The sequence below is a fragment of the Cupriavidus alkaliphilus genome (genome assembly GCF_014191175.1).
GTDB classification, from domain to species: domain Bacteria; phylum Pseudomonadota; class Gammaproteobacteria; order Burkholderiales; family Burkholderiaceae; genus Cupriavidus; species Cupriavidus alkaliphilus.
In genome coordinates, this window is record NZ_JACHWE010000008.1 from 1 (window position 1) to 226688 (window position 226688).

The following is a 226688-nucleotide window of genomic DNA, read 5'->3' on the forward strand; positions in this document are numbered from 1 at the left end:
TTGTCTGCAGCAGAGAAACGAGATTATGCAGAGCTTTCTTCGTTTCGTCAACCGTTTGCAGCAATCTTTTTTGCTGCCGTCAGCGCTGCAAACCTTGCTGCGCCAACCTCCCGGCCAACCCCGCAACCCTTGCTGCGCCTGCCTTGCAGGGGCCGCGTTGTGTTGCGAGGGGGCGAATAGTAAGCGAGCGCGGCGGGGTTGGCAAGGGCTTTCTCGGAAATCCCTGAAATCGGCTCGCATGAGCCTCTTTCGACACTCCCGCCCGCCGCGGCAGGTACTTATAGAATGACCGTTCCGGCCCGCGGGGCCGCTCTTTGATGAGATGGGGACGTTCGATGACTATCCAAGCGACATGGAAGCCAAGCCAGGGCAACAGCATCTGCCAGCTGACCAACGGCAGCGCCGAGTGGCAAGCCGATCTCGACGCTTCCGCCGGCGGCGACACCCGCTATCCGAACCCGCATGACTTGCTGGACTCGGCACTGGCTGCCTGCACCACCCTGACCTTGCAGCTGTATGCGAAACGCAAGGGCTACCCGGTCACTGACGTCCATGTTTCCGTCGGTCATGAAGAAGCCAACGGCACCTATACGATGCAGCGGGAGGTCAAGGTCAGCGGCGACCTGTCGCCCCAGGTCCTCGAAGACCTGCTGCGGGTGGCCAATCGTTGCCCGGTACACAAGACCTTGTCGGGACAGTTCTCGATCCAGACCTCGATGGCATGACGTTGCACACCTCGCTCCCCCGATGGGGTTGCCATGGCAAATGAGAATCGTTAGCATTTGACTTCTCGGGTTCTGACACCACCTGAGTCAGCAAATGGGTTAGCCGGGCACGTGAATCGTGCCCGGCTTTTTTCTTTTGGGGGCCATGTCACGGTCCTGACCGCCAGCCGCAATACGCTACGGTGCGATCCGCCCCGTTCGACGCAACACCACCATGTGCTGTGTTGGCTGGCCCACCAAATGGCGTCCGGGAACGGGTCAAAACGGCGGTCCCGACACACTCTGCGCCGCACCGCCGGCTTACCATGGCGAAAAGCAAAACAATAAAAGCGCTTAAATAACGAAGCGAGCGGGGGGATGCCTTGACCAACTTCATTGAAGCCTATTGCGCGCAGATACGGCTGGCGGGCGCCGGCAGCGTGATCGCGAAGCCCGTCGTGGTGGCGCGGGACAGCACCTACGCCATGCACTACGTGCCGTGCGAATACCTGAATCCGCAGGCAGCGCTGGTCCTGGTCAGCACCACGCCAGGCCATGCTCACGTGCGGCTCGCCGCCGCGGTGACCGAGGAACTGCTGCACACCCATGCGCCGGGCCGCGTAGTCCAGCGTGAGAACAAGCGGCGCGTCGAACTGGGCGGCAAGCTGGTGCGGCCCAACCTGATCCGCATGCTCGACCACTTCCGCGTGCCGGAACTGGTGGGGCTGCCACACGCCGCCGCCTTGTGGAACGATGGCTTCGAACGCCTGCAGCCGCTCGCCCTGTTGCCGCATGCCACCACGCGGCGCGGCCTGGCATTCGACGGCCCGCTGGAAGAACTGCTGGACGCACCGATGCTGCGCGAAGTGTTCGAGACGCAGTTCATGGGCGCCGTGCGGCAGATGCGAACGGACGCGCTGTACATCGCATTGGGCCGCACCGCCTGGGCCGCGCTCCAGCACGCGGTCACGCGCCGGTTGCTGGCGCGCCGCCAGCTGCTGGGAATGATGCCGGTGCCGGCGCGCGCTGGCAGCATGGTGCGTTACTTCTTGCGAGAGATCGCCGCCAGCGCCCTGTCGGCCAAGGATCCGGTTCGGCATCGCGTGGACTGGCTCGATGCGGCCCACGCCGAGCTGGAATCGAATGTCCGCAAACTGCGCGCCTCGGTCCGTCCAGAACCGCCTGCCGCCTACCTGATCGCGTAAGCGGACGCTCGCATTCGCACTTGTGATCCATAGACCCCACGGAAGTGGGGTCTTGCACCGTCATTTTGCGTCGATAACGTCTCCTGAGGAATTTGACACTCCTCGCATTCCCGATTTGCGGCCCCTCGCGGGCCGCGATTTTTTTTGTGCTGGCCAGTTTGGGCAGCGCGCCGCGCTCGGGCACACGGTTTGCATTCGGTCCCACGTCTCGTATTCCGCTGATCCGCCATGACGACCACCCATGCGTTGCGCCTTGCCTTGTGTGCCACCCTGCTGCTTGCCCCGCTTTCAGCGTCGGCGCAAGGCGGCAAGCCTGGACTTGTCGTGTCCGAACGCAAGCCGGGCGGCGCGCTGCCGGCGGACTGGAAAAATTTACCGGTCGCCGAGGGCAAGGCCAGGACCGAGTACCAGCTGGTGGCCGATGGCGGCACTACGGTGTTGCGAGCGCAAGCCAATAGCTCGGCGTCCGCGCTGATGCATGCGGGCAACGTGGACCTGTCGCGGACGCCCGTGGTGGCCTGGCGCTGGAAGGCGGACGGCGCGATACCCGGCGCCGACAACCGCGACGGCACGCGCGAGGACGCGCCGGCGCGGCTGGTGTTCTTCTTCGACGGCGACACTGGCAAGCTTTCGCTGGGCGAGCGCGCCGCGATGCAGCTGGCCAAGACCGTGGCGGGCGAGGAACTGCCCTACGCCACACTGATGTATGTATGGTCGACCAGCGCCGCGCCCGGCAGCGTCATCCCCAACCCGCATACCGGCCGCGTGCAGATGATCGTGGTATCCGGCGCCGATGATGCCGGCAAATGGCAGAACCTGCGGCGCAATCTGGCGCGGGACTATGAACGCGTCTTCCACGAGCCGCCCGGACCGCTCAAGGCCTACGGCATCATGACGGACACCGACAATACCCACGCCGCCAGCCGCGCCTGGTATGGCGATATCCGCTTCCTGCCAGCAAACGCGGCGAAGGACTAGGCTGGGGCGGGATGCTGTGCGAGGCTCCATCGCAGCGCGGCCGCGACCTCGGCCATCAGTGCGGCATCGTCCGTCACGGCGTGTCCGGCGGACAGCAACGCCTCACGCACGCTGACCACCTTGTCCGCGTCATACCGCCGTTCGCTGCCGATGGCTGCCTCGAAGGCGTTGGCGCGCGCATTGATCTGCTCCGGGTCGGCGCTGACCAGCAGCACCGCATGGGCCAGCACCAGGTGGCGCTGGCCGTCGGCCGCCTGCATCGCCGCTGGGGCACGCCGCCAGTACTGGGCCGTGCCGGCGATCTTGCGGGCGGCGTCGGGCGGGCCCCAGGCGAGGTTGTAGCGGCCGTCGCAAAAGGAGCCGGCCACCGCCTGCCAGTGGGTATCGATGCCGAGCGTCCGCAGCGCGCCGCCGATCACCGCGCACAGGTGCAGGTAGACCGCATCGCTGAGCGCGCCTGGCGGCTGCCCGACAGGGTAAGCCAGGCTCAGGTTGAGGATGCCGGGCCCCTGCGGAACCAGGCCGCCGCCGGACATGCGCAGGAACACGGGGCAGCCTTGCTGCGCGAAATCGGCGCGCGCAGTCTCCAGCGCCGCGTGGCGCAGGTAGGTGCGCGGCACCACCAGCGACTGCGGCGCCTCCCACAACCGTGCCACCTGCCGGCCCTGCGCCGCGAGTTCGAGCAGCGCCAGTTCTTCCTGCAGCGGGTCACCGCCCGCGTGGGCCGCGGCGACGGGATCGACAAGTTCAAACTCAAACGGCATCGGTCGGGGAACTGCCCGGGAATGGCAATGCGCCGAGTCTAGCAACCCTAGGCATTGAGCGCATCGAAATATGCCAGCGCCTTGGCGGCGTACATCGCGCCGGGGCCGCCTCCCATTTCGATATTGACGGCCAGCACTTCGGCCAGTTGCTCACGGCTCGCGCGATGGCGCAGTGCCTGGCTGGTGTGGAACAGCACGCAGTCGTCGCAGCCCTTTTGCACGGCGAGCGCGACCGCCACCAGTTCCTTGAGTTCGGCAGGCAGGCTGCCCTGTTGCGTGGCGGCCTTCATCACGCCGTGGAAGGCGCTCATGGTGGCGGGCTGAGCCTGGCCGAGCGCGCCGAATTGCTTGTTGATCTCGGCCAGGCGGGTCTTCAGGTCTGTGGTCATAGGGAAGTGTCCGTTAGTGGATCGCCCAAGCTGGCATCAGCCGCGCGGACGGCGCATGGTGGCGCCGTCCGCGGGCGGCATCAGCCAGCCAGGTGGGTCTTCAGCAGCGCATTGAAGTCGTTGGCTTTCTCCATCTGGCTCATGTGGCCAGCGTCGGCGAAGACCTTGACGCTGGCACCCGGCGGCGCCGCTTCGGCATGTTCGGCGGGAATGATGCGGTCCTGGCCGCCCCACACCACCAGCACGCGCTTGCCGCTGTCGGCCAGGCGCTGGCCCGGTTGCTCGCTCTGCCGACCGCCGCCGAACAGGCCCTGCCCCAGCGCGGTCAGAGCCTCGTCGACGCCATCGAGCCGCTTGTAGCGCAACAGGTCGTCCAGCATCTGCCGGCTCACCAGCCCCGGGTCGGCGAACAGCAGCTCGACCACGGGCTTGAGCTCGCGCCGCGACTGCGCCTTGACGAAGCCATCGGTATAGTCGCTGTTGACGGCCTCGCCGAAGCCCACCGGCGACACCAGCGCCACCGACAGCACCCGCTGCGGCGCATCCACCGCCAGTTGCGCAGCCACGCCGCCGCCCATCGAATGGCCGACCACATGCGCCGCATCGATCCCGGCCTCATCCATGAAGCGCGCTACAAAGCCGGCCATCTGCGCCAGCGTCGTGCCCGCGAGCCGCGGCGACGACTGTCCGTGGCCGGGCAGGTCGAGCGCCACCACGGTGTACGCGTCGGCCAGGGGATCGAGGTTGAACAGCCAGTTGTCCAGGTCACCGCCAAAGCCGTGGATGAAGAGCACGGTCTGGGCGCCATCGCCCTTGCGGGCATAGCGGACCCGGATGCCGTCGACCTCGGCGAACTGGTACGCGGCGGCGGCGTCCTCGTCGCCGCTGTCGTCCGCCGGCGTTTCATAAGCCGCCACGTATTCATCGATCTGCGCATCGCTCACCTCCGCAGGGGCCAGCACGCCGAGCAGCGCTTTGACCGGCAGCACGTCGCCGGCCTGCGCCACCTTGCGGCGCAGCGTGCCCGCGTCGGGCGCCTCCACCGCATTGGCGATCTTGTCGGTTTCCACGTCGAGAATCGGCATGCCCACGGTGATCTCGGTGCCTTCGTCGACCAGCCAGGCATTGACGGTGCCCTCCTTCATCGACAGGCCCCATTTGGGCATCACGATCGGGGTAATTGCAGGCGTAGCCATCAGTGCTTGCCTCCCTTCACAGTCTTGCGCGCGGCATTGACGATCTGCGCCGCACTGGGGATATACAGGTCTTCCAGCGTGGGCGAGAACGGCACCGGCGTATGCGGCGGGCATACCATCTCGATGCCGGCCTTGAGCGCACCGAAGGCCTGCTGCGCGACCTGCGCGGAGATATCGGTGGCGATATTGCAGCGCGGGCTGGCCTCGTCCACCACCACCAGGCGGCCGGTGTTCTCGACTGACTCCAGCACCGTGTCCATGTCCAGCGGCGAGAGCGTGCGCAGGTCGACGATCTCGGCCTCGATCCCTTCCTTGGCCAGCGTCGCCGCCGCCTCCAGCGCGCGATGCACCATCAGCCCGTAGGTGACGATCGTCACGTCCTTGCCGTCGCGCACGATATTGGCCTCGCCGAAGGGGATGGCATAGGCGCCTTCCGGGACATCGCCTTCCAGGCCATAGAGGTTCTTGTGCTCGCAGAAGATCACCGGATCGTTGTCGCGGATCGCCTGGATCAGCAGCCCCTTGGTGTCGTACGGCGTGGACGGGCACACCACCTTCAGGCCGGGGATATGCGTGAACAGCGGCGTCAGCATCTGGCTGTGCTGCGCGGCGGCGCGGAAGCCCGCGCCCACCATGGCGCGGATCACCACCGGGGTCTCGGCCTTGCCGCCGAACATGTAGCGGAACTTGGCAGCCTGGTTGAAGATCTGGTCGAAGCAAACGCCCATGAAGTCGATGAACATCAGCTCCGCGATCGGGCGCATGCCGCACGCGGCGGCGCCGATCGCGGCGCCCACGTAGGCCGATTCGGACAGCGGCGTATCCAGCAGCCGGTCGCCGTGCTTGGCATACAGGCCCTTGGTCACACCCAGCACGCCGCCCCACGCGTCCTTCTCGCCGTCCGCGCCGGCGCCACCGACGATGTCCTCGCCCAGCATGATGACGCTGGGGTCACGGGTCATTTCCTGGTCGATCGCCTCGTTGATCGCCAGCTTGATGCTCAGTTTGCGAGCCATGTCTGTCTCCTGATAATTGGTTTGCGCGTGGCGGATCAGTAGCTGACGTAGACGTCGGTCAGCAGGTCTTCGGGCCCCGGCTGCGGCGCCGCCTTGGCTTCCTGCACGGCGTGCTCGATCAGCGCCGCCACTTCGCGGTCGATCGCGTCGAGTTCTTCACGTGCAACCACGCCAGCCTGCGTCACGGTGCGCCCGAACAGCTTCAGGCAATCCTTGTTGGCGCGGATGTCGTCGAGTTCGCCGGCGGCGCGGTAGGTCTGCGCATCGCCTTCGAAGTGGCCGTAGAAGCGGACCATCTTGCATTCGAGCAGCGACGGCCCGCCGCCTTCGCGCGCGCGGCGGATGACTTCGCCGGCGGCTTCGTGGACCGCGAAGAAATCGGTGCCGTCCACGGTCACGCCCGGGATGCCGAAGCCCGCGGCGCGGTCGACGTAGCTGTCGACCGCGGTGCCGTAGTCGCGCGAGGTCGATTCGGCGTAGCCGTTGTTCTCGATCACGAAGATCACCGGCAGGTTCCACACCGCAGCCAGGTTCAGGCTTTCCAGGAAGGTGCCCTGGTTGGAGGCGCCGTCGCCGCAGAAGGTAATGCCGACCTCGCCCTTGCCGCGGAACTTCGCCGCCAGCGCGGCGCCGCAGATCAGCGGCGCGCCCGCGCCGAGGATGCCGTTGGCGCCCATCATGCCCTTGGACAGGTCGGCGATATGCATCGAGCCGCCCTTGCCGTTGCACGAGCCGCCCTTCTTGCCGTAGATCTCCTTCATCATCGCCACCGGGTCGACGCCCTTGGCAATGCAGTGGCCATGGCCGCGGTGCGTGCTGGCGATGCGGTCGCCGTCGTGCAAGTGGTGCAGGATGCCGACGCCAGCGGCTTCCTCGCCCGCGTACAGGTGGACGAAGCCCGGGATGTCGCCGCGCGCGAAATCCACGTGCAGGCGCTCCTCGAAATCGCGGATGGTGCGCATCTTGCGGTACACCGTCAGCAGCGTCTCCTTGTCGAGCGGCAGGGTGCCGCGCGGTTGCGCCGGATCTTGCGAAGCTCTGGCTGTCATGTCTGTCTCCTTCGTTTTCAGGTGTTGCACTTCAAGAAAAGCGGGGCATGCGCGGCCGGGCGTGCTCAGGCCAGGGCGTGCTGGGGCACGCTGCGCATCAGGTGGTGACGCGCCGCGTGGCGCATGCACGCGGCGACATCGATGCTGCGGAAAGCGTGGTCGTGCAGCGTGACGGTAACTTCGTCGTCCGGGCCGAAGGTCAGCTCGCGCTCGCCGTCCAGCGCGACGACGCCGCTGCGCTGGCGCACGCGATGGGGGCGGCCGTGCGCGAGCCGCTGCCAGCCGGCAATGGGCACGGTGCACATCAGGCCGGGCGCAATCGGCGCGCACAGGTTGAATTCGCCCGCGCCCGGCGCAGCCAGTTCGATTGCAAGGCCGCCGGCTTCGCGCCGACCCACCGGCTCGAGCAAGCCGGCGATGGAGGACAGCCCGATCGCCTCGGGATCGGCAAATGACACGTAGACCGCGGCCAGCGTGTCGGTCTTCCACAGCGCGCGCGCGCCGATAAAGTGTTCGTGCGAGATCACCGCATCGACCAGCGCGATGTCGCGGCGGAAGTTGCCATTGCCGTCGCGGATAACGATGTCCAGGCGCTTGTTCGACGCCAGCGCCTGGCTGGCGGGAATGCGCCCGGTGGCATAGAGGCCGGTGGCGAGCCCGGTGACGGTGGGTTCGCGCATCTCGGGATAGGCGTTGTTGGTGCCGGTCGACAGGCCCGCGATCGGCACCGCGCCGCACTCGCGCACCACGGCGCGGTGGGTGCCGTCGCCGCCCAGCACGATGATGGCGGCGACGCCGGCATCGGCCATGCAGCGCGCGGCATGCAGCGTGTCATCGACGCGCGAGGCCACCGGCATGTCGAGATACGCGACCTCGGGCAGGCTCGAGTCCGGGCCCTGGCGGTGCGCCAGGTGCCGCGCCAGCATGACGCGCAGCCCCTCGCGGTCGGGCATCATCAGCACGCGCCGCACGCCGCAGGACGACAGCGCGGCCAGCAGGCGCAGCACGATATTGACGCGGTCGGCCAGCTGCAGGCTGTTGGCGTTGGCGATCACGCGGCGGATGTCGCGCGCCGAGACCGGATTGGCGATGATGCCGACCAGCGGCGCATCGGCGAACCTTGGCTGCCCCATTGCCTGTCTCCTGTGTTGTCGTTGTGGTGACAGGCGTATTTGCAATGGCTGTGCCAGTGGCCGGAGGGCATCGCGATGGCGCAAGTCGGGCATGGCGGCGCCCCTGGCTTCAGGGATAACCCGCAAAAACCGCTACCGCTTTGCCAGAAGCGCGGCCGGAACGGCCGCCATGGCGAGACAGGTGTCACAGTACAGGTGCACGCAGTGGACACACGTAACGTCTCGTGACCGGCCTTGCCGCACGCCTGGCGAAGCCAACGGGAGAGAGAAGTCAGGAAGACGCGATGGCGCGAACGCCTTCGCAGAAACGGGTACGGTCGGCAGCCACGCTGGCTGTGCCGGCCGCCTTCAGGTGTGGTGCAGCGCTAAGACTGCGCGCCGCCGTCGCGCCGGTTAGGCGACTGGATGCCGTAGCGCTCCATGCGCCGGTACAGCGTCATGCGGCTGATGCCGATCTGGCGCGCGACCGCGCTCAGGTTCCAGCCCGATGCGCGCAGGTACTGCATCAGCAGCATGCCCTCGGGGGGCAGCTGGTGCGGGTCGAACGGTGCGGCGGCGTGGTCCGTGGCGCAATCCACCGGTGCCGGCTCGGCCGCCGCGGCAGCCGGTACGGCGGCGCCGGCCACCGCTTCGGGCAGGTCATGCACGTCGATGTAGCCGGCGCTGCAGACCGCGCGCGCGTACTCCAGCACGTTGCGCAGCTCGCGCAGGTTGCCCGGCCAGCGGTGGCGGCGCAGCCGCTCGCTCGCGGCCGGCGACAGCGTTACCGGTTCGCCCGCGCCCTCCTGCAGCAGCTTGCGCACCAGCCAGTCCAGGTCGGTGCGGGCGCGCAACGGCGGCAGTTCGAAGCGAGCGCCGTTGAGGCGGTAGTAAAGGTCCTCGCGGAAGCGGCCTTCGGCGACCAGTTGCTCCAGGCGATGGTGCGTGGCCGAAATCACGCGCAGCCGCACCGGCACCGGGCGCGCGGCGCCCACCGGCAACACCTCGCCCTCGGCCAGCACGCGCAGCAGGCGCGACTGCAGTTCGCGCGGCATGTCGCCGATCTCGTCCAGGAACAGCGTGCCGCCATCGGCCTCCTGGATCAGCCCGCGCTTGCCGCGCGAGCCGGCGCCGGAGAAGCTGTTGGGCAGGTGGCCGAACAGCTCGCTTTCGATCAGGGTCTCCGGAATCGCCGCGCAGTTCACCGCGACAAAAGGCCCGGCGCGGCGCCCGCTGGCCTGGTGCAGCGCCTTGGCGAAGAACTCCTTGCCGCTGCCGGTTTCGCCCTGGATCAGCAGGTGGATCGGTGAATCGACCAAACGCGCGGCGCGCTCCAGCTGCTGCGCCAGCGCGGCATCGCCGCCGCTGAGCGCGGCCAGCGGCGCGGGCATCGCCACCTGCGCCGGTGCCGCGGGCGCCTGCCAGCCCAGCGCGGGCGGCATCACGCTCAGGTACAGCAGGCCGCCGCTGCGGTTGAGCGCGACCAGGCGCTGCTCGCTGGGTCGCGAATAGACATAGCGGCCCAGGTCTTCCAGCCGGGCGTCGAACAAGGTTTCGAACGGCAGCCCGAGCACGGTCGCGCCCGGCATGCCGGCCAGTTCGGTTTCCAGCATCAGGCGGGCGCGATGGTTGTGGCCGACGATGCGGCCGGCATCGTCGAGCGCCAGCAGGTATTCCGGGTTGACGTCGACGAACTCGGGCGCGACGTTGAGCTTCAGGATCCAGTCGCGCCGGTGCGCGCGCAGGAAATTTGCGTTCTCGATATGCGCGGCGTAGATGCGCACCATCTGCAGCGCCAGGCCCTGGCTGTCCTTGGCCTGCGGCGAGACCAGCGCCGAGATGTCGAGGATGGCGTGCAGCTTGCCGTGCGTGTCGAACAGCGGCGCCGCGGTGCAGGTCAGCGGGATATGGGTGGCGTCGAAATGGTCGGCCTGGTGCACGGTCAGCGCCTGCCCGGTGACCAGCGCGGTGCCGACCGCGCAGGTCCCGGCGCCGCTCTCGCTCCATTCCGCGCCGAGGTAGAGGCCGGCGTGGCGCAGCGCGGCATCGGTGTGGGTATCGCCGATATAGTCGACCGTGACGCCCTGCGCATCGGTCAGCAGCACCACGTAGCCCAGCGCCGCCACCTGCGCGTGCAGGCTCTGCAAGCCGTGGCGGGCGATGCGGGCGAAGTCGTCGATGCGTTCCTGGTGTTCGCGCAGGCGCGTCTGCGGCAGGATGCGCGCCTCCTGCATGCGCGAGGGATCAAGCCCGTACTGGTGCACGCAGCGCCGCCATGAATTCTGGATGATCGCGTCATGCGCGATGCGCTCCGCGAGCGGGGCTGGCGGGGATAGGTAGGCGGTGGCCTGGACCACCGTCTCGATGTGCTCGCGTTGCCGCAGGTCCATCGCTGTCTCCTGTCGTCGCTGCCCCCGGCCGCGGGACATTGCATTGGGGGCGGCGGATCGGGCGGACTATGCGGGCGCGTGCCCGGGTGGCCACGCCTCTGTCTGGTGTCGGCCTTCTAATGTATCCGAGCGCCTCGGCGCTATGCAAACCAGAACCGGCAGGAAATGAAAGACAGCGGCCGGCGCACGCCGCAAGTGCGGCGTGCGTCATACCCGAAACAGCTCAGAGCGCGGCGTTGGCCTTGAGGCTGCGCGCTGCCGCGGCGGCGATCTCGAACGAACGCAGCCGCGCCTGGTGATCGTAGATCTGGCCGGTGATCATCAGCTCGTCCGGCTGCAGGTCATCGGCAAAGCGCTGCATGCCGGCACGCACGGCCTCCGGGTCGCCTACCACCGAGCAGGCCAGGGAGCGCCGGATATGGTCGGCCTCGCTCTCGTTCCAGAGCGCTTCGATATCGTCGACCGGCGGACGCAGCTGCCCCGGCGTGCCGCGCACCAGCGCCAGGAACTGTTGCTGCAGCGAGCTGAACAGCCGGCGCGCCTCGTCCCCGGTATCGGCCGCGAACACATTGAGGCCGAGCATCACGTAGGGCCGGTCCAGCGTTTCCGACGGGCGGAAGGTGCGCCGGTACAGGTCCAGCGCCTGGCGCATGAAGCCCGGCGCAAAGTGCGAAGCAAAGGCGAACGGCAGCCCCATTGCCGCGGCCAGCTGCGCGCTGAACAGGCTCGATCCCAGCAGCCAGATCGGCACCTTCAGTCCGGCCCCCGGCACCGCGCGCAGGCGCTGGCCGGGGCGCACCTCGTCGAAATACGCCTGCAGCTCTTCAACATCCTGCGGGAAGGTGTCGGCGCTGTCGCTGGCCAGGTGGCGGCGCAGCGCGCGCGCCGTGGCCTGGTCGGTGCCGGGCGCACGGCCCAGGCCCAGGTCGATGCGGCCCGGATAGAGCGAGGCCAGCGTGCCGAACTGCTCGGCGATCACCAGCGGCGAATGGTTGGGCAGCATCACGCCGCCCGAGCCCACGCGGATGCGCTGCGTGCCGTTGGCGACATAGCCGATCAGCACCGCGGTGGCGGCGCTGGCGATGCCGGGCATGTTGTGGTGCTCGGCCAGCCAGTAGCGGTGGTAGCCCAGCTGCTCGGCATGGCGCGCCAGGTCGAGCGAGTTGCGCATGGCCTGGCCGGCATCGCTGCCTTGCGGGATCGGAGCCAGGTCGAGCACCGAATAGGCGATGCCGTTGCCGGCGGGGAGAGAGTCGCGATTCATGTCGTGGTCTGGCGGGCGGCGTACGCCACACGTGCGCGCCCGCTGCGATGCGGATGGTTCGCTATGGTAGTGAGCCTGCGCCGATCGTGCTGGCGACCGAATCGCGGCCCTGCGCGCGGCGTGGGTATCCGCCGCGACGCCGCCGTGCCGCGGCTGCTGGAGGCGCTGGGCGACGCCAGCGGCCGGCTGGGGCCGGCTGGAAGACGTGATCGGCTCCGTGCACCGACATCCGTTCAGCGCGCGATCACGTCAGCAGCGCCTTCCCCACTTCGCCGCCCAGCACGCGCCGGCCGATCGCATGCCCGAGCGCCCGGTAGCTTTCCCATTGCGCCTCGTCGAAGAACTGGTCGCCGGTGCCTTCCTGCGGGAAGGCCGGGTGCGTGGCGCCATAGTGCCGCACGTCGGCCGGCGCCCATGACACCAGCCGCGGCTTGACCAGCACGATGCGGCAGACGCGCGCGCGCGGCGCCGCGCAGGCCGGGTCGGTGCGGTATACGTCGAGCAGCACCGCGCATTTGTCGGCGGCGCCGGCGCTGGCCGGCTGACCTGGCGCGAAATCGTCCGGCACGCCGAAGACCCGGCTCAGCACCGGATGCGTGGTGGCTGCCTCGGTATCGACGACGATCTCGAGGCCATGGTCGATGCGCGCGAGGCGGATCAGGTTGGCAAGGTCGCCGAAGCGATAGTCGGGATCGGCCCCGCAGTCGCACAGCACGATCAGCGCGACGTCCCGGCCCGGACGCAGCAGCTCGTAGACCCCGGTGTTGTCGAAATGTCCGCCGTCCGACAGGTACTGCCAGCCGCGCCGCGTGCCATGGAAGCGCGCGCTCAGCTCGCATCCGAGGTAATACTGCGTGCGGAAGATGCCGGCGGCCAGCCAGGGATGCGTGGCCCGTTCGGGATGGCGCCAGCGCTCGCCCTCGCGCCCGCCGCGGCGCGCGTAGCGGGCCGGGAACGACGGCCACCATGTACCCAGCCGCAGGTTGGCCAACCCCAGCAGCAGCGATGTGCCGAGCGTGGTGGCCCGGCCCAGCCCGGTGGACACCGCCGCGCCCGAGATCGCGATCCAGTCGCCCACCGTCAGCGCTTGCGCCAGCTTGCCCGACGACAGCCATGACACATCCGGGCAGCACTGCCAGCCATCGACGGTAAAGCGCGCATAGGCGTCCGGCGCGATCGCGCTTGCCGCGCCCGGCTGCGGCAGGCCGGCACCGGGTGCCAGGCACAGCGGCTTGCCCTTGCGGTCGCGCTGGACCAGTTGCTCGGCCGGGTCGACGGTCAGGTTCAGCGTCACGTTGATCAGGTGCAGCGGCGCCAGCACGTGCGGATCGTAGTAGGCGTTGAGGCTGAGCTGGTCGCCGGGCACGGGCTCGGCCACGCTGAAGCGCGCGCGCCGGCGCCGGTCCGCCGCCGGATCGGGATCGGGCGCGGCAAAGCGCTCGCCGTTGGAAGCGCCGAGGTAGGCGCGCGTGAGGCGCGCCGCGTAGAAGGGCTGCAGCGTGGACAGGTTCAGGAAGCCGGTAAAGCGGCCGGCGACCAGCGCCAGCACCAGCGCCACGACCGTCAGCGTGATCAGCGCCGGCCCGGTGTAGGCGGTGCCGTACACCAGCCAGTCGACCGGCTCGCGGCCATTCCAGCGTACCCACAGCACCAGCCACGACCACAGCACGTACAGCAGCAGCGCCAGCACCGCCGCGGCCGTCCCGGCCAGCAGCGAGACCGGCAGGCGTGCCCACAGTACGCGCCAGGCGGTCCCGGCGCTGCCCTTGCGGCCTTCATCGAGCCAGCGCGCGCCGTAGCGCACCAGCCAGACCAGCACGCCCAGCGCGCTCGCAGGCAGCGCCACGCCCCACGGGTGCCCGGCGGCGTGGGCATACAGGTAGGTGGTGCGCGCGACGGTATCGGCCACGCCCAATGCCGCCAGCCACAGTGTCAGCGTGACCGCGGTGCGCAGCGCACGCGTGGCGCGCACGCGATAGCCGGACACGGTGCGCGGCTCACCCTGCAGTATCACCAGGCAGGCCAGCACGCCAAGCCAGGTCAGCACGCCCAGCGCGGCAAACAACTGCGCCGGCACCGGCCGCGCACCGATCCATTCCGACCAGTACGCGGCGCCGAGCAACAGCAGTCCCAGCAGCGTGGCCACCATCGGCGCGGGGCTGAAGAAGCGGCCCGGTGCCTGGGGCTCGGTGGCGCGCGGATAGACCAGCCAGTACGCCAGGCCGGGCGGCACCGCGCCGATCACCGCCGTGGCCAGCGGCAGCCACAGCAACGGGCTCCACCAGATCGCGCATTCGCCCTGGTTGAAGGCCTGCCGCGCATCGTGGAGCAGATCCATCTCATAGCGTCCGAAGCCATACCAGGCGCCCGCCGCGCCGTGCAGCAGCAGCGCCAGCAGCGACAGCAACACCAGCAGCGCGCTGCCGATCACGTAGTGCATCGCCAGCCAGTTGCGCGCCACCAGCGCGGCGGCATAGAGGTTGTCGCCCGCACCCGTGGGCGACAGGTAGCGGCCATTCTCGCGCAGCCACGCGACCGCGCCGCGGCCCGGATCGGCGGCATAGGAGACCGAAGTGTGGATGCGGCCCGGCGGCTCGCATTGCAGCGTGTGGTAGGCGTCGGCCGCGGCCTGGACCGGGCCGGTGCCGCGGCGCAGGCGCCCGGGCACGAACAGGCTGACGAAGAAGGCGCCGAGGTAGCCGCCGCCGCTGACGGTCGACAGGTAATCGAACTGGGCCAGCAGCGAGGCCAGCCCGGGCACGGTCTGCGCCGCGGCGGCGGTGTTCGCCGCAGGCGTCTGGGGCGTGCCGCCGGGCGGGGTGGGGGCGGTCGTGTCTGCCGGCATGTCGGTGCCGGCCAGCGCCTGCATCACGCCCAGGCAGAAGGTGGCGCTGCGGATGCCGCCGCCGGACAGCGCCAGCGCCCAGTTGCGCTGGCCCTCATGCGTGCGCGGCGCGATGGCGAGCAGGCGGCGGCGGTGCGCGATGCGGGCCGCTTCGTCGCCGTAACCGTGGTCTTCCGCAGCCATGGGCACCTCCCCCGTAGCAGTCGGCCTGCGCCAAGTATAGGCAACGGCGCACGGGCAAGCGCTGAGGCTTGCGGCTCAGCCTGCCGTCGCCTGGCCCGGCCCGGGATGGGTGACGACAGGCGGCACGGCCTCGCCGTGCCGCCGCTTCCATTCGTCGAAGCCGCCGGCCAGCGCCCAGGTCCTGGGATAGCCGGCCACGCGCAGGCGTTCGGCCAGCAGCGCCGCCGACATCTCGTTCGGACAAGCGCAATACACCACGATGTCTGCCTCGGCGGGTGTCACGCCGAGCGCGTCGAGGCTGTCGAGCGCGCCCTGCATGTCGAGCACCATCGAGCCGGGAATGCGCTCCATCGGCATGTCGCCGTGGGCGCGCACATCGATCACGACCGGCAGCGCGCCGGCCAGCCGGCGCAATTCGAGCTCATCCACGCTCATGCGCGGCACGCGTTTCGTAATACGCAGCAGCCGCAGGCGGCGCCACGAGCGCCATGCCAGGAACACCAGGAAGGCCCCCACCACCGCCGCCAGCGCCATATGGCCGTAGGTGCTGAAGCCCTCCAGAATGGCATCGATAAAGTCGCTGAACACCACGCCGATCAGCAGGCCGCTGCCGGCCCACACCAGCGCGCCGAGTGCGTCGTAGAACAGGAATACCGGCAGCGGCGTGCCGGTCATGCCGGCCATCGCGGTCGACAGGGCGCCGGCGCCCGGCAGCAGCTTGGCGACCACCAGCGAGCGCGGCCCCACGCGCAGGTACAGCGACTGGGTCTGGCGAATGCAGGAATCGGGCGAGATCGATACCTTGCAGATGGTGCGCAGCATCGGCTGGCCCAGCCGGCGCCCGGCGAAGTACCAGCCGGTGTCGGCAATCAGGCAAGCCACGATGACCGCCGCCAGCACCGCGCCGATCGACGGCCCGGTCTCCTGCACGCCCAGCGCGCCGGCGACGAACAGCATCGGATAGGCCGGCACCGGCAGGCCGGCCTGCTCGACCAGTACGTTCAGGAACACCAGCATCAGCCCGTGGTTTTCCAGCAAGGCCTGTAACTCTCCCACCGCGCTCTCCCCTTTTTGTTCAGGACGCCAGTGTGCCAGCCGGCGGAGGCCCGTGGCGCGGCAGCTTTGCATGGCCGATTCAAATTCGCTGAGTGGGCCACTCGGCATTTGACTTACGTTGTCCGACAACATGTCGCTGTGCCCGCTGGCGCTCAGGGTGCATTTGCGGCCCGGCAGAGTTCCGCAATGTGATGCATTCCACCCTCATCCGCAGCGCGTGGCGCGCCCGAGGACGCTACACGGCCCAACTCCCGGTTAACCCGGGGTACGCCCGCACCCTATTGCCTTCGTCCATTCGTTGTCGTACGATGACTGATAACTCGACTGGCCTGCCGCGCAGCAAGTCAGCCGCCTCTGCCACCCGGGCCATCGGCCCGCCCTGGAATTGCCGCAATGCTCGCACCCAACGAACTCAAGCAAATCGTCTCCGAAGGCCTGCTGTCCTTCCCCATCACCGACTTCGACGCCCAGGGCGACTTCGCGCCGAAGTCCTACGCCGCCCGCCTCGAGTGGCTGGCCCCCTACGGCGCCACCGCCCTGTTCGCGGCCGGCGGCACGGGCGAATTCTTCTCGCTGACGCCGCAGGATTACTCGGCCGTGGTCGACACCGCGGTGCGCACCTGCGCCGGCAAGGTACCGATCCTGGCCGGTGCCGGCGGCCCGACCCGCACCGCCATCGCCTATGCGCAGGAAGCCCAGCGCCTTGGCGCCGCCGGCGTGCTGCTGCTGCCGCACTACCTGACCGAAGCCAGCCAGGACGGCATTGCCGCCCACGTGGAAGAAGTCTGCAAGGCGGTCGATATCGGCGTGATCGTCTACAACCGCGCCAATTCCAGGCTCAACGCCGACCAGCTGGCCGGCCTGGCCGCGCGCTGCCCCAACCTGATCGGCTTCAAGGACGGCGTCGGCGACATCGAGGCCATGGTCAGCATCCGCCGCAAGCTGGGCGACCGCTTCTCCTACCTGGGCGGCCTGCCCACCGCCGAGGTCTATGCCGCGGCCTACAAGGCGCTGGGCGTACCGGTGTATTCGTCGGCGGTGTTCAACTTCATCCCGAAGACGGCGATGGACTTCTACCGCGCCATCGCCGCGGACGACCACGACACCGTGGGCCGCCTGATCGACGACTTCTTCCTGCCCTACCTCGCCATCCGCAACCGCAAGGCCGGCTATGCGGTCAGCATCGTCAAGGCGGGCGCGCGCCTGGTGGGCCGCGATGGCGGTCCGGTGCGCGCGCCGCTGACCGACCTGACCGGCGCGGAAATGGAGATGCTGGGCGCGCTGATCAACAAGCTCGGCCCGCAGTAACCGGCACGCGGATGGCGAGCGCGCCGTCCCATGCCTTGCATTCCGACCAGCCGGCCGCGGGGCGCATGCCCTCCGGCCGGTTTCCCCGTTCCAAACGCTGACAAGGATCCTTTCATGCAAATCACCGGCGACATGCTGATCGGCGCGCAAGCCGTGCGCGGCACCGAGGCGACGCTGCAGGCGATCAATCCCACCACGGGCGCCGCCATCGGCCCTGACTTCCACGGCGGCGGCGAAACCGAGGTCGAGCGCGCCTGCGCGCTGGCCGAAGCCGCCTTCGACACTTACCGCAATACCACGCCCGAACAGCGCGCGGCCTTCCTCGAGGCCATCGCCGCGGGCATCGAGGCGCTCGGCGACACGCTGGTCGAACGCGCCCACCTGGAGAGCGCGCTCCCGATCGCGCGCCTGCAGGGCGAGCGCGGCCGTACCGCCGGCCAGCTGCGCCTGTTCGCCACCGTGCTGCGCGAAGGCCGCTGGCAGCAGGCCACCTTCGACCCCGCGCTGCCCGAGCGCACCCCGCCGCGCCCGGACCTGCGCATGCAGCGCATCGCCATCGGCCCGGTTGCGGTGTTCGGCGCCAGCAACTTCCCGCTGGCCTTCTCCGTAGCGGGCGGCGACACCGCCGCAGCACTGGCGGCGGGCTGCCCGGTCGTGGTCAAGGCGCACCCGGCGCACCTGGGCACCTCCGAGCTGGTCGGGCGCGTGATCCAGCAAGCGGTGCGCGACGCCGGCCTGCCCGAAGGCGTGTTCTCGCTGCTGGTGGGCGCGGGCAATGCCATCGGCACGGCGCTGGTGTCGCATCCGGCGATCCAGGCGGTCGGCTTCACCGGCTCGCGCGCCGGCGGCATGGCGCTGATGCGCGCCGCCAACGCGCGCCCGCAGCCGATCCCGGTGTATGCCGAGATGAGCAGCATCAATCCGGTGTTCCTGCTGCCCGCCGCGCTCGACGCGCGCGGCGAGGAGATCGGCCGCCAGCTGGTCGATTCGCTGGTGCTCGGGGTCGGGCAGTTCTGCACCAACCCCGGACTGGTGATCGGCATCGAAGGACCCGCCCTCGACAAGTTCCGCGCGGCGGCGCTCGGCGCGCTGCAAGGCAAGCCGGCGGCGACGATGCTGACCCCCGGCATCCATGCCGCGTATCAGCAGGGTGTGGCCCAGCTGGCATCGCTCGACGGCTTGCAGCGCATCGGCAACGGCGTGGACGCCAGCGGCGCAAACCAGGCCCGCCCGGAAATGTTCGAAACCACCGCCGCGCAGTTCCTGGCGAACCACCGCATGCAGGCCGAGGTGTTCGGCCCGTCGACAGTGCTGGTGGTGTGCCGCGATATGGAAGAGATGCTGACCGTGGCACGCCAGCTCGAAGGCCAGCTGACGGCAACGATGCAGCTCGACGACGCCGACCACGCCGCTGCGCAGCGCCTGCTGCCGGTGCTGGAACGCAAGGCCGGGCGCGTGCTGTGCAACGGCTACCCCACCGGCGTCGAGGTGGCATACGCGATGGTGCATGGCGGGCCGTTCCCGGCGACTTCGGATGCGCGTACGACTTCGGTGGGTGCCACGGCGATCGATCGCTTCCTGCGTCCGGTCTGCTACCAGAACCTGCCGCAGGGGCTGCTGCCAGCGGCGCTGCGGAAGTAACGAGAGACGATGCGATGCGGCCCCGCCTGGTGCGGGGCCTTTTGCTTTTTTGGTCAGCCCCAGGCCGTTTCGTTTTCCCACTGTGTACTCCCTCTCCCGCAAGCGGGAGAGGGAGAAAACCATCCAACGCCGCTTCCAGCCCCCCAAAAGAAAACGGCCCGCACTGACCATGCGGGCCGTTCCATCACCACCATCCTCGTCAAGCCTCCAGCTTGATCCCCGCCTGCTTCACCACTCCCTCCCAGCGCGATTGCTCGGCGACGAAAAACTTGCCGGTTTCTCCCGGCGTCATCGTCACCACTTCGGCGCCCTGCGCCACCAGCTGGGCGCGCAGATCCGGCGCGCGGATGATGCGGATCAGCTCGGCGCTGATGCGTGCCACCATCGCGTCGGGCATGCTGGCCGGGGCCATCACGCCCTGCCAGGTGCCCGACTCGAAGTTCGGCACGCCCTGCTCGGCGATGGTCGGCACGTTCTGCAGCAGCGGCATGCGCGTGCGCTTGGATTGCGCGATCAGCTTGAGCTTGCCCGACTGCACATGGGGCAGCGTGGCGAGCATGCCGTTCATCAGCACCTGGGCGCTGCCGCCGACGGTATCGGCGATGGCCTGCGAGCCGCCCTTGTACGGCACGTATTGCCACTTGGCGCCGGTGGCCTGCTCCACCGCCACGCCGGCCAGGTGCGGTGCGCTGCCGATGGCGGTCACGGCGAAGTTGAGCTGGCTGCGCTGCGACAGCGCCACCAGTTCCTTCACGCTGCTCACCTGCACCGACGGATGCACCACCAGCAGGTGCGGCGAATACGCCAGCATCGACACCGGCTTCAGGTCCTTGGCGATATTGAAGGTCAGCTTGGTGTAGACCGACGGGCTGATGGCCAGCGCGCCGATATCGCACAGCAGCAGCGTGTGGTTGTCAGTGGCCTGCGCGACCAGCGCCGCGCCGACGTTGCCGTTGGCGCCGGGGCGGTTGTCGACCACCACCGACTGGCCCAGCGCCTCGCCCAGTTGCTTGCTGATCAGGCGCGCGATGATGTCGGACGAGCCACCGGCGGTGTAAGGCACTACCAGGCGGATCGGGCGATTGGGCCAGTTCGCGCCGTGCGCGGATGGCGACAGGCCGGCGAGCGGCCCCGCGGCAAGGCCGGCGGCCAGTGCGGAGGATTGCTTGAGAAAGCTGCGGCGTCCGTAGGTCATGCTGTGGTCTCCAGTCGAGGGCGCGCGCCGGCGCGGCACGATGCACGTGCGGGGCCGGCGCGGTCGGTGCTTTGGTATTGGGTGTTATGCGGCGGCGATCAGTCCAGCGAGATCTTGCCCTTCTCGATCACGGTCTTCCAGCGCTGCAGCTCCTGCGCCTCGAACTGGTTGAACTGCTCGGGGGTGTTGGCCACCACCTCGAAGCCGCTCTCGGACAGCTTCTGGCGCATCTTCGGATCGTTCAGCGACGACACCAGCGCGCCGTGCAGGCGGCTCTTGATCTCCGGCGGCAGGCCGCGCGGGGCGGCCACGCCCTGCCACGAGTAGACCTCGACATCCTTGATGCCGGCCTCGGCCATGGTGGGCACATTAGGGAGCACCGGCGAGCGCTTGTCGGAAGTCACGGCCATCGCCTTGAGCTTGCCGGTGCGGATATGCTGCAGCACCGCGTTGACGTTCTGGAACGACACGTCCACCTGCCCGGCCAGCAGGTCGGAAATGGCCGGGCCACCGCCCTTGTAGGGCACATGCAGGCCGTCGGTGGCGCTCTTCTGCCAGAACAGCGCCGCGGTCAGGTGGTCGGACGAGCCGGCGCCGGACGAGGCAAAGCTGACCTTGCCCGGGTTCTTCTTCATGTACGCCACCAGTTCCGCCAGGGTGTTGGCCGGGAACTGCGGGTTGGCCACCAGCACGTTGGGCGCGCGCACCGCCACGGTCAGCAGGTCGAAGTCCTTGGCCGGGTCATAGGCCAGGTTCTTCTGCAAGAACGGATTGACCGCATAGACGCCGATCGACGCCACCATCATGGTGTAGCCGTCGGCCGGCGCGCGCTTGACGTAGGTGGCACCGATGGCGCCGGTCGCGCCGGGGCGGTTGTCGATCACGAACGGCTGGCCCAGCTTCTCGTTGAGCGGCACCGTCAGCATGCGCGCGATGGCGTCGCTGGAGCCGCCCGGCGGGAACGGCACCACCACCGATACCGGACGTTGCGGCCAGTCCTGCGCCGCGGCGCCGGCCGGGGCGCTGAAGGTCAGTGCCGCGACCGCGGCGACCGAGCCGAGCGCGAAGGCGCGCAGCCAGTGAGGCAGGCGCGGCGCGCCCTGGCGTTGAAAGGTGTACATGGTTGTCTCCTGCAGTGTTTTGATGAGAGAAGCCTGCCGCGCCGGGATGGATGACGGGCAATGGCCGTTGGCGTCGTCGCCGGTGCCGCGTCAGCGCACCATGCACGGCGCCTTGTTGTTGAACTTCCAGCCGGGGATCAGGAACTGCATCGCCGCGGCATCGTCACGCGCGCCCAGGCCCTTGCGCTGGTACAGCTCGTGCGCGCGCGCCAGCGCATCCAGGTCGAGCTCGACGCCCAGCCCCGGGGTCTTGGGCACCTGCACCAGCCCGCCTTCGATCTTCAGCGGGTTGCGGGTCAGGTGTTCGCCGTCCTGCCAGATCCAGTGCGTGTCGATCGCGGTGACCCGGCCCGGCGCGGCCGCGGCCACGTGCGTGAACATCGCCAGCGAGATATCGAAGTGGTTGTTCGAGTGCGAGCCCCAGGTCAAACCCCATTCGGCACACATCTGTGCCACACGCACCGACCCCTGCATGGTCCAGAAGTGCGGGTCGGCCAGCGGGATGTCGACCGACTGCAGCCGCACCGCGTGCCCCATCTGGCGCCAGTCGGTGGCAATCATGTTGGTGGCGGTGGGCAGGCCGGTGGCGGTGCGGAATTCGGCCATGATCTCGCGGCCCGAGTAGCCGTCTTCGGCGCCGCACGGATCTTCGGCATAGGCCAGCACGCCACGCTTGTCGCGGCACAGGCGCACGGCTTCCGCCAGCGACCACGCGCCGTTGGGGTCCAGCGTGATGCGCGCCTTCGGGAAGCGCTCGGCCAGCGCCAGGATCGCTTCCATCTCTTCGTCGCCGCGCAGCACGCCGCCCTTGAGCTTGAAATCGTTGAAGCCGTAGCGCTCATACGCCGCTTCGGCCAGGCGCACCACGGCCTCGGGCGTCATCGCCACCTCATTGCGCACGCGGAACCATGCGTTGTCCGCGTCGGGCTCGGTGCGGTAGTCGAGCGTGGTGCGCTGGCGCTCGCCGATATAGAACAGGTAGCCCAGCATCTCCACCGCGTCGCGCTGCTGGCCTTCGCCCAGCAGCGCGGCCACCGGCACTTCCAGGTGCTGGCCGAGCAGGTCGAGCAGCGCCGCCTCCAGCGCCGTGACGGCGTGGATGGTGATGCGCAGGTCGAAGGTCTGCAGCCCGCGGCCGCCGGCGTCGCGGCTGGCAAAGGCCGCGCGCACGCGGTTCAGCAGCGCCTGGTACTGGCCGATGGGCTGGCCCACCAGCAGCGGGCGCGCGTCTTCCAGCGTCTGGCGGATGCCTTCGCCGCCCGGCACTTCGCCCACGCCGGTATGGCCGGCGCTGTCGCGAAGGATCACGATATTGCGCGTGAAGTACGGGCCATGGGCGCCGGACAGGTTCATCAGCATGCTGTCATGCCCGGCGACGGGCACCACGGTCAGTTCGGTCACGACCGGGGTGTGGGCGGACGCCATGGGGGTGGCGGTAGGGCTCATCTCAGGACTGTCTCCGGCATTGCCGCGGGCGGACGATCCTCCACCCGGGCGACTGTGTTGCGTATGTTATCTGTCATCGTATGACTGATAACCCAGTATAATGAGGCAATCTCGGGCCGGTCAAGTCCGGGAAAGCCCGCCCGTATCCTTAGCCAGCGACCAGCCGCACCATGCCGAACGCCCAGCCTCTCGTCCCGACTCAGGGCCCCGCCAGCCCCACTCCGTTGCGCCGCCGCGGCCGCACGCTTGCCGAGGAAGTCGTACAAGCCCTTGGCGAGGAAATCCGCCAGGGCCAGCTCAAGCCCGGCGACAAGCTACCCACCGAGTCCGAGATCATGGCGACCATGGGCGTGAGCCGCACCGTGGTGCGCGAAGCGCTGTCGCGGCTGCAGGCCAGCGGCCTGGTGGAGACGCGCCACGGCATCGGCACCTTCGTGCTGGAACGCGCGCCCGAGGCGCCATCGCCGTTCCGGATCGGGCCGGACGCGCTGGGGACGGCCATGGACGTGATGGCGATGCTGGAATTCCGCGTCAGCGTTGAAGCGGAAGCGGCCGGCCTGGCGGCCGCGCGCCGCACGGACGCGCAACTGGCGGCGATGCGCCAGGCGCTGGACGAGCTCAAGCACGGCGCCGGCGCCGGCAATGACGCGGTGGAAAGCGACTTCGCCTTCCACCTGGCCATTGCGCGCGCCACCGGCAACCGCTATTTCACCGACATCATGGGCCACCTGGGCACCATGGTGATTCCGCGCAGCCGCCTGCAGGTCAGCACCCCCGAGCGCGTGCAGTACCTGGAACGCGTCAGCATCGAGCACGAGAACATCTACGACGCCATCGAGCGCCGCGACCCCGATGCCGCCAAGGCGGCCATGCGCATGCACCTGACCAACAGCCGCGAACGGCTGCGCAAGGCGTCCGGCTCGGCCAGCCCGCAAGGCTGAGGCGGGACGCGCATGAGGGCGGCATGCGCCGGCAAGTCATACGATGTCTAATGAATAGTGACGCCGGCGCCGGGTCTTAAGGTGTCAGCCGGCAACGCCGTGCAAAGTCGACCAGTTCGACCAGCGAAGACACCTGCAGCTTGTTCATGATGCGGGCCTTGTAGCTGCTGACGGTCTTGTTGCTGATAAAGAGGCTCTCGCTGATGGCCTTGTACGACATGCCGCGCGCCAGCATCTGCAGCACCACCAGTTCCTTGTCGGACAGGCGCCGCAGCATCTCGTCGTCTGCCGACATCGACTGGCGCGGCGCGCCGCCGCGGCCCAGCACCGGAAACACGGTATAGCCGGCCAGCACCGCCTCGACCGCGCGCAGGATCTCCTTGATGTCCTGGGTCTTGCTGACGAAGCCCTGCGCGCCGGCCTGCCAGGAGCGGCTGACGAACACGGCCGGGTCCAGCGCCGTCACCACCAGGATGCGCACCTGCGGATGGATCGCGCGCAGGCGCGGCGCCACGTCGAGCCCGCTCGAGCGCGGGATGTCGAGGTCCAGCAGCACCAGGTCCGGCATGCGCGCGCGCACCATTTCGATCGCGCACTGGCCGTTGTCCGCCTCGATCACCTCGTCGACGCCGAGCAGCTGCGACAGATGGTGCCGGAGCACCAGCCGCATCGCCGGATGGTCGTCAACGATCAGGATGGTTGTCATGCGCGGGTCCGAGGTTTCAGGCAGGCATCGGGCCCGGGCAGCATCCCGGCAGGAACGGGAAAGCAGGAACAGCGCACGCCGGGACGCGATGCCACGCCAGTATAGGGAGCGGCAAGCGCGCACAGGATGGGAGGAATCCGCATCGGTTGCAGCGAAAATCCTAGGGCGGCCTCAGACGCGCGGGACTTCCCGCGGGGCCGTCCCCGGGCGCGTGTCCCTGCCCACGGCAGGGGCAACGGCGAGCGGCCAGTGGTGCTACTCTATTCGGGCGTGTTTCATCCATGGAGAACACTGTGCCCCGCAAGACCCCCATCGAGCGCTACCGCAATATCGGCATCAGCGCGCATATCGACGCCGGCAAGACCACGACGACCGAGCGCATCCTGTTCTACACGGGCGTCAACCACAAGCTGGGCGAAGTGCACGACGGCGCGGCCACCATGGACTGGATGGAACAGGAGCAGGAGCGCGGCATCACCATCACCTCGGCCGCCACCACCGCCTTCTGGAAAGGCATGGCCGGCAATTACCCCGAGCACCGCATCAACATCATCGATACGCCCGGACACGTAGACTTCACCATCGAGGTCGAGCGTTCCATGCGCGTGCTGGACGGCGCCTGCATGGTCTACGACGCCGTCGGCGGCGTGCAGCCGCAATCCGAGACCGTCTGGCGCCAGGCCAACAAGTATGCGGTGCCGCGCATCGCGTTCGTCAACAAGATGGACCGCGTCGGCGCCGACTTTTTCCGCGTGCAGACGCAGATCGCCGACCGCCTGCGCGGCCGCGCCGTGCCGATCCAGATTCCGCTGGGCGCCGAGGACCACTTCCAGGGCGTGGTCGACCTGGTCAAGATGAAGGCCATCGTCTGGGACGAGGCCAGCCAGGGCGTGCGCTTCGAGTACCAGGAGATTCCCGCCGACCTGCTCGCCACCGCGCAGGAGTGGCGCGACAAGATGATCGAGGCCGCCGCCGAGGCCGACGAGGCGCTGCTGAACCAGTACCTGTCGGGCGAGCCGCTGAGCGAGGACCAGATCAAGCAGGGCCTGCGCAAGCGCACCATCGCCAACGAGATCGTGCCGATGCTGTGCGGCAGCGCCTTCAAGAACAAGGGCGTGCAGAGCATGCTGGACGCGGTGATCGACTACCTGCCGTCGCCCGCCGACGTGCCGGCCATCCTGGGCCACACCGAGGACGACCGCGAGGCCGAGCGCCACCCCAGCGACGACGAGCCGTTCGCCGCGCTGGCCTTCAAGATCATGACCGACCCCTTTGTCGGCCAGCTGATCTTCTTCCGCGTGTATTCCGGCGTGGTCAACTCCGGCGACAGCGTCTACAACCCGCTCAAGGGCAAGCGCGAGCGCCTGGGCCGCATCCTGCAGATGCACGCCAACGTGCGCCACGAGATCAAGGAAGTGCGCGCCGGCGACATCGCCGCGGCGGTGGGCCTGAAAGAGGCCACCACCGGCGACACGCTGTGCGACCCCGACAAGGTCATCATCCTGGAGCGCATGAGCTTCCCCGAGCCGGTGATCTCGCAGGCGGTGGAGCCGAAGACCAAGGCCGACCAGGAGAAGATGGGCATCGCGCTGAACCGGCTGGCGCAGGAAGATCCGTCGTTCCGCGTGACCACGGACGAGGAGTCGGGGCAGACCATCATCTCCGGCATGGGCGAGCTGCACCTGGAAATCCTGGTCGACCGGATGCGGCGCGAATTCGGCGTCGAGGCCTCGGTCGGCAAGCCGCAGGTGGCGTACCGCGAGACCATCCGCCAGCCGGCGCGCGACGTCGAGGGCAAGTTCATCAAGCAGTCGGGCGGGCGCGGCCAGTACGGCCACGTGGTGCTGAACCTGGAGCCGATGCCGCATGGCGGCGGCTACGAGTTCGTCGACGCGATCAAGGGCGGCGTGGTGCCGCGCGAGTTCATCCCGGCGGTGGACAAGGGCATCCGCGAGACCATGCAGTCAGGCGTGCTGGCCGGCTACCCGGTGGTCGACATCAAGGCCACGCTGGTGTTCGGCTCTTACCATGACGTGGACTCGAATGAAAACGCGTTCCGCATGGCCGGCTCGATGGCGTTCAAGGAAGGCATGCGCCGCGCCCGGCCCACGCTGCTCGAGCCGATGATGGCGGTCGAGGTGGAGACGCCGGAGGAATTCACCGGCAACGTGATGGGCGACCTGTCCTCGCGCCGCGGCATGGTGCACGGCATGGAAGACATCGCCGGCGGCGGTGGCAAGATCGTGCGCGCCGAAGTGCCGCTGGCGACCATGTTCGGCTACTCCACCACGCTGCGCTCGCTGACGCAGGGGCGTGCCACCTTCACCATGGAGTTCAAGCACTACGCCGAAGCACCGGCCAATGTGGCGGAAGCGGTGATCTCGGCGAAACGGGCGGGCTGACGAACCTTGCCGCGGCGGACTTCGTCGACGCGCCCACCCTCACCCCTGCCCTCTCCCCTGCCCTCTCCCGCTAGCGGGAGAGGGAGCACACCGGCGGCATAGCCCGCAACCTTGTTATCAGCGACCAGTGCATGGGCTGGCCGCTCGATATCCCGTGTCTTCACTGCGCTGGAAGGCGCACTTTTCGAGCGTGTCCAGCCACTACAGGTAAACTACGTCCTGTTCGCCGCGCCGGGTACGACCCCGGCATGTGCCTTCCAAGCCTGATCGGCCGCTGCCGAAAAGCGCTTGCCGAAGCGGGCGCCGGCGAACCCGCTCCGTGGCCTTCGGGCCCGCTCCCGTGGCACCGGCAACCGGTGCTGCGCAAGGCTTGCCCGGCAATACTGCCGGCATTCGCCGACCCTCCAGGCATCGCCGCCCGCTTCGACCCTCGCCCGGGCCGCGCGCTTCCGTTGCGCTTGGCCCGATGACGACCCGCGTGCCCCCCAACGCGGGACTGGAACCCGCAGGCCATCGGCCTGACGGATCGGCTGCGGCACGCCCGCGCGCCGGCCGGATCCGACCTCCCGGAGGACCCTCCATGCAGAAGACAGCCAGCCACTGGCTGCTGGCGGCCGGGCTGTTGCCCGTCGCTGCCCTCACCGCCGCGCTCACGGCCGCGCGTGCCCACGCCGAACCCGGCATCACCGTCTACGGCATCGTCAGCACGGCCGTGCGCTATACCTCGAACCTGGACGGCCATCACCACGACCAGGCGGCGCTGGTTTCCGGCGGCATGGTCGGCAGCCGCTTCGGCCTGAAGGGCGAGGAAGACCTCGGCGGCGGCCAGCGCGCCATCTTCCAGCTCGAGGCCGGCATCGGCAGCGACGACGGCCGCGCCAGCTACCAGGCGCTGTTCGGGCGCCAGGCCTATGCCGGCCTGGCCGGCGACTGGGGCAGCCTGACTTTCGGCCGCCAGTACAACGCGCTGAACAATATCGGCTGGGCCTTCAATCCGCTGGACCAGGGCTGGGGCAACTTCTGGTCCGATCCGATCTACCTCGGCGGCGACATCTTCTTCCAGGACTACCGCATCGACCACAGCGTGGTCTACAAGAAGAGCGCCGGGCCGCTGACGCTGCAGCTGGACTACGGCGCTGGCGGGCAAGCCGGCAGCGTGGCGCGCGGCGCCACGCTGGGCGGCGGGCTGATGCTGCAGCAGGGCGCGCTGGCGCTGGGCGCGGCCTATGACCAGCGCCGCAGCGCCGACGGCGGCAGCACGGTACGCAACTACGCCGTGGGCGGCTCCTACGCATCCGGCAAGGCCACCTTCTACGTGGGCCACATGGGCCGGCGCGAATCGGCGCGGGATCCGGCCGCGAGCGGCGCGCGCTTCAACATCGCCTTCGCCGGGCTGGGCTACCAGCTCACGCCCGCGCTGCATCTGTCCGGCGCCTATTACCGCTACTGGCAGCGCGGCAACGTGACCACGCAGTTCCTGCGGGTGCCGGTGGCACTGGGCAGCGGCAATGCCGACAGCGTCGCGGTGGTGGCCGACTACGCCCTGTCGCGGCGCACCAGCCTGTACCTGGAAGCCGACGTGGTGCGCGCGCGCGACGGCGCGGTCGGCCGCGAGACCGAGTACTGGGCCGGCACGCCCGCCACCGACGTGGCGCGCAGCACGCGCGTGGGCGTGATGCTTGGCATGCGGCACCACTTCTGAAGCGGCTGCCGAATGCCCGCGCCGCACCCGTGCGGATGCGTTGTTTTTGCAAGCCACGCGAAAGAATTACCTCCGCAGGGGGCGCCAGCGGGCGCCGCCGCGCGGCGATCCCCGTCGAAACCACGCCAAAGCGGCGCAGGCATGGTCATTGCGCACGCCAAGCATTCCACCGTCTCGCGACAAGGAGCAAAACATGCAAACCCAACCTCCCAGCAGTCAAGGCGCAGCCATCGTCGGTTCCGGCGTGGGCGAAGGCCCGGGCCCGGAAGTGATGGCGGCTTCCAGCCTGGATGGCACCAAGGCCTATTCGTCCGACGGCGAGCATGTCGGCAAGATCTCCGAGATCATGCTGGACGTGCCGCACGGCCGCATTGCCTATGCGGTGCTGACCACCGGCGGCTTCCTCGGCATGGGCGACACGCTGCACGCCATCCCATGGAACGCACTGGTCATGGATACCGACGAAAAGTGCTTCCGGATCGCCGTGACGGCTGACCGGATCAAGTCCGCCCCGGGCTTCAACAAGGACAGCTGGCCGAGCATGGCCGACCCGCAGTGGGGCAAGTCACTGCACGAATACTACGGGCGCGACCCGTACTGGGTCTCTCCGCCGCTGTAATCCGTCTGCAGCACGCTGCGGGCAAGGGCCGCGAGGCGCCGGGACAGGCGCTTCGCGGCCTGCTTGCATTGCGCGGCAAGGCTAGGCACAGTCTGCCAAGACGCGGGCCGGGCACCGAACCGGCGTGCCCCCTGAGAAGACCAAAAAGGACACCGCCGCCAGCATGACGCCCTTGCCCTCTCCGCCGCCACCGGGTGAATCCGCCGCCGCCGGCAGCAGCGCAGCGGCCGCGCCGCCCGCCGACATGCCCGGCTTTCTCGCCGGCGGCGGCGAAATGGGCGCGCTGATGCGCGCCTTCGACTGGGACGCCACTCCGCTCGGACCGCCGCAGGCCTGGCCACACAGCCTCAAGACGGCGATCCGCATCATGCTGACTTCGCGCCAGCCGATCTGGATCGGTTGGGGCGAGGCCCTGCATTTTTTCTACAACGACGCCTACAAATCGATCATCGGCGGCAAGCACCCCGGCGCGCTTGGCCAGCCCACCTCGGTGGTGTGGCGCGAGATCTGGCCCGAGATCGGCCCGCTGCTGGCCACCGCGATGACCGGCAGCGAAGGCACCTTCGTCGAGCAGAAGCTGTTGATCATGGAGCGCAACGGCTACCCGGAGGAGACCTACTACACCTTCTCCTACAGCCCGGTGCCGGATGATCAAGGCGGCACCGGCGGCATCATCTGCGCCAACAGCGACGATACCGAACGCGTGCTGGCCGAGCGCCAGCTGAACGTGCTGCGCGACGTGGCGGCCTCGGCCAGCGAGGCGCGCGCGTGGCGCGACGCGTGCGCGCGCGCCATCGCGGCGCTGTCGTCGGACCCGCGCGACATCGTGTTCGCGCTGCTGTACATCGCCGAGCCCGGCGCGCGCACGCTGCAGCGCGCCGGCGCCATCGGCATCGACGCCGACCATCCCGGTGCCCCCGCACAGATCGCGCTGGACGGGCAGTGGCCATGGCCCGTGGCGGAAGTGCTGGCGCAGCAGCAGCCCGGCCTGGTCAGCGGCCTGGCTGCGCGCTTCGCCGTGCCGCTGCCGGGCGGCGCGTGGGGCGTGCCGCCGTCATGCGCGGCCGTGATCGAGGTGGCGCCATCGGGCAGCGCGTCGCATCGCGGCGTGCTGGTGGTGGGCCTGAACCCGTTCAGGCTGTTCGACGAGCGCTACCGCAGCTTCCTGACGCTGGCAGCGGGGCAGATCGGCGCCGCCATGCACTCGGCGCTGGCCTATGAGGCAGAGCGCAAGCGTGCCGAGGCGCTGGCCGAGATCGACCGTGCCAAGACCGCGTTTTTCTCCAACATCAGCCATGAGTTCCGCACGCCGCTGACGCTGATGCTGGGCCCGCTGGAAGAGCTGTTGCGCCGCGCGGGTGCGGGCGAAGACCGCGCCATGCTGGAGATGACGCATCGCAACGGGCTGCGCCTGCTCAAGCTGGTCAATGCGCTGCTGGATTTTTCACGGATCGAGTCCGGCCGCGTCGCGATGCGCCGCCAGCCCACCGACGTGGCCGCCCTGACGGCCGACCTGGCCTCGCTGTTCCGCGCCAGCGTGGAAGCGGCCGGCATCACGCTGCAGGTCGACTGCCCGCCGCTTTGCCCGCCACTGGCGCGCGCCGTGGCGGTGGACCGCGACATGTGGGAGACCATCGTGCTGAACCTGGTCTCCAACGCGTTCAAGTTCACCTTCGCCGGCACCATCACCGTGGCCGTGGCCGCGCAGGGCGACGACACGGTGGCGTTCACCGTGCGCGACACCGGCATCGGCATCCCGGTGGCGGAACTGCCGCGCATCTTCGAGCGCTTCCATCGCGTGGAAGGCGCCCAGGGCCGCACCATCGAAGGCAGCGGCATCGGCCTGGCGCTGGTGCAGGAGCTGGTGCGGCTGCACGGCGGCACGATCGACGTGCAGAGCGTGCCAGGCGAGGGCACCTGCTTCACCGTGCGCTTGCCCGCCGGAGCCGCCGCGGCCGCCGACGCAGTCACCGACGCGGCAAGCCACGCTGACGACGCGCCCCCGTGCAGCAGCGCGCAGGCCCGCGCCTATGTCGAAACCGCGCTGCGCTGGCCGCAGGCGCAGATGCCGCCGCCGGCGACGGCGACGGCGCTGGCAGCGCAAGACGCTGGCATGCCACCCGCGCACGCCGCGGCCGGCGATGCGGCCAACGGCGGCGCCCTGGTGCTGGTGGTGGACGACAACGACGACCTGCGCGACTACATGCGCCGCCTGCTGGGCGCTGCCGGCCATCGCGTCGCCGTGGCCGCCGACGGCGAGGCGGCGCTGGCGCTGGCGCGCACGCACGCGCCGGCACTGGTGGTCTCGGACGTGATGATGCCGCGCCTGGACGGCTTTGGCCTGGTGCGCGCGCTGCGCGCCGATGCCGCGCTGAGCGACACGCCGGTGCTGCTGCTGTCCGCCCGCGCCGGCGAGGAGGCGCGCGTGAGCGGCCTGGGCAGCGGCGCCGACGATTACCTGGTCAAGCCCTTTTCCGCGCGCGAGCTGCTGGCACGCGTGGCCAGCAACCTGCGCCTGTCGGCACTGCGCCGGGCCACCGAGCGCCGCCTGCAGGAACTCAACGCCACGCTCGAGCGCCGCGTCGCGCAGGCCGTGGCCGACCATGACCGGCTGTGGGAGCTGAGCGAAGACCTGCTTATCGTCGCGCGCTTCGATGGCTGCCTGCAGCGGGTCAGCCCGGCGTGGACGCGCACGCTCGGCCACGCGCCGCAGCAGGTGCTGGGACGCGCGTATTTGTCGTTCATCTATCCCGACGACCTGGCCGGCGCGAGCGCGCAGCTGGACACGCTGCGCCACGAAGGCGTGCCGGTGCGCTTCGAATGCCGCCAGCAGCGCGCCGACGGCATGCTGCGCTGGCTGGCCTGGACGCTGTCCGTCGATCCGGCCAACGGCCATATCCACGGCGTGGGCCGCGACGTCACCGGCGACCGCGAAGCGCAGGCCGCGCTGCGCCATGCCGATGCGGCCCTGCGCACCGCGCAGAAGATGGAGGCGATCGGCAACCTGACCGGCGGCGTCGCCCATGACTTCAACAACCTGCTGCAGGTGATCGGCGGCAACCTGCAGCTGCTGGCGCGCGACCTGGCCGGCGACGACCGCGCCGAGCCGCGCCTGCGCAACGCGCTGGCCGGCGTCGCGCGCGGCGCCAAGCTGGCGTCGCAGCTGCTGGCCTTCGGGCGGCGCCAGCCGCTGGCGCCCCGCGTGGTCAACCTGGGCCGGCTGGTGCGCACGCTGGACGACATGCTGCGCCGGGCGCTGGGCGATGGCATCGAGATTGAAACGGTGGTGGCGCCCGACCAGGGAAATACACTGGTCGACCCCTTCCAGGTCGAGAATGCGCTGCTGAACCTGGCCATCAACGCCCGCGACGCCATGCACGGGCACGGGCGCCTCACCATCGCCGCGCGCAACGCCCTGCCTGGCGAAGCCACCGACGACGCGGCGGCCGCGTCGACGCAGTACGTGCTGCTGTCCGTCACCGACACCGGCGTGGGCATGCCGCCCGAGGTGCAGGAGCGCGTGTTCGAACCCTTCTTCACGACCAAGCCCGAGGGCCAGGGTACCGGGCTGGGCCTGAGCATGGTGTATGGCTTTATCCGCCAGTCCGACGGCCACGTGAAGATCTGCAGCGAGCCCGGGCGCGGCACCACGGTCACGCTGTTCCTGCCTCGGGTGCGCCAGGACGAAGACCCGGACATCGAACTGGACGCGGGCCCCGTGCGCGGCGGCAGCGAGACCGTGCTGGTGGTGGAAGACGACGAGGACGTGCGCGCCACGGTGGTCGAGATGCTGGCCAGTCTGGGTTATCACGTCCTGCGCGCGCGCGACGCGCACAGCGCGCTGGCCATCGTCGAGCGCGGCGTGCCGGTAGACCTGCTGTTCAGCGACGTGGTGATGCCCGGCCCGCTGCGCAGCACGGAACTGGCGCGCAGGCTGCGCCAACGGCTGCCGGACGTGGGCGTGCTGTTCACCTCGGGCTACGCCGACAGCGCCATCGTGCATGACGGGCGTCTCGATGCCGGCATCGAACTGCTCAGCAAGCCCTATACCCACGAGGCGCTGGCGCGCAAGGTGCGCCACGTGCTGGCCAACCGCGGCCAGCGCGCCGCCATGGCCGCGCATGCAACGCCAGCCGGCCACGCGCCAGATGCCGCGCCACTGCGCGTGCTGTGCGTGCTGTGCGTCGACGACGACGCGCTGGTACGCGCCGGCACCGCGGAAGTGCTGCGCGCCTATGGCCTGCACGCGCTGGAAGCGGACGGCGATACCGCGGCAATGGCCGTGCTGGCCGTCAACACGGTCGACGTGCTGCTGACCGACGTGGCGCTGGCCGGGGCTTCCGGCGTGGACCTGGCGCTGGCGGCATGCGCGCACTATCCGCGGCTGGGCGTAGTCTTCGCCACCGGCTACGCGCTGGACCTGACCCCGGCACAGCGCGCCGGGCTTGGCGCGGTGGCAGTGCTGCGCAAGCCGTATCCGCCGCAGCGGCTGCTCGAGGTGCTGCGCGATGTCGTCGGCGATGCCGGAAGCGATGTCCCACAGCAGTCCGAAGCGCGGGCCCGGCCGCAAGCGGCGAGCTGAGCGCGCGGCGGCGCACCTTGCCGCCCCAGCCGCTCAGCCGGCAAGCATCCAGCCGGCGCCGGCCAGCCCGATAAGCGCCACGCCGGGCAGCCAGCGCTGCACCGCGCGCGGCGCGTAGGACAAGCCCAGCGCCACGGCAATGGCACTGGCCGTCAGCGTGCCCAGCCACGACACCGTGCCCAGCGGCCCGCCCTGCGCGGCGATATGCAGCCCCCACGCCAGCGCCAGCGCCAGCGCGCCGGCCAGGCGCAAACGCGCCACCGCGCCGCGCGACGGCATGCTGCCGCGCCCATGGATATCGGCATGGTGACGCTCGAGCGACAGCGCCAGCGCGGCAAAGCCGGCCAGCGACAGCGCAAATGCAGCCAGCGCGTTCATGCGGCCTCCTGCGTGCCGGCGGCAACGTTGCGGGGGCGCGGTGCCAGGCGCGCGCCGGCGGCTTGGCGGCGGCCCGTCATCCATGCGGCGGCGCCCAGCCCCAGACCCAGCGCGAGCGAGACCAGGTCGAAGCCCGCCACGGCGGCCGGCCCGCGTCCCTGCAGCAGCGTCACGCCCAGATGCGACGCGGTGGTCAGCGCATTGAGCAGCGGGATGGCGCCGAACAGCGCCGCCCCCGCCCACAGCTGCGCGCGCCACATGCCGCGCGTGGGCCGGCACAGTGCCAGCAGCGCACACGCGGCCCAGGCCATGAAGAACCAGCGGATCTCGGCCTCGGGCCGCTGCGCCATCGCCACCGGCAGCAGGCGATTGGCCCAGAAGTAGCTGGCAAAGGCCACCGGCAGGCCCGCGATCGCCCCGAGGTTGAGCGCCTCGACCAGGCGCAGCCCGAATCCCGGCCGTCCCCGCGCAGCGATCGCCTTGGCCTGCTGCTGGCGCGTGCGCACCGCCCACAGGATGGCACCGGTGGCCACCATGGCGGTGCCGGCCAGCCCGCACAGGAAGAACAGCGCGCGCAGGCCGGGCGGCGCAAAGCTGGCGATATGCAGGCCGGTCATGACGCTGCGCGTCAGTTCCGCAGCGGACTTGTCCTCGGCGTACGTGCCCAGCAGTGCGCCGCTGGTACCCGCGAATTCCAGCGCGAGCGGATCGTGCGACAGCGTCTCGGGCTCGGCGCGGGATAGGGTCACGGTTGCGTTGGCATCGCCCGGCAGGCTCACCACGATGCGCCGCACCTGCCCGCCCTGCCATGCGCGCCCGGCCTGCGCCATCATGTCCGGCACGCTCGCGAGCGGCGCGGCCGTGCCCGCTGCCTTGGGCGGCGTCGGGCGCAGCCTGGCCTGCGCCTGGAACGCGCGCTCGTCGCCACGGTAGGCGGCCTCGATGCCCCACGGCATGTACATGAACAGCAGTGTGACCATCCCGGTGTAGGTGATCATCAGGTGGAACGGCAGCGGCAGCACCGCCAGCGCGTTGTGCGCATCGAGCCAGGAACGCTGGCCCTTGCCGCGCCGGAACGTAAAGAAATCGGCAAAGATGCGGCGATGGGTGATCACGCCGCTGACGATCGCCACCAGCATGAACATGGCGCAGAAGCCGGCGATCCAGCGCGCCCACTTGGCCGGCATGTAATGCAGGTCGAAGTGCAGCCGGTAGAGGAATTCGCCGCCGCGGGTCTCGCGCGCGGCCTGCAGCGGCGCACCGGTGGCCGGATCGAGCAGGCGCGTGTCGAAGCGGCGCGGCTTGCCGTCGGCATCGCGGGGCGCCTGGCCCGGCTTGTAGGTCCACAGCACGTTGACCGTGTCGCGCCGCGCATCCGGCAGCGTGATGAACCAGCGCGCGGCACCCGGCGCCTCGCGCTCGAGATAGCGCAACGCGTTCTGTGCCACCTGCGCGGCGGGCAGCTGCGCGGCCTCGGCGGGCGCGGTGCGATGCAGCTCCGGCCGCATCCACAGCGAAATCTCTTCCTTGTAGTAGCTGGCGGTGCCGCCGCAGAACATCAGGAACAACACCCAGCACACCAGCAGGCCGCTCCAGGTGTGGAGCCACGCCATCGACTGCCTGAATCCCGCGCGCATCACGCCCCCCGCCCGAGCACCAGCATGGCCGCCAGCAGCGCGGCCGGCAGCGCCAGGCCCGCCCATGCGCGCCAGGCGCTACGCACCGCAAACACCCACACCGCCGCGCCGGCATAGATGGCGAACGACAGCAGCGTCGCCGTGGTCACGGCATCGTGCCGCGCCATCGGCAGATAGAGCGCCAGCACCGCGGTAGCCAGCGCGGCCAGCGCATAGCCGCCGGCAATTGCCGCCAGCGCACGCGCGCCCACGCCCGCGCGATAGCGCCACCCGCCCGCCTGCAGCGCCCTGCTCACGCCGGCACCCGCAGCGCCGCGCGCGCGGCGGCATTACCAGCGCGATCGGCGTGGTTGAGAGAACAAGGATGGCAGGCGGGAACGGGGGCGGCGGGCATGGCGCGATGCGGACGGGGAACGACCACGAATGATAACAATTCGCATTTCCAACCTCAAGGCAATCCCTGGCCGGCCACTAAAGAGCGCGGCGATCCTTTATCAATTTTTTTGAATAAGAATGACAATGCATGTCGACTGATAGCATCACGGCCTTCGCTATAGTTCTCCACATGGCAGCGCGACACAATAAAAAGCGCCGCTACAGACTATCAACAATTTTGAATCGTATAGGAGAACATCATGTCGAACGCCAAGCTTGAAGTCCTGACCCCGCGCAACAGCCAGCTGATCATCATCGACCACCAGCCGCAGATGGCCTTCGGGGTCCAGTCGATGGACCGCCAGACCATGAAGAACAATGTGATCGGGCTGGCCAAGGCGGCCAGGGTGTTCGACGTGCCTACCACCATCACCACCGTCGAGAGCGATTCGTTCTCGGGCTATACCTACCCGGAATTGCTGGATGTGTTCCCGGGCAAGCAGACCCTCGAGCGCACGTCGATGAATTCGTGGGACGACCAGAAGGTGCGCGATGCCCTGCAGGCCGCCGGCCGCAAGAAGGTGGTGGTGGCCGGACTGTGGACCGAAGTCTGCAACACCACCTTCGCGCTGAGCGCGATGCTGGAAGGCGACTACGAGATCTACATGGTCGCCGACGCCTCGGGCGGCACCAGCAAGGAAGCGCACGACTACGCCATGCAGCGCATGATCCAGGCCGGCGTGGTGCCGGTGACGTGGCAGCAGGTCCTGCTGGAGTGGCAGCGCGACTGGAAGAACCGCGACACCTATGACGCCGTCACCGGCATCGCCAAGGAACACTCGGGCGCCTACGGCATGGGCATCGACTACGCCTACACCATGGTCCACAAGGCCGCGCAACGCACCGCCACGCCGCACGAATCGATCGCCCCGGTCCACGCACCGGTAATCGAGCGCTGATCCACGCCGCCAGCATCTGACAGGAGACCACGCCATGAACCCAAGCCGACGCCTCGCCCATGGCGCACTGCTGCTCGGATGCTGGCTGGCCATCGGCACCTCGAGCCTGGCCGCAGCGGCCATCGTCGCGCAGACGCTTGCCTGAGCGGCGCGCGGGCTGCCGGCAAGACGCGGCGGCCCGGCTAGCGCTGGCGCGCGAACATCGACATATGCCGGCCGATATGGTCGAGCAGTTCGAGCGCTGCCGCGGGCAGGGGCCGCCCGGCCTTCACCAGCAGCCGGGCCTGCGTGCCCAGAAACAAGGGATGGTCCAGCGGCACCACCGCCAGCGTGCCCGCCGCGATCTCGCGGTACGCGGCGAATTCCCCGATCAGCGTCATGTACTGGTCGTAGGCGACGAACTGCTTCAGCGCGGTCAGTGAATTGCTGACCAGGGTCGCGCGGATCGAGACGTTCTCGGCGAACTCGACCATGCGCAAGGCATGGCCGACGCCAAACGATGCCGGCATCATGGCCAGCGGATAGGCCTGCAGGTCGGCGACGCTGGCCGCGCCGCCGCGCAGCGCCAGCGGGTGGTCGGGCCTGACCAGCAGCACCACCGGCTGCGACGCGCTCGCTCGGTACTCGATGCGCGGGTGCGGCGGCGGGTTGTAGGCCAGGCCGATATGCGCGCGGCTTTCCGCCACTTCCTCCAGCACGCCATCGACCGCCAGGATGTCCATGCGGATATCCAGGCGCGGATAGCGCGCACAGAACCGTGCCAGCACCTCGTTGACGAGCAGGTCGACGTAGCCCTCGCTCAGGACCAGCCTGACCTCGCCTTGCTGCAGCCCCTGCAGCGCGTGCAGCTGGTCCTCCAGCTTCTCCTGGTGCGAGCGGTAGCCGCGCCAGAATTCCAGCAGGTGCGCCGCCGCGGCGGTGGGCCGCAGCCCGCGTGGCTCGCGCTCGAACAGCAGCGCGCCGAGTTCTTCCTCCAGCAACCGGATCTGCCGCGTGATCACCGAGGGCGAGGTGTTCAGGCTGTCCGCCGCGCCGCGGATGGTGCCGTGCGCCAGCACTTCACGGAAGTATCGCAGCCGCTGCTGATTGATCTCTCGCATGTCGAACGCCTGTTCCGCCGTTTTTCCGCAGCGGTAACGATACCCGAACGCGCCTCGCCTTGCTTGCCACGGGCAGCGTGGGCCACCCGGAGCGGTGCGTTGCCCGGAACAGAACGAAGTGTGGCCCGAGTTGCTGTTTGCGAGCCCGCCCGCGGCTGCCAGGATTCAGCCCACGAGGGACACGATCAAGCCCCACCGAGCCCCACCGGGCCGCAACCACACCGGAGACAGCAAGCATGCTAGCCATTCCTGACGCGGGCGCCATGGAGGGCGCTTCCAGCCTCTACAGCCGGATCAACTGGCGCCTGTTGCCCTTCCTGCTGGTCTGCTACCTGTTCGCCTACCTGGACCGGGTCAACGTCGGCTTTGCCAAGCTGCAGATGCAAAGCGACCTGGGCTTCTCCGACGCGGCCTACGGCGTGGGCGCCGGCATCTTCTTCGTGGGCTATGTCCTGTTCGAACTGCCGAGCAACCTGATGCTGCCGCGGGTCGGGGCCCGCAAGACTTTCAGCCGGATCCTGGTGCTGTGGGGGCTTACCTCGGCCTGCATGGTGTTCGTGCGGGACGTGCCGACGTTCTACGCGCTGCGCTTCCTGCTCGGCGTCTTCGAAGCCGGCTTCGCGCCCGGCATGATCTATTACCTGTCGTGCTGGTACGGGCCGCAACGCATGGCGCGGGCCATCGCCATCGTGTTCCTGGCGGGACCGATCGGCGGCATCGTCGGCGGGCCGGCATCGGCGTGGCTGATGACCGCGCTGGCGGGCTATGGCGGACTGGCGGGCTGGCAATGGATGTTCCTTGTCGAGGGTCTGCCGTGCGTGCTGCTCGGCATGCTGGCGCTGTCGCTGGTGCCGGACCGCCCGGCGCAGGCGAGCTGGCTCAGCGACGCCGAACGGCGCCTGCTGGAAGCTGAACTGGCGCCGGTTGCCGCGCACAAGCATGGCTTCGGCGCCGTGGCCCGCGACCCGCGCGTCTATGTGCTGGCGCTGGCCTACTTCTGCATCATCGCGGCCATCTACGCCATCAGTTTCTGGCTGCCGACCATGATCAAGGCGCAGGGCGTGGACGATACCGTGCGGCTCGGCTGGTACGCGGCCATCCCCTATGTGGCGGCGGCGTTCGGCATGTACTACATGGGCCGCAAGTCCGACCGCTCGGGCGAGCGGCGCCTGCACTGCGCGGTGCCGGCACTGGCGGCAGCCATGCTGCTGGCCGCCTCGGTGCTGGCGGACGGCAACCTGGCGGCGACGCTGGTGCTGCTGACGCTCGCCACCATGGGACTGTGGATGGCCTACACCGTGTTCTGGGCCATGCCGGCCGAATACATCCAGGGCCCCGCGGCGGCGGGCGGCATTGCGCTGATCAACACCATCGGCCTGTCGGGCGGGTTCTGGGGGCCGGCCACCATCGGCTGGACCAAGACCGCGACCGGCAACCTCCATCTCGGCATGCTGATGATGGCCGCGCTGCCGCTGCTGGCGGCCATCATCATCCTGTGCAACAAGCTGCCCGCGCGCCGCTGATGCGGCATCGCGCCGCCGTGATCCCAACCCTCACCCACCAAGGAGCTCCCGTGCAACTTCATCTTTCAACCTGGGCGGAGATCGAGCAATACCTGGCCCGCAGCCGTACCATCGTGATCCCCATCGGCTCGAACGAACAACATGGGCCGACCGGTCTGCTCGGCACCGACTGGCTGTGCCCGCAGATCATTGCCGGCGAGGCCGAGAAGCAGGCCGATATCCTGGTGGCGCCGACCTTCAATATCGGCATGGCGCAGCATCACCTGGGGTTCGCCGGCACGATCTCGCTGCGCCCGTCGACCTTCATTGCCGCGATCGGCGACTGGGTACGCTCGCTGGCGGGACACGGCTTCGAGAAACTGCTGTTCCTGAACGGTCATGGCGGCAACGTCGCCTCGATCGACGCGGCCTTCTCCGAGCTCTACGCCGAAGCCAGCTTCGCCAGGCGCCGCGCCGGCTTTGCGCTGAAGCTGTGCAACTGGTGGGACTTGCCCGGCGTGGGCGAACTGGCGCGCGACCAGTTCCCGACCGGCCACGGCTCGCACGCCACGCCTTCGGAAATCGCGATCACGCAGTGGGCCTTTCCGGATGCGCGCAAACATGCCGACTATGCGCCGCGGATCGCCCCCAGCGGCCCCATCCGCGAGGCGCTGGACTTCCGCGCGCGCTATCCGGACGGCCGCATCGGCTCGGATCCCGGACTGGCAACGCCCGAGAAGGGCGCTGCGCTGGTCCGGCTGGCGGCGCAGAGCCTGGTCCGGGAACTGGAGGCGTTCAGCCGCGAACCCATGCCGGACTGATGTCGCGGCCAGGCGCACGGCTGGCCGCGGCCGGCACTGGTTACGTCATGTATCAAGTCCTGTTCCCGCCGATGGCTTTATCGCGTGCAGGCGAGCCCATAGAGTCTGTAGCGTGAGCACGGCCGCCGGGTCCGACATGCACTTGCCGCCGGCGCCGATGCCACGTCCGACGCCACGTCCGACGCCACGTCCGACACTCGCCGTGCCGTTTGCGACACCACCTTTCGATTGGGAGCCACCATGTCTGTCCAGCAACGACTCGCGGCGCGCGGCCTGGCGCTGCCGCAACCGCCTCAACCCTTGGGTAGCTATACCGCGGTCAGCCAGGCCGGCGACCTGCTATTCATTTCCGGGCAGCTGCCGCTGCAGGACGGCAAGGTGATCTGGGCGGGCCAGGTCGGCAAGGACCTGAGCGTCGACGAAGGCAGGCGAGCCGCCGAACTGGCCGCGCTCAACGTGCTGGCGCAGATCGACGCGCATCTGGGCGGCTTTGCGCGGCTCGACCACCTCGTGCGTGTCGACGGCCACATTGCCAGCGCCCCCGGATGGTTCGCACAACCGGCGGTGCTCGACGCGGCGTCGGACCTGTTCCGCGACGTGCTGGGCGACAAGGCCGGCCACGCGCGCACGATCTCTTCGCACTTCCAGCAGCCGGGCAACGCGGCCGTGATCCTGGTGGTCATTGCGCAGGTCCGGCCGGCATGAGCCGAACGGCTACGCCGAGAATTTTTCGAGCAGGAAGTCAACGAACACCCGGACCCGGCGCGTGACATGGCGCGCGGACGGGTATAGCAGCACGAACGGACGCGCGCTGCCGCCGTATTCGCGCAGCACCTCCACCAGCGTGCCGTCGCGCAGGTCCTGTTCCACCACGAAGCGATAGGTCTGGAACAGGCCGGCGCCGGCGCGCACCAGCGTGGCGCCGCCAAGGATATCCTCCGACGCCGTGTACGAGCCGGTCGTCACGATATCGGTTTCCGTGCCGTCGACCTGGAGGGTCCAGGGAATCCTGCGTCCGCTGCTGGGGCGCTCGAACTGGATGCATTCATGCCGCAGCAGATCCTCCGGCGACTGCGGCGTGCCGGCTTGGCGCAGGTACGCGGGCGCCGCCACCACCACCAGCTCGGCGTCCTCGAGCTTGCGCGCGATCAGGTTGGAGTCATCGGGCGCGCGTCCGCGCACGCACAGGTCATAGGTGTCATCGGCGAAATCCACGTTGCGATTGCTGATGTGCACATCGATCTGGACCTCCGGGTACAGGGCCCGGAATGCCGGCAGCACCGGCAACACGCGATAGTGGGCATACGGCGTCGGCAGGCTGATGCGCAGCCGCCCGGCCGGCGTCGCGTGCTGGCCGCCGATCTGCCGCTCGGCATCGACCAGCTGCGCCAGCGCGGCGCGGCTCTGCTCGAAGTACAGGCGGCCTTCGTCGGTCAGGCGGATCTGCCGCGTGGTGCGCACGAACAGCCGCACGCCCAGGCGCTCTTCCAGCCTCTGCACGGTACGGCTGACCGCCGGCGGCGTCACGCCGGCGGCAACCGCGGCCGCGGTAAAGCTGCCCAGTTCCGCGGCCAGGCAAAACAGTTCGATGCTGCCGAGCTGGAGGTCATCGAATTGGCGTTTCATTGCTTCCCCCTGCTGGTAACGGACCTCGCCCGGTATCCGGCGCAGTCGCCATCATAGGTTTGCGCCCCGCCGAAGTCGACTGACGCGTCGGACATTAGTACGCGCCACGCATAACTGTTTGTCCGGCCGGTGCCTTCGAAAGCCCGGCCCGAACCCCTAGATTGGAAGCCATCGGCGCCGCGGGCCCGATCGGCACGCTAGCCGGACCAACCTACATCGAGGTGAAAACATGAGTGCAGCACAGAAAGTCGTCGTCATCACAGGCGCATCGCAGGGCATCGGCGCGGAACTGGTCAAGGCCTTCCGCGAACGCGGCGATCGCGTCGTCGCCACGGCGCGCAGCATCCGCCCGTCCGACGACCAGGACCTCCTGGCCGTCGCCGGAGACCTGGCCGACCCGGCCACCGCGCGCCGCGTCATCGCCGAGGGCGTGGCCAGGTTCGGCCGGATCGATACGCTCGTCAACAACGCCGGCATCTTCGTCGCCAGGCCGTTCACCAGCTATACCAACGCAGACTACGCAGCGGTCACCGGCATCAACCTGGCGGGCTTTTTCCATATCACGCAGCTGGCGGTCGCGCAGATGGAGAAACAGCGCAGTGGCCACGTGGTCAGCATCACCACCAGCCTGGTCGACCATGCCCTCAGCGGGGTGCCGTCGGTGCTGGCGTCGCTGACCAAGGGCGGCCTGAACGCGGCCACCCGCTCGCTGGCGATCGAATACGCGCGCACCGGCATCCGCGCCAACGCGGTCTCGCCCGGCATCATCAAGTCGCCGATGCATGCGCCCGAGACCCACGCGGCCCTGGGCGCGCTGCACCCGATGGGCCATATGGGCGAGATGCGCGATATCGTCGACGCCGTGCTGTATCTGGATTCCGCGCCGTTCGTGACCGGCGAGATCCTGCACGTCGACGGCGGGCAGAGCGCCGGCCATTGACCTCGCGGCATGCGACCGCGGCAGCCCTTGGGCTGCCGCGATCATGACTTGCAGGATGGGGGCTGCCTCACGATGAGACAGTCCCTTGCTTCAGACCAGCCTGGTCTCGACGTGGATATTGCCGCTCAGCGCCTTGGAGTACGGGCAGGTCTGGTGCGCGGTATCGACCAGTGCCTGCGCCAGCTCGCGCTCGATGCCGGGAATGCTCACATTGAGCCGGGCCTGCAGCAGGTAGGCGTCGCCGGCCATGCCCAGGTCGACCTCGGCATCGACCGACAGGTCCGACGGCAGCTTGACCTGCCGCTTGCCGGCCGCCAGCCCGATCGCGCCGATAAAGCACGCCGACCAGCCCGCCGCCAGCAACTGCTCGGGGTTGGTGCCGGCGCCGCGCGAGCCGGGCGAAGACAGCTGCAGGTTGAGGCGGCCATCGTCGCTGTGCGCCTCGCCGTCGCGGCCGCCCGCGGTGATATGGACCTTGCCGGTGTACAGCACTTTCTCGATACGGGTCATGCCTGGTTCCTGTTGGATGGTGTTGGTGGTGATGAAGCGGGCCGGCGGACCGGCCGGCACGGCTTAGGCGTAGGCGCCGTCGAGATACGGATCGACGCTGCGCGCCGGGTCCGCCGAGACGCCGCTGCGGTCGAGCCCCGCCACGGAACGGGCGCCGTCGGTGTAGGGGTCGACGCTGCGCGCACCGTCGCTGAACGGATCGACGCTGCGGGCGCCATCGCTGTACGGGCTGCGCGGCTCCTGGACCGAGCGCGCGCCTTCGCTGTACGGGTCGCGGGCGTCCACCGCGCTGCGGGCACCATCGGTGAACGGGTCGCGTGCGCCTGCGGCGGAGAAGCTGGCGGCCTGGGCGCCGGCAGCGGCGGCAGCGAGGGCAAGGGCGAAGACAAAGCGGCGGGCGATTTGGGTAGTCATGATCAGTTTCCTTAAGTTCACGTTGAGAATTGAGCGGGCCGGCTTTCGCTTTCAGGGTATCCGACGCCGCGGCCACGGAAAGTATTTAAGGCGACCGGTGTATCGGCCATGTAGCCGATGCGGGCCGCGTTTGTCAGCCGCCGTGTCGTATCGGCGGCAAGATACAAAGCGGTACAAAGTGGTGGGGGTGGCGCGCCGTCCATGCGGCTGCCGCGCCGTTCCCTTCGCCCAGGCCCAGGCGTCCTGCCTCCTCGCGCAGGCTGCGCACGAAGGCATGCACGACTTCGCCGGCCCCGCTGGGCTAAAGGACAATGCCGTGTTCCGACGCCGGTTCCGGCACGGGGTCGGTCTCGCCTAGCATCTCCATCAGTTCGCGCTCGATCTTGCGGCAGATGTGCGCGATCGGCACATCGTTGGCGCCGCCTTCGAAAGGGTTTTCGGTGCTTTCACCGACCTGTTCCAGCGCGAGATACATCCACGAGATCATCGCGCTGAACGGAACCACCAGCCAGATCAGGTGGCCTTGCATGAAGCCAGGCACGCTGCTGTTGAGCTTCTCGAATTCCGTGAGAATGCCAAAGGGAAGCAACAGGCAGAACGAGCGGACGAAAAGCCGGTTGATGACCGCGTATTGCCTGGGGTACGGATAGTCCTTGATACGCTCTGCCCGCCCTTGCTGCTCGAAGGCATCCCGGATTGCTCTTTCGAGCTCCATATGGAAGGCGCAGTCGATCTCGCCGGCTTGCACCAGGCGTTTGATTGCTGCTGACTGCAAGGCAAGTATCCGCGTCGCCTTGCTATCGGTCCGCCGCAGCGCATCGCGCTCCTTCGGCGGCAGATATCGGGCAAGCGCATGTTCCAGGGGTGTTTCCCACTCGGGCACGCGGTAGTGCTTGCGGTACTCGACGTTGGCAGCCTTGCCTGCGTTCTCCCAGATCCGCGGGCTTCGGAGTTGATAGCGAAGCGCCGTCAGCCACGCGCAGTGCCGCAGAATCAGTTCTCTTGCGGCCGCCGGTGTGGCGGTGAAGTCCAGGCTGATGACACCCAGGAACCGGCTTCCGTTCAGGATCTGCGTCCAGACCTGCTGGGCCTCCGACGCCCGGTTGTAGGTCTGCACATTCTTGAAACCCACGATGAACGAGGTGGCGGTGCCCAGCAACACCACGACCGATAGCGGCACCGACAGCCATTTCAGCCCAAGGAGCTGATGGAGAACAATGGGAAGCGCTCCACAAGCGAGCAAGGCGTAGATCTGCCGTCTCGACCAGACGATGAATTCGGATAACGAGTAGGATTTTCCGAGGTGCATGATCGGAATCGTATGAGCGGTGGCGCCCATGCGCTAGATGCGCGGCGATACGCATGGCGTTGCCCGGACGGCACCAATCCCAGGCGCGCGGATACGCGCTGCCTGGGCCTCGTGAGCGAGACCCCGCTTCGGTACGCGGGCAATCCGGTGGCTGAAGGCACGGCAATTTCGACACCCCCAAAATTTTCCTTGTAATGAGATCGATTCCCATTTACTATTCGATCACTGCCTGACGCACGGCGCACCAAACGACGCACCGGACGGCACGGGCAGCCCGGCCAGGCTGGCCCCCTCGCGGCACGCGACGACAACCAGCCCTGGCCGGCAGGAAAAATTTCCGGAAGCCGCCTCTGCGGCCTTCGATACCGACTTTTGTGGGGACCGCTCCGTCACGCGGAGCGTTTGGTAGTAGCCAGTCTCCGGAAGATCGGGAAAGCAACCAGACCCCGCTTTCCCGATCGCGTCTTCCGGCGGCAAGCCAGGCCACCTTTTTATTCCGCGCGCCGTGCAGGCACGTCGCGCCGCCAGGGACGGGAGCGCCAATGCCCGCCGGCCCTGTCGCTTCCCGCCTGAAATTCCGCCAAGCCACTGACGCCGTGCCCCGTGCGGCGCCAGGCCGGGCGCCGCCCTGACTGCGGGGCGCCAGCCGCAGCATGCCTATGCCATCCGCCATGTCATCCGAGAGCACCAACCCGATCCATCTCAAGCGCGCCGGCCTGAAGGCGACGTCGCCGCGGATGCGCATCCTCGAAGTGTTCCGCACCAGCGCCAGGCGCCACCTGAGCGCGGAAGATGTCTACCGCATCCTGCTCACGCAGGACGAGGATGCCGGGCTGTCCACCGTGTACCGCGTGCTCAACCAGCTGGTGCAGGCCGATATCCTGCTGCGGCACAGCTTCGAGTCTGACCACGCCGTATTTGAACTGAACGAAGGCGGTCACCACGACCACCTGATCTGCGTGGCATGCGGACGCGTAGAGGAATTCCGCGACGAGAGCATCGAGCAGCGCCAGCGCCAGGTCGCCGCCGACAACGCCTTTGTGCTGCGCGAGCATATGCTGGTGCTGTATGGCGTATGCCCGCAATGCCGTGCCGACGCCGCCGACGCAGAGCGCGTGCCGGAACTGCCGGCCAGCGCCTGACCCCGCCGCATGCCGCGCGCCTGACGGAGCCATCCATGGAGCGCCTGACCAAACCCCTGTCCGAACTGAAGCACCTGATCAACCTGTGCCTGCGCCAGGAGCCCGGCTGCCAGGACTGCCAGCTGCGCGCGGTGTGCGTGCACCGCCCCGACCATACCGGCTGCAACTGGAGCGCCGAAGTCGATTTCCCCGAGCGCAGCGAGGCCGACGCCGTGCGTCACTGGCGCCAGGCCCGCCGCGTGGTGATGATGGTGCGCGAGCAGTACAACGTGGGCACCGCGGCGCAGGCCTGAACCGGGCGCCGCGATCAGATATCGAGTTGCGCTGCGGTGATGCCCAGCGCTGCGGCAATCCGCTCGCGCGAGGTCTTGCGCAGGCGGGCACTGTTTTCCTGCTGCGCATAGGCAGGCTGCGAAATGCCGAGCCGCGCGGCGACTTCCACCTGTGTAAGTGGCCCCACTCAACGTTCGGCGGCAGCGCCGGCGGCCTGTCTGGTTCCGGTCGGTGCTGCCGCCCCCGGCCGCAACACCAGCCACACCGCCATGCCGATCAGCGCGCCGCCCGCGGCATGCGCCCACGACAGCGCCTCGCCCAGGAACAGCGCGCCCCAGACGATGCCGAACGGCGGGATCAGGAAGGTGACCGTCAGCGAGCGCACCGGACCCAGGTCGGCAATCAAGCGGTAATACAGGATGTAGGCCAGCGCCGTGCACAGCGTGCCCAGGCCCAGCATGGCCGCCCAGACGCCGGCGCCGGCATCGGGCAGCGTGTTGTGGCGCCACAGCGCGGCGATGCACAACGGAAGCAGGAACGCGACCGCCCCCACCAGGCTGCCGGCCGCGACCAGGCGGCTGTCCAGCCCGCCCCGCTGCGTGATCCAGCGCCGCGCGAGGAAACCCGACAAGCCGTAACAGGCCGTGGCGACCAGGCAGGCCAGCGCCCCCAGCAAGACCTCCGCGGAAAAAGCCACCGGGCCGGTGCGGGTCAGCACCGCGACCCCCGCCACGCCCAGCACCACACCCATGGCTTTTGCGCGCGTCAGCGGTTCCGCAAAGGCCAGCGCCCCGATCATCACGCCCATCAGCGGCGTCATGGCATTGAACACCGCCGAGTAACCGGCCGGCAGCCATAGCGCCGCCACGGCATACATGGCGAACGGGATGCCGGAGTTGACCACGCCCAGCGCCAGCACCGCCGGCCATTTGCCTTGCATGTCCCAGCGCAGGCCCAGCAGCGGCAGGCACGCGGCCAGCGTCAGTGCGCCGATGAGGACGCGCACGAACGCCGTCGGCACCGGCCCCAGCACCGGCGCGCCGATGCGGATGAACAGGAAGCTGGCGCCCCAGAGGGCGGCGAGGGCCAGCAGGCGAAACAGGTCGAGTGGTTTCATCGGTCGGCAGGGACGCTTGCCAGCAGGTGGACGATGCCGCATTGGACGCCGGTGCCGCGCCGATCGCAAGCCGGATTCGGACCTGTGGCGCTGCGGTCACCGCCGAAAGGCGTCAGAGAGACTACGAGATTGGCGACGCGTTGACGGATCTACCAGCAAATTGGGCGCCGTTTCCGCCACAATGTCACCTAAATACGTCACATTCTTACCGTGAGCTTTCAGCCGCTCCCCTCGCAGGAGGGGACGCGTTACCGACGCGTGACAAGCCGCATTAGATTAAATTAAAATCTGGTCTGCGCCAGAGTTAATTGACCCCTCCGACGCATTCCCGACAAGCCGCCAGGCCTCCTGGCGGCTTCTTTTTTTGATTCGGCAAAATGCGCGCTGCCCGGCGCACCGGCAGGCCGCATCCTCGTTGGCCGCCCGCTCCGCGGCGCTGCCGGCATCACATTGCCCGCATCCTGCGTCAACCGGCGCGGCGTCGGCCGCGTTGCCAATCCACATGAAACGACAGTTCCTGGGCCTGCTGGCCCGCGTCTACGTCCTGCAGTTCGCGCTGGAAGTCCCCGCCACGGTGGCCATGCTGGCCGACATGCTGCTGGAATACGGTTTCCAGGTCGATATCGGTTCGGTGCGCCCCCTGCTGCGCGCACTGCAAATGGAAGGCTACCTGGAAAGCGTGCTGCGCGACGGCATCGGCCGGGTCTACCTGCTGACCGAACGCGGCCGCGAAGAACTGCAGGCCAGCCGCCAGCGCATCGACGAACTCTACCGCCGCCTGCACGCCGGCCTGCCCGCGTCCGACGACGCGCAACGCCCGGCCTGAATCGGGCCGCAATCGGCGGCCGCGGCGCCGCGGGCGTACCCGTTTCTGCGGGCCGCCGTTGTCGCCGTTGTCGCCGTGGCGCCTGGCCCAACGGCCTTATTTCTTCTCCGCCTTCCCTTCGTAGCGCTTGCTCCATTCGGCCAGGATGCGGTCGCGGTTATCGCTGGCCCAGCGGAAGTCGTTCTTGATCAGGCGCTTCTCGTAGTCCGCCGGCAGCAGCGCGTCGGGCTTGGCGATGCCGGGCACGGCCAGCACCGCGAAGTTCTTTTCATACAGCGCCATCGCCTCGCGCGACGCCGAGAAGTCGGCCAGCTTGCGCGCCGCATCGAGATGTTTCGTGCCCTTGACGATGGCGGTCGCCTCGATGTCCCAGCCCAGGCCTTCGCTGGGCAGCACGATATCGATCGGCGCGCCTTCCTTCTTCGACTTCATGGCGCGGTACTCGAACGCGATGCCGATCGGGAATTCGCCCTGCGCGGCCATCTTGCAAGGCTTGGAACCCGAGTGCGTGTACAGGCCGATGTTCTTGTGCAGCGCATCCATGTACTGCCAGCCCTTCTGCTCGCCCATCATCTGCAGCCATGCGCTGACGTCGAGGAAACCCGTGCCCGACGAGGCCGGATGCGGCATCACCACCTTGCCGGCATAGACGGGCTTGGTCAGGTCGGCCCACGAAGTGGGCTTGGGCAGGCCCTGCTTCTGCGCCTCGACCGTGTTGAAGCAGATCGCCGCGCCCCACACGTCCATGCCGACCCATGCCGGCGGGTTGGCCGGACTGCGGTACTTGGCGTCGATCGCGGCCAGGTTCTTCGGCGCGTACGGGTCGAGCATGCCTTCCTTGTCCAGGATCGCCAGGCTGGAGCCGGCCAGGCCCCACACCGCGTCGGCGCGCGGCGCGGCCTTTTCCGCCAGCAGCTTGGCGGTGACGATGCCGGTGGAATCGCGCACCCACTTGATCTCGATATCGGGATGCACCTTCTCGAACGCGGCCTTGTAGGCGGCGATCTGGTCGGCTTCGAGCGCGGTGTAGACCGTCAGCACGGTGGCAGCGGCGGCGTGGCCGGCCAGCAGCGGCAGCGTGGCGGCGGCCACGGTTGCAATGGCCGCGGAAAGGCGGGTGATGCGGGACATGGTTTCTCCTTTGGAATCGGTCAGTGTGTTGCGCAGTGCAGCGGGATGACAAAACGGAAGGCTCAGCCGGCGCGCCAGCGCTGCGCCCGGCGCAGCCAGCCGGCCGAGAGCGCGTGCAGCAACAGCGCGGCCAGCACGGCGGTCAGCAGGATCAGCGTCGACATCGCCGCGGCGGGCGCGGTATCGCCGGCATCGTCCATGTTCAGCACCGAGATCGCGGCCAGCACGGTGTCGGGGCTGTACAGGAAGATCACCGCCGAGACCGTCGTCATCGACGACACGAACAGGTAGCGGAAGATATCGAGCAGCGCCGGCAGGCACACCGGCACGGTCACGCGCCAGCACGTCAGCAGCGGCGCCACGCCCAGCGACAGTGCGGCGGCCTCGAACTCGTGGTCGAGTTGGCGCAGGGCAGCGGCCGCGGTCAGGTGGCCGGTGGTGTAGCAGTGCGCGACATTGCACAGCACCAGCAGCGCCATGGTCCCGTACAGCGCGTGCAGCGGATTGCCGGGCGCGTTGAAGAAAAACACATAGCCCAGCCCCAGCACCAGCCCCGGCACCGCCATCGGCAGCAGGAAGCCCGCGCGCAGCACGCCATGCAGCCAGGCGGGTCCGCGCGTGCGCAGCGTCAGCCAGGCGCCGAGGAAGATCGCCACGGTGCCGGCCAGCGCGGTCAGTACGGACAGCTTCAGGCTGTTGCGGTAGGCCAGCCAGCCGCCGCCATCCATGTTGTCGAAGTCGTAGTGCGCCAGCGTCAGGCTCAGGTTGTACGGCCACAGCCTGACCAGCGACGCCCCCACCGCGGTGACGACCACCGCCAGCAGCGCGCTGCTGACGGCCAGCACCAGCAGCAGGCAGGCGCTGTCGCGGCCGCGCTCGGGCGCCGGCACATACACCTGCGCGCGGCTGCCCAGCTGCGTGCGCTGGCGCCGCTGCAGCGCCACGTCGACGGCAAAGGTCAGCAGCGCGGGGGCCAGCAGCAGCATGCCGATCAGCGCGCCGCGGTCGAACTGCTGCTGCCCCACCACGGCCTTGTACGCCTCGAGCGCCAGCACCGGGTAGCCGCCGCCCACCACCTTGGGCACGCCAAAGTCCGTGATCACCAGCGTCAGCACCAGGCAGGCCGCGGCGAACAGGCCCTGGCGCGCGCCCGGCAGCGTCACGGTGCGGAACGTGCGCCACGGGCCGGCGCCCATGGCGCGCGCCGCTTCATAGAGGCGCGCATCGGCCAGCGACAGCGTCGCCACCAGCACCATCAGCGCATGCGGGAAGGTGTAGAAGGCCTCGCCCAGCACGATGCCCCAGAAGCCATAGATGCCACCCGGGCCGAAGGCGTCGCGGAAGATGCCCTGGTTGCCGAACAGGTAGACCAGCGCGATCGCCGGCAGCAGCGACGGCGCGAACAGCGGCAGCAGCGCAATGCCGCGCCACAGCGGCCGCAGCGCGATGCAGGAGCGCTGCAGCGCGTAGGCAAAGCCGAACGCCAGCGGCACCACCAGCGCCACCACCGTCAGCGACACCGCCACGCTGCGCCCCAGCATCGGCAGGAAGTTGGGGCCGGATACCAGCGCGGCCATGCGCGCGCCCAGCACCCACTGGCCCGCGCCATCGAACCAGGCCTGGCGGAACAGCGCCAGCAACGGCAGCAGCAGGCCCACGGCAAGCCCGGCCAGCCACAGCCACTTCATCGCCGCGGGCGCGCCGTGCGCCAGCCGCGCGGCCAGGCCGGTGCCGCGCTGCCGGGACGCCGGTGCCTGCGCCGGCAGCAAGGCGGTGGCGGCGCGCATCATGCGAACACCCGCAGCGCCGGCGCCGGCAAGGCAATCCAGAACTTGTGGCCGCCCGCCTCCGGCAGCCGGTGGCGCGCCTCGCGCGCCACGTCGGCAAACAGCGTCAGGCCGGGCAAACGGTCGGCTTCCAGGACCAGACGGTAGCGGTTGCCGAGATAGGTCTGGTCGACCACGCGTGCCAGCAGCCGGTTAGGCTCGGCGGGGTCCGGGTCCAGCCGCACCGCCTCCGGGCGGCAGCATAGCCGGCCGGCGCCAGCCAGCGGCTGCGGCGCCTCGACCTGCAACTCGAGCGCCTGGCTGCCTTCGCCAATCGTGAAGCGCCCGGCCGGCGCGCTGTGCCCGGGCAGCCAGTTGGCCTGCCCGACAAAGCCGGCGACAAAGGCCGACGCCGGCTGCTCGTAGATCTCTGCGGGCGTGCCCGCCTGCACGATGCGCCCGCCATCCATCACGGCGATGCGGTCGGCCATGGTCATGGCCTCTTCCTGGTCGTGTGTGACCATCACGGTAGTGATGTTCAGGCGGCGCTGCAGCTGGCGCAGTTCCACCCGCAGATGCTCGCGCACGCGTGCGTCGAGCGCCGACATCGGCTCATCCAGCAACAGCAGCGACGGCGCCGGCGCCAGCGCGCGGGCCATCGCCACGCGCTGCTGCTGGCCGCCCGAGAGTTGTCCCGGGAACTTGCGCTCGCTGCCGGCCAGGCCGACCAGGTCGAGCATCTCGGCCACGCGCGCGTCGCGGTGCGTGCGGTCCATGCCGCGCCCGTGCAGGCCGTAGGCGACGTTCTGCGCCACGGTCAGGTTGGGGAACAGCGCGTAGGACTGGAACAGGATGCCGTAGTCGCGCGCCTGCGGCGGCAGGCCGGTCAGTTCGCGCGCGCCGGCGTGGATGCGGCCGGCGTCCTCCTGCTCCAGGCCGGCGATGATGCGCAGCAGCGTGGTCTTGCCGCAGCCGGACGGGCCCAGCAGGCACAGCAGCTCGCCCTGCCCGACCGACAGCGACACGCCGTCCAGCGCGAGGAAGCCGCCGGGGCCGCCAAAGCGCTTGCTGACCTGCTCCACGGCCAGGAACGCCCTGCCCTGCGTTGGCTTGCCTGCCTGCATCACCGAATCTCCCTGCATCTCGCTCGAATTGGCCGCCAGCATAGGCAGCGCAGATGCCAGCCATATGGCAGATCGGCAAAGTATTTCGATGGAGGTATCGGGGGATTTGGGATGCGGCGCGCGCCGCGCGAGTCAGGCCTGTTGCGGGGTGGAGGCCGGGGACATGCAGTCTGTGTCCGGCACCGGCAGCGGCTTGCGCAGCACATCGCGCAGCGCCTGCTGCGGCACGCCCTGGCTGAACAGGAAGCCCTGCAGCCCGTCGCATCCCTGTGCGCGCAGGAAGGCAAACTGCGCGGCGGTTTCCACCCCTTCGGCGATCACCTTGAGATGCAGCTGGTGGCCCAGCGCGATGATGGCCGCGGCCACGGCCTGGTCGTGGCCCGGCGTGGCCACGCCGTCGACGAAGGACTTGTCGATCTTGAGCCGGCTGATCGGCAAGCGGGTCAGGTAGTTGAGCCCGGAATAGCCGGTGCCGAAATCGTCGATCGACAACCCCACGCCCAGCTCGCGCAGGCGGCGGAAGGTTTCGATGGTGGTCTCGCCGCCATCGACCAGGACGCCTTCGGTGACTTCGATCACCAGCCCCTGCGGCGGCAGGCCCGCCTGCTGCAGGCAGCGCGCCACGGTATCGGGGAAGCTGGCCTGGCGCAGTTGCAGCGGCGAGATATTGACCGCCACCTCGAGCTCGCGGCCCAGTTCCTTGCGCAAGGCCTGGATCTCGCGGCAGGCGGTGGCCAAGGCCCATTCGCCCAGTGGCACCACCAGGCCGCTCTGCTCGGCAATGGGAATGAACTCGGCCGGCTGCATCACGCCGCGCTCCGCGGTCTCCCACGTGATCAGCGCCTCGACCCCGGGAATGGTCAGCGTGGCGGTATCGACGATCGGTTGATAGCGCAGCCGGAATTCGTTGCCGGCCAGCGCGCGCCGCAGCAGCCCTTCGATGGTGAAGCGCGTCAGCGAGGCCTCGGCCATCGCGCTGGCAAAGCGGCACAGGCGTGCGCGCCCACCCTGCTTGGCAGCGTAGACGGCGGAGTCGGCGGACTTGAGCAGTTCGGTCAGCGTGTCGCCGTCGTCGGGGAAGACCGCCATGCCGATCGACGGCGTCACGCGCAGCCGCTGGCCGCCGGCCAGCAGCTCTTCATTGACGCGTGCCTGGATCTTGGCGGCGATCAGTTCGGCTTCGCTGTCGTGGCGCAGGCCGCCCAGCACCACGCCGAACTCGTCGCCGCCCATGCGCGCGACCAGGTCGCCCTGGCGCACCGTGCCCTTGATGCGGTCGGCCATGGTGCGCAGCACGTCGTCGCCCACCGGGTGGCCGAGCGAATCGTTGATGCGCTTGAAGTGGTCCAGGTCGAGCAGCAGCAGCGCCACGCGCTCGCCGCGGGTGCGCGCGTGCAGCAGCAAGGCCTGGGCGCGCTCGCTCAGCTCGGCGCGGTTGGGCAGGCCGGTGAGCGGATCGTGCAGTGCCAGGTGGCGGATGTACTCGTCCACGCGCAGGCGCTCGGTCAGGTCATAGCCGATCGCCTGGTAGCCGGGCGACGGCATGGCGCCTGAATTCACTGGCGACGCGGGCGCCGGCAACGCCGACACCGCCAGCCGCACCGGCATGCGCGAGCCGCCCTTGCGCACCCAGGTCCATTCGCGTTCATCGGTCAGCCCCAGCCGCGGCTTGGCCACCAGCGCGGGCAGCCCCGGCGGCACCGGCGCGCCCAGCTCGGCGCCGAGCGCGCGTGCGTGGTCGGCCAGTTCAGTGGCGACATGCAGGCCGGTCATGGGCATGTGGCCGACCAGCTCGGCGCTGCTGTACCACAGCATGCGCTGGCCGGCCGCGTTGATGCCGGTGATCAGGCCATGCTCGTCGAAGGTGATGACGCAGAAGGCGGCGTGGTCGAGCAGGCCGGCATAGCGCGCGGCCTGCACCGCGGCGGCGTCCTGCGCGCGACGCTCGGGCGCGAGGTCGGTGAGCGCCCACAGCCAGTGCGGCGCGGCGCCGTCGCCCGCGGGCAGGGGCGCGACGCTGACGCGCAGCGCAAAGCTGTCGCCGTCGGCACGCACGCCCGCCAGTTCGCGTTGGATCGCGGAACCCGCCGCGGTGTCGGCAGGCACCACGTCGGTAGCACCGGGAATCAGCGCGTCCAGCCTGCGTCCGGCCAGGCGCCTGGCATCGGTGCCCAGCAATTGCCCGGCGCGCTCGCTGGCGCGCACCACCACGCCCCGGGCGTCGGTCACGACGAAGCCATCGGCGGATTGCGCCAGACAGGCCTGCAGCATGGCGCTGTCGTCTTCCCTGGCGTCCATGGCCCGCGCCTCGCGCAGGCGCGCGGCGCGGCCCTGGCGCGCCAGCGCATGGGTCAGCCACGCCAGCAGCAATGTCGCCAGCGCACCCGCGGCCGGGACCAGGAAAGCGGGCCGGGGCCCATGCGCGGCTTCGAAGGCGGGACGGGTCGCGGCGCGCAGCGTCCAGCTGCGGCCGCCATAGTGGAACTGGCGCTCGCTCCGCAGCAGCGGGGCGCTGCCGTCTTCGCGCAGTTCGCCTTCGGTGGGGCCACCCGACAGCCGGGCGCCGTTGGGGCCGCCCTCGTGCAGCGACAGCTCGAGCTCGTTCGACGCCGAGGCCCCGACCGCGCGCATCAGGTCGCCCAGCCGCAATGACAGGTAGACGTAGCCCAGCACGGCCTCGCGCCGCTGCGCCACCGTGCTGAGCGGAGCACCGCCGCCATAGACCGGCAGGAATACCAGCGCGCCGCGCTGGTGCGCCACGGTCTCGGGCTCGCCGAGCGGATCCAGGCCGGCGCTCAGGCGCGGCTCGCCGCTGTCGCGCGCGGCCTCGAGCGCGGCCCGGCGGGTGGGCTCGGAGAGCATGTCGAAACCCGCGACGCGCATGCTGCGCCCGTCCAGCGGATCGATGTAGAGGATGGGCGCGTACAGCTCGCGCGCGCCGGCGGGATAGATGGTGTAGTCGGCAAGGCCGTCGGCGCGGGCAGTCTGCACCAGCCGCGGTGCCTGCTGCGGCGTGGCGAGCGGCGCGTAGCCGATGGCCTGGGTGCCGGCCGGCAGGTCGTCACGCTGCGCGGTATAGAGGTAGTTGCGCCATTGCGCGCGCGAGGTGCCGGGATTGGCCGTCATCACCGCGGCCACGCCGCGCAGCAGCCGTTCGTTCTCCAGCATGCGCTCGCGCAGCGCGCTGCCGGCCTGCGTCAGCAGCGCATCGAAGTGCTGCTGGGCGGCGCGGCGCTCGAGCCGGTCGGCCTGCCGCCAGGCCCCCGCCGTCAGCATCGCGCCGCCGGCAGCGACCAGCAATGACAACAGGGCGGGAGAAAGCGAAGTCAGTCTCATGGTCGGTGGGTTCGGGCATGCGGCAGGGGCACCGCCCCTGCGCAGGCATGCCGCCACGCGGCCAGCCCTCGCCTTAGCGGGGGACTATACCGTGGCGCAGGCAGTGCGCACAGCCCCGCCGCGGCATGGCGCCGGCAGCGGGGAAATGCCGGATGCCCCACTGCGGCGGGGTATGCTAGGGTTATACCCGAGACTCGACCTGCAGTTTGCGACAAGCCTGCGATCACCTCGCCCGCCTTGCGCCCCCACTGCACCCGACATGCACGTCTACACGCCCACGCTGAAAGCGCGCATTGCGATCATCACCACCGTGCTGGCCGCGGTGTTCGGTACCGGCATCGTGCTGATCGCCCTGTATGACGCGCACAGCGATCTGCACGATGCGCTCGAGGGCCAGCAGGACTCCGTGGTCAAGCTGACCGCCAACCAGCTCGACACGGCCATGAACGATCGTATCCAGCTGCTGGCGCACCAGGCCGGCCAGCTCGACGGCCTGATGGCGCAGGCGCACGGCGCGCACGCTGCTGCGGCGCGGCAGCGCGCGCTGCAGGCGCTGTCCGCCGCGATCCCGGTGCCGGCTGCATTCAACGCGCTGCTGGTCGCCGACCGGCACGGCAATGTCCTCAGCGACCAGGGCGCCGGCGCCGAAGTAAGCGACCGCGCCTACTTCCGCGAGGCGGCGCGCACGCTGGCCCCGGTGGTATCGCCGCCGATCCGCTCGCGCACCAGCGGCCAGATGGGCGTGCTGGTGGCGGTGCCGGTGCTGTCGCCGCAGCGCGCCTTCCTGGGCCTGGTGGCCGGGTGGCTGGACCTGTCCAGCGCCAACTTCCTGGTCGACATCCTGCACAACCGGCTCGGCACCACCGGCTACTACTGCCTGGTATCGGCCGGCCGCGAGCCGGTCTACGTGCGCCATCCCGACCCCGCCCAGGCGCGCCAGCCGGCACGGCCCGTGGCCGACACCTGCGGCGAGGACGACAGCCCCGCGCCGATGGAATTCCTCACCCCGGCACGGCCGGTGATTGCGCGCCACCTGATGTCGACCACCGGCTGGGAACTGGTGGCATTGCTGCCGGCGCGCGAGGCCTACGCCCCGCTGCGCCAGATGCAGCAGCGCTTCCTCGGCATGGCGGGGGTGGCGATGGCAGGCGTGGCGCTTTTGATCTGGCTGGCGGTGCGGCGCCAGCTGACGCCGCTGTCGCGCCTGCACCGGGTGGTGCTGGCCAGCGCCAACGACCTGTCGGCGTTCGAGCGGCTGCCCACGCGCCAGCAGCGCGACGAGATCGGCGACCTGACCCGCGCTTTCATCAAGCTGATGCGCGACGTGCGCGAGCGCCGCCAGGCGCTGGACCGCAGCGAACGGCGGCTGCGCGCCGTGACCGACACGCTGCCGTCGCTGCTGGCCTTCGTCGATACCGAAGCGCGCTATGTGTTCAACAATCTCGCCTACGAGCGGGTGTTCGGCCTGAAGCCGGAAGAGCTGCGCGGCAAGCCGATGCGCGAGGTGCTCGGCGAAGCCCGTTTCGCGCGCGTGCGGCCGTTCCTGGAACGCGCGCTGGACGGCAGCGCGGTGACCTTCGAAACCGAGGACGAGAGCCCCGACTACCACTGCATGGAAACCAGCCTGCGCCCGGAATGGAGCGTCGACGGCAGCGAAGTCGTGGGCGTGCATGTCCACGTGCAGGACATCACGCAGCGCAAGCTCGAAACGCAGCGCCTGGCGCGCATATCGCGCACCGACCACCTGACCCAGCTGCTCAACCGCAGCGCCTTCGAAGGCCAGCTGCACGCGGCCATGGCGCGCAGCCGCGAACACGGCGCGCTGATGGCGCTGCTGTATCTCGACATGGACCGCTTCAAGGCGGTCAACGATATCCACGGCCACGCCGCCGGCGACCTGCTGCTGCAGGACTTCGCGCAGCGCGTGCGCCGCTGCGTGCGCGACAGCGATACCGTGGCCCGGCTGGGCGGCGACGAGTTCGCCGTGGTGCTGGAAGACCTGCCGCAGCCCGCTGCCGCGCGCCGGGTTGCGCAAGCGGTCCTGCAGGCGATGGACGTTCCCTTCAGCTTCGAGGGCGTGCGCGCCGACGTCGATGTCAGCATCGGCGTGGCGCTGTACCGCGGCGGCCCCGCGCAGGACCACGAGCTGATGCGGCTCGCGGACGTGCTGCTATACCGCGCCAAGGGCGCCGGCCGCGGCCGCTACGAGATCGGCCCGCCCGAACTGGCGGACGAACCCATCCCGCAGCACGCGGGGCCTTCCCCGGCTCAGTGAAGCGTGCCCGCGGGCTTGTCCGGCATCGCGCCTTCCGCGCCCTCGGGCTCGAACGGCACGTGGCGGCCGTCGCTCGACTGGTAGCCGAGCTGGGCGTCGGCGCCGAGCATCTTTTCCCAGGCGATCATGGCCTGGGCGACGGCCTCGGGCGCGCCCTTGAACACCACCACGTCGTTGCCGCAGTTCGGACATTCGCCGCCGAACACCGCGTCGATGCCGGGCAGGCCCGGCACGTCGAGCGCGTCGAACTGCGCGAAGGCGGTCTTGCAGTGCCCACAAACTAGTTGGGCGGGGCGCAAGGCCTCGATCTTTGCGCGTGCCTGTGCCGCACGCTCCTCGGGGGTTCCCCGCCGTTTTGCCTCGCCCATGATGTCTTTCCTTCCCCGTGCTGCCGGTGTGTGTGTTTGCAGCGGCCGGCCGCTCTGGCCGGTGCCGTGCCTGTTAGATGCGCAATCCGGGCCGGTGGTGCCCCGGACCGTGGCGCAGGTGACGGCCGCGATGCCTGCGTGCCGGCGCCTGCCTGCCGCGCCTACATGGCATTGTAACCAGCGCGGCGCTGCAAATACCGGGCCGACAGGAAGCTGCAGCGCCTGCTATTGTGGATAACGATGCCCCGTGCGGGCGCGGTTGCGCCGCCTGCCGCACCGCGGGCATGCCGGTTCCATCCACCTACCCCCGAAGGAGGACGTTCCATGATCCGACCCACCGTGCAGGAAAACGCCGCCCGCTACGCCGACTGCATTGCCGCCTGCAATGCCGCGGCGGCTGCCGCCCTCAAGTGCGCGGCCGCGTGCCTGGAAGAACAGGACGTGCGCAAGATGGCGCGCTGCATTGCGCTGGACATGGATTGCGCCGGCATCGCCCAGCTGGCCTCGTCCTACATGCTGCGCAACAGCGAGTTCGCGCCGCTGGTGTGCGAGGACTGCGCCGAGGTCTGCAAGTGGTGCAAGGAGGAATGCGAGCGCCATGATGCCGAGCACTGCCAGGAATGCGCGCGCGCCTGCGCCGTCTGCATGGAGCAGTGCCTGAAGATGACGGCGTAGCGCCAGCGGACTCAGTCGGCCGCGCCGCTCGCCTGCTGCGGCGGCGCGTCCGCCAGCGCGGCGAAGGCATCGATCAGCCGCGCGCCGCGCCGCTCGCGCAGGCAATACAGGTATTCGTGCAGGCACGGCGCGGCATCGGTAAAACCCAGCACGCGCAGGTCAGGATGGCTGGGCACCTCGTGCCGGGCGATCACCGAGACGCCCAGGTTGCGGATCACCGCTTCGCGGATCGATTCGCGGCTGCCGATTTCCATCTGCGCGGCGGGGCTGACGCGCGCCCGGGCCAGCATGTCTTCGGTGGCGATGCGCGTGGTCGACCCCAGTTCGCGCATCAGCAGCCGGCAACCCGCCAGCGCGCTCACCGGCACTTCGGTATGCCCGGCCAGCGCATGGGTGCGGTGCACCACCAGCATCAGCGGATCCACCCCCAGCAGCATGCGCGACAGGCGCGCATCGTCGACGCGCTGCGACGAGGTGGCGAGGTCGACGCGGTATTCCTGCAGCGCCTCCAGCACCTCCTGCGAGTTGCCGGTGACCACGCTCACGTCGATCGCCGGAAAACGCTCGCTGAAGCGGCGGATCAGTTCCAGCACGTAGTAAGGGGCGGTGGCCCCGACGCGCAGGCTGCCGGTGCGCAGGTCGCCCGAATGGCGCAGGAAGAAGTCGATCTCGGTTTCCTGCTGCACCAGCGCCTCGACCCGCGGCAGCAGCGCCAGCCCGGCGTCGGACAGCGCCAGCCGGCGCCCGCCGCGATGGAACAGCTCGACCCCGTAGGCCTCTTCCAGCGCGCGGATCTGCGCGGTGATAGTGGGCTGCGACAGGCCCAGGCGCTTGGCCGCCTGCGTGACGCTGCCGATGCGGGCCACCATGAAGAAGGATTTGAGCTGGGCGATGAGCATGCGGCGGGAAGAGGTCGCGAACGCCGGCAACCCGGCAAGACGGCGGAGCGCAGGCACCCGCCATGGCGAAGCGGTATTCTAATGGACCGCAACACGCCCCCCGGCCCAGCCGTCCGCCGCCTTGCCAAGGAGCCAGCCCATGCCAGACCCGTCCACCGCCGCCACCCGCATCGAAAAAGACAGCCTGGGCGACGTGCCCGTGCCCGCCGACCATCTGTGGGGAGCGCAGACCGAACGCTCGCGCCAGAACTTCCGCATCGGCACCGAGAAGATGCCGCCCGCGCTGATCGAGGCCTTTGCCATCCTGAAGCTGTGCGCGGCCCGCGCCAACGGCGAACTGGGCGTGCTCCGGCCCGAACTGGCGCATGCCATCGAGCAGGCCGCCGACGAGGTCATCGAGGGCCGCTGGCCCGACGAGTTCCCGCTGTCGGTCTGGCAGACCGGCTCGGGCACGCAGACCAACATGAACCTGAACGAGGTCATCGCCAACCGCGCCATCCAGTTGCTGGGCGGCGAGGTCGGCAGCAAGACCCCGGTCCATCCCAACGACCACGTCAACGCCAGCCAGTCGTCCAACGACAGCTTCCCGACCGCGATGCACATCGCCGCCACGCGGGCGATCCAGCAGCAGCTGCTGCCCGCGCTGGAGCAGTTGCAGCAAACCTTCGCGCGCAAGGTCGAAGCCTTTGCCGATATCGTCAAGGTCGGCCGCACCCACCTGCAGGACGCGGTGCCGCTGACGCTGGGGCAGGAGTTCTCCGGCTACATGGCGCAGGTGGCCGATGCGCAGTCGCGCCTGCAGCAGGCCATGCTGCGCGCGATGCCGGTGGCGCAGGGCGGCACCGCGGTGGGCACCGGCCTGAACGCGCCGCACGGCTTTGCCGCCGCCTTTGCGCGCGCGCTGGCCGACTACACCGGCCTGCCGTTCGAGCCCGCGCCCAACCGCTATGCGCTGCAGGCCGCGCACGATGCGCTGGCCGACCTGTCGGGCGCGCTCAACACCACCGCATCGTCATTCCTGAAGATCGCGCGCGACTTCATGCTGCTGGGATCCGGGCCGCGCGCCGGCTTTGCCGAACTGGTGCTGCCGGCCAACGAGCCAGGCTCGTCGATCATGCCGGGCAAGGTCAACCCGACCCAGGCCGAGGCGCTGGCCATGGTGTGCTGCCGCGTGATCGGCAACCACACCACGGTCACGCTGGCGAACGGGCTCGGCACGCTGGAGCTGAACGCCTACAAGCCGGTGATCATCTACAGCCTGCTGCAGTCGGTGAGCCTGCTGGCGGGCGCGGCTTCGAGCTTTGCCGAGCATATGGTCGAGGGGGTCGAGGCCGACCGCGAGCGCATCGCCGAACTGCTGGAGCGCTCGCTGATGCCGGTGACCGCGCTCAATCCGCATATCGGCTATGACCGCGCGGCGGAAATCGCCAAGCTGGCGGTCAAGCGCAACCTGTCGCTGCGCGAGGCGGCGATCGCATCGGGGCATGTCACCGAGGCGCAGTTTGCCGAGTGGATCGACCTGAAGGGAATGACGCGCGAGGTGTAGCGCGCGCGGGGTTACAACCAAGGCGCCCGGCGCGGAACCGATCCGCGCCGGGGCGGGCCGGACTCAGCCGACGAAGGCCTTTTCCAGCACGAAATGACCGGGGTGGCTCATATTGCCTTCGGCAAAGCCGCGCGCTTCCAGGATGGCGCGCACGTCCTTCAGCATATCCGGGCTGCCGCACAGCATGATGCGGTCGTTCTCGGTCGAGAACGGCGCCATGTCCAGGCGCTCGAACAGCTCGCCCGAGGCGATCAGGTCGGTGATGCGGCCGCGGTTGTCGAACTCTTCGCGCGTCACGGTCGGGAAATACACCAGCTTCTCGCGCACCAGTTCGCCCAGGTGCTCGTGCTGCGGCAGGTGTTCCTGGATCAGTTCGCGGTAGGCCAGCTCTTCGACAAAGCGGCAGGTGTGGGTCAGCACGACCCTGTCGTAGCGCTCGTAGACTTCCGGGTCGCGGATGATCGACAGGAACGGCGCCAGGCCGGTGCCGGTCGCCAGCAGCCACAGGGTCTTGCCGGGCAGCAGGTTGTCCACCAGCAGCGTGCCGGTCGGCTTCTTGCCGACATAGATCTGGTCGCCTTCGCGCAGGTGCTGCAGGCGCGAGGTCAGCGGGCCGTCGGGCACCTTGATGCTGAAGAATTCCAGCGTCTCTTCATAGTTGGCGCTGGCGATGCTGTAGGCGCGCAGCAGCGGGCGGCCATTCACTTCCAGGCCGACCATGGCGAACTGGCCGTTTTCAAAGCGGAAACCGGGGTCGCGCGTGCAGGTGAAGCTGAAAAGGGTGTCGGTCCAGTGATGGACGGAAAGGATGGATTGCTGGTTCAGATTGCTCATGGCAAGACGCGGAATGCAGCGCAACGGCGCGCCAAAAAACGGCTGGGAAGGAAGCGATCTTAACGCAAGCCCCGGCTCGGCGCAGGCGGAGCCTGCAACGCCAGCAAGGGATTAGCGCCAATCCGGCGCGGGTGAGGCGAAGTCATCACGTCGGGGATTGTTGATTGATTTTGGCTAATCCTTTTTGCCTTCGACCATTTATCCAGGGATCGCCAACATCCATCATGCGGTCATTCTCACCCCGACCAGGAAACTGCCATGACCGCCCTTCCCGCTGCCTCCCGCCGTGCCGCGCTCGTCACCGGCGCCTCCCGCGGCATTGGCCGCGCCATCGCCCTGCGGCTTGCCGCCGACGGCTTTGACGTGGCCATCGGCTATGCCGGCAACGCCGCCCGCGCCGAAGAGACCGTGGCGGCGGCACGCGCGGCCGGCGCCAATGCGATCGCCGTCCAGGGCGACGTGGCGCTGGCGCCCGACGTGGCGCGCCTGTTCGATGCCGCGCAACAGGCCTTCGGCCGGCTCGACGTGGTGGTCAACAGCGCCGGCATCATGACGCTGAAGCCGGTCGCGCCTGCCAGCGTCGACGCCTTCGACCAGACCATCGCCACCAACCTGCGCGGCGCCTTCCTGGTGCTGGGCGAGGCCGCGGCGCGGCTGGGCCAGGGCGGACGCATCATCGCGCTGTCGACCAGCGTGATTGCGCGCGCCTTCCCCGGCTACGGGCCGTACATCGCGGCCAAGGCCGGCGTCGAAGGGCTGGTGCGGGTGCTGGCCAACGAGCTGCGCGGCCGCGGCATCACCGTCAACGCGGTGGCGCCGGGGCCGGTCGCGACCGACCTGTTCTTCGAGGGCAAGTCAGAGGAGCAGGTGGCGAAACTGGCGAAACTGGCGCCGCTGGAACGCCTCGGCACGCCGGACGACATCGCCGCGGCGGTGGCCTTCCTGGCGGGGCCGGACGGTGCGTGGGTCAATGCGCAGGTACTGCGCGCCAATGGCGGCTATGCCTGAAGCCGACGTCCCGGCTTCAGCCGCCGGGGGTGAGCGCGCCGGACAGTTCGCAGCGCTGGCGCGCCAGCGCTTCGCGCGAGTAGCCGTGGCGCACGCGCAGCTGGTGCTCGACGGCGTCGGCCTGGTCCAGGCACGCGAACACCAGGTCGTCCTTGACGCGTTGTGAGACGCCCTTCAGGCGCGGCGCCTCGTACGCGACCTGGCGCGCGCGGCAGCGCAGGAACAGCAGGGTTTCCTGGGAGGCGATGATGAGCTGGTCATGCTCGATCCGCTTGCATTCGACCAGATCCTGGGCGGAGGCGCTGGCGCCGGCAAAGAACAAAGGCAGGCACAGCCATCGGCGCAACGAGCGGTGCATGGCAAACGGGGGCGCAGAAGGCCAGTTGAGGGTCCGGCTCGAATCATTGCCCAGACCCGCGCACAGTGCAAGCCGCACGGCACGCAATAACGCATTGCGGCCCGGCGCCGGACGGTGACAGTGCGGCTTTGATGCCTCGGGACGGAACAGGTGGCAGTACCGCCTGGCGGCGTCGTCCCCCCTGGCCGCCGGTTGTATCGCAACTGCGGCATACCCGGGCTGGCTGCGCCGGCATGGCAATATACGGGGGCTGTGACCGCTCCCGTCTTCCTCTGATCACCCCATGGACCTGAACGCCCTGCGCCTGTTCGTCGACATCGTCGACGCCGGCAACCTGAGCGCGGCCGCGCGCAAGCTCAAGATGACGCGCGCCAATGTCAGCTACCGGCTCAAGGCGCTGGAAGAAGAGCTGGGCGTGCAACTGCTGCGCCGGACCACGCGCCATGTCGAGCCGACGCCGGTCGGCGCCGGGCTGTACGAGCACGGTCGCAATATCCTGGGCGAGGTCGCGGCGGCCAATGCGCTGATCAGCAACATGGGCAAGAGCCTGCAGGGCCATGTGCGGCTGTCGGTGCCCACCGGGCTGGGCCATTCGCTGCTGTCGCCGCTGCTGGTGCGGTTCAAGCAGCGCTATCCGGACATCACGCTGGATGTCGTGTTCGACAACCGCGTGCACAACCTGGTGTCCGAGGACGTCGAGGTGGCGCTGCGCATCATCTCGACGCCGCCGGATTCGGTAGTCGCCACCGAGATCGGCGCGGTCGACTGGATTGTCTGCGCCGCGCCCGCGTACCTTGCCGGCCACCCGGCGCCGCAGGCACTGGCCGGGCTGCAGGCGCATGCGATCGTGTGCGCGTCGCCGGTCGGGCAGAAGCTCAAGGCATCGGGCTCGCGCGCAGGCGGCAACGATGACGAGGTACGCGAACAAGTGGTGCTCGAGCCCACGCTCAGCTCGGAGAATTTCGCCTTCCTGAAAGAGGCGGTGCTGGCCGGCCTGGGCGTCGGCATCTTTCCGATCTATGCGATCGGCGCGGAACTGGACAGCGGCGCGCTGGTGCCGCTGCTGTCCGACTACCGCATCAGCGTGTTCGGCAGCAAGCTCTACATGCTGACCATGCCCAACCGCTACCAGACCCTGGCCACGCGCTACCTGCTGAACTTCCTGAAGACCGAGCTGCAGGCGGTGTGGCCGCGGCTGCACCGCTAGCCGCGGGCCATCGTCATGGCGCCGGCGCACTATATTAGGAGCACAAGGATAACCGTCGGCGCATCCGGAACCTAGGAGCAACCATGGCCCTGGCTAGCACGCTCGCAAACTGCCTGAGCAGCAAGAACACCCGCTACGACATCATCCGCCACCCCTACACCCTGAGCAGCATGGCCACGGCAGAGGCCGCGCACGTGCCCGGGGACCGGCTGGCCAAGACGCTGTTGCTGGAGGATGAACGCGGCTACGTTGCCGCTGTGATCCCTTCGAGCCATCACCTGCAGATGGCCGCCATCTGTGAACAGACCGGGCGCAACCTGGTACTGGCGCACGAGGACGAGATCCGCGAGATATTCAAGGATTGCGATCTCGGCGCGATTCCGCCGGTGGCAATGGCATACGGCATGCAGACCTATGTGGACGACAGCCTGATGCAGCAGCCCGAAGTGTATTTCGAGGGCGGCGACCACCAGGACCTGGTGCACATGAGTGGCGACCAGTTCAAGCAACTGATGTCGGACGCCGGGCACGGGCAGTTCTCGCGCCGCATGATGTAAGCGGTGCGACGGGAACGGCCACCACGCGGGTCGCGGCCCGCGTGGTGGCCGTTTGCTGTTTTCAGCGCAGCTGTGGCGGTGGCCCGGCGCCGCCCGCGGGCAACGCCGGCGCGCTGTCGTCCTTCAGGTCCACGCCGGAGCGCCCGAGCGCGGCCGCGCCGCGCAGCAGGAACACCAGCCGCTCGGCGGCCTGCGCATAGGACAGCCCTTCCGGGCGCACGTTGGAGATGCAGTTGCGCTCGGCATCGGTGCGGCCGACGCGCGGCGCATGGGTCAGGTAGATGCCGAGGCTGTCGGGCGAACTCAGCCCGGGCCGCTCGCCGATCAGCATCACCACCTGGCGCGCGCCCAGGCGCTCGCCGATCTCGTCGCCCAGCGCCACGCGCGACTGCTCGGCCACCACCACGGGACCGATCTGCCAGCCCTGCGGCAGGCGCTGGCGCGCCGCCTGGAGCAGCGGCAGCGCATGGCGCTGCGTGGCCAGCGCCGACAGGCCATCGGCAATCACGAACACCACATCCGGCGCCTGCTGCGGCCGCGTGGCATCCAGCCGCGCGCGGCTGGCTTCGTCGAGACGACGGCCCAGGTCGGGGCGCCGCAGGTAGTGCTCGCGGTCCGGCGCCGCACTGTGCACCGCCGCGTGCGCAAGCCCGGCCGCATCCAGCGCCGCGGTGACCGCGCCCACCTCCAGCGCTAGGTGCACCGCATCGCGCGCCTGCGCGTGGGCCAGGCCGAAGGCCAGCACGGCGTCGGTGGGCTGGCTGTGGCCGGTGCGGCCCAGCGCGATGCGCGCCCGCGTAAAGCGGCGCAGCCGTTGCCACGGGTCAGCTTCGGCCGCGGCGGGATCCGGCATGGCGGGAGCCTGGCGTTTGGCGGTCATCGCGGCTCCTTACAAGCTGTGGGCCATCTGCAGCAGCGGCTGGCGCGCGGCGGGCTCCAGCAGCCGGCCGGCGCCGTCGGCAATGCCCATGTGCTGCAGCCAGGCCTCGAATTCCGGCGCGGGGCGCAGCCCCAGCACTTCGCGCAGGTACAGCGCGTCGTGGAACGAGGTGCTCTGGTAGTTCAGCATGATGTCGTCGGCGCCCGGCACGCCCATGATGAAGTTGATGCCGGCCACGCCGAACAGCGTCAGCAGCGTGTCCATGTCGTCCTGGTCGGCCTCGGCATGGTTGGTGTAGCACACGTCGCAGCCCATCGGCACGCCCATCAGCTTGCCGCAGAAGTGGTCTTCCAGCCCGGCGCGGATGATCTGCTTGCCGTCGTACAGGTACTCCGGCCCGATAAAGCCGACCACGGTATTGACCAGCAGCGGCGAGAACGCGCGCGCCACCGCATAGGCGCGCGCCTCCATGGTCTGCTGGTCGACGCCATGGTGCGCGTCGGCCGACAGCGCGCTGCCCTGCCCGGTCTCGAAGTACATCAGGTTGTCGCCCACGGTCCCGCGCGCCAGCGCCTGCGCCGCGTCGTGCGCCTCGGCCAGCAGCGACAGGCTGATGCCGAAGGCGGCATTGGCGCGCTCGCTGCCGGCCACGGACTGGAACACCAGGTCCACCGGCGCGCCCTGGCCGATCGCGCGCAGCGTGTTGGTGACATGGGTCAGCACGCAGGACTGCGTGGGGATGTCGAAGCGGCTGCGCAGCTCATCGATCATGCGCAGCAGCGAGACGATCGCGCCGAGGTTGTCCGAGGCCGGATTGACGCCGATGGTGGCATCGCCGCAGCCATAGAGCAGCCCGTCGATGATCGAGGCGGCGATGCCCTTGGGATCGTCGGTCGGGTGGTTGGGCTGCAGCCGCACCGCCAGCCGGCCCGGCAACCCCACCGTGCTGCGAAAGCGCGTGACCACCTGGCACTTGCGCGCCACCGCGACCAGGTCCTGGTTGCGCATCAGCTTGCTGACCGCCGCCGCCATCTCCGGCGTGATGCCGGGCGCCACCCGCGCCAGCATGGCGCTGTCGGTCTCGTGGCGCAGCAGCCAGTTGCGCAGGTCGCCCACGGTGGTGGCATCGATCGCGGCAAAGGCGGCGGCGTCGTGGCGGTCGTGGATCAGGCGCGTGACCTCGTCGTCTTCATAAGGCACCAGCGCCTCGTTGAGGAAGCGCGTCAGCGGCACCTCGGCCAGCGCCAGCCGTGCCGCCATCCGCTCCTGTTCGCTTTGCGCGGCAAGGCCGGCGAGCGCGTCGCCGGAGCGCGCCGGGCTGGCCCTGGCCAGCAGCGTGCGCAGGTCGGCAAAGACGTGGCGGTGGGTGCCGATGGTATGGGTGTAGGCCATGCGTTGCGTTCCTGTACCTGGCGACAAGCGAAGACAGCGCGGCGAACGGCTGGCCGTGCACGATTCCCCCTAATATAGACACCCTTTGCGTGTGCCGATATGCCAACATCCGCGCCAGGTCGCGGCGGCACGGGCGCCTGACGCAGCCATTACATCTGGATCGGCGAGAATCCAGGACTTCCTTTTCAGCAAATTGCATGCCGGAGACACCGATGAAAGACCCCGAACCGACCGTCACCCCGCGCCTGCCGCCGGCCGCTTGGTACAGCGTCGGCACCGTTGCCTACCTGCTGACCGCGCTGGCGCTCTGGACCGTGCTGCATGCCAACCTGGTGGCGGCGCTGCTGTCGGGGCTGCTGCTGTATTCGCTGGTGGACGTACTGGCACCGCGCCTGAAGCGCCTGCACCAGCGCCACGACGCGCTCGCGGTGGCGATCCTGTCGGCGCTGATCCTGCTGGGGCTGACGCTGGCGGGCTGGTTGCTGGTGCGCTTTGTCAGCGGCGAGGGCAATACCCTGGACGGCCTGCTCAACCACGTCGCCGACATCATCGACCGCTCGCGCGGGCAGCTGCCGCCGTGGGTCAGCGACGCGCTGCCCAACGGCGTCGACGAACTCGCCAACACACTGATCGACACCCTGCGCGAGCACGCCGCGATGGCGCAGAAGCTGGGCGCCGAGGTGCTGCGCACGCTGGTGCATATCCTGATCGGCCTTGTGATCGGCGCAATGGTGGCGCTGTACCGCGCCGTGGCGCGCCCCAACCGGCGCCCGCTCGCGGCAGCCCTGGTGGCGCGCGCGCGCACGCTGCAGCAGGCGTTCTCGCAGTTCATCTTTGCGCAGATCCAGATCTCCACGATCAACACCGTGCTGACCGCGATCTACCTGCTGCTGGTGCTGCCGCTGTTCGGCGTGCACCTGCCGCTGAGCAAGACCCTGGTGGTGATCACCTTCGTCGCGGGCCTGCTGCCGGTGCTGGGCAACCTGATCTCGAACACGGCCATCGTGGTGGCCTCGCTGTCGGTGTCGCTGCCGATCGCGGTGGGCTCGCTGGTGTTCCTGGTGGTGATCCACAAGCTCGAGTACTTCCTCAATGCGCGCATTATCGGCGCGCGCATCCAGGCGGCGGCGTGGGAACTGCTGATGGTGATGCTGCTGATGGAAACGCTGTTCGGCATCCCCGGCGTGATCGCCGGGCCGATCTTCTACGCGTACCTGAAGCGCGAACTCGCCGGCGCCGGCCTGATCTGAATGCCGTGGCCGGCACGCGGGGCCGGTGGTTGAACCAAAAACGGGTCAACGGACCTGTCTCAGCCGCCGTCCTGCTCCACCCGGCTGCGGACGAAATCGATGTGGGTCTGCATCGCCGTGCGCGCCTCTTCGGGGCGGCGCGCGCAGATGGCATCGCACAGGGTGCGGTGCTGCAGCAACAGCAGGTCCGAGGCGCCCTCGTCCTGTTCGCGCAGGCCGGTGCCGTTGATGGTGATGTGCTCGCGCAGCATGCCGATCACGCTGGTATGCAGGTGCAGGAACATGGTGTTGTGCGAGGCCTGCGCGATGGCGTCGTGCAGCTGCGCGTCGGCATCGGCCTCGGCCTGCTTGTCGTCGGCGGCGCGGGCGCGCTCCAGTTCGGCCATCAGCGCGCGCATGCGCCTGACGTCGGCGGCATCCGCGCGCAACGCCGCGAAGTAAGCGGTGGCACCTTCCAGCACGCGGCGGAACTCGAGGATGTCTTCGCGCAGCGCGGGATGGTCCGCCACCAGCTGGCCCCACGGCGAGGCAATGCCGGCGCGCAGCTGGTCGGTGGCATAGACGCCCGCGCCGCGCCGGCTCTGCAGCAGGCCGCGCGCGGCCAGGCGCTGGATCGCCTCGCGCACGGTGTTGCGCGCCACCGCGTACTGCCCGGCCAGCACGCGCTCGGCCGGCAGCCGCGTGCCGGGCGGCCAGGTGCCGTCGAGCAGCGCGGTCTCGATGCGCCGCATCACCGACTCCACGCGTCCGCGAGTATGCCCGTGCCTGGCTGCCGTCATGCCGTGTGTCCTCGCTCCCGAACGTGCCTGAGGGTGCGCGGCCCGCCTTCAAATTGGTCCAACCAATTTGAAGCGCCGCGCGGAAGCGGGAATTATGCGCCCAAACGTGCGACCCAGCACGTGTGGAGCGAGACATGAAGGATCGTCAGTACCCCAGCGGCCCTGCCCCCACGCAGGCCTACCTGTTTGCCACCTGCCTGGTCGACATGTTCGTGCCGCAGGCCGGCCTCGACGCCGTGCGGCTGCTCGAGCGCGAAGGCCTGACCGTGCATTTCCCGCGCGGCCAGAGCTGCTGCGGCCAGCCCGCCTACAGCAGCGGCAACCCCGACGCGGCGCGTGCGGTCGCGCGCGCCCAGCTCGACCTGTTCGGCCAGCCGTGGCCGGTGATCGTGCCGTCCGGCTCGTGTGCCGGCATGATGCGCCACCACTGGCCCCAGCTCTTTGCCGACGATCCGGTGGCCGGCCCCAAAGCCCGCGAACTGGCCGGGCGCGTCTACGAGCTGGGCGAGTTCCTGCTGCACGTGCTGAAGGTGGACTTCGGCACTGCCGCGCCATCGGCCCAGCCGCCGGAGCGCATCGTGCTGCATACCTCGTGCGGCGCGCGCCGCGAAATGGGCACGCGCCAGCACGGCGTGGCGCTGGTCGATGCGCTGCCGGGCGTGACCCGCGTCGAGCATGAACGCGAGTCCGAATGCTGCGGGTTCGGCGGCACCTTTTCGCTCAAGCATCCCGATATCTCCGGCGCCATGGTGCGCGACAAGGTGGCGTCGGCCTGCGCCACCGGCTGCGACCGCCTGGTCTCGGCCGACTGCGGCTGCCTGCTCAATATCGGCCATACCGCCGCGCACGACCGCGCGCCGTTGCGGGTGGAGCACCTCGCCAGCTTCCTGTGGCGCCGTAGCGGAGGTGCCGCATGAGCACGCCCGGCGCCCGCGAACGCATGCTCGGCCGGCTGCGCGCCGCCGCACCCGTGCCCTCCCCGCAGACCACCGAGCTGGACCGCCGCATCGACAGCCATTTCGAAGCGCGCCGCCATGGCGCGCCAACGCCTGGCGCACGCGTTGCCGCGATGCAGGCCGCGCTGCAAGGCCTGCATGCCGAAGTCTGGTGCGCCGACGCCGGCGCCTGGCCGGCGATGCTCGCCGGCGAACTGGCCAGTGCTGGCGTGAAGCGCATGCTGCTCGATCCGGCCACCACGGCCGGCGCGGCGCTGGCAGCCGCGTTGCCGGCCGGTATCGAAGCCATCGGCTACGACCGCCCAATCGAGGCGTGGAAGGCCGAGCTGTTCGACACCGTTGACGCCGGCTTCACCGTGGCGCGCTCCGGCATCGCCGCCACCGGCACGCTGGTGCTGGCACCCGATGCGGGCTCGCCCCGCACGGTATCGCTGGTGCCGCCGCTGCATGTCGCGCTGGTGCGCGCGTCGACGCTGCATGACGACCTGCACATGGCCGCGCGCGCCGAGCGCTGGGCCGATGGCATGCCGACCAACCTGGTGCTGGTCTCCGGCCCGTCCAAGACCTCGGACATCCAGCAGACCCTGGCCTACGGCGCGCATGGTCCGCGCCGGCTGTGGGTCGTGATCGAAACCGACACCGCGGAGGCCGCCCGATGAGCCAGCAGACCCTGCAATTCGTTGCGCCGCGAGAGTTCAAGGCGCGCGCCCGCGAGGCGCTGGACGACCCCAAGCTGCGCCAGAGCTTCCGCGGCGCGATGGACTTCCTGCAAGGCAAGCGCCTGGCGCAGTTCCCCGACGCCGACGAACTCGAACGCCTGCGCGACCTCGGCGAGGCGGTGCGCCAGCACGCGCTGGCCAACCTGCCTGACCTGCTGGTGCAACTGGAACAGAAGCTGACCGCCGCGGGCGTGCAGGTGCACTGGGCCGAAACCGCCGACGAGGCCAACGCCATCATCCACGGCATCGCCAGCGCCAGGCAGGCCACGCGCGTGATCAAGGGCAAGTCGATGGCCAGCGAGGAAATCGAGCTGAACCATTACCTGGCCGAGCGCGGCGTCGACTGCATCGAATCGGACATGGGCGAGTACATCGTCCAGCTGGCCGGCGAGAAGCCCTCGCATATCGTGATGCCGGCGATCCACAAGACCAAGGGCGATATCGCGCAGCTGTTTACCGAGCATATCCCCGACACGCCTTATACCGAGGACGTCGACGCGCTGATCCAGACCGGCCGGCGCGCGCTGCGCCAGGCCTTTGTCGAGGCCGACATCGGCCTGTCCGGCGTGAACTTCGCCGCCGCCGACACCGGCACGCTATGGCTGGTGGAGAACGAGGGCAACGGCCGGCTGTCGACCACCGTGCCGGACGTGCATATCGCCATCATGGGCATGGAGAAGGTGGTGGCCAGGCTCGAGCACATCGTGCCGCTGTCGACGCTGCTGACGCGCTCGGCCACCGGCCAGGCCATCACCACGTACTTCAACCTGATCTCGGGCCCGCGCCGCACGGGCGAGCGCGACGGCCCGCGCGAAGTGCACCTGGTGCTGCTCGACAATGGCCGCACCCAGGCGTACGCCGACGCGCAATTGCGCGCCACGCTGCAATGCATCCGCTGCGGCGCGTGCATGAACCACTGCCCGGTCTACACCCGCATCGGCGGCCACGCCTACGGCACCACCTACCCGGGCCCGATCGGCAAGATCCTGTCGCCCCACCTGCTGGGGCTGGACGCCACCGCCGACCTGGCCACCGCCTCGAGCCTGTGCGGTGCCTGCGGCGAGGTCTGCCCGGTGCGCATCCCGATCCCGCAGCTGCTGGTGCGCCTGCGCACCGAGTCCAACCGCGCGCCCGACCAACCGGTGGCCAATCCGCTGCGCGGCCAGGGCGCCAAGTACAGCCGCGGCGAGCACCTGGTATGGCGCTTCTGGAGCGGCGCCTATTCGCACCCGGCGGCGTACCGGCTGTTCCGCTGGGCCGCCACGCGCCTGCGCGCGCTGACACCGGCGCGGCAGATGGGATGGACGCAGCACCGCACGCCGCTGAAGCCGGCGGCGAAGAGCCTGGCGGACCTGCTCAAGGAAAAGGGGCAGCCGGAGTAGGCGGCGGCGCCGGGCGATAGCCCCTCCAGCTCCCGACTGTGTACTCCCTCTCCCGCTTGCGGGAGAGGGTTGGGGAGCGGGCGGGCGCATCGACGAAGTCGCGCGCGTCGCTATTGCCGCCGCCCGCCCTCACCCCCGACCCCTCTTCCGCGCGCGGGAGAGGGGAGCAACCAAGCGGGAACGAAAACGGCCTCGGTACTCGCACACAGAACAAGAATTTTCCCGAACCACCACCAAATCAGGAGACCACCCTTGCAACCCTGGACCCAACTCTATACACCACTAGGCAGCCTGTGGCTGTCCTCACTGGCGGCAGCGATCCCCATCGTGTTCTTCTTCATCGCGCTCGCGGTCTGGCGCATGAAGGGCCATGTCGCCGCGGCGGTGACGCTGCTGCTGGCGCTGGCCGTGGCGGTGTTTGCCTACGGCATGCCCGCGCAGCAGGCGCTGGCCTCGGCCGGTTTCGGCTTTGCCTACGGGCTGTGGCCGATTGCGTGGATCATCGTGACCGCGGTGTTCCTCTACAAGATCGTGGTCAAGACCGGCCAGTTCGACGTGATCCGCGCCTCGGTGCTGTCGATCACCGACGACCAGCGCCTGCAGATGCTGCTGATCGGCTTTGCCTTCGGCGCCTTCCTGGAGGGTGCGGCCGGCTTCGGCGCCCCGGTGGCGATCACCGCGGCGCTGCTGGTGGGGTTGGGCTTCAACCCGCTGTACGCGGCGGGGCTGTGCCTGATCGCCAATACCGCACCGGTGGCGTTCGGCGCGATGGGCATTCCCATCATCGTGGCCGGGCAGGTGACGGGACTGGACCCGTTCCATATCGGCGCCATGGCCGGCCGCCAGTTGCCGCTGCTGTCGCTGCTGGTGCCGTTCTGGCTCGTCTTCATGATGGACGGCGCCAAGGGCGTGCGCGAGACCTGGCCGGCGGCGCTGGTGTGCGGCGGCAGCTTTGCCGTGACGCAGTACTTCACCTCGAACCATATCGGGCCGGAACTGCCGGACATCACCTCGGCGCTGGTGAGCCTGGTGTCGCTGGCGGCGTTCCTGAAGGTATGGCAGCCGCGCAGCGCATCGCAGCGCGCCGGCGGCAGCGCCGGCAACGTCAGCGGCGGCACGGTCGCGCTGGCGGGCTTCGGCGGCGGCTTCGGCGGCGCGATGCAGAGCCGCAAGGCATCGCCCTACACGCTCGCGCAAACGCTGCGCGCGTGGGCGCCGTTCGGCATCCTGACCGCCATCGTCACGGTGTGGAGCCTGCAGCCGTTCAAGGCGCTGTTTGCCGCCAGCGGCCCGCTGGCGGGCACGGTGCTGAAGTTCAAGGTCCCGGGCCTGGACCAGCTGGTGATCAAGGCCGCGCCGATCGTGGCCACGCCCAAGGCCTATGACGCGGTACTGAAGATCGACCTGCTCTCCGCCGTCGGCACCGCGATCCTGCTGACCGCGCTGATCTCCGCCGTGCTGCTGCGCATGAAGCCGCGCGACCTGCTGGCCACGTTCGGGGAAACGCTGGTGGAACTGGCGCGCCCGGTGCTGTCGATCGGGCTGGTACTGGCGTTCGCCTTTGTCGCCAACTACTCGGGCATGTCGTCGACGCTGGCGCTGCTGCTGGCCGGCACCGGCGCGGCGTTCCCGTTCTTTTCGCCGTTCCTGGGCTGGCTGGGCGTGTTCCTGACCGGGTCCGACACCTCGTCGAATGCGCTCTTCTGCGCGCTGCAGAACACCACCGCGCACCAGATCGGCGTGTCCGACACGCTGATGGTCGCGGCCAACACCACCGGCGGCGTCACCGCCAAGATGATCTCGCCGCAGTCGATCGCGGTGGCCTGCGCGGCGACCGGGCTGGTGGGCAAGGAGTCGGAGCTGTTCCGCTTCACCGTGAAGCACAGCCTGCTGTTCGCGGTGATCATCGGGGTGATGACGATGGTGCAGGCGTATTGGCTGCCGGGGATGATTCCGGGGTGACAGACAAGCCGTCGATGCCGCAGGTATGCTCCCCTCTCCCGCCTGCGGGAGAGGGGTTGGGGGAGAGGGCCGGCGCTGGCAAGCCCGAAGGCCTGTACTCCGTGGAGGCTCCGGCCCTCTCCCCCGCCCCTCTCCCATAAATGGGAGAGGGGAGCAAACCGGCGCGGGATCAGGCGTTGCCAGTAGACGCAGTGGTGCCTAGTCCAGAAACGCCTCGCCCTCCGTCAACGGCGCATGCCGGTACGTCGCCGGCGTCCGGCTCAGCTTCACCGGCGCTCCCAGTCCCTGGTACCCCCCTTCCATCTCCACCACCATCGCGCGGTGCCGCGTATGCGGATGCTGCAAGGCGTCGGCCACCGACAGCACCGGCGCGCACGGCACGCCGGCGGCCACCAGCGTATCCGCCAGCGCCTTGCCGTCGCGCGTGCGCATGCGCGCTTCCAGTTCGGCCTTCAGCGCCACGCGATTGACCGAACGCGCGCCGGCGGTGGCGTAGCGCTCGTCGTCGGCCAGCGCCGGCACCTGCAGGTGCTCGCACAGGATGCGGAACTGCCGGTCGTTGCCCACCGCCAGGAAGACCGGGTCGGTGGCGGTGGCGACGGTGTCGTACGGATAGATGTTGGGATGCGCATTGCCGGTGCGCTGCGGCGTCTTGCCGCTCATGAACCAGTTGGCCGCGTGCGGATGCAGCAGCGACAGCCCCGAGTCATAGAGCGCGGCCTCGACGAACTGCCCGCGCCCGCTGCGGGCGCGCTCCTGCAGCGCCAGCAGCACGCCGATCACGGCGTTGAGGCCGGTCACCATGTCGACCACCGGCAAGCCCACCCGCAGCGGATCGCCATCGGCCTCGCCGTTGATGCTCATGATGCCGGACATGGCCTGGATCGCGGCATCGTAGCCGGGCAGGCCGCCCAGCGGGCCATCGGCGCCGAAGCCGGACACGCGGCAATGCACCAGCCGCGGGAAGCGCGCCGACAGCACGTCGTAGCCCAGCCCCCACTTCTCCAGCGTGCCGGTCTTGAAGTTCTCGATCAGCACGTCCGCGTCGGCCAGCAGGCCCAGCAGCACCTCGCGGTCGGGTTCCGCGGTCAGGTCCAGCCGCATCACGCGCTTGTTGCGGTTGAGGCCGAAGTAGTAGGAGGCCACGCCGTCCTTGAACGGCGGGCCCCAGGTACGGGTGTCGTCGCCCTGCGGCGGTTCGATCTTGAGCACGTCGGCGCCGTGGTCGCCCAGGATCTGGCCGCAGTACGGGCCGCCCAGGATTCGCGACAGGTCGACCACGCGGATGCCGGCGAGCGCGCCGGGATTGGCTTGGGTCATGGCTGCGATTCCCCCGGCGTCGTCAATCGAGCTGGGCGCCGGACTTCTGCACCACCGCACGCCACTTGCCCACCTCCGCCTTGACGAAGCTGCCGAGCTGCTCCGGCGTGGTCGACGGCGCGAACTCCAGGCCTTGCGCCTGCAGCGTCTTGCGCACCTCGGGCTGCTTCAGCGCGTCGGCAAAGGCGCGGTTGAGCTTGCCGACCACCTCCGCCGGCGTGCCGGCCGGCGCGACCACGCCGAAGAACACCGACACGTCAAACCCGGGCACGCCCTGCTCGGCCACCGTCGGCACGTCGGGCAGCGCCTGCGAGCGCGCCCTGGTGGTCACGCCCAGCGCGCGCACCTTGCCGCTCTTGATGAAGGGCATCGCGGTCAGCACGTCGGTAAAGGTCATGCTGACCTGGCCGCCCAGCAGGTCGTTCAGCGCGGGGCCGGTGCCCTTGTACGGAATGTGCTGGAAATCGGTGCCGGTGACATTGTTGAACAGCACGCCGGCCAGGTGCGACGAAGCGCCATTGCCCGACGAGGCATAGGTCAGCTTGCCCGGGTTGGCCTTGCCATAGGCGATCAGCTCGTTGACGTTCCTGGCCGGCACCGACGGGTTGACCACCAGCACGTTGGGCAGCTGGCCGATCTGGATCACCGGGGTGAAGCTCTTGACCGGGTCGTAGTTGATCTTTCGATACAGGCTGACGTTGATCGCCAGCGGCGCCGAGGTGCCGAACATCAGCGTGTAGCCGTCGGGCTCGGCGCGCGCCACAGCCTCGGCGCCGATATTGCCGCCGGCGCCGGCACGGTTCTCGACCACCACCGGCTGGCCCAGGCTGGTCTTGAGCGCGGCGGCGAGCGTGCGCGCCATGGCATCGGTGGGGCCGCCCGGCGGATAGGTGACCACCATCATGATCGGCTTGGACGGGAAGTCCTTCTGCGCGAAGGCGGGGGCGATAAACAGCGAGCACGCGGCGATGGCCGCGACGCGGTGCCAGAGTTTCATGGCGTTGTCTCCTGGTGTAGGACGTCTCCCGCGGGGTAAGCGGGATGGTGGGGGCTGCAGGGTTGGGGTGAGGGCGGGAGCGTCAACGCAGCGAGGCGTGTCGGTATGCCACCGCCTGCCCTCTCCCCCGGCCCCTCTCCCGCAAGCGGGAGAGGGGAGCAAACAATGGGCTTCGGGTTGGCGGTGTCAGAACACGTTGACGTCTGCGACCGCGCCTGCTGCGCGCACCACGCCGTCAGCAGGGGGCGCCACGGTCTCGGCCAGCCACTCCGGCTCGGCGCTTGCCACCAGCGGGTCCTGCGGCAGCACGCGGTGGCGCAGCACCAGCTGCGCCAGCCGCATGCGGCGCACCGAGCCGATGCGCCCGGCTTCCCAGGCCATCGCCACCGCGCTGGTCACGTGGTACAGCGCCGAGGCCGCCTGGCGCGCCAGCAGTTCGCCGTCGGCGCCGGCCGCGGCGGCCTGGCCGGCCAGTTGCCCGGCGCTGGCGATGGCGCCTTCGAACACGGCGCGGGCGTCGGCCTGCATCGGCGTATCGGCCAGCAGCCCGGCCAGGTGCGCCTGCAACACCGGCAATGCGCCCTCGCGCCGGACCGCGCGCAGCACGTCGAGCGCGACGATATTGCTGGTGCCTTCCCAGATCGAGCCGAGGTGGGCGTCGCGCACCAGGCGCGGGTCGCTCCATTCCTCGATATAGCCGCAGCCGCCGCGCATCTCCATGGCGTCGCCGGTAACCTTGCGCGCGTCGCGGCAGGCGCGGAACTTGATCAGCGGGGTCAGGATGCGCATCAGCGCGTAGGCGTCGGGCTCGCCCGCGTCGGCGCGGCGCAGCGCCTCGGCGGTCTGGAATACCATGGTGCGCGCCTGCTCGGTGGGCAGCGTCAGCTTGAGCAGCTGGCGGCGCATCAGCGGCATGTCCTGCAGGCGCTTGCCGAAGGCCTGGCGCTCGCGCGCGATGAAAAGGCCCTCGGTCAGCGCGCGGCGCATCAGCCCGGCGGCGCGCACGCCATTGGACAGGCGCGAGTTGTTGATCATGTCGGCCATCTGCACGAAGCCGCGGCCGGGTTCGCCCACCAGGTAAGCGTGCGCGCCTTCCAGGCGGATCTCGCCGCTGGCCATCGAGCGCGTGCCCAGCTTGTCCTTGAGCCGGATGATGCGGTAGTGGTTGGCGCTGCCGTCCTCCAGCTTGCGCGGCAGCAGGAACAGCGACACGCCCTTGTGGCCGGGCACGGCGTTGCCGGCCTCGTCTTCCACGCGCGCCAGCACCATCGCCAGCGCGGCATCGGGGTTGGAGCAGAACCATTTGTCGCCATGCAGGCGCCAGCCGCCCTCGGCCGAGGCATCGCGCACCGCGCGGGTGGCGGTGGCGGCGACGTCGGAGCCGGCGCCCTGCTCGGTCATGAACATCGCGCCCTGGTACAGGTCGTCAAACACCTGCGTGGTCAGGTTGGGCAGGAAGCGCCCGACCAGCGCCGGGTCGCCGAACTTGCGCAGCGTGCGCGTCAGCGAATCGGTCATCGACAGCGGGCAGCACAGGCCGAACTCCGCCTGCACGAACAAATACGTGAGCGCGTACTTTGCCGCCGGCGGCATGGGCTTGTCCCAGCCCAGCACGCCGCCGCGGTGCGACGCCGCGGCGAGGCCGAATTCGGCAAAGGCCACACGCTCCATCTCGACATAGGCCGGGTGCTTGTCGATGCGCTGCGCATCCACGCCGGCGCGGGTGCGGTAAGTCAGTTCCGGCGGGTTGCGATCGGCCACGCCGGCCAGCTCGTCGAGCACGCCGCCGGCCAGCGCGCCCATGCGTTCGAGGTGCGGCAACAGGTGGTTGAACAGGTCGGGCGGCAGGTACAGCGGCAGCAGCGCGCGCAGGTCCGGGTCGGCGGCGAGCAGGCTGCCGCCCTGGCGGTCAGGCACCGGATGCACGGCGGCAGGCGCTTGCGCGGCGTAGTGTTGCTGGGGGATGTCGCGCACGGCGCTGGATGGCATGGCAGGTCTCCTGGTATGGCGGTGCCGGCTGGCGGCCCCTTTGGGCTCCATTATTCAAACCCCATGGATTTGCGTCTAATTCTAAAATTGGCTTGATCCATATAATTTCTGTATCGCCATGGAATTCCGCCACCTGCGTTACTTCCTCGTGCTGGCCGAGGAACTGCACTTCGGCCGCGCCGCGCGCCGGCTTGCCATCTCGCAGCCGCCGCTGTCGCTCAATATCCAGCAGCTCGAGGCCTCGGTCGGGGCGCGGCTGTTCGACCGCGACAGCCGCGGCGTGCGCCTGACCGCGGCCGGCCGGGCCTTTCGAGAATCAGCCACGGCGCTGCTGGCGCAGGCCGAGGCGGCGCGGGTACTGGCGCGCGAGATCGAAGCGGGCGCCATCGGCCGGCTGCGCGTGGGCTTTGTCGGCTCGATGCTGTACCGGGGGCTGCCGCAGACGCTGCGCGAGTTCGAGGCGGCCTATCCCGGCATCCACGTGGCGCTGACCGAGCTGAATTCGCAGGAACAGATCGACGCGCTGCTGCATGACGAGCTCGACGCCGCCTTCATCCACACCGGCCGGGTCCCGGACACGCTGCAGGCCACGCTGGTGCACTCCGAACCCTTTGTCTGCTGCCTGCCCGCCGAGCATGCGCTGGCCGCGCTGGCGGAGCTGCCGCTGACGTCGTTGCGCGGCGAGCCGTTCGTGCTGTTCTCGCGCAAGGCCTCGCCGGACTATTACAGCCGGATCTTCGACATGTGCGCCGCGCAAGGTTTCTTCCCGCAGATCCGGCACGAGGTGCGGCACTGGCTGTCGGTGGTGTCGCTGGTTTCGCAGGGCATGGGCGTGGCGGTGGTGCCGGCGGCGCTGGCGCGCTCGGGCATGGCCGGCGCGGCATTCCGGCCGCTGGCGGAGGCGGCGGTGCGCTCGGAGGTCTATTGCGCATGGAAGACGGCGCCGGACCATCCGGCGCGCGACCACTTCGTCGCCATGGTGGCGGGCAAGGCGGCGCCGCCAAAGCGCGGCCACAAAGAAAAAGCCACCGGTCCAGGGACCGATGGCTTGTGAAGTACGCGTGGAACGGGGTGTTCAGCGTGCTGTGAGCTTAACGCCGCTGGCTTGCGGCAGCCATAACGCAAATGCAGTAATTGCAAGCGATGACAGGAATCGCGCGGATTCGGTGTCTCACTGCCGAACCGCGGTTTTGCATCGCTTGAATAACGGGCTCGTCGGGGCCGTATCGCCACCGCCTGCGCTCGGCCATTCGTCCCCTTAGCGGTTATCATTCGCCTCCTGCCGTGCCAGGTGCGGCAAGGCTGGCGTGCCCGCCCTTTGAGGGGGCAACGTAAAGCCTCATTTGCGATACAATGAAAACGATTTTCATTTACATACCCCGGCGCGGTCGCACCGACCGCTTGGCGGCAGGCCGCGCCACGGACTGGAAGCATGATGCGGTTGTCTGAACTTCCACGGCGCACGCCCGCCGTAGTGCAATCGGTGGACGACGCCACCCCAGGGGATCCGGTTGCGCGCCGCCTGCGCGAACTGGGCTTCGTTGCCGGCGAAGCCGTGCAGGTCATCGCCTACGGGCCCTTCGGCATGGACCCGCTGGTGGCGCAGGTAGGCTTCACGCGCTTTGCGCTGCGCCGCTCGGAGGCGGCGCGCATCGGCGTGGAAATCGCCAGCGCCTCGGTCACCCGCCTCGCCCCCGCCACGCAGGGCGACGAGACTGCCCAACCGTCCGCCAAGCGGACCGCCTGAGCCTCCCCCCGGATTATGTCTGCTGCTTCCCCTTCTGCCCTGCGCATTGCGCTGGTCGGCAATCCCAATTGCGGCAAGACCGCACTGTTCAACCGCCTGACCGGCAGCCGCCAGAAGGTGGCCAACTACGCCGGCGTGACCGTCGAGCGCAAGGAAGGCTACTTCGTGTCGCCGGCGGGACGCCAGGTACGCATCCTGGACCTGCCCGGCGCCTACAGCCTGCATGCGGCCAGCCTCGATGAAGCCATCACGCGCGATGTCTGCCTGGGCCAGCGCGCCGGCGAAGCGCGTCCGGACCTGCTGGTGTCGGTGGTCGACGCCACCAACCTGCGCCTGCACCTGCGCTTCGTGCTGGAGCTGCGCCAGCTGGGACTGCCGATGGTGGTGGTGCTCAATATGAGCGACGCCGCCGCGCGCCGCGGCATCCAGATCGACCGCGACAAGCTGTCGGCCGCGCTGGGCGTGCCGGTGGTCAGCACCGTGGCGGTCCGGCGCGACGGCGCCGCGGCGCTGGTCAGCCTGCTCGATGCCACGCTGCCGCCGGCCCCGCCGGCCGGCGCTGCGTCCGGCCCTGACTTCGACGTGCATGCCGAAGTCAACCGCCTGCTGTCGGCCGCGGTGAGCATGCCGGCGCGTACCGCCGCGCTGGACGACCGCCTCGACCGCATCGTGCTGCACCCGGTGTTCGGCCTGCTGCTGCTGGCGGTGCTGCTGTTCCTGATGTTCCAGGCGGTGTTCTCGTGGGCCGAGCCGCTGATGGACGGCATCGAGGGCGGCGTGCACTGGGCCGGCGAGATGCTGGGCGCCTGGTTGCCCGACGGCATGCTCAAGAGCCTGCTGGTCGACGGCCTGGTCGCCGGGCTGGGCAGCGTGGTGGTGTTCCTGCCGCAGATCCTGATCCTGTTTCTGTTCATCCTGACGCTGGAGGAATCCGGCTACCTGCCGCGCGCGGCGTTCCTGCTCGACCGCCTGATGATGGGCGCGGGGTTGTCGGGGCGCTCGTTCATCCCGCTGCTGTCGAGCTTTGCCTGCGCCATCCCCGGCATCATGGCCACGCGCACCATCCAGGACCCGCGCGACCGGCTCACCACCATCCTGGTGGCGCCGCTGATGACCTGCTCGGCGCGGCTGCCGGTCTATGCGCTGCTGATCGGCGCATTCATCCCCGAGCGTACCGTGATGGGCCTGTTCAACCTGCAGGGGCTGGTGCTGTTCGCGCTGTACGTGGCCGGCATCGTCAGCGCGCTGGTGGTGGCCTATGCGCTCAAGTTCCTGCGCCGCGACCGCACCGACCATCCGCTGCTGATGGAGCTGCCGTCGTACCGCATCCCCAATCCGCGCGACATCGCCATCGGGCTGTGGGAGCGTGCCCGCATCTTCCTGTCGCGCGTGGGCAAGGTGATCCTGGCGCTGACGGTGCTGCTGTGGTTCCTGTCGACCTTCCCGTCCGCGCCCGAGGGCGCGACCGCCCCGGCGATCGACTACAGCTTTGCCGGCATGATCGGCCATGCGCTGCAGAAGGTGTTCGCGCCGGTGGGCTTCAACTGGCAGATCTGCATTGCGCTGGTGCCGGGGCTGGCCGCGCGCGAAGTCGCGGTGGGTGCGCTGGCCACCGTCTACGCACTGTCGGGCAGCGAAGAGACCGTGGCCACGCAGCTGGCACCGATGATCGCCGCGCAATGGTCGCTGGCCACCGCGCTGTCGCTGCTGGCCTGGTACGTGTTCGCGCCGCAGTGCATCTCCACGCTGGCGGTGATCCGGCGCGAGACCGATTCCTGGAAGGTGATGGCGCTGTCGGCCGCCTACCTGACCGGGCTGGCCTACCTGGCCGCGTTCGTGACCTACCGCGTCGCGCTGCTGTTCAGCTGAAGCCAGCCGCCGCCATGAGCCTCTACCACGCCATCGAAACCCTGCTGGTCCCGCTGATCGTGCTGGCGTGCGCGGTGTCGGTAGTGGCGCGCTACGCGCCGCGCACGCGCGAGCGCGTCAAGGCGGCACTGGCGGCGCGCCTGGGCGGCCCTGCCGCCACCGGCTGGCGCGGGCGCCTGGCACGCTGGCTGGCGCCGCAGTCCGCGGCAGGCTGCGCCAGCGGCTGCGACGACGGCGGCTGCAATACCTGCGGCGCCAATACCGGCACGCCCACCAGCCAGGACAAGCCGGCCGAGCAGGTGGTGCGCTTCGTGCGCAAGCGCTGAAGCGCGCTTTTTCCCTCTTCAACATCCACGCAGAAACGGGTACGCCCGCGGCTGCCGCATGGTCGCGGCAAGCGGCGGTTTGCGCGCGCCCGTGCGTCCTTGCAGACGGCGGCGTGGGCCTTTTGCTGATCAATCCGGCCCTTTTCAAGGCTTGCGCCCATGCACGCAGAATTGGGTACGCTGTGCGCGCCCGCCTGCCGTGCATGCCGGGAAGTGCCGAAAGCGGCCACGCAGAAACGGGTACGCTTCGTCGGTTTCCCTGCCGCTTGTGTGCTTCTCTCAGGCGCGGAAAAGGAGAGCAAACCGTCTGTATCTTCAAAAGCAGAACGCCCTCCGTGCGGAGGGCGTCTGGCCAGCTGCGGGATGCCGGCGCTTACTTGACCGTACCGTAGAAGACCAGCTTCAGCGGCGTATTGTCGGCGACCGCGGTGCAGGTCGCGGTGATGGTGAAGTCGCCGGGCCCGGTGCCGCTGGCGCGTACCTGGTTGGGCAGCATCACCATGCTCGGGCTCAGCGACACCGGCCCGGTGCTGGACCATGCCCAGTCCTTGCACGCGGTGAACTGCGCATCCTCGCCCAGGTGCTTCATGCGTGCGGTGACCTCGATCGGCATCGGCGCCAGCAGCAGCAGCGTGATCGGATCCTGGTTATCGCCCACCAGTGCCCACAGCGGGTTCTCCGTCACCGTCAGGGTGGCGCTGCGACGCTCGCCGAGCTTGCTGCTGACCGCGCTCACCGTCAGGCTGCCCTGCACCGGACCGGTGTCGCCGGCCAGGCTGGTGCGCACCGTGGCGTCATGCGTACCTGCGGCTTCGGTTGCCGACAGCGTCGCCGAGGTCGCCGTGTAGCTCCAGGTGCCGTCGAAATCCGCGGTCACGTCCTGGCCGTCGTGGCGCAGCACGCGCGCGGTGAAGGTGTCGGGACGATTGCTGAACACCTGCAGCGCATTGACCTCGCGTCCGCCCTTGGTGGTCACCACGCGATAGGCCGCGGCGCCGTTCTTCTGCACCGTCACCGCGATCACGCCGGCGAGGGCATGTCCGTCAGGCGCGGTCACCGACACCGTGACACTGGCCATGGCCGCGGTCGTCGGCGAGCCGTTGCTGGCCTTCAGCGTGGCGCTGTTCTGGCTGGCCGCGACCTGGACCGCGGCGCCGCTGCTGGACCAGGCCCAGTTGGAGACGCTGGCCGACACATCGCTGCCGTTGCTGTCGAGCAGCGTCACCTTGACCGGCAGCTCCTGGCCGTCGCTCATCGACAGGCTGGTGGCGGGCATCGACAGCGTGTAGCTCAGCGCCGACGCCGGCACCACGGTGATGGTGGCCGCTTGCGCGGGCAGCTGCACGGTGGTGTTGTCGGTGCCCCGGACCGTGGCCACCACCTGCACGGTGGTGGTGCCCGGCGCCACGCCCCGGACCACGGCACTGCCCGGCGTGGCGGCGCCCGGCGTCACGGTGGCGACGGCGCTGTCGGTGCTGGTCCAGTCGAAGGTGGTGTTGCCCGATACGTCGACGCCGTTGCTGTCCACGGCCAGCGCGCTGATGGTCAGCGTGCGGCCGACGCCGACCTCGCCCGAGGTCACGCTCATCTTCGCGGTATAGGTCAGCTGCGTGGAGGTGCCGCCCGATGCCGGCGCGGCGGGCGCGCTGCTGCCACCGCCGCCGCCGCATGCCGCCAGCAACAAGGCCGCGGCCGAACCCGCCAGCCAGGATGCCCACGTTCTCAGTCTCATGATGTTCCCCCCGTGTCGTGTTTTTCCCGCGCTAACAGCCTAGGCACAAAGTAGCCCGCGCAATACCAGCCAGAGGACTGAGGTGCAGCGCACAGAACATCGCCGCGAGTCATCCATTCAGCGCAGTACATCGCCATTCGGCCGAGGAAAAACAGGGGTCTCCCAACACTTGCCGCAGCCGGCCCCCAACCGTTTGGCGCAGCCCGTTTCCACGATCCCCTGATCGGGCCACGACAGACTGCTGCGCACGACGGCACGCGCGCCGTGCTTGACCAGGCCGGGACTTGTCGACTAACCTTGCCCGTTCCCAAGGACCTGCGCTGCATGCGCATCCACGCGGAGCGGCCGCGGCCCCTCCCATTCCTGCCACGATGAACCGTTACACCAGCACTCCCCGCCAGGCTGCCGATGCGTCCCGCATCGCTGCCCGCGCACGCGTGCTGGCTGCCCTGGCATCGGGCCGCGCCCTGCGCGCTTCCTCGCTACTGCTAAGCCTACCGATCGGTTGCCGGGCCTAGGGCCCCGTGGCAGTTCGGCAGCCTTGCGCCACCCTTTTCCCGTTTTTCCATTTTTCATCTTCCCTTGCGAGGAAGGAGAACCCGCATGCTGTTCAATCCCGCCACCAAGTACCGCCCCGCCGCCACCGTCGACCTTCCTGACCGCACCTGGCCCGGCCGCACCATCACGCGCGCGCCGCGCTGGATGAGCACCGACCTGCGCGACGGCAACCAGGCGCTGATCGAGCCGATGAATCTCGCGCGCAAGCTGCGCTTCTTCGAACAGCTGGTGAAGATCGGCCTGAAGGAAATCGAAGTGGCGTTCCCCGCCGCGTCGCAGACCGACTTCGACTTCGTGCGCATGCTGATCGAAGAACGGCGCATCCCCGACGACGTCACCATCGTCGTGCTGACGCAGTCGCGCGAAGACCTGATCCGCCGCACCGTCGAATCCGTGCGCGGCGCGGCACGCGCCATCGTGCACCTGTACAACCCGATCGCACCGGCCTGGCGGCGCATCGTCTTCAATGCCTCGCGCGACGAGATCAAGGAAGTCGCGGTAGCGGGCACGCGCCTGATCAAGGCGCTCACCGATGCCATGCCCGAGACCGCGTGGACCTACGAGTATTCGCCCGAGACCTTCAGCCTGGCCGAGCTCGATTTCTCGCTGGAAGTCAGCGACGCGGTGTCGGCCGCGTGGCAGGCCGGACCGGGGCGCCCGATGATCCTGAACCTGCCGACCACGGTGGAATGCAGCACGCCCAACGTGTTCGCCGACCAGATCGAATGGATGCACCGCCGCCTTGCGCGGCGCGAGCACATCGCGCTGTCGGTACACCCGCACAACGACCGCGGCACCGCGGTGGCGGCGGCGGAGCTGGCTTTGATGGCGGGCGCCGACCGCGTCGAGGGCTGCCTGTTCGGCAACGGCGAGCGCACCGGCAACGTCGACCTGGTGACGCTGGCGCTGAACCTCTATACGCAGGGCGTGGCGCCGCAACTGGACTTCTCCGACATCGATGCGGTGCGCCAGTGCGTGGAGCACTGCAACCAGCTGCCGGTGCACCCGCGCCATCCGTATGTGGGCGACCTGGTGTTCACCGCGTTCTCGGGCTCGCACCAGGATGCGATCCGCAAGGGCTTCGCGCAGCAGCAGCCGGACGCGATCTGGGAAGTGCCCTACCTGCCGATCGACCCGGCCGACCTGGGCCGCAGCTACGACGCGGTGATCCGCGTCAACAGCCAGTCGGGCAAGGGCGGCATGGCGTACCTGCTGGAACAGGTGCATGGCCTCTACCTGCCGCGCCGCCTGCAGATCGAGTTCAGCCGCGCGGTGCAGGCCATGACCGACGACACCGGGCTGGAAGCGAGCGCCGACGACCTTTACGGCCTGTTCCAGCGCGAGTACCTGGCGCGCGAGGCGCCGCTGCGCTACGTCTCGCACCAGCTGGCAACGGACAGTACCGGCGCCACCGTGATTACGGTGCAGATGGAGCGCGACGGCGAGCCCTGCAGCGTGCGCGGCAGCGGCAACGGCCCCATCGACGCCTTCATCGATGCGCTGGAGCTGCCGGTACGCGTGATGGACTACCACGAGCATGCGATGAACGCCGGCGCCGATGCGCGCGCAGCTTGCTACGTCGAAGTCCGCTTGGGCGATTCGCCGACCGGGTTCGGTGCGGGCATCGACGCCAACCTCGTCACGGCTTCGTTGCGGGCGGTGCTGTCGGGCGTGAACCGGCACCTGCAGGCGGGCTTTGCTGCCGGCGCCCACGCCACGGCCAGCGCCGCCGTGGCCTGATGCCTGACGTGTAGCGTTTCGCAAGAAAACCGGTGTGCCCCGCCCCCACGGGGCACACCCGGAAAGACGCCCTTGCGGACGCCCACGACATGCCTGGTGCGGATCCGCACACGCGTGGCGCGTGCTGGGATCTTTCGCACAGCGTAAGCGGCAGCATCGGGCCGCGCTACGAATCATTTCGCATGTGGTTAGAAGCGATGTCCGAGGACGCGGCGGTCGTGCCAGCGTTGTAGCGCGATCGCGACGCCGCGCGCACCATTTGGTTCCGCTTGTTTTGTGTCAAGGCTCCCGCCGGCCCGCTCGGCCACACTGGGCGCGGCTTCGATAACAAACCAAGCAGACCTCATGAAAACACTGTCTCTTCGCACCGCCACCTGTTCGGCCATCGCCGCCTGCGCCATGCTTGGCGCCTTCGCCACGCCCGCGGCCGCCGCGGACGACGCCCAGGGCAACTGGATGGTGCGGCTGCGCGGCACCTACCTCGACATGGCCCACAGCTCGGATCCTGTCGGCGGCGTCGGCCGGTCGGACCGCATCACGGTCAACAACAAGTGGATCCCCGAACTCGACGTCACCTACTTCTTCACGCCGAACTTTGCCGCCGAACTGGTGCTGACGGTGCCGCAGAAGCAGAACGTCTACCTCGACGGCAACAAGATCGGCACCTTCAAGCACCTGCCGCCGACGCTGCTGATGCAGTACCACCTCATTCCCAACGGCACCTTCCGCCCGTATATCGGCGCAGGCCTGAACTTCACGCGCATCTGGGGCGAGAACCTCGCCAACGGCTCGCTGCAGCTCGATAGCTGGAGCGTGGGCCCGGCGCTGCAGATCGGCATGGACTACAAGCTGACCAGGAACTGGTTCCTGAACGCCGACATCAAGAAGATCTGGCTGGCGAGCGACGTGAAGGCGGGCGACGTCAAGGTGTCCAAGGTTAGCCTGCATCCGTGGCTGTTCAGCTTCGGGGTGGGGTATCGCTTCTGATCCCGCCACGCAATGCGAAAGGCCGGCGCCCATCGGGCGCCGGCCTTTCGCATTCCAGGGGGCCAGCAGACCGCTACCGGAACGCCGGCTCGTCAAAGCTGCGCAGCTTGCGCGAATGCAGCTGTTCGACGCCGTTCTCGCGCAGGATGCGGATCGCTTCCAGACCGATCGTCATATGCTGGCTGACGCGCTGGCGATAGAACGCGTTGGCCATGCCGCGCAGCTTGAGCTCGCCATGCAGCGGCTTGTCCGAGACGCACAGCAGGGTGCCATACGGCACGCGCAGGCGGAAGCCGTTGGCGGCCACCGCCGCGCTCTCCATGTCGATGGCGATCGCGCGCGACTGGTTGAAGCGCGCGTACAGCGACTTGGACTTCAGTTCCCAGTTGCGATCGTCTGTCGATACCACCGTGCCGGTGCGCATGCGCGTCTTCATCTCGTTGCCGGACAGCCCGGTCACGCGCGCCACGGCTTCCTGCAGCGCCACCTGGATCTCGGCGATGGGCGGCACCGGCACCCACGGCGGCAGGTCGTGGTCGAGCACGTGGTCGTCGCGCACATAGGCGTGCGCCAGCACGTAGTCGCCGAGCTGCTGCGAGCGGCGCAGGCCGCCGCAGTGGCCCACCATCAGCCAGCAGTGCGGCCGCAGCACGGCGAGGTGGTCGGTCATGGTCTTGGCGTTGGACGGCCCCACGCCGATATTGACCAGCGTCACGCCCAGCTTGTCGCCGCGCACCAGGTGGTAGGCCGGCATCTGCGGCAGCACGCGTGGGCGCGTGGCGTCGTCGGGTTCGGGCGCGCCCAGGTCCTGCACCACGTCGCCGGGCTCGACGAAGCGGGTGTAGCCGCCGCCGTCGCCGTCGCCCATCAGCGCGCGCCCCAGCGCGACGAATTCGTCGACATAGCGCTGGTAGTTGGTGAACAGCACAAAGCGCTGGAAGTGCTGCGGCGCCGTGCCGGTGTAGTGGTAGAGCCGCTGCAGCGCCAGGTCCACGCGCTCGGCGGGAAACAGCGACAGCGGCCAGGCTTCGCCCGGCACCGGCTCATAGGTGCCGTTGGCAATGCCGTCGTCGATGCGGTTCAGCTCCGGCAGCACGAACGAGGCTTCCAGCTCGCGCGCCTGGGTGTAGCTGATGTCGGTGGTCGAGGCCTCGATCACGAACGGCAGCGGGATCGGGCGCCGGCTCAGACCCACCACCACCGGCACGCGGTGATAGCGCATCAGCCGCTCGATCTGGTCGCGGTAGTAATCGGCCAGCAGGTCGGGGCGCGTCACGGTGGTGCCATAGACGCCGGGATACGCCACCGTGCCCCAGGACGGCCGGCTGTCGGTGACCATGGTCTCGATGTTGACCGAGATGCCCAGGTACGGATAGCACGCGTGCGCGGCCGAGGGCAGCGGCTTGCCGCCGGCGAAGGCATCGAAGCGCGCGCGCACGGCGCCGACCGATGCATCGTAGATCTCGCGGATGCGGGCAACCGCCGCATCCGCGTCGCTGAACTCGGCGAGCTGGTCGGCCGGATGCGCGGAGGAGAAAACGGGGGCGTTCATGGAGGCGATGATACCGCGCCGGCGCGTTGCCGTGAGCGACTCTCCGGTGCGCCAGGCGCCAAATTGACGCGCCCGCGCACGCTCGCTACACTCCGCCAATTGCGCAGCACGGCTTGCCGTGCCGTTCTCGACTCGCGGCGCCCCTGGTGGCAAGGGGCGGCGAGGGGCCGTACATGCTTTGCTGGGAGAGCCGCCAATGGAAATCCGTAACCTGTTGCCCGACGACCTCGAGGCAGCCAGACAACTACTGATCGCCAATGGCTGGGCTCACCGGGTCGGCGGGCCCGAGAAATTCGCGCGGCTGGTGGCCAATTCGCAGCGCGTGGCCGTGGCGGTTGAAAAAGGCGAGGTGATCGGCTTCGCCCGCGCGCTGTGCGACGACGTCTGCGATGGCTTCCTGTCGATGGTGGTGGTCGCGCCCGGGCACCGCCGGCACGGCATCGGCCGCGCCCTGGTGCGGCATATCGTCGGCAGCGACCCCGATATCAGCTGGATGCTGCGCGCGGCGCGCTCGTCCGAAGCGGCCTTCTTCGGCCAGCTCGGCTTTACGCCCTCGATGGTCGCGATGGAGCGGCGCCGGCCCTGAGCCGCCCGCTTTGATCCCAAGCGTCAGCGTTCCCCCATCTTCCGCCGGAATTCCTCGGCCGTACCCACCTGCCGGAACAGCGGCCCGCCCGGCGCAAAGCGATCGGCACTGGCCAGCGGCCCCACTACCACCGGTTCGAATCCCGCATCGCGCACCAGTTGCGCGGCCACCTGCAGCGCGGCCGGGTCATCGCCCGCGATCGGCACCGCCACCAGCCCGCCGGGCCGGTGATGCTCGCTGGCAAACTGCGCCGCCCCCATGAAGTTGAAGGCACGCACCACGCGCGCGCCGCGCAGGTAGCGCGCAGTGGTGAGGCCGATGCCATCGCGGCGCGCCTCGTCGGCGATGGGGCCGTCGCGGTGTGCATAGGCGTTGGTGGCATCGAGCACGATCTTGCCTTGCCAGGCGCCGGCATGGTCGCGGCTGAGTTGCGGCAGCGCGCCATAGGGCGTGGCCAGGAACAGCACGTCCGAGAACGCAATGGCCTCGGCCACGGTGCCGGCGCGCGCGAGCGTACCCAGTTCTTCGACCAGCGGCTTGAGCGCCTCCGGGTAGCGCGACGAGAACAGGACCGGATGCCCGGCCTTGACCCACAAGCCGCCGACGGTGCCCCCGATGCGGCCCGAGCCGATCACGCCGATGCGCTGCGCCGCGGCCTCGCGGGCCGGCGCCGGGCCGGGCTGGGCGCGCACGGCGCGCGCCAGGGGTGCGGCCAGCAACAGGGCCGCGGCGCCGGCGCGCAGCCAGCGGCGGCGGGTCACATTGGCAGGCATGGCAAGTCCTCCGGCAGACCGGGCCGACGCATCCGGTACGCGCGGCGGCCCTGGGATGACTCTAGGCGAAAAGCCGCCGTCCGTGGCTAGCGGTCGGCGCGTATCGGGCCATATTCGGCCGGCACCCACGCGTAGCCGGCGGTATCGCGGCGCACATGGCCCAGCCCCGGGAACGGCATATGCGCGCCGCCCACCCACAGCCGGCCCCTGGCGGCCTGTTCCAGGATGCGCTTGCGCGTGATCACGGCCTGGTGGCTGTCGACGTCGAATTCGATCGCCACCTGCGGCCGGCGCAGCTGCAGCGCGTGGTTGTGCACGATGTCGCCCCACAGCAGCAGGCTGTCGTTGCCCGAGGTGAACAGGTAGCCGCTGTGCCCCGGGGTATGCCCGTTGGCCTGCACCACGCGCACGCCGGGAACGGGCTCGCCGCCCGCGCCGCCGTTGAAGGTGCGCAGGCGCTGCGCCGCCTGGTACGGCGCGATCGCGGCACGCGCCATGGCGAACAGGCCCTGGGCCTCCTTCGGCGCCGCGGCGGCGTTGGCATCGCTCAGCCAGTAGTCGAGGTCGGCCTTGTCGACATAGACCGTGGCGTTCGGGAACGCGGCCTTGCCGTCGCTGGCCAGGCCGCAGGCATGGTCGCCATGCAGGTGCGTCAGCAGCACGGTATCGACCTGCTCGGGCGCGTAGCCCGCGGCGCGCAGGTTCTCGCCGATGCGTCCCAGCGTCGGCCCGAAGCAGCCCGCCGCACCGGTGTCGACCAGCACCAGCCGGCTGCCGGTATGGATCAGGTAGGCGTTGACCGCGGTCTGCATGCCCGGCGTCGAGGCCACGAACATCCGCGCCAGCAGGCTCTGCACTTCGCGCGCGCTGGTGTACTTGAAGAGCTTCGGGTCCAGGTCGATGTAGCCGTCATAGAGCGCGGTGACTTCCAGCTGGCCGATCATCATGCGGTAGTAGCCCGGCACCTGGGTCTTCTGCTGCGCCGGCGGTGTGGCGGTCTGCGCGCTGGCCACGCCCGCGGCCAGCACGGCGCCGCCCATGGCAATGGCGATGGCGGCACGCGACAGGGCCCGGCGCAAGGTCGGGCGCGGGTGTCGGCGGAAGGTGGCATGGCGCACCATGGACTGCAGCTTCATATCCTGATCCTGTTCTGGTTGGTGTTGTCGAGGAGCAGGCCGGCGCCGCAAGGGCGCGCGGCCAGCGCATATCTTAGCCGCGCCTTGCCCGACAAGGCCGCAAGGGTCAAAGCGTACCTACTTCTGCGTAAAAAACGGGGCCATGTGGCCCCGTTTTCCATGCATGGGAGCTTGCGCTGCCCTGTTTTACTCTGGCTGGATATTCGCCGCCTTGATGATGCGGCCCCACTTGCCGGACTCCTGCGACTGGAACTTCGCCAGTTCCGCGGGCGTGCTGGTGAAGACTTCCGTACCGGTCGACTTGTAGAAGCCGGCGGCGCTCTCGCTGCGCGCGGCCTTCACCATCATGGCGTTGAGTTTGGCCACCACCGGCTGCGGCGTCCCCGCGGGCGCGTAGGCGGCGAACCAGTAGCTCATCTCGTAGCCCTTGACGCCGGCCTCATCGATGGTCGGCACTTCCGGCGCCAGCGGCGAGCGGGCCTTGCCCGACACGCCCAGCGCGCGCAGCTTGCCGCTCTTGACCTGCGGCAGGCCGGTGGCGGTGTCGGTGATCATCATCTGGATCTGGTTGCCGAGCAGGTCGGTGATGGCGAGCGGGTTGCTCTTGTACGGCACGTGCAGCAGCTGCACCTGCGCCATCTGCTGGAACAGCTCGCCGGCAACGCGCGACGACGAGCTGCCGCTGCCGAAGCTGAGCTTGCCCGGCTGCTGCCGTGCCAGCGCGATGAACTCGCCAACGGTCTTGGCCGGCACCTGCGGGTTCACCACCATGATCTGGCCGCCGCGCCCCAGCGCCGTGATGGGTGTGTAGTCCTTGACCGGGTCGTAGGGCAGCTTCTTGAACAGGTGTTCGTTGGCCGCATGCGTGGTGTTGGTGCTGATCAGCACGGTATAGCCGTCCGGCGCCGCCTTGGCCACGTCCGACGCGGCGATAAAGCCGTTGGCGCCGGGCTTGTTGTCGACCACCACGGTGACCTTGCTGTCCACCGTGATGGCCTGGCCGATGGCGCGCGCGAGCTGGTCGGTGGCGCTGCCCGCGGCAAACGGCACCACGAAGCGGATCGGCTTGTCGGGAAACTCGGCCCAGGCCTGGCCCGCGGGCAGGATCAGTGCGAGCGCGGCAACGGCCAGCGGCTTGAAGAACGGATGCATGAAGGTCTCCTGTCGAAATCGTTATCGTTGAAGGCAAGGGTTCAGGGCTGCTCCGACGCCCCCGGCGCGAGCCGGGGCGGCAGCGGGATCTCGAGCTGCAGCAGGCGGAACGACAGCGCCTTGCCGTGGGTGTCGAGATTGAGCGCATCGTTGACGCCGCCATCGAGCACGCCGTCGAGGACGAAGTTCATCGCGTGCAGGGACGGCACCAGGTAGCGCGTGACCGCCGCGGGCCGGCGCTCGCGAAACAGCGCGCGCACCGCGTCCTCGGTCACGTGCGCGACCAGGTGGTCGAAGTCGCGCGGGTCATAGGCGATCACGCTGATGTTGGAACGGTCGCCCTTGTCGCCGGTGCGGCCATGGGCGAACTGGTAGAGCGCGGCGGTAGCGGGCATGGCGGGCTCCTCAGTCGATAAAGGTGCAGGCAGGCGTGACCGCGGCGCGCGGCACCAGGCACGACACCGCGTTCAGCCGTGCGCGCTGCGCCGTGCGCACGCCGCCGCCGCCGGCAGGGCCGCAGGTATAGAGCGCGTTGACCTCGCGCTGCAGCGCCTGCGCCACGGCCAGGTCGTCATGCGCCAGCGCGGCACGCAGGCGCACGTCCTGCGCCTGCGCCTCGTGCGGCTGGGGCTGCGCGAGCATGGCGCCGGCATCGTCGGCGAGCACGCTGAGCACGCCGATCAGGTCGAAGCGCAGCGGCGCGTCGTGGCCCAGCAGCCGCATGCGCCGGCGCAGGATGTCGGCGGCCAGCCGCGCGCGCGCCGCGGCGTTGGGGCCGGCGTAGGAAATCTCGCCCTCGGCCAGCCAGCCGCCGTGGCTGAACACATTGGCCTTGAGCTGCGCCGGGCGCGGGTGGCCGCGCACATTGCGCACGGCAACGCGGTCCGGGCCCACCTGCGCCACGGTAACGGCGCCGATGTCGGCCACCACGTCCGGCGTCAGGTAGGCGCAGGGGTCGTGCACCTCGTACAGCAGCTGCTCCTTGACCGTGCGCAGGTCCACGCAGCCACCGGTATCGGCGGCCTTGAAGATCTCGATGCCGCCGCCGGCGTCGAGCTGCGCGATCGGGAAGCCCAGCGCGTGCACCTCCGGCACCTCCTTGCGGCCCGGATCGGCAAAGTAGCCGCCGGTGACCTGCGCCCCGCATTCGAGCAGGTGCCCGGCCATGGTCGCGGCGGCAAGCCGGTCCCAGTCATCCCAGGCCCAGCCGAAGTGCGCCATCGCCGGCCCCACTGCCAGGGCCGGGTCCGCCACGCGCCCGCACACCACCACCTGGGCACCGGCGGCGAGCGCGTCGGCAATGCCTTGCGCGCCGATATAGGCATTGGCGCAGACAAAGCGCTCGGCGTCGAACGCCTCGCCCAGAATGCCGTGCAGCCGCGCGCGCCCGGCCGCGTCGGAGAGGTCGTCGCCCTCCACCACCGCCACCCGCGGCGCGGCCAGGCCCAGTTGCTGCGCCAGCTGCCGCACGCGCTGCGCCGCCGCGCGCGGATTGGCCGCGCCGAAATTGCCGACGATGGGAATGCGGTGTTGCAGGCACAGGCCCAGGACCGGAGCCAGCAGCGCATCGAGCAGCGGCTCGTAGCCCTGCGCGGGATCATTGCGCCGCGCCAGTTGCGCCAGCGCCAGCGTGCGCTCGGCCAGGGTCTCGAAGATCAGCGCGGCCGGCTGCGCCTCGGCGATCAGCGTGCGCACCACCGGCAGCGCGGCATCGGTACGGTCGCCGGAGAAGCCGGCGCCGGAGCCGATCAGCAAGGGAGCAGTCATGGTCGGGATAGAAGTCGGAAACCAGGGTCGGGCAGGTCGGTTCCATTCTAGGGTCAGCGGGTCCAGCCAAAAAACGGATTATTTGGATTAATCTATCGACTTCCTGGATAGATCCGCTGGCGCCATGAACCTGTCGGTCAAGCACCTGCGCGCCTTCGTGGCGCTGGCTACCTACCGCAATTTCACGCGCGCGGCGCGTGCCTGCCACCTGTCGCAGTCGGCCTTCAGCGCGCTGGTGCAGACGCTGGAAGAGCAGGCCGGCAGCCGGCTGTTCGAACGCACCACGCGGCACGTGGAACTGAGCAGCGACGGCGTGCGCTTCGAGCAGACCGCGCGCCGGCTGCTGGCGGACTTCGAGACCGCGTTCGAAGACCTGCGCGCGCACGCGGAGCGGCGCAAGGGGCGGGTGTCGATCGCGGCGCTGCCCTCGCTCGCCGGGGGGGACCTGCCGCCGCTGCTGGCGCAGTTTCGCGCGCGTTATCCGGGCATCGTGCTGGAACTGTTCGACCAGCTTGCCGATGGCTGCATCGAGCTGGTGCGGCAGGGCCGCGCCGACTTCGCGCTGGCGCCCGCGCCGGCGCAGGACGACGACCTGCGCGTCGAGCCGCTGGTGCGCGACACCTTCCACCTGGTGTGCCCGGCGGACCATGCGCTGGCGCGCAAGCGGCGCATCACGCCGGAGATGCTGGCGGGGCTGCCGTTCATCCAGCTGTCGCGCACGACCAGCGTGCGCCAGCACCTGGATGCCGCGCTGCATCCGTTGCGGCTGGCCAGCGTGATGGAGGTGGAGCACCTCGCGACCGTGGCGGCACTGGTGCAGGCAGGCCTGGGCATCAGCGCGGTGCCGTCGCTGGCGCTGTTCCAGTTCCGGCGCGAAGGACTGGCGATCCGGCCCCTGCAGCTGCCCTCGCTGGTGCGCGATATCTGCCTGGTGCGGCTCAGGGACCGCGGTGATTCGGCCGCGGCCGCCGCGATGATCGAGGCCCTGCAGGCGTTCTACCGCGGTGGCAAGGCGCCCGCGCGGCGCTGAATCGCGCGCGCGACCGGCACGCAGAATTGGGTACGCTCTGGCGCGCAAGCGGCGCGCGATGCGCCAGAAGTGACCGGGTCAGAAGTGCCCGAGATAGCCGCCGTCGACCGCCAGCACCTGCCCCGTGACATACGACGCCGCCGGCGATGCCAGGAACACCACCGCGCCGGCCACCTCCTGCGGCTGGCCCCAGCGGCCCAGCGAGGTGCGCTGGCGCAGCCACTCGGCCACGCTTTCGTCCTCGACCATGGGCTGGTTCGGCTCGGTGGCGAAGTAGCCGGGAGCGATCGCATTGACGGTGACGCCGTGGCGGCCCAGGTCGGCGGCCATGGCGCGCGTGAGCGCGTCCAGTGCGCCCTTGGTGGCGGGATAGAGCACGTCGCCGGCGCGCGCCACCTGGCCCGCGATCGAGCTGACATTGACGATGCGCCCGTAGCCGCCCTGGCGCATGCGCTGCGCGGCCAGCCGGCACAGCGCGTAGGGCGCCACCAGGTTGGTCTCGAGCATGGCGCGCAGGTCGCCGGCATCGAGCTGCGCCATATTGCTGCGGTTGCGCGCGCCGGCATTGTTCACCAGGATGTCGAGCCGGCCGTGGTCGGCATCGATGCGCTCGAAGGCCGCCGCCACGGCGCTCTCGTCGGTGATGTCGAGCACCAGCGCCTCGGCGCTGCCGCCGCGCGCCGTCAGCGTGGCAACGGCCTCGTGCACGCGCGGCGCATTGCGGGCCACCACCAGCACGTGCGCACCGGCATCGGCCAGCCCGGCGGCGATCGCCAGGCCCAGGCCCTGCGCGCCGCCGGTCACCAGCGCCACGCGGCCATGCAGCGCGAACGGGGTTCGGGAATCGGGGGAGGGGATAGGAGTCGCCATGCCGGCGACTATACCGCAGCGGCCGGCTCCGGGCCCGTCGCCGCGCGCTAGCGGATCAGCTTGCCGGTGGACGACACGATCGACATTTCCACGAACGACGAGCCGGTGTGGCGCGCCACGCTGTAGCTGATCAGGATGCCGCCGAGGTCATAGTCGCGCATGCCCTCCAGCGCCGTGACCAGCCGCTCGCGGGTCAGGTCGGGGCCGGCGCGGCGCAGGCCTTCGACCAGCACTTTGGCCGACATGAAGCCCTCCATGCCGGCGTTGGAGGGCTCCACGCCCTGCTGCTTCGCCAGGCTGCGGTATTCGCTGGCCAGCGTCATCTGGCTGGAGTTGGTGCCCGGCACCACCTGCGTGATGATCAGGCCGCGCGCGTCGTCGCCGAGTTCGCGGATAAAGGCATCGGCGGCATTGTTGGACAGCGTGACGAACTGCGCCTCGCTGCCGGCGCGGCGCAGTTCGCGGATCACGCGCGCCGCCTCGGAGCCGGAGCCGATCACCAGCACCGCCTGCGGGTTGGCCTTGTGCATGGCCGCGACGCCCTGGCTGATGTCGCCCATGGGCCGGGAGAAATTGACCATGGCCGCGGGCTGCACACCGCGCGCCTGCAGCGCGCCGTTGTAGCCTTCCAGCACATCCTTGCCGAAGCCGTCGTTGGCGTAGAAGATGCCGATGCGGCTCATGCCCGACGTCGCCAGGTGGTTGATCGCGCGCGCCACTTCATCCTGGTACTTGGCGCGCACGTTGAACACGTAGCGGTTCACCGGCCGGTGCAGCGTGATGGCGCCGGTCAGCGGCGCGATCAGCGGTACCTTCTGCGCGGCGATGATGGGCAGGATGCTTTCGTTCTGCGGCGTGCCGCGCACCATGAACAGCGCGAACACCTTGTCTTCGTCGAGCAGCTTGCGCACGTTGTCGGGCGTGCGCTTGGCATCGAAGCCGTCATCGTAGGTGACCAGCTCGATGCGCCGGCCGGCGACGCCGCCGCTGGCATTGACCGTGCGCAGGTACACCTGCGCGCCGGCGATCTGCTCCTTGACCGAGCCCGCCACCGGCCCGGTGACGCCGGCCGACTGGCCGATGCGGATGAGGTTGCGGGTCACGCCCGGTTCCGCCTGGGCAGTGTGCGCGGCCCACCCCAGCGTGACGGCCAGCACGCCGCACGCGATCCATTTCGCCTTCATTGTCTCGACCCCTCCGCCTGGACGGCTGCTTTCGTTATTTTGTGGCGACGCCGCGGACAAGGCCCGCGCGCCGTCACGCAAGGTACCGCATGCGTCCGACGTGGGCAAACCGGGAAAACAGGGGGTGTTGCAGCGGCATCACACCGGAACCGGGGGCGGTTCCGGTGCGGGCCGGGGCGCGCGGCAGGTGGCGCGCCGGAGCGCGCCGCGCAGGCGCGCGCAGAGAGACATGCGGCGCCGCGAGGCGCCGGCCGGCGGCAGGCGCCGGATCAGGGGAATGCCGGTATCGCCGGATCGACGCCGGCGAAGCTGGCTTCCGGGTGCGCGTTGCGCAGCAGGGTTTCGACTTCTTCGACGCGGGAGCGCGGCACGTCGACCATCAGCAGGATCTTGCCCGCCTCGATGTCTTTCTCGAACGCGCGCAGCCGGCTGTTGGGCGCCGAGCTGCCGATCATGCTTGCGGCCCAGGCCCCGAACACCGCGCCCAGCACCGCCAGCACGCCGACCAGCCCCCATTGCGGGGTGTCGCTGACGATGGGGAACATCGCCACCACCACGCCGGCCACCACGCCCACGCCGCCGCCGACCATCAGGCCCATCTCGGCCGCGTGGACGATGTCGGAGGTCTGGAACAGGTTGGCTTCATGCAGGCCGGTCATGTCGGCGCCGTCGCGCGCCACGAAGTGGATGTGGCGGTTCTCGACGCGGGCCAGCAGCAGGTCGTCCATGGTGCGTCGGGCACTCTCCAAGTCGGGCAACAACCAGAAGATGCGTTTGCGCATGTCTCTCTCCTTGTTCAGGCCGCACCACCGGTGAGGTTGAGGCTGGTCGGAAAGTACCGCTGGCGGCGCGGGGTTATTTCTTTGTACGCCGTTCATGGGGCCAGCGCAAGGCGCGTTTCGGCGCTGGCGCACGGTGCCCGCGGATGTGACGCGCACGCGTGTCCCGCCCGGGCGGGGCACGCGTCACGTCTGCCTAATGCGCCGCAGGGAAGGCGCCGTGCCGATGCGTCAGAAAGTGATCGGCAGGCGCACATTGACCTGCAGGTCGGGCGTGTCGCGCGTCAGCCCCGCGCCCACTGACAGGTTGAGCGTATAGCGGTTGTTGAAGCGGTACGAATACCCCACCAGCAAGGTGCCCTGCGTCACCCGCACCGAGCCGGGCACGGTCTGGCCGTTCTGCTTGGTCGGCCAGATGATGGCCTGGTCGTAGCCGATACTGAACGACGCCTTCTCGTTGAGCGACAGCCCCATGCCGAAGCTGAACTCGAAGATGTCCCCCGGCGCGATCTTGCCCAGGTTTTCCTTCTCGCCGTTCAGCACGGTGCGGCTGACGTTGTCGCGCGCAAAGTTGTGCAGGTAGCTGAAGGTGCCGAAGAACACCGCCGGATCGGTCGGCAGCAGCCAGGTGATGCCGGGCTGGATCGCGTGGAAGCCGGTGCCGGTGGGCAGCCCCAGCGGCAGGCCGGTGCCGGTGGCATTGCCCACGCAGCGCGTCACGCAATCGGTTACCACTTCGAACGGGTCCTTGCCGGTGTTGGACTTGTAGCGCAGCCAGCCGACGAAATACGGAATCCGCTCATTGCCGTAGTTGAGCTGGTAGCGCACCGTCGCCTCGACATCGCCCATGCCCTTGCCGCTGGAATTGAACACGTTGTCGACGGCGGTGCCGGTGAACACCTCGCGGCTGATGGTCGAGCCCGAGGTCTGCACGTACGGCACCTTGGCCTCGATCTCGAGCCGCTTGGTGACGCCGTAGCGCAGCGCGATCGATTCGATATAGGTCGAGGTCTTGACTTCGCGCACGTCGATCAGCCCGATCAGGATCGCCGGGATGATCGAGTAGCCGACCAGCGCGACACGGTTGTTCGACGAATAACCGTACTGGAAGCCCGGCTCGACCACGAACTTGCCCTCGCCGGTCAGCACCCCGGGCTGGTCGATCAGCGGTGCCACCTCGGGCGGGCGCTGGTCGCTCTCGGGCGGACGGCCCACGGGCTCTTCCATGGCCACCGTCTGCGGGCTGGCGGACTCGCCCTGCTGCGCCCCGGGCTGCGGTCCCTGGGCGATAACTTGTTGTGGACCGTTGGCCAGAGCCGGCGCACTCTGCGTGGCACTGGCGGCCGCTGCCGCGGTGGCGGCATTGGTGGCGTTGTCGGCCGGCATCACGCCGGGCCCGGTGCGCTGCCCGCCGCGCTTGGCGGCCAGCACCTCGGTGCCGATCACGCTGCGCAGTTCGCGGATCACTGCCTCCTGCTCGGCCAGCGCCCGCTTCATGGCATCGAGCTGGCTGGCCTGGTCGGCGAGTTCCCTCTGCAGTGATTCCAGTCCGGCCGCGGGTGGCCCCGCCTCCGGCGGCGTCTGGGCCTGCGCCAGTCCGCCGAGCAACAGCAACGTCGAGCATCCCGCATTGCGGATGCCCTGCATCGACCGCTTCTTCATCACGTCTTCCTCCCCCGGACGGCAGGCTGTTTTGCAGGAGCCTGCGACCTGTACTGCCCGCTACCTCGCTAACGGCTATCTCATGCTCGCGGCCCGCAGCAGCGCATTGTTTAGCGCCGTGTTGGCCAGTTGCGACCGGAAGGCCTGCAGCGTATTGACGCTTGCGTCGATTGTCATCAGGCTCCGGATGCTCTGGTTGTTCAGGGTGTTCTGGATCACGGTCACCGGCGTACCCGCCAGTGCCCCCACCGATGCGGCATTGCCCGGGCCGTTCTGGATCACGTTCAGCAGCCCGTTGGTCACGACCTGGCCCGTGGCGGTACTCGCGACCGTGGTCGGCAGGCCCGCCGCAGCGGCTGTGCTGGCGCTGGCAGAGGTACCACCATTGGCCGCTGCCGTAGCCGCGCCGCCCGCCTGCGCGCCACCCGAAGCCGAAGCCGATGCCGCCGCGCCGGCGCCATTGGCGTTCATCGCCGCGGCGGCGTCGGCCGTGACCGGATTGCCCGCCAGGGCGTTGGCCACCGCGGCATTGGTGCTGGCCACAATGGCTGGCCCCAGCGTCGCGGCGAGCCGCGCGGCCTGGTCCGCAGTGATGCGGCTGACGTCTGGGATGTTAATGCTGGTAGCGACCACCAGGTCGCCGTTGATGTACACCGCGCGTTCGATACCGAACGAAACCTGCAGCCCGGGCATCTCGAAGCCGCCACGCATGTCGTCGAGCTTTTCATGGGCGACCGGCTTCCAGCCGGCCATGCTGCCGCGCGCGGCAGCCACAGGGTGGGAGTCGCCGCGCTCGCGCGCGGCCATGGCTGCGTGCGCCGGCGGCGCCGCGGCATCGGCCGCGCCGGGCTGCGGCGGCATGCCGGCGTGTGCCGTGCCGGCGTACGCCAGGCCGGCGCCCAGCACCATCGCCGCGGCGACCGAGGCAGCGCTGCGTGGCACGGCCGGGGCCGGCAAGGAAATCTGCAACATGATGCGTTCCTCAAAAATCTCCGGCGCCATGGCGGGGCATCACCGTGAAGAACAGGTTGTCCCGGTTGACGCCCATCCAGTAAGGACCGCTGGGCGCGACGCGCCAGTCCGCGGCGACATTGAAGCGCGCCCGCTCGGTGCGGTTGTGGATCACGAACAGCAGCTGGCTGTCCCAGATGCGCTCGAACTGTTCGCGCGACATCGCGCGCGTGCCGCGCGCCGGATCACCGACCAGCACGCGGTTGCCCTTCACGCCCTTGACCACCACGAAATGGTGGTAGCCGTTCTCGACGATCAGCACGATCGCCGGCACCTGGGTTTCTTCCAGCTTCGACAGCGGCAGCTCGAAGCCATCCGCCTCATAGCCCAGCGCGGCCAGGAAGCGCTTCATGTCCAGCAGCGAGAAGCCCTCGGCGCGGATCTTCTGCTGGTCGCCGTTGAGGTACATGTTCTGGAACACGGTGGCCTCGTTGATCGGATGGCCGTACTGGTATGTCAGCAGCGTCGCCACCGCGGCCGAGCCGCAGCTGAAGTCGAACTGCTGGCGGATGGTGGACTTGAAGCGCGCCTCGCGGATGCTGGTGACCCTGACGCTGTAGGGTTCGCCGACCGGGCCGTACATCGCGGCGTCGGCCGCCTGCGCGCACGGCACGTGCGCCGTGGCCAACAGCCACGGCACGCACGCCAGCAGGATTCGCAGCGGCTTCATCATTTGAACTGGACGTTGACGATGGTGGCGTTCTGGATCAGCACGTTCGATCCCGAGTTCTGGATCGCGGTGGGAATCCCCGCCGCATTCGAGAACGCGCCTTCCGTGATGTGGTTGGTGCCTGACAAGGTGTTGACCGCGGCGTTGTCGGCCACGGTGCCGTGCAGGCGCATATCGTTGACGGTGACTTCCGCACCGCCGCGGACATCATCCAGCCGCGACACGGGCACGGCCCTGGCCGCGCCGGCGAACAGCGCGGCCGGCGTTGGTGCCGGCGCGGTTTCGGCTGCCGCCGCCGCGGTGGGCGCGGCAGCGTCCGCGCGCGCCGCGGCCATGGCGGCCTCCAGCCCTGGCGGCTCCGCGTGGGCCGGCAATGCTGGCCAGGCGAGTAATGCCGCGGCACAAGTGCCGACGGCGAAGCGGACCGGTTGCATGGTGTTCCCCCCCTGCCGATGCGCCGACTCTCTCCACTCGGCTGCATGGCAATTTGGCTTGCGTAGGCATGACAGGGCCCGGGCGCCCGCACACAGGATGCGGGCGCCGGTCCTGCCGGCATGACTGCGAAACCGCCGGCCGGTCCCGGGACTTGCGCGGGATCCGGCCGCGTTGCGCGTCTTACCTGCCGCCCACGTTGAGGTTGGCCTGCACGTTCACGCTTTGCTGCACCAGCGAGGCCACGCCGCTGTTCTGGCTGGCCATCATGATGCCCGCCGCCGTCTGACCAACGCTGGTCATGGTGTTGGACATGTTGAAGGTGCCTGCGTCGACCAGGTTGTAGCCGCCGTTGCCGCCGGTACCGCCGGCGCCGCCGTTCCCCACGCCACCCATGCCACCGGTACCGCCAGTGGCCGCGCCGCCGCTGCCGCCGTTGCCGCCGTTGCCGCCGTCGCCGCCGTCACCGGCGGTGGCGCTGCCGTTCGAGGCCATGGACGTGGCCGCGCCCGAGGTCGCCGCCGCGCCCGCGCCGCCGGCACCGCCGGTGCTGCTCTGCGCGCCGCCGGCACCGCCGGTCGCCGTGCCCGTGCCAGCCGTCGCGGTCGAGCTCGCGCCGCTGGAGCCGCCCGCGCCGCCCGTGCCGCTGCCGGCGCCGCCGGTCGCGACCGCGCTGGAGCTGCCGGAAGCGCCCGCACCGCCGGTGGCACCCGCGCCGCCGCCCGTGCCCGTGCCCGCGCCGGCCGTGTTGGTACCGGCTGCCCCGGACCCGCCACCGGCGCCGCCGGCACCACCAGCGTCCGCGCCGCGGCCGTTGGCATCGCCGCCGCTGCCGCCCGCGCCGCCGGCCGAACCGGCCAGGCCGCCGAGGGCACCGCTGGCACCCAGGCCGCCGCCGCCGATCGCGCCTGCGCCGCCGCCACGGCCACCCGCGCCGAGCGAGGCGCTCAGGGCACCGCCGCCGGTGCCGGTGGCGCTGCCACCGCTGCCACCCTGGCTGCCCGCGGCGCTGAGCGCGCTGCCGCCCTTGCCATAGGCGCTGCCACCATCGCCGCCCCAGCCGATCGCGGCGCCACCGTCGCCACCGTCGCCGCCCACGGCCCTGCCGGTGGTGGCATCGCCGGCGCGCGCACCGCCGTTGTAGGCGAAGGCCTTGGCGCCCACCGCACCGACCGCGCCGGCAGCACCGTTGCCGCCCACGCCGCCCGCACCGGTACCGCCGTTGCCGCCGGTGCCGCCCTTGCCGCCGTAGCCGACGCCGCCGTTGGCATTGCCGGTGTTCCTGGCCACGTTGCCGATGTTGGCGACCGTGTTGCCGGTGACCTGGCCGCTAAGCTTGCTGACCGCGATCGCCTTGCTGGTGTTGAAGGAATTGGCGATGCTCGACGAGGCATTGCCCGCGTTGGCGGCGGCATTGCCCAGCCCGCCCTGGTCCAGCGTCAGGCGGGTGCGGTTGTCGGAGTTGGTCTTGCTCTTGTTGTTGGAGTTGGTGCGGTTGTTGGAGTCATTGGTCGACTTGTCGACCGCAACCGTCGCGGTGCGGTTGTTGGAGTTGGTCTGCGACTTGTCGACGTCGATGGTGGTGGTGCGGGTGCTGGTGCTGTGATCGGAGTTGTCCTGGTTGGACGTCGAGTTCTCATTGGCCAGGGACCCGGCGCCGCTTTGGGTTGAATTGGCGGTGGCGGTCTGATGGTTCCAGCCATCCGTGTTGGTATTGGTCGGGTTACCCCACGCCGAACCAGCAAAGGCGAGGGCAATCGCCGACGCCAGCATTGTCTTGTTCATACGAAGCTCCCAGGAGGATTTCACAGTCACAGCGGCTCAGCTCCTGGCCGGCACTCATCGACGAGCGCGCGGCCGGAGGTTCAGGTCAGGCTTGCTGCCAAACCAGCCTGCCCTGCGCATAATCGGTGCCAGCTTCGTCACCCGCGGCGGCAAGTCCTTGTATTACAAGGGCCACCTCCGGTCCGGGCACGGCTCTGGCCGATGTTTTGCCGGATCAACATGGGTCCGCGATGATGTGCCGCCGGGAACATGTCACATTGCTGTGACAGAGGGGTCCCATCGGGTTTCCGGGGCCCTTTGGGGCCAGTTAAAAAATCCTTGGTTTTCAAGCCGTTGCAGCGCCCGCTCGGGATTTGCCCTGATTCTTCGGCCACGTATCGGCGGTGAAACATGGATTCCGGGGTGCCGCCGCCGCCGCTCGTGTGGGCCGCCCCACATTGCCGCCTTGACGCGACGCTGGCGGCATGGGCAAGCGGGCGCAGGGGCCGCGGTCGCGGCATCTTCCGCCCGCCCGCGCGCCGGCGACGCAACGGGGCGAATCCGGCACAATGCGTCACCTTGGCTTGATGCAGCGCGGCGCGCGCTCGCACCCGCGCCAGGCCCTTGTTGCGCAAACCCCTCAGCGTTTATCCTCGCTAGGCCCCATGTCTGATTTAAAGTACATTAGAGGCATTACAGACTTGTCATCTCTCCACAAGGGAAACCATGAGTGAAGCCGTCGTTCCCCTGTATCACCAGATTTACGTGGTGCTGCGCCAGCAGATCGTCGAAGGCCGCTTCGGCCAGGGTCCCTTGCCCGGGGAGATTGACCTCGCCAAGCAGTTCCACGCGTCGCGCGTGACCATGCGGCGCGTGTTCGACCGGCTGGTGCAGGAAGGGCTGGTGCGCCGCCACCGCGGGCTCGGCACCTTCGTCAACCCGCATCCGGTGCGTCCGGCCGCGGCGGCCGGCGAGGAACGCGGCACCAGCCTGCTCGACAACATCATCGACATGGGCCAGAAGACCTCGGTCAAGGTGATCTCGATCGATGAAGTCCATGCCACGCCCGATGTCGCCGACTCGCTGCAGATCGAGCCGGGCGACCCGGTGGTGAAGATCGTGCGCGTGCGCCACTACCGCAACCGTCCGCTGTCGCACATCACGGTCTACCTGCCGGCGGCGCTGGGCCGGCCGATCACGCGCCAGGCGCTGGAAGAGACCCCGGTGCTGCGCCTGCTGGAAGCGGGCGGGGTCAAGCTTGGCCGGGCCAGCCAGGTACTGTCGGCCCGGCTGGCCGACGTGGTGGTGGCGCCGCTGCTGGACGTGCCGGTCGGCGGCGCGCTGCTGGCGGTGCGCCGCGTGGTCAAGGACCAGTCCGGGCGCCCGGTGCAGCTGCTGCTGGGCCAGTACCGCCCGGACCGCTACGAATACCGGATGGAACTGTCGCCGGCTGGCGTCGACAGCGCCAACGTCTGGGTGGAAAGCGAGACCCGCCCGGGCCTGCGCGACTGACGCCACGGGAATTGCCCCGGACTTGCGTTGCCGGGGGTGCGCCGGACTGCGTTCCGCGCCATACTGCGCATCCCTGATCACATCGAGCGAGGAGCCGCCGCCATGCCTGAGTTCCGTCCGTCCAGCCTGACCCGTCCGCCTTCGATTCCGCGCCGCGCCACGATGCGCCGCCTTGCCACGCTCGGCACGCTGGCCGCATGCGCGCTGGCCCTGCCGCTGTCGGCGGCCGCGCAGGCACAAGGCCAGCCGCAGGCGCAGCTTGCCGGCGGCAAGCCGATCCGGATCCTGGTGGGCGCGCCGGCCGGCGGCACCACCGACACCCTGGCGCGCACCATCGCGCAGGAAATGTCGCAGGAGCTGGGCCAGCCGGTGGTGGTCGAGAACCGCCCCGGCGCCGGCGGCAATATCGCCGCGGACCTGGTCGCCAAGAGCGCGCCGGACGGCAGCACGCTGCTGATGAGTTTCACCAGCCATACCATCAACGCCACGCTGTACAAGAAGCTGCCGTTCGACCCGGTGCAGGACTTCACGCCGATCACGCTGGTCGCCACCGTGCCCAGCGTGCTGGTGGCCACGCCCCGGCTGGCGGCCAGCAACGTGCCCGAGCTGATCCGCCTGGCGCGCTCGGAGCCGGGCAAGCTGAACTTCGCCATCGGCTCGGTCGGCTCGTCGCTGCACATGGCCGGCGACATGTTCAAGATGATGACCGGCACCTACATCGTCAACATTCCGTACAAGGGCACCGCGCCGGCGCTGACCGATGTGCTGGCGGGCCAGTGCGACCTGATGTTCGCCAGCACCATCAACGTGCTGCCGCACGTGCGCGCGGGCAAGCTCAAGGTGCTGGGCGTGACCAGCCCGGCACCGCTGCCGCAATTCCCGGGCGCGGCGCCGATCGGCAATACCGTCAAGGGCTTCGAGTCGAGCGCGTGGTTCGGGCTGTTCGGCCCGGCCGGCATGCCGCACGAGACCACGCAGGCGCTGTACCAGGCCGCGCGCAAGGGGCTGGAAACCCCCGCGGTGCGCAAGCGCCTGGAGAACGACGGCGCCCAGCCGATGGGCACGCCGCCCGAGGCCTTCGCCGCGTTCGTGAAGCAGGACGTCAAGCGCTGGGCGGGCGTGGTCAAGTACTCGGGAGCGTCGCCGGAATGAGCACTGTGCCCGCCACGCTCGCGCAGAAGCTGGTGGCACGCGCCGCCGGGCTGGCGCATGCCGAGCCCGGCACCGTGGTGATCTGCCAGGTCGACCTGGCGATGTCGCATGACTCCAGCGGCCCGCGCCGCGTGGCGCCGCTGCTGCAAGAGCTTGGCACCGGGGTCTGGGACCCGTCGCGCTATGTCGTGGTGACCGACCATTTCGTCCCCGGCGGCGACGCCCAGGCCGAATCGATCCTGCGCTTCACGCGCGACTGGACGCGCCAGGCCGGCGCGCACTTCATCGACGCCGAGGGCATCTGCCACGTGGTGCTGCCCGAGCGCGGCCATGTGCTGCCGGGCCGCCTGATCGTCGGCGGCGACAGCCACAGCCCCACCGGCGGCGCCTTCGGCGCGTACATGTTCGGCGTGGGCGCGACCGAGATGGCCGGCGTGCTCGCCACCGGCGAGATCTGGCTGCGGGTGCCGGACACGATCCGGCTGCAATGGGACGGCCAGCTCGCGCCCGGGGTGTGCGCCAAGGACATGATGCTGTTCCTGTGCGCCACGCTGGGCATGGGCGGCGGACGCTACCAGGCGCTCGAATACACCGGCAGTGCGGTCGCCGCGCTGCCGATGCAGGAGCGCATGACGCTCACCAACATGAGCACCGAGCTCGGTGCGCAGACCGGGCTGGTGGCACCCGACGCGGTCACGCTGGACTGGCTGGCGCAGGCCGGCGTGCCGGCACAGACGCTGGCCGCCATCGACCTGGGCCACTGGCGCAGCGATGCCGGCGCGCCGGTGCTGGCCACGCACCGCTTCGACGCCGCCGCGCTGGCGCCGCAAGTGGCCGCGCCGCACTCGCCCGCCAACAGCGCGCCGGTCGACCGCGCCGCCGGCGAGCCGGTGCAGATCGCCTACCTGGGGGCCTGCACCGGCGCCAAGCTGGAAGACCTGCGCATGGCCGCGCGCGTGCTGCGCGGGCGCCGCGTCGCCGCTGGCGTGACGCTGCAGGTGGCGCCGGCCTCGCGCCGCGACCAGTTGCAGGCCGAGCAGGAAGGCACGCTCGGCATCCTCGCCGATGCCGGCGCGATGCTGCTGCCCAATGCCTGCGGCGCCTGCGCGGGCTACGGCGCGGCGCGCTTCCCGGCCGGCAGCCGTGCCATTGCCTCGACCGCGCGCAATTTCTCGGGCCGCATGGGCGACGCCGGCAGCGCGGTATGGCTCGGCTCGCCGATGACGGTGGCCGCCAGCGCCGTCACCGGCCGCATCACCGATCCGCGCACGCTGCTGGAGTAACGCGCGGCCCCCACCTCGTGCCCGCCGCCGGCGGGACAGACTTCCCGCATGACCTCTGCCCTCGCCCCCGCCCCTGCCGGCCGCCTCTGGCGCTTCGGCGACAACATCGACACCGATGCCATGGCCCCCGCCGTGCTGATGAAAGCGCCGCTGCCGGTGCTGGCCAGGCATTGCCTGGCCTCGGTGCGCCCGGAGTTTCCCGGCAGCGTGCGCCCCGGCGACGTGCTGGTGGCGGGCGCCAATTTCGGCATCGGCTCCTCGCGCGAGCAGGCGCCGCAGGCGCTGCGCGAACTGGGCGTGGGCGCGGTGGTGGCGCAATCGTTCGGCGGGCTGTTCTATCGCAACGCCATCAACCTGGGCCTGCCGGTGCTGGTCTGTGCCGACACCAGCCGGCTCGTCGACGGCGCGCACGCGGTGCTGGACCTGGATACCGCACAATTACGGCTCGACGACGGCAGCGTGGCGGCGTGCGAGCCGATTCCGGCATTCCTGCGCGCGATCCTGGCCGCCGGCGGGCTGGTGCCGCACCTGAAGGCGCGCCTGGCGCGCGAACGCGGCCGCCCGCACTGACGCCTGCGCGGCTGCTCAGGCCGCGCGCGGTGTGCGCAGCAGCGCCAGCGCCTCTTCGTCGCTGGTCTGGCTGAAATCGAGGTAGAACGCGCCCACCGCGCCGAAGCTGGGCGGCGTGTTCAGGCAGATCACCTCGTCGGCGGCCGCGGCCAGGCTGGCCAGCCCGTCCTGCGAGCCCACCGGGGTGGCAGCGATCACGCGCGCCGCGCCGGCCATGCGCACGCCTTCGAGCGCGGCGCGCATGGTGGCGCCGGTGGCCACGCCGTCATCGACCACGATCACCACGCGTCCGGCACGGGCCGGCACCGGCTTGCCGCCGCGGTAGCGCTGCTGGCGCCGGGCGATCTCGTCGAGCTGGCGGCCGCGCTCGGCGTCGAAGCTGCCGCTGTCGACGGCGCGCCGCGCCCAGGGGTCGTCATTGACCACCGTGTGCGGTCCGCCGCCGCCGGCATCGCCCTCCACCACCGCGCCGAGCGCCAGCTCCGGGTAGCCCAGCGCGCCGATCTTGCGCACCAGCAGCACGTCCAGCTGCCCGTCCAGCGCGCGCGCCACCTCGAACGCCACCGGCACGCCGCCGCGCGGCAACGCCAGCACCAGCGGCGGCTGGCCCAGCTGCGCGGCACCAAAGCCCAGTCCGGCCAGGTGGCGGCCGAGGTATTGGCCCGCCTCGCGGCGGTCGGCAAAGCACGGGGGCAGGGACATGGCGATTTTCATGGGAGGGGGGACGGCCAGCGCAGGCAGTCCCTCCGCCAAATATAGACCCTGGCACTGCCAGCGGCGGCGGCGCGCGGGCCACATCCGGAGGCAAGCCGCCGCGATCCCGCGCCATTGCATTGGGCGCGCTCGTGCAACAGTGTGTTGAGGCCCGGGTGGCTGACTTCGCCGCAGCGCAGCATTACGATGGCCGCTGGCGCTGACAACGCCGGACCGACATTGCCGGGCAGGCCACCGTGCCCGCCCGGCCCGATTGCATGAGCCCTGACATGACCACGCCCTCCCCCGCCCGCGCCGCGACGGCGCAGACCCAGCACGACAGCACGGCAGACGTTTCCCCGCTCGCCGCCCCGGACATTCCGTTCGGTTCTCTCGAAGCCGCCGCGATGGCCGAACTGCCCTACACCTTCCGCCCGGCCGGCACCTGCACCCGCTACTACAACGAGTTCTTCGGCTGAAGCTCAGGCGGCGCGCCGGCCGCCATCACGGTCTCGCACAACGCGGCCAGCCGCGCCGCCATGTCGCGCGCCGCGGCGGGCAGGTCCGGCTGCGCGTGCAGGCTCAGTTCGATATCCGGCACCGCGGCGGGCCAGCCGTGCTCCAGCACGGTGTGATGCGCCGTGGCCAGCCGCCGCGGCAGCAGCGTCACGCCCAGGCCGTCGGCGACCGCCGCGAGGATGCTGGCCAGGCTCGCGCTGACAAAGGCCACGCGCCAGCGCCGGCCGCCGGCGTCGAGTGCGTGCGTCATCTCGCCGCGGTACAGCCCGCCCACCGGGAATGCCACCAGCGGCACCGGGTCGCGTGCCACCGCCGGACGGCTGCGGCTGTCGATCCAGCATAGCGGCTCGGGCCAGCTGGCCAGCCCCGGGGCCTGGCCGGTGCGCTGCTTGACCAGCACCAGGTCCAGCTCGCGGTCCTGGAAACGCTGCCACAACTCGTGGCTCATGCCGCTGGTCACCTCCAGCCGCATGCCCGGCCAGTCATCGGCAAACCCCGCCAGCACCGGCGTCAGTGGCCGCGCGGCAAAGTCCTCGGGCACGCCCAGCCGGATCTCGCCCTGGCCGGCGCTCTGGCGCAGTTGCCCGACCGCCTCCGCCATCAACTGCTGCAGCCGGCGCGCATAGCCCAGCAGGCGCTCGCCTTCCGGCGTGGTGGTGACATAGCGCCCGCCCCGGTCCAGCAGCACGCAGCCCAGCTGCTCCTCCAGCCGGCGCACCTGCTGGCTGACGGTGGACTGGGTCAGGTGCACGCGCTGCGCGGCACGGGTAAAGCTGCCGCTCTCGGCGACGGCGACAAAGCTCTGCAGCAGCACGGGGTCAAGGCGAGGGTCCTGCATGGCGGCGTATCCATTGGTTTTTCCACTGCCGGCGATTTCATCATTTAATTTCCCAATTACCAAGCGCCGGCGTAGAGTTTCGGCACGATGCCCCGGCTTGCGTCCGGGCGCCATCGCCCCGACTCCACGCACCATGCCGCGTTGCACGCGAGCATGTTTGTACCCACTTTTTCTGCCAATCATGACTACTCACCAGGAATTCATGCGCGAGGCGGTACGCCTCGCGGTGGCCAACCGTGACCGCGGCGCGCGCCCGTTCGGCGCCGTGCTGGTGCTGGACGGCGAAACCGTCGCCACCGGCGTCAACGACATCGTTCACAGCCACGACCCCACCACCCATGCCGAGATGGAGGCGGTGCGCGCCGCCGCGCGCAAGCTGGGCCGGCCCGACCTGCGCGGCAGCGTGGTCTATGCCAGCGGCCACCCGTGCCCGATGTGCCTGGCGGCGATGACCATGGCCGGGGTGCAGGCGGTCTACTACGCCTTCGACAACCAGGATGCCGCGCCCTACGGCATGTCGAGCGAGGCCGCCTACCAGGCGCTGCGCCTGCCGCTCGACCCGCCGCCGCTACCGCTGACGCGGGTGCCGGTCGACCTCTCCGCCGCGCAGCTCTACGGCATGCGCCCGCGCCGTGGCTGAGGGCGCGCGCCCACCGCGCCCCGCTCCACCGCGCTGGCTGGTGCTGGCGGCCGTGGCCGGCATCGGCCTGAACCTGCGGCCGTTCCTGACCGCGGTGGGGCCGCTGGCGCCGGCCATCCGTGGCGGCACTGGCCTGAGCTACCAGGGCATGGCGTGGCTGACGCTGCTGCCAATGCTGCTGATGGGAGTGGGCGCGTTCTTCGGCCCGGCGATCCGCGCGCGGCTGGGCGCACGCGCCGCGGTGCTGGGCGCGCTGGCCCTGCTGGGCGCCGGCTGCGCGCTGCGGCTGGGCGTGGCCGGCGGGACCTGGCTGATCGCCTCGGCGGCGCTGTGCGGGCTGGGCGTGGCGGTGGTGCAGGCGGCGTGCCCGGGGCTGGTCAAGCAGGAGTTCCCGGCGCGCGTGGCGCCGGTGATGGGACTGTATTCGGCCGCGCTAATGGGCGGCGGCGCGCTGGGCGCGCAGCTGTCGCCCTATGTGACCGAGCTGGCCGGCAGCTGGCGCGAGGCGCTGGCGCTTTGGGCCGTGCCCGCGCTGGCGGCGCTCGCGCTGGCGTGGGTGGCGCTGCCGCGGGGGCCGGCCGGCCAGCAGACACTGGCGCCGGCCGCGCCGTCTGGGCGCCCGCCCGTCGCCGCCGGAAAGACCCGCGCGCTGCTACGGCGCCCGCGCACCTGGCTGCTGATGATCAGCTTCGGCGTGATGAACGGCGGCTATGCCTCGCTGGTGGCGTGGCTGGCGCCGTTCTACCAGAGCCATGGCTGGAGCGCGCCGGCCAGCGGCTCGCTGGTGGCGCTGATGGCGGTGGCGCAGGCCGCCGCGGCGCTGCTGCTGCCGACGCTGGCGGCGCGCCGCCTGGACCGGCGCGCGTGGATGGCGCTGGCGCTGGCCATGCAGGTTGCGGGCTTCGCCGGGCTGGCGCTGTGGCCGGAGGTCGCGCCGCACGCCTGGGCCGTGATCGGCGGCGCCGGCCTGGGCGGCTGCTTTGCGCTGTACCTGGTGGTGGCGCTGGACCACCTGCCCGACGCCGACAGCGCCGGCGCGCTGAGCGCGGTGATGCAGGGCGGCGGCTTCCTGCTGGCGTCGCTGGCACCGTGGATCACCGCCATGTTGCAGGCCCGCACCGGCAGCTTCGCCACGGGCTGGTGGTACCACCTGGCGTGCGCGGCGGTGGTCGGCGTGCTGACCATGCGGCTGGACCCGGCGCGCTACGGCGCGTCCTTTGCTTTGCCGGCGCCCGCCGGCTGCGCGCGGCAGGCGGGATGAAACCGGCCAGGTCAAGCTGACGGCGCGCGGCAGATTCCAGGCTGGCCGTCAGCCGGCGCGAGCTGCGGGTCAGCGGGTCAGCGGGTCAGCGGGCCGGCGCGGCCTCCACCACGGCCGTGGCATCCGCCGGCGCCCGCTCCTGCGGCAGCGCGAACAAGGCCGCGGCAGGCGGCGACAGGCCCTGCAGCCATTGCAGGGCAAGCACGATAAGCATGACCGGCATGGCGCCTCCTTCCCGCATCCGTGGCCACTTCTCACTGGTATAGCCCATCGCGTCCGGGCGGCGCCTCATGCCGACGCGCCGCATTGCCATTGCGTACCCGTTTCTGCGTGTTCGCGGGGGCCGGCCTGGACACCGTAGCGGCCGCACTCAGCCTGCCTGTCTTGCTAGATTTATTTCCCATGTAACGTCACATTACCTTCGACGCGGTGCCCGCGAGCCGATCGACGGGTCCGCCTTATTGCCCGCAAAGCGTTGCCTGGCAAGGGTTTCCGGAGGGGCATGCGGGCGCCGCGGCGGCTGGCTCGAGCCGTCGCCCCATGTGAGACAGGCTTACAAGTGCAAGCGCGCAGCGCGGCAGCCGGCCGCTACATTGAAGCCGTGTCCAACGCGATCCCGCCAGGAGCCAAGATGAAACGAGCCCTCTCGCTGGTGGTGCTGCTGTCTACCACCGCCGCACTGCTTTCCGCCTGCATCGTGGTGCCCCCGCGCGGCGGCCCGCCGCCGCGCCACCACCATCACCACTACTGATTCCGCCACCGCCCAAAGGAGCCCTCCATGAAACGCCAACTCCTGCTTGCTGCAGCCGTCCTTGCCACGGGCGGCGCCTTCGGACTGACCGCCCCTGCCGAAGCCCATCAGGCGCCGATCGCCCGCGGCTACGGCCATCCGCCGCCGCCGCCGCGCTATGAGCCGCACCCGGCCGCGCGCCGCGGCCAGGTCTGGGTGCCGGGCCACTGGGAAGCGCGCGGCGGACGCTACGCCTGGCGCGGCGGCTACTGGCAGCCGCAGCGCGTGGGCTACCGCTATGTGCCCGAGCGCTGGGTACGCGGCCCGCACGGCTGGGTCATGCGCCCGGGCCGCTGGGTACGCTGAGCCGGGCCGCCGGCGCCATCATCCCGCCGCGCGGCCTGCTCCCCACCGATGGGTGGTGGCAAGCCCGTCGCGGCCGGTGGCGCCGGCGCCGCAGCGCTCAACCATGGTGGTAGCCGCGCCTCATCCAGATGCACTAGACCATGTGCGCGACGTGCCGGCAAATCTGCCGGATTGATTTCACAACCAGCATTTCCGGGGCGCGTTTCATAATTGGAGCAGCACCGCTGATGGTGTATTCCGGACACCCCTCAATAGGGTTATAAAACCGTCATATCCGGCCAAAGATAATAGAATCTGTTTCAGATTTGCAACCAATTAAACTCTGAATGTCACATCGATGAAACCACCGGGAACGGCGTCAGCGCGGCGTTTGCGGAACCTGGCAGGTATAAATACGATATATTTGAAAGGATTATGAAGGTCCTTTCATTCCCTCCTTCATTCCACCCCGTACCCCCTTGCTTGCATTCCCCTCCCCCAGCCCATAAGATGAATTCCAACTGATTTAGGAGTAACAAGCACCCGGGTTCGGATTCGGGGTCATCCTTCCAGCCATGGGCAAGTTCCAGCCACAACAACGGAACCGCCCGGCATGGAAGCATGGGGGTCAGCCACAGAGCCAGTCACCAGTCACCAGCCAGCGCGGTGACGGCGGTCCTGTTACGTCTTCCATACGCAAAGCGCCCCACCGTCCGCCCCCGGGTAAAAACGGGGAGTGAAGTCCATGAATGCGTTGCTGATCGAGGAGCATCCGCTGCTCCGGCTCGGGCTGTTGCAGATGCTCGAGAACATCCAGGAATCCGCGCAGGTGGCGGCCATTGCACCCGCGGATATGGCCAGGCTGGACGCCCGGCACCAGAACGCCGACCTGCTCGTATTCGGCATGCCCGCCGACCCCGCGCCGGGCTGGGTGCTGCTGGAACAGGCCCGCCAGACGCTCGCGCCGCAACGCATCCTGATCCTGGCCGACACCCTGCCCTTGCATGTGCCCACCGCGGACAGCGCGCGCGGCATCTGCGGCTGCCTGCCCAAGTCCGCCTCGCTGGCAGTGATCGAGGCTGCCATCCGCATGGCCGTGTCGGGCGTACAGGGGCTGCTCTTCACCGCCGAGACCGGCACCCTGCCCTCGGCATCGCGCTCGGCCATGCCCGTCACGCAGTCACTCGCCTCGGCTGCGCCGCTGCCGCTCAGCGCCGCGCATCCGGCCCAACCGCCGGGGGAGCAGCTGGCGCTGGCGTCCTGCGCCAGCACCCCCCGCGCCGCCCTGCGTACCACCGTGGCGCTGCGCGACCTGACCGAGCTGCGGCCCGGCCAGCCGCTGTCCGCGGCGGCCCCGGCGCCGGTTTCGCCCGCACCCACTGCCATGCCGCTGGCCGAGGAAGAACCCGGCTACGACGAAGCTGAGATGCTGAAGATCACGCCGCGCCAGTACGAGGTGCTGGTGCTGCTGGCGCGCGGCTATCCGATCAAGACCGTCAGCCGCATGCTCAACATCTCGGTGGCGACGGTGAAGAGCCACGCCTGCACGCTGTACCAGCGGCTCAAGGTGCGCAACAAGGGCGAGGCGGTCTACGCCGCCCTGCAGCGGGGCGCCACGCTGGAATGGGTCAGCGGCGACGAACGCATCACGCGCGAAACCAATGGCGCCGGGGTGGCGCCAAGGCGCAACGAACCGCCGTGCCAGGCGGTCAGGCCGGCGGTCTGAAGCCGGGCTGAAGGTTTTGCCGCGCGCCGCGCCCGCACAGACGGGCCGGCGCCAAGCCGGCGCTTGCCGGACGGGAGGGGTCATCATGCAAGCCAGCACGTTCTTGCCCAGCTTTTCCGTGTGCGTCAGCACGCGCGACCATCCGGACGGATTGCGCCGGACCTTGCAGTCGATCGCGGCGTCGACCACGCCGCCGCACCAGCTGATCGTCTGCGACGACAGCAGCCACGACGCCACGCGCGCGCTGATGCGCGACGCCTACCCCGACATCCCCTGCCTGGATGGTCCGCGGCGCGGCGCCGCCGCCAGCCGCAACCGCCTGCTGCGCGCGGCCACCGGCACCCATGTGCTGTTTCTGGACGACCACGCCACGCTGGGCCCGACCTTCCTGCAGCAGATGGGCGAGCGCCTCGCCGACGACTTCATCTACCGGGTCGCCGCGGGCGGCAACGCCGACGCGCTGGTGCTGACCGGCACGGCGATGCGCGCCGGCGAATGCCTGCGGCCGCAGCGCGAGGATTTCCTGGGCCAGCCTTTGCGCCAGCCGCCGCGCCGTGGCGCGCGGGCGCGGCCGCTGTGCGCGGTGGTGCTGCCAAGCACGGTATTCCCGCGCGCGCTGCTGGAGCGGCTGCCGTTCGACGAATGCCTCGATGCCGACTACGACGTCGCCGACCTGACCGGACGCGCAGTCTACGGCTGCGGCTGCCGCATCGAGCTGATTCCCAGCGCGGTCAATCAGCTCGATGCCCAGCGGCCGCCGCCCTGCGCGGGAAGCCCGGCCGCCGATGCCGCGCGCATGGTCACGATGCTGCATCGGTACTGGCGCAGCCAGCACCGCCATGACAAGGCCGCGCTGTTCATGATGCTGGCGTTGCCGCACAACCTGGGGCACCACCTGCACCGCAGCGGCTGGCGCGGCGTGGCGCCGTTCTGGGCCACCACGCGCCTGCTGTGGCAGCACTTGCGGCTTGCGCCCGGCCATGACGCCACCGCAGAGCGCGCCGGCGCCGAGGTCACGACACCGATGCCGCGCACCTGATCCGTGGCGCAGCGCCCACACGGCAGGCCGCCGTTGTGTGGGGTAGCAGACGGTGCGGCGCCGCAGCGCGGCGCTACAGTCGCCCCACTTGCTAACGGATCAGAGCCATGGGCGCAAACGAGCTGGACACACTCGGTCATATCACCGCCACCGGGCCGGAACGAGCCGCGCCGCGCGGGCGCAACGGCGTCCGGCGTGCGCTGATCACCGGCATCACCGGGCAGGACGGCTCGTACCTGTGCGAGCTGCTGCTGGGCAAGGGCTATGAAGTGCATGGCATCAAGCGGCGCAGCTCGCTGTTCAACACCGAGCGCATCGACCACCTGTACCAGGATCCGCAGGCGCAGGAGCGCCGCCTGATCCTGCACCACGGCGACATGACCGACACCGCCAGCCTGGTGCGCGTGGTGCAGCAGTCGCAGCCCGACGAGATCTACAACCTCGCCGCGCAGAGCCACGTGCAGGTCTCGTTCGAAGAGCCCGAATACACCGCCAACACCGACGCCATCGGCACGCTGCGCCTGCTCGAGGCGATCCGCATCCTGGGCATGGAAAAGCTCACGCGCTTCTACCAGGCCTCCACCTCCGAACTCTACGGGCTGGTGCAGGAGATCCCGCAGAAGGAAACCACGCCGTTCTATCCGCGCAGCCCGTATGCCGCGGCCAAGCTCTATGCCTACTGGATCACGGTGAACTACCGCGAGGCCTATGGCATGTACGCCTGCAACGGCATCCTGTTCAACCATGAAAGCCCGGTGCGCGGCGAGACCTTCGTCACCCGCAAGATCACGCGCGCGATCGCGCGCATCGCGCTGGGGCTGCAGGAAACGCTGTACCTGGGCAACCTGTCGGCGCTGCGCGACTGGGGCCATGCGCGCGACTACGTCGAGATGCAGTGGCTGATGCTGCAGCAGCCGGCGGCGGAGGACTTCGTCATCGCCAGCGGCGAGCAGCACAGCGTGCGCGAGTTCGTGCAGCGCGCGGCGCGCGAGCTGGGCATCACCATCACCTTCCATGGCAGCGGCGTCGACGAGGTCGGCATCGTCGAGCATGTCGATCCGCCCGCGCGCGGCGGCGGCATCGCACCGGCGTGCAAGCCGGGCGAGATCGTGGTGCGGGTCGATCCGCGCTACTTCCGCCCGACCGAGGTGGAAACCCTGCTCGGCGATGCCAGCCGCGCGCGCGAGCGCCTGGGCTGGAGCCCGCGCATCGGCTTTGCCGAACTGGTCCGGGAAATGATCGAGGCCGACTACGCCGCGGCGCGCCGCGACGCGCTGGTCAGGCTGGCCGGCTTCCAGGCCTTCAACCATCTTGAGTAGCCGCGTGCACGGCCACCGCGAGGATCCCATGAACCAGGCCCTGGCAGCGCGCCCGCGCATCTTTGTCGCCGGCCATCGCGGCATGGTCGGCTCGGCCATCGAGCGTGCGTTGCGCGCGCAGGGCGGCGCCGATATCGTCACGCGCACGCACGTCGAGCTGGACCTGTGCGACCAGGCGCAGGTGCAGGCGTTCTTCGCCAGCCAGCGCATCGACGCGGTCTACCTGGCCGCCGCGCGCGTCGGCGGCATCCATGCCAACCATACCTACCCGGCCGAGTTCATCCACCAGAACCTCGCCATCGCCACCAACGTGATCCATGCCGCCTGGCAGGCCGGCGTGCGGCAGCTGCTGTTTCTGGGATCGAGCTGCATCTACCCGCGGCTGGCGCCGCAGCCGATCCCCGAAGCCGCGCTGCTGACCGGCGCGCTGGAGCCGACCAACGCGCCCTACGCCATCGCCAAGATCGCCGGCATCATGCTGTGCGACAGTTACAACCGCCAGTACGGTACCGATTACCGCTGCGTGATGCCGACCAACCTCTATGGGCCCGGCGACAACTACCACCCCGCCAACAGCCATGTGATACCCGGACTGGTGCGCCGCTTCCACGACGCCCGCCTGGCCGGCAGCGCGCGCGTGTCGGTGTGGGGCACCGGCAAGCCCTTGCGCGAATTCCTGCACGCTGACGACCTGGCGCGTGCCTGCCTGCATGTGATGGCGCTGTCCGCACCGGCCTACCGCGAGGCCGCGCCCGCGGGCTTGCTCAACGTCGGCAGCGACGACGAGGTCTCGATCGGCGCGCTGGCGGCACTGGTGGCGCAGGTCACCGGTTATCGCGGCACCATCGCTTTCGAAACCGACAAGCCCGACGGCACGCCGCGCAAGCGCCTCGACAGCAGCGCCATCATGCGCACCGGCTGGCGCCCGCGCATTGCGCTGCGCGACGGCCTGCGCGGCGTCTACGAAGAGGCCTGCCGCACCGGCACCTTGCGTGGCGGCATCGCGGCCGCGCTGGCCTGACCCCGAGCGCGCGCGGAGCGGCCATGAAGATCCTGATCTACTGCCAGAACTACGCGCCCGAACTGACCGGCATCGGCAAGTACACCGGCGAGCAGGCGCAATGGCTGGCCGCGCGCGGGCATGAGGTGCGCGTGGTCTGCGCCCCGCCGTACTACCCCGCATGGCGCGTCGGCGACGGCTACAGCGCCTGGCGCTATACACGCGAGACGCACGGCGGCGTGACGGTCTACCGCGCACCGGTGTGGGTGCCGCGCAAACCGTCCGGACTGCTGCGCATCCTGCACCTGATGAGCTTTGCGCTGAGCAGCGTGCCGTGCATGGCGGCACAGCTGCGCTGGCGTCCCGAGGTGATCTTCGCGGTCGAGCCCACGCTGATGTGCAGCCCGGCGGCGCTGCTGCTGGGCAGCTGCACGCGCGCGCGCACCTGGCTGCATGTGCAGGACCTGGAAGTCGATGCCGCGTTCGCGCTTGGGGTGCTGCGCCATCCGCTGCTGCGCCGCCTGGCCACGCGCATGGAGCGCGCGCTGACCACGCGCTACCACCGCGTCTCGACTATCTCGCAGGCCATGGCGGAGGCGCTGCGCGCCAAGGGCGTCAGCCCCGCGCGCCTGCAGCTGCTGCCCAACTGGGCCGACCTGCACGAGGCCCCGGCCGACGCGGCGCTGGGGTTCCGGCACGGCCTGGGCATCCCCGCCGACGCGGTGATCGCGCTGTACGCCGGCAACATGGGCAACAAGCAGGGCCTGGAAGTGCTCGCCGATGCCGCGCAGGCGCTGCAGGGCCACCCGCGCATCCACATGGTGCTGTGCGGCGACGGCAGCGGCCGCGCCGCGCTGCAGGCACGCTGCGCCGGCCTGGCACGCGTGCATTTCCTGCCGCTGCAGCCGCAGGCGCAGTTCCACGCCATGATGGCGGCCGCGGACATGCACCTGTTGCCGCAGCGCGCCGATGCCGCCGACCTGGTGATGCCGTCGAAGCTCACCGGCATGCTGGCGAGCCGGCGCGCGGTCATTGCCACCGCGCAGCCCGATACCGAGCTGGGCCGCCTGGTGGCCCGCGTGGGCGTGCTGGTGCCGCCCGGCGACGCCAGCGCGCTGGCGCACGCCATTGCCACCCTCGCCTGCCAGCCGCAGCGGCGCGCCATGCATGCCGCCGCGGGCCGCGCCTGGGCCGAAGCCCACCTCGGCCGCGACGCGGTGCTGGCGCAACTGGAGTGCGCACTGCAGGCACTGGTATCGCCGCCTGCCGCGCAAGACGCCTCCGCGGTGGCCTGAGCGCCGCCGCGGCCAACGCAACGCCCAAGGGGGAACCCGACATGAGTCCTGACACCGCGACCACGCACCCCGCGCTGGTGCAACGCCTGATGCGAACCATCAAACCCCTGGTGCCCGCCTGGCTGCGCACCTACTACCACGTGCGCCGCGAGCAGCAGCATGACGCACGCTACGGCGCCAAGCCGCCGGGCGAAGTGTTTTCCGACGTCTACCACAGCAGCCTGTGGGGCGAGGCCGACGAGCCGGGCTTCTTCAGCGGCACCGGCTCGCACGATCCGCGCATCGTCGAGCCCTATGCCGAGGCGGTCACCGCGCTGCTGCGCGAACTGCCGCGCAAGCCCGACGTGGTCGACCTGGGCTGCGGCGACTTCCATATCGGCAGCCGCATCCGCCCCGCCTGCGGGCGCTATGTGGCCTGCGACGTGGTGGCGCCGCTGATCGCGGCCAACCGCGCGCGCTACGCCCATCTCGACGTGGATTTCCGCTGCCTCGACATTGCCGGCGACGAGCTGCCCGCGGGCGACGTGGTGTTCCTGCGCCAGGTGCTGCAGCACCTGGACAACGACAGGATCGCGCGCGTGCTGGCCAAGCTGCACCGCTACCAGGTGCTGGTGCTGACCGAACACCTGCCGCTGGCGCCGGACTTTCCGCCCAACGCCAAGAAGCGGCTGGGGGCCTCGACGCGCCTGGCGCGCATGGTGCCGAGCGGCGTGGTATTGACCGCGCCGCCGTTCAACCTGAAGCCGGTGCACAGCCGCGTGCTGTGCGAGGTGCGCGAAGGCGCGGGCGTGATCCAGACCGTCGCCTACATCCTGCATTGAGCCGGCGCCCGCGCAACGGCTGCGTTGTGCGGGCCTGCCCCGGCCCCCGCCGGGGTCTGCTGATCTCAACTGGTCTCAACTGGTCTCAGCTGGCCTCGGCCTCCGCCGCCGCAGTGGCCGAGGCCGGGGCCAGCGCGGCCAGGTAGATGGCCTCGTACTGGTCCAGCGCGCGCTCCGCGGAGAAATGCCGCACCCACGCCAGCGAGTCGGCCGAGAGCTGGTCGAGCCGCGCCTGTGGCCACGACAGCAGCTCCAGCAGCACGCCCACGTTGCGCCGGGCCCAGGCCTGCGCCTGGTCCGGTTCCATCGGCTCCATCAGCAGCGCCAGCCCGCCGCCGATCTCCTGCATCGGCGCCCGCGCCGTGGTCAGCACCGGGATGCCGCATGCCATGGCCTCGATCACGGGCCAGCCGAAGCCCTCTTCCAGGCTCGGGAACAGCAGCACCGCCGCAAGCGCATAGGCGGCGTGCACGGCCGCGGTGGACATGCCCTCCAGGAAGCGCACCTTGCCGCCCAGCCGCTCCGCGCCGGCGGCCAGCTCGCGCATGGCGGGAGTCGGCTCGGGGCCGATCATCCACAGCGGGCGCGGCGCCGCAGCGGCACCGCTGCCACCGCCCGCGCTGCTGGCCTCGCAATAGGCCTGGTATAGCGCCAGCACGCCTTCGCGGTTCTTGTACCACTGGTTGCCGCCGATATGGACCAGCATGCCGGGCTCGATATCGTCGATGCTGGCCGCGCGCAGCCGGCGCATGGCGACATCCGGCGCGAGCGGGAGGAACGGGTAGTTGAGGCCGTTGTGCACCACCCGCACGCGCGGCCTCGGCCCCGGATGCAGGCGCAGCAGGTCGTGCGCGGTCTTCTCCGACACCGCGACAAAGTTCCGCCCCAGCCCAATGCCGCGCAGGATCAGCGCCTGGTAGAGCCGCCCGCTGGCCGACAGCTGGCGCCCGGGAAACTCGCCGGCGGCGGTGCGCTGCGCGATGAAGTCGTGGCAGTGGATCACATGCGGGCGCCGGTGCAGCAGCCACATCCACATGCCCAGCGAATGGTCGGTCAGCACCACCAGCGCGCCGGCGCCCTCGCGCCGCAGCCGCCACCACGCCCACGCGGGAAACAGCATGTACTGGTCGACATAGCCGAGCCACTTGCGCAGGCCCGGGCGCGTCGACAGCCGCACCAGCACGGCGGGCGGGGTCCATAGCTGGGCCTCGTGGCCGCGCTCGCGCATGCCCTCGACGATCATGGCCGCGAAGCGGTCCATGCTGTGGCTGCCGAAAAAGACGGGATGACCGAACAGGATGAGCCTCATATTGCTTTTCTTCGCGGATCGATGTGGATGCCCGATGGGATGCGTGGCCCGCAGCGTGCCGCTAGCGCGCGTGTCGTCGCCGCGGCCGTGCGCGCTTGTTCGCGCCCGTCAGCCGCCCCTGCCGCTCCAGCCGCGTGACCGCCATGGTGAAGCCGACAAAGAGAAAGCCCAGCACGTTGGCGGTGAGCTGGCCGATCAGCGACCACGTCAGCAGGCACAGCGTGCTCACCAGCCACAGCAGGATGGCAAAGCAGTTGCCGGTGCGGCGCGCCGCGCCGATCGCAAGCCACATGCCGGCCACGCACACCGCGAACTTCAGCGCCACGTACAGATAGCCCAGCAGGCCGGCCTCCTCGATGGTGCGCCCGGTCTCGGTCTCGGACAGCATGAAGGTGATTTCGCCGCGCTCGAGATAGCTGGCCAGGTTGCTGCCGCGCCCCAGCCCCGCGCCCAGCAGGGTCGGCCTGGCATAGGCCTCGCTCTCGCCCAGGAACATGGTGCCGACGCGGTCGCCGAAGTCTTCGTCTTCGGCGGCGTCGTGGAAGCGCTGCGCCGTGCTTTCGACGGACTCGCTGAACACGGCCATGCCGACCGCCCCCATCACCATCGCCGCGCCGAGCCAGACCAGCACGCGCCGCCTGGCCACGCTGCGCCCGAACGTCAGGGTGCACAGCGCCGCCACTGCGAACAGGCCCGGCAGCAGCAACACGGTGGCGCGCGAACCGCTGACCAGCACGCTGACCAGCAGGCAGCCCAGCACCACCAGCGCATACAGCCAGTGCCGCTTGCCGTCGCCGCCGAGCACGTATTGCAGTGCAATCGGCATGGTGATCGCCAGGAAGGTGGTGTAGCCCAGCGTGAACGAGAAGGTGCCGGTAGTGCGCACGATGTCGCCGACCATCATGAAGACCCGGTCTTCGTCGCCGTCGACCTGCCGGTTCAGGAAGCTGCCGGGCGGCAGGAAGTGCTGCATCACCACCAGCGGCGCCATCAGCACCATCAGCACCAGCGTGGTCTTGCAGATCGCCGCAACGTCCTCGGGCTCGAGCAGCAGCGCCGCTGCCACGCCGAACCACACATAGAGCAGCCAGAAGCGCAGCCCGACCAGCATGATGGCGAGCGTGCCGTCGCCGGCGATGGTCTGCACCAGCCCCCACGCCAGCACCAGCGCGCTCCACAGCAGCAGCAGCCGCATCGCCGGCCGCGCCGGCGTGAAGCCGCCATAGCGCATCGCGTAGTAGATGCCATAGACCGCCAGCAGGTCGCGCAGCAGCACCAGCGGCAGGCTCAGCGAGCCCGCCACCCACTTGCGCGCCGCGCCTTCCAGGACGGCCACCAGGAACACCAGCAGGAACACGGTGCCGAAGGTGGTGCGGGCATGCCGGCGGATGCGCGAGCGCGCCGGCGGCGCCAGGGGTGCGGCGGAGTGGCTCAGCATAGCGTCGCGATGGTTGCGACCGCGGCGCGGCGATACCTGGCCCAGGTGTACTTCTCCCCGGCCAGGCTCGCATAAGGGCGCGCCTCGTCCAGGCTGGCGCGTACCGTGGCAAGCTCCAGCATGCGGTCATACAAGGATTGCGCGCTGACCTGGACGACCCAGCCCGCGCGCGGGAATTCCCGCAAGATCTCCTTGGCCCCGACCCGCTCCGACACCAGCGCCGGCGTGCCGCAGGCGAGCGCCTCGGCCACCACCATGCCGAAGGAATCGAAGCGCGACGGCAGCACCAGGCAATCGGCGTCAGCCAGCTCCTGGTAGAGCGCCGGTTGCGGCAGCGCGCCGAGCAGCGTGACCCCGGGCGTCGACGCCAGTGCCGCGGCCAGCGCGGGCTCGGCGCCGCCGCCGGCCACCGCGAGCTCGGCCTCGGGCACGCGCGCGCGCACCATGGCGAAGGCCTGTTGCAGCAGGTCGACCGCCTTGAGCGTGGTCAGCCCGCCGGCATACAGGAAGCGCGTGCCGGCGCGCGTGCGCCGGCGCTGCACGTTGCCGGGCAGGCTGGCGCCGAGCAGGATCGGCCTGAGCTTGGCGTCCGGCACGCCGGCCTGGGCATAGGTCTGCGCGGCGAATTCGGAGCAGGTGATGACCAGGTCCGCCAGCTCCACCTCGCGGTCCTTGCGCGCGTCGATGCAGGCCAGGTAGGGATCGGGCTGCAGCCCCAGCAGGGCCGCCGCGGTCGCGCGATGCACCGCCGGCGCGTCGAGCACGCAGCGCGCGCCGATACGGCGGGCCGCCTCGAAGGTCTGCATCGCCGAGTTCTCGTAGGCCACCACCACGTCGGGGCGCAGCGCCTCGACGCGCCGCGCCGCCCATGCATCGAACAGGTGGAACACGCGGTGCGCATAGGCCGACTGCGACATGCGCAAAAAGCGGTTGAGCCCGACGCGGCGGTGCAGCCCCAGCTTGAGCATGGCCGGAAAGCACAGCGGGTGGCGGCGCAGGGCCTGCGGGATGCCGACCTCGCGCACCTTGGCGCCGAGCGCGGGCGGCAGCCACCACGGCACCGGCTCGCCCGGCCCGCGCACCGGCACGCCCGACCAGTACTGGCACAGCAGCCCCTGCTCGTGGAGCGCCTGCGCCATCTGGTGCGAATGCTGCAGGCCGGGGTGGGTGACCAGGACCTTCATGGGCGGCCCCCGTCGACGCTCAGCACCGGCGGCGGCAGCAGCCGCCCGGCACGGATCGCGCCCGCCAGCTCGCACAGCACCGCGGCGCCAAGCCCGGACGCCAGGCCGGCCTCGAACCACAGCACGCCGCGCAGCGTGGTCAGGTCCAGCAGGTGAGGCGCGACCAGGCACCAGGCGATCACCACCGGCACCTGCATGTAGTTGAAGTGGTTCAGGCCGCGGTTGGCCAGCAGTTCCCAGGCCACGCCGGCAATGCTGTAGGCGCCGGCGCCCAGGCAGGCGATCAGCAGCTCGGAGCTCAGGCCGGCGTAGTTGGCCCCGACCAGGCGCAGCAGCAGCCCGGGCCACAACCAGGCCAGCAGCACCAGCGTGCCGGCCGGCAGCGAACCCAGCAGCAGCCAGCCCAGGTACTGGCGCAGCACGTGCTCGCGCGCCTGCGCGAAGCGCGGCACGACATACGCGCCCACCACGATGCTGACCGGCACCAGCAGCTGGCCGATGCGCGACAGCGCGCCGATCGCCGCGGTCTGGCTGACCGCGCCGTAGAACGCGACGATGGCGAAGGCGAACTGCGACTGCAGGCAATAGAACGCGTCCATGGGAATCTGGCGGCGCGTGATGGCGCGGATCGAACGCTGGTCCTCGGCCACCGGCTCGGCGGCCCGCGCCGGCAGCTCGCGGCGCAGCCAGCGGCGCACGAACGGCACGCGCAGGCCGGCGAAGAGCGTGTTGACCAGGCTGGCCGCCAGCGCGCTCTGCCATCCAAGCAGGTAGACGCCCCATGACAGCAGCAGCCGCGCGCCCGACAGGCTGGCATCGAGTGCCTGCAGCGCCGGTGCGCGGTTGGCGAACAGCAGCACCTGGTCCACCACGCGCGACTGCATGTCGAAATACCACATCGTCAGCAGCGTCAGCAGCAACGCGGCGATCAACGCCAGCGACGCATGGTTGCGGTACATCAGCACGCCGGCGACGATCAGCAGCGGCGGCAGCAGGAAGGCCGAGATGCGCTTGCGCTGCGCCAGCGCGGCGCGCGTGGCCTGCGCCGCGCGCTCGCGGTCTGGCCAGGTGCGCCCCAGGATGGCATTCAGCCCGAAATGGATGCCGCCCTTGGTGACGATCGACATGGCGCCGACGATGGCGCCGGTGACGGTATAGATCGCGTAGTCGCCGACGCTGAGCCAGTGCGCCAGCAGCAGGCCGGTGATGGCGCCGAGCCCCTGCGACAGCACCGCGAAGACGAAGATGCGCAGCGCTTTCATGGCGTGCCGCCCGGCGTGGCAGTGGTGGCGGCATCGGCGGCAGGCGCCGGCACCGGCCGCTCGCTCAGGATCTCCAGCAGCCGCTGCGCGCTCTGGCGCACCTCGAAGCGTCGCTGGAAGCAGGCTTGCGCCTGCACCCGCATGCGCGCCTGCGCGCCGGGATCGGCCTGCAGCCACTGGCGCAGGCACGCGCCGGTGCCCTCGGCGGAATCGGCGCCGGCCAGTCCGGCGCCGTCGGCAACGATTTCGCGCCAGATATTGACCTTGTCCGATATCAGCACCGGCACGCCGCAGCCCAGCGCCTCGGCCACGGCCACGCCAAAGTTCTCCTGGTGCGACGGCAGGGCAAAGACTTCGGCCGCGTGATAGGCGCCCCACTTCAGGTCGCCCGACAGCATGCCGGTCCAGCTGAGCCGCTGCGCCAGCCCCAGGCGTTCGGCCTGGCGCACCAGCCGCTCGCGCAGCGCCGCCTCCACCGGCCCTGCCAGCACCAGCTGCAGCCGCGGGTCGGCACCGGCCACACCGGCAAAGGCTTCGACCAGCAGGTCGCAGCCTTTCTTTTCGTGGATCCGGCCGAGGAACAGCACGATGCGCTTGCCGCGCAGTGCCGGGAACGCAGTGAAGAACGCCTCGCGCAACGGCATGGCCGCGGTGGGTGGCTGGGCGGTGCCGTAGCCGGCCACCAGCCCGCGGCAGCGATAGGGCCAGAACGCGTTGCGCGAACGCCGCTGCTCTTCCTCGCAGGTGAACAGCACCGCGCGCGCGCCGCGCAGCACCCAGTACTCACCCAGCAGCCAGTACAGGCTCTTCTTGACGTGCTTGAGCGGATAGCGTTCGCGGAACCACGGATCGAGCATGCCGTGGGTATAGACAAAGTACGGCACCTCGCTGCCGCGCAGCGCGAGGCAGGTAGCGAGCGCATGGAACTGCCACAGGCCTTCGACCAGCACTGCGTCGTAGTCCGCCGCATGGGCGCGCAGCCACGCCAGCATCCTCGGGTTGAAGCCGTACTTGGTCGGGGTCGGGCCCAGTGCGACCACGTTCATCTCGCTGGCGCGCACGAACGGTGCATCGGGTGCATCGCCGCAGCAGACGTCGATCTCGGCGCCGCGTTCGCGCAGCGGCTGGCGCAATTGGCGGATGCCCTCGATGGGGCCACCCCCGGCAGGGTCGATGGAGGGTATGACGTGCAGCAATCTCATGGTGCAGGCGATCTCCGGAATCCGCGCGTCGTGCCCGCTGTGTGCCTGGCACTGGTTCCCCGGCTGGCGCCATTGGCAAGCGGGGCCATACGTCCTCGTGCCCGCAGCATGAGCCAGCGCGCCCGCGGCCTCTGTTCGCTGCCACACACCCGCGCCGGCCAGTGCCGGCGCCGCCAGGCCAATGTGGACCAGCGCACCGAGCCGGCCCCCGCAGCGCACCAGAATGGCCTGCACCGGCGCCATCCGCATGGCGCGCACCTGGTCCCTGCCATGCCGATTCCGATCCTGATGTACCACCAGATCGACGCACCGCCGCCACGCCGCTCTCCCGGGCGCGGGCTGTGGGTGCCGCCCGCGCGCTTTCGCCGCCAGATGCGCCTGATGCACCGGCTTGGCTATCGCGGCCTGAGCGTGCGCGACCTGATGCCGTACCTGCACGGCGAGCGCAGCGGCAAGGTGTTCGGCATCACCTTCGACGACGGCTTTCGCAATGTGTTCGAGCACGCCATGCCCGCGCTGGATGCGCTCGGCTTCACCGCCACCAATTACTTTGTCTCGCGCCAGCTGTCGGGCAGCAATGTCTGGGACCGCGACCTGGGCATCCGCCCCGCGGCGCTGATGAGCGTGGCGCAGATGCGCGCGTGGCACCAGGGCGGGCATGAGGTCGGCTCGCATACGCTGGACCATGTCGACCTGCGCCGCATGGCGCCGCACGAGGCGCGCCGGCAGATCGCCGCGTCCAAGGACGAGCTGGAACAGTGGCTTGGCGTGCCGGTGACGGCCTTCTGCTATCCCTATGGCAGCCAGGACGCCGCGCACCGGGAGATGGTGCGCGAGGCGGGCTATGCCAACGCCACCATCACGGCGCGCGGGCTGGCCCGCGCCAGCGACGACCCGTTCGGCCTGCCCCGCGTCAGCGTCTATTGCGCCACCGGCATGTTCGGCTTCCTGCGCAAATGCCTGACCGCGCACGAGGACCGCTGGCGCGAAGCCTAGCGGCCTGCTTCGGAACCCTGCTGCTCGGTGCTGAACGGTACGGGCTCGCGCGGCTCTCTGGGGTGCTGCGTGAAGCGCGCGATGGCCTCGGCATAGCGCTGCGCCACCGCCTTGCGTTCATGCTCGCGCAGGAACTGGCGCGTGCCGGCTTCGTCCCGGCGCGACGCGCCGGCCAGCACCGCGGCCATGGCCGCGTGCAGTGGCTCGGGCGCCGGCTCGACCACCCAGCCGAAGTCGCCGACCGCTTCGGGCAGGCCCCCGCGCTGGCTGACGATCACTTCGCAGCCCGCCGCCAGGCCTTCCAGCGCGACGATGCCAAACGACTCATAGCCCAGCGACGGCGCCACCAGGCATCGATGCCGGCCCAGCAGCGCCGCCACGCCGGTGGCGCACTGGCAGCCGGCAAAGTGCACCGCGGCCGCGCAGCCGAGCCCGTCGGCCAGGCGCGCCAGGGCTTCGCGCTCGGGCCCGTCACCGACGATGGTCAGCCGCGCATGCGGCTGGCGCGCGTGCAGGCGCGCAAAGCTGCGCACCAGCAGGTCCACGCCTTTCTCCGACACCAGCCGACCGACGAAGATGAAGCTTCCCGGCGGCCGCGCATCGGCGGGCGGCGCCGCCGCGAACAGTTCGTCGCGATAGCCGTTGTGGATCACCAGCGGCTGGCCCGGCAGCCAGCCGGCCAGGTAGTGGCTGACGCAGATGCCGTCGTAGAAGCGCGACAGCCAGCGCTTGATCGCACCCGTCCAGCTGCCGCGCGTGTGGCCATGGACCACGTAGGGGCCGTGATGCGTCAGCACGATGCGCCGGCGCAGCGCGCTGGCCAGCATCACGTCGTAAAAGGTCAGGCCGACGAACAGCACGCGCCGGTGGCGCAGCATGGCGCGCGCAAGCTGCAGCTTGCCGCTGACCCGGGTCACGGCGAACGGGAAGGTAGTGGGATCGTGCGGCGCGCCCGGCGTGCGCGTGGCCACTTCGACCGGATAGCCCAGCTCCGCCAGCCCGCTCGCCAGCTCCTCGGCGAACCGCTCCATGCCGCCGACCAACGGATGGAAGGGGGCGCTGTAGATCAGGATGCTTGGCAGCGGCGCAGAAGTCTCGCGCAGCGGCAAGGGATGCATCATCGCGTCATGGCTCCGGTCGCACCGGGTGCAAGCAAGTCTATGCACGCGGTGTCCTGCCTGCAGCATGCGCCAGCACCGGGTGCCGTTCCGTGCGCTGGCGCACCTGTGTGGAGCGTGATGGCGGCCGCGGCAAGCCCGACGGCTTCCCGCCCGGCTTCTGTGGCGCGGCGCACCGATACACGGCACGGCTTCGCGCGAGCATCGCCGCAATGTCCGCCGTTCCGGAAACGCTCCGTATGATCATCCAGCACACCCACCGCACCTCCGGCCCGTCGTTTTCGCTGTCCAACCGCGTGCGCCGGCAGCTATGGAACTGGGTATGGCTGTGGCTGTTCCGCCCCAGCCTGCGCCCGATGCACGCCTGGCGCGCCGCGTTGCTGCGGCTGTTCGGCGCCCGCCTTGGCCGCGATGCGCGGGTCTACCCCGCGGCGCGGATCTGGGCGCCGTGGAACCTGGTGATGGGCGAGCACACCGCCGTCGCCGACGGCGTGACGCTCTACAACATCAGTCCGATCACGCTGGGCGACTACGCCATCGTGTCACAAGGCTCGCACTTGTGCACGGGGTCGCACGACTACAACAGCGAGACTTTCCAGCTGATCGCGTCGCCCATCACGCTGGAGCGCCATGTGTGGGTGTGCGCCGAAGCGTTCATCTCGCCGGGCGTGACCTTGCCCGAAGGCGCGGTGATTGCACCCCGCACGGTGGTGACCAAACCGCTGCGCGATGCGTGGACGGTGTATGGCGGCACCCCCGCGCGGCCCATCGGCCAGCGCCGGCCGCAGCCATGAGCCAGGCGTCGGACCGCATGCCCGCGGCGCATTGGACCAGTGCGCGGCAGGCCACCCAAGGCGCCCGCGGCAGTGTGCGAGAGCGCACCGATTCACGCTACCCGCCGCCCTAGGCTGGGAGCATCAGGGGCCTGCCGTCCCAGCGCGGGCGCGCCCCAATGTGCAGGAGGAATGTCGTGGAAACCAGTCAATGCCGCACCGCTTGCCGCACCGCCAGTCTTACCCACCGCGTCCGAGGGTCGCGCCGGCGCTCGCTGCCGGGCCTGTGCGCCGTGCTCGGCGCAGCGCTGCTATTGGGCGGCTGCGCCGCATCGCCCGGGATGCACTTCAGCCCGACCGCGAACGTCGATGCCGTCGGCCCCGACGCCAAGCCGGACATCACGCCGATCACCATGGAACTGGTGCGTGAGCTGCGCTCGAAGAGCAAGCCCACCAATGACCGCGTCGAAGAACTGTTTGCCACGCCCAAGCCCTATGTGATCGGCCCGGGCGACATCATCTCGGTGGTGGTGTGGGACCACCCCGAACTGGTGTTCCCGACGCAGACCTACAGCATCGGCGCCGGCTTCGAGGTGCCGGCCTCCACCGGCGGCTCCAACATGCCGGGCTATGTGGTCAGCCCTAACGGCGACATCCAGTTCCCGTATGCCGGCGTGATGAAGGTCTCGGGCAAGACCGCCAACCAGGTCCGCGACGAAATGGCGCGCGTGCTCTCGCGGGTGGTGCGCAACCCGCAGATGACGGTGCGCGTGCTGGGCTTCCGCAGCCAGCGCGTCTATGTCGACGGCGAGGTCCGCACGCCCGGCATGCTTGCCATCGACGACGCGCCGATGACGCTGGTCGAGGCGCTCAACCGCGCCGGCGGCGTGCTCAACAACACCGGCGACAACAGCCGTGTGCGCGTGACCCGCGGCGAACGCAGCTGGTACGTGAATATCCCGGCGATGCTGGCCAAGGGCGTCGACCCGTCGCGCATCCTGCTGCGTTCGGGCGACATCGTGCGCGTCGAGCAGCGCGAGGACAGCAAGGTCTTTGTCACCGGCGAAGTGGTGCGGCCGAGCTCGCTGCTGATGCGCAACGGGCGCATGACGCTGAACGAGGCGCTGGGCGATGCCGGCGGCGTGAATCCCAACTCCGCCAACGCCGAGCAGATCTACGTGATCCGCAAGACCGCCAGCGATGCGCCCAAGGTCTACCACCTCGACGGCAACTCGCCGGTGGCGCTGGCGATTGCCGAGGGCTTCGAGCTGGAGCCCAAGGACGTGGTCTACGTCGATGCGCGCGAGGTGGTGCGGTGGAGCCGTGTCATGAGCCTGCTGATAAGCCCGATCGTGGGCGTCAACAGCCTCACTACGCGGCCTTGAGCCATGCTGCCGGCGCCGCTCCCGAGTTCCGATGAAGCCGCAATGATCCGCTCGATCCTGGTGGTGTGCCTGGGCAACCGCTGCCGCAGCCCGATGGCCGCCGACCTGCTGCGCCAGGCCTTGCCCGACTGCCGCATCGGTTCCGCCGGGCTGGCGCCACCGGTCGGCGCCGGTGCCGATCCGCGCGTGATCCGGCTGCTGGCCAAGGACGGGCTGGACCTGGCCGGGCACCGCGCGCGCGAGCTCGATGACGACATGGTCGACGACGCCGACCTGGTGCTGGTGATGGACAGCGAGCAGCGCGAATGGCTGGAGCAGCGCTTCCCGCGCGCGCGCGGCAAGACTTTCCGCCTGTGCGAGGCCGCGCAGGCGGATATTCCCGATCCCTACGGCGGCTCGCAGGCAATGTTCCTGATCGTGCTGGGGCTGATCCGCGAGGGCGTGCAGGCATGGACGGCACAGATTCAATCCGAAGCACAGGCAACCCGCTACGGGGAGGCAACATGAGCAACATCAAGAACCTGCGTGACTACGAGGCCCAGGCTCCGGAAGGCGATGAGCCGTCGTCGGACCTGACTTCGTATGTCGACGTGCTGATCCGCTACCGCTGGACCTTCCTCGCGGTTGCCGCGGCGGTGATGGCGGTGGGCCTGCTGTTCGCGTTGCTGTCCAAGCCGGTTTACCGCGCCGACATCCTGGTGCAGGTGGAGGACCAGAACAGCGGCAACGTCAACAATACCAACAAGCCCACCGCCACGGTGTCGCCGGTATACGACGCCAGGCCCGCCCCTTCGACCGAGATCGAGCTGCTGCGCTCGCGCATGGTGGTGGGCAAGGCCGTCGACGCGCTGCAGCTGGACATATCCGCGTCGCCGAATTATTTCCCGGTGATCGGCGGGGCCGTGGCCGGCTTCAACCGCGAGCTGTCGCAGCCGGGGCTGTTCGGCCGGGGCGGCTATGCGTGGGGCGGCGAAGCGATCACGGTGTCGCGCCTGGAGGTGCCGCCCGCGATGGAGCGCCGGCTGATCACGGTGACCGCGCTGGGCAACGACACGTACCGCCTGGCCTTCGCCAGCGACGCTGCCGTGGCCGAAGGCCGCGTTGGCGTGCCGCTGACGGTGGCGACCCACAGCGGCAAGGTCACGCTCGAGATCAGCCAGCTCGAAGGCCGCCCCGGCGCGGTGTTCCATGTCTCGCGCGTGCCGCGCGCAGTGGCCATTGCCGACCTGCAGAGCAAGCTGATGATCACTGAGCGCGGCAAGCAGAGCGGCGTGATCGGCGTGGCGCTGGAGGGTACTTCGGCAGAGAGGACCGCCGCCATCCTGAACGAGATCGGCAACGAGTATGTCGAGCAGAACCTGCGCCGCAAGGCCGCCGAGGCCGAGAAGTCGCTGGCATTCCTGGAAGCGCAGCTGCCGCAACTCAAGCAGCAGCTGGAAAGCGCCGAGTCGCGCTACAACACCATGCGCAACCAGCGCGGCACCATCGACCTGAACGAAGAATCCCGGCTGGTGCTGTCGCAGTCCGTGGCTGCCCAGACCAAGCTGGCGGACCTGCGCCAGCGGCGCCAGGAACTGATTGCGCGCTTCACGCCCAACCATCCGGCGATCGAGATCATGGACAAGCAGATTGCCGACGTGAACGCCGAGATCGGCTCCGTCGGCAACAAGATCCAGCGCCTGCCGGATATCGAGCAGAACGTGCTGCGGCTGATGCGCGACGTCCGGGTCAGCACCGAGATGTACCAGTCGCTGCTGAACGACGTGCAGCAGCTCAGGCTGGTCAAGGCCAGCAAGATCGGCACGGCGCGGCTGGTGGACCCGGCCGAGGTGCCGATCCGCCCGGTCAAGCCCAACCGCAAGCTGATCGCCGCGGCCTCGGTGCTGCTGGGCCTGCTGGCCGGCACCGCGGTGGTGGTGCTGCGCCGGCTGTTCGACGGCGGCGTCGCCGATGCGGACGAGATCGAACGCGAGACCGGCATGACGGTGTACGCGACGGTGCCCTACAGCGCGGCGCAGTCGCGCCTGCGCGGCGGGCCCGATATCGACAAGCTGCTCGCCAGGCGCATGCCGGACGACCCGGCCGTGGAAAGCCTGCGCAGCTTCCGCACCTCGCTGCAGTTTGCGCTGCTCAACAGCGACAGCAACAACGTGGTGGTGATCACCGGGCCGGCGCCCGAAGTGGGCAAGTCCTTCATCTCGGCCAACTTCGCCACGGTGCTGGCCACCGCCGGGCGCCGCGTGGTGCTGGTCGACGCCGACCTGCGGCGCGGCGGGCTCAACCACCATTTCGGCAAGCCGCGCGTGCCGGGGCTGACCGAGCTGCTGACCGGCACGCCGCTGGAGCAGGTGCTGCAGCGCGACGTGGTACCGGGACTCGATTTCATCGCCACCGGCTCGGAGCCGCCGCTGGCCGCCGACCTGCTGCAGACGCGCGGCATGGATACGCTGCTGGCCACGCTCCGGAACCGCTACGACGTGGTGCTGCTCGACACCCCGCCGGTGCTGGCCACGTCCGACGCCGGCGTGCTGGCGACCAAGGCCGGGGCCGTGTTCCTGGTGGCGCGGGCCGACGCCAGTACCGCATCAGAACTCAAGGCCACGCGACGCGCGATCGTGCAGGCGGGGAGTGATATCAAGGGAGTGATATTCAATGGCCTGAAGGTGGAGGGGCGGTGGTATCGGGCGCATTATCACTTTGGGAAGTATCGGTATATGAATCAGTATGGGGGGGCTAGTTCTAAGAGGGCTTAAGGCTTTGGGTGGCGGGGGGAGGCGTTGCTTCTCGGTTTGGGGTGGTCGCTGTTGGTGACATGCTGTCGGCTTTTGAACCGTGTGGTTCCGCCCTCCTGGGCGGGTCAGTTGTTGCCATGCGGTTGAGCGTCGCTTCTCGGTTTGGGGTGGGCGGTGTTGGTGACATGCTGTTGGCTTTTGAACCGCCTGGTTCCGCCCTCCTGGGCGGGTCACTTTTTGGCCGAGCGCCAAAAAGTAACCAAAAAGCGCGTTTACTGCCCTGCGGGCGGCATGTCTTATCGTAGTGGGCCTGGGGGTTTTCGTACGGGGCTGGGCTTCCTCACATAGCGGGACTGCCTGCCGCGGTGGTGCACCACCGTGGCAGGGGCGTTGAAGTGTGGGTTGAACGAGCCCAGAGCGCGGAGTGGCCCCTGCTGCGGGCCTTGTCGTAGGAACGCCTACGGCTGCGCTGCGCGCCGGCAGTATCGTAGGTCAGGGGCCCTGGCTCCGACCGCGTCGCTGCGCTCGCTTTGCGCTGCAGGTCGGTGACCCGGCCCGGTGGCTGCGGGCGGCCGTATCGCGGGACGCCTGCGGCTGCCGCGGGCCAAATTGCGGTGACGGTCATTGGCGTTTGCGCGCAGCGCAGCCAAAGGGTTGTACGATTTCGCTTGCCAGCCCAGACCACCGCCAGACAGCGCCAAGCGAGCGCAGCGACGCGTTCCGTGCCAGGGCCGACGCCCTGCGATACTGACGGCGCAGCAGCCGTAGGCGTTCCTACGACAAGGCCCGCAGCAGGCGGCCACCAAGCGCTCTGGGCTCGTTCAATCACCCCTCCAACGCCCCTGCCACCGTGGCGCACCACCGCGGCAGGCAGTCTAGCTATGTGAGGAAGCAAAGCCCCGTACGAAAACCCAGCGCACACTACGATAAGACATGCCGCCCGCAGGGCAGTAAACGCGCTTTTTGGTTACTTTTTGGCGCTCGGCCAAAAAGTGACCCGCCCAGGAGGGCGGAACCAGGCGGTTCAACAGCCGACAGCATGTCACCAACACCGCCCCCCCCATCCCCCAACCCCAACCCCTCAACACACCTTGGCAGCCCGCGGCAACCCATCCCCCACCGCCTCCATCGCCGCCAATCTCGCCACCACGTGCTTGACCACCTGGTCGCAAAAAACCTGCCTCCCCCCCGCCAGAAACAACGCATGGTCCATACACCCATGCCGATGCACAGTGATATGCGTGAACGCCGCGAGCGCTTCCAGATCTCTGCCAAAGCGCAGCTGAGCCTCATCGAGCCCCATGTCCGCGGACCCATACAGCATGTCGGTCTGCACTCCACGCTCGTTCAGGCTCCGCATCGCGGCCCGCGCGTACGCCGTGGCTGACGCCAGGTCTTCGTCACCGCGCAGCCGCGTCAGACGGAACGCCACGCGCTCGGTGGCGTGCCGGTATGCATGGCGTGCCATGGCCGCGGCGAGCGGGCCGATCCGCACCTGCCCGTGCAGCATCCGTTGCCAGTTGCCGCCGCGGCGCGCGGCCGTCAGCCAGCCCTGCCACGAGCGCGCGCCCTTGCCCGAGCTCCGGTCGTCGGCGCGGTCCCAGCGGAATTTCACCAGGTTGGCCAGCACCAGGCCGTTTACGCCGGGGTTGGCCAGGGCGGCGTGCAGGCTCAGGTAGGCGCCGGAGCACACCCCGGCCAGCACGATGCCGCGGAAGCCGCGCGTGCGCATCCAGTCGACCGCGGCGCTTACGTCCGCGCGCGGCCCGGGGGAGTAGATCTCGGGAATGCTCATGCTGCGTGGCGCGCGCGGGCTGTCGCCGAGCGCGGACACGTCCAGCCGCAGCGACACCACGCCCAGCCTTGCCAGCCGGCGCGCCAGCGTGACGAACATGCGGCCATCGCCGACATGGTGGTTGCCGCCGGTATTCGGGAAGATCACCGCGACCTGCGCGGGCGCCGCGTCAAACGGCATGCACAGGATGCCGAACTGGCGCCGCGCGTCGAGCCAGACCGATTCTTCGACCACGCCATCGACGGCCACGCGCAGCGACGCCGGGCCTGGCGGGCGCCGACGCGCCGCCGGCAGTGCGGCCGAGGCGGCCGATGCGGCCGCTATCGGCGCCAGCCACTGCACCAGTTGGCGCCAGGCCTGCGCCGGCACTCCCGCAAACTCCGCCGATTGCATCATGTCGGCGTAGTCGGCAAACGCGGCCGCATCGACCTTCGCGCCGCCGTCGGTGTAGTACTGCGCCAGCGCACCCGCCGCGGAGGCCGAGCCCGGCCACGGGTCGAGCACCAGCACGCGCGGCGCGGGGCAGTTGCTGCCGCGGTCGAGCCGCAGCGCCTCGAGGTCGCGCACGGTGTCGGCGCTGAAGCGGAAGGCCAGCACGTCGATCGCGCCGGCCGGCGGCGGTGGCGGGGTTTCGGTCGGTCCGACGCTGTCGAGCCAGTTCAGATGCAGCGCGCGCAGCTCGCGCAGGTAGGCGCGGCCATTGACCACGGGCGCAAGCAGCACCAGCGCGGCAACGCCGCCTTGCCATGCCGGGTGCGAGCGCATTGCCTCGGCGGCCTGCACCGCGAGGCTGGCACCGGCGCGCAGCCCGCACAGCACGATGCGCTCCACGCCGGCCAGCGCGCGCAGCTGCGCGGCCGCGGCCACGATGCTCGAGGCGGCGCGGCCGAGGAAATGCGCGGCCTCGCAAGCGCCGGCGGAATCGCCGGTGCAGGGATAATCAAAGCGCAGCACCGGCATGCCGGCCGCTGCGAGATCGTCGGCAAGATGCCGCCATGCCCGGTGCGACCACATGGCCTCGTGGCCCAGCGCAGCGCACAAAACCACCCCGGTCTTTCCTTGTGCCTCGTGCAGCCAGCCGGCACAGCCTTCAAACATAAGCCGCCTCATGTCGCCTCCTGGCGAGCGGATGGTCAGCCGCCGAGCCGGTGGAGCCAGACCCGCTTTTGCACGCAGAAACGGGTACGCTCCGGCTGCGCTACCCGTTTCCGCGCCCCTTATTCTTTTTTCTCTTCGCGGTGCAGCGCCTGCCCGATCCGGCGCGAGATCGGCGCCGTCGCCGGCATGCCAAGGTAGGGATTGACGCTGTTGAACTCGGCCCGGTTGCTGCGCTTGGCGATCACACAGTTGAGGATGCCGCCCAGCAGGCGCGCATCGGCCCGCTGCAGGCGCTTGAGCGTTTCATCGACCTGGCCGGGCAGCGTCGCGTCGGCACGCAGCACCACCAGGGTCGACCCGGCAAGGTTCGCGACCAGGCTGGCATCGGCCACCGCCAGCACCGGCGGCGTGTCGATCAGCACCAGGTCGAAGCGGGCCGCGCACTGGCGCAGCGCTTCGGCCATGCCCGGGCGCATCAGCAGTTCGGAAGGATTCGGCGGCGGCAAGCCCGCCGGCAGGATCGACAGGCCGTTGACCACCGTGGGCCGCACCGCGGCGGACAGCGGCACGTGCCCGGTCAGCAGTTCGGCCAGGCCGGATTCGGCGGGCTGGTCGAACCAGCTCGCCACGCGGCCGCGGCGCAGGTCGGCGTCGATCAGCAGCACGCGCTGGCCGGCTTCGGCGAACAGCACGGCCAGGTTGACCGATGCAAAGGTCTTGCCCGCGCCCGGGGCCGGGCTGGTGACGGCGATGACATGGTCGGGCGCGCTGCGCAGCGCGAAATGCACCGCGGCGCGGATATTGCGCAGCCCTTCCACCGCCAGCGAGTGCGGCGCGTTGCGCGCCAGCAGGAACTGGTCGTGCAGGCCCAGCCGCAGCATCCGCTCGGCGCTGTCATCATCTTCCAGCGCGGACACATCGATCACCGCGCTCGACGGCCGCGGCCGCTCCAGCCGCGCCGACGGCGGCGCGGCGTAGCCCGCGGCCACGCCCAGCAGGGCCTTGGCCGACACCATGCGCTCGAGCGCGGCCTGTTCGCGGCTGAAGGCAACGTCGCCCAGCATGGTGATGCCGAGCTTGTCCTCGGCGTCATTGGCGGTGGCCACGGTGGGCCGCACGCGCTGGCGCAGCGTCAGCGCCCCGGCCGCCAGCAGCATGCCCAGCACGCCGCCGCCCGCGGCCGGTGTCCATGGCCCCAGGCCGACCGGCACGGTGGGCGTGAGCGCGTTGTCGACGATGCGCACCTGCCCGGTGCGGTCGAGCTGCGCCAGCGACAGCTGCTCGACCTTGTTGCGCAGCGTCATGTACATGTCTTCGGCCACCTTGACGTCGCGCGTCAGCGCCACGGATTCACGCTCGGACGCCGACAGGTTCTGCATGCGCGCGTCCATCTCCTGGCGCTCGCGCGTGAGCTGCAGGATCTGGCTGTCGACGGTGCGGACCTCGTTGGCTTCGGTGGTGAAGCGCTGCAGCAGCTTGGTGCGCTCCAGGCGCAGCAGCGCGATCTGGCGCTGGTATTCCATGCTGCCGTTCAGGTAGGACTGCACGTCCTGGCTCGGCGCGAGCGAGCCCGAGCGCGAGCGGTAGCGCGTCAGCGCGCTCTCGGCGCGCTCGAGCTCGGCCTTCACGCGCGGCAGTTCGCCCGACAGGAAGGCCAGCGTCGCGGCGGTGTCGTCCTGGCGCTGCTCGGCCTGGCCCTTGATATAGGAATCGGCAATGCCGTTGACCAGCGCCGCCGCGGTCGCGGGATCGCGGTTCTGCCAGCTGATGCGCAGCGTGGTGGCGTCGCTGGATTCGCTGTCGACGCGCAGTTCGCGCGTGACGGCGTCGACGGTCAGCGTCAGGTCGCGCCGCGTGACCAGGAAGCGCGTGCCCGGGCGCGCCTCGATGCGCCCCACCAGCATCGAGATGCCACCGGCCTCGGCCACCTGGCCGGCGCGGCCCTCGAGCTGCGCATCCGGCCCGCTCAGCCGGAAGCCGTTGTCGGGCAGGATCTCCAGTGTCAGCGGCACGTTGAGCAGGCGTGCCGGCACGTTCAGGCGCTCCACCGCCACGCGCTCGCCGCCCCACGCATAGCCCAGTTCCGCCGGCCATGGCCCGCGCAGCTTGCCGGGCTCGGCGAAGTGGTTGACCAGGCTGCCCAGCAGCGGCGCGCGCAGCGGCTGGATCTCGATGTCCAGGTGCAGGCGCTCGACCACCGGCCCGACCACGGCGCGGCTCTTCAGCATGCCCAGGTCGAGCTGCGGCGTGGCCATGCGGCCGGCGGCATCGCGGGTCTGCAGCTGCACCAGCGACTTGGCGCGATACAGGTCAGGGGTGGACAGCCACGCCAGCCAGGCAAGGGCCGCGCCGGTCAGCCCGGCGGCAAGGATCCAGCCTGCGTGGTCCAGCAGCACGCGTGCGTTCGCGCCGCTGCGCGGCGACGCCTGGTCGGGTACCGGTACGGCTCCGGCAAATGACATTCTGCTCACGACATCTCTCCCGCCACACGCTGCCTCACGCCAATCACGCAGCAACCGGTGCCTGCCCGCGCGCCTGTCGGCCCCGGGCCCATGCACTGGCCGCCGACCCCTTACTTGCGCCCGTAGTTGTCTTCGAACCTCACGATGTCGTCCTCGCCCAGGTAGGCGCCCGACTGCACCTCGATGATCTCCAGCGGCGTCTTGCCCGGGTTCTCGAGCCGGTGCAGGGTGCCGATGGGGATATAGGTCGACTGGTTTTCCGAAAGAATGCTGACGTTGTCGCCGCAGGTCACGCGCGCGGTGCCGCGCACCACCACCCAGTGCTCGGCGCGGTGGTAATGCATCTGCAGCGACAGGCTGGCGCCGGGCTCGACCACGATGCGCTTGACCTGGAAGCGGTCGCCGCGGTCGATCGAGTCATAGCAGCCCCAGGGCCGGCGCACCTTGCGATGGTTCACCACTTCATTGCCATGCTCGGAGCGGATGCGCTGGACGATGTTCTTCACGTCTTGCACGTGGGCCTTGTCCACCACCAGCACCGCGTCGGCGGTTTCGACCACCACCACGTCCTGCACCCCGACGCACGCGATCAGGCGGCCCTCGGAATGCGCCAGGCACGAGCTGGCGCCGTCGAACAGCACGCGTCCGCGGCCGGCATTGCCGCTGGCGTCCTTGGGCGCGATATCCCAGATCGCCGCCCACGAGCCCACGTCGGACCAGCCCGCGTCCAGCGGCACCAGCATGCCGGCGATATCCGGCAGGGTCTCGAGCTTCTCCATCACGGCGTAGTCGATCGAGTCGGACGGGCACGCGTGGAAAGCTTCCTTGCCCAGGCACAGGACCTCGCCGGCGCAGGCGGCGTGTTCGCTTGCCGCATAGGCGGCGCGGCATTGACGCGCCATCTCCGGCTGCAGCTCGGCCACCGCGCGCAGCCACACCGAGGCCCGCACCACGAAGATGCCGCTGTTCCACCAGAATTCGCCCGACTCGACATAGTGCTTGGCCAGCTCCAGGTGCGGCTTCTCGACGAAGCGGTCCAGCATGAAGGCGCCATGCTCGGCGCCGCCGGCCGCGCGGATGTAGCCGAAGCCGGTCTCGGGCGCCACCGGCTTCACGCCCAGCGTGACGATGGCACCGTGGTCCGCATGCTGGATCGCCGTGGCGATGGCCTCGCGGAACGACGCGATGTCGGCCACGCTGTGGTCGGCCGGCGTTACCACCAGCACCGCATCGCCACCCTCGCCCGCGGCCGCCAGCGCATGCAGCGCGGCCACCGTCAGCGCCGGTGCGGTATTGCGCCCGCACGGCTCGGACAGCACGCGCGCCGGCTTGCCGGCGCGCTTCATCATGTCGGTGATCATGAAGCGGTGCTCTTCACCGCAGACCACGATCTGCGCCGCTTCCATGCCGTCGGGGCGGCCCGCCAGCGCGGCCACGCCGGCGAGGCGGTTGGCCGTGGCTTCCAGCAGCGTGTCTTCGGCAATCAGGTTCAGCAGCTGCTTGGGGAACTGCTCGCGCGACAGCGGCCACAGGCGCGTACCGGCGCCGCCGGCGAGGATCACGGGCTGCACCACCGGCAACGCGGCGCAGTGCGCCGCCCTGTCGCCCAGCCCTTGCAGCGCTGCATGGATTTCGCCGTTGACCGGCGGCGGCGTCTGGTTCTCTTCCCGGGTCCGAATTCGCATCATGCCTCCTGGCGTGTCGGCTGTTCCAAGCGTCCCGTGCGTCCCGGGCGTCCGGCCCGGCCCTGCGCAACCACCGCGACGGTCTCGCAGAAACGGGTACGCCCGGCAGCGGTCCCTGACCGCCATGACGGGGATGCCAGCCAGTCTAGGCAGGCGTGCTGGCGCAATCTGTTCGATTCCGCACACGCTACTTGCGCCGCCGCGGCAGGCCGCGCGCATGCATGCCGCGGCGGCCTGCGATCGCGCGCACTCTGTTGGAGAACGCACCGATAGCCACGGCCGCCGGCGTTGCAATACAGTGGGCCGTGCAGGCGCTGCGCCTGCGATCGCGGCCCGGCGGCATGCGCGCACTGCGGAGGAACGACATGGAGCAGGCGGTGGCAACGACGGCAACGATTGCGACAAGGGCACCAACCACGGCAACCACGGCCACCGACCGCGGCTACCACTACACGCGCCAGCAGCGGTGCCACGTGGCCAGGCCGGTGCAGCGCTGGCTGCACGATGAAACCTCGGTCTGGCAGGAGAGCAATTGCTACATGGACCTGTGGATCGAGCTGCTGTATGGCTGGGGGCTCGACCCGCGCGCGGCGCTGGCGTTCACCGTGGCGCAGGACTACGAGGGCGACCATTTCACCTACTTCAAATACCCGCCGGCGGATATCGAGCTGCTGTACGGCACCGTGGTGCAGGAGATGGCGGTCTATGACACGCTGCAGGCCCACCTGGTCGAACAGGTCGGGCGCGGCCATGCCGTGCTGGTCGAGATGGACAGCTACTACCTGCCCGACACGCGCGCCACCACCTACCGCCAGGCGCACGTGAAGACCACCGTCGCCATCGACCGGATCGACCCCGCGGCGCAGCGGCTGTCCTACTACCACAGCCTCGGCTACCACACCGCGGCCGGCGACGACTACCGCGGCCTGCTGCGCCTGACGCCCGAGCTGCGCGACGGCAACATCCTGTTTCCGTACGCCGAATGCGCCAAGCGCGTGCGCACGCCGCTGCGGGACGCGCACGCGGCCGATGCCGCCGCGGCGCTGATGCGCCGCCACCTGGGCCGCCGCCCCGCGCTGAACCCGGTCACGCGCTGGCGCGCCGACTTCGACCGGCATGTCGCGGTGATCCTGGCGCGCGGCGAAGCGTATTTTCTCCACTACGGCTTCAACCTGCCGCGCCAGCTGGGGGCGAATTTCGAGATGCTGCATCACTGCCTCGCTTGGTTCGGCGAGCATGGTTACGATGTGCCCGCGCGCATCGCGCGGGCGGCCAACACTATCGCCGGGGAAAGCAAGGTGCTGCAGTTCCGCCTGGCCCGGGCCATGGCGCGCGGCCGTCCGGACCGCTGCAGCGAGTGCCTTGACACGATGGAGTCCGCTTATGAAACGGTCATCGCCGGCCTGCTGTCGTCGTTCGGCGCCGCCGATCCCGCACAGCCGGCTTGCGCCTGACGCCAACGGCAGGCGCCGCCGGCAACGCGGGCGCACGGCCACCGCCGTGCCGCGCGCCCGTGGCGCTTCAGGCGTGGGCCAGCGCGGGCAGCAGGCGGTCGTACTCGCGTTTGACCAACTTGTAGCATTCGCAGGAATGCTTCTCGAGCCCGCAATGATCGAGGATGGTGATATGGCCGCGGCTGTGGTGGATCAGCCCCAGGTTTTCCAGCTTGCCGGCGGCTTCGGTAACGCCTTCGCGGCGCACGCCCAGCATGTTGGCGATGACCTGCTGGGTGATGACCAGCTCGTTGGAGTTCATGCGGTCGCGCGCCAGCAGCAGCCAGCGGCACAGCTGCTTGTTCAGCGAATGGTGGCGGTTGCATGCCGCGGTCTGCGCGATCTGCGTCAGCACCGCCTGCACATACAGCAGCGTGACGCGCTGCAGGGTCGGCAGATAGGACAGCTCGGCGCGCAGCGCGCGCGCGGGAATGCGGTAGGCGAAGCCAGGGCTGCGCACTTCGACGCGGCTGGGCATGGTATCGCCGCCCGTCACCACCGGAATGCCGACCAGGCCTTCATTGCCGACCGCGGCAAACTCGACCGTGGCGCCGTCCTCGAGCAGCGACAGCAGCGACACCACCGAGGTGGTCGGGAAATACACATGCACGATGCGCTGGCTGGTGTCAGTCAGCAGTTCGCCGGCACGCAGCCGGACCAGTTCAAAGTGGCGCGACAGCGTTTCCCATTCCTGCCGCGGCAGGGCATTGAGCAGATGATTGACATGCAGGTCCGACCGTTGCGTGATCATGCTGATTCTCCCCGTTGACCCGGGACCGGCACTGGGCCGCCGCTCGCGCACTGGCTGCGTGGTGCAAAGCCCGGCTGTACCGCTCCACCCGTGACTGATGCTTACCGACTTGTTGACACCGCGTATGACTGACTGATGACGGCCGCGATCCGCTTTCCGTCCCGACGCGCAAGCCCTGCGGTGCGCTGTGTGCCTGCCTCGTCGTTTGACTGTATTAAGTGCTATGGCGCACTGAAGCGACAGTAGGCAGACGGTTGGTACTCGTTCATCCTTTGGTTGGTTGGTAGCAGGCCGGCGCGGCGCCCGCGGCTGGCGGCGAATGCAAGTACCGGGGCGCCGGCATGCCGGCGTCGCGCCGTTGCCGACACGCTGCCAGGCTAGTCATGACAACGGAGGAACCGGCCGGCGGTGGCGGCTGGCGGGGCCTGTACGCCCTATCCGGGCGGCGCGTCGTAGCGGGCGGGCCGCTCGGCGTTGATGGCGTAGATCTCGCCCGAAGGGATGGCGCCGGCCGGCGCGGCCGCGCCGCTCTCATGCATCAGGCGGATGCGCCGCGTTTCACCGGGACCCAGGTGTAACCCGTCCTGCTCCGGCAGGAAGGCGTGGTCCTGCATAGGCACCCAGCGCGCAAAGCCGCGCGTGCCGGCGCTGTCGTCATCGGCATGCAACGTGGCCAGCACCGCGTCGTGGGCGGGCGGCCCGAACGGTATGCGCAGGTGAAGTCGGAGAAGCGGTCGAGCAGCGTGCCGGCCGGCGGCGGTGGCGGTGCCAGGCATTCCCGCGGACTGGCCTGGCGCCAGTGCCGCCGGGTCGCATGCGCTCATGCCACGCTCGCGCCGAAGTGCGAGGCCAGCGCCGGCACCGTGCCCTGGTAGGCCTGCTCGAGCTGGTCCAGGCAGTCCTGGCAGGGATCGGACTTGCGGCTGATCACCGCGCGCATCAGCCGGAACTGCATCACCATGGCTTCGGAGGCCATGGTGTAGCAAGCCTCGCCGATGCAGTCGGGCATCGAGTGCCCGTGCAGCACCAGCCAGCGCAGGTAGCGGCCGAGCAGTTCGAAATTGACGCCCAGCTGGCGCAGCACGCTGGCCGCATAGACCTGGAAGTTGGGCTCGCCGCGCGCCATCAGGTGTTCGAGATGTCCGGGAAACGCCATGCGGAACACGCTGATGGGGTTGTGCTGCGGACGGCGAGACAGGTGGTGGCGCAGCAGCTCCAGCGAAGTCCGCATCAGCGCGGCATCGGTCAGCGCGGCAAAACGCCGCCGTGCCACCGACGCATGCGGAAACGCCGCCACCTCGCCGTAGCCGACGGTCGCCGGGCGGAAGATGGCGGCATAGTCCTCGCCGCTGGCGGTGTGGTAGCCGTCGCCATGGAAATAGCCGACGGCGGCCGCCTCGGGCACCAGCACGTCGATGCCGATGCACGAGCGCATATGCTGGCGGCGGTAGGTGCCTGAAGGCTGCGGCAACTGGTAGCTGTCGACTTCCAGCAGCACCACGTTGCCGCGCGCGGTCTGGGTGGCCACATGCGCCTCGAGCCGGTCATACATCGACAGCTCGTGCGTGACGATGCCATACAGGCGTTCGAGGTCATTGGCGGGGAAAGCCGAGAGCGTGAACTGGTCGCCCTCGAAGTCCTGCGCCACGGTGAACGGCAGCGCGGCAATGGGTTCCAGATCCCATCCCTGCAGCAGCTCGACCCACAGGTCGATCTGCTGGTTCGCGTGGGACCAGACCGGATTGCCGCCATGCCAGGTGGAGCGGCCTGCGCGAACCCTGGCCCTGCCGTCGCCGTACATTTACCCCCCCCACAGCGTGTCGCGGACGGTTTGGGGCCAGCGTGCCGGATCCAGCCCGTGGTGGCGCAGCAGCGCCAGCGCCATGCGCTCGACGCCGATGCCGACACAGCCCGTGTGCGCAATGGCGCCGTCCGCGCTGCGCAGGTCCCACATGTGGCCGAAGTGATCGATGTGGTAGTTGAAGCTCATGCACGCGGAGGGCGGCGCGCCGTCGTTGATGGGGATCAGCAGCTCGAACTTGAGCCTGAGCTCGCGCTGGCTTTCGGCGACGAGCTTGCCGCCGCGTCCGAAGAACGGATCGTTGGCGACGTCGATCTCCACCGGCAGCTGCAGCGCCGTGGCCAGCTCGGGCACGCGCTCGAGCCACTGCTCGCGGAACGCGGCAATGCGCTGCGGGGTTCCCAGGCAGACATACTCGCGCTGACGGAACAGCTGCATGCGGGTCGGCTCGAGCGAGGACTCATGGCGGAAGCAGTACGACATCACATCGACCACCTTGCCGTCCTCGGGCAGGGGGCCGCGCCGCGCAATCACCGGGTAGACCGGATAGCACGCCGCCGGGGTCAGCACCACGCCGGTCGGCTGCTGCTGGTCGGTCCAGTCGTCCTTGTCTTCCAGCCGCGCCAGCAGGCGGCGGTGGCCCTTGTCGTCGCCGCAGAAGCTGTGGACGGTGCCCGCCAGCTGCGGAAAGCTCTTCATGTAGCCGCTGGTTTCGAAGTCCGCCTGGCCCATGGCCGGCGGGAAGTGCAGCGTTTCCGCGCCAAGGCCTTGCCCCAGGTGCGTCATGACGTTGTTCATGCCTTCGCAGATCGATTCGAAGGTGGTGTTGCGACCATACAGGCCCGGCACGCCGGTCGGGATCATCAGGCCCTCGGCCACCAGTTGCTCGAGGAAGGTGGGGCCGGATGGGTGCGGCGCCGGCTTGCCGTGCCGCGTGGCGGTGCCGGGCTCGGCCGCGGCGCCACCCTGGGCGGTGCCGTCGGTCAGGGTATGGAGGTCCATGCGATCTCCCTCGGAAACGATCTGCCAGCAACAGATTGGCCGTGCTGGTCCGGGCCGTGCTGGTCAGGATGCGATCGTTGTTGATCATCAGCGGCGCCCACCACGAATCGCGCAAGTTGCGGCCCTGGCTGAACGGCGTGCCGAGCGGGTAGCCCGCCAGCTGCGGTCGTCCTTCGATCAGCTGCCGCAGGCTGGCCGCCTCGGCCACGCGCGCCAAACGAAATCGTCGGCGTCATCCTGAGCAGGTGAAAGCGTTCGCCCGCGACCTTGAGCGCGCTGGCCGCGCGCACGGCGCACGCGCCTGATGGCGCCAGTGCCGCCCTGGCCACGGGGGTCATGCCGCCTCCTGTTGCTGCCGGATCTGCTCGACCGCGGCCGCCAGGGAATCGACGCTGCGGAACAGCTGGCGCGTCAGCATCTGGTCCGGGATCTCGATGTCGAAAGCGTTCTCGAGCGCGAGCATCACATGCACGGTGGCCAGCGACGACAGGCCGGCGGCATACAGGTCATCGCTGTCTGCGAGGTCGGCGAGCGGCACATCGAGCCGGGCAACTTCGCCCAGGATGCTGCGGATGGTTGCTTTCATGGAACACCTCCGGTTTTTATGAGTGCGGCCTATTGCACGCTTAACCAGCTGCGGCTTCGGTACGTTTGCGCACCAATCCGTGCGCCCCCGGGTACCGCCGCAGCTGCGCCTCAATACGCACTGGCGCCGGTCCAGCCGTGCAGCGCGGTGCGCAGGATGATCTGCAGGTCGAGCTGGAACGACCAGTGCTGGATGTAGTAGATGTCGAACTCGATACGCCGGCGCATCTTCTCGACGGTATCGGTCTGGCCGCGCAGGCCGTTGATCTGGGCCCAGCCGGTGATGCCCGGCTTGACCCGGTGCCGCAGCATGTAGCGGTCGATCAGCTCCTTGTAGAGCTCGTTGTGCTCCATCGCATGGGGGCGCGGGCCCACCACCGACATCTCGCCGCGCAGCACATTGAAGAACTGCGGCAATTCGTCCAGGCTGGTGCGGCGCAGGAAGGCGCCGATCCGCGTCACGCGCGCATCGCCGCGCACCGCCTGCGTCACGCCCACGTCGGCGTGCTGGCGCATGGTGCGGAACTTGAAGACATCGAAGGGGCGGCCGTCCATGCCCAGTCGCCGCTGCCGGAACAGCACCGGCCCGGGCGACGACAGCTTCACCAGCACCGCCACCACCAGCAGCAGCGGCGCCAGTCCGACCAGCGCGGCCAGCGCGAAGGCGCGGTCGAAGCTGGCCTTGAGCAGGCCGGTGATGCCCGATACCGGCGGGCTGTTCAGGTCGATCACGGGCAGGCCGAGGAACTCGCTGAAGCGGTGGCCCAGCAGCTCCACCGACATCACGTCGGGAATCCAGCGGATGTCGATCAGCTCGTTGCGGAACTGCCGCACCACGTCGTACAGGTCGCGGCACGCCACCATAGGCAGCGTCAGCCAGATCTCCCTGACGGCCTGGCTGCGCACGAACAGGTTGACCTCTTCCATGGTGCGCAGCGAAACCACGCCGTCGGGCACCGAGATCGGCTCCTCATGGTAGATGCCGACCACGCGGTAGCCCGCGGCGCGGATCTGGTCCACGCGCAGGTACATCTCGCGCCCCAGCGGCCCGTAGCCGAAGATCACCACGCGCTTGGCGTTGATGCCCTGCTCGCGCACATTGCCCAGCATGCGGAACATGACGGCGCGCACCCCCGCCAGCGCCAGCAGGCTGGAACCGAACCAGCCCAGCGACCAGACCCGCGACACCGCGGCGATCTGGTGCATCAGGAACGCCGTCATCAGCCCGACGATGAAGACCGTGGTCCACGCGGCCAGCAGGCGCAGCACCAGCGCCGCACGGCTGCGGCCGCGCCACGATTCATAGATGCCGAAGGCGGGAAACACCGCGAGCACCCCGATCGAACACAGCGCGGCAAGAAAGCCGTGCACCGGCGCGGCGCCGCGGATGCCCTCCGGAAAGTACAGCGCACCGATCATCACCGCACAGGCGCCGACCAGCACCGCATCGGCCAGCCGGTACAACAAGTGCAGCGCCGTGTGGCGCTCTGCCGCAAAGGTCGAACTGGATGCCATGGCTGCCCACCGCGAATGCATGCACGATGCAGCGATGGTTGCCGAGCCGCCCGCCGGTGTCTGTTGGCGGGCGCACACAGGTCGTGGCGCGGAACCCGGCGCTGGCGGCCGCGCTCAGCAGGGTCTGGTGCGCACCGCGGCGTGCACCGTCGCGTACCCGGGCGCGCGCCCGTGCATGGCCCATTCGCCGCGCTCGAAGGGGCGGTCGCGGCCGGAGAGCAGCATGGCAAGCTGCTGGATCAGCCCGTGCGAGGCGCCCACCGTGCCGGTCATCGGCATCACCAGCGCGGTGGCCAGCACCACGCTCGCCAACACCATCGCCAGCGGACCGTGCGGCGTGGTGCGCCGCAGGATGAACGGCAGGCTCACGCACAGGCCCACGCCCAGGCCGCCCGCCACTTCCGACACCGAGTGCGCGTGCAGCGCCAGCCGCGACACCCCCACCAGCAACGCCAGGGCCACGCCCGCGCTCGCCGCCAGCCAGCCCAGGCGCCGCCACGCGACCGGCACCGCCATGTAGAGCAGCACCGGCAGCACCGACGCCGCCATCATCGCGTGGCCGGAAAAACCGGTGAAGTTCAACGCCGCACTGCCGATGCCCCAGCCCATGAACGCGAGCTTGGACGCCAGCACCAGCAGCGCGGCCGCGGCGAAGGCCAGCACCCAGTGGCGCGCGCTGCCGGGCGCGCCGCGCCAGTACAGCCACAACGCCAGGAACACGGCGCAAGGCAGCAGGTACGCGGATTCGCCGAACAACGAAACGAGATGCCAATGGCTCATGGGCAGGCGCAAGTGGTAAGCGTCAGGGTCTGGTGGCGCAGCGTACCACCGCGTCGCGCGCGCCGGCATCGGCCGCTTGGTCCAGCGCCGCACACGCGCGCAGCGCGGCCCGGCCCGCGTCGGTCAGGGTGCAGACAGGTTGAGAGTGCATGACTGCATTGGCCGTCTGGTGGATAGAGAGTCTTTGCGCAATTCGATATGTTCAATCGGGATCGCTGCCCTTGCATCACCGGGGCAGCGTTTTCAAAGCCCGCATGGTCCCCCGGTCGGCGGGCTTCTTTTTTTGCCGGCCGGGAAAGCATGGCCGAGATGGCGGCAGCAACGGCGAGATCATGCGGCTGACACCATGCGGCCCGAACAATGCGGCCCATCAGTGCGGCCCCACTGATGCGGCCAACCGATGCGACCTGCACAAACGCACAGCGGCACCCGGCGCTCGCGCCGGGTGCCGCTGCACAACAGCTGCGCGTGCCTGCAGGTTCAGGTCACCAGTGACGGCGGCACGCGATGCCGATGCTGCGCGATGATCAGCGCCTTGAGGCTTTCCACGCGCAGCAAGGCTTCGCGCTCGCCGGCCGCGCGCGCGGCATCGGCGGCGGCCAGCTCGCAATCGAACTGGCGCCCGTGCAGTTCTCCCCGGTACAGCAGCGGCTCTTCGCTGCCGGCAGCGCCATCCGCGCCGCAAGCTTCCTCACGATGGGCGGCGAGCCTGATCTCGAAGCAGCACGCCCACTTTCCCCGACCCTCGCGCACCGCAAAGCCGCGCACGACGAGGAACTCCAGTCCGGCCTCCATACGACCCCCTTCTTCCCGGGACGGCCAGCCTGCAAATGAGGGCCAGCTTCTGCCTCCGGGCGAATCAAGCATAGGCCATCAGCAATATTGCGCCCTCATCCGGTGGTTGTAGGAGGGGTCGCACAAAGGAGGGAGGGCGCAGGCGCACGCGCGCCGCCCAGCGACAGCGCCATGCGCGGGAAACACTGGCCGCCGGCCCACACCAGCGCGGTGGCCGCGCACACCAGGTCCATCGCCGCTGGCAACGCAAGGCAGCCGCTGGCGCCGAGCAGCGCGGCATGCAGGACCAGCGCGGGATCAAGGCGATCCGACAACACCAGCCAGCGCCGCGGCGCCAGGCGCGCGTGCAGCTGGTCCAGCCATGCGCGGGGGTCGCCTTCGAGTCCGCTGCAATCGATCACGGCAATATCAGCGGGATCCGGCGGCAGCTGCGCGGCGGCGTGCGCGGGCGTGTGGCCTGGCGCAGCCGATGACGGGGCATGCGCCGGGGCCTGCAGCCATTGCGTCGTGCGACAGTTGATCGGCTTGGGCAGGTCGAGCGCGTGCAGGCGTCGTGCCAGCCCCCGGCACATCATTTCATTGCTGGCGATCAGGTAGGTCGGCATTGACTCGGTCCGGCGGCAACCCGGGCGGCCATGGCAGCGGCAGCCCGGTCGGAGCCGGGCCGCGGGCGGCCCGGCGGGGAAGGCATCGCACCAGCGCCAACCGCCGGCGTCGGTCTGTGCGGATGTCTTCCCTCAGAAGGTAGCAAGCCGCCGCCACCCCTGCTTCATGCTTTTGGCGGAGCATCGCGCGGCAGAAGGATGAGGTGCGCGGGAGCGCGCGGCCAGCAGCGCCGGCGCGCGCCACCGGCTCAAGCCGCATGGCCTACCGGCGCCGGCATACGCGCCGGCGCATGAGCCTGGTCCGGGCCAGCCCAGTTGAGCGTGGCACCCCTTTGCAGCGCCACGTAGACCGCTTCGCCCTTGTTGCGCACATGCAGGCGCTGATACAGGGTGCAGGCATGCGTCTTGGCGGTGGCGATCGAGATATTCAGCATGCGGCTGACGGTCTTGATCGGATAGCCGCGCGCCAGCAATGCCAGCACTTCGTACTGGCGCTCGGTGATGTTGAGCAGGTGCGCGCCGGCCGATGGCGTTTCGTACGCGGTGGCGTGCGCGGCGAACTGGCGTTGCGCCACCGGCGCCGCGCTGTCGTGGCCGGCATTGTCCACGCCGGGGCGCAGCGTCACCACCCGGGCATCCCCCGGAACCACCGGCGCGAGGCGTGCCGCGGCAGCGTCCGTGCCGGCCTGCCGGCCCGGCAGCGGCTGGCTCGACGCCGGGAAGCATTCGCCGCCGGCCAGCACCAGCCGCACCGCCGCATCCAGCGCGTCGGCGCTGCAATGCTTGGGCACGCAACCGCGCACCGGCTCCGGCAGTCCGGCCTCGGGCAGCGCCGGCATCGCCTGCTCGCTGAGGACCAGCACCCGCTGTGGCCGCAGCCGCTGGCACAGCTGCTCCAGCATGGACCAGCCGCTGGCCTGGTCGGCCGGCAGGCCGTAGACCATCAGGTCGGCATCGTTGAGCCACAGGTCGGAATCGATGGGCGCCAGCGGGTCGATGTCCAGCAGGTCGCCGTCGAGGTGTGCTTGGGCCAGCAGGTGGCGCAGACCCAGGCGCAGGAGGGGGTGAGGCTCGATCAAGAGGATGGTGGCCATGGCCGCTCTCTTATTATTGCGGCAAGCGCGGACCCCGCGAAAATCCGTGCTTGCTTGTCGGACGTGCCCCGCTATCCTGCGGTTGCACCTCCCTACGATCCGCCAGTGCTCCGGGCACGCCGTACAGCCTTCCCGTCTGGCTGCAGGTCGTCCTTTCCCCTGGAGATACCGGATCGCCCCGGTGTGCGTGTGAAACGCTTCTGTTGCAAGAGCCTTAGATTCGGCTGAAGTCTGATCTAAGTATTTATAACTCCTGAGCTGCAGCATATGAAACACACCGGGCGAATGCAAGGTGATGGTGCGCTGCAGCGGGTAATCCCCAACTGGCGCTTTGCGCCGCCGCTCGCCCGGGTCTGATGCCGGCTGATTGCAGCATATGGACGAAACCTCGCCCGCGGACCTGTGCATCCTGCGCCATCGCGCATAGAATTATCGGCATTGCATTTTGCTATGCATTTCGGGTCGGACGATTTCTGCCTCCGCCCAGGTGCCTTATAAATCAATAAGTTAGCGATACTGCGCAAGCTGCCCATGATTCCTTCCGCGCCCACTGTCAGCCTGACCCGAAGCGAGTTCGCCGCCGTGCGGGCCTATGTCCAGGGCATGCCGGCCGCGATGGTGGTCCCCCGCTATCTCGCCGACGAAACGGACGACGATGACGCCGGCGCCGAGTCGGCGCTGCGCATCCTGCTGGCCTTGCGCGACCGCATGGTGCAGCTTGCGCACCTGCACGGGCGTGCGGACCTGGCCGAACTGCTGCTGGCCGGCCCCGGGCGCTCGAACCGCGGGATGGATCGTCGGGTGGATGCGCTCGGCGAACTGGAAAGATTGGGCACGGCGGCTCCGCAGGCCCAGCACAGTGTGGAGCTGTGGTTTGCTCCGGCCTTGGCGCGGCGTCTGCGGAATGCCAATATTGTGACGCTTAAAGCTCTTTTAGATCTGGCCAATCAGCGTGGTACCGCCTGGTGGCGAGCCGTGCCGCGCATTGGCGCACTCGCCGGCACCGCCATCAACCGCTGGCTCGGCGAGCATCGCTCGGTCTTCAAGGGCACGGATGGCGCGCCGCTGCTGCACGCGCACGTCGGCAACCGCGCGCCGCTGCAACCGGCGGCGCTGGGTCCGGCGCTGCGCCAGCCGTTGCCGCTGGAGTGGCTGAGCGAGTCGCCCGCGGCAGTTGCCGGGCCCGCCGACTCCTGTCCGTACAGCCACGGCGTAACCGTGGTCAAGGCGTGGCTGCGCGATACCACCGACGGCCAGGGCAGCACCTTTGCCGCGTATCGCAAGGAAGCTGAGCGGCTGTTGCTGTGGGCGGCGCTGGAGCGCGGCAGGGGGCTGTCGCAACTGGACCTGGACGATCGCCAGGCCTACCTGGGGTTCCTCGCCAGTCCCGAACCCGCCAGCCGCTGGTGCGGGCCACGCGCGCCGCGCCACCAGGCCGCCTGGCGGCCGCTGACCGGCGCGCTGAGCCCCGCCAGCCAGCGCCACAGCCTGCGCGTGCTGGCAGCGTTGTTCCGGTGGATGCACGATAACGGCTACGCTTGCGCGGCGCGCTGGCCGGCGCAGATCGGGGCCGACATGGCGATGGCGCCGGACGCGGTGGCGCCGGACGCGGTTACGCCGTCCGCCCGCACTCCGCTGGCGGAAGACAACGTTGCCGCCTTCCTGTCATGGCTGACATCGCAAGCCGAGGCCAGCGACGGGCAGCGCTACCGCGCCGCGCACGCCGCCATCCTGCTGTTGCGCGAGCAAGGGCTCAATCTGGATCAGCTGTCATCGGCAACATTGCGATCGCTCTCCGCATCTGCGGCTGCCGGCGGCATGGCCGTCGAATCGGGCGACCTCGCCAAGCATGTTGACGCGTCCCACCCAATGAGCGGCCTTGCGCCCGCGACACGGCTGGCGCTGGCGCGCCACTGGCAGGACCGCCACCTGCAATGGGAGGCGCCGGGCATGGAAGACGCCTGCCTGATCGGCCCGGCGACGGCGCCGCCCACGGGGCGTGCCCGCCGCAAGCGCGCGGCGCAACCGCTGGGCGGCTATTCGTTGCGCGGCCTGCACGCCTTGCTGGCGACCACCCTCGAGCGCTATCGCAAACACTGCGATCCGGCCTTCGCGGCACGTTCGCCACGGGATTTGATGGCCTGAAAACAATGGGGGGCAGTGTCGCCACTGCCCCGCATATTGTCCTGCCTGGCATGTCGGCGCCCGCGTCACGCGGAGCCAGACCTGGAGGCACGTCCGTTTCAGCGTTTCAAAGCAACGTCTTGTCGAGTCCGAAGCGAGACTTCAGGGCTTCAACCAGCGCCTCGCGCGCACTGCGGTCGGTCAGTTGCACGTCCAGCATCACGCGTCCGGAATCCCATTCCTTGATGGTGCCGAGCAACTGGCCGCTGTCAGTGCGGATCTTGTACTGGCGGCTGATCTCCTTGACCTTGCGCGCCTTGCCCTCCTGCGCCTGCTTGCGGATCGCCTCGACCTCTCGGCTGGACAGCCCGTCGTGGATGATGCGCCCCGCCAGCTCGCGGGTCCGCTCCTCGCCCGCCAGCTTGAAGTACAGGGTCAGCTCGTAGCCGGCGGCAATGCCGATTGCGCTCGGGCATTCGCGCATCACGCCCAGCACCGACTCCGGCAGTCGCAGCAATGCGAGGGTCTTGTTCACCGTGCCCGCGGAAATGCCGGTCAGCTCGCAGATCTCCTCTTCCTTCTGGACCTTGCCTTCATCGAGCAGCTGGCGCCAGGCAATGGCATTGTCGAGCGCGGACTGGTCCGAGCGCTGCTCGTTCAGCATGAACGACAACCGGTAGAAATCCAGGTCGCTCAGGTCGTTCTCGACAAAACATTCCATTTCGAGCTTGCCGGCGGATGCCAAGGCTCGCTTGCGGTAATGGCCGTCGATCAGGATGTAGTGGCCCGGGCGCGCCGGATCCGGCGCCGCCAGGCCCGGGGTTTTCTGGCCATGCGTGGCGATCGACGCGGCGCGCTCCTGCACCACGGCAGGATCGTAGATGCGTCGCGCATTCAACGGATTGTCATGCAGCTGCGCCAGCGGAATGCGGATCAGCTGCCGGCCCGCGGCGACGTCGTCGAGACTTTCAGCGCTGAAACCGGGCGACGTTTCGGCAGCCCCCCTGCCCTGCAGCAGGCCGTTGGGATGCTGGGAAATAGCCGCTTCCGCCCGTGCGAAGCGGTCCAACGTATCGTTTCGGCTCTTCTCGGCCGCCATGCCGGCGAGCATGCCGGCCTTCAGGCTTTTTAGTTTGGTAGCCATGCCTATTGCTCAATCAAAGACAACACTTCATCGACCATCATGTCGACCTCCTGCACCGCCTCGCGGGCGCCTGCCACGCCGTGGACGGTGCAGCCGATCGCCTGGCATTCGCGGAACGCCGAACGCGAGCCGATCATCGAATTCAACAGCGGGACGTCGCCATCATCGCCAAGGATTTCAATCGCCTGGCGGGCAATCGACACCCGGCGCTGGACCATATTTGCCATGACCCGGATCAGCAGCGATTCATTCTGTACTTGCGCGTGCTGGGCCAGCGTCTTGGCGGCGACCGCTGCCCACAGGTCCGGCGGCGACGGCACGACGGGAATGATGGCGAGGTCGGAAATCAGTAATGCGCTGGATGGCGCCGCCGAATGGACCGCCGGCGGGCAATCCACGACGATGTAGTCGTAATCCTGGACAAATTTGCGTACCTCGCGGTGCATGGCCCCGCCGGATGGCGCCAGCCCGATGACCGAGGCAGGGAACGGCCGCTCGTCGCTGGCTTGCGCCGCCCATCGGGTGGCAGTCCCTTGCTCGTCCATGTCGACCAGCATGGAGCGCGCGCCGCGCAAGCCCAGTGTGCCGGCAAGGTGCATGCTGACCGTCGTCTTGCCGCAACCGCCTTTCTGGTTGAAGACCGTAATGATTTTGGCTGGCACTGCGACCTCTCTTTCAGCGCTGAAAGCGCGGTTGATTCTTAAGGCGCAACTGTAGCCAAAACCAGGTGACGTATCAACCGTTTTCCAATTTAACAAAAAATGTATTTCAACACTGCAGGCGCCGGACTGTCCTTAAAACAGGGGAAATCATGCAAGTCGGTAAAATTGCTTGAAAATCGGACCGCAATGTGCCTAAAGTATCTGTAGTGCGCATTACGCCGCACATGACACCGTAATCCAAAGTGGTTATGATGCGCGCTACAGTCGAGTCAAGTCGTGTCACCTCGTCGGCTTCCGTTCGGTATCTACGAGAACTCAACGTGCTTGAACGGTTGTTTGCGTTGTGTACAAGAACTTGCTTCGAAAAGGAAATTCCTATGGCAACCGGTACGGTCAAGTGGTTCAACGAGACCAAGGGCTTTGGCTTCATTACCCCGGACGACGGTGGTGCAGACCTGTTCGCGCACTTCTCGGAAATCCAGGGCTCGGGCTTCAAGACCCTGAAGGACGGGCAGCGCGTGACGTTTGAAGTCAAGCAAGGCCCGAAGGGCCTGCAGGCTTCGGCAATCAAGCCGGCCTGATCCAGCCTCGGCTGAGCTCTCACCCGCCGCGACGCGTTCGCGGCGGGCAACAAAAAAGGCAAGCGTTTCACGCTTGCCTTTTTTGCGTCCGGGCCTGTCTGCCCGTGGCAGATGTCAGCCCAGCTTGCGCACGCTGGTGCGCGACGGCTGCAGGATCAGCGCCTTGGACGAATCCGCGTCCACCTTGGCACCGGGGTAGACCACCAGCACGTCCTTCAGGGCCTTGCGGAACAGCGCGCGGAACTTGCGTTCGCTTTCGGTCTCCGTGCCGAACTGCATCTGCAGCGCTTCCCAGGGGATCTCGGTACGGCGCTGGATCGTAAAGAACCGGTAAGTCAGCCACGAATACACGTCGAGCGCGAACGGCGACTGCTTGAGCGCCTTCAGCGCACGCATGTCCACCGGCACCGGACGGTTGACCAGCTCGTTGAAGAACGGCTCGGACAGCACCACGAAGCTCTCGAACATCGAGCCCTGGCCGGGCTGCATCGGATCCCACCAGGTCGACAGCTGGTCGGCCAGCAGGTAGCCCACGCGATCGATCGACAGCGGCTCGTGGTTGGGATTCTGGTTCTGGCTCGGCGTCGACTTGTTCTGCACGATGGCAATGGTCGCCGAGAACAGGCGGATCATCTGCTGGCGTACCAGCGTCATGGTGCCGCGCTTGCCCCCGGTGGCCATCGGGATGCCGAGGTTGTACATGAACTCCGACAGCGAATTGCCAAGCGAGATACGCCGGTCTTCGACCGTGCCGGTGAATTCGCCGCGCTTCTTCTTCGCCATGATCTCCTTGCCGATCCAGGCCAGCATCAGGCGCGGATAGGAGCCATACGGGTATCCCAGCGACACCGTCTCCGACACCAGCTTCTGGCGGCCGTTGGCGGCGCGCTCGGAGCGTTGCTGCGTGAAATAGCCCGGCTGGATCATCAGCGAGATATTGCCGCTGGTGCGGGTCCAGACCGGCGGCGCACCCTTGGGTGCGCGATATGGCAGCGTGACCTGGACGCTGGCGCGGCTGAGGAAGCCGACCTCGCCGCTTTGCCAGGCGTCTTCGCGCTCCATGGCCTGCGCTTCGTCAAACAGGCGCTGGAATTTCTCGGACGGAACCAGGTTGTTCTCGTTGCCGGGAACAATGATGCGGGAGGGTTCGGCGTCCAGGTCGAGGACGCTTCGATCCCCCGTGGCGGCCGGGGAGCGTTTGATGGGCATAGTGGCTTGCTTCGGATTACCCGCCTTTGTACTCGAAGCCGCAAAGCTTGTCACGCAGAAACAGGTACACAAGCGACCGCATTGCCCGCGGGGTTCTTGCCAGCCGGGAGGATCTAATGGCTCGTCGCATGGTGGCGGACGGTGGGCAACCCGGCAGGGTTGTCCACGGTTCGCCAGCCATCAGCTACCAGTAAACGATACCGATACGGGTTAACTACTTGTAAACCGTATACGTGAAGCCAACCCCGTTGATTCGTAAGGGGAAAACACCGCCCCGCGAACCCGATTCTGCGGCGATCCGTACCCGATTCAGCGACGGGCCGAACCCGTATCTGCGACCACCCGAACCTGTATCTGCGGCCAGCGCGAACCGGATTCTGCGGGGATAACTGCCATCGCCCACAGGCTTCTCCACAGGCAAGACCCCGCAAAGCGTACCCGATTCTGCGAGATCCTTGGCCGCCAGGCGCGCTGGAGCGCCGGTTCCCGCCCAAAAACGGTGGATAACTGCACTGCCAGGCGGTTATCCACGCAGAAACAAGTTCGCGCCCCAGTGCACAACGTGCACCTGGAACCGAGCCTGCGTACCCATTTCTGCGAAAACCCCTGCCAAAGCGTACCCGTTTCTGCGCCGGCCTCAGATCGCCTGCATCTGGATGTGTTCGCGTACCTGTTTCTGCGGCGTACCCATTTCTGCGCCCGGGAGCTCGCGCCTGGTTTCGCTCTCCAGCGTACCTGTTTCTGCGTACCTGAACGATGAAGCGGCCCAGCAGGGCGTACCCGTTTCTGCGTCAGATTCGCCCTGGAAGCGAGCGGACCTTTGACCAAGTTTCCATTATACACGGACGCTATACAGAAAGCTAGTACTCACACCTAACGTATACGTGATGAGACGGGGCTTCGCTGCCGCGTACCCATTTCTGCGACGCCCTTGACGGGCGTCCGGGTATCCGTGGCTTGCACCATGGCGATGTGTCGGTGGTGCGTACCCGATTCTGCGAAGGCGGATGCTGGCCAACCGGCGCGATTCCGTACCCGATTCTGCGAACTGAGGGCATGGGGAGGCACCAGCGGCCGGGTTCTGCGTCGCAACACGGGGCGTACCCGTTTCTGCGGTGGCTGGCCGGGGCATGGGATGTGGATAGATCAGGCTGCGGACGGCGGCGGGAAGCGCATACCGGGACAAAAAAATCTTTCGCCGCGTACCCAATTCTGCGTGCCCCAAGGGAGGCGCAGGGCGGGGCGGCCGCCAATGCGTACCCGTTTCTGCGTGGCTATTCGGCAGAAGGCGTGAGGCTCAGGGGGCAGGCCGTACCCGTTTCTGCGTGCGCTGGCCAGGCACCAGCCGCTCTGCGCTGCAGCATTGCGTACCCGTTTCTGCGAGACGGGGCAACGCGCGGCGGCTTAACAGGGCGAGGAGCGTGAAAAGACGGGAAAGAAGGGGGGAGTGGAAGGGGAACCCGAGGCAGCACCGGGATGCTGCGACAGAAAACAAAAAACCCCGCCAGGGGCGGGGTTCTTACGCTGTGCGGCGCACACCTGGTGCGCCGGGGCGGTCAACGCTTACAGCGGGGTGATGTTCGCGGCCTGCAGGCCCTTCGGGCCATTCTTGACTTCGAACTGCACGCGCTGGTTTTCCTGCAGCGACTTGAAGCCGTCAGCACGGATTTCCGAGAAATGGGCGAAGAGGTCGTCACCACCCGCGTCCGGCTTGATAAAGCCGAAGCCCTTGGCGTCGTTGAACCACTTGACGATACCGGTTTGCATGATTTGCTTTCCAGAAAAAGGACAAAAAAGATCGCATGACGAACACGTCATCCGACACGGGGAACTCAAGGAAAGGACACCATGGACAACCGAAGTACCAGACGGTGGCTAACGAATGAACTGTTGCCTCGTCGCTTGAATCTAGGCGCGTTTATACGGGGGATTGCCGCTAGCGTCAAGATGGGGACGGCCCCATGCCCCTGCTGGCCGCGCCCGTCCCGGGACTGGCTCGCAGCGTGCGCGTCGTGGGATCATCACGCCTTTTGCATGTTGCTTATTCGTGCCCGCCGTGATGGCGCCGGGCCGCGCGGTACAGAGTACGCTTGCCGCCCGGGCGGCCATGCGCGGCGCCAGGCCCAGCTCCACCCGCCACCGGTACTGACCCACGGGTTGCCGTTGCCGCGGACACGATAAGACACCAGGAGACCATTCATGTCGATGCCGGATCCCACTTCCAAGCCGGGCACATCCACCCCCGCAGCGCCCGACGCCGCGCCGTCGCTGCTCGAGCGGGTATTCAGGCTGCGCGAGCACCATACCGATGTCCGTACCGAGATCCTGGCCGGCATCACCACGTTCCTGACGATGGCGTACATCATCTTCGTCAATCCCTCCATCCTCGGCGATGCGGGCATGCCGAAGGACGCGGTGTTCGTTGCCACCTGCGTGGCCGCGGCGATCGGCACGCTGATCATGGGCTTCTACGCCAACTATCCGATCGCGATGGCGCCCGGCATGGGCCTGAACGCGTATTTTGCGTACACAGTGGTCAAGGGCATGGGCTTCCCGTGGGAAGCGGCGCTGGGCGCGGTCTTTATCTCCGGCTGCCTGTTCCTGCTGGTGACGCTGTTCCGCGTGCGCGAAATGATTGTCAATGGCATCCCGCATTCGATCCGCGTGGCCATCACTGCGGGCATCGGCCTGTTCCTGGCCATCGTTGCGCTGAAGAACGCCGGCATCGTCACCGCGAGCCAGGCCACGCTGGTGACCATCGGTGACCTGCACCAGCCTGCGGCGGTGCTCGCGATCGTCGGCTTCTTCGTGATCGTGGCGCTGGACCACCTGCGTGTGAAGGGTGCCATCCTGATCGGCATCCTGCTCACCACGCTGCTGAGTTTCGCCTTTGCCGGCAACACCTTCCACGGTATCTTTTCCGCGCCGCCGTCGCTGAGCCCGACGCTGTTCAAGCTCGATATCACCGCGGCCTTGTCGATCGGCATCATCAACGTGGTGCTGGTGTTCTTCCTGGTGGAGCTGTTCGATGCGACCGGCACGCTGATGGGGGTGGCCAACCGCGCGGGCCTGCTCAAGGCCGGCAAGATGGACCGGCTCAACAAGGCGCTGATGGCCGACAGCACCGCCATCATGGCGGGCTCGTTTCTGGGCACGTCGTCCACCACCGCGTATATCGAAAGCGCCTCGGGCGTGCAGGCAGGTGGACGTACCGGCCTGACCGCCGTGACGGTGGCCGTGCTGTTTCTCGCGGCGCTGTTCATTGCGCCGCTGGCGGGAACGGTGCCGGCCTACGCCACCGCGCCGGCGCTGCTGTATGTGTCGTGCCTGATGTTGCGCGAACTGCTGGAAATCGACTGGAACGACGTCACCGAGGTGGTGCCCGCGGTGATGACGGCGCTGGGCATGCCATTTACCTATTCGGTCGCCAATGGCGTGGCGTTCGGCTTTATCAGCTATGCGGCGCTCAAGCTGCTGACCGGTCGCGCACGCAGTGTGCCGGTGATGGTGTGGATCATTGCCGCCGTGTTCATCTTCAAGTTCTATTACCTTCCGGGCCACTGAACGGCACGCGCCGGAGCAACGACAAGTCTCGTCAGCAGAGCGGCCCCAGGGGCCGCCTTTTTTTTTGCCGTGATGGCACGCAGCGCAGTCCGCGCGAAGCTGCTGCGTACCCGTTTCTGCGCGCGCCCGATGCGGCGAGGCCGGTGAAGCGTACCCGATTCTGCGTGCAGGCCGCGGCAGCGTTTCAGGGCTCCAGCAGGGTCATGTCCCTGCCGCGGTGGGGTGTCGGAGCGTACCCGTTTCTGCGTAGTATGTCCGCGTTCGTAGGCGCCCGCAGAAGCGCATAGAAGCGCGCTGCGGCGTGCCGCTGCCAGCGCTTTCGCGTGTGTGCGCGAGGGCTCATACCAATGGATGAGATTGGCTGTAAGTCACCCACACGGGGCTGGACAAACCGCCGCAAATGCACTGAACTATAGGCGTGGCAAAGAGGGGCGCGGCAAGCGCCCCTTCTTGACTCCGGTGTATGCGGCACGGTGCCGGAGCCACGCCGGGAAGCGCGTCGGCGCAATGCGCCAGGACGGCAGCGCTTTCGCGACAGAGACCGTCAATATCAATGACGGCGCCGTCCACAATCCGGGAGCGTGCGGACAACATGCGCGCCACGCAGGCAAGAAAATTCCAAGACTGAAAAGTGGTAAACGTAGACGTGCAGTGCCGGGGGATGTTGTTCAACGGGGATAATCATGACCGCAGGAGAGATCCGGCGACCCGTCATCGGGCCTGTCAGGGAGTCCAGTAACCGATCCATCCGATCTATGCGTCCGGCCTGGGCTGCCGTGGGGGAGGCCGCGGGTGAAGTGCCAGCCAAACGGGTCGCGAGCGACGCTGTCACCGCGGAGATCGACGCCCTGCTTGCCGAAGACAGCGAACTCAGCGACAGCGCCCGTGCGGCGGTGTCCAACCTGCTGCGTCGCCATCGGTTGCTCGAAGGGGAACTGGCGCGCCAGCGCTCGCTGCTGCAGGAATGGATCCTCAGCCAGCTGACCTACAAGACGCTCTACTACCAATACTCCGGCCAGTCGCCGCAGGCGCCTCGCGTGGAGTTGATGCGCGAGAAGGAGGCCGTGCGGCGGCGCATCCGCGAACAGCTTCAGGCAGGGGCGGATTACCTCGCCACGCCTGACGAGTCCACTCGCAGTCTGTCCAGCTCGTGACACCGACGTCGACCGCGGGCCCATGCCCGCAGCCAGTTCAGCCCCACCGTCCGCCACGGACGCGCGCCGCTGCCGCGGCCACGGGTGCCGGCACCAAGAACAAGCCTAACGTCCGGGAGATCGTGATGGACCGACTGTGCAAGGCGTCACGCACTGCACAGCTCGTGGTCGTGTCGCGTCATGAAGATTTTGGTTTCGACCCGTCCGTGATCGGCACGGAATGGGAAATCCGCCGCGTCGCGCAGGTGCGCGACGCCGAGCGCGCGGTGCGCGCCTGCCCGCCCACGGCCGGCGTGATCGACCTGCAGTCCGACTACAGCGAGGCCGAGTTCACGCAGCTGGAACAGGCGCTGCAGTACCTGCATATCACCTGGGTGGCGATCACCTCCGATGCGATGCTGGCCAACGAGCGCGTACGGCGGATGATCCGCGACTATTGCGTCGACTACGTGCGCCTGCCATTCGCGATGCCCGAGCTGCTGTACACGCTGCGGCATGCGCGCGGCATGGCGTCGCTGCACGGCACGCGCCCGCAGGAAACCGCGTCGCGCGGCACCATGATCGGTGAATGCGCGGCGATGCGCGCGATGTTTCGCTCGCTCGCTAAGGTCGCCCACAACGAAGCGCCGGTGTTCATCTCGGGCGAGTCCGGCACCGGCAAGGAGCTGGCCGCGCAGGCGATCCACGATGCCTCGAGCCGCCGCAAGGGCCCGTTCATTGCCATCAACTGCGGCGCCATTCCCTCGCACCTGGTGCAGTCAGAGCTGTTCGGCTATGAAAAGGGCGCGTTTACCGGCGCCAACCAGCGCAAGGTCGGCTGGATCGAGCAGGCCCAGGGCGGCACGCTGTTTCTTGACGAAATCGGCGACCTGCCGCTGGAAAGCCAGGTGGCCCTGCTGCGCTTCCTGCAGCAGGGCACGATCACGCGGCTGGGCGGCCACCAGTCGATCCCGCTCAACCTGCGCATCATCTCGGCCACGCACGTGGACCTGGTCGCGGCGCAGGGCGACGGGCGCTTCCGTTCGGACCTGTTCCACCGACTGTGCGTGCTGACGCTGTCGATCCCGGCGCTGCGCGAGCGCGGCGAGGACATCCTGCTGCTGGCCAATGCGGTGCTGGCCGAGCATGGCCACGAGGCGCACCGGCGCATCCGCGGGTTCTCCGCGTGCGCGACGCAGGCGATGATGCAATACGCCTGGCCGGGCAATGTGCGCGAACTGATCAACCGCGTGCGCCGCGCCATCGTGATGACCGACAACCGCAAGATCACCGCCGAGGACCTGCAACTGCACAACGGCGCCGAGCTGCCGCGCAAGACCCTCGACGCCATCCGCGAAGAGGCCGAGCGCGAAGCAATCCGCACCGTGATGGCCAGCCACGGTTTTCACGTGGTGCCGGCCGCGCGCGAGCTCAACGTGTCGCGCGTGACCCTGTACCGGCTCATGCACAAGCACAACATCCGTGTGGAGAGCCACGCCTCGGCAGGGGAATAGCGGCAGTCAGGCGGCAGTCAGCAGCTGCGGTCGCGTGACGGGTGCCGGCACGGCCAGTACCGCGGCCAGTACCGCGGCCAGTAACACGGCCAGCACAGGCGCCAGCGGGAAAGGGGAACCGGCGACGTCCGCTCGCCGGTTCCGCCTTTCCCCGTGCCGGCCGGCACGTCAGCGCACCACTCGCGGGGGCCTGGCGGCCCACTTCCCGTCCGCGAACCCGCCCGCGAACCTGCCGCCGGACGCCTGCGCGGGCGCGGTGGCGAGGTTCATGCTGATCTTGCCGCGCGCGCGCCGCGGCGGCTCGCAGGCATCCTGCGAAGGCCACGGCACGATGTCGCGGCGGCGCTGGCCGTCGCGTGCATGCCGCGCGGGCGGCGCCAGCGCTTCGCTGCCCGTCGTGTCCGGATCCAGCCGCAGTTCCCCCCAGGCCCAGCCGAAGCCGCGCACATAGACGTCATGACTGACCGCGGCGTGGCTGTTCGCATCGTCGGCGTCGGGGCGGTCGAACCACGCGTAGCTGGCCGCCGCCGCGCTGCCCGAGCCAATCGCCAGCGCCGTGGCGAGCATTGCAGCTTTCATGGTCGGCATCTCCCTGTGGAAAAAAAGTGCCCGCCGGGGGACGGAACACGAATCCGTGCGGTCACGCTGGCTCGCGTGCCCGCCTGTTGTGCTGGGCCGTCATGCGCGCCGCTTGCCCGCGTGCCGGCGGCATGCCGGACTGGCCTGCGCCGGTCTGCGGGTCGCCACGCAAGCCATGCCGTGCGCGCTGCGCGCGACTTGCTCGCGCGCGCGCGGATAGGGCAGCAGCGGCGCCGACACCAGGTCCATCTCTGACGGCGGCGGACCGGCCAGGCGGTATGCGCGCCGGCGCGCCGTCATGCGGGAGGGCGGGTGACGCATGTGGTGATCTCCAGCGCGCAACGACGGGTTTGACGGAACTGGCGCAGGCCTGCACTGTGCGCCCTGGCCAAGTCAGAGCGACAAGTGTGCCAAGGGCCGCAAACGCTTGTGCCACGCGGCTTTGCGAGACAGGTCGCAGTACCCGGTCGCCACTGCGCGGCGGCGCTGGACCAATTGGTTGCGCCACTGCAACGCGTTGCGCCGCCTCCGTGGCGGCGCAGGCATGGCGCTGGCGTCCGCCGGCGCGCACTGGCCGGCGGCTTGCCGTGCGCCCGACGCGTGGCGCCACGGCCTCGCAGCCGTTGCACGGTTGAAACTGGCCTTACATCAGTCATGCACGCGAGTAACCGCGATGCATCGCGCCACCATGACGCTACGGTGCAAGGCCACGCAGAAACGGGTACGCGCCGGGGGCGGCGCGCGCGGTCAACGGGGCTGGCCCGAGGTGCCAGAGGGGTTGGCGGGGCTGGACGGTGTCGCAGCGGGCGCTGCCGAGGGCACGGCGCCCGAGGCGGTGCCGGAGATGGGCTTGGGGCCGGGCTGGCTGCGCTCGCAGCCGGCGCAGCCGAGCACGGCGATGATTGCCAGCACGGCCGCCGGACGTGCGCGGAGGTTGCAGGTCACGGGTGCCTCCTTGCGCCGGCGCGCGGGCAACGGATGCGCCGGCAGGTATGCCTGGTCTTACTGTAGCAGGTCGCCTGCGCCGCGCCGCGCCAGGCGCGTCTTGGGCAAGCGGCGCAATGCGCAGTATGATGAACGCAGCGCCCGCCGCGCGGGCAGGCGCAATCCATCCGCGGTCCCGCGCCGGATCGCGCCACCACCAGGCCGTGACTGACAAGACCGAACCTTCCTCCTCGTCTGCCGCCGAAGGCGTGCCGCCGCCGCGCCGGCACCGCCCGCACTGGCTGCCCGACCGCCACACCGGCGCGCGCACGCTACGCGTCGTGTCCGCCGCGATCACGTCGTGGTTCGCGCACCGCGCCGCCAGCAAGGGCGCGGCGCTGTCCTTCTACATGCTGTTCTCGCTGGCGCCGATCCTGGTGCTGGTGATCTCGATCGCCGGTTTGTTCTTCGGCGCCGAGGCGGCGCGCGGCGAGATCTTCGCGCAGCTCGAAGGGCTGGTCGGCGACCAGGGCGCCGCCGCCATCGAGGGCATCCTGGCCGCGACGCACCGGGCCGGCGGCAGCGGCATGGCGGCGCTGATCGCGACCGGCATCCTGTTCGTCGGCGCCACCAGTGCCTTTGCCGAACTCAAAAGCAGCCTGGACGACATCTGGCACGTGCCGGTGCCCGACACCGCCGGCTGGCGCCAGTTGCTGCGCACGCGCCTGTTGTCGTTCAGCCTGGTGCTGGTGCTGGCCTTCATGCTGCTGGTGTCGCTGATCGTCAATGCGGCGCTGGCGGTGGTGGAGCGCATCTGGGGCCAGCTGTGGACACAATCGTGGTTTGCGCCGGTGGCCGAAGTCATCTCCTCGCTGTTTTCGTTCGCGGTGGTGACCGCGCTGTTCGCGGTGATCTTCAAGATGCTGCCCAATGCGCGTATCGCCTGGCGCGACGTCACCATGGGCGCGGTCATCACCGCGCTGCTGTTCTCGATCGGCAAGCGGCTGATCGGGCTGTACCTGGGCAACAGCGCGGTGGCCTCGTCCTATGGCGCCGCCGGGTCGGTGGTGGCGCTGATGCTGTGGGTGTATTACTCGGCACAGATCTTTTTCTTCGGCGCCGAGCTGACGCGCCAGTACGCGCTGCAGTTCGGCAGCCTGCGGGGCAAGCCGGCGGACAAGCTGGCCGGGTAGCGGCAGCGCGCCGGAGCGGGGCTCGGGCCCGGCAGGCGACAACGCAAATCCCGTAGCGGCGCCCAAACCGGTAAAATAACGCCCCATTCCCTTCGCGTGCCCGCAGGGCCCGGCCCTGCGGCCGCCCGCGGCGCTGCCGGCCCTGATTCCGGCCACCGCCGGGCCATCCCAATATTTCCCAGTCTGATTCCGCTGCCGTGAGCTCGCTCGTTCCTGAAATTGCGCGTCGTCGCACCTTCGCCATCATCTCCCACCCCGACGCGGGCAAGACCACCCTGACCGAAAAGCTGCTGTGGTTCGGCGGCGCGATCCAGGTCGCGGGCGAAGTGCGTGCGCGCAAGGCCGACCGCCATGCCACCTCGGACTGGATGGAGCTGGAAAAGCAGCGCGGCATTTCGGTGACGTCGTCGGTGATGCAGTTCCCGTATCGCCGCGACAGCGCGGATGGCAAGGCGCAGGAGAACATCGTCAACCTGCTCGACACTCCGGGCCACGAGGACTTCTCCGAAGATACCTACCGCACGCTGACAGCGGTGGACTCGGCGGTGATGGTGATCGACTCGGTCAACGGCGTCGAAGCGCAGACGATCAAGCTGCTGAACGTCTGCCGGCTGCGCGACACCCCCATCCTGACCTTCATCAACAAGCTCGACCGCGAAGGCCGCTCGCCGATCGAACTGCTCGATGAAATCGAGGACGTGCTGCAGATCCAGTGCGCGCCGATGACGTGGCCGATCGGCATGGGCAAGGCCTTCCGCGGCGTGTACCACCTGATCGACGACAAGGTGCAGCTGTTCGACCCGCACGGCGACAAGGGCACGTCCGCGATCCTGGACGGCCTGGACAATCCGGAGCTGGACCGCATGCTCGGCAGCCAGGCCGAAGAGCTGCGCATCGAGATCGAGCTGGTGCGCGGGGCCTCGCACACCTTCGACAAGGACGCCTTCCTCAACGGCAAGCAGACGCCCGTGTACTTCGGCTCGGCCATCAACAACTTCGGCGTGCAGTCGCTGCTGGATGCGCTGTGCGAACTGTCGCCGCCGCCGCTGGCGCGCAATACGGATTCGCGCGTGGTCGAGCCGCAGGAGCCGAAGTTCACCGGCTTCGTGTTCAAGATCCAGGCCAATATGGATCCGCGCCACCGCGACCGCATTGCCTTCGTGCGGGTGTGCTCGGGCCGCTTCGAGCGCGGCATGAAGCTGCTGCACGTGTCGGCGGGCAAGACCGTGGCGATCAACAACGCCATCACCTTCATGGCGCAGGACCGCAACACCACCGAAGAAGCCTACGCCGGCGACATCATCGGCGTGCCCAACCACGGCACCATCCGCCTGGGCGATGTCTTCACCGAGGGCGAGCCGCTCAAGTTCACCGGCATCCCGTCGTTCGCGCCGGAATTCTTCCGCCGCGCGCGCCTGAACAACCCGCTCAAGGTCAAGCAGCTGCAGAAGGGCTTGCAGCAGCTGGCCGAAGAAGGCGCCACGCAGATGTTCCGCCCGCTCGCCTCCAACGACCTGGTGCTGGGTGCCGTGGGCATCCTGCAGTTCGACGTGGTGGCGCACCGGCTCGAGCATGAGTACGGCGTCGACGCCATCTTCGAGTCGCATGAATGCGCCACCGCGCGCTGGCTCAAGGGCACGCCGGCGGAGATCGAGAAGCTGATCGCCAAGGCCGGGCACAACGTGGCGCTGGACGGTGCCGGCGACCATGTCTATTTGGCGCCGAGCATGGTCAACCTGCGGCTGACGCAGGAACGGTTCCCGGAGCTGCAGTTCCTGGAGACGCGCGAGATCGTCTGAGCGCGCACCGAAGCCCGAAAAGCAAAACGGCTCGCAATTGCGAGCCGTTTTGCTATCAGAAAGGGGGCACCCCGTCAGTCAGCCGGATTTCGCCTCAATACGCCAGCGATGCCTGGATATAGAACGTCCGCGGCATGCCCACATACTTGCCGGCATTGTTGTCGGTCGAGCGCGTGAAATAGCGCTTGTCGAATACGTTCTTCACGCCCACCGCCACCTTCAGGTTCTGCGCCGCCTTGCCGAAGTCATAGCCCACGCGCAGGTTCATCAGCGCATAGCCCGGGATATCGCCCAGCGCGCCATTGGCGCTTTCCGCGGTCTGGTAGGTGGTGGAATTGCTCGGGTCGCCCGGCGAATGCTGCTTGGACTGCGCAAAGCCATCGACATTGAACGACCAGCGGTTGCGCGCGTAGCGCATGCCCACCGTGGCCACATGGCGCGAATAGAACGGCAGGTCGCGCCCGGCGAAGTTGCCCTGGTTGTAGGTCGCTTCGGTGTAGGTATAGGTGGCGTAGGCCGACAGGCCCATCAGCGACTTGTCGAGCGCGCCGAAGTCATAGCGCAGCGACGATTCCACGCCGCGGTGGGTGGTGGCGCCCAGGTTGGTCCATGCATCCGGCGCGCCGCCGGTGCCGCCGCGCAGCTGCAGCTCGTCGTCGAAGTCGATGTTGAACAGCGTCAGCTCGCCGCCCCAGCCATTGGCGTTGAAGTGCGTGCCGATCTCATAGGTCTTGGCCTTCTCCGGCGTCAGGCCATTGGTAGTCTGCGCGATCTGGAAATACTGCAGCGGGCCGAACGAGACGCCGGCGTTGGCGAACAGTTTCCACTGGTCGCTGACGTGGTACATCACCGCCAGCGACGGCAGCGGCTCGTTGGAAGACACGTCGCGGCGCACATTGGTAAAGCGGTCGGTCACGTTCGAGCGAATGAACTCATAGCGCAGGCCCGGCGTGATGGTCCAGTTGCCGACGTTGATGGTGTCGTCGATATAGACCGCGTTGGCAGTGGTGCCGCCGGTGCGCCACTGGTAGACCGGCGAGGGCAGGGTGGTGGCATCGACCGAACCCGGCACGTAGTACGCGGTGCGCGATGCCTGCTCGTCGCTGGCTTCGCGCAGGAAGCGGTAGCCGACGCTGACTTCATGGCTCATGCTTTCGCCGCGGAACAGCTGCGAGTAGCGCGGCTCGATCGCAAAGGTGTGGTAGTTGCGCGGCGCCGCGGTCAGGCGGCGCCGGCCGGCCTGCGCGCCGCTGCCTTCCTGCTCGATATTGCTGCCGCGGAAGCTGTCGGTGTAGTAGGTCAGCACCTCGAACTTGCGGTCGGCGTCGTTGTGGCTGTATTTCAGGCTGAAGTCGTGGCGCCGTCCGCTGAAGTTGTCGTAGGGACGCACCGACTGGAACGGGTCGGCGGCGTACTGCGCCGGCGTCAGGCCGCCGGGCATGCCGGCCGTGCCTTCGTAGTAGTGGAACGCGGCGCTCAGCGAGTCGGTCTTCGAGATCCGGTACGCGCCCTTGAGCAGCAGGTCATCGATATTGACGTGGTCGTTGCTGGCGCGGTAGCCGTTGCCGTGGATGCCCGAGTACAGCAGCGCGCCACCCAGCCCCTGCTCGTTGGTGCCGCCGATGAATGCGGTCGGGTTGGTCTTGACGTTGCCGCCGTGGCTGTAGATGTCGGTCGAGACCGAGGCATCCGCGGCGAAGGTGGTGGGGATCGGGCGCGTCACGAAGTTGATGATGCCGCCCACGTTCTGCGGGCCGTAGCGCACCGAGCCCGCGCCGCGCACCACGTCGATGGTCTCGAGGTTGCCCAGCGACAGCGGCGCCATCGACAATTGCGGCTGGCCGTAGGGTGCCACCGCCAGCGGGACCCCATCCATCAGGATGGTCGAGCGCGGCGACAGTCGCGAGGCCAGCCCGCGCACGCCCACGTTCAGCGAGACATCGCTGCCGCCGGTGCCGTTGTTCTCCTGCACCTGTACGCCCGGAATGCGGCGCAGCACTTCTCGCACATTATTGGCGCCGGCTTCGGCGAAGGTCTCGCGGTCGACGATGGTACGCGCGCCCGGGTGCTCCAGCACCTTGGCCTCGTTGGCGTTTTCCAGCCAGTTGCCGACCACGGTGACCGTGTTCAGCGTGGCTTCGGGATTGGCGGCGGAAGTGGCGGCGGTAGTGGCGGAAGCCGGTTCCGCGGCGTTGGCCGGCAGGGCGGCGAGCTGGGCAAACAGCAGGGCGGCGCCGATGGCACCCCCGGTCAGGCGGAAAGCGGGCTGCAAGGTGGGTTTCCTGGGAGAGCGGCGCGTCCCGCTGTGCCGGAAGCGGTGGTCCGGACGGTCGCGCCAATGGGCGGCGATTATAAATGCGAGTGATTCTCAAAGGCGAGTAGAGCGGCATCCCGCTGCACCCGGTGTCGCGCCTCTGCATCATTGTGCGGACAAAAAGGCAAAATTCGGGCTCGATTCCGCACATTTCGAGGAAACGTGTGCATGCGTCGGCATCTGCATGCAGCAATTAAGCACACGCTTTAGAATCTGCCCTTTGCGCACGGCGCACCCGCTTCCCGTGCGCAAGCTCCGCTCCCTTCCTGCCCCATTCCATGTCTTCCCCTGCCACCGTTCCGGCCGCCGAGCCGGACAGCGTCTTCCGTGATTCCGTCTTTCGCCGCTATTGGTTCGCGCGGCTCTGCACCACCATCGGCTACCAGATCTTTACCGTGGCGGTGGGCTGGCAGATGTACGACCTGACGCGCGACCCGCTGATGCTGGGCATGGTCGGGCTGGTGCAATTCCTGCCGTCGGTGGCGCTGATCCTGATGTCGGGCCACGTGGCGGACCGCTTCGACCGGCGCCGCATCGTGCGCACCTGCCAGTCGATCGAGGCGCTGCTGGCCGCCGGCATGGCCGCCGCCAGCCTGGGCGGCTGGATCGACAGCCATCACATCTTTGTCTTCGTCGCGCTGATCGGCGCCACGCGCGCGTTCGAGAACCCGACGCTGCAGGCGTTGCTGCCCAGCGTCGTCACGCCGCGCCAGCTGCCGCGCGCGGTGGCGCTGGCCAGCTCGGCGGGGCAGGCCGCCATCATCATCGGCCCGGCCATCGGCGGTTTTGCCTATGTGGCGGGCCCGGGCGTGGTGTACACGCTGAGCGCGACCCTGTTTGCCATCGCCGCAGTGCTGGTGGGCGGCATCACGCTGCGCCAGGCGGCGCAGCGGCTGACCGCGCCGGTCAGTGTGCGCACCGTCTTTGCCGGTTTCGCCTATATCCGCAGCCGCCCGGTGCTGCTGGGCGCGATCTCGCTGGATATGGTCGCGGTGCTGCTGGGCGGCGCCGCGGCGCTGTTGCCGATCTACGCGCGCGACATCCTGCATACCGGACCGTGGGGGCTGGGACTGCTGCGCTCGTCCCCGGCCATCGGCGCGCTGGCGATGGCGCTGTGGCTGGCGCGCCATCCGCTGAACCGGCGCGCCGGGCGCGTGATGTTCGCTGCGGTGGCGGTGTTCGGCGTCGCCACGGTGGTGTTCGGGGTCTCGACCTGGCTGCCGCTGTCGATGGCGGCACTGGTGGTGCTGGGCGCTTCCGACATGATCAGCGTGGTGGTGCGCTCCACGCTGGTCCAGCTCGATACGCCCGACGACATGCGCGGGCGCGTCGGCGCCGTCAATTCGGTGTTCATCGGTGCTTCCAACCAGCTGGGCGAGTTCGAGTCGGGCGTCACCGCCGCGCTGTTCGGCCCGGTGGGCGCGGTGGTCCTGGGCGGTGTCGGCACGCTGCTGGTGGTGGCGGTGTGGATGCGCTTGTTCCCGGCGCTGGCGGCGCGCGACAAGCTGCATGAACAGCCCGCGTGAACCGGCGTTTGCCGGTGTGCACGGCGCGTGCAGGGCGGCATGGCGACAGCCGGGCGTACCCGTTTCTGCGTGCGCGGCGGTGGTGCTGCCGGCGGTATAGTGATGCCTCGCGCGCCGACTTTCGTCGCTGAAAGTCGTGCCGATCATCGCCGCCCCCAGCCCGTCAAGCCTTGCGCCACATGACCTTGCCGACCGATCCGCTCCAGCGCCACGCGGTGTTCGCCGCGCTCAGCGGCTCGCGCGCTTCGCTGGAGCGCGCCGCGGCGCTGGGCGATGGCCTGGGCGTGGCGCTGTGGCGCAACCGGAACGACAGCACCGGCTATGCGCGGCCCGGCCACCACACCATGTCGGTCTACCTGCAGGGCGGCCACGCCACCTACCGGCGCGACCAGCCCGGCAACAAGGGCGCCCCGGGCAGGCTGTGCCTGTTGCCGGCCGACCATGAGTCGCGCTGGCATGTCGGCGGCCCGCAGCGCTTCCTGCATCTGTATTTCCGTCCCGAAACCCTGGCCTGGCACTGCGTGCGCCTGCTCGACCGCGAACCGCGCTCGGTGGCCTTGCGCGACCTGACCTTTGCCGACGATCCGCGTCTGCATGCCGTGAGCCAGCAGCTTGCAGCGCTCGACTGGCGGTTGCCCGAGGCCCGCATGGCCGGCAATGCGCTGGCGCACGAGGCGGTCAGCCACCTGGTACTGACCCACGCCGGCCGCGCCGCCCCGACCGACTGGCGCGGTGGCTTGTCGGCGCAGGCGCGGCGGACCGTGCGCGACTGGATCGAAAGCCATCCCGAAAGCAACCCGACGCTGGGCGAACTGGCGGCCATGGTGGGGCAGTCGGAATTCCACTTCGCGCGCATGTTCCGGGTGTCGTTCGGCATGCCGCCGCATGCGTGGGTGTTGCTGACCCGCCTCGAGCGGGCGCAACGGCTGCTGGCCGATCCGCGCCGCCCGCTGCATGAAGTTGCCGCCCGCGCCGGGTTTGCCTCGGCCAGCCACCTGAGCCGCCGTTTCCAGGCCGCGTTCGGCGTGACACCCGGCGCCTGGCGCGCCGGCGCGTAGTCTTCGCGCGGTTGCGGCCGCTCCGGCGCCAGCCGTTGCGGCGCAAGGCCTGGCGCCCACACCCATAAATCCGGCCCCAAGTCCTGGGAACCCGCTTCCGCTTCGCTTGTCCCCTTCTATGTGCCGTGTTTCCGGCTTTGTCGGTGATCGTCTGACATCGTGCATTCAATGTGCACCATTTAGTCAAACGCGAACCTCTCTCCAGCGTTCCGGCAAATCCTCCGGAGCATTGCCACGGCACGCAGAAACGGGTACGCATCGCCGCCCCAGGCCAGCACCGTCGACAACCCTGACAACAACCGCAAACGGAGCCGCTCCCATGGATCTCAACTTTATCGATGCCGACCAGCTTGAGGCGGGCTGGTCCTACCTGGTCCGCTTCGCCATCAACCAGGGCATGAACTGCCTGGCGGCCATCCTGATCCTGATGATCGGCTGGTGGCTGTCGGGCCGCGTTGGCACCGCGGCACGGGGCGCGCTCAACCGCACCCATGTCGATGCCACCATGCGCCCGCTACTGGCCAATGCGCTGCAGTGGATGGTGCGCGTGCTGACCATCGTGCTGGTGCTGTCGCAGTTCGGCGTGCAGACCGCCAGCATCATCGCCATGCTGGGCGCCGCCGGCCTGGCGATCGGGCTGGCGCTGCAGGGCACGCTGCAGAACATTGCCGCCGGCATCATGCTGGTGCTGCTGCGTCCGTTTCGCGTGGGCCAGTACATCGATGCGCAGGGCGTGGCCGGCACCGTGCGCGAGACCGGGCTCTTCATGACCGAGCTGACCACCTTCGATGGCGTCTGCCTGCGCGTGCCCAACGGCAAGCTGTGGGGCAGCGCCATCACCAACTACAGCGAGAACGCGACGCGGCGCGCCGACATCGAGGCCACGGTAACCTTCGACAGCGACGTGCAGCGCAGCCTGGAAGCACTGCGGGCGATGCTGGCGCGCGAGCCGCGGCTGCTGGCCGAGCCCGCCGCCGAAACCATGGTGGTCAACTACACCCAGCAGGGCATTACGCTGAACGTGCGCTACTGGACCTCGAACGACGATTACTGGAACGTGCGCTTCGCCTTCTACGAGCGCATCAAGCAGGTGCTCGAGCAAGCCGGCAGCAAGCTGGCGGTGCCGATCCAGGAGCTGCACGTGCCGGGCGCGTCGTCGGTGCCGGGCGTGGTGAAGGTGGCCGACAGCGCGCCGTCGGCGGCGCCGCGGCCGGCCGGGCCGTCGCACCAGCCGACGCGCCAGCCCGCGCGGCAACCGGGCTAGCCGCGCGCGTCCTGCGCCTCGCCCTCTTCCGAGAACAGCGTGCAGGCGCCGCTTTCGGCCGTGCTGACCTGGCGGCGGAAGGTCGCGAACAGGTCGCGGCCGACGCCATGGCGATTGGCGCTCAGGTCCGGGCGCGCCGGCGTGCGTGCCTGCCATTCATCGTCGGGCACCAGCACGTCGAGCGTGCCCGCGGTCGCGTCGACGCGCATCATGTCGCCGCTGCGCACGCGTGCGATCGCGCCGCCGCGCAGCGCTTCCGGGCAGACATGGATGGCAGCCGGGACCTTGCCCGATGCGCCCGACATGCGTCCGTCGGTGACCAGCGCCACGTGAAAGCCGCGGTCCTGCAGCACCGTCAGCGTGGGCGTGAGCTTGTGCAGCTCCGGCATGCCGCACGAAGCGGGGCCCTGCCATGGCAGCACCGCAATGAAGTCGCGCTCCAGCTCGCCGCGCTTGAAGGCGTGCAGCACATCGTCCTGATGCTCGAACACGATCGCCGGCGCCTGCACCACCCGGTGCTCGGGCTTGACCGCGGAGGTCTTGATCACCGCGCGGCCGAGCCTGCCGTCGAGCAGCTTGATGCCGCCGTCCGGGGCAAAGGGTGCGTCGGCGGCGCGCACGATGCTGTCATCGAGCGGCGCGGCCGGGCCATCGATCCACGTCAGCTGGCCGTCGCGCAGCACGGGCTCGCGCGTGTAGTCCTGCAGGCCGCGGCCGACGATGGTCGTGACATCGTCGTGCAGCAGCCCCAGCGCCAGCAGCCCGCGGATCACCACCGCCAGCCCGCCGGCGGCCTGGAACTGGTTCACGTCGGCCTTGCCGTTCGGATACACGCGCGCCAGCAGCGGCACCACCGCCGACAGTTCGTCGAAATCGTCCCAGCTCAGCACGATGCCGGCCACGCGCGCCATCGCGATCAGGTGCAGCGTATGGTTGGTCGAGCCGCCGGTGGCCAGCAGCCCGACGATGCCGTTGACGAAGGCGCGCTCGTCCAGCACCTCGGCCACCGGCGTATAGCGCTCGCCGCCGTGCACCAGCTTCAGCGCCTGGCGCGCGGCCTCGCGCGTGAGCGCTTCGCGCAGCGGCGTGTTGGGATTGACGAAGGCCGTGCCCGGCAGATGCAGGCCCATCATCTCCATCAGCATCTGGTTGGAGTTGGCGGTGCCGTAGAAGGTGCAGGTGCCGGGGCCGTGGTAGGAACGGGTTTCGGCCTCGAGCAGCTCCTTGCGGCCGATCTTGCCTTCGGCGTAGAGCTGTCGCGTGTGCGCCTTCTCGTCGTTGCTGATGCCGGTGGTCATCGGCCCGCCGGGCACGAACACCGCGGGCAGGTGGCCGAAGGACAGCGCGCCCATCACCAGGCCGGGCACGATCTTGTCGCACACGCCCAGGTACAGCGCGCCATCGAACATCTGGTGCGACAGCGCCACCGCCGTGGCCAGCGCGATCACGTCGCGCGAGAACAGCGACAGGTCCATGCCGTCCTGGCCCTGCGTGACGCCGTCGCACATCGCCGGCGTGCCGCCGGCAAACTGCGCGGTGCCGCCGGCTTCGAGCGCGGCTTCCTTGAGCCATTGCGGGAACGCGGCCAGGGGCTGGTGCGCGGACAGCATGTCGTTGTAGGCCGAGACGATGGCCAGGTTGGGCCGCTCGTCGGCCTTCAGCCGGATCTTGGCGGCGTCCGGCATGGCGGCCACCGCGTGGGCGAGGTTGGTACAGGAAAGCTGCGCGCGTTCGACCTTCTGCCCGGCCATGGCGCGGGTGCGGTCAAGATACGCCTGGCGCGAGGCGGTGCTGCGGGAGACGATGCGGGCGGTGACCCGCTCGAGCACTGGATGACGTGGCATGGGGTTCTCCTGCGGGGGAGCTTTCAGCCTAGCGCACTTTGCCGGGCCCTGCACGGCGCAGGGCGGTTGGTGCCCCGCCCGCGGCCAACGCGAACCACGCAGAAACGGGTACGCTTGCCTCGCCAAGCCGTAGCGACTCACGTAAACTGGCCGCTACCCGGCCGGCCATCGCGCGCTGGCCGCGACAACTCGAATCCTCAAGGAGCGCAGGGTGAGCATGCCTGATTTCGACATGGTGCTGTTCGGCGGCACCGGCGACCTGGCGCGGCGCAAGCTGCTGCCGTCCCTGTTCGATGCGCACCACACGGGGCTGCTGCATCCGGCCGCACGCATCCTCGCCACCGGCAGCCAGCCGATGTCGAGCGCGGACTACATCGCCTCGCTGGAACAGAGCGTGCGGCCCGCGCTGGCCCATGCGCCGCCCGAGTCATGGGACAGGTTCTGTGCACGCATCCTCTACGTGCAGGCCGACGCACGCGTGCCGGCGCATTTCGATGCGCTGGCCGAGCAGCTGCTGTCGCGCAAGCCCGAGGTGGTGGTGTGCTATCTCGCCACCGCGCCTCATCTTTTCGTGTCGATCTGCGAGCAGCTGGCGCGCACCGGCCTGAACACGCGCCACGCGCCCAACGTACGCATCGTGCTGGAAAAGCCGCTGGGCCATGACCTGGAATCGAACGAGGCCATCAACTCCGCGGTGGCGAAATTCTTTGCCGAAGAGCAGATCTACCGCATCGACCATTACCTGGGCAAGGAGTCGGTGCAGAACCTGATGGCGATCCGCTTCGGCAACGCGCTGTTCGAGCCGCTGTGGCGCCGCGAGTGGGTGCAGGACGTGCAGATCACCATCGCCGAAGAACTGGGCGTGGAAACGCGCGGCGACTTCTACGATCGCACCGGCGCGCTGCGCGACATGGTGCAGAACCACCTGCTGCAGCTGCTGTGCATGGTGGCGATGGAGCCTCCGGCCAGCCTCAGCGAAGATGCCATCCGCGACGAGAAGATCAAGATCCTGAAAGCGCTCAGGCCGATCACGCCGCAGGACGTGGCCGAGAAGACCGTGCGCGGCCAGTACCGCTCCGGCGCGATCGGCGGCAAGCCGGTGCCAGGCTACCTGGAGGAAGAAGGCATCGCGGCAGACAGCCGTACCGAGACCTTTGTCGCGATCAAGGCCGAGATCGCCAACTGGCGCTGGGAAGGGGTGCCGTTTTACCTGCGCACCGGCAAGCGCATGCAGTCGCGCGTGGCCGAGATCGTGATCCATTTCCGCGACGTGCCGCACGCGATCTTCCCGCGGCCGCTGACGCAGTCGCCGCAGAACCGGCTGGTGATCCAGCTGCAGCCCGAGGAAAGCATCCGCCTGTACTGCCTGGTCAAGCAGCCCGGCGATACGCTGGAACTGACGCCCACCTCGCTCGACCTGGACTTCGCCAATTCGTTCAAGGTGCGCCGCGCCGGCGCCTATGAACGGCTGCTGCTGGACGTCATCCGCGGCCGGCTGGGCCTGTTCGTGCGCCGCGACGAGCAGGTGCAGGCGTGGCGCTGGGTCGAGCCGATCATCGATACCTGGGAAGCCAGCACGGTCCCGCCCAAGCCCTATACCGCCGGCACCTGGGGGCCGGCGGCGTCGTCGGCGCTGATGTCGCGCGACGGCGGCCTGTGGCACGAGGAAGCCTGAGCCATGGGCTCGCACCACTGCAAAGGAAGTCGCCATGCGCCTGTTTGAACATCCCACGCCGATGGACCAGGCCGAGGCCCTGGCAATCTCGATCGGCAATGCGCTGGAGCTCGCCGTGCGCGTCAAGGGCTGGGCCGCGCTGGCGGTCTCGGGCGGGCGCTCGCCGGTGGCGATGTTCGAGCGGCTGCGCCACCGGCACGTGCGCTGGGACGCGGTGACCATCACGCTGGTCGACGAACGGGTGGTGCCGCCCGACCACGCCGACAGCAACGCCGCACTGGTACGCGACCACCTGCTGCGCGAGGCCGCGGCCAGCGCCGCCTTCGTGCCGCTGATTGCCGACGCACAGGACGCCGCCGCGCCCGCGCAGGCGGTGGCGCGCGCCAACGCCGCATTCCGCCAGCCCGACGTGGTGGTGCTGGGCATGGGCGAGGACGGCCACACCGCCTCGCTGTTCCCGGATGCGCCCGAACTGCAGAGCGCGCTGAGCGAGCCGCAGCCGGGCTACGTCATCACCCATCCGTCGGTGGCGCCGCATGCGCGCATCACCCTGAACCTGGCCGCGCTGCTGGCCGCCGAGCGCGTGTTCCTGTCCGTCTCCGGCGCGGCCAAGGCCGCGGTGCTGGAGCGCGCGCTGCAGGGCCCCACGCCGTCGTTGCCGGTGAGCCTGGTGCTGTCGCGCCACCGGCACGGGTTTGACGTGTTCAAGACCTGACCGCCCCACTTGCCCCACCTTTGCGCGAGGAACGAGATCCGCAGCCATGGCCACTACCGCATCCTTCTCCGCTGACTTCCCGCGCCTGCTCGGCGATGTAGGCGGCACCAACGTGCGCTTTGCGCTGGAGACCGCGCCCATGCGGATCGGGCCGGTGACGGCGCTGAAGGTGGCGGATTTCCCGTCGCTGGAGGCAGCGCTGCGCCAGTACCTCGACGGCCTGGCCGGCGCGGGCCAGCCCACGCTGCGCCACGCCGCGATCGGCCTGGCCAATCCGGTGACCGGCGACCAGGTCCGGCTGACCAATCACAACTGGACCTTCTCGATCGACGGCATGCGGCGTGCGCTGGGGCTGCAGACGCTGGTGGCCATCAACGATTTCACCGCGCTTGCGCTGGCCCTGCCGCACCTGCCCGCCGACGGCCTGGCGCAGGTGCGCGCCGGCACCGCGGTACGCACCGCGCCGCTGGCGCTGATCGGGCCCGGCACCGGCCTGGGCGTTTCCGGACTGGTGCCGGTGCCGGGCGGACAAGCCGTGGCACTGGCCGGCGAAGGCGGCCATATCGAGCTGATGCCCGACACCGACGACGAATGGATTGCGTGGCGCGCGGCCCATAGCAAGGTCGGCCGGGTCTCGGCCGAGCGGCTGCTGAGCGGCAGCGGCCTGTCGCATATCCATGCCGCGCTGGCCGCAGAAACGGGTACGCTCTTGCTCGCGCCGCTGCAGCCGGCGCAGGTCACCGCGGGCGCGTTCGAGCGCAACGACCCGCTGTGCCAGCGCGCCATGGCGGTGTTCTTCGGGCTGCTGGGCTCGGTCGCCGCCGATGTCGCGCTGGTGATCGGCGCGCGCGGCGGGGTCTACCTGGGCGGCGGCATCCTGCCGCGCTTCGTGCCGGCGCTGCAGGACTCGGTGTTCGCCGAGCGCTTTGTCGCCAAGGGCCGCATGCGCGGCTGGCTCGAGGCGGTGCCGGTCCATGTCATCACCGCCAGCCATCCCTCGCTGGCAGGCCTGGCGCAGGCGCTGGCCGAACGCCTCGGCGGCGCGGGCGGGAACGGTTAGCCATGCGCGTGCTGCTGGTCGAGGACGACGCCATGATCGGCGAGAGCGTCAAGCTGGCGCTGCGCCAGGAAGGCTTTGCCGTGGATTGGGTGCGCGACGGCGAGGCGGGCCTGGCCGCGGCCAGCACCGCGGCGGACGGCCAGGCGTGCTACGACCTGATCCTGCTCGACCTGGGGCTGCCGCGCCGCCCCGGCCTGGAGGTGCTGCGCGCGCTGCGCGCGCGCGGCGTGCCCACGCCGGTGCTGATCCTGACCGCGCGCGACGCCGTTGCCGACCGTGTCGCCGGGCTCAATGCCGGCGCCGATGATTACCTGGTCAAGCCCTTCGACCTGCAGGAACTGGCCGCGCGCATGCACGCGCTGGCACGCCGCGCCGCCGGGCGCGCCGAACCGCTGGTCACCTACGGCGACATCGTGCTCAACCCCGCCACGCGCGAAGCCACCTGCCGCGGCGAGCCGGTGCGGCTGTCGGCGCGCGAGTTCGCGCTGCTGTCGGCGCTGATGGCGCGCCCGGGCAAGGTGTGGTCGGTGCCGCAGCTGCAGGAGCGGCTCTATGGCTGGGACGACGAGGTCGGCAGCAATACCGTCGAGGTCTACATCCACGCGCTGCGCAAGAAGTTCGGCGCGGCGCTGATCCGCAATATCCGCGGCGTGGGCTATGTGGTGCCGCGCCTGGACAGCGAAGCGGCCGCGGATGGCGACGGGGAGGCCGGCTGATGCGCTCGATCCAGCGAACGCTGCTGGCCTGGCTCGCGGCTGGCCTGGTAGCCGGCATCGCCATTGCCACCGCGCTGATCTACGGGCAGGCGCGGCAGGAGGCCAACGCGCTGTTCGACTACCAGATGAAGCAGATGGCCGCGGCGCTGCCGAGCCAGTTCCCCAACCCGGTGGCGCCGCCCTTCGTCGGCGCGCCCGGCGACCTCGCGCATGCCGACGAGGATGTGGTGATCCATATCTGGGACGGGTCCGGGCGCAGCCTTTATTTGTCGCACTCGCACCCGGCACTGCCCGCGCGCGCCGAGCTGGGGTTCTCCAACGTGACCACGCAGCAGGGCGAATGGCGGCTGTACAGCATGCAGCTGGGGCCCGCCGTGGTGCAGATCGCGCAGCCGATGAGCGCGCGCCGCACGCTGGCGGCGCGCATGGCGCTGCGCACCGTGGCGCCGCTGCTGCTGTTGCTGCCGCTGCTGGGCTGGCTGGTGTGGATGGCGGTGGGGCGCGGCCTGCGCCCGCTGCGCGAGATCGCCACCGAAGTGCGCGCGCGCGACGCCAACACGCTGGCGCCGCTGGCGGTGCGCCCGATGCCCGACGAGATCGCGCCGCTGAGCGCGGCGCTGAACCAGCTGCTGGCGCGGCTCTCGCATGCCATCGACACCCAGCGCGCCTTCGTCGCCGATGCCGCCCACGCGCTGCGCACGCCGCTGACCGCGCTGCAGCTGCAGGCACAACTGGTCGAACGGGCCGACGACGGCGCCGCGCGCGACGAAGCCATCGCCAAGCTGCGCCAGGGGCTGGAGCGGCTGACCCACCTGGTGACCCAGCTGCTGACGCTGGCGCGGCAGGAACCGGGCGCCGCCGTGCCCACGCACGAACCGGTGGAACTGCATCAACTGGCCGCGGCCGTGGTCGCCGAGATGGCCCAGGCCGCGCTCGATCGCGACATCGACCTGGGTCTGGACGGCAGTGCCGACGCCGCGCCCGTCGTGGTACGCGGCGACGCCGATGCGTTGCGCATCCTGCTGACCAACCTGCTGGACAACGCGCTCGCATACATCCCCGCCGGCGGCCGCATCGACGTGGCGGTGCGGCGCGGTGCCGACGCGCGTAGCGTGGAACTGGTGGTCAGCGACAACGGACCGGGCATCCCCGCCGAGGAGCGCGCGCGCGTGTTCGACCGCTTCTATCGCGTGGCCGATGCGCCGAGCGGCGGCAGCGGGCTGGGGCTCGCCATCGTCGCCGAGATCGCGCAGTCGCATGGCGCGCGAGTAGTGCTGGAGGATGCGGGGCCCGGGTTGCGGGTCAGGGTGGTGTTTCGGGTTTAGCCAGCCAGGCTTGCCGAAAGCGACAGCCCTGCCACCATACGCAGAATCGGGTACGCTTTGCGCCCGCGGACCGAGTCATTCACGCGTTGAAGGGCGCTTGTTGTGCAGAGGTTTGCCGCGAAATCGCGGGCCTCGAAGGCGCTGGGACTTGGCCGCGCCAGACCCCGCCGCAGCACGCAGAAACGGGTACGCTTTTGCGGCGCGGGCCGTTTGGCACCGTGCCGGCACGACGCCATTGCGTATCATGCGTGTTCCTCCCCTCACTGGTGAAACGACAGCATGCGCGCGATCGGCAACTTCCTCTGGTTCATCCTTGGCGGCGTGGTGATGGGCCTGGCCTGGTGGCTGGCAGGGCTGCTCGCCTTTATCTCGATCCTCGGCATTCCCTGGGGCAAGGCCTGCTTCGTGATCGGCAGCTTCACCTTTTTTCCGTTCGGCAAGCAGGCCATCAGCCGGCGCGAACTGACCGGGCGCGACGATGTCGGCACCGGCGCGCTCGGGCTGGTGGGCAATGTGCTGTGGTTTGTCTTTGCCGGCGTGTGGCTGGCCATCGGCCACGTCATGGCGGCGGTGGCCAACTTCGTCACCATCATCGGCATCCCGTTCGCGATCCAGCACCTGAAGCTGGCCGGCATTGCGCTGGCGCCGATCGGACAAAGCGTGGTCAGCAACGAGATGGCGGAGGCCGCGCGCCGCGATGGCGCCCGCGCGCAGGTGGACCACCTGCGCCGCTGAGCACTCAGGCGTCGTCGTCGTCGGGGCCTTCCCCGTCCGGCTGGCCGGCGTGCGCCACCAGCCGGTCGAGCAGGCTGCCCAGCAGCGCCTGTTCGGCGTCGCTCAGGCAGCCGAAGATCTCTTCATTGCGCCGGGCGATCATGGCGATCGCCTGCCGGTACAGCGGCTTGCCCTGCGCGGTCAGCGACAGCACCACGCCGCGCCCGTCGGCCGCGCTGGCCTCCTTGCTGACCAGCCCGCGCGCCACCAGCGCCTGCGCCGAGCGGCTGGCCTGGCCCTTGGTCAGGTTGGCGCGCTGCGCCAGGGCGTTGACCGACAGCGGCGCGAAGGCGCCGATCGCCGCCAGGCAGCGCCCCTCGCTGAGCAGCAGCCCGCATTGCTCCAGGTAGGCGGCGGCGCTGTCCTTGTCGCTGAGCTTGTTGACCTGGTGCAGGCGGTAGGTCAGGAACTGTTCGAGGCGTGGCAGTGGCTTCATGGCATTTCAGTTTCGGGCGTCGGCATTGTAGAGCCCCCGTCGGCCTCTTGCCGGCTGCGTGCCTCGGCTTCGTCGATCAGCGCCAGCACCGGCGCCAGCGCTTGCTGCCGGCTCATCAGGCCCAGGCACACCATCGCCAGCAGCAGCGGCGCGCGCGCTTCGCCGGTGCGGCCCATGGCTTCGCACAGTCGGGTGTAGGCCTGGTCGAGGTCTTCAGCTTGCATGGCGGGCTCCGGTTTGCAGCAGGGGGGCGAGGGTGGCGCGCACGGCGTCGCATGACGGTTCGCGCCAGCGTGCCAGCACATAGCCATCGGGGCGGATGAGATACAGCGTGCCGGGGTTGGCACCATAGCGGGCGTGGGCCTGGCCGTCGACGTCGGCCAGCGCAGTGGCGCCGGCCGGGGCGCCGGTGACCACTTGATACGCGTGCAGGGCTTGTGGATGTTCCCGCGCGAGCGCGGCAAGCGCCTCGGGCAGCGCCGATCGGTCGGCGGCATGCCCGAACCAGAGCAGCGTGAAGCGCTGCCCGAAGCATTGCGTCAGATGCCGGATACCGTCCGGCCCGTCCACGCGCAGTTCCGGCGCGGGCAAGCCGGGCGCGGCGCCCGGGCAGTCGGTGCCGAAGTCGCTGGGGCCGTTCAGCGCCGAATCGACATAGGCAATCGGCGCCGACTGCCGCGGATTGATCAGCGAACGCACTGCCGGCTCGGATGGCGCCAGCCGCAGCGTGGCCTCGCGCATCAGCTTGAAGGCGAAGTCGGGCGGCGCCATGAACTCGGTGCTCTTGGCGCCGTAGGCAAGGTTCTGGCGCGTGGCGTGCACGCGTTCGGCCGAGTAGGTATCGAGCAGGCTGTCGCCGGCCTGGCCGCGCAGCACCCAGGCCAGCTTCCACGCCAGGTTGCCGGCATCGTCCAGCCCCGAATTGAGCCCGCGCACGCCAAAGATCGGCACCAGATGCGCGGCGTCGCCGGCGAACAGGACGCGGCCGTGGCGGTAGTCCTGCAGGGTCAGGCACTTGGCGTTGTACATCGAGATCCACAGCGGCCGCCACGGCTCGGTTTCGCCGATCATGTCGAGGTGGCTCTGCACGCGCGGCAGCACGTTCTCGGGCCTGACCGCCTCGTCGGGGTCTTCGTCGTCGCGGATCTGGTAGTCGATGCGCCAGACATCGTCGGGCTGCCGGTGCATCAGCAGGGTCGAGCCGGGATTGGAGGGCGGATCGAACCAGGCCAGCCGCTCCACCTCGCGCCGGGTTTTCTGCACGATATCGACGATCACGTAGCGCCCTTCGTACTGCGTGCCTTCCATGCGCAGGCCGAGTTGCTCGCGCACCGTGCTGCGTCCGCCGTCGCATGCCACCAGCCATTGCGCATCGACCTCCACCGCGCCATCGCCGGTCTCGATTTCGGCGACCACGCCACCGGGGTGCTGGCGCAGCGTCCGCAGGCGCGCGCCGAAGCGTACCTCGGCAGGCGACGCGCCGCGCAGCGCGGCTTCGTGGGCGAAGGCCTCCAGGTAGTACTGCTGGATATTGACCATCGGCGCAAAGCGCTCGCCCGGCTCGCTCGGCATGTGGAAGTGCAGCACCTGCGTGTCGCGGTGATAGCTGCGCCCGCCGACCCACGGCAGGCCGGTTGCGACGGTGGCCCGATCGGCGCCCGCCCAGCCCAGGATCTCCAGCGAGCGCCGCGCCATGCAGATCGCGCGGCTGCCGGCGCAGTAGCCATCGTCGGCTTCCACCACCAGCGTGGCAATGCCCTGGCGCGCCAGCAGCGCGGCCAGCGTCAGGCCGACCGGGCCGCCGCCGGCGATCAGCACCGGGATGCGTTGGGGCCAGGGGCGGGGCGAATCGGGCGGTGGTGCGGGCGGCACCGGCAGGTGAGGTGCGTGGAGGTCTGGCATGACGGGCGATGGGTCTGTGCAAGTGGTTGTGTACACAACTATATCTGCCATATAGTTGCGCACGAAACTAGTGTAAACCCCTCCGCCCCATGCCGGAACTGCGGTAGCGCAAACCCCCGCAACGGCCGCAGCCCGCCCCTTCGCCTATGCTTCGCAACAGGCACACTGTTCCGCTCAAGGCACCCCGCCATGCCCGTCCTGCCCTCCGACGCCGCGCCGCGCGTGGCCTGGCTGCCACCGCCCGGCAGCTGGCAATACCACCTGATGCTGGGCGCGGCCGGCATGCTGGTGCTGGGGCCGCTGGGTGGCGTCGCCGCGGCATACATGAATTTCTCGCTGGGTTTCTTTGTTGGCGGGCAGGTACTGGCGGGTATCCTGGGCTCGGTGGTGACGGCCGGCTATGGCGCGTCCGGCCGCCATGGCGCCAACTACATCCAGACCGCGGCGGCGTCGGTGGCGGGCATGGGCGGCATGGCGGTGGTGCTGCAGGCGATGGCGTGGCTGGGCATGGCACAGCCGCCGCTGTGGCAACTGGTGCTGTACCTGCTGTGCATCGGCATGTTCGGGGTGGGCGTGGGCATGCTGTACACGCCGTTGCTGGTGGACCGCATGCAGCTGACCTTTCCGTCGGGGCTGGCGGTGGCCAACATCCTGCGCGCGCTGACCGATCCGGCGCTGTTGCGACGCTCGGTGGCGCGCCTCGGCGGCGGCATCGCGCTGGGCCTGGCCAGCGGGCTGGGGGCCGGGCGCGTGCCGTGGCTGGCCGCGCTGGACCTGTCCGCGGCCACCTTCGGCGCCGGCATGATCGTGGGCGCACGCGTGGGCGTTGCCGCGCTGGTTGGCGGACTGGCCGGCTGGGCCATGACCCCGTGGTTCATCGACGCCGGCTGGCTCGCGCCCGGCGAGCCGTACCGCAAGGCCACGTTCCTGGTGGCGCTGGGCATGATCATGGGCGCGGCCGTGGTCGACCTGGCGCAGTTGGTGGTGCAGGCGTGCCGGCGCTGGCGGGCACGGCGCCAGCCGCAACCGGACGCGCCGCGGCGCGGGCCGGGCATGGGCTGGGTGGCGGCCTGGGCGCTGCTCTGGGGTGTGGCCACGGTGGCGGCGGGCGTGATGTGGTTCGGGCAGCCGCTGGCGTTCCAGCTGATTGCCGTGCTGCTGGCGCTGGTGTTCGCGCTGGTCAACGGCATCTCGGTCGGCATGGTCGACCAGAACCCGATTTCATCGGCGTTCGTGCTGTCGGTGATCCTGATGGCGGCGGCCGGCCTGCGCGCGCCGCAGGTCGGCCTGATCGCCGCCACGGTGCTGCTGGTGGCCACCGCCGAAGCCAGCGACATGCAGCAGGACCGCTCCACCGGCTGGCGCCTGGGCAGCGACCGCATGGTGCAGTTCGGCTACCAGGTGGCGGGTATCGTGGTGGGCGCACTGGTCGCGGTGGCGATGGCGCGGCTGTTCCTGCAGGCCTATCCGGTGCTGGCGCTGGACCAGACCAGCCTGCCGGCCGACCAGCAGCCGGCGCGCTGGACTTCGGCCATGACCTACAAGATCGTGGGCGTGCTCCATGGCCTGTCGCAGGACCGGGCCGGCCAGTATCTTGCGGTCGCGGCGGGGCTGGTGATCGGGCTGGCCACGGCGCTGTTGCGCCGCGCCATCCTCGGCCATCCCGCGTGGCAGCGCCTTGCCCGTTCCGGGCGAGCCGGGCGGGCGGCGGATTTCGTGCTGGATGCCGTGATCCTGCCTTCGCCCTATGCGTCGTCGTTCGGCGGCTTCGTCAACCTGGCGGCCGCGGCCTGGATGGCGGCGGGCGGCGTGCTGGCCAGCGCCGGGGCTGCGCTCGGTGCCGCCGGGGCGCGCCGGCAAGGCTTGCCGCGCGACATGAACACCGCGTCGCTGCTGGGCGGGGGGCTGATTGCGGGCGATGCGCTGGCGGCGCTGGGCATCGGCATGGCCGGCTTGCTGTCCGTCGCCTGAGGCGCCGGGGGCGGTCGATTGTCAAATTTTGCTGACGCTTCTGTCCAAGATCCAATGGATTGTCAAATCGCGTCACCGGCGTACCATAGGCGGCCAGACTGACGTACTGGCTTGACCCGGAGAATCACCATGGCCCTAGACCAAGAATCCTTTGCCCTGCTGCGCGCCTCGGTGCAGCGCTTCATCGACGAACGCCTGAAGCCCGCCGAAGACACGCTGGAGGAAACCGACGACGTGCCCGCCGACATCGTCGCCGACATGAAGGAGATGGGGCTGTTCGGCATCTCCATCCCCGAGAACTACGGCGGCATCGGCCTGTCGATGTCGCAGGAATGCGATGTGGTCTATGACCTCGGCCATACCGCGTTCGCTTTCCGCTCGGTCTTCGGCACCAACGTCGGCATCGGTTCGCAGGGCATCCTGATGGATGGCACCGAGGAACAGAAGCAGCAATACCTGCCGCGCATCGCCAGCGGCGAGATGATCATCTCGTTCGCGCTGACCGAGCCCAACGCCGGCTCCGATGCGGCCTCGCTGCAGACCAAAGCGGAGCTGGACGGCGACCACTACGTCATCAACGGCACCAAGCGCTTCATCACCAACGCGCCGCGCGCAGGCGCCTTTACGCTGATGGCGCGCACCGGCGGCCCGGGCGCCGGGGGCATCTCGTCCTTCATCGTGCCGGCCGATACCCCGGGCATCTCGCTGGGCAAGCCCGACAAGAAGATGGGCCAGCGCGGCACCAAGACCTGCGACGTGGTGCTGGAGAACGTGCGCGTGCCGGCCGCCAACATCATCGGCGGCGTGCCGGGGGTGGGCTTCAAGACCGCCATGAAGGTGCTGGACCGCGGTCGCCTGCACCTGTCGGCGCTGGCCTGCGGCATGGCGCACCGGCTGATCACCGATGCCGTGGCGTATGCAAAGGAGCGCAAGCAGTTCGGCCGCCCGATCGGCGACTTCCAGCTGATCCAGGCGATGCTGGCCGACAGCCAGGCCGAGCTCTACGCGGGCCTGTCGATGGTGCGCGACTGCGCCCAGCGCTACGACGCCAAGCCCGCCGGCAAGAGCGACCCGGAAGTCAGCATGCTGGCCTCTTGCACCAAGATGTTCTGTACCGAGATGGTCGGCCGCGTCGCCGACCGCGCGGTGCAGATCCACGGCGGCGCCGGCTATATCGCCGAATACAAGGCCGAACGCTTCTACCGCGATGTGCGCCTGCTGCGCCTGTACGAAGGCACCACGCAGATCCAGCAGATGATCATCGCCAAGCATCTGCTGCGCGACTGACCCCCAACGGCCCGCGTGGCAGGAGTCGACATGGACACGATACAGTACCGCGGGCGCGACGGTGCGCCGCAGGCAGGACATGATGACGGCGCGCCGCACCGGCTGCGCGCGGTGGTGGCGACTTATCGCCCCACGCTGCAGGCGTACACGCTGGCGGTATCGCCGGCCGAGCTGATGGCGCTCTGCGCGCTGCCGGCACAGATGGCGGCCAGCGTCGGCGCCACCCCGGACCCGCGCGTGCAGACGCACCTGGCGCGGCTGCGCACCGAGGTGCAGGGCAGCGGCATCGCCTTGCCCGGCGCCATCGTGGTGGCGGTCAGCGGAGGCCGCATGCAGTGCGAGTGCGATCACCTGTTCACGCTGACGCTACAGCCGCGCCATGGCGACCGCCTGATCGTGATCGACGGCTACGAGCGCCTGCTGGCGCTGGCGCATGGCGAGCGCCGCCAGTGCAAGACGCTGGTGTCGGCGGTGCTGTGGCGCACCGCGCTGGAGGCCGCCGGGGCGGCACCGTCCGACGATGCCGCCAGGGACATCATCGACGCGCCGGTGGCACAGTCATGCGCCGCGCGCTGGGCCAACGCGACGCGGGTCTGGCATTGAGCCGCGTGATTGGCGTGACCGGCGTGACCGGCGCAACGTAACGGAAGCCGCCTGCAGGGCGGCTTCTTTATTTTCTGGTGAACGCAGGCGCGGTTACGCCGCTTATTGCGGCCACACGCCATCGACCTCGCGCAGCAGGTGGCCGGCGAGAATGTAGTCCCCGAGCCGCGTGGCCTTGGCTTCGAGGTCGAGCAGTTCATGGTCCGCCAGCGTGCCGAGATCGAACTGGCAATAGAGATTGCGTTGACGGAATGTGGCCTTGGGTTTGGCCAGCCCTTCGATCAGGGCTTCGCGGGAACGGACGGCGATGCTTTCTTGTCCGCGATATTGCACCTTGATACCGCGCTTTTCTCCGAGCCTGCCGAGTTCGACGGCGTCCTGCCATCCGGTCTCGTAGTCCAGCTCAAGCGCCAGCACGCCTTCCGAGGCCAGAAGCCTGAGCGCTTCTGCCTTGCTGCCAGCTCGCACGATTGACATCCACACCTCTTGTATCGACTTATACTGTACGAATATACAGTCAACCCGGGGTCGGGGCAAGGGCCTGGCGCCGCGTTGCCCGCGCTTGCGGATGGCGCCACCGCCCGGCGAGTATGGTTGCAGATCTATGTCAGGCGCATGTCAGAGGCGCGCGGGCGGCCTGCCGCCTTCGTTGCCGCCATCGTTGCCGCCTGCGTTGCCGCCGGCGCTGGAGCCGGTCGCCGTGCCGGCGGGCGTGCCCGCTGCCTGGCCGCTTGCACCGCCCTGCGCCGCCGCGCCGGCGAAGTCGCCGGCATAGGCGCGTGACAGCGTGCCCGGCTGCATGTAGCGGCGGATGGCGGCGTTGACGGTCTCGGGTGTAGCGTCGCGCAGGCGTTGTTCGAGTTCCGCGGTAAAGGCCATGGTGCGGCCCAGGTAGAGCTGGCTGGCCAGCGCGCCGGCCAGCGCGGCGTCGTTGCTGCGGCTGACCATGCCCTGCTGCAGCAGGCCGCTGACGGCCTCGGCCAGTTCCTGGGCGGTAATGCCCTCGCGCACCAGCCGCTCCAGTTCCTCGCTGACGGCGCGCTGCACCCGCGCCAGGCTCTGCGGCGCATATTGCGCGCGCACGCCGAAGCGGCCGGCGCGGTCCAGCGCGCCCACCTGCACCCAGCTGCTCGCACCATAGCTCATGCCTTCGCGCTGGCGCAGCCGGTCCGCCAGCCGGCTGCGCAGGCTGGCGCCGCCCAGCACGCGGTTGGCAATCATCATCAGCGCATAATCGGGCGCATCGTTGGTCAGGTCGATCGGGGCGGTGGCCAGGTACACGGCGTTGGCCTTGCCCGGCGTTGACAGCGTGAACTCGGCGGGCGCGATCGGCACGAACGGACGGTCGACGCGCGCATACGGCTGCGGCGCGGTCCAGTCGCCAAACAACGTGGCCGCGTGCGCCGCGGCAGCGGCGCCATCGAAGTCGCCGACCAGGCTCAGCTGCGCATGCGCAGTGCCGTAGAAGCGGTCATGGAAGTCGCGCACCTGCGCCAGCGTGGCCGAGCGCAGGTCGGCAATATTCTCGGCGATGGTGCGCGCATGGCGCGGGTCGCCGGCGGGGTAGGGGTCGCCGTGCCGGCCCAGTGCATTGGCGGCCAGCACGCCGGGTTCGCGCTGCACGCTTTCAAGCTCGGCAATGCTGGTCTGGCGCAGGGTCTCGAACTCGGCTTCGGGGAAGGTCGGCGCGCGCAGCAGGTCGCGCAACAGCGACAGTACCTCGGGCAGGTGCGCGCGGCGGGTCTCGAAGCTGACCGTCACCTGCTCCGAACCGCCCGCGATGCCCACGCGCGCGCGCAGCGCCTCGATGCGGTCGGCGATCTGCTGGCGGTCCATGCCGGCGCTGCCGCGGCGGAGCATCGCGGCGGTGAGCGCGCCCACCGTGGTCAGCCCCTGCAGGCTCTGCGCATCGCCCATGCGCAGCACCAGCACGCCGTGCACCACTTCCCCGCGCGCGGGCTTGGGCAGCAGCGCCAGCTGCATGCCGTTGGCGAGCGTCTGGCGCGTGGTATGGGCCTCGATATTGGCGGGACTGGGATCGAATGCCGCCACCGCGGCCAGCGCCGGCCTGCCCTGGTAGCCATTGACCATGGCCGTGATGTCGGGCACCGCCGGCACTTGCGCGCGCTGCGGTTGCTCGGCCGGCAAGAATACGCCAAGGGTGCGGTTCGAAGCCTGGAAGTAGTTCAGCGCCACGCGCTGCACGTCGGCCAGCGTGGTGGTTTCGATGCGGTCGCGCGCCAGGAAGAACAGGCGCCAGTCGCCCTTGGCGATGGCCTCGGACAGAGCGATCCCGAGTGCGCCGGGGTCGTTCATGTACTGCTCGTAGGCGTTGCGCATGCGCACCCGCGCGCGCTCCAGCTCGGCCTCGGTCACGGGTGCCTCGGCAAAGCCCTCGATCTGCGTGATCAGGCCGGCGCGCGCGGCCGCCAGCGACTGGTCTTTCGACGCCTGCGCCATGAACAGCAGCGCGCCGGGGTCCTTCATCGCATAGAACGCGCTGCCGATCGAGGTAGCCTGTCCGCGCTCCACCAGCGCCTTGTACAGGCGGCCGCCGGGAGTGTCGCCGAGGATGATGGTCAGCAGTGCCAGCGCGGTGGCGTCGGGGTGCGCGCCGGGGCTGACATGGTATTGCGCGGCCACCAGGCGGGTGTCGCCCGGGCGCATCACCACCAGCTCGCGCGCGCCTTCCTGTGCGGGCTCGACGGTGGGCTCGGGCGGCAGCACGCGCTGCGGGCGCGGAATCGGCCCGAAATAGCGCGCGATGCGCGCCAGCGTGGCGGCGGGATCGAACTTGCCCGCCACCACCAGCACCGCGTTGTCGGGCTGGTAATAGCGGCGGTAGAACGCGCGCAGGTTGTCGAGGCTGACGTTCTCGACGTCGCTGCGCGCGCCGATCGGGGCCTTGCCGTAGTTGTGCCAGCGGTAGGCGGCGGCCATGGTCTGCTGCATCAGCATGCGCCCGGGGCTGTTCTCGCCCATTTCCATCTCGTTGCGCACCACCGTCATCTCGCTGTCGAGGTCGGCGCGCGCGATCACGCTGTTGACCATGCGGTCGGCCTCCATGCGCAGCGCCCAGTCGAGGTTGTCGTCGCTGGCGGTGAAGGTCTCGAAGTAGTTGGTGCGGTCCTGCGCGGTGGTGCCGTTCACGCTCATGCCGCGCCGGGCGAACTCGCCCGGGATGGTCTTGCCCGGCAGCGACGGCGTGCCCTTGAACAGCAGGTGCTCGAGCAGGTGCGCCATGCCGGTTTCGCCGTAGTTTTCGTGGCGGCTGCCGACCAGGTAGGTGATGTTGACGGTGGTGGTGGGCTTGGCGGCATCGGGTGCCAGCACGATGCGCAGGCCGTTGGGCAGGCGGTGTTCGGTAATGCCTTCGACCGACGCCACCTGTGTCGCCTGCACGGGCGCTGCCGAAGGCTGCGCCAGCGCCATGGGGCAGGCCAGCGTGGCAAGCAGTGATAGGTGCAGGGCGGTGCGGCGCATGAAGTCTCCGATGGTAAGAGTAAGGGCAGGCCAACTGTGCCCCAACCCATCCCCGCGCGCCAGAGGGAAATGTCCGAAACCAGCGGATGCGCGCCGGCATCTGGCGGTAGCATGCCGTCATGAACCTCGATCCCGATACCTGCTACAAGGCCGTGGCCTCGCACGACCGCCGCTTCGACGGACGCTTCTTCGTGGGCGTGTCGTCGACCGGCGTGTATTGCCGCCCCGTGTGCGCGGTACGCACCCCCAAGCGCGAGAACTGCTCGTTCTATGAAAGCGCCGCCGCGGCGGAGAAGCATGGCTTCCGCCCGTGCCTGCGCTGCCGCCCGGAACTGGCGCCGGGGCATGGCCTGGCCGATATTTCCGGCCGGCTGGCGCAGGCCGCCGCCACGCTGATCGACGAAGGCTTCATGGCCGACGGCAGCGTGGCCGCGCTGGCGGCGCGCATCGGCGTGACCGAGCGCCACCTGCGGCGGCTGTTCGACGCGCAGTTCGGCGTGTCGGTGCTGGAGTACGCGCAGACCCAGCGGCTGCTGCTGGCCAAGCGCTTGCTGGCCGACACCGCGCTGCCGGTGACGGACGTGGCGCTGGCGGCGGGCTTCGGCAGCGTGCGCCGCTTCAACGATGTGCTGAAGACCCGCTACGGCCTGACGCCGCTGGCGTTGCGCCGGCGTGCCGCCGAGGGTGTGGCCGACCGGCTGGTGTTCGAACTGGGCTACCGCCCGCCGTTCGCGTGGGACGCATGGCTGCGCTTTCTCGCCACGCGCGCGGTCGACGGCATCGAGGCCATCCGCGACGGCGCCTACCTGCGCACCCTGCGCGTCGAAGCCGGCGGCAGCGCCCACCTCGGCTGGGTGCGCATCGAGCATGTGCCGCGCCGGCTGGTGCTGCGCGTGACGCTGTCGGCGTCGCTGGCGCACGTGATCCCGCAAGCGCTGGGCAAGGTGCGCCGGCTGTGCGACCTGGGCTGCCGCCCTGACGTGGTGGACCGCCATCTGGGCGAACTGGCCGAGGCGATGCCCGGCGTGCGCCTGCCGGGCTGCGTCGATGGCTTCGAGATCGCGGTGCGCGCCGTGGTCGGGCAGGTGATTTCGGTGGTGCAGGCGCGGCGCATCCTGGCCGCGCTGGCGCAGCGCGCGGGGCAGGCGCTGAACGGCGCAGCGCCCGACGGCCTGCGCCATACCTTCCCGAGCGCGGCCGCGCTGGCGGCATTGCCCGAGGCTGCGCTGCGCGAGGCCGGCGTGTCGCCAGGCAAGGCTCGCACGCTGCAGGCGCTGTCCCGCCGCGTGGCCGACGGCACGCTGGTGCTCGACCCGCATGCGGCGCCGGAGCAGGCGGTGGCGGCGCTGCGCGAGATCGACGGCATCGGCGACTGGACCGCGCAATATGTCGCCATGCGCGCGCTGGGCTGGCCCGATGCCTTCCCTGGCACCGACTATGCGCTGCGCAAGGTGCTGGGCGTGAGCACCGTGCGCGCCATGCACGAACGCACCGTGCAATGGGCGCCGTGGCGGGCCTACGCCGCGATCCACCTGTGGCATCGCTACGAAGCGATGAAGGACACGCCGCCGGCCGCGGCGCAACCGGAGACCTTCCCATGACCAGCTATCGCCATATCGACAGCCCGCTCGGCACCGTGCTGCTGCGCGCGCGCGACGGGCACCTGACCGGCCTCTTCTTCGCGGGCCAGAAGTACCATCCCGCCGGCATTGCCGACAGCCGCGACGTGCCTGCCGCCGACGCCGCGGTGCTGGACCGCGCCGCCGCCGAGCTGGCCGAGTATTTCGCCGGCCGCCGCGACACCTTTACCGTGCCGGTGCGCTTTGCCGGCAGCCCGTTCCAGCAGCGGGTGTGGCAAGCGCTGCTGGAAATCCCGTGCGGTGCCACCGCTTCATACGGCGAACTGGCGCGCACGCTCGGGCTGCCGCCCACGCATGCCCGCGCGGTGGGCGGCGCGGTCGGCCGCAACCCGCTGTCGGTGATCGTGCCCTGCCATCGCGTGCTGGGCAGCGCCGGCGCGCTGACCGGCTATGCCGGCGGCATCGAGCGCAAGCGCGCCCTGCTGCGGCGCGAGGGCATCGGCGCCGCCACGGGCTGAGACCGGCCGCGCGGCGATGGCACGCCTGTTCATCGCGGTGGAAGTGCCGCCCGCACAGGCGCTTGGGCTGTTGTCGGCGCTGCCAGCCGCGCCTGGCGTGCGCGCCGCGACGCCCGCGCAGGTCCACCTGACCCTGCACTTCCTCGGCGAAGGCCTGGGCGAGGCGACACAGGCCGTCGAAAAGCTCGGTGCCGCGCTCGCGATGCTGCGCACCCCCGCGTTCATGCTGCAGGCGTATGGCACCGGGCGCTTCCGCAGCGGCCCGGGGTCGGTGCTGTGGGCCGGCCTCGCGCCCGGTCCCGGACTGAACGCGCTGCGCGCCTTGCACGCCGAGGTGGGGCAGGCACTGGCGCATGCCGCCGGCTTCCCGCCGGAGCGGCGGCGCTTCCATCCTCACGTGACCCTGGCCCGCTGCAAGCCGACCGTGCCCGAGAGCGCGCTGCGCGCCTGGCTCGATGCGCACCGCACGCTGGCCAGCGCGCCGTGGCGCGTCGCACGGCTGGCGTTGTTCGAAAGCCGGCTCGGTCCGCAGGGCCCGCAACACGTGCTGCGGCAAGCCTGGTCGCTGGCGGCGCCAGGCCCTACGCCAGGTTGCTGAAGCCCAGCGCCACGCCCAGCCCGCACAGGGCCGAGCCGATGGCGCGGTCGAGCAGCCGCTGGCGCCGCAGCATGGCCGCGCGCAGCGCCGGCGCGGTGAACACCCACGCCACCACGCTGAACCACGCCAGGTGCGCCACCGACATGAATCCGCCATAGGCCCACTGCACCGGAACCGGAGTGTGGGCGTCCACCACCTGCGTGTAAGTGCTGACGACGAACAGCGTGGTCTTCGGGTTCAACGCATTGGTCAGCAAGCCCATGCGCAGCGCCGCCAGCGGGGCCAGCGCGCGGCCGCCGTCCAGGTCTACCGCCAGCGTGTCGCGCTTGCGCAGCGTCTGCAGGCCGATCCAGACCAGGTAGGCCGCGCCCAGCGCCTTCACTACCGTCAGCACCCCATGCGCGTGTGCCATCAGCAGCGACACCCCGAACATCGTATAGAGCACATGCACCTGCACGCCCAGGGCGATGCCGAGCGCGCTGAGCAGGCCGGCGCGGCGGCCGTACAGGTAGCTGTTGCGAGTGACCATGGCGAAGTCCGGGCCGGGGCTGATCACGGCCAGCACGGTCACCGCGGCGACCGCCAGGGTTTCGGCGAGAGGGGGCATATTGCGTCAGATTATGTTGAGTTTTCTGGCCGACCCCCGTTCGTGGGGATCAAAGCGTACCCAATTCTGCGTGCCGCGAAGGGCTCCCACAATCGATATATACTCGCGCGATTCCGTGAGAAAAACTGACCGATGCACTGGCTGGGATGGATCCGATTCTTCGAGGCCGCGGCGCGCCATGAGAGCTTTGCCCGCGCGGCGGAGGAGCTGCACCTGACCCACGGCGCGGTCAGCCGGCAGATCCGCCAGCTGGAAGACACGCTCGGCGTGGCGCTCTTCGAGCGGCGCAACCGCGGCGTTTTCCTGACCGAGGCGGGGCGCTCGCTGTTTGCGGCGGCGACGCAGTCGATGGAGGGACTGGCCGCCGCGGCCGCGCGCATCCGCACACAGCCGGCGGGGCGGGCCCTGGTGCTGTCGTGCGAGCCGACCATCGCCATGCGCTGGCTGATCCCGCGGCTGCCGCGCTTTGCCGCGCGCCATCCCGACATTCCGTTGCACCTGATGGCGGCCGGCGGACCGATCGACTTTGCGCGCAGCGGCGCCGACCTGGCGCTGCGGCGCAATGACTTTGCCTTCGATGCGCGCTGGCATGCGCGCGAGGTGGTGCAGGAACGCGTGGGCCCGGTGTGCCGGCCTCAGGCCGCCGAGGGTGCAGCGGTGGCGCCGGTGCGGTTGCATACGCGAACGCGGCCCGAGGCCTGGCAGCGCTGGCAGGCGGCGTGCCCCGATGACGCGGGCCGTTTGCGCCTGGACGGCGACGCCTGGTACGAGCATTTCTATCTGAGCCTGCAGGCCGCGGCGGCGGGACTGGGCTGGGCCATGGCGTCGCAGCTGATGGCCGCCGACGAGATCGCCGACGGCCGGCTGGCCGCGCCGTTTGGCTTTGCGGCCGACGGCTCGGCCTACCACCTGCTGTCGCCCGCGCCGTTCGAGCACGACACGCGCCGGCTGGCCCTGCTCGCATGGCTGCGCGAGTGCGCGCAGGCCACGGCCTGAAAGCCACGCCAGCGCTACCCCCCGGAAGTCTGTGCTCAAGTTCTGCCACAGATTTGCCGAAGTGAGATCATCGGTCTTGCCGGCCAATGGTGCAGGCGCTTAACATGCGGCGCGCGGCCGGCAGGCCGGTGCCGCCGACGGGCTCCGGCTGGTCCGCGGCTGCGCCAGGCCGTCGCTCCCAGCCCCTCCAGATGTTGCGTGAACCTATGAACCAGCACGACGCCCACGGGCCAGCCGATCCCGGCGCCGAATCCGAAGCCGGGGCCGAACCGGCGGACGACCGCTATCGCCTGACCCACAACTCGCAGATCGGCACGGTGCTGCGCGACCTGGCGTGGCAGAAGTGCATGCTGAGCGTGCGCACCCGCACCGCGCACCAGTTCGTTACCTCGATCCTGCATGTCGACCCGGTCAACCGCACCTTCGTCTTTGACTGGTGCAATGCCGAGCCCGAACGGATGTCGCTGATGACCTCCGAAGAGAACGCATTCTCCGGGCTGCTGCGCGGCGTGCCGGTCAATTTCGTGGTCGGCCAGCCGGCGGCCACGCGCTATGAAGACGGCCCCGCCTTCGTCGTCGAGTTTCCGGAAAAGCTCTATCACTTCCAGCGCCGCCGCCATTTCCGCGCGCGCACGCTGGTGACCAAGGGCTACCGCTGCGAGATGCCGATGCCGGACAAGACCGTACTGGGCCTCGATATCGCCGACCTGTCGCTGTCCGGCGTGGGCCTGCGCTCAAAGACCGTCACCGCCGACCACCTGCCGGTCGGCACCACGGTGGCGAAGTGCCGGCTGGACTTCCGCGACCTGGGCAAGCTGGAGGTGGACATGCAGGTGGTCGGCCACTGGCTGGTGGGTCACGACGACAGCGCCATCCACCACTTCGGCTGCGCCTTCGTCAATCCGGACGGGCGCATGGAGAACTTCCTGCAGCGGCTGGTGTTCGCGCTCGAACTGGCGCACCGCGGCTGACGCCGCCTCGGATCGGCGCGCACCCCGCCGCTCCCTGCCCGGTTTACGCTAAATTGCCCGCCAGTTCGCATGACACGGGAGGCGCACGGCAATGGTCCACAGCGATCCGGCTCCGGCCGGTGGCAAGCAGTTTTCGGCTGACTACCTCGTCATCGGCGCCGGCATCGCCGGTGCCTCGGTGGCGTACTGGCTGGCGCGCGCGGGCAGCGTGATCGTGCTCGAGCGCGAGGCGCAGCCGGGCTACCACGCCACCGGCCGCTCGGCCGCGCTCTACCTGGAAAGCTACGGCACGCCGCAGGTGCGCGGCCTGACCATGGCGAGCCGCGCCTTCCTCGATGCCCCGCCCGCGGGGTTTGCCGACCATCCCGTGCTGTCGCCGCGCGGCGCCATGATGCTGGCGCGCCCGGGCGAGCAGGATCAGCTCGACGCGCACTGGCAGGTGCTGGCCGCGATGGGCGCACGGGCGCAGCGGCTGGACCAGGCCGGCGCATGTGCGCTGGTGCCGGTGCTGCGACCGGAACTGGTGCTGGGCGCGGTGCTGGAGCCCGATGCCGCCGACATGGACGTGCATGCCTTGCACCAGGGCTACCTGCGCGGCGTGCGCCATCATGGCGGCGTGATCGCCTGCGGCGCCGAGGCCGGGGCGATCGAGCGACGCGACGGCCTGTGGCACGTCCATGCCGGGCCCGACATCTACCGCGCGCCGGTGCTGGTCAACGCGGCGGGCGCGTGGTGCGACGTGGTCGCGGCGCGCGCGGGCGTGGCGCCGGTGGGGCTGCAGCCGTGCCGGCGCTCTGCCTTTGTCTTTGTCCCGCCGGACGGGATCGAGGTCGCGCGTTGGCCGATGTTCTATGGCTTCGACGAGACCTGGTACGTCAAGCCCGATGCCGGCATGCTGCTCGGTTCGCCCGCCAACGCCGACCCGGTGCCGCCGCACGACGTGCAGCCCGAGGAACTGGATATCGCCATGGGCATCCACCAGATCGAGGCCGCTACCACGCTGACGATCCGCCGCCCCGCGCGGACCTGGGCCGGCCTGCGCTCGTTTGTTGCCGACGGCGACCTGGTGGGCGGGTTCGATCCCGAGGCGGAAGGCTTCTTCTGGGTGGCGGCGCAAGGCGGCTATGGCATCCAGACCTCGGCGGCGATGGGAGAGGCCTGCGCCGCGCTGGCGCAGGGCCGGCCGCTGCCGGCGCATATCGCCGACCATGGCGTGACCGCCGCCATGCTCAGTCCCGCGCGGCTGCGCGGGCACGCGGGCCGGTAAGGCCGACAGCCGGCTAGCGGCAAGGTCAGGACCCGACCATCCGGCCGATCGCGGCGGCGGCCTCGCGCATCGGCGCCAGCAGCCGCGTGATCATGTCCGCCTCGGAGACGCGCGCGGCGCGCACGCTCACGCTCAGCCCCGCCAGCACGATCCCCGAGGCGGAGCGCACCGGCACCGCCATGGCGCGCAGGCCCGGCTCCAGCTCTTCGTCGACGATCACATAGTCCACTTCGCGGGCGCGCTCGAAGCAGGCTTCCAGTTCCTGCCGCGAAACCTTGGTCTGCAGCGTGCGCGGGCGCAGCTCCGCATGCTCGAAGAAGCCGTCCAGCACCGTGGCGGGCTGGTGCGCCAGCAGCAGCCGGCCGTTGGAGGTGCAGTAGGCCGGCAGGCGGCTGCCCATGCCGAGCGAATAGTTCAGCACGCGCTGCACTTCGGAGCGCACCAGGTACAGGATGTCGGTGCCGTCCAGGATCGCCAGCGTGCAGGTCTCGTGGATGCGCGCGCTCAGGTTGTCCAGGATCGGCTGCGCCAGCGACACCAGCGAGGTCGACGAAAAATACGCGTGCCCCAGGTGCAGCACGCGCGGGCGCAGCGCGAACTGCCCGTCCTGCTGGCTGACATAGCCCAGCTGCTCCAGCGTGTACAGGCAGCGCCGCACCGACGCGCGCGAGAGCTGGGTCCGCTGTGCCACCTGCGAGATCGTCAGCGGGCGCTTGCGCTCGGAAAACGCTTCCAGCACGGTCAGCCCGCGCGCCAGCGACAGCATGAAATTGGGATCGCCGGCAAAGCTGGCGAGCAGGTCGGCCTGGGGCCGGGCAACGCGGACGGTGTCGGCCTGGGCATGGCCAAGACCGATGGGGCGGAGGACATCCATGGGAGGCTGGGGGTGGTCTACGGTCGTTCGATAATCGCGCAATGTTAAACCGCTCAGGCGCTGCGGGCCAGTACTGCTTGCATGCTGCGCTGCGTCATCGGCGGCGCCTGGCCAGGGCTTCGGCCACTTCGAACAGCGCCATGCCCGCCAGCATCGCGGCGACAAAGCCCCACGCCTTGGCATAGCCCGCACCCAAGGCGACCAGCGCCGGGCCCGGGCAAAAACCGGCCAGGCCCCAGCCGATCCCGAAGGCGGCACTGCCCAGCAACAGGCGCGGCGTGACCGTGGCCAATGCCGGCCACTGCATCGGCAGCCCCAGCCACGAGCGCCGGCGCCGGCGTGCCAGCGCAAATGCCGCCACGCCGACCAGGATCGCCCCTGCCATGACGAAGGCAAGCGACGGATCCCACGTTCCCGCGAGGTCGAGAAAGCCCAGCACCTTGGCCGGGTTCGCCATGCCGGAGAGGATCAGGCCAATGCCGAACACCAGTCCGGCCAGCAACGCCAGCAGCGTGCCCATGGTTCAGCCTCCCAGCACGTGGCGGTGCACCAGCACCGTCAGGAAGCCGGCCGCCATGAAGGTGACGGTGGCCGCGAGCGAACGCACCGAACCGCGCGACAAACCGCATACGCCGTGGCCACTGGTGCAGCCGCCGGCGTAGCGCGTGCCCACGCCGACCAGCACCCCGGCCACCAGCACCTCGGTCCAGCCCGCGTCGATGCGTGCCGCGGGCATGGCATCGAACGCGGTGGCCAGCCATGGCGACAGCAGCAGCCCGATGACAAAGGCGGCGCGCCATGCGGTGTCGCCTTGCGGCAACCGCAGCAGGCCGCCGATGATGCCGCTGATGCCGGCGATGCGGCCCAGGCCGAGGATCATCAGCGCCGCCGCGAGGCCGATGACAAGCCCGCCGGCGAGCGAAAGCCACGGCGTGAAATGCTGGAAGTCGATCTGCATGAAGAGTGCGCGCGGAAGCTGGCGCGGAGGCGGCCGCAAGTGCAGCCCAAGGCAGGGATTATAGGCACGCCATCGTCGGCCAGGCGCCCATAAAAAAGTCGCCGCTGGGGAAGCGGCGACCGGGGAAGGTTGTCATTCAAGAGGGGGTCTTGGTGACAGGAAAAAGTATAGACATTTGAATTAAGACATTACATACAACTTTGGTGGGGTACGGCAGACGCACATTGCCGCGCCGCGTCAGAACGGTTTGCCCAGGTACAGGTAGAAGCTGAACACGCCGGCCGCCGCGCGGCCATAGGCCAGGTACAGCGGCCCGAGCGGGCTGTCGAGCGCCAGGAACAGCGAGCCGGATTTGAGCAGCCCGGTGGGGCTGCCCGGCACCAGCGGGTTGCCCACGCGGCCCGCCTCCAGCGAGAAGCCGGCGTAGACCCCTTGCAGCAGGGTTTGCCGCGCCAGCTTGTTGTAGTACACCAGCCGCGCAAACTGCAGGTTCCCGCCCATCAGCTGCCCGGTGGCGTAGCCGGACTGCTGCAGGAAGCCGCCCCACTGGAACAGGTCGTAGTTCGGCAGCGGCTTGCCGCCGGGGTTGCCGCCGACCTTGAAGCCGAACGACAGGGTGTGGTCGCCGAACGAGTGGGCGTAGGTGCCGTCGGCCTGGGCCTTGACATAGGCGCGGTCAGCGCCGAGCCCGGGTTGCGAGGCGTAGATCCGCAGCCCGCCCGCATAGCCGAAGCGCGGGAAGTCCACGCTGTCGAGCTGGTCGAAGAAGAGGCGGCCGGTGATGGCCCCGCGCCGGATACTGCCTGGGCCCGGCGACAGCGACGCCGGGCCGGTGCTGAGGGTGGCATGCTCCGAGCCGGTCTGCACCCCGACCCGCAACTCGCCGTACTTGGTGAACTGGCTGCCGACGTCGAGGGCAAGGTCGAAGCGGCGCACGTCGTAGGTGGCGATGCGCGTGCTGCCCTGGAACACATTGACCGGGCGCCGCTCGAGCTCGATGCGCGGCGCGATGAAGAAGAACTGGCGCGTATCCAGCGGCTGGTAGAACTCGCTGCTCAGCGCCGAGGTCTGCCCCACCTGCACGTCGGTGCGCCATTCCGCCCCCAGCGCATTGAGCCAGGTGCGCCGGTAGCTGCCGACCAGGTTGAAGTACGCGTCGCCGCGGAAATCCGAACTCAGGCCCAGCCCGAAACGCAGGTAGTCGGGGCCCCACGCTTTTTCCACCGCATTGACCGTCAGCACGCGCCGGCCCGGCTCTTCCAGGATGCCGTAGTTGACGTGTTCGAAGTCGCCGGTGCCGAACAGGCGGCGCATGTCCTGGTCCAGCGCGGCCTGGTCGATCGGCTCGCCTGGCCGGGTCTGCATCACCGCGGTGGCATAGTCCGGATTGACGCGATGCAGCGGCGCCAGCCGGATCTCCTCGACAGGGCGGGGGTCGGGCGGCTGCACCGCCTGCTGGGCCGCGCGCAGCTCGGCATACTGCGCCGGCGGCAACGCCAGCGGCGCGAGGCGGTCGGCGACCTTGCGCGCGGCGGCCTCGCCGATCGGGATGGTGGTCGGCAGGTGGTCGAAGTCGGTTGCGGAGAAGTCGCCCAGCGCGGGCTCGATCAGCACGTCGGTGGGCCGCAGCGAGGCCAGCGACGCGCGCACGTTCTGCTCGGTCAGGATGTTGAGCATCTGGCCGGTCACGCCGATGACCGAGGTCAGCGCCTCGCGCTTCATCAGCGGCGTGCCCAGGTTCACGGCGATGACGATATCGGCGCCCATGCTGCGCGCCACGCCGACCGGCAGGTTGTCGGTCAGCCCGCCGTCGACCAGCAGCCGGCCCTCGTATTCCGCCGGCGCCACCGCGCCCGGCACCGACATGCTGGCGCGCATCACGTTGGCCAGCTCGCCCTGGCTGAACACCACCGGCGTGCCCGCCACCAGGTCCGTCGCCACGGCGCGGTAGGGGATCGGCAACCGGTCGAAATCGCGGAAGCCCGGCGTCCTGGCCAGCTGGCGCAGCACCGTCTCGAGCTGCACGCCGGAAACCGCGCCCTTGGGCAGCAGCAGGCCGCTCGCCTGCACGCCGATCTCGGGCGTGAGGAGGTTGGTGTAGTCGTCCTGCTTGCGGCGGATGGTCAGGTCCTGGCGCGGCGGCCGTTCCTTGAAGAGCTTGTCGGTGCTCAGGCCGGCGACCAGCCGTTCCATCTCCGCCGGACCCATTCCGGTGGCGTAGGCGCCGCCGACCAGCGAGCCCATGCTGGTGCCGGCGATGCAATCGACCGGGATGCGCATCGCCTCCAGCACCTTGAGCACGCCGATATGCGCGGCGCCGCGCGCGCCGCCGCCCGACAGCACCAGGCAGATGCGCGGGCGGCCCGCCGCGGCAGGCTGGGCCTGGGCGGGGCCTGCGGGGCCTGCGGGGGTAGTGGCGGCGCCGGCGTCCTGGCCGGGCGGCGGGCGCTCCGCGGCCGTCGTCGCCGTCGCCGCGCCGGCAGCCAGCGCGATGGCGGCGAGCAGGCGCTTCGTGCTGGCGTGGCGCAGGCGTCGGTGTGGGGCTGCCTTCATGGCTCGATCGGGGTCGCAGTCCGCTGCGTGGCCGGTTGCCGGGGCGGCAAGTCCGGCTATCTTCCGGCAAAACGTGGCGTGCAGGCCCCTGTGCGCGCCGCCCCCGAAACAATTCAACACGCGGTTCGGAAGCGTTCAGATCGGCTTTTGGCGCTGCCAGGGCCGCGGGGCAGCGGCGGGCGTGCCGGAATATACTGGGGGCTGGTCTGCCATGGCGCCGCGCGCCCGATCCGCAAGTGTCTCAAGTGCCCCCTGTAGTCCCCCTCGCTGGTTCCACGCTTATCCCTGACGATCCCCGCCCGGAGCCGCCGGAGCGGCCCGCCGACGGCGAGTGCTGCGGCTCGGGCTGCGATCCCTGCATCTTCGATTACTACTACCAGGAGATGGACCGCTACCGCGAGGCGTTGCGGGCGTGGCAAGCGCGCCAGGCCGCCCGGCATGCCGAGGATCCGGCGCATTGAGCACCCTGACGATGCAGCCATCGCAGCCAGCGCCGGCGGCCAGGGCGGCGCTGTTCGATTTCGTGCAGCGCCACCCGCGCCTGTTCGTGCTGACCGGCGCCGGCATCAGCACCGATTCCGGCATTCCCGGCTACCGCGACGCGCGTGGCCAGTGGCAACGCTCGCCGCCTATCACGCTGCAGGCCTTTCTCGGCTCGCACGCCGGGCGCCAGCGCTACTGGGCGCGCAGCATGCTCGGCTGGCCGCTGGCGGGGCAGGCGCGGCCCAACGATGCCCACCACGCGCTGGCGCGGCTCGGTGAGCAGGGCCGGATGACGGCGCTGGTCACGCAAAATGTCGACGGCCTGCACCAGCGCGCCGGCAGCCAGGGCGTGATCGAACTGCACGGCAGCCTGGCCAGCGCCATCTGCCTGGACTGCGGCGCCAGCCACGACCGCGCCGGCCTGCAGGACTGGCTGGTGTCCCGCAACGCCGCGCTGCGCGGCGTGATCGCGCCGCCCGCCGCCGATGGCGACGTGCATTTCGAATCGCCGCTGTTCGCGCAGTTCCAGGTGCCCGATTGCGGCCATTGCGGCGGCATCCTCAAGCCGGACGTGGTGTTCTTCGGCGAATCCGTGCCGCGCACGCGCGTCGACGCCGCGCGCGCGGCGCTGGCGGCCGCGGATGCGATGCTGGTGGTGGGATCGTCGCTGATGGTCTATTCCGGCTACCGCTTCTGCGTCTGGGCCGGCCAGATGGGCAAGCCGGTGGCCGCGCTCAACCTGGGCACCACGCGTGCCGACGCCATGCTGGCGCTGAAGGTCGAGGCCGGCTGCGCGCCGGCGCTGCAGGCCCTGGTGTCGCGGCTGGAGCAGGACGCCGCAGGCTCCCGTTGACGCGAGCGCCGGGCAGGCATAGCATCGCCACACCACTCTGATCGACGCCGGTCGATCTTTCTTCAAGGCTTCCGCTTTCCACCATGACCGCAGACCGCCAACGCCCCGTCATCGCCGCGCCTCCGGGCCGCGCGTTGCCGTGCCCGCGTCGCCAGCCTGCGTTCACATCTGTCGCGCCGCCGCCGTTCCCGGGCGGTGCACACCCGCCGCCGCCGCGCGGCTGACGGGCACGCGCCCCAGCCCTTCTCGTCTCCGGTAATCCCGCCTTCGTGCGCCCGCGCGCACGGCAGCCGCACGCCCGTGCGCGCTGCCGCCGTGCCGTGGCCGCATGCCGATGCGCGTCGCCGGAGCCCGCCAAGCTGACGACAGATGACAAGCCATGACCAACCAAGAAGATTGCGCGGCGCGCTACGCCGCGCACCATGCCGCGCACGACACGCTCACCACGCGCACCACTTCCTCGGCCCTTTGGGCCACGCCGCTGTTCGTGCTGCTATGGAGCAGCGGCGCCATCGCCGCCCGGCTGGCGCTCGACCACGCCACCCCGTTCGCCCTGCTGACCTTGCGCTTCGCCCTGGTCTGCGCCGTGCTGGGCGCGCTCGGCCTGGCGCGCAGGCGCCTGCTGCCGCCGCTCGGCGAGCGGCTGCATACGGCGTGCACAGGCCTGCTGCTGATCGGCGGCTACGCGGTCTTTTACTTTCTGGCGCTGGACCACGGCATGACGCCCGGCGTGCTGGCCACCGTGCTGGGCGCGCAGCCGATGCTGACGCTGCTGCTGACCGAGCGCCGCGCCAGCGCCGCGCGCCTCGGCGGCCTGGCGCTGGCGTTCGCCGGGCTCGCCATGGTCGTCGCCGACAGCCTGCTGCTAGCCCGGCTCTCGCCTGCGGGCGTACTGTGCGCGCTGGCCTCGCTTGCCAGCATGACGGTCGGCGCCATCCTGCAGAAGCGCAGCCCGCGCGCACCCGCCGAAGTGCTGCCGCTGCAGTACGGCGTAAGCCTCGTAGCCTGCCTGCTGTGCCTGCCGTTCCAGCCCTTCGCCTTCGCAGCGTCGCTGGCGTTCGCCGCGCCGCTGCTGTGGCTGGCGCTGGGAATTTCGATCGGCGCGACGCTGCTGTTCTACCGCCTGATCCACGCCGGCAACCTGGTCAATGTGACCAGCCTGTTCTACCTGGTGCCGGCGGGCACCGCGGCACTCGATTACCTGCTGCTGGGGAACCGCATGACGGCGCTGGCGCTGGCGGGGATGGGGGCGGTGCTGGCGGGGTTGGGGTTGGTGTTCCGGGGCACCAGGGGGTGATGCGGCGGCGGGACGCCGTAGCGGGGCAGCGGGGCGGGCGCTGTCCGAAGGCCGCGCCTACCGCTGCTTCACCTCGACCCGCACCTCATCCTTGCCCACCGTGATCGCCCCCGGTTCCACGTCCTTGCCGCCCACGCGCAGCTCCTCCGGCTTGAAGGTATAGATCGGATAGTCTTTCAGCAGCTGCTGCGCGACCACGGCGCCGATGGCGTTGAGCTGTTCGCGATAGGGTCCCATGCCGGCGACTTCGACCTGTTGCACGGTGGGGTTGTCGAGCAGCACTGCGCGCCTGGCCGGGTCATAGCGTACGCCGCTGTTCAGGGCGAGCTTGCCGTCGACGGGAGGCGACGGCAGCAGGGCATTGGTCAGGCGTGCTTCGACGTGGGTGGTGATGCGGTTGCTGGCTTCATCCAGCACCAGCCGCGGGTGGCTGAGCTGGACGCTGACGACTTCGGCGTAGCGCAGCGTCGCGGGAAAGCGCTTGTCCAGTTCGGTCTGCAGTTCCTGGCGGGTCAGGGAATATTCGCCGGTCCAGATGTTGTAGCCTGCCAGGGCAGGAGCGGAGCCGGCGATGCAGGCCGCGGCAAGGAGCAGGGAAGGCGTCAGGCGCATGTGGCGGATCGGGCGCGCCATGGGATGGCGCGGTAAGTGGGATCAGCCTGTCAGACCGCGTGGCCGGGGGCAGCGTTCCGTCACATCGGTCGGGGTGCCGGTTCAGTAGTGCGGCGGGATTTCCTGCAGGGGGTCGGCTTCGGCCGCGGTGGTGGCGGCGCTGCGCACCTGCTGGTACAGCGCGCGGAACTGCTCCTGCAGCAGGTCGATCTGCTGCTGCTGGCGTGCCACGGTGCTGTTCAGGGTATCGAGCAGGTCTTCCTGGAAGGCGAGCTTGATTTCGAGTTCGTTGATGCGATCGTCCATGGCTAGGTTTCTCCGGCGGGCGGCGCGCATTGTAAACCCATCGCTGGGCCCATCGCCCAGTAGGCGCGCCGCCGGCCGGGAAACTGCGTCCCTGGCTTACTTGGGCGCGGTCAGCAGCATCCACATGATGCCGAAACGGTCGGCCACCATGCCGAACTGGTCGGCGAAGAAGGTCTTGTCCAGCGGCATCAGCACCTGGCCGCCTTCCTTCAGGCCGTTGAAGGCCTTCTCGACCCCGGCCTTGTCGGGAAAGGTGATCGCCAGGCCGAAACCCTGGAAGGCGACCTGGTTCGAGCACTGCCCGTCCGAGGCCAGGATGATGCTGTCGCCGACCTGGAATTCCAGGTGCATGACCTTGTCCTGCGCGCCCGCGCCGGGCTGGCAGCCTTCGCCGCCCTTGCCGGCGTCGGGGTTGTCGGCGAAGGTCATGCGGGCATTGACCTTGGCGCCAAGGGTCTGCTTGTAGAACTCGACCGCTTCATCGCAACGGCCTTCGAAAAACAGATAGGGCTGGACTTGCATGACAACTCCTGTGAAGGGGCGGCCTGTGGGACTGTAGGGCCGCGGGGATCTCGGCAATGACGCACACGCTTTGTGTACGCCGTCCACAATACCTTAGCAAAGAAAATGGACGACGTCCACATCGAATACGCGAGGGGCGCGGGAGGGCGGCCGGGGCGGTGCACTAGAATGGCCCGCTATACCGCCGCCCATCGCCAACCGTTTCGACTGCCGCGGCTCAAACGGAGTTGCCTTGCGTTACGAACTGACCGACCTGCGCCTGTTCCAGGCCATTGCCGATGCGCAAAGCCTGTCGGGCGGCGCATCGGCCACCCACATCACCGCGTCGGCGGCGAGCTACCGGTTGAAGAACCTGGAGCACGCCATGGGCACGCCGTTGTTCGTGCGCAGCGCGCGCGGCATGGAGCTGACGCCGGCCGGCGAAACCCTGCTGGTCCATGTGCGCGAACTGCTGCTCGGCGTTGAGCGCATGCATGGCGAGGTCGGGCGTTTCTCCGCCGGGCTGAAGGGCAATATCCGGCTGCTGGCCAACAGTAGCTCGCTCAACGGCTTCATCATTCCCAGCGTGAGCCGCTTCCTGCTGGCCAACCCGGATGTGAACATCGACCTGGAGGAGCGTGCCAGCCAGGCTATCCTGGCCGCGGTAGCGGCGCATGAGGCCGATGTCGGCATCCTCGCGGGAGATTTCCAGACCGGCGACGATGCGGCCGGCGTGCGCTCGGAGCGCTACGCGCGCGACGAGTTGATCCTGGTGATGGCGTCGGACCACCCGCTCGCGCGCGAGCCCGAGGTGCGCTTTGGCGCGGCGCTGGCGTTCGACTTTGTCTGCATGAGCCGCACCAGCAGCAACTTCCTGTTTCTGCGCGAGATGGCGCAGCGCGCGGGCAAGGGCCCCAACGTGCGCCTGCATGCGCACAGCTTCGATGCGGTGCTGTCGCTGGCCGAAGCCGGCGTCGGCGTGGCGCTGGTGCCGCGCAGCGTGGCGGCGCAGGCGCTGCGCGAAGCGCGCGTAGCCGGGGTGCGGCTGGCCGAGCCGTGGGCCTTGCGCGAACTGAACCTGATCGTGCGCGCCGACGGCAAGCTGCCCGCGTTTGCCGAGGCCTTCGCGCAGTTCCTGCTCAACGATCCGCGCGTGGTGGCCACGCGCGAAGGCGGCGCCGTGGCCGCCACGGCGCGGTAGCGCCTGTCCGCTTCAGCGCTTGCGGTTCAGGAAAGTGGCCATGTGCTGCTGCGGCTCGCCGGTGTCGAAGGCGCTGCCGAACTCGGTCACGCTGTTGCCGATCGAGACCTCCAGCGGCGCGTCTTCCCACTCGCGCAGCAGGCGCTTCTGCTGGCGCACCGCGACCGGGCCAAAACCCGCCAGCAGCGCGGCCACGCGCTCGACTTCCAGGTCAAGCTCGGCCAGCGGCACCACGCGGCTGACCAGCCCCCACTGCAGCGCCTCGGCCGCGTCGGAGATCTCGCCCGTCAGCAGCATCCAGGCGGTGCGCGCATTGCCGATCAGGCGCGGCATCAGCGCGGCGTGGATCACCGACGGAATGCCGACCTTCACTTCCGGCATGCCCAGCTGCGCGGTGTCGGCGGCGATGCGCAGGTCGCACGCCAGCGCCAGTTCCAGCCCGCCGCCCAGGCACCAGCCCGGCATGCGCGCGATCACCGGCACCGGCAGGTGGCGCACGGCATCGCACAGCCGGCGCAGGCCGCTGATAAAGGCCTCGGCGCTGGCGCGGTCGAGCGCGGCCATTTCCTTGATGTCGGCACCGCCGATAAAGCCCTTGTCGCCGGTGCCGCGCAGCACCAGCACGCGCAGCGCGTCCTGGGCGGCCAGCGCTTCGATCGCGCGCGTGAGCGAGGCGATCACCGGCGTGCTCAGGATATTGAGCGAGCCCGCCTCGCGGATGGTGACGGTGGCAATGCCGCGCGCGTCGATCTCGACGCCGGCGTGCGGTTCCTGCTGAAGTGCGCTCATGTCGGTCCTCGTGTCTTACTGGAGCTTGGTGAAGTGGATGGCCTCGACCATCTGCTTCCAGTGCGCGTTCTGCCCACGAATCAGGTCGCCAAAGGCCTTACGCGAGGTCGGTGCCGGGATCGCGCCCTGTTTCTCGATGGCGGCGACCACCTCCGGCTCGGCCAGCACCTGGCGCACGGCGTCGTTGAGCTGGTCGAGGATGGCGGCGGGCGTGCCCGCGGGCGCGCCCAGGCCGAACCACGACGGGTTGTTCATCGCCGGCAGGCCGGCCTCGGCATAGGTGGGGACGTTGGGCAGCACCTTCAGGCGCTGCTTCGCGGCCACCGCCAGCGGCTTGAGGCGGCCGCCCTGGATCAGCCCGGACGACGACGGGATATTGTCGAACACCACCTGGATCTGCCCGGCCACCGCATCGTTGAGCGCCGGGCCCAGGCCCTTGTACGGCACGTGCAGCATGCGCGTGCCGGTGGCGTTCATGAAGAGCTCGCCGTTCATGTGGCTGAGGCCGCCGTTGCCGGACGAGCCGAACGAATACTTGCCGGGACTGGCCTTGAGCTGCTTGATGAACGACGCCAGGTCCGTGGCCGGGAAAGCCGGATTGACCACCAGCACGTTGGGCACGTCGGCCAGGTTGCTGATCGGCGCGAAGTCCTTGACCGGGTCATAGGCGGTCTTCAGGTAGACGTTGGGGTTGACCGCGTGCGAGCTTTCCACCTCCATCACCAGCGTGTAGCCGTCGGCCGGCTGCTTGGCCGCGTAGGCGCTGCCGACCGCGCCGCCGGCGCCGGGGCGGTTCTCGATCACCACCGGCTGGCCCAGCACCGGGCCCAGGCGGGTGCCGACGATGCGGGCAATGATGTCGGTGGTGCCGCCGGCGGCGTAGGGCACGATCAGCTTGATCGGCCGCTCGGGATAGGCGGCGTCCGCGCTGCTGGCAATGCCGAGCAGGGCCATGGCGAAAAGGGCGGGCTTCATCGGGATGTCTCCGGGTCAGGGTTATAGATCTCGTGGCAGGACGGTCAGCGCTGGGGGCTGTGTTCGCCCAGCAGCGGCGGCGGCGCCGGCGGGCTGTCGTGCCCGGCCAGCATCGGGTTGCGCACCATCGGCACGCGGCCCATCACGGGGTGCTCGGCCACCTGCATCAGCCGGCGGTGCCGTACCTGCGGATGGGCGAAGACTTCGTCCATGGTGTGGATCGGGCCCCACGGCACGCCCGCCGCATCGAAGGCCTCGGTCCAGGCGGCGCGGGTGCGGGTGGGAAAGAGTTCGGTCAGCCGCGCGCGCAAGGCGTCGAGGTGTTCGATGCGCGCGGAATTGGTGGCGTAGCGCGGGTCCTGCGCCAGCGCCGGGATGCCGGCCACGGCGCAGAAGCGAGCGAACTGGCTGTCGTTGCCGATCGCCAGGATCAGGTGGCCGTCGGCGCAGCGGAACACTTCATACGGCGCGCAGTTGGGATGGGCGTTGCCGCTGCGCTGCGGGTTCTGGCCCGAGACCAGGTAGTTGGCGGCCTGGTTGGCATTCATCGCCACGGCCACGTCGAGCAGCGCGATGTCCAGGTGCGCGCCCACGCCGGTCGCCTGGCGCTGGTACAGCGCGGCCAGCACCGCGGAGGTGGCATACATGCCGGTGCTCAGGTCGACCACGGCGACGCCGGTGCGCAGCGGGCCGGCGCCCGGCGTGCCGTCGGGCTGGCCGGTGTAGCTCATCAGCCCGCCCATGCCCTGGAACACGTAGTCGTAGCCTGGCTTGTCCGCCATCGGCCCGCTCTGGCCGAAGCCGGTGATCGACAGGTAGACCAGGCGCGGGTTGATCGCCTTGAGCGTGTCGTAGTCCAGCCCGTAGCGGCGCAGTGTGCCGACCTTGTAGTTCTCGACCAGCACGTCGGCCGTGCGCGCCAGTTCGCGCACCTGCGCCGCGCCTTCGGGCGTGCCGTAGTCGATCGCGACCGAACGCTTGCCGCGGTTGCAGCAGATGAAATAGCCGGACAGGCGCGGATCGCCTGCAGTGCCGGCCGGTGTGTCGAGATAGGGCGGCCCCCAGCCGCGGGTATCGTCGCCGCGCTCGGGGTGTTCGACCTTGGTCACCTCGGCGCCCAGGTCGGCCAGGTTCTGGGTACACCAGGGACCGGCCAGGATGCGCGACAAATCCAGGACCCGGACGCCTTCCAGGGCGCGATGCAGCATGACGACTCCGCTTTCCGATAACAGTGCGGCGCAGTATAGGGAGGGGTATCGGGCCGAACCAGTCGAGAGTTTTGAAAGGCGCGTTCGCCGGATTTGAACGGTGCGGCGGCGCTCCGGCCGGCGCGGAGCGCGGGTGGCGCCGGGGCCCCGCCGGCCCCCGGGTTTGGCGCGTGGGCGCTGCCGTGTCACAATTCGCGTTTGGCACTGACTCGGCACGTGACTCGGCCGGCCGCGTCGCCGTGCTTCCCGCCGCCCCCGGCCGCTTGCGGCCCGACGCCGTGGAAGCCCGTCCAAGAGCCGACAAATTCACATTGATTTCTGGCGATGACTACCATCCTGCAGCACATTCCTACCGGCCAGCGCGTCGGTATCGCCTTCTCCGGCGGCCTTGACACCAGCGCGGCACTCCTCTGGATGCGCCAGAAGGGCGCTGTCCCCTACGCCTACACCGCCAACCTGGGCCAGCCCGACGAGCCCGACTACGACGACATCCCGCGCCGCGCCAAGGCCTACGGCGCCGAGGAAGCCCGCCTGGTCGACTGCCGCACGCAGCTGGTGGCCGAGGGCATCGCCGCGCTGCAGTGCGGTGCCTTCCATATCTCCACCGCCGGCATCACCTACTTCAACACCACCCCGATCGGCCGCGCCGTCACCGGCACCATGCTGGTCGCCGCGATGAAGGAAGACGGGGTCAACATCTGGGGCGACGGCAGCACCTTCAAGGGCAACGACATCGAGCGCTTCTACCGTTACGGCCTGCTGACCAACCCCGGCCTGCAGATCTACAAGCCGTGGCTGGACCAGCAGTTCATCGACGAACTGGGCGGCCGCGCCGAGATGTCCGAGTTCATGCGCCAGAACGGCTTCGACTACAAGATGTCGGCCGAGAAGGCGTACTCGACCGACTCCAACATGCTGGGCGCGACCCACGAGGCCAAGGACCTGGAGCACCTGGATTCGGGCATCCGCATCGTCCAGCCGATCATGGGCGTGCAGTTCTGGCGCGATGACGTCGAAGTCAAGCGCGAGGAAGTCACGGTGCGCTTCGAGGAAGGCCAGCCGGTGGCGCTGAACGGCCAGACCTTCGCCAACGCGGTCGACCTGTTCATGGAAGCCAACCGCATCGGCGGGCGCCATGGCCTGGGCATGAGCGACCAGATCGAGAACCGCATCATCGAAGCCAAGAGCCGCGGCATCTACGAGGCCCCGGGCCTGGCGCTGCTGTTCATCGCCTACGAGCGCCTGATCACCGGCATCCACAACGAAGACACCATCGAGCAGTACCGCGACAACGGCCGCCGCCTGGGCCGCCTGCTGTACCAGGGCCGCTGGTTCGACCCGCAGGCCATCATGCTGCGTGAAACCGCCCAGCGCTGGGTCGCCGGCGCCATCACCGGCGAGGTCACCATCGAACTGCGCCGCGGCAACGACTACTCGATCCTGAACACCACCTCGCCCAACCTGACCTACAAGCCGGAACGGCTGACCATGGAGAAGGGCGAGTCGATGTTCACGCCGCTGGACCGCATCGGCCAGCTGACCATGCGCACGCTGGATATCGTCGATACGCGCGAGAAGCTGCAGACGTATGCCAAGACCGGCCTGCTGTCGACGCAGGTCAGCGCTTCGCTGCCGAAGCTGGAAGACTGAGCTTCGCGCTGCCCCGCCTGACGGCGGGACCGCCACAAACCGGCACCTCAGGGTGCCGGTTTTTTTTGTCTCGGCGTTTTCCCCACCTGTCCCGTAATGTCAAGCGTACGTCCCGGAATATCAAACCGCGCTGTCGCGCTCGCCGGATACTGGCTGCGCTCGCCCGCCACTTTGCGCGGGCACTGAACGCACGGCGGCGCCAAGACCGCCGCCCGGCTTCCGGAGACGCCCATGCCCAGATCCCGCCTTGCCCTTGCCGCCGCATCCGCCGCGCCGACGCCGGCCGCACCCGCGGCTGCCGGACCGCGCTATGCGTGGCTGGTCTTTGCGCTGACCTTTGCGCTGCTGCTGTCCGACTACATGTCGCGCCAGGTGCTCAATGCCGTGTTTCCGCTGCTGAAGGCCGAGTGGCAGCTGGGGGATACCGAGCTGGGGGCGCTCGGCGGGGTGGTGTCGCTGATGGTGGGCGTGCTGGCGATTCCGCTGTCGCTGCTGGCCGACCGCTGGGGGCGGGTGCGCAGCCTGATCCTGATGGCGGCGCTGTGGAGCCTGGCCACGCTGGGCTGCGCGCTGGCGGGCAGTTTCGGCCAGATGTTCCTGGCGCGGCTGTGCGTCGGCATCGGCGAGGCCGCGTATGGCAGCGTGGGGATTGCGGTGGTGGTGTCGGTGTTCCCGCGCCACCTGCGCGCCAGCCTCAGCGCCGCGTTTATCGCCGGCGGCGCGTTCGGCTCGGTGCTGGGCATGGGACTGGGCGGCATCCTGTCCGCGCATTTCGGCTGGCGCATGGCCTTTGCCGGGATGGCCGCGTTCGGGCTGGCGATGGTGGCCTGCTACGCGCTGGCGATCAGCGAGCAGCGGCTGCGCCGGCTGCAGCAGCGCATCGGCGCTGACAGCGAGCAAGGCAACAGCGATGCGGCCACGGCGCGCCAGCTGGCGCCGCGCCGGATCGTGCGCGAACTGCTGACGCTGCCGTCGATGCTCTGCGCCTGCGCCGGCAGCGCCTTGCAGCTGCTGGTGATGGCCGCGCTGCTGGCGTGGCTGCCAAGCTTCCTGGCGCGCGAGTACGGCATGGCCACCGGCCGTGCCGGCATGGTGGCGGCGCTGCTGGTGCTGGTGGCCGGCGCCGGCATGGTGGCCTGCGGCGCTCTGACCGATCACGTGGCGCGGCGCGCGCCCGGGCGCAAATGGCACATGGCCATCGGCTACAGCCTGGCCTGCTGCGTGCTGTTGATGACGGCGTTCCGGCTGCCCGCCGGCACCGCCCAGCTGGTGCTGGTCGGGGCGGGCATGCTGGTGGTGGGCGGCTGCGCCGGCCCGGCCAGCGCGATGGTGGCCAACCTGACGCGGCCCGCCATCCACGCCACCGCGTTTGCCACGCTGACGCTCATCAACAACCTGCTGGGCCTGGCGCCGGGCCCGTTCCTGACCGGCGTGCTGGCCGACCGCATCGGCCTGACCGGCGCGCTGCAATGGATTCCGCTGGCCGGCGCCGCCGCCACGCTGCTGTTCTGTATCGGCCGCCGTCACTATGCCGCGGACCTGCGGCGCCTGGATGGCCAACCCGTGCCCCACGCCGTTCCCGCCTGACCCTTTCCGATCCCACCATGACTGCTATCCCCTCACCCACCATCCTGATGGTGCCGGGCCTGCGCGACCACGTCGCCGAGCACTGGCAGACCCTGCTGCAAGCCGAACTTCTGGACCAGGGACATGACGCCCGCTGCGTGCCGCCGCTGGAGCACGACAAGCTCAGCCGCGCCGCCCGCGTCGCCGCGCTCGAGGCGGCGCTGGCGGCCATCGACGGGCCGGTGGTGCTGGTGGCACACAGCGCCGGCGTGATGATCACCGTGCATTGGGCGGCGCGGCACCGCCGTCCGATCCGGGGTGCGCTGCTGGTGACGCCGCCGGATTTCACGCAGCCGCTGCCGCCCGGCTATCCGGCGCAGCCGGCCCTGGCGCAGGCCGGCTGGCTGCCGACGCCGCTGGCGCCATTGCCGTTCCCCAGCCTGGTGGCGGCCAGCCGCAACGATCCGCTGGCCAGCCATGCGCGCGTCGCCGAAATGGCCGCTGCCTGGGGCAGCGGGCTGGTTGACCTGGGCCACGTCGGCCATCTCAACCCGGCCGCCGGCTACGGCCGCTGGCCGCGCGCCCATGCCTTGCTGGCGGAACTGGACACGCTGGTCGCGCGGCAGGCCTGAGCGCGCCACGGCGCGCCATAACAAGAGCATCCGGCCACCCAGGCCGGGCCAACAAGGAGGAGACCAATGAAAAACAGAAACGCCGTCATGGCGCTGGTGCTGGGGTGCCCGCTGGCGGCCGCCGCGCAATCGTCGGTCACGCTGTATGGCGTGGCCGACATCAACGTCGAATACGTCAATCGCATCGGTGCGGTGCCGGTCGCGGCGAACGGCTTCAACCCGGGTCCCGGCGACAAGGTGTTCCGCATGGCTTCGGGCGGGCTGTCGGGCTCGCGCTGGGGCCTGCGCGGCATGGAGGACCTGGGCGCAGGATGGCAGGCCTCGTTCGTGCTGGAAAGCGGCTTCAGCGTCGACAACGGCACGCTGCAGCAGGGCGGGCGGCTGTTTGGCCGCCAGGCGTTCGTCGCGCTGCGGCACGCCGGCATCGGCCAGTTCAGCCTGGGGCGCCAGTACACGTCGATCTTCGAGGCCCTGGCGAACTTCTCGCCCACGGCATACGCCACGCAATATGAACCGGTGGTGCTGCAGGCCGGCGCCAATTTCCGCGAGGACAACACCGTCAAGTACACCGGCCAGTTCGGCCCGCTGACGGCGCGCGCGCACTGGTCGTTCGGCGCCGGGCTGGCGCTGCCGCAGACGGTTGGCATCGCCACGCCGATCGGCGGCAACGGCGAAGTGCCTGGCCAGTTCCGCCGCGACACCGCCTATGGCGCCTCGCTCGCGTATGCCGCCGGACCGTTCGGCGCCACCGTCGGCTATGACCAGTGGAACCCGACCATCGGCACCGGCAGCGGCACCGCGCGCAAGGCCGTGGTGGCAGCGAGCTACACCTTGGGCCCGGCCAAGATCATGGGCGGCTATCGCTGGGGCCAGAACAAGAACGCCGCCGACGTGGTGATCCAGCGCGACGACTACTACTGGATCGGCGCCAACTACCAGCTCAGCCCGGCGGTGGGGCTGACGCTCGAATACAACTACGACAACGTCAGGAGCCTGTTCGGCGATACCCACGTGGCCAACCCGTGGCAGATCGCCTTCGTCGCCAACTATGCGTTCTCGCGGCGCACCGACGTGTACTTGTCCACTGCCTACGCGCGCAATGCCGGCCTGATGCTGGAATCGCTGGCAACGGTCTATGCCAACAGCCTGTCGCTGGGCAACAGTTATGCCGCGGCCAACGGGCAACGCAGCATGGTGGGCGTGGCACTGGGGATCAGGCACAAGTTCTGACCGGAGCCCGGGCTCGTTATGGCCGCCGCGCCGTGTTTGCGCCGGCGGCCTTTTTTACTGCCCGGCCTGTGCCCGCCAAGCCGACACGCTGCGCCCGAAGCGCTGGCTGAACCAGCGCGAGAACGCGCTCAGCGACGAAAACCCCAGCAGCGCGGCCACTTCCGACAGCGGCCGCTCGCGGTTTTCCAGGTAGCGGATCACCAGGTCGGCGCGGGCCTCGGCGAGGATGTCGGAGTAGGTGGTATGCGCCTGGCCGAGGCGCCGGTGCACGGTGCGGCGGTCGACGCTGAGATGCTGGGCCACGCGCTCCACCGAGCACAGGCCGGTCGGCAGCAGCGCGTACACCAGCTTGCGCACCATGTCCGGCATGGTGGCCGCGGTCGATTGCGCCAGCAGCGTGCCGAGATATTGCTTCACCTGCTGCGCCATCACCGGGTCGTACGACGGCAACGGTGCTTCCAGGTCCGCTGCCTGGCAGACGATGCCGTCGAAGTCCTGGTTGAACGAGCCGGCCATGCCAAACACGCGCGCGTACGTCGCCGTGCTGGCCGGCGCCGGATGCGTGAAGCAGATGCTGCGCGGGCGCCACGATGGCCCCAGGAACAGCTTCAGCATGCGGAATACCACGCCCACCGCCAGGTCGGTGGCCTGGCGCAGGGTGCCCGGCGCTTCGCTGAGGACCTGCAGCCGGATCATCACCAGGTCATCGCTGTCTTCGACGCGCATCGCCAGCGATTCATTCTGCAGGCCCATGTAGCGCACCATCGACTCCAGCGCGCGGCGCAGCGTCGGTTCCTCGCGCACCACGAAAGCTAGCGGGCCCAGGTTGGAGAACTCGCGCAGCTCGGCCATGCGCAGGCCGAAATCCTCGGCCCCGGCGGCGCGCGCCGATGCGTCCAGCAGGCGGCCCACCGCTGCCGCCGGGATGCGGATATCGGGGTCGAGCAGCACCGAGCGGTTGATCTTCGCGGCCCTGAGTTGCTGGTACGGATCCAGCCCCAGCGCACGCGCGACTTCGATGTAGTTGGTCAGGCTGGCACTGCGCAGGTAGTAGGACATGACAACGGCTTCCGGGCTTTCCCTGAGTGTCCCGAAATGTAAATCGGTTGTCCCGGATCGTCAAATCGCCGCGGTCCGTTGATCGATACTCCAGTCACCAACAACCGGAGCGATCTATGCAATTCCTCGACGATTCCCTGCACCCCGAGAACATGGACAAGGTGGTGATCACCGTGGCCCCGTATGGCCCGGAGTGGATGCCGCAGGACTTCCCCGAGGACATCCCGGTCACCATGGAGGAACAGGTGCAGAAGGCGGTCGATTGCTACAACGCCGGCGCCACCGTGCTGCACCTGCACGTGCGCGAACTCGACGGCAAGGGCTCCAAGCGCCTGTCCAAGTTCAACGAGCTGATCGCCGGCGTGCGCGCCGCGGTGCCGGACATGATCATCCAGGTCGGCGGCTCGATCTCGTTTGCGCCGGAAGACGACGGCCAGGAGGCCAAGTGGCTGTCCGACGACACCCGCCACATGCTGGCCGAGCTGCAGCCCAAGCCGGACCAGGTCACCGTGGCCATCAACACCACGCAGATGAACATCATGGAGCTGCTCTATCCCGAGTACCTGAAGGGGACCTCGCTGGAGCACCCGGCCTACCAGGCCGCCTATCGCGAGATGACCGTGCCGGCGGGGCCGGGCTGGGTCGAAGAGCACCTGCGCCGGCTGCAGGCCTCGGGCATCCAGCCGCACTTCCAGCTCACCGGCATGCATGCGCTGGAAACGCTGGAGCGGCTGGTGCGCGCGGGCGTCTACACCGGCCCGCTGAACCTGACCTGGATCGGCATCGGCGGCGGCTTTGACGGCCCCAACCCGTTCAACTTCTTCAACTTCGTGCACCGCGCCCCGGACGGCTGCACGCTGACCGCCGAGTCGCTGCTGAAGAACGTGCTGCCGTTCAACATGATGGCGATGGCGATGGGCCTGCACCCGCGCTGCGGCATCGAGGACACCATCATCGACCAGCACGGCAAGCGCATGACCTCGGTGCAGCAGATCGAGCAGTGCGTGCGCGTGGCGCGCGAACTGGGCCGCGAGATTGCCACCGGCAAGGAAGCGCGCGGGATCTACCGCATCGGCACCTGGTACGACAGCGCCGAGGCCACGCTGCAGGCCAACGGCATGGCCCCCAACCGCAAGCCGGGGCAGAAGAACCTGCCGCTGCGCGCGGCGGCCTGACGGCCGTGGGCCGGGCCGGCGCACCGCCGGCCCGGCGCCAGGCATGAACGGAGTCCGCGATGCATCACCCCGACGTCCTCGCCAATCCCTGCATCAACATTTGCCGGATGGATCTTGCCAACCGCTATTGCCAGGGTTGTGGCCGGACCCGGCTTGAAATCGGCCGCTGGCTGCGGATGAGCGAGGCCGAGCGCGCGCAGGTCCTGGCCGCGGTGCCTGCGCGCCGGGCAAGCAGCAGCCATACTACATAACGGAGACAACATGACCACCCGCCCCGCCTTCCTGCTGCGCATCGCCGCCGCCGCCGCGGCCAGCCTCGCGCTGGCCGCGCCCTCTGCCATGGCCTGGACCGGCAAGCCGGTCCGGATGCTGGTGCCGGCGCCGGCCGGCGGCACCATGGACGTACTCGCGCGGCTGCTGGCGGACCAGCTGTCGGCGGACCTCGGCCAACCGGTGGTGGTCGACAACAAGCCCGGCGCCGGCGGCGGCATCGCCATCACCACCATGCTGGCGGCGCCCGCCGATGGCCAGACCATCATGGTCACCGCCAGCAATGTGCTGACCGAGGTGCCGCATGTGCTCAAGCCCGCGTTCGATCCGCTCAAGGATGTGCGCCCCGTTGCCGCCGTGGCGCGTTCGCGCATGGTGATGATCGGCGCGCCCGGCCTGCCGGCCAGGGACCTGAAGAGCCTGGTCAGCTATGCGCGCGCCAACCCGGGCAAGCTCAGCTTTGCCTCGTACAGCGCCGGCACCGCCTCGCACTACGCCGGCATGATCATGAACCAGAAGGCCGGGCTGGACCTGCAGCATGTGCCCTTCGCCGGCTCGGCACCCGCGCTGGCGCAGGTCATGGGCAACCAGATCGCGGTGATGTACGACGGCATGGTGACCTCGCTGCCGATGATCCGCGCCGGCAAGGTGCAGGTCTACGCCGTGGCGTCGAAGAGCCGCTCGGCGCTGCTGCCGCAGGTGCCGACCTTCGCCGAACTGGGCTACCCGGAGATGGAGTTCAGCAACTGGGTGGGAGTGATTGCGTCGTCGAAACTGTCGCCTGAACTGGCGCAGAAGATCCATGCGGCGGCCTACAAGGCTGCTTCCGCGGCCAGGGTGCGCGACCGCATGGAGGCGCTTGGCTACGAGCCGCTGCCGGCGCAGCCGTTGCCGCAGTTGAGCGAGTCGGTGGGCACGGAGTTCGAGCGCAATGCCGGCATCGTCAGGGCCTTTAATATCCAGCCCTGAATCCATCCTGGCAACGCAAGCAGGGCAGCCCCGGTTGAGGCTGCCCTGTTGCTTTCCTGCTGTCCGTTCAGGCTCGGGTGCTGCGCAAGCGCTTCTTGTCGATCTTGCCGACGCTGGTCTTCGGGATCTCGTCGACAAACAGGATCCGTTCGGGTTCCGGCACCGCATACTTGCTGAGCCGGTTGGCCTCGACGCGCGCCAGCAGCGACGTGCGAATCGCATCCGCGGTGACCGTGGCGCCAGGCTTGCGCACCACGTATGCCATCGGCCGCTCGCCCCATCGCGCGTCCGGCACGCCGATGACCGCGCACTCCTGCACGCCCGGCACCTGCGTGACCAGGCTCTCGACCTCGATCGACGAGACCCACTCGCCGCCGGTCTTGATCACGTCCTTGATCCGGTCAACGATCTGCACGAAGCCGTCGGCGCCCATCACCGCGATGTCCTGCGTATGCAGGTAGCCGCCGGCCCACAGCTCGGCCGATGCCTCGGGTTTGCCGTGGTATGCCCGGGTCAGGAACGGCGCGCGCAGCACGATCTCGCCGCGCGCCCTGCCGTCGCGCGGCACGTCGTGCATGGACTCGTCCACCAGGCGGAAGTCCACCATGGCCACCGGACGGCCGGTCGAGCAGCGCATGCGCACTTCGGTCTCGCGATCGGCATTGGCGTGGCCCGGGGGCAACTGCGCCAGCGCGACGATGGGGCCGGTCTCCGACATGCCATAGCCGGCAAACACATCCATGCCGCGCGCGAGCGCGGCCTCGCACAACGCCGGCGGCAGCGCCGAGCCGCCGATGATCAGTTTCCAGCCCGACAGATCCTGGCCGCTTGCCTGCGCCGCCTGCAACAGCATCTGCAGCAAGGTCGGCACGCAGTGCGAGAACGTGACCCGCTCGGTCTCGCGCAAGCGCAGCAAGACGTCCGGCGCGTAGCGCCCCGGCAGCACGATGCGCAGCCCGAGCATGACCGCGACATAGGGCATGCCCCAGGCCAGCACGTGGAACATCGGCGTGATCGGCATGTAGACGTCTTCGCGGTGCAGGCGCTGCCCTTCGCGCGGCGCGCACAGGCTGGTGGCCGACGCCAGCGCATGCAGCACGATGTCGCGATGGCTGTAGCACACGCCCTTGGGATCGCCGGTGGTGCCGGTGGTGTAGAAGGTGGCGGCGCGGGTGTTCTCGTCGAACTCGGGGAAATCGAAGTCGGGTGAGGCCGCTTGCAGCAGCGTCTCGTACTCCCCGCAAAACGGCAGCGAGGTCGGCGGCATCTGCTGGCCGTCGGCCAGCAAGACAAGGCGGCGCACGCTGGTCAGCTGCCCGCGGATCTCTTCCATCACCGGCAGGAAGTCCGGATGGAGCAGCACCACCTCGGCGCCGGCATCGTTCAGCGTGTACAGGATCTGCTGCGCCGACAGCCGCACGTTGACCGTGAACAGCGTCGCGCCCATCATCGGCACGCCGAAATAGCATTCCAGGTAGCGATGACTGTCCCAGTCCATCACCGCCACGGTGGTGCCGTGCGCCACGCCCTGCGCAGCCAGCGCGGAGGCGAGCCGGCCCACGCGCTGGCGAAACTCGCGATAGCTGTGGCGCTGCTGTCCGCGGTACGTGATCTGCTGGTCGCCGTATAGCGACAGCGAATTGAGCAGCAGTTGCCGCACGAGCAGGGGGTAGGCATAGGCCTGCGGTGCCGCAGGCACGAGATGTGGTTGCATGGCTGTGTCCCTCCGTCAGAACGGCACGTCGCCGATGATGCCGGCGCGCTCCATCTTGCGCACCGTGGGCGCATAGTCCTGCACCGCGTAGTGCTGTGTGCAGCGGTTATCCCAGATCGCGACGCTGTGCTTTTTCCAGCGCCAGCGCACCTGGTACTCCGGGATCTCGGCCTGCGCGCACAGGTAGTGCAGCAGGTCGCCCGCGCCGGGCATGAAGTCCTTGCCGAAGCGGATCACGTCGCCGCGGTGGTAGTTGGCGAAGTGCGAGGTGAAGGCGTTGACGAACAGGATCTTCTCGCCGGTTTCCGGATGGGTGCGCACCACCGGATGCTCCACCATCGGGAATTGCGCCGCCAGCGCGGCGCGCTTCTCCGGCGCCATGTTGGCGCCGAAGGTGTGTTCGATGCTGTGCTTGGCGCGCAGCCCTTCGATGCGGGCTTTGATGTCCTGCGGCAGGCGCCGGTAGGCCTCGCCCATGTTGACCCAGATGGTGTCGCCGCCGACCGCCGGCGTGTCCACGCAGCGCAGCACGCATCCCATCGGCGGCGCCTGGCGCCAGGTGGCGTCGCAATGGAAGGCATTCTCGTAGTGCTCGACCTTGCTGTCGGGCGACTTGTAGATCTGCACCAGTCCCGGGTGTTCCGGGTCGCTGCCCACCACCGGGTGGTCTTCCAGTTCGCCGAACCGGCGGGCAAAGGCGACGTGTTCGGCGCGGGTGATGTCCTGGTCGCGCAGGAACAGGACCTTGTGCTGGAGCAGCAGCGCCTTGATTTCAGCGAACAGGCCGGCGTCGCGCGAGGCATCGGCCAGGCTGACGCCGGTGAGTTCGGCGCCGATGGTGCAGGTCAGCGGTTCCGCATGCATGGGTTGTCTCCTCTTTCCTTGTTTTCAGATGACGAAGATCGATGATCCGGTGGTGCGGCGCGCTTCCAGGTCCTGGTGCGCCTGGACCGCGTCTTCCAGCGCATAGCGCTGGTTGATGCCGATCTGGATGCGGCCCGCGGCGACGTGGCCGAAGATCTCGTCGGCCAGGGCCTGCTTTTCCGCGGGATCGGCGATGTAGTCGGCCAGCGCGGGCCGGGTCAGGAACAGCGAGCCCTTCATCGCCAGCAGCGCCGGATCGAACGGCGGCACCGGGCCGGAGGCGGTGCCTACGCAGACCATGGTGCCGCGCCGCCGCAGCGAGTCCAGCGAGCCCATGAAGGTGGTCTTGCCGACGCTGTCGAACACCACCGCCACGCCCACGCCATCGGTCAGCTCGCGCACACGTTTGGCCACGTCCTCGCGGGTGTAGTAGATGATGTGGTCGCAGCCGTGCGCGCGCGCGACCTCGGCCTTGGCCTCGGTCGACACCGTGCCGATCACGGTCAGCCCCAGCAGCCTGGCCCACTGCGACACGATCAGTCCGACCCCGCCCGCTGCCGCGTGCAGCAGGATGGTGTCGCCGGCCTGGAACGGATGGATGCGGCGCATCAGGTAGGCCGAGGTCAGCCCGCGCATGGTCATCGCCGCCGCGGTTTCGAAGGCGATGCTGTCGGGCAGGCGGATCAGCGGCGCGGCGGGCACCAGGCGCTCGGTGCTGTACGCGCCCAGCGTGTTGACGAAGCCGGTGTAGGTGACGCGGTCGCCCGGCGCCACGTTGGTCACGCCCGCCCCCACCGACACCACCACGCCGGCGGCTTCGACGCCCATGCCGCTGGGCAGCGGCACGGGATAGGTGCCGTTGCGGAAATAGGTATCGGCGTAGTTCAGGCCCACCGCGACGTGGCGGATGCGGACCTGTCCAGGTCCGGGCTCGCCGACTTCCATGGGTTCGTAGCGCAGCACTTCGGGGCCGCCGGTCTCATACATGCGGACGACATTTGCCATGATTCTGGTCTCCTGGAATTAGCGTTGGTGCAGGGCGCCCTGCACATGCCTGCCACTGTAGGGAGCGCGGGCCGGTCCGGCTTTGCATTGGCTACCGCTGACTTTGCATTTCATGCCAGGAGGCCTATGATCCTGCTGCGGCGGCCCGCCAGCCCTCCGCATGGCGCAGGACATCGCAACGCATCGCAAGGCAGGATCCGCTTGGAAACGCTCATACGTGCCGCCGCACTGACCAACTTCCTGGAGGTAGCGCGCGACCTCGGCCTGGACCCGCAGCCGCTGCTGCGCCAGGCCCGGTTGCGCCGCGCCTGGCTCGATGACCCCGACCAGCGGGTGCCGCTGGGCGCCTGCGTGGCGCTGCTGGAAGCCGCCGCGCAGGCCTCGGGCTGCATCACGTTTGGACTGCGCATGGCGGAGTCGCGCCAGCTGTCGGACTTTGGCGTGATGAGCCTGCTGATCAGCCAGCAGCCCACGCTGCGCGCCGCGCTGGCCACCACCATCCGCTATCGGCACCTGGTCAACGATTCGGTGGCGCTGTTGCTCGAGGACGCCGGCAGCGCCGTGGTGATCCGCCAGGAGGTGCTGAGCGACGCGCCCTCGCGGCAGGCCACCGAGCTGGCCATCGGTGTCGTGTTCCGCATGTGCGCGCTGCTGCTGGGGCCGCGCTGGCAGCCGATCGCGGTGAGCTTCACGCATGCGGCGCCGGCCGACCTGCGCGTCCATCGCCGGCTGTTCGGCTGTCCGCTGGAGTTCGATGCGGACTGCAATGGCATCGTCTGTCGCGCCGCCGACCTCGACGCTCCCAACCCCGGTGCGGATCCCGTCATGGCGCGCTATGCGCAGCAGTTCATCGATACCCTGCCGCGCGCCAACCCGCAGTCGATCGGCCACGAAGTGCGCGCCGCCATCTACCTGATGCTGCCGATGGGCCGCGCCACCTGCGAGGCCGTGGCCGAGGGCCTGGGCCTGAGCCTGCGCACCATGCAACGCCAGCTCGACGACGCGGGCGAGACCTTCACTGGCATCCTCAACGACGTGCGGCGCGAGCTGGCGCGACGCTATGTCGAGAACCCGCGCTATTCGCTGCTGCGCGTGTCGCAGCTGCTGGGCTACGGCTCGGCCAGCGCCTTCACGCGCTGGTTCTCGGCGCAGTTCGGCACGGCCCCGGCCAACTGGCGCAGGGATCGCGCAGGACGGTAGCGCGGCAAGGCATCAGCCCGCCAACGCTGCCGGGACCTCGCGCAGCGCCAGTTCCGTGTGCTTGATGCCGGCCAGCGGCGCCAGCACCGCCGCATCGAACGGCCGCACCGGTTGTCCCGCGCACACCCGCGCCGGCCAGTCCGGATTCGCCAGCGCCCCGCGCCCGAGCGCAACCAGCGTTGCACCCTGCTCCAGCATGCCCGCCGCGCGCAGCGGATCCGCGAGGCTGCCGTTCGCAACGATGGCCAGCCCCGGCGCTGCGCGCCGGGCATGCTGCACCAGCGACGCAGCGCCGTCGGCGAAGGCGGGCTGCCAGGCTTCATGCTCGGTCACATGGAGGTAGTCGACGCCGCTTGCCGCAATGCCGGCAAACACCGCGGCAGCGCCCTCTGCGCCTTCGGGCCACTGGTAGGTGAAGTCATTGACCTTGGCCTGCGAGATGCGCACGCCGACGATGACATCGCTCCCCACCGCGGCGCGCACCGCACGGATCGTCTCCAGCATCATGCGCATGCGCCGCGCGATGCCGCCGCCCCAGGCGTCCTGGCGCTGGTTGGTATGGCCGTTGAGGAACTGGTCGAGCAGGTAGCCGTTGGCGCCGTGGATCTCCACGCCGTCGAAGCCGGTCTCGCGGGCCCGCCGCGCCGCTTGCGCAAAGCCCTCGATGGCCTGCAGGATTTCTGCCTCGTCCATCGCGCGCGGCGTCCGGAATGCGCCCGTGCCGCCATACGCGCTCAGCTGCCGGCCCCTGGGCTGCACGGCCGAAGGGCCGGCGGTATCGTCGCGGAAGGGGTTGGCCTGCGACAGCGCCCCCGCATGCATCAGCTGCGCGACCATGCGGCCGCCGGCCCGGTGGACCGCGTCCACGATCCCGCGCCAGCCCTGCGCCTGCTGCGCGTCGGTCAGTCCCGGCTGGCCGGCATAACCCTGCGCATAGGCGCGGTCGGTATAGATGCCCTCGCTGACGATCAGGCCAAAGCCGCCGCGGGCAAAGCCCTCGTAATAGCGGCGCATGGCCTCGGTGGGGACGCCGGTGTCGGTGGCGCTGATGCGCGTCATCGGCGCCACCACCAGGCGGTTGCGCAACGGTACGCCGTTCAGCGCCGGCGTATCGAACAGCGAAGGCGCGGCGGGCGTGGTCATTGCTCGCCCTCCGTGGTCAGGGCGATGGCTTCGATCTCGATCATCGCGTCCGGCGAATACAGTGCCGAGACTTCGACGATGGTATCGGCCGGATAGGGCGCGGAAAACCACTTGCGGCGCAGCGCGACGATCTTCGGGAAGTATTCCATCGAGGTCAGGAAGATCGTCACCTTGGCCACGCGGTCCAGCCCCGAGCCGCCCGCCTGCAGCGCGCGCCTGAGGTTACGGAAGGCCTGCTCGGCCTGCGCGTCGAAGTCGCCGCGCCCGACGATGGCGCCATCGTCGCCGACGCCGGCCTGGCC

The 226688-nt window shown here is 69.4% G+C and carries 199 protein-coding genes and 1 pseudogene (1 of these 200 running past the window's edge); 94 read left to right on the forward strand and 106 right to left on the reverse strand.

What is annotated here, in order from left to right; translation table 11 throughout:
- Positions 1-335: 335 nt before the first annotated feature.
- From FHX60_RS22540 to FHX60_RS22550, 3 genes are all read left to right on the forward strand, one after another.
- Positions 336-725, forward strand: coding sequence for an OsmC family protein (locus FHX60_RS22540; RefSeq protein WP_112776316.1), 390 nt, complete (start codon positions 336-338; stop codon positions 723-725).
- A 362-nt stretch (positions 726-1087) separates the two neighbouring features.
- Positions 1088-1909: a hypothetical protein gene (locus tag FHX60_RS22545; RefSeq protein WP_183284701.1), complete on the forward strand. Its 822-nt coding sequence runs from the start codon at positions 1088-1090 to the stop codon at positions 1907-1909.
- Positions 1910-2137: 228 nt separating this feature from the next.
- A complete protein-coding gene (locus FHX60_RS22550) occupies positions 2138-2887 on the forward strand; it encodes a DUF3047 domain-containing protein (protein WP_183284702.1) in 750 nt (249 codons plus the stop codon).
- Here FHX60_RS22550 and FHX60_RS22555 read toward each other — a convergent pair.
- The 10 genes from FHX60_RS22555 to FHX60_RS22600 form a co-directional block, all read right to left on the reverse strand.
- Positions 2884-3651 (reverse strand): lipoyl protein ligase domain-containing protein, encoded by a 768-nt coding sequence (locus FHX60_RS22555; RefSeq protein ID WP_183284703.1) that lies wholly within the window; start codon positions 3649-3651, stop codon positions 2884-2886. The two genes, FHX60_RS22550 and FHX60_RS22555, sit on opposite strands and share 4 nt — an antisense overlap.
- Positions 3652-3698: 47 nt before the next feature.
- Positions 3699-4040 (reverse strand): carboxymuconolactone decarboxylase family protein, encoded by a 342-nt coding sequence (locus tag FHX60_RS22560; RefSeq protein ID WP_092314669.1) that lies wholly within the window; start codon positions 4038-4040, stop codon positions 3699-3701.
- Between the two features lie 80 nt (positions 4041-4120).
- Positions 4121-5236, reverse strand: a complete 1116-nt coding sequence (locus tag FHX60_RS22565) for an acetoin dehydrogenase dihydrolipoyllysine-residue acetyltransferase subunit (protein ID WP_112776312.1) — start codon at positions 5234-5236, stop codon at positions 4121-4123.
- Entirely contained in the window at positions 5236-6252 is a 1017-nt protein-coding gene (locus FHX60_RS22570) for an alpha-ketoacid dehydrogenase subunit beta (protein WP_018005967.1), read from the reverse strand. Before FHX60_RS22570 ends, FHX60_RS22565 begins: the two co-directional genes overlap by 1 nt.
- Before the next feature lie 35 nt (positions 6253-6287).
- The gene (locus FHX60_RS22575) at positions 6288-7301 is read right to left on the reverse strand and encodes a thiamine pyrophosphate-dependent dehydrogenase E1 component subunit alpha (protein ID WP_092314675.1); all 1014 of its coding nucleotides are present in this window, start codon (positions 7299-7301) and stop codon (positions 6288-6290) included.
- A 65-nt stretch (positions 7302-7366) separates the two neighbouring features.
- Entirely contained in the window at positions 7367-8434 is a 1068-nt protein-coding gene (locus FHX60_RS22580) for an ATP-NAD kinase family protein (RefSeq protein WP_092314677.1), read from the reverse strand.
- Between the two features lie 365 nt (positions 8435-8799).
- A complete protein-coding gene (locus tag FHX60_RS22585; protein WP_183284704.1) occupies positions 8800-10803 on the reverse strand; it encodes a sigma-54-dependent Fis family transcriptional regulator in 2004 nt (667 codons plus the stop codon).
- Positions 10804-11026: 223 nt separating this feature from the next.
- Positions 11027-12067, reverse strand: coding sequence for an LLM class flavin-dependent oxidoreductase (locus FHX60_RS22590; RefSeq protein WP_112776309.1), 1041 nt, complete (start codon positions 12065-12067; stop codon positions 11027-11029).
- A 244-nt stretch (positions 12068-12311) separates the two neighbouring features.
- Entirely contained in the window at positions 12312-15095 is a 2784-nt protein-coding gene (locus tag FHX60_RS22595; RefSeq protein ID WP_183284705.1) for a hypothetical protein, read from the reverse strand.
- A gap of 75 nt (positions 15096-15170) precedes the next feature.
- The gene (locus FHX60_RS22600) at positions 15171-16151 is read right to left on the reverse strand and encodes a DedA family protein/thiosulfate sulfurtransferase GlpE (RefSeq protein WP_183284706.1); all 981 of its coding nucleotides are present in this window, start codon (positions 16149-16151) and stop codon (positions 15171-15173) included.
- 393 nt (positions 16152-16544) lie between these two features.
- Here FHX60_RS22600 and kdgD point away from each other — a divergent pair, with 393 nt between their 5' ends.
- Positions 16545-17459 carry a 5-dehydro-4-deoxyglucarate dehydratase gene (gene kdgD / locus FHX60_RS22605; protein WP_183284707.1) on the forward strand — a complete coding sequence of 305 codons (915 nt, stop codon included), beginning with the start codon at positions 16545-16547 and terminating at the stop codon, positions 17457-17459.
- Between the two features lie 114 nt (positions 17460-17573).
- A complete protein-coding gene (locus tag FHX60_RS22610) occupies positions 17574-19100 on the forward strand; it encodes an aldehyde dehydrogenase (NADP(+)) (protein ID WP_183284708.1) in 1527 nt (508 codons plus the stop codon).
- Between the two features lie 199 nt (positions 19101-19299).
- Here FHX60_RS22610 and FHX60_RS22615 read toward each other — a convergent pair whose 3' ends face one another.
- The 3 genes from FHX60_RS22615 to gudD all read right to left on the reverse strand — a co-directional run bounded on the left by FHX60_RS22615 (position 19300) and on the right by gudD (position 22862).
- Positions 19300-20295, reverse strand: coding sequence for a Bug family tripartite tricarboxylate transporter substrate binding protein (locus tag FHX60_RS22615; RefSeq protein ID WP_183284709.1), 996 nt, complete (start codon positions 20293-20295; stop codon positions 19300-19302).
- Positions 20296-20393: 98 nt separating this feature from the next.
- Positions 20394-21416 (reverse strand): Bug family tripartite tricarboxylate transporter substrate binding protein, encoded by a 1023-nt coding sequence (locus tag FHX60_RS22620; RefSeq protein ID WP_183284710.1) that lies wholly within the window; start codon positions 21414-21416, stop codon positions 20394-20396.
- Positions 21417-21506: 90 nt separating this feature from the next.
- On the reverse strand, positions 21507-22862 hold the full coding sequence (gene gudD, locus FHX60_RS22625; protein WP_092314715.1) for a glucarate dehydratase: 1356 nt from the start codon (positions 22860-22862) through the stop codon (positions 21507-21509).
- Between the two features lie 170 nt (positions 22863-23032).
- Here gudD and FHX60_RS22630 point away from each other — a divergent pair, with 170 nt between their 5' ends.
- Complete coding sequence (locus FHX60_RS22630) at positions 23033-23803, forward strand: FadR/GntR family transcriptional regulator (protein WP_183284711.1); 771 nt, start codon at positions 23033-23035, stop codon at positions 23801-23803.
- Between the two features lie 76 nt (positions 23804-23879).
- On the opposite strand, the gene FHX60_RS22635 is transcribed toward FHX60_RS22630, so the two are convergent.
- Positions 23880-24509 (reverse strand): response regulator transcription factor, encoded by a 630-nt coding sequence (locus tag FHX60_RS22635; RefSeq protein WP_026164172.1) that lies wholly within the window; start codon positions 24507-24509, stop codon positions 23880-23882.
- Between the two features lie 293 nt (positions 24510-24802).
- On the opposite strand from FHX60_RS22635, the gene fusA reads away from it, so the two are divergent.
- The 4 genes from fusA to FHX60_RS22655 all read left to right on the forward strand — a co-directional run bounded on the left by fusA (position 24803) and on the right by FHX60_RS22655 (position 33814).
- Complete coding sequence (gene fusA, locus FHX60_RS22640; RefSeq protein WP_092314719.1) at positions 24803-26911, forward strand: elongation factor G; 2109 nt, start codon at positions 24803-24805, stop codon at positions 26909-26911.
- A gap of 580 nt (positions 26912-27491) precedes the next feature.
- Positions 27492-28613 carry a porin gene (locus FHX60_RS22645; RefSeq protein ID WP_112776300.1) on the forward strand — a complete coding sequence of 374 codons (1122 nt, stop codon included), beginning with the start codon at positions 27492-27494 and terminating at the stop codon, positions 28611-28613.
- A 193-nt stretch (positions 28614-28806) separates the two neighbouring features.
- The gene (locus tag FHX60_RS22650; RefSeq protein WP_062804057.1) at positions 28807-29232 is read left to right on the forward strand and encodes a PRC-barrel domain-containing protein; all 426 of its coding nucleotides are present in this window, start codon (positions 28807-28809) and stop codon (positions 29230-29232) included.
- A gap of 163 nt (positions 29233-29395) precedes the next feature.
- Positions 29396-33814 (forward strand): response regulator, encoded by a 4419-nt coding sequence (locus FHX60_RS22655; protein ID WP_375790550.1) that lies wholly within the window; start codon positions 29396-29398, stop codon positions 33812-33814.
- Between the two features lie 33 nt (positions 33815-33847).
- Here FHX60_RS22655 and FHX60_RS22660 read toward each other — a convergent pair whose 3' ends face one another.
- The 3 genes from FHX60_RS22660 to FHX60_RS22670 are packed head-to-tail and all read right to left on the reverse strand — an operon-like array spanning position 33848 to position 36125.
- Positions 33848-34192 (reverse strand): DUF3325 domain-containing protein, encoded by a 345-nt coding sequence (locus FHX60_RS22660; protein WP_092314725.1) that lies wholly within the window; start codon positions 34190-34192, stop codon positions 33848-33850.
- Positions 34189-35829 (reverse strand): PepSY-associated TM helix domain-containing protein, encoded by a 1641-nt coding sequence (locus tag FHX60_RS22665; protein WP_183284712.1) that lies wholly within the window; start codon positions 35827-35829, stop codon positions 34189-34191. The genes FHX60_RS22660 and FHX60_RS22665 overlap by 4 nt, the downstream gene beginning before the upstream one ends.
- Complete coding sequence (locus tag FHX60_RS22670) at positions 35829-36125, reverse strand: DUF3649 domain-containing protein (RefSeq protein ID WP_311730412.1); 297 nt, start codon at positions 36123-36125, stop codon at positions 35829-35831. The genes FHX60_RS22665 and FHX60_RS22670 overlap by 1 nt, the downstream gene beginning before the upstream one ends.
- A gap of 339 nt (positions 36126-36464) precedes the next feature.
- Here FHX60_RS22670 and FHX60_RS22675 point away from each other — a divergent pair, with 339 nt between their 5' ends.
- Positions 36465-37163: a hydrolase gene (locus tag FHX60_RS22675; protein ID WP_092314729.1), complete on the forward strand. Its 699-nt coding sequence runs from the start codon at positions 36465-36467 to the stop codon at positions 37161-37163.
- A 182-nt stretch (positions 37164-37345) separates the two neighbouring features.
- On the opposite strand, the gene FHX60_RS22680 is transcribed toward FHX60_RS22675, so the two are convergent.
- Positions 37346-38263 carry a LysR family transcriptional regulator gene (locus FHX60_RS22680; protein ID WP_116385934.1) on the reverse strand — a complete coding sequence of 306 codons (918 nt, stop codon included), beginning with the start codon at positions 38261-38263 and terminating at the stop codon, positions 37346-37348.
- 236 nt (positions 38264-38499) lie between these two features.
- Between FHX60_RS22680 and FHX60_RS22685 the strand changes: the two genes are divergently transcribed.
- The 3 genes from FHX60_RS22685 to FHX60_RS22695 all read left to right on the forward strand — a co-directional run bounded on the left by FHX60_RS22685 (position 38500) and on the right by FHX60_RS22695 (position 41291).
- Entirely contained in the window at positions 38500-39786 is a 1287-nt protein-coding gene (locus tag FHX60_RS22685; RefSeq protein WP_183284713.1) for an MFS transporter, read from the forward strand.
- 50 nt (positions 39787-39836) lie between these two features.
- Entirely contained in the window at positions 39837-40586 is a 750-nt protein-coding gene (locus tag FHX60_RS22690) for a creatininase family protein (RefSeq protein ID WP_092314735.1), read from the forward strand.
- 240 nt (positions 40587-40826) lie between these two features.
- Positions 40827-41291: a RidA family protein gene (locus FHX60_RS22695; RefSeq protein WP_183284714.1), complete on the forward strand. Its 465-nt coding sequence runs from the start codon at positions 40827-40829 to the stop codon at positions 41289-41291.
- 9 nt (positions 41292-41300) lie between these two features.
- Here FHX60_RS22695 and FHX60_RS22700 read toward each other — a convergent pair whose 3' ends face one another.
- The gene (locus FHX60_RS22700) at positions 41301-42212 is read right to left on the reverse strand and encodes a LysR family transcriptional regulator (RefSeq protein ID WP_112776295.1); all 912 of its coding nucleotides are present in this window, start codon (positions 42210-42212) and stop codon (positions 41301-41303) included.
- 229 nt (positions 42213-42441) lie between these two features.
- Here FHX60_RS22700 and FHX60_RS22705 point away from each other — a divergent pair, with 229 nt between their 5' ends.
- The gene (locus tag FHX60_RS22705; RefSeq protein WP_112776294.1) at positions 42442-43152 is read left to right on the forward strand and encodes an SDR family NAD(P)-dependent oxidoreductase; all 711 of its coding nucleotides are present in this window, start codon (positions 42442-42444) and stop codon (positions 43150-43152) included.
- 90 nt (positions 43153-43242) lie between these two features.
- Here the strand turns inward: FHX60_RS22705 and FHX60_RS22710 are convergent, their stop codons facing one another.
- From FHX60_RS22710 to FHX60_RS22720, 3 genes are all read right to left on the reverse strand, one after another.
- A complete protein-coding gene (locus FHX60_RS22710) occupies positions 43243-43662 on the reverse strand; it encodes an organic hydroperoxide resistance protein (RefSeq protein WP_183284715.1) in 420 nt (139 codons plus the stop codon).
- A gap of 63 nt (positions 43663-43725) precedes the next feature.
- Positions 43726-44076 (reverse strand): hydroxyquinol 1,2-dioxygenase, encoded by a 351-nt coding sequence (locus FHX60_RS22715; protein ID WP_183284716.1) that lies wholly within the window; start codon positions 44074-44076, stop codon positions 43726-43728.
- A gap of 301 nt (positions 44077-44377) precedes the next feature.
- Complete coding sequence (locus FHX60_RS22720; protein ID WP_183284812.1) at positions 44378-45385, reverse strand: bestrophin family protein; 1008 nt, start codon at positions 45383-45385, stop codon at positions 44378-44380.
- A gap of 653 nt (positions 45386-46038) precedes the next feature.
- Here FHX60_RS22720 and fur point away from each other — a divergent pair.
- Together fur and FHX60_RS22730 are read left to right on the forward strand one after the other, a co-directional pair.
- Entirely contained in the window at positions 46039-46527 is a 489-nt protein-coding gene (gene fur, locus FHX60_RS22725) for a ferric iron uptake transcriptional regulator (protein WP_112776291.1), read from the forward strand.
- 35 nt (positions 46528-46562) lie between these two features.
- Positions 46563-46820, forward strand: a complete 258-nt coding sequence (locus FHX60_RS22730; RefSeq protein WP_062804044.1) for a hypothetical protein — start codon at positions 46563-46565, stop codon at positions 46818-46820.
- 14 nt (positions 46821-46834) lie between these two features.
- Here the strand turns inward: FHX60_RS22730 and FHX60_RS22735 are convergent.
- Together FHX60_RS22735 and FHX60_RS22740 are read right to left on the reverse strand one after the other, a co-directional pair.
- Positions 46835-46978, reverse strand: a pseudogene (locus tag FHX60_RS22735) (helix-turn-helix domain-containing protein); the annotation flags it as partial.
- Between the two features lie 9 nt (positions 46979-46987).
- Positions 46988-47917, reverse strand: a complete 930-nt coding sequence (locus tag FHX60_RS22740) for a DMT family transporter (protein WP_112776290.1) — start codon at positions 47915-47917, stop codon at positions 46988-46990.
- 502 nt (positions 47918-48419) lie between these two features.
- Here FHX60_RS22740 and FHX60_RS22745 point away from each other — a divergent pair.
- Positions 48420-48743: a PadR family transcriptional regulator gene (locus tag FHX60_RS22745; protein ID WP_092314759.1), complete on the forward strand. Its 324-nt coding sequence runs from the start codon at positions 48420-48422 to the stop codon at positions 48741-48743.
- A gap of 96 nt (positions 48744-48839) precedes the next feature.
- On the opposite strand, the gene FHX60_RS22750 is transcribed toward FHX60_RS22745, so the two are convergent.
- From FHX60_RS22750 to FHX60_RS22765, 4 genes are all read right to left on the reverse strand, one after another.
- Positions 48840-49874 carry a putative 2-aminoethylphosphonate ABC transporter substrate-binding protein gene (locus FHX60_RS22750; protein ID WP_112776289.1) on the reverse strand — a complete coding sequence of 345 codons (1035 nt, stop codon included), beginning with the start codon at positions 49872-49874 and terminating at the stop codon, positions 48840-48842.
- A gap of 62 nt (positions 49875-49936) precedes the next feature.
- Positions 49937-51664 carry a putative 2-aminoethylphosphonate ABC transporter permease subunit gene (locus FHX60_RS22755; RefSeq protein ID WP_112776288.1) on the reverse strand — a complete coding sequence of 576 codons (1728 nt, stop codon included), beginning with the start codon at positions 51662-51664 and terminating at the stop codon, positions 49937-49939.
- The gene (locus FHX60_RS22760; RefSeq protein WP_183284813.1) at positions 51661-52764 is read right to left on the reverse strand and encodes a putative 2-aminoethylphosphonate ABC transporter ATP-binding protein; all 1104 of its coding nucleotides are present in this window, start codon (positions 52762-52764) and stop codon (positions 51661-51663) included. The genes FHX60_RS22755 and FHX60_RS22760 overlap by 4 nt, the downstream gene beginning before the upstream one ends.
- Before the next feature lie 132 nt (positions 52765-52896).
- Positions 52897-56100, reverse strand: coding sequence for a bifunctional diguanylate cyclase/phosphodiesterase (locus FHX60_RS22765; RefSeq protein ID WP_183284717.1), 3204 nt, complete (start codon positions 56098-56100; stop codon positions 52897-52899).
- Positions 56101-56359: 259 nt separating this feature from the next.
- Here FHX60_RS22765 and FHX60_RS22770 point away from each other — a divergent pair, with 259 nt between their 5' ends.
- Positions 56360-58375, forward strand: a complete 2016-nt coding sequence (locus tag FHX60_RS22770; protein ID WP_183284718.1) for a sensor domain-containing diguanylate cyclase — start codon at positions 56360-56362, stop codon at positions 58373-58375.
- Here FHX60_RS22770 and FHX60_RS22775 read toward each other — a convergent pair.
- Positions 58369-58743: a hypothetical protein gene (locus FHX60_RS22775; protein WP_092314769.1), complete on the reverse strand. Its 375-nt coding sequence runs from the start codon at positions 58741-58743 to the stop codon at positions 58369-58371. The genes FHX60_RS22770 and FHX60_RS22775 overlap by 7 nt on opposite strands.
- 324 nt (positions 58744-59067) lie before the next feature.
- On the opposite strand from FHX60_RS22775, the gene FHX60_RS22780 reads away from it, so the two are divergent.
- Positions 59068-59418: a four-helix bundle copper-binding protein gene (locus FHX60_RS22780; RefSeq protein ID WP_112776284.1), complete on the forward strand. Its 351-nt coding sequence runs from the start codon at positions 59068-59070 to the stop codon at positions 59416-59418.
- A gap of 11 nt (positions 59419-59429) precedes the next feature.
- Here the strand turns inward: FHX60_RS22780 and FHX60_RS22785 are convergent, their stop codons facing one another.
- Positions 59430-60317 (reverse strand): LysR family transcriptional regulator, encoded by an 888-nt coding sequence (locus tag FHX60_RS22785; RefSeq protein ID WP_112776283.1) that lies wholly within the window; start codon positions 60315-60317, stop codon positions 59430-59432.
- A gap of 139 nt (positions 60318-60456) precedes the next feature.
- Between FHX60_RS22785 and fumC the strand changes: the two genes are divergently transcribed.
- Positions 60457-61863, forward strand: a complete 1407-nt coding sequence (gene fumC, locus FHX60_RS22790; RefSeq protein ID WP_092314773.1) for a class II fumarate hydratase — start codon at positions 60457-60459, stop codon at positions 61861-61863.
- Between the two features lie 63 nt (positions 61864-61926).
- On the opposite strand, the gene FHX60_RS22795 is transcribed toward fumC, so the two are convergent.
- The gene (locus tag FHX60_RS22795; RefSeq protein WP_112776282.1) at positions 61927-62697 is read right to left on the reverse strand and encodes a ferredoxin--NADP reductase; all 771 of its coding nucleotides are present in this window, start codon (positions 62695-62697) and stop codon (positions 61927-61929) included.
- 258 nt (positions 62698-62955) lie between these two features.
- Here FHX60_RS22795 and FHX60_RS22800 point away from each other — a divergent pair, with 258 nt between their 5' ends.
- Entirely contained in the window at positions 62956-63705 is a 750-nt protein-coding gene (locus FHX60_RS22800) for an SDR family oxidoreductase (protein ID WP_183284719.1), read from the forward strand.
- 16 nt (positions 63706-63721) lie between these two features.
- Here the strand turns inward: FHX60_RS22800 and FHX60_RS22805 are convergent, their stop codons facing one another.
- Positions 63722-64063, reverse strand: a complete 342-nt coding sequence (locus FHX60_RS22805) for a hypothetical protein (protein WP_092314779.1) — start codon at positions 64061-64063, stop codon at positions 63722-63724.
- A gap of 283 nt (positions 64064-64346) precedes the next feature.
- On the opposite strand from FHX60_RS22805, the gene FHX60_RS22810 reads away from it, so the two are divergent.
- Together FHX60_RS22810 and FHX60_RS22815 are read left to right on the forward strand one after the other, a co-directional pair.
- Positions 64347-65270 (forward strand): LysR family transcriptional regulator, encoded by a 924-nt coding sequence (locus tag FHX60_RS22810; RefSeq protein ID WP_116602232.1) that lies wholly within the window; start codon positions 64347-64349, stop codon positions 65268-65270.
- 83 nt (positions 65271-65353) lie between these two features.
- A complete protein-coding gene (locus FHX60_RS22815) occupies positions 65354-65827 on the forward strand; it encodes an aminoacyl-tRNA deacylase (RefSeq protein WP_012354949.1) in 474 nt (157 codons plus the stop codon).
- 61 nt (positions 65828-65888) lie between these two features.
- Here the strand turns inward: FHX60_RS22815 and eutC are convergent, their stop codons facing one another.
- The gene (gene eutC, locus FHX60_RS22820; protein WP_183284720.1) at positions 65889-66707 is read right to left on the reverse strand and encodes an ethanolamine ammonia-lyase subunit EutC; all 819 of its coding nucleotides are present in this window, start codon (positions 66705-66707) and stop codon (positions 65889-65891) included.
- 9 nt (positions 66708-66716) lie between these two features.
- On the reverse strand, positions 66717-68099 hold the full coding sequence (locus FHX60_RS22825; protein ID WP_112776278.1) for an ethanolamine ammonia-lyase subunit EutB: 1383 nt from the start codon (positions 68097-68099) through the stop codon (positions 66717-66719).
- A 212-nt stretch (positions 68100-68311) separates the two neighbouring features.
- On the opposite strand from FHX60_RS22825, the gene FHX60_RS22830 reads away from it, so the two are divergent.
- The gene (locus FHX60_RS22830; protein ID WP_092314787.1) at positions 68312-69349 is read left to right on the forward strand and encodes an AI-2E family transporter; all 1038 of its coding nucleotides are present in this window, start codon (positions 68312-68314) and stop codon (positions 69347-69349) included.
- Between the two features lie 59 nt (positions 69350-69408).
- On the opposite strand, the gene FHX60_RS22835 is transcribed toward FHX60_RS22830, so the two are convergent.
- On the reverse strand, positions 69409-70128 hold the full coding sequence (locus tag FHX60_RS22835) for a FadR/GntR family transcriptional regulator (protein ID WP_181487054.1): 720 nt from the start codon (positions 70126-70128) through the stop codon (positions 69409-69411).
- Positions 70129-70262: 134 nt separating this feature from the next.
- Between FHX60_RS22835 and FHX60_RS22840 the strand changes: the two genes are divergently transcribed.
- The 4 genes from FHX60_RS22840 (at position 70263) to FHX60_RS22855 (ending at position 75147) form a co-directional block, all read left to right on the forward strand.
- The gene (locus tag FHX60_RS22840) at positions 70263-71045 is read left to right on the forward strand and encodes a (Fe-S)-binding protein (RefSeq protein ID WP_183284721.1); all 783 of its coding nucleotides are present in this window, start codon (positions 70263-70265) and stop codon (positions 71043-71045) included.
- A complete protein-coding gene (locus tag FHX60_RS22845; protein ID WP_183284722.1) occupies positions 71042-71743 on the forward strand; it encodes a LutC/YkgG family protein in 702 nt (233 codons plus the stop codon). The genes FHX60_RS22840 and FHX60_RS22845 overlap by 4 nt, the downstream gene beginning before the upstream one ends.
- Entirely contained in the window at positions 71740-73185 is a 1446-nt protein-coding gene (locus tag FHX60_RS22850; protein WP_183284723.1) for a LutB/LldF family L-lactate oxidation iron-sulfur protein, read from the forward strand. The genes FHX60_RS22845 and FHX60_RS22850 overlap by 4 nt, the downstream gene beginning before the upstream one ends.
- 252 nt (positions 73186-73437) lie before the next feature.
- Positions 73438-75147: a lactate permease LctP family transporter gene (locus tag FHX60_RS22855; protein WP_112776273.1), complete on the forward strand. Its 1710-nt coding sequence runs from the start codon at positions 73438-73440 to the stop codon at positions 75145-75147.
- 198 nt (positions 75148-75345) lie between these two features.
- Here FHX60_RS22855 and FHX60_RS22860 read toward each other — a convergent pair whose 3' ends face one another.
- The 3 genes from FHX60_RS22860 to FHX60_RS22870 form a co-directional block, all read right to left on the reverse strand.
- Positions 75346-76467: a CaiB/BaiF CoA transferase family protein gene (locus FHX60_RS22860; RefSeq protein ID WP_183284724.1), complete on the reverse strand. Its 1122-nt coding sequence runs from the start codon at positions 76465-76467 to the stop codon at positions 75346-75348.
- 22 nt (positions 76468-76489) lie between these two features.
- A complete protein-coding gene (locus tag FHX60_RS22865; protein WP_112776271.1) occupies positions 76490-77464 on the reverse strand; it encodes a Bug family tripartite tricarboxylate transporter substrate binding protein in 975 nt (324 codons plus the stop codon).
- A gap of 186 nt (positions 77465-77650) precedes the next feature.
- Positions 77651-79453, reverse strand: a complete 1803-nt coding sequence (locus FHX60_RS22870; RefSeq protein ID WP_183284725.1) for an acyl-CoA dehydrogenase family protein — start codon at positions 79451-79453, stop codon at positions 77651-77653.
- Positions 79454-79571: 118 nt separating this feature from the next.
- On the opposite strand from FHX60_RS22870, the gene FHX60_RS22875 reads away from it, so the two are divergent.
- The 4 genes from FHX60_RS22875 to FHX60_RS22890 all read left to right on the forward strand — a co-directional run bounded on the left by FHX60_RS22875 (position 79572) and on the right by FHX60_RS22890 (position 83395).
- Positions 79572-80507, forward strand: coding sequence for a LysR family transcriptional regulator (locus FHX60_RS22875; RefSeq protein ID WP_183284726.1), 936 nt, complete (start codon positions 79572-79574; stop codon positions 80505-80507).
- Positions 80508-80888: 381 nt separating this feature from the next.
- Positions 80889-81200, forward strand: a complete 312-nt coding sequence (locus tag FHX60_RS22880) for a FeoA family protein (RefSeq protein ID WP_112776269.1) — start codon at positions 80889-80891, stop codon at positions 81198-81200.
- A gap of 15 nt (positions 81201-81215) precedes the next feature.
- Complete coding sequence (feoB, locus tag FHX60_RS22885) at positions 81216-83069, forward strand: ferrous iron transport protein B (protein WP_112776268.1); 1854 nt, start codon at positions 81216-81218, stop codon at positions 83067-83069.
- 14 nt (positions 83070-83083) lie between these two features.
- Positions 83084-83395, forward strand: coding sequence for a DUF6587 family protein (locus FHX60_RS22890; protein ID WP_112776267.1), 312 nt, complete (start codon positions 83084-83086; stop codon positions 83393-83395).
- Between the two features lie 373 nt (positions 83396-83768).
- On the opposite strand, the gene FHX60_RS22895 is transcribed toward FHX60_RS22890, so the two are convergent.
- Positions 83769-85127: a hypothetical protein gene (locus FHX60_RS22895; RefSeq protein ID WP_183284727.1), complete on the reverse strand. Its 1359-nt coding sequence runs from the start codon at positions 85125-85127 to the stop codon at positions 83769-83771.
- Positions 85128-85730: 603 nt separating this feature from the next.
- On the opposite strand from FHX60_RS22895, the gene leuA reads away from it, so the two are divergent.
- Positions 85731-87425, forward strand: coding sequence for a 2-isopropylmalate synthase (gene leuA, locus FHX60_RS22900; protein ID WP_183284728.1), 1695 nt, complete (start codon positions 85731-85733; stop codon positions 87423-87425).
- A 345-nt stretch (positions 87426-87770) separates the two neighbouring features.
- The gene (locus tag FHX60_RS22905; protein ID WP_183284729.1) at positions 87771-88412 is read left to right on the forward strand and encodes an OmpW/AlkL family protein; all 642 of its coding nucleotides are present in this window, start codon (positions 87771-87773) and stop codon (positions 88410-88412) included.
- Positions 88413-88485: 73 nt separating this feature from the next.
- Here FHX60_RS22905 and FHX60_RS22910 read toward each other — a convergent pair whose 3' ends face one another.
- On the reverse strand, positions 88486-89964 hold the full coding sequence (locus FHX60_RS22910; protein ID WP_165835186.1) for an AMP nucleosidase: 1479 nt from the start codon (positions 89962-89964) through the stop codon (positions 88486-88488).
- A 196-nt stretch (positions 89965-90160) separates the two neighbouring features.
- Here FHX60_RS22910 and FHX60_RS22915 point away from each other — a divergent pair, with 196 nt between their 5' ends.
- Positions 90161-90550, forward strand: coding sequence for a GNAT family N-acetyltransferase (locus FHX60_RS22915; protein WP_116342266.1), 390 nt, complete (start codon positions 90161-90163; stop codon positions 90548-90550).
- 23 nt (positions 90551-90573) lie between these two features.
- Here FHX60_RS22915 and FHX60_RS22920 read toward each other — a convergent pair whose 3' ends face one another.
- The 5 genes from FHX60_RS22920 to FHX60_RS22940 all read right to left on the reverse strand — a co-directional run bounded on the left by FHX60_RS22920 (position 90574) and on the right by FHX60_RS22940 (position 95378).
- A complete protein-coding gene (locus FHX60_RS22920; protein WP_183284730.1) occupies positions 90574-91323 on the reverse strand; it encodes an NADPH-dependent F420 reductase in 750 nt (249 codons plus the stop codon).
- 86 nt (positions 91324-91409) lie between these two features.
- Positions 91410-92459, reverse strand: a complete 1050-nt coding sequence (locus FHX60_RS22925) for an MBL fold metallo-hydrolase (protein ID WP_183284731.1) — start codon at positions 92457-92459, stop codon at positions 91410-91412.
- 186 nt (positions 92460-92645) lie between these two features.
- A complete protein-coding gene (locus FHX60_RS22930) occupies positions 92646-93611 on the reverse strand; it encodes a Bug family tripartite tricarboxylate transporter substrate binding protein (RefSeq protein ID WP_092314822.1) in 966 nt (321 codons plus the stop codon).
- A gap of 41 nt (positions 93612-93652) precedes the next feature.
- Positions 93653-94006, reverse strand: coding sequence for an AtuA-related protein (locus FHX60_RS22935; protein WP_112776261.1), 354 nt, complete (start codon positions 94004-94006; stop codon positions 93653-93655).
- A 10-nt stretch (positions 94007-94016) separates the two neighbouring features.
- Positions 94017-95378, reverse strand: coding sequence for an acyclic terpene utilization AtuA family protein (locus FHX60_RS22940; RefSeq protein ID WP_183284732.1), 1362 nt, complete (start codon positions 95376-95378; stop codon positions 94017-94019).
- 124 nt (positions 95379-95502) lie between these two features.
- Here FHX60_RS22940 and FHX60_RS22945 point away from each other — a divergent pair, with 124 nt between their 5' ends.
- Entirely contained in the window at positions 95503-96408 is a 906-nt protein-coding gene (locus tag FHX60_RS22945) for a LysR family transcriptional regulator (RefSeq protein ID WP_112776259.1), read from the forward strand.
- A 78-nt stretch (positions 96409-96486) separates the two neighbouring features.
- Here the strand turns inward: FHX60_RS22945 and FHX60_RS22950 are convergent, their stop codons facing one another.
- The 8 genes from FHX60_RS22950 to FHX60_RS22985 form a co-directional block, all read right to left on the reverse strand.
- The gene (locus FHX60_RS22950; protein WP_183284733.1) at positions 96487-97278 is read right to left on the reverse strand and encodes an SDR family oxidoreductase; all 792 of its coding nucleotides are present in this window, start codon (positions 97276-97278) and stop codon (positions 96487-96489) included.
- A 47-nt stretch (positions 97279-97325) separates the two neighbouring features.
- Positions 97326-98462 (reverse strand): ABC transporter substrate-binding protein, encoded by a 1137-nt coding sequence (locus FHX60_RS22955; protein WP_183284734.1) that lies wholly within the window; start codon positions 98460-98462, stop codon positions 97326-97328.
- 269 nt (positions 98463-98731) lie between these two features.
- Positions 98732-99244 (reverse strand): DUF1269 domain-containing protein, encoded by a 513-nt coding sequence (locus tag FHX60_RS22960; RefSeq protein ID WP_092314833.1) that lies wholly within the window; start codon positions 99242-99244, stop codon positions 98732-98734.
- Between the two features lie 228 nt (positions 99245-99472).
- Positions 99473-100903 (reverse strand): acetate kinase, encoded by a 1431-nt coding sequence (locus tag FHX60_RS22965; protein WP_092314835.1) that lies wholly within the window; start codon positions 100901-100903, stop codon positions 99473-99475.
- Positions 100904-100978: 75 nt separating this feature from the next.
- The gene (locus tag FHX60_RS22970) at positions 100979-101875 is read right to left on the reverse strand and encodes a flagellin (RefSeq protein WP_183284735.1); all 897 of its coding nucleotides are present in this window, start codon (positions 101873-101875) and stop codon (positions 100979-100981) included.
- A gap of 10 nt (positions 101876-101885) precedes the next feature.
- On the reverse strand, positions 101886-102584 hold the full coding sequence (locus FHX60_RS22975) for a C39 family peptidase (protein ID WP_112776255.1): 699 nt from the start codon (positions 102582-102584) through the stop codon (positions 101886-101888).
- A complete protein-coding gene (locus FHX60_RS22980; protein WP_092314841.1) occupies positions 102584-103018 on the reverse strand; it encodes a hypothetical protein in 435 nt (144 codons plus the stop codon). The genes FHX60_RS22975 and FHX60_RS22980 overlap by 1 nt, the downstream gene beginning before the upstream one ends.
- 181 nt (positions 103019-103199) lie before the next feature.
- On the reverse strand, positions 103200-104801 hold the full coding sequence (locus tag FHX60_RS22985; RefSeq protein WP_112776254.1) for a hypothetical protein: 1602 nt from the start codon (positions 104799-104801) through the stop codon (positions 103200-103202).
- A 705-nt stretch (positions 104802-105506) separates the two neighbouring features.
- Between FHX60_RS22985 and FHX60_RS22990 the strand changes: the two genes are divergently transcribed.
- The 4 genes from FHX60_RS22990 to FHX60_RS23005 all read left to right on the forward strand — a co-directional run bounded on the left by FHX60_RS22990 (position 105507) and on the right by FHX60_RS23005 (position 109297).
- Entirely contained in the window at positions 105507-106292 is a 786-nt protein-coding gene (locus FHX60_RS22990) for a GntR family transcriptional regulator (protein WP_062803991.1), read from the forward strand.
- Positions 106293-106394: 102 nt separating this feature from the next.
- Complete coding sequence (locus FHX60_RS22995; protein WP_183284736.1) at positions 106395-107444, forward strand: tripartite tricarboxylate transporter substrate binding protein; 1050 nt, start codon at positions 106395-106397, stop codon at positions 107442-107444.
- Positions 107441-108727, forward strand: a complete 1287-nt coding sequence (locus tag FHX60_RS23000) for a 3-isopropylmalate dehydratase large subunit (RefSeq protein WP_112776252.1) — start codon at positions 107441-107443, stop codon at positions 108725-108727. The genes FHX60_RS22995 and FHX60_RS23000 overlap by 4 nt, the downstream gene beginning before the upstream one ends.
- Before the next feature lie 48 nt (positions 108728-108775).
- A complete protein-coding gene (locus FHX60_RS23005) occupies positions 108776-109297 on the forward strand; it encodes a LeuD/DmdB family oxidoreductase small subunit (protein ID WP_092314849.1) in 522 nt (173 codons plus the stop codon).
- Positions 109298-109312: 15 nt separating this feature from the next.
- Here FHX60_RS23005 and FHX60_RS23010 read toward each other — a convergent pair whose 3' ends face one another.
- Positions 109313-109999, reverse strand: a complete 687-nt coding sequence (locus FHX60_RS23010; protein WP_183284737.1) for a phosphoribosyltransferase — start codon at positions 109997-109999, stop codon at positions 109313-109315.
- Positions 110000-110280: 281 nt separating this feature from the next.
- Between FHX60_RS23010 and FHX60_RS23015 the strand changes: the two genes are divergently transcribed.
- A complete protein-coding gene (locus tag FHX60_RS23015) occupies positions 110281-110469 on the forward strand; it encodes a hypothetical protein (protein WP_092314851.1) in 189 nt (62 codons plus the stop codon).
- On the opposite strand, the gene FHX60_RS23020 is transcribed toward FHX60_RS23015, so the two are convergent.
- Positions 110448-111347 carry a LysR family transcriptional regulator gene (locus FHX60_RS23020; RefSeq protein ID WP_183284738.1) on the reverse strand — a complete coding sequence of 300 codons (900 nt, stop codon included), beginning with the start codon at positions 111345-111347 and terminating at the stop codon, positions 110448-110450. The genes FHX60_RS23015 and FHX60_RS23020 overlap by 22 nt on opposite strands.
- A gap of 181 nt (positions 111348-111528) precedes the next feature.
- Between FHX60_RS23020 and FHX60_RS23025 the strand changes: the two genes are divergently transcribed.
- Both FHX60_RS23025 and FHX60_RS23030 read left to right on the forward strand, forming a co-directional pair.
- Positions 111529-111987: a nucleoside deaminase gene (locus FHX60_RS23025; RefSeq protein ID WP_111520847.1), complete on the forward strand. Its 459-nt coding sequence runs from the start codon at positions 111529-111531 to the stop codon at positions 111985-111987.
- A complete protein-coding gene (locus FHX60_RS23030) occupies positions 111980-113248 on the forward strand; it encodes a cyanate transporter (protein WP_183284739.1) in 1269 nt (422 codons plus the stop codon). The genes FHX60_RS23025 and FHX60_RS23030 overlap by 8 nt, the downstream gene beginning before the upstream one ends.
- An 85-nt stretch (positions 113249-113333) precedes the next feature.
- Here the strand turns inward: FHX60_RS23030 and FHX60_RS23035 are convergent, their stop codons facing one another.
- Positions 113334-113471 (reverse strand): hypothetical protein, encoded by a 138-nt coding sequence (locus FHX60_RS23035; RefSeq protein WP_165835185.1) that lies wholly within the window; start codon positions 113469-113471, stop codon positions 113334-113336.
- A gap of 555 nt (positions 113472-114026) precedes the next feature.
- On the opposite strand from FHX60_RS23035, the gene FHX60_RS23040 reads away from it, so the two are divergent.
- From FHX60_RS23040 to FHX60_RS23070, 7 genes are all read left to right on the forward strand, one after another.
- Positions 114027-114344 (forward strand): YXWGXW repeat-containing protein, encoded by a 318-nt coding sequence (locus FHX60_RS23040; protein ID WP_183284740.1) that lies wholly within the window; start codon positions 114027-114029, stop codon positions 114342-114344.
- Positions 114345-115068: 724 nt separating this feature from the next.
- Entirely contained in the window at positions 115069-116049 is a 981-nt protein-coding gene (locus FHX60_RS23045) for a helix-turn-helix transcriptional regulator (RefSeq protein ID WP_183284741.1), read from the forward strand.
- Between the two features lie 85 nt (positions 116050-116134).
- Complete coding sequence (locus FHX60_RS23050; protein ID WP_092314864.1) at positions 116135-117088, forward strand: glycosyltransferase family 2 protein; 954 nt, start codon at positions 116135-116137, stop codon at positions 117086-117088.
- 107 nt (positions 117089-117195) lie between these two features.
- Positions 117196-118407 carry a GDP-mannose 4,6-dehydratase gene (gene gmd, locus FHX60_RS23055; RefSeq protein ID WP_181487053.1) on the forward strand — a complete coding sequence of 404 codons (1212 nt, stop codon included), beginning with the start codon at positions 117196-117198 and terminating at the stop codon, positions 118405-118407.
- A gap of 28 nt (positions 118408-118435) precedes the next feature.
- Positions 118436-119428, forward strand: a complete 993-nt coding sequence (locus FHX60_RS23060) for a GDP-L-fucose synthase family protein (protein WP_183284742.1) — start codon at positions 118436-118438, stop codon at positions 119426-119428.
- 23 nt (positions 119429-119451) lie between these two features.
- Positions 119452-120702, forward strand: coding sequence for a glycosyltransferase WbuB (locus FHX60_RS23065; protein WP_183284743.1), 1251 nt, complete (start codon positions 119452-119454; stop codon positions 120700-120702).
- Between the two features lie 41 nt (positions 120703-120743).
- On the forward strand, positions 120744-121523 hold the full coding sequence (locus FHX60_RS23070) for a class I SAM-dependent methyltransferase (protein ID WP_112776246.1): 780 nt from the start codon (positions 120744-120746) through the stop codon (positions 121521-121523).
- Positions 121524-121608: 85 nt separating this feature from the next.
- Here FHX60_RS23070 and FHX60_RS23075 read toward each other — a convergent pair whose 3' ends face one another.
- The 5 genes from FHX60_RS23075 to FHX60_RS23095 all read right to left on the reverse strand — a co-directional run bounded on the left by FHX60_RS23075 (position 121609) and on the right by FHX60_RS23095 (position 127918).
- The gene (locus FHX60_RS23075; RefSeq protein ID WP_112776245.1) at positions 121609-122832 is read right to left on the reverse strand and encodes a glycosyltransferase; all 1224 of its coding nucleotides are present in this window, start codon (positions 122830-122832) and stop codon (positions 121609-121611) included.
- A 61-nt stretch (positions 122833-122893) separates the two neighbouring features.
- Positions 122894-124270 (reverse strand): hypothetical protein, encoded by a 1377-nt coding sequence (locus FHX60_RS23080; protein ID WP_183284744.1) that lies wholly within the window; start codon positions 124268-124270, stop codon positions 122894-122896.
- Positions 124264-125454 carry a glycosyltransferase family 4 protein gene (locus FHX60_RS23085; RefSeq protein WP_092314876.1) on the reverse strand — a complete coding sequence of 397 codons (1191 nt, stop codon included), beginning with the start codon at positions 125452-125454 and terminating at the stop codon, positions 124264-124266. The genes FHX60_RS23080 and FHX60_RS23085 overlap by 7 nt, the downstream gene beginning before the upstream one ends.
- A complete protein-coding gene (locus FHX60_RS23090; RefSeq protein ID WP_092314878.1) occupies positions 125451-126716 on the reverse strand; it encodes a hypothetical protein in 1266 nt (421 codons plus the stop codon). The genes FHX60_RS23085 and FHX60_RS23090 overlap by 4 nt, the downstream gene beginning before the upstream one ends.
- Positions 126713-127918, reverse strand: a complete 1206-nt coding sequence (locus FHX60_RS23095; RefSeq protein ID WP_183284745.1) for a glycosyltransferase — start codon at positions 127916-127918, stop codon at positions 126713-126715. The genes FHX60_RS23090 and FHX60_RS23095 overlap by 4 nt, the downstream gene beginning before the upstream one ends.
- Positions 127919-128188: 270 nt before the next feature.
- Here FHX60_RS23095 and FHX60_RS23100 point away from each other — a divergent pair, with 270 nt between their 5' ends.
- Positions 128189-128914 (forward strand): polysaccharide deacetylase family protein, encoded by a 726-nt coding sequence (locus FHX60_RS23100; protein WP_183284814.1) that lies wholly within the window; start codon positions 128189-128191, stop codon positions 128912-128914.
- Here FHX60_RS23100 and FHX60_RS23105 read toward each other — a convergent pair.
- A complete protein-coding gene (locus FHX60_RS23105; RefSeq protein WP_183284746.1) occupies positions 128911-130035 on the reverse strand; it encodes a glycosyltransferase family 4 protein in 1125 nt (374 codons plus the stop codon). The two genes, FHX60_RS23100 and FHX60_RS23105, sit on opposite strands and share 4 nt — an antisense overlap.
- 236 nt (positions 130036-130271) lie before the next feature.
- Here FHX60_RS23105 and FHX60_RS23110 point away from each other — a divergent pair, with 236 nt between their 5' ends.
- The 4 genes from FHX60_RS23110 (at position 130272) to FHX60_RS23125 (ending at position 134943) form a co-directional block, all read left to right on the forward strand.
- Positions 130272-130826, forward strand: coding sequence for an LbetaH domain-containing protein (locus FHX60_RS23110; RefSeq protein ID WP_092314884.1), 555 nt, complete (start codon positions 130272-130274; stop codon positions 130824-130826).
- 176 nt (positions 130827-131002) lie between these two features.
- Complete coding sequence (locus tag FHX60_RS23115; protein WP_482156198.1) at positions 131003-132190, forward strand: polysaccharide biosynthesis/export family protein; 1188 nt, start codon at positions 131003-131005, stop codon at positions 132188-132190.
- 42 nt (positions 132191-132232) lie between these two features.
- On the forward strand, positions 132233-132697 hold the full coding sequence (locus FHX60_RS23120) for an arsenate reductase/protein-tyrosine-phosphatase family protein (protein ID WP_243419711.1): 465 nt from the start codon (positions 132233-132235) through the stop codon (positions 132695-132697).
- The gene (locus FHX60_RS23125) at positions 132694-134943 is read left to right on the forward strand and encodes a polysaccharide biosynthesis tyrosine autokinase (protein ID WP_183284747.1); all 2250 of its coding nucleotides are present in this window, start codon (positions 132694-132696) and stop codon (positions 134941-134943) included. The genes FHX60_RS23120 and FHX60_RS23125 overlap by 4 nt, the downstream gene beginning before the upstream one ends.
- Before the next feature lie 1060 nt (positions 134944-136003).
- Here the strand turns inward: FHX60_RS23125 and FHX60_RS23130 are convergent.
- From FHX60_RS23130 to FHX60_RS23140, 3 genes are all read right to left on the reverse strand, one after another.
- Positions 136004-137815, reverse strand: coding sequence for an alpha/beta hydrolase family protein (locus FHX60_RS23130; protein ID WP_260164496.1), 1812 nt, complete (start codon positions 137813-137815; stop codon positions 136004-136006).
- Between the two features lie 119 nt (positions 137816-137934).
- Complete coding sequence (locus FHX60_RS23135) at positions 137935-140277, reverse strand: polysaccharide biosynthesis tyrosine autokinase (RefSeq protein WP_112776239.1); 2343 nt, start codon at positions 140275-140277, stop codon at positions 137935-137937.
- A 110-nt stretch (positions 140278-140387) separates the two neighbouring features.
- Positions 140388-141965 carry a mannose-1-phosphate guanylyltransferase/mannose-6-phosphate isomerase gene (locus FHX60_RS23140; protein ID WP_244981334.1) on the reverse strand — a complete coding sequence of 526 codons (1578 nt, stop codon included), beginning with the start codon at positions 141963-141965 and terminating at the stop codon, positions 140388-140390.
- A 338-nt stretch (positions 141966-142303) separates the two neighbouring features.
- Here FHX60_RS23140 and FHX60_RS23145 point away from each other — a divergent pair, with 338 nt between their 5' ends.
- Positions 142304-143416, forward strand: a complete 1113-nt coding sequence (locus tag FHX60_RS23145) for a DUF1839 family protein (RefSeq protein ID WP_244981335.1) — start codon at positions 142304-142306, stop codon at positions 143414-143416.
- A gap of 67 nt (positions 143417-143483) precedes the next feature.
- Here the strand turns inward: FHX60_RS23145 and FHX60_RS23150 are convergent, their stop codons facing one another.
- The 10 genes from FHX60_RS23150 to FHX60_RS23195 form a co-directional block, all read right to left on the reverse strand.
- On the reverse strand, positions 143484-144206 hold the full coding sequence (locus FHX60_RS23150) for a Crp/Fnr family transcriptional regulator (RefSeq protein WP_012354880.1): 723 nt from the start codon (positions 144204-144206) through the stop codon (positions 143484-143486).
- Positions 144207-144640: 434 nt separating this feature from the next.
- Positions 144641-145030, reverse strand: a complete 390-nt coding sequence (locus FHX60_RS23155) for a hypothetical protein (RefSeq protein ID WP_181487050.1) — start codon at positions 145028-145030, stop codon at positions 144641-144643.
- Positions 145027-146007, reverse strand: coding sequence for a DUF1839 family protein (locus tag FHX60_RS23160; protein ID WP_112776235.1), 981 nt, complete (start codon positions 146005-146007; stop codon positions 145027-145029). The genes FHX60_RS23155 and FHX60_RS23160 overlap by 4 nt, the downstream gene beginning before the upstream one ends.
- Positions 146008-147009 carry an amino acid--[acyl-carrier-protein] ligase gene (locus FHX60_RS23165; protein ID WP_112776234.1) on the reverse strand — a complete coding sequence of 334 codons (1002 nt, stop codon included), beginning with the start codon at positions 147007-147009 and terminating at the stop codon, positions 146008-146010.
- Between the two features lie 334 nt (positions 147010-147343).
- On the reverse strand, positions 147344-147595 hold the full coding sequence (locus FHX60_RS23170) for an acyl carrier protein (protein WP_092314904.1): 252 nt from the start codon (positions 147593-147595) through the stop codon (positions 147344-147346).
- 110 nt (positions 147596-147705) lie between these two features.
- The gene (locus FHX60_RS23175; protein WP_092314906.1) at positions 147706-149109 is read right to left on the reverse strand and encodes an undecaprenyl-phosphate glucose phosphotransferase; all 1404 of its coding nucleotides are present in this window, start codon (positions 149107-149109) and stop codon (positions 147706-147708) included.
- Positions 149110-149223: 114 nt separating this feature from the next.
- On the reverse strand, positions 149224-149889 hold the full coding sequence (locus tag FHX60_RS23180; protein ID WP_183284749.1) for a phosphatase PAP2 family protein: 666 nt from the start codon (positions 149887-149889) through the stop codon (positions 149224-149226).
- Positions 149890-150369: 480 nt separating this feature from the next.
- On the reverse strand, positions 150370-150684 hold the full coding sequence (locus FHX60_RS23185; RefSeq protein ID WP_092314910.1) for a hypothetical protein: 315 nt from the start codon (positions 150682-150684) through the stop codon (positions 150370-150372).
- Between the two features lie 95 nt (positions 150685-150779).
- The gene (locus FHX60_RS23190; protein ID WP_112776232.1) at positions 150780-151289 is read right to left on the reverse strand and encodes a helix-turn-helix domain-containing protein; all 510 of its coding nucleotides are present in this window, start codon (positions 151287-151289) and stop codon (positions 150780-150782) included.
- A 248-nt stretch (positions 151290-151537) separates the two neighbouring features.
- Positions 151538-152383: a helix-turn-helix transcriptional regulator gene (locus FHX60_RS23195; RefSeq protein WP_183284750.1), complete on the reverse strand. Its 846-nt coding sequence runs from the start codon at positions 152381-152383 to the stop codon at positions 151538-151540.
- A 531-nt stretch (positions 152384-152914) separates the two neighbouring features.
- Here FHX60_RS23195 and FHX60_RS23200 point away from each other — a divergent pair.
- Positions 152915-154528, forward strand: a complete 1614-nt coding sequence (locus tag FHX60_RS23200; RefSeq protein WP_183284751.1) for a phage integrase family protein — start codon at positions 152915-152917, stop codon at positions 154526-154528.
- A 106-nt stretch (positions 154529-154634) separates the two neighbouring features.
- Here FHX60_RS23200 and FHX60_RS23205 read toward each other — a convergent pair whose 3' ends face one another.
- Both FHX60_RS23205 and FHX60_RS23210 read right to left on the reverse strand, forming a co-directional pair.
- The gene (locus FHX60_RS23205) at positions 154635-155651 is read right to left on the reverse strand and encodes a ParB/RepB/Spo0J family partition protein (RefSeq protein WP_092314918.1); all 1017 of its coding nucleotides are present in this window, start codon (positions 155649-155651) and stop codon (positions 154635-154637) included.
- Between the two features lie 2 nt (positions 155652-155653).
- The gene (locus FHX60_RS23210; protein ID WP_012354867.1) at positions 155654-156313 is read right to left on the reverse strand and encodes an AAA family ATPase; all 660 of its coding nucleotides are present in this window, start codon (positions 156311-156313) and stop codon (positions 155654-155656) included.
- A 377-nt stretch (positions 156314-156690) separates the two neighbouring features.
- Here FHX60_RS23210 and FHX60_RS23215 point away from each other — a divergent pair, with 377 nt between their 5' ends.
- Positions 156691-156894 (forward strand): cold-shock protein, encoded by a 204-nt coding sequence (locus FHX60_RS23215; protein WP_006159056.1) that lies wholly within the window; start codon positions 156691-156693, stop codon positions 156892-156894.
- A gap of 114 nt (positions 156895-157008) precedes the next feature.
- On the opposite strand, the gene FHX60_RS23220 is transcribed toward FHX60_RS23215, so the two are convergent.
- Together FHX60_RS23220 and FHX60_RS23225 are read right to left on the reverse strand one after the other, a co-directional pair.
- Positions 157009-158103 carry a replication protein RepA gene (locus tag FHX60_RS23220; protein ID WP_012354866.1) on the reverse strand — a complete coding sequence of 365 codons (1095 nt, stop codon included), beginning with the start codon at positions 158101-158103 and terminating at the stop codon, positions 157009-157011.
- A 1563-nt stretch (positions 158104-159666) separates the two neighbouring features.
- Positions 159667-159870 carry a cold-shock protein gene (locus tag FHX60_RS23225; protein WP_010811149.1) on the reverse strand — a complete coding sequence of 68 codons (204 nt, stop codon included), beginning with the start codon at positions 159868-159870 and terminating at the stop codon, positions 159667-159669.
- Between the two features lie 432 nt (positions 159871-160302).
- Here FHX60_RS23225 and FHX60_RS23230 point away from each other — a divergent pair, with 432 nt between their 5' ends.
- The 3 genes from FHX60_RS23230 to FHX60_RS23240 all read left to right on the forward strand — a co-directional run bounded on the left by FHX60_RS23230 (position 160303) and on the right by FHX60_RS23240 (position 164314).
- Positions 160303-161667, forward strand: a complete 1365-nt coding sequence (locus FHX60_RS23230) for an NCS2 family permease (RefSeq protein WP_183284752.1) — start codon at positions 160303-160305, stop codon at positions 161665-161667.
- 683 nt (positions 161668-162350) lie between these two features.
- Positions 162351-162821: a hypothetical protein gene (locus FHX60_RS23235; RefSeq protein WP_112776227.1), complete on the forward strand. Its 471-nt coding sequence runs from the start codon at positions 162351-162353 to the stop codon at positions 162819-162821.
- Positions 162822-162946: 125 nt separating this feature from the next.
- Positions 162947-164314 (forward strand): sigma-54 dependent transcriptional regulator, encoded by a 1368-nt coding sequence (locus FHX60_RS23240; protein ID WP_183284753.1) that lies wholly within the window; start codon positions 162947-162949, stop codon positions 164312-164314.
- Between the two features lie 168 nt (positions 164315-164482).
- On the opposite strand, the gene FHX60_RS23245 is transcribed toward FHX60_RS23240, so the two are convergent.
- The 3 genes from FHX60_RS23245 to FHX60_RS23255 form a co-directional block, all read right to left on the reverse strand.
- Complete coding sequence (locus FHX60_RS23245; protein WP_260164502.1) at positions 164483-164893, reverse strand: hypothetical protein; 411 nt, start codon at positions 164891-164893, stop codon at positions 164483-164485.
- Positions 164894-164992: 99 nt separating this feature from the next.
- The gene (locus FHX60_RS23250) at positions 164993-165214 is read right to left on the reverse strand and encodes a hypothetical protein (protein WP_260164503.1); all 222 of its coding nucleotides are present in this window, start codon (positions 165212-165214) and stop codon (positions 164993-164995) included.
- Positions 165215-165640: 426 nt separating this feature from the next.
- Complete coding sequence (locus FHX60_RS23255) at positions 165641-165838, reverse strand: hypothetical protein (RefSeq protein ID WP_240987750.1); 198 nt, start codon at positions 165836-165838, stop codon at positions 165641-165643.
- A 248-nt stretch (positions 165839-166086) separates the two neighbouring features.
- Here FHX60_RS23255 and FHX60_RS23260 point away from each other — a divergent pair, with 248 nt between their 5' ends.
- Together FHX60_RS23260 and FHX60_RS23265 are read left to right on the forward strand one after the other, a co-directional pair.
- Positions 166087-167010 carry a YihY/virulence factor BrkB family protein gene (locus FHX60_RS23260; RefSeq protein ID WP_258397009.1) on the forward strand — a complete coding sequence of 308 codons (924 nt, stop codon included), beginning with the start codon at positions 166087-166089 and terminating at the stop codon, positions 167008-167010.
- A 197-nt stretch (positions 167011-167207) separates the two neighbouring features.
- A complete protein-coding gene (locus FHX60_RS23265; protein WP_183284755.1) occupies positions 167208-168809 on the forward strand; it encodes a peptide chain release factor 3 in 1602 nt (533 codons plus the stop codon).
- Between the two features lie 94 nt (positions 168810-168903).
- On the opposite strand, the gene FHX60_RS23270 is transcribed toward FHX60_RS23265, so the two are convergent.
- Positions 168904-171081: a TonB-dependent receptor family protein gene (locus FHX60_RS23270; protein ID WP_183284756.1), complete on the reverse strand. Its 2178-nt coding sequence runs from the start codon at positions 171079-171081 to the stop codon at positions 168904-168906.
- 320 nt (positions 171082-171401) lie between these two features.
- Here FHX60_RS23270 and FHX60_RS23275 point away from each other — a divergent pair, with 320 nt between their 5' ends.
- The 3 genes from FHX60_RS23275 (at position 171402) to FHX60_RS23285 (ending at position 174971) form a co-directional block, all read left to right on the forward strand.
- Positions 171402-172649, forward strand: a complete 1248-nt coding sequence (locus tag FHX60_RS23275; protein WP_183284757.1) for an MFS transporter — start codon at positions 171402-171404, stop codon at positions 172647-172649.
- A 179-nt stretch (positions 172650-172828) separates the two neighbouring features.
- Positions 172829-173707 carry a helix-turn-helix domain-containing protein gene (locus FHX60_RS23280; protein ID WP_183284758.1) on the forward strand — a complete coding sequence of 293 codons (879 nt, stop codon included), beginning with the start codon at positions 172829-172831 and terminating at the stop codon, positions 173705-173707.
- A gap of 319 nt (positions 173708-174026) precedes the next feature.
- Complete coding sequence (locus FHX60_RS23285; RefSeq protein ID WP_112776219.1) at positions 174027-174971, forward strand: mechanosensitive ion channel family protein; 945 nt, start codon at positions 174027-174029, stop codon at positions 174969-174971.
- On the opposite strand, the gene edd is transcribed toward FHX60_RS23285, so the two are convergent.
- Entirely contained in the window at positions 174968-176815 is a 1848-nt protein-coding gene (edd, locus tag FHX60_RS23290; protein ID WP_112776218.1) for a phosphogluconate dehydratase, read from the reverse strand. The genes FHX60_RS23285 and edd overlap by 4 nt on opposite strands.
- 217 nt (positions 176816-177032) lie before the next feature.
- On the opposite strand from edd, the gene zwf reads away from it, so the two are divergent.
- The 6 genes from zwf to FHX60_RS23320 all read left to right on the forward strand — a co-directional run bounded on the left by zwf (position 177033) and on the right by FHX60_RS23320 (position 183041).
- Entirely contained in the window at positions 177033-178490 is a 1458-nt protein-coding gene (gene zwf, locus FHX60_RS23295) for a glucose-6-phosphate dehydrogenase (protein WP_183284759.1), read from the forward strand.
- A gap of 34 nt (positions 178491-178524) precedes the next feature.
- Positions 178525-179205: a 6-phosphogluconolactonase gene (pgl, locus tag FHX60_RS23300; protein ID WP_112776216.1), complete on the forward strand. Its 681-nt coding sequence runs from the start codon at positions 178525-178527 to the stop codon at positions 179203-179205.
- 46 nt (positions 179206-179251) lie between these two features.
- Entirely contained in the window at positions 179252-180265 is a 1014-nt protein-coding gene (glk, locus tag FHX60_RS23305) for a glucokinase (protein ID WP_183284760.1), read from the forward strand.
- Between the two features lie 2 nt (positions 180266-180267).
- The gene (locus FHX60_RS23310) at positions 180268-180981 is read left to right on the forward strand and encodes a response regulator (RefSeq protein WP_112776214.1); all 714 of its coding nucleotides are present in this window, start codon (positions 180268-180270) and stop codon (positions 180979-180981) included.
- Positions 180981-182306, forward strand: coding sequence for an ATP-binding protein (locus FHX60_RS23315; protein ID WP_092314954.1), 1326 nt, complete (start codon positions 180981-180983; stop codon positions 182304-182306). The genes FHX60_RS23310 and FHX60_RS23315 overlap by 1 nt, the downstream gene beginning before the upstream one ends.
- A gap of 279 nt (positions 182307-182585) precedes the next feature.
- The gene (locus FHX60_RS23320) at positions 182586-183041 is read left to right on the forward strand and encodes a YccF domain-containing protein (protein ID WP_112776213.1); all 456 of its coding nucleotides are present in this window, start codon (positions 182586-182588) and stop codon (positions 183039-183041) included.
- A 4-nt stretch (positions 183042-183045) separates the two neighbouring features.
- Here FHX60_RS23320 and FHX60_RS23325 read toward each other — a convergent pair whose 3' ends face one another.
- The 3 genes from FHX60_RS23325 to FHX60_RS23335 are packed head-to-tail and all read right to left on the reverse strand — an operon-like array spanning position 183046 to position 185418.
- Complete coding sequence (locus tag FHX60_RS23325) at positions 183046-183516, reverse strand: MarR family winged helix-turn-helix transcriptional regulator (RefSeq protein WP_183284761.1); 471 nt, start codon at positions 183514-183516, stop codon at positions 183046-183048.
- The gene (locus FHX60_RS23330; RefSeq protein WP_183284762.1) at positions 183513-183740 is read right to left on the reverse strand and encodes a hypothetical protein; all 228 of its coding nucleotides are present in this window, start codon (positions 183738-183740) and stop codon (positions 183513-183515) included. Before FHX60_RS23330 ends, FHX60_RS23325 begins: the two co-directional genes overlap by 4 nt.
- Positions 183730-185418, reverse strand: coding sequence for an FAD-dependent oxidoreductase (locus FHX60_RS23335; RefSeq protein ID WP_183284763.1), 1689 nt, complete (start codon positions 185416-185418; stop codon positions 183730-183732). Before FHX60_RS23335 ends, FHX60_RS23330 begins: the two co-directional genes overlap by 11 nt.
- A 189-nt stretch (positions 185419-185607) precedes the next feature.
- Here FHX60_RS23335 and FHX60_RS23340 point away from each other — a divergent pair, with 189 nt between their 5' ends.
- From FHX60_RS23340 to FHX60_RS23350, 3 genes are all read left to right on the forward strand, one after another.
- Entirely contained in the window at positions 185608-187389 is a 1782-nt protein-coding gene (locus tag FHX60_RS23340) for an OPT/YSL family transporter (RefSeq protein WP_183284764.1), read from the forward strand.
- A gap of 129 nt (positions 187390-187518) precedes the next feature.
- Positions 187519-188676: an acyl-CoA dehydrogenase family protein gene (locus tag FHX60_RS23345; protein WP_012357075.1), complete on the forward strand. Its 1158-nt coding sequence runs from the start codon at positions 187519-187521 to the stop codon at positions 188674-188676.
- Positions 188677-188706: 30 nt separating this feature from the next.
- Positions 188707-189279 (forward strand): hypothetical protein, encoded by a 573-nt coding sequence (locus tag FHX60_RS23350; protein ID WP_183284765.1) that lies wholly within the window; start codon positions 188707-188709, stop codon positions 189277-189279.
- Positions 189280-189381: 102 nt separating this feature from the next.
- Here FHX60_RS23350 and FHX60_RS23355 read toward each other — a convergent pair whose 3' ends face one another.
- Both FHX60_RS23355 and FHX60_RS23360 read right to left on the reverse strand, forming a co-directional pair.
- A complete protein-coding gene (locus FHX60_RS23355) occupies positions 189382-189756 on the reverse strand; it encodes a hypothetical protein (protein WP_012357073.1) in 375 nt (124 codons plus the stop codon).
- 141 nt (positions 189757-189897) lie between these two features.
- The gene (locus tag FHX60_RS23360; protein WP_183284766.1) at positions 189898-192762 is read right to left on the reverse strand and encodes a M16 family metallopeptidase; all 2865 of its coding nucleotides are present in this window, start codon (positions 192760-192762) and stop codon (positions 189898-189900) included.
- Positions 192763-192881: 119 nt separating this feature from the next.
- Between FHX60_RS23360 and FHX60_RS23365 the strand changes: the two genes are divergently transcribed.
- From FHX60_RS23365 to thpR, 3 genes are read left to right on the forward strand one after another with little or no spacing between them, the layout of a single operon-like run.
- The gene (locus FHX60_RS23365) at positions 192882-194363 is read left to right on the forward strand and encodes an AlkA N-terminal domain-containing protein (protein WP_183284767.1); all 1482 of its coding nucleotides are present in this window, start codon (positions 192882-192884) and stop codon (positions 194361-194363) included.
- The gene (locus FHX60_RS23370) at positions 194360-194860 is read left to right on the forward strand and encodes a methylated-DNA--[protein]-cysteine S-methyltransferase (RefSeq protein WP_092314974.1); all 501 of its coding nucleotides are present in this window, start codon (positions 194360-194362) and stop codon (positions 194858-194860) included. The genes FHX60_RS23365 and FHX60_RS23370 overlap by 4 nt, the downstream gene beginning before the upstream one ends.
- Before the next feature lie 16 nt (positions 194861-194876).
- Complete coding sequence (gene thpR, locus FHX60_RS23375) at positions 194877-195458, forward strand: RNA 2',3'-cyclic phosphodiesterase (RefSeq protein ID WP_183284768.1); 582 nt, start codon at positions 194877-194879, stop codon at positions 195456-195458.
- Here thpR and FHX60_RS23380 read toward each other — a convergent pair.
- Positions 195442-196065, reverse strand: a complete 624-nt coding sequence (locus FHX60_RS23380) for a LysE family transporter (RefSeq protein ID WP_183284769.1) — start codon at positions 196063-196065, stop codon at positions 195442-195444. The genes thpR and FHX60_RS23380 overlap by 17 nt on opposite strands.
- A 132-nt stretch (positions 196066-196197) precedes the next feature.
- Between FHX60_RS23380 and FHX60_RS23385 the strand changes: the two genes are divergently transcribed.
- The 3 genes from FHX60_RS23385 (at position 196198) to FHX60_RS23395 (ending at position 199299) form a co-directional block, all read left to right on the forward strand.
- Positions 196198-197061 carry a LysR family transcriptional regulator gene (locus FHX60_RS23385; RefSeq protein WP_112776203.1) on the forward strand — a complete coding sequence of 288 codons (864 nt, stop codon included), beginning with the start codon at positions 196198-196200 and terminating at the stop codon, positions 197059-197061.
- A gap of 206 nt (positions 197062-197267) precedes the next feature.
- Positions 197268-198032: a flagellar brake protein gene (locus tag FHX60_RS23390; protein ID WP_244981339.1), complete on the forward strand. Its 765-nt coding sequence runs from the start codon at positions 197268-197270 to the stop codon at positions 198030-198032.
- A gap of 91 nt (positions 198033-198123) precedes the next feature.
- Positions 198124-199299: an NAD(P)/FAD-dependent oxidoreductase gene (locus FHX60_RS23395; protein ID WP_183284770.1), complete on the forward strand. Its 1176-nt coding sequence runs from the start codon at positions 198124-198126 to the stop codon at positions 199297-199299.
- A 25-nt stretch (positions 199300-199324) separates the two neighbouring features.
- Here the strand turns inward: FHX60_RS23395 and FHX60_RS23400 are convergent, their stop codons facing one another.
- From FHX60_RS23400 to FHX60_RS23415, 4 genes are all read right to left on the reverse strand, one after another.
- The gene (locus FHX60_RS23400) at positions 199325-200173 is read right to left on the reverse strand and encodes an IclR family transcriptional regulator domain-containing protein (protein WP_092314986.1); all 849 of its coding nucleotides are present in this window, start codon (positions 200171-200173) and stop codon (positions 199325-199327) included.
- Between the two features lie 94 nt (positions 200174-200267).
- A complete protein-coding gene (locus tag FHX60_RS23405) occupies positions 200268-200693 on the reverse strand; it encodes a DUF6691 family protein (protein WP_183284771.1) in 426 nt (141 codons plus the stop codon).
- 3 nt (positions 200694-200696) lie between these two features.
- A complete protein-coding gene (locus tag FHX60_RS23410; protein ID WP_183284772.1) occupies positions 200697-201131 on the reverse strand; it encodes a YeeE/YedE family protein in 435 nt (144 codons plus the stop codon).
- Between the two features lie 237 nt (positions 201132-201368).
- A complete protein-coding gene (locus FHX60_RS23415) occupies positions 201369-203684 on the reverse strand; it encodes a patatin-like phospholipase family protein (protein WP_183284773.1) in 2316 nt (771 codons plus the stop codon).
- A gap of 245 nt (positions 203685-203929) precedes the next feature.
- Here FHX60_RS23415 and FHX60_RS23420 point away from each other — a divergent pair, with 245 nt between their 5' ends.
- From FHX60_RS23420 to FHX60_RS23430, 3 genes are all read left to right on the forward strand, one after another.
- Positions 203930-204145, forward strand: coding sequence for an oxidoreductase-like domain-containing protein (locus FHX60_RS23420; protein ID WP_183284774.1), 216 nt, complete (start codon positions 203930-203932; stop codon positions 204143-204145).
- 11 nt (positions 204146-204156) lie between these two features.
- Positions 204157-205020 (forward strand): NAD-dependent protein deacetylase, encoded by an 864-nt coding sequence (locus FHX60_RS23425; protein WP_183284818.1) that lies wholly within the window; start codon positions 204157-204159, stop codon positions 205018-205020.
- Positions 205021-205399: 379 nt separating this feature from the next.
- A complete protein-coding gene (locus FHX60_RS23430) occupies positions 205400-206317 on the forward strand; it encodes a DMT family transporter (protein WP_183284775.1) in 918 nt (305 codons plus the stop codon).
- A gap of 57 nt (positions 206318-206374) precedes the next feature.
- Here the strand turns inward: FHX60_RS23430 and FHX60_RS23435 are convergent, their stop codons facing one another.
- The 3 genes from FHX60_RS23435 to FHX60_RS23445 form a co-directional block, all read right to left on the reverse strand.
- Positions 206375-206929, reverse strand: a complete 555-nt coding sequence (locus FHX60_RS23435) for a DUF1439 domain-containing protein (RefSeq protein ID WP_183284819.1) — start codon at positions 206927-206929, stop codon at positions 206375-206377.
- 102 nt (positions 206930-207031) lie between these two features.
- Positions 207032-207235 (reverse strand): SlyX family protein, encoded by a 204-nt coding sequence (locus tag FHX60_RS23440; protein WP_018005787.1) that lies wholly within the window; start codon positions 207233-207235, stop codon positions 207032-207034.
- A 96-nt stretch (positions 207236-207331) separates the two neighbouring features.
- Complete coding sequence (locus tag FHX60_RS23445; protein ID WP_112776197.1) at positions 207332-207757, reverse strand: VOC family protein; 426 nt, start codon at positions 207755-207757, stop codon at positions 207332-207334.
- A gap of 232 nt (positions 207758-207989) precedes the next feature.
- On the opposite strand from FHX60_RS23445, the gene FHX60_RS23450 reads away from it, so the two are divergent.
- Positions 207990-208937, forward strand: a complete 948-nt coding sequence (locus tag FHX60_RS23450; protein WP_183284776.1) for a LysR family transcriptional regulator — start codon at positions 207990-207992, stop codon at positions 208935-208937.
- A 12-nt stretch (positions 208938-208949) separates the two neighbouring features.
- Here the strand turns inward: FHX60_RS23450 and FHX60_RS23455 are convergent, their stop codons facing one another.
- Genes FHX60_RS23455 through FHX60_RS23465 form a run of 3 tightly spaced genes read right to left on the reverse strand, consistent with a single transcriptional unit; the run spans position 208950 to position 211909 of the window.
- Complete coding sequence (locus FHX60_RS23455) at positions 208950-209726, reverse strand: enoyl-CoA hydratase (RefSeq protein WP_092315004.1); 777 nt, start codon at positions 209724-209726, stop codon at positions 208950-208952.
- Between the two features lie 15 nt (positions 209727-209741).
- Positions 209742-210701, reverse strand: coding sequence for a Bug family tripartite tricarboxylate transporter substrate binding protein (locus FHX60_RS23460; RefSeq protein WP_183284777.1), 960 nt, complete (start codon positions 210699-210701; stop codon positions 209742-209744).
- A gap of 44 nt (positions 210702-210745) precedes the next feature.
- Positions 210746-211909 (reverse strand): CaiB/BaiF CoA transferase family protein, encoded by a 1164-nt coding sequence (locus FHX60_RS23465; protein WP_183284778.1) that lies wholly within the window; start codon positions 211907-211909, stop codon positions 210746-210748.
- Positions 211910-212233: 324 nt separating this feature from the next.
- Here FHX60_RS23465 and argG point away from each other — a divergent pair, with 324 nt between their 5' ends.
- The 4 genes from argG (at position 212234) to FHX60_RS23485 (ending at position 216987) form a co-directional block, all read left to right on the forward strand.
- Positions 212234-213559, forward strand: a complete 1326-nt coding sequence (gene argG / locus FHX60_RS23470; protein WP_183284779.1) for an argininosuccinate synthase — start codon at positions 212234-212236, stop codon at positions 213557-213559.
- A gap of 231 nt (positions 213560-213790) precedes the next feature.
- Positions 213791-215146 (forward strand): MFS transporter, encoded by a 1356-nt coding sequence (locus tag FHX60_RS23475; RefSeq protein ID WP_183284780.1) that lies wholly within the window; start codon positions 213791-213793, stop codon positions 215144-215146.
- A gap of 17 nt (positions 215147-215163) precedes the next feature.
- A complete protein-coding gene (locus tag FHX60_RS23480) occupies positions 215164-215757 on the forward strand; it encodes an RBBP9/YdeN family alpha/beta hydrolase (protein WP_183284781.1) in 594 nt (197 codons plus the stop codon).
- Positions 215758-215823: 66 nt separating this feature from the next.
- Positions 215824-216987 (forward strand): porin, encoded by a 1164-nt coding sequence (locus FHX60_RS23485; RefSeq protein WP_183284782.1) that lies wholly within the window; start codon positions 215824-215826, stop codon positions 216985-216987.
- A 54-nt stretch (positions 216988-217041) separates the two neighbouring features.
- On the opposite strand, the gene FHX60_RS23490 is transcribed toward FHX60_RS23485, so the two are convergent.
- On the reverse strand, positions 217042-218046 hold the full coding sequence (locus FHX60_RS23490; RefSeq protein WP_183284783.1) for an AraC family transcriptional regulator: 1005 nt from the start codon (positions 218044-218046) through the stop codon (positions 217042-217044).
- A 116-nt stretch (positions 218047-218162) separates the two neighbouring features.
- Here FHX60_RS23490 and FHX60_RS23495 point away from each other — a divergent pair, with 116 nt between their 5' ends.
- The 3 genes from FHX60_RS23495 to FHX60_RS23505 are packed head-to-tail and all read left to right on the forward strand — an operon-like array spanning position 218163 to position 220460.
- Positions 218163-219221 (forward strand): beta-keto acid cleavage family enzyme, encoded by a 1059-nt coding sequence (locus FHX60_RS23495; RefSeq protein ID WP_183284784.1) that lies wholly within the window; start codon positions 218163-218165, stop codon positions 219219-219221.
- Positions 219222-219280: 59 nt separating this feature from the next.
- Positions 219281-219472 carry a DUF1289 domain-containing protein gene (locus FHX60_RS23500; protein WP_183284785.1) on the forward strand — a complete coding sequence of 64 codons (192 nt, stop codon included), beginning with the start codon at positions 219281-219283 and terminating at the stop codon, positions 219470-219472.
- A 10-nt stretch (positions 219473-219482) separates the two neighbouring features.
- Positions 219483-220460 carry a tripartite tricarboxylate transporter substrate binding protein gene (locus tag FHX60_RS23505; protein WP_183284786.1) on the forward strand — a complete coding sequence of 326 codons (978 nt, stop codon included), beginning with the start codon at positions 219483-219485 and terminating at the stop codon, positions 220458-220460.
- 67 nt (positions 220461-220527) lie between these two features.
- Here FHX60_RS23505 and FHX60_RS23510 read toward each other — a convergent pair whose 3' ends face one another.
- Genes FHX60_RS23510 through FHX60_RS23520 form a run of 3 tightly spaced genes read right to left on the reverse strand, consistent with a single transcriptional unit; the run spans position 220528 to position 224043 of the window.
- Complete coding sequence (locus tag FHX60_RS23510; RefSeq protein WP_183284787.1) at positions 220528-222174, reverse strand: fatty acid--CoA ligase; 1647 nt, start codon at positions 222172-222174, stop codon at positions 220528-220530.
- 15 nt (positions 222175-222189) lie between these two features.
- Complete coding sequence (locus tag FHX60_RS23515) at positions 222190-223038, reverse strand: TauD/TfdA dioxygenase family protein (protein WP_183284788.1); 849 nt, start codon at positions 223036-223038, stop codon at positions 222190-222192.
- Between the two features lie 24 nt (positions 223039-223062).
- Positions 223063-224043: a quinone oxidoreductase family protein gene (locus FHX60_RS23520; RefSeq protein ID WP_092315028.1), complete on the reverse strand. Its 981-nt coding sequence runs from the start codon at positions 224041-224043 to the stop codon at positions 223063-223065.
- A gap of 201 nt (positions 224044-224244) precedes the next feature.
- On the opposite strand from FHX60_RS23520, the gene FHX60_RS23525 reads away from it, so the two are divergent.
- Positions 224245-225243 (forward strand): AraC family transcriptional regulator, encoded by a 999-nt coding sequence (locus FHX60_RS23525; protein WP_183284789.1) that lies wholly within the window; start codon positions 224245-224247, stop codon positions 225241-225243.
- 12 nt (positions 225244-225255) lie between these two features.
- Here FHX60_RS23525 and FHX60_RS23530 read toward each other — a convergent pair whose 3' ends face one another.
- Positions 225256-226386, reverse strand: coding sequence for an oxidoreductase (locus tag FHX60_RS23530; protein ID WP_183284790.1), 1131 nt, complete (start codon positions 226384-226386; stop codon positions 225256-225258).
- Positions 226383-226688 carry the 3' portion of a RidA family protein gene (locus FHX60_RS23535; protein WP_116385890.1) on the reverse strand. The gene runs 93 nt beyond the window's last position, so only the last 306 of its 399 coding nucleotides appear in the window; its start codon lies beyond the right edge, outside the window; it ends in the stop codon at positions 226383-226385. The genes FHX60_RS23530 and FHX60_RS23535 overlap by 4 nt, the downstream gene beginning before the upstream one ends.

Excerpts from the sequence above, each read along its gene's own strand:
- FHX60_RS22540 (WP_112776316.1), top strand. The coding sequence starts at position 336 with ATGACTATCCAAGCGACATGGAAGCCAAGCCAGGGCAACAGCATCTGC.
- FHX60_RS22550 (WP_183284702.1), top strand. The coding sequence starts at position 2,138 with ATGACGACCACCCATGCGTTGCGCCTTGCCTTGTGTGCCACCCTGCTG.
- FHX60_RS22555 (WP_183284703.1), bottom strand. The coding sequence starts at position 3,651 with ATGCCGTTTGAGTTTGAACTTGTCGATCCCGTCGCCGCGGCCCACGCG.
- FHX60_RS22560 (WP_092314669.1), bottom strand. The coding sequence starts at position 4,040 with ATGACCACAGACCTGAAGACCCGCCTGGCCGAGATCAACAAGCAATTC.
- FHX60_RS22565 (WP_112776312.1), bottom strand. The coding sequence starts at position 5,236 with ATGGCTACGCCTGCAATTACCCCGATCGTGATGCCCAAATGGGGCCTG.
- FHX60_RS22570 (WP_018005967.1), bottom strand. The coding sequence starts at position 6,252 with ATGGCTCGCAAACTGAGCATCAAGCTGGCGATCAACGAGGCGATCGAC.
- FHX60_RS22575 (WP_092314675.1), bottom strand. The coding sequence starts at position 7,301 with ATGACAGCCAGAGCTTCGCAAGATCCGGCGCAACCGCGCGGCACCCTG.
- FHX60_RS22580 (WP_092314677.1), bottom strand. The coding sequence starts at position 8,434 with ATGGGGCAGCCAAGGTTCGCCGATGCGCCGCTGGTCGGCATCATCGCC.
- FHX60_RS22585 (WP_183284704.1), bottom strand. The coding sequence starts at position 10,803 with ATGGACCTGCGGCAACGCGAGCACATCGAGACGGTGGTCCAGGCCACC.
- FHX60_RS22590 (WP_112776309.1), bottom strand. The coding sequence starts at position 12,067 with ATGAATCGCGACTCTCTCCCCGCCGGCAACGGCATCGCCTATTCGGTG.
- FHX60_RS22595 (WP_183284705.1), bottom strand. The coding sequence starts at position 15,095 with ATGGCTGCGGAAGACCACGGTTACGGCGACGAAGCGGCCCGCATCGCG.
- kdgD (WP_183284707.1), top strand. The coding sequence starts at position 16,545 with ATGCTCGCACCCAACGAACTCAAGCAAATCGTCTCCGAAGGCCTGCTG.
- FHX60_RS22610 (WP_183284708.1), top strand. The coding sequence starts at position 17,574 with ATGCAAATCACCGGCGACATGCTGATCGGCGCGCAAGCCGTGCGCGGC.
- FHX60_RS22615 (WP_183284709.1), bottom strand. The coding sequence starts at position 20,295 with ATGACCTACGGACGCCGCAGCTTTCTCAAGCAATCCTCCGCACTGGCC.
- FHX60_RS22620 (WP_183284710.1), bottom strand. The coding sequence starts at position 21,416 with ATGTACACCTTTCAACGCCAGGGCGCGCCGCGCCTGCCTCACTGGCTG.
- gudD (WP_092314715.1), bottom strand. The coding sequence starts at position 22,862 with ATGAGCCCTACCGCCACCCCCATGGCGTCCGCCCACACCCCGGTCGTG.
- FHX60_RS22630 (WP_183284711.1), top strand. The coding sequence starts at position 23,033 with ATGCCGAACGCCCAGCCTCTCGTCCCGACTCAGGGCCCCGCCAGCCCC.
- FHX60_RS22635 (WP_026164172.1), bottom strand. The coding sequence starts at position 24,509 with ATGACAACCATCCTGATCGTTGACGACCATCCGGCGATGCGGCTGGTG.
- FHX60_RS22645 (WP_112776300.1), top strand. The coding sequence starts at position 27,492 with ATGCAGAAGACAGCCAGCCACTGGCTGCTGGCGGCCGGGCTGTTGCCC.
- FHX60_RS22650 (WP_062804057.1), top strand. The coding sequence starts at position 28,807 with ATGCAAACCCAACCTCCCAGCAGTCAAGGCGCAGCCATCGTCGGTTCC.
- FHX60_RS22655 (WP_375790550.1), top strand. The coding sequence starts at position 29,396 with ATGACGCCCTTGCCCTCTCCGCCGCCACCGGGTGAATCCGCCGCCGCC.
- FHX60_RS22660 (WP_092314725.1), bottom strand. The coding sequence starts at position 34,192 with ATGAACGCGCTGGCTGCATTTGCGCTGTCGCTGGCCGGCTTTGCCGCG.
- FHX60_RS22665 (WP_183284712.1), bottom strand. The coding sequence starts at position 35,829 with ATGCGCGCGGGATTCAGGCAGTCGATGGCGTGGCTCCACACCTGGAGC.
- FHX60_RS22675 (WP_092314729.1), top strand. The coding sequence starts at position 36,465 with ATGTCGAACGCCAAGCTTGAAGTCCTGACCCCGCGCAACAGCCAGCTG.
- FHX60_RS22680 (WP_116385934.1), bottom strand. The coding sequence starts at position 38,263 with ATGCGAGAGATCAATCAGCAGCGGCTGCGATACTTCCGTGAAGTGCTG.
- FHX60_RS22685 (WP_183284713.1), top strand. The coding sequence starts at position 38,500 with ATGCTAGCCATTCCTGACGCGGGCGCCATGGAGGGCGCTTCCAGCCTC.
- FHX60_RS22695 (WP_183284714.1), top strand. The coding sequence starts at position 40,827 with ATGTCTGTCCAGCAACGACTCGCGGCGCGCGGCCTGGCGCTGCCGCAA.
- FHX60_RS22700 (WP_112776295.1), bottom strand. The coding sequence starts at position 42,212 with ATGAAACGCCAATTCGATGACCTCCAGCTCGGCAGCATCGAACTGTTT.
- FHX60_RS22705 (WP_112776294.1), top strand. The coding sequence starts at position 42,442 with ATGAGTGCAGCACAGAAAGTCGTCGTCATCACAGGCGCATCGCAGGGC.
- FHX60_RS22710 (WP_183284715.1), bottom strand. The coding sequence starts at position 43,662 with ATGACCCGTATCGAGAAAGTGCTGTACACCGGCAAGGTCCATATCACC.
- FHX60_RS22715 (WP_183284716.1), bottom strand. The coding sequence starts at position 44,076 with ATGACTACCCAAATCGCCCGCCGCTTTGTCTTCGCCCTTGCCCTCGCT.
- FHX60_RS22720 (WP_183284812.1), bottom strand. The coding sequence starts at position 45,385 with ATGCACCTCGGAAAATCCTACTCGTTATCCGAATTCATCGTCTGGTCG.
- fur (WP_112776291.1), top strand. The coding sequence starts at position 46,039 with ATGCCTATGCCATCCGCCATGTCATCCGAGAGCACCAACCCGATCCAT.
- FHX60_RS22730 (WP_062804044.1), top strand. The coding sequence starts at position 46,563 with ATGGAGCGCCTGACCAAACCCCTGTCCGAACTGAAGCACCTGATCAAC.
- FHX60_RS22740 (WP_112776290.1), bottom strand. The coding sequence starts at position 47,917 with ATGAAACCACTCGACCTGTTTCGCCTGCTGGCCCTCGCCGCCCTCTGG.
- FHX60_RS22745 (WP_092314759.1), top strand. The coding sequence starts at position 48,420 with ATGAAACGACAGTTCCTGGGCCTGCTGGCCCGCGTCTACGTCCTGCAG.
- FHX60_RS22750 (WP_112776289.1), bottom strand. The coding sequence starts at position 49,874 with ATGTCCCGCATCACCCGCCTTTCCGCGGCCATTGCAACCGTGGCCGCC.
- FHX60_RS22755 (WP_112776288.1), bottom strand. The coding sequence starts at position 51,664 with ATGATGCGCGCCGCCACCGCCTTGCTGCCGGCGCAGGCACCGGCGTCC.
- FHX60_RS22760 (WP_183284813.1), bottom strand. The coding sequence starts at position 52,764 with ATGCAGGCAGGCAAGCCAACGCAGGGCAGGGCGTTCCTGGCCGTGGAG.
- FHX60_RS22765 (WP_183284717.1), bottom strand. The coding sequence starts at position 56,100 with ATGAGACTGACTTCGCTTTCTCCCGCCCTGTTGTCATTGCTGGTCGCT.
- FHX60_RS22770 (WP_183284718.1), top strand. The coding sequence starts at position 56,360 with ATGCACGTCTACACGCCCACGCTGAAAGCGCGCATTGCGATCATCACC.
- FHX60_RS22775 (WP_092314769.1), bottom strand. The coding sequence starts at position 58,743 with ATGGGCGAGGCAAAACGGCGGGGAACCCCCGAGGAGCGTGCGGCACAG.
- FHX60_RS22780 (WP_112776284.1), top strand. The coding sequence starts at position 59,068 with ATGATCCGACCCACCGTGCAGGAAAACGCCGCCCGCTACGCCGACTGC.
- FHX60_RS22785 (WP_112776283.1), bottom strand. The coding sequence starts at position 60,317 with ATGCTCATCGCCCAGCTCAAATCCTTCTTCATGGTGGCCCGCATCGGC.
- fumC (WP_092314773.1), top strand. The coding sequence starts at position 60,457 with ATGCCAGACCCGTCCACCGCCGCCACCCGCATCGAAAAAGACAGCCTG.
- FHX60_RS22795 (WP_112776282.1), bottom strand. The coding sequence starts at position 62,697 with ATGAGCAATCTGAACCAGCAATCCATCCTTTCCGTCCATCACTGGACC.
- FHX60_RS22800 (WP_183284719.1), top strand. The coding sequence starts at position 62,956 with ATGACCGCCCTTCCCGCTGCCTCCCGCCGTGCCGCGCTCGTCACCGGC.
- FHX60_RS22805 (WP_092314779.1), bottom strand. The coding sequence starts at position 64,063 with ATGCACCGCTCGTTGCGCCGATGGCTGTGCCTGCCTTTGTTCTTTGCC.
- FHX60_RS22810 (WP_116602232.1), top strand. The coding sequence starts at position 64,347 with ATGGACCTGAACGCCCTGCGCCTGTTCGTCGACATCGTCGACGCCGGC.
- FHX60_RS22815 (WP_012354949.1), top strand. The coding sequence starts at position 65,354 with ATGGCCCTGGCTAGCACGCTCGCAAACTGCCTGAGCAGCAAGAACACC.
- eutC (WP_183284720.1), bottom strand. The coding sequence starts at position 66,707 with ATGACCGCCAAACGCCAGGCTCCCGCCATGCCGGATCCCGCCGCGGCC.
- FHX60_RS22825 (WP_112776278.1), bottom strand. The coding sequence starts at position 68,099 with ATGGCCTACACCCATACCATCGGCACCCACCGCCACGTCTTTGCCGAC.
- FHX60_RS22830 (WP_092314787.1), top strand. The coding sequence starts at position 68,312 with ATGAAAGACCCCGAACCGACCGTCACCCCGCGCCTGCCGCCGGCCGCT.
- FHX60_RS22835 (WP_181487054.1), bottom strand. The coding sequence starts at position 70,128 with ATGACGGCAGCCAGGCACGGGCATACTCGCGGACGCGTGGAGTCGGTG.
- FHX60_RS22840 (WP_183284721.1), top strand. The coding sequence starts at position 70,263 with ATGAAGGATCGTCAGTACCCCAGCGGCCCTGCCCCCACGCAGGCCTAC.
- FHX60_RS22845 (WP_183284722.1), top strand. The coding sequence starts at position 71,042 with ATGAGCACGCCCGGCGCCCGCGAACGCATGCTCGGCCGGCTGCGCGCC.
- FHX60_RS22850 (WP_183284723.1), top strand. The coding sequence starts at position 71,740 with ATGAGCCAGCAGACCCTGCAATTCGTTGCGCCGCGAGAGTTCAAGGCG.
- FHX60_RS22860 (WP_183284724.1), bottom strand. The coding sequence starts at position 76,467 with ATGACCCAAGCCAATCCCGGCGCGCTCGCCGGCATCCGCGTGGTCGAC.
- FHX60_RS22865 (WP_112776271.1), bottom strand. The coding sequence starts at position 77,464 with ATGAAACTCTGGCACCGCGTCGCGGCCATCGCCGCGTGCTCGCTGTTT.
- FHX60_RS22870 (WP_183284725.1), bottom strand. The coding sequence starts at position 79,453 with ATGCCATCCAGCGCCGTGCGCGACATCCCCCAGCAACACTACGCCGCG.
- FHX60_RS22875 (WP_183284726.1), top strand. The coding sequence starts at position 79,572 with ATGGAATTCCGCCACCTGCGTTACTTCCTCGTGCTGGCCGAGGAACTG.
- FHX60_RS22880 (WP_112776269.1), top strand. The coding sequence starts at position 80,889 with ATGCGGTTGTCTGAACTTCCACGGCGCACGCCCGCCGTAGTGCAATCG.
- feoB (WP_112776268.1), top strand. The coding sequence starts at position 81,216 with ATGTCTGCTGCTTCCCCTTCTGCCCTGCGCATTGCGCTGGTCGGCAAT.
- FHX60_RS22890 (WP_112776267.1), top strand. The coding sequence starts at position 83,084 with ATGAGCCTCTACCACGCCATCGAAACCCTGCTGGTCCCGCTGATCGTG.
- FHX60_RS22895 (WP_183284727.1), bottom strand. The coding sequence starts at position 85,127 with ATGAGACTGAGAACGTGGGCATCCTGGCTGGCGGGTTCGGCCGCGGCC.
- leuA (WP_183284728.1), top strand. The coding sequence starts at position 85,731 with ATGCTGTTCAATCCCGCCACCAAGTACCGCCCCGCCGCCACCGTCGAC.
- FHX60_RS22905 (WP_183284729.1), top strand. The coding sequence starts at position 87,771 with ATGAAAACACTGTCTCTTCGCACCGCCACCTGTTCGGCCATCGCCGCC.
- FHX60_RS22910 (WP_165835186.1), bottom strand. The coding sequence starts at position 89,964 with ATGAACGCCCCCGTTTTCTCCTCCGCGCATCCGGCCGACCAGCTCGCC.
- FHX60_RS22915 (WP_116342266.1), top strand. The coding sequence starts at position 90,161 with ATGGAAATCCGTAACCTGTTGCCCGACGACCTCGAGGCAGCCAGACAA.
- FHX60_RS22920 (WP_183284730.1), bottom strand. The coding sequence starts at position 91,323 with ATGCCTGCCAATGTGACCCGCCGCCGCTGGCTGCGCGCCGGCGCCGCG.
- FHX60_RS22925 (WP_183284731.1), bottom strand. The coding sequence starts at position 92,459 with ATGAAGCTGCAGTCCATGGTGCGCCATGCCACCTTCCGCCGACACCCG.
- FHX60_RS22930 (WP_092314822.1), bottom strand. The coding sequence starts at position 93,611 with ATGCATCCGTTCTTCAAGCCGCTGGCCGTTGCCGCGCTCGCACTGATC.
- FHX60_RS22935 (WP_112776261.1), bottom strand. The coding sequence starts at position 94,006 with ATGCCCGCTACCGCCGCGCTCTACCAGTTCGCCCATGGCCGCACCGGC.
- FHX60_RS22940 (WP_183284732.1), bottom strand. The coding sequence starts at position 95,378 with ATGACTGCTCCCTTGCTGATCGGCTCCGGCGCCGGCTTCTCCGGCGAC.
- FHX60_RS22945 (WP_112776259.1), top strand. The coding sequence starts at position 95,503 with ATGAACCTGTCGGTCAAGCACCTGCGCGCCTTCGTGGCGCTGGCTACC.
- FHX60_RS22950 (WP_183284733.1), bottom strand. The coding sequence starts at position 97,278 with ATGGCGACTCCTATCCCCTCCCCCGATTCCCGAACCCCGTTCGCGCTG.
- FHX60_RS22955 (WP_183284734.1), bottom strand. The coding sequence starts at position 98,462 with ATGAAGGCGAAATGGATCGCGTGCGGCGTGCTGGCCGTCACGCTGGGG.
- FHX60_RS22960 (WP_092314833.1), bottom strand. The coding sequence starts at position 99,244 with ATGCGCAAACGCATCTTCTGGTTGTTGCCCGACTTGGAGAGTGCCCGA.
- FHX60_RS22965 (WP_092314835.1), bottom strand. The coding sequence starts at position 100,903 with ATGAAGAAGCGGTCGATGCAGGGCATCCGCAATGCGGGATGCTCGACG.
- FHX60_RS22970 (WP_183284735.1), bottom strand. The coding sequence starts at position 101,875 with ATGTTGCAGATTTCCTTGCCGGCCCCGGCCGTGCCACGCAGCGCTGCC.
- FHX60_RS22975 (WP_112776255.1), bottom strand. The coding sequence starts at position 102,584 with ATGAAGCCGCTGCGAATCCTGCTGGCGTGCGTGCCGTGGCTGTTGGCC.
- FHX60_RS22980 (WP_092314841.1), bottom strand. The coding sequence starts at position 103,018 with ATGCAACCGGTCCGCTTCGCCGTCGGCACTTGTGCCGCGGCATTACTC.
- FHX60_RS22985 (WP_112776254.1), bottom strand. The coding sequence starts at position 104,801 with ATGAACAAGACAATGCTGGCGTCGGCGATTGCCCTCGCCTTTGCTGGT.
- FHX60_RS22990 (WP_062803991.1), top strand. The coding sequence starts at position 105,507 with ATGAGTGAAGCCGTCGTTCCCCTGTATCACCAGATTTACGTGGTGCTG.
- FHX60_RS22995 (WP_183284736.1), top strand. The coding sequence starts at position 106,395 with ATGCCTGAGTTCCGTCCGTCCAGCCTGACCCGTCCGCCTTCGATTCCG.
- FHX60_RS23000 (WP_112776252.1), top strand. The coding sequence starts at position 107,441 with ATGAGCACTGTGCCCGCCACGCTCGCGCAGAAGCTGGTGGCACGCGCC.
- FHX60_RS23005 (WP_092314849.1), top strand. The coding sequence starts at position 108,776 with ATGACCTCTGCCCTCGCCCCCGCCCCTGCCGGCCGCCTCTGGCGCTTC.
- FHX60_RS23010 (WP_183284737.1), bottom strand. The coding sequence starts at position 109,999 with ATGTCCCTGCCCCCGTGCTTTGCCGACCGCCGCGAGGCGGGCCAATAC.
- FHX60_RS23015 (WP_092314851.1), top strand. The coding sequence starts at position 110,281 with ATGACCACGCCCTCCCCCGCCCGCGCCGCGACGGCGCAGACCCAGCAC.
- FHX60_RS23020 (WP_183284738.1), bottom strand. The coding sequence starts at position 111,347 with ATGCAGGACCCTCGCCTTGACCCCGTGCTGCTGCAGAGCTTTGTCGCC.
- FHX60_RS23025 (WP_111520847.1), top strand. The coding sequence starts at position 111,529 with ATGACTACTCACCAGGAATTCATGCGCGAGGCGGTACGCCTCGCGGTG.
- FHX60_RS23035 (WP_165835185.1), bottom strand. The coding sequence starts at position 113,471 with ATGCCGGTCATGCTTATCGTGCTTGCCCTGCAATGGCTGCAGGGCCTG.
- FHX60_RS23040 (WP_183284740.1), top strand. The coding sequence starts at position 114,027 with ATGAAACGCCAACTCCTGCTTGCTGCAGCCGTCCTTGCCACGGGCGGC.
- FHX60_RS23045 (WP_183284741.1), top strand. The coding sequence starts at position 115,069 with ATGAATGCGTTGCTGATCGAGGAGCATCCGCTGCTCCGGCTCGGGCTG.
- FHX60_RS23050 (WP_092314864.1), top strand. The coding sequence starts at position 116,135 with ATGCAAGCCAGCACGTTCTTGCCCAGCTTTTCCGTGTGCGTCAGCACG.
- gmd (WP_181487053.1), top strand. The coding sequence starts at position 117,196 with ATGGGCGCAAACGAGCTGGACACACTCGGTCATATCACCGCCACCGGG.
- FHX60_RS23060 (WP_183284742.1), top strand. The coding sequence starts at position 118,436 with ATGAACCAGGCCCTGGCAGCGCGCCCGCGCATCTTTGTCGCCGGCCAT.
- FHX60_RS23065 (WP_183284743.1), top strand. The coding sequence starts at position 119,452 with ATGAAGATCCTGATCTACTGCCAGAACTACGCGCCCGAACTGACCGGC.
- FHX60_RS23070 (WP_112776246.1), top strand. The coding sequence starts at position 120,744 with ATGAGTCCTGACACCGCGACCACGCACCCCGCGCTGGTGCAACGCCTG.
- FHX60_RS23075 (WP_112776245.1), bottom strand. The coding sequence starts at position 122,832 with ATGAGGCTCATCCTGTTCGGTCATCCCGTCTTTTTCGGCAGCCACAGC.
- FHX60_RS23080 (WP_183284744.1), bottom strand. The coding sequence starts at position 124,270 with ATGCTGAGCCACTCCGCCGCACCCCTGGCGCCGCCGGCGCGCTCGCGC.
- FHX60_RS23085 (WP_092314876.1), bottom strand. The coding sequence starts at position 125,454 with ATGAAGGTCCTGGTCACCCACCCCGGCCTGCAGCATTCGCACCAGATG.
- FHX60_RS23090 (WP_092314878.1), bottom strand. The coding sequence starts at position 126,716 with ATGAAAGCGCTGCGCATCTTCGTCTTCGCGGTGCTGTCGCAGGGGCTC.
- FHX60_RS23095 (WP_183284745.1), bottom strand. The coding sequence starts at position 127,918 with ATGAGATTGCTGCACGTCATACCCTCCATCGACCCTGCCGGGGGTGGC.
- FHX60_RS23100 (WP_183284814.1), top strand. The coding sequence starts at position 128,189 with ATGCCGATTCCGATCCTGATGTACCACCAGATCGACGCACCGCCGCCA.
- FHX60_RS23105 (WP_183284746.1), bottom strand. The coding sequence starts at position 130,035 with ATGATGCATCCCTTGCCGCTGCGCGAGACTTCTGCGCCGCTGCCAAGC.
- FHX60_RS23110 (WP_092314884.1), top strand. The coding sequence starts at position 130,272 with ATGATCATCCAGCACACCCACCGCACCTCCGGCCCGTCGTTTTCGCTG.
- FHX60_RS23120 (WP_243419711.1), top strand. The coding sequence starts at position 132,233 with ATGATCCGCTCGATCCTGGTGGTGTGCCTGGGCAACCGCTGCCGCAGC.
- FHX60_RS23125 (WP_183284747.1), top strand. The coding sequence starts at position 132,694 with ATGAGCAACATCAAGAACCTGCGTGACTACGAGGCCCAGGCTCCGGAA.
- FHX60_RS23130 (WP_260164496.1), bottom strand. The coding sequence starts at position 137,815 with ATGTTTGAAGGCTGTGCCGGCTGGCTGCACGAGGCACAAGGAAAGACC.
- FHX60_RS23135 (WP_112776239.1), bottom strand. The coding sequence starts at position 140,277 with ATGTCATTTGCCGGAGCCGTACCGGTACCCGACCAGGCGTCGCCGCGC.
- FHX60_RS23140 (WP_244981334.1), bottom strand. The coding sequence starts at position 141,965 with ATGATGCGAATTCGGACCCGGGAAGAGAACCAGACGCCGCCGCCGGTC.
- FHX60_RS23145 (WP_244981335.1), top strand. The coding sequence starts at position 142,304 with ATGCGCGCACTGCGGAGGAACGACATGGAGCAGGCGGTGGCAACGACG.
- FHX60_RS23150 (WP_012354880.1), bottom strand. The coding sequence starts at position 144,206 with ATGATCACGCAACGGTCGGACCTGCATGTCAATCATCTGCTCAATGCC.
- FHX60_RS23155 (WP_181487050.1), bottom strand. The coding sequence starts at position 145,030 with ATGAGCGCATGCGACCCGGCGGCACTGGCGCCAGGCCAGTCCGCGGGA.
- FHX60_RS23160 (WP_112776235.1), bottom strand. The coding sequence starts at position 146,007 with ATGTACGGCGACGGCAGGGCCAGGGTTCGCGCAGGCCGCTCCACCTGG.
- FHX60_RS23165 (WP_112776234.1), bottom strand. The coding sequence starts at position 147,009 with ATGGACCTCCATACCCTGACCGACGGCACCGCCCAGGGTGGCGCCGCG.
- FHX60_RS23170 (WP_092314904.1), bottom strand. The coding sequence starts at position 147,595 with ATGAAAGCAACCATCCGCAGCATCCTGGGCGAAGTTGCCCGGCTCGAT.
- FHX60_RS23175 (WP_092314906.1), bottom strand. The coding sequence starts at position 149,109 with ATGGCATCCAGTTCGACCTTTGCGGCAGAGCGCCACACGGCGCTGCAC.
- FHX60_RS23180 (WP_183284749.1), bottom strand. The coding sequence starts at position 149,889 with ATGAGCCATTGGCATCTCGTTTCGTTGTTCGGCGAATCCGCGTACCTG.
- FHX60_RS23185 (WP_092314910.1), bottom strand. The coding sequence starts at position 150,684 with ATGGAGGCCGGACTGGAGTTCCTCGTCGTGCGCGGCTTTGCGGTGCGC.
- FHX60_RS23190 (WP_112776232.1), bottom strand. The coding sequence starts at position 151,289 with ATGCCGACCTACCTGATCGCCAGCAATGAAATGATGTGCCGGGGGCTG.
- FHX60_RS23195 (WP_183284750.1), bottom strand. The coding sequence starts at position 152,383 with ATGGCCACCATCCTCTTGATCGAGCCTCACCCCCTCCTGCGCCTGGGT.
- FHX60_RS23200 (WP_183284751.1), top strand. The coding sequence starts at position 152,915 with ATGATTCCTTCCGCGCCCACTGTCAGCCTGACCCGAAGCGAGTTCGCC.
- FHX60_RS23205 (WP_092314918.1), bottom strand. The coding sequence starts at position 155,651 with ATGGCTACCAAACTAAAAAGCCTGAAGGCCGGCATGCTCGCCGGCATG.
- FHX60_RS23215 (WP_006159056.1), top strand. The coding sequence starts at position 156,691 with ATGGCAACCGGTACGGTCAAGTGGTTCAACGAGACCAAGGGCTTTGGC.
- FHX60_RS23220 (WP_012354866.1), bottom strand. The coding sequence starts at position 158,103 with ATGCCCATCAAACGCTCCCCGGCCGCCACGGGGGATCGAAGCGTCCTC.
- FHX60_RS23225 (WP_010811149.1), bottom strand. The coding sequence starts at position 159,870 with ATGCAAACCGGTATCGTCAAGTGGTTCAACGACGCCAAGGGCTTCGGC.
- FHX60_RS23230 (WP_183284752.1), top strand. The coding sequence starts at position 160,303 with ATGTCGATGCCGGATCCCACTTCCAAGCCGGGCACATCCACCCCCGCA.
- FHX60_RS23235 (WP_112776227.1), top strand. The coding sequence starts at position 162,351 with ATGACCGCAGGAGAGATCCGGCGACCCGTCATCGGGCCTGTCAGGGAG.
- FHX60_RS23240 (WP_183284753.1), top strand. The coding sequence starts at position 162,947 with ATGGACCGACTGTGCAAGGCGTCACGCACTGCACAGCTCGTGGTCGTG.
- FHX60_RS23245 (WP_260164502.1), bottom strand. The coding sequence starts at position 164,893 with ATGAAAGCTGCAATGCTCGCCACGGCGCTGGCGATTGGCTCGGGCAGC.
- FHX60_RS23250 (WP_260164503.1), bottom strand. The coding sequence starts at position 165,214 with ATGCGTCACCCGCCCTCCCGCATGACGGCGCGCCGGCGCGCATACCGC.
- FHX60_RS23275 (WP_183284757.1), top strand. The coding sequence starts at position 171,402 with ATGTCTTCCCCTGCCACCGTTCCGGCCGCCGAGCCGGACAGCGTCTTC.
- FHX60_RS23280 (WP_183284758.1), top strand. The coding sequence starts at position 172,829 with ATGACCTTGCCGACCGATCCGCTCCAGCGCCACGCGGTGTTCGCCGCG.
- FHX60_RS23285 (WP_112776219.1), top strand. The coding sequence starts at position 174,027 with ATGGATCTCAACTTTATCGATGCCGACCAGCTTGAGGCGGGCTGGTCC.
- edd (WP_112776218.1), bottom strand. The coding sequence starts at position 176,815 with ATGCCACGTCATCCAGTGCTCGAGCGGGTCACCGCCCGCATCGTCTCC.
- zwf (WP_183284759.1), top strand. The coding sequence starts at position 177,033 with ATGCCTGATTTCGACATGGTGCTGTTCGGCGGCACCGGCGACCTGGCG.
- pgl (WP_112776216.1), top strand. The coding sequence starts at position 178,525 with ATGCGCCTGTTTGAACATCCCACGCCGATGGACCAGGCCGAGGCCCTG.
- glk (WP_183284760.1), top strand. The coding sequence starts at position 179,252 with ATGGCCACTACCGCATCCTTCTCCGCTGACTTCCCGCGCCTGCTCGGC.
- FHX60_RS23310 (WP_112776214.1), top strand. The coding sequence starts at position 180,268 with ATGCGCGTGCTGCTGGTCGAGGACGACGCCATGATCGGCGAGAGCGTC.
- FHX60_RS23315 (WP_092314954.1), top strand. The coding sequence starts at position 180,981 with ATGCGCTCGATCCAGCGAACGCTGCTGGCCTGGCTCGCGGCTGGCCTG.
- FHX60_RS23320 (WP_112776213.1), top strand. The coding sequence starts at position 182,586 with ATGCGCGCGATCGGCAACTTCCTCTGGTTCATCCTTGGCGGCGTGGTG.
- FHX60_RS23325 (WP_183284761.1), bottom strand. The coding sequence starts at position 183,516 with ATGAAGCCACTGCCACGCCTCGAACAGTTCCTGACCTACCGCCTGCAC.
- FHX60_RS23330 (WP_183284762.1), bottom strand. The coding sequence starts at position 183,740 with ATGCAAGCTGAAGACCTCGACCAGGCCTACACCCGACTGTGCGAAGCC.
- FHX60_RS23335 (WP_183284763.1), bottom strand. The coding sequence starts at position 185,418 with ATGCCAGACCTCCACGCACCTCACCTGCCGGTGCCGCCCGCACCACCG.
- FHX60_RS23340 (WP_183284764.1), top strand. The coding sequence starts at position 185,608 with ATGCCCGTCCTGCCCTCCGACGCCGCGCCGCGCGTGGCCTGGCTGCCA.
- FHX60_RS23345 (WP_012357075.1), top strand. The coding sequence starts at position 187,519 with ATGGCCCTAGACCAAGAATCCTTTGCCCTGCTGCGCGCCTCGGTGCAG.
- FHX60_RS23350 (WP_183284765.1), top strand. The coding sequence starts at position 188,707 with ATGGACACGATACAGTACCGCGGGCGCGACGGTGCGCCGCAGGCAGGA.
- FHX60_RS23355 (WP_012357073.1), bottom strand. The coding sequence starts at position 189,756 with ATGTCAATCGTGCGAGCTGGCAGCAAGGCAGAAGCGCTCAGGCTTCTG.
- FHX60_RS23360 (WP_183284766.1), bottom strand. The coding sequence starts at position 192,762 with ATGCGCCGCACCGCCCTGCACCTATCACTGCTTGCCACGCTGGCCTGC.
- FHX60_RS23365 (WP_183284767.1), top strand. The coding sequence starts at position 192,882 with ATGAACCTCGATCCCGATACCTGCTACAAGGCCGTGGCCTCGCACGAC.
- FHX60_RS23370 (WP_092314974.1), top strand. The coding sequence starts at position 194,360 with ATGACCAGCTATCGCCATATCGACAGCCCGCTCGGCACCGTGCTGCTG.
- thpR (WP_183284768.1), top strand. The coding sequence starts at position 194,877 with ATGGCACGCCTGTTCATCGCGGTGGAAGTGCCGCCCGCACAGGCGCTT.
- FHX60_RS23380 (WP_183284769.1), bottom strand. The coding sequence starts at position 196,065 with ATGCCCCCTCTCGCCGAAACCCTGGCGGTCGCCGCGGTGACCGTGCTG.
- FHX60_RS23385 (WP_112776203.1), top strand. The coding sequence starts at position 196,198 with ATGCACTGGCTGGGATGGATCCGATTCTTCGAGGCCGCGGCGCGCCAT.
- FHX60_RS23390 (WP_244981339.1), top strand. The coding sequence starts at position 197,268 with ATGAACCAGCACGACGCCCACGGGCCAGCCGATCCCGGCGCCGAATCC.
- FHX60_RS23395 (WP_183284770.1), top strand. The coding sequence starts at position 198,124 with ATGGTCCACAGCGATCCGGCTCCGGCCGGTGGCAAGCAGTTTTCGGCT.
- FHX60_RS23400 (WP_092314986.1), bottom strand. The coding sequence starts at position 200,173 with ATGGATGTCCTCCGCCCCATCGGTCTTGGCCATGCCCAGGCCGACACC.
- FHX60_RS23405 (WP_183284771.1), bottom strand. The coding sequence starts at position 200,693 with ATGGGCACGCTGCTGGCGTTGCTGGCCGGACTGGTGTTCGGCATTGGC.
- FHX60_RS23410 (WP_183284772.1), bottom strand. The coding sequence starts at position 201,131 with ATGCAGATCGACTTCCAGCATTTCACGCCGTGGCTTTCGCTCGCCGGC.
- FHX60_RS23415 (WP_183284773.1), bottom strand. The coding sequence starts at position 203,684 with ATGAAGGCAGCCCCACACCGACGCCTGCGCCACGCCAGCACGAAGCGC.
- FHX60_RS23425 (WP_183284818.1), top strand. The coding sequence starts at position 204,157 with ATGCAGCCATCGCAGCCAGCGCCGGCGGCCAGGGCGGCGCTGTTCGAT.
- FHX60_RS23430 (WP_183284775.1), top strand. The coding sequence starts at position 205,400 with ATGACCAACCAAGAAGATTGCGCGGCGCGCTACGCCGCGCACCATGCC.
- FHX60_RS23435 (WP_183284819.1), bottom strand. The coding sequence starts at position 206,929 with ATGCGCCTGACGCCTTCCCTGCTCCTTGCCGCGGCCTGCATCGCCGGC.
- FHX60_RS23440 (WP_018005787.1), bottom strand. The coding sequence starts at position 207,235 with ATGGACGATCGCATCAACGAACTCGAAATCAAGCTCGCCTTCCAGGAA.
- FHX60_RS23445 (WP_112776197.1), bottom strand. The coding sequence starts at position 207,757 with ATGCAAGTCCAGCCCTATCTGTTTTTCGAAGGCCGTTGCGATGAAGCG.
- FHX60_RS23455 (WP_092315004.1), bottom strand. The coding sequence starts at position 209,726 with ATGAGCGCACTTCAGCAGGAACCGCACGCCGGCGTCGAGATCGACGCG.
- FHX60_RS23460 (WP_183284777.1), bottom strand. The coding sequence starts at position 210,701 with ATGAAGCCCGCCCTTTTCGCCATGGCCCTGCTCGGCATTGCCAGCAGC.
- FHX60_RS23465 (WP_183284778.1), bottom strand. The coding sequence starts at position 211,909 with ATGCTGCATCGCGCCCTGGAAGGCGTCCGGGTCCTGGATTTGTCGCGC.
- argG (WP_183284779.1), top strand. The coding sequence starts at position 212,234 with ATGACTACCATCCTGCAGCACATTCCTACCGGCCAGCGCGTCGGTATC.
- FHX60_RS23475 (WP_183284780.1), top strand. The coding sequence starts at position 213,791 with ATGCCCAGATCCCGCCTTGCCCTTGCCGCCGCATCCGCCGCGCCGACG.
- FHX60_RS23480 (WP_183284781.1), top strand. The coding sequence starts at position 215,164 with ATGACTGCTATCCCCTCACCCACCATCCTGATGGTGCCGGGCCTGCGC.
- FHX60_RS23485 (WP_183284782.1), top strand. The coding sequence starts at position 215,824 with ATGAAAAACAGAAACGCCGTCATGGCGCTGGTGCTGGGGTGCCCGCTG.
- FHX60_RS23490 (WP_183284783.1), bottom strand. The coding sequence starts at position 218,046 with ATGTCCTACTACCTGCGCAGTGCCAGCCTGACCAACTACATCGAAGTC.
- FHX60_RS23495 (WP_183284784.1), top strand. The coding sequence starts at position 218,163 with ATGCAATTCCTCGACGATTCCCTGCACCCCGAGAACATGGACAAGGTG.
- FHX60_RS23500 (WP_183284785.1), top strand. The coding sequence starts at position 219,281 with ATGCATCACCCCGACGTCCTCGCCAATCCCTGCATCAACATTTGCCGG.
- FHX60_RS23505 (WP_183284786.1), top strand. The coding sequence starts at position 219,483 with ATGACCACCCGCCCCGCCTTCCTGCTGCGCATCGCCGCCGCCGCCGCG.
- FHX60_RS23510 (WP_183284787.1), bottom strand. The coding sequence starts at position 222,174 with ATGCAACCACATCTCGTGCCTGCGGCACCGCAGGCCTATGCCTACCCC.
- FHX60_RS23515 (WP_183284788.1), bottom strand. The coding sequence starts at position 223,038 with ATGCATGCGGAACCGCTGACCTGCACCATCGGCGCCGAACTCACCGGC.
- FHX60_RS23520 (WP_092315028.1), bottom strand. The coding sequence starts at position 224,043 with ATGGCAAATGTCGTCCGCATGTATGAGACCGGCGGCCCCGAAGTGCTG.
- FHX60_RS23530 (WP_183284790.1), bottom strand. The coding sequence starts at position 226,386 with ATGACCACGCCCGCCGCGCCTTCGCTGTTCGATACGCCGGCGCTGAAC.